Below are 230686 nucleotides of genomic sequence, written 5' to 3'. Positions count from 1 at the left end.
TTTGAATGAATTAAAAAAAGTATATATTTGCAGAAAATATCAATTTTATTAATCTAATATTCTTGTTTATATGTTTGAAGGACAACCGAAAGGGCTATACGCTTTAGCCTTGGCTAACACGGGCGAGCGTTTTGGCTACTACACGATGCTTGCTATTTTTACACTTTTCTTACAAGCGAAGTTTGGTTACACGGCAGCAGAAACTTCTACTATTTTTGGCTCATTTCTGGCAGCAGTTTATTTTATGCCTCTTATAGGTGGTATTTTGGCTGATAAATGTGGTTATGGTAAGATGGTAACAACGGGTATCGTTGTTATGTTTATTGGTTATTTGCTTTTGGCTATTCCTACAGCAGCGAATCTTACAGGCAAGATGATGATGTTTGGTTCACTGTTTCTGATCGCTTGCGGGACCGGCTTATTTAAAGGAAACCTGCAAGTAATGGTAGGTAATCTTTATGATTCTCCGGAATATAGCTCAAAGCGTGATACTGCTTTCAGTTTGTTTTATATGGCAATCAATGTGGGTGCTTTATTTGCTCCGACAGCTGCTACCAAAGTGACTAATTATATCTTAAGTGGCGCAGGATTTACCTATAATGCTCAAATACCTTCATTGGCGCATCAATTTCTTGGTGGGACTATTACTCCGGAAGGTAATGTTACCCTTAGTGGATTACAGGCAGCGCAAGGCTTTGCCGGTGATACAGCTGCATTCTGTAGTACTTATATCGAGAAACTGTCAGAGGCATATAACTATGGCTTTGCCGTAGCTTGTATTTCTTTGATTATTTCAATGGCAATTTATATTTGTTGCCGTTCCATGTTTAAGCATGCAGACTATAACTCAAAACAAGCTAAGGCTGTAAATAACTATAATGAGCCGGAATTGACTCCGGCACAAACAAAAGAACGTATTGTTGCTTTGTTGCTTGTGTTTGCTGTGGTTATCTTTTTCTGGATGGCGTTCCACCAGAACGGTTTGACTATGACATTCTTTGCACGTGACTACACTACTCAATCTGTGACAGGAATTGATCGTATTGGATTCGATGTTTGGAATCTGGTTCTTGTTATCATTGCTGTTTATGGCGCATTCTCTCTATTCCAGTCAAAAACTGGTCGTGGAAAAGCCATTGCCGGTGTTGTCGTATTGGCTTCTCTTGCTATATTAGTGTGGAGCTATTGTTCTATGGATTCAACCGTAGAAATTCTTCCTCAAATATTCCAGCAGTTTAATCCATTTTTTGTAGTGGCTCTGACTCCGGTGTCTTTGGCTGTCTTTGGTTATTTGGCTAAAAAGAAAAAAGAACCTTCCGCACCGCGCAAAATCGGTATTGGTATGGTGATTGCAGCGTGTGGCTTCTTGATTTTAGCCATTGGTTCCATGGGCCTTCCTACTCCGAAAGCAGTAGAAACGGCTGGTATTAATCCGGATGTTCTTGTTTCTCCCAACTGGTTGATTTCTACTTATCTGGTATTGACTTTTGCAGAGTTGTTACTTTCACCAATGGGTATTTCTTTTGTATCAAAAGTAGCGCCACCCAAGTATAAAGGTATGATGATGGGAGGCTGGTTTGTAGCTACAGCTATTGGAAATTATCTGGTTGCTATTATTGGTTATTTGTGGGGTGATATGCAACTGTGGATGGTATGGAGCGTATTGATTGCTTGTTGTCTGTTATCAGCTCTATTCATATTCTCTATCATGAAGAAGCTTGAAAAAGTTGCTTAAAATAAGGCAGGTATTTGCCTGAGATCTAATAATAAATTAGGGTAATAAACGGTTTGTATAAAACCCGTTTATTACCCTAATTTTTAAATATCCAATCCCATAATATAATCATTCATGTAATATCCGTTACCAATCGGGAAATCACCCTCCCGTAACTTTCTCATTCCCATGTGTTCGTAAAACTGCAAAGCCTTATTATTACGATTTACGTTGAGCTCCATCAAACAAGGTTCCGGGTGTATCTCTTTGATACACTTGATGGCTTCCCTAAATAAAAAACTGCCGCAATGCGTGCCTTGAAAACGGGGGAGAACATATATCTTCTGAAGATGGAATACATCTTTTTCCTGTGGTTGAATGGAAACATATCCGCATGGTTCATTCTCCTTATAAGCAATGGAGTACACATGTCCCTCTTCCTCCATTTGTTTGCGCACATTGGAAGGAGCATACATCCAGTCCATCATATAATCCAGTTGTTCGGGAGATAAAATTTCCTTGTAGGTGGCGGGGAATACCTCCTTTGCCATCTTATGAATAAGCTCGCAATCGGCTACTGTTGCTTTTCGAATTGTAAACATATCTATTATCTATTCTTGGTTTAATAGGCACAAATATAGCCATTATTTCTTTTTATAATAAGGAGTACACTCTCTAATGTTTTAATTATTATTAATTTATAGTACTTTGCAATGCAAGGTACTAAAGTAATGCATATATTTGTGCCATCTAAAAGAAGTGAATAATGAAAGTAGACAATGTAAAATCACAGATGAGGAAAGGCATGCTTGAATATTGCATCATGCTTTTGCTACACAAGGAACCCTCTTATGCTTCTGATATCATTCAAAAGTTGAAAGAAGCCCAACTGATTGTAGTGGAAGGCACCTTGTATCCATTGCTTACCCGTCTGAAAAATGACGATTTGTTAAGTTATGAATGGGTAGAATCCACCCAAGGACCTCCCCGCAAATACTATAAATTGACCGAACAGGGAGAAGTCTTTTTGGGAGAACTTGAAATTTCCTGGAAGGAACTTAATGAAACAGTGAATCATATTGCCAATAGATAATCCGAAAAAGAAGAAATAAAAATGAAAAAGACATTGACCATAAATTTAGGAGGAATTGTCTATCATATAGATGATGACGCCTACCGATTGTTAGACAATTATCTGTCTAACCTCAAACATTACTTTCGTAAACAGGAGGGTGCGGAAGAAATCGTAAACGATATTGAAATGCGTATTGCCGAACTGTTTGCCGAAAAAGTAAATGAAGGGAAACAGGTCATCACAGTTTCGGATGTGGAAGAAATCATCGCCCGCGTCGGCAAACCGGAAGACTTTGGAATTGCTGATGAGGATATGGACTCACAGAAAAGAACGGAACAAACATCGTCCGCTAATCAAGGCAGTACACAAAACTCTGCTCAACGCCGTTGGTTCCGTGATCCGGATAATAAATTGTTGGGAGGTGTAGCGGCAGGATTGGCAGCTTACTTCGGTTGGGACATTACATTGGTACGTATACTGATGATTATTTTGGTGTTTGTACCTTATTGCCCGATGATTATACTTTATATTATCGGATGGCTTGTTATTCCGGAAGCCCGCACTGCTGCAGAAAAATTGAGTATGCGTGGAGAAGCGGTGACCATTGAGAATATTGGCAAAACAGTGACAGACGGTTTCGAACGCGTAGCGGACGGAGTCAATAACTATATGAATTCCGGCAAACCTCGTACCTTTCTTCAAAAGATAGGTGATGTATTTGTTTCCATTGCTGCCGTTCTCTTTAAAATATTTCTGGTAGCTCTTGTCATTCTCTGCTGTCCTGTCTTGTTTGTATTGGCCGTTGTACTGGTAGCGCTGGTGTTTGCAGCAATTGCCGTGGCAGTTAGCGGAGGAGCATTACTTTACCAGATGCTGCCTGCCATTGACTGGATGCCGGTTACTTCTTTATCGCCAATGATGACACTACTGGGTACGATTGCCGGAGTTGCCCTCATCGGTATTCCATTAGGAGCTTTCTTGTATACTATCTTGCGGCAGTTATTCCATTGGTCGCCGATGGGAGCAGGCTTGAAATGGTCGCTATTGATTCTATGGATATTGGGTGCAGTCATAATGATTATTAATCTTTCAGCTCTTGGCTGGCAACTGCCTTTGTATGGCTTGCACTGCTCTTAACGAAGTCTCATTCTATATAAAAAAGGATAATATTTATTCTTTTATAAGTAAATGTACCCCGATAGTGTGTCCGGGGTACATTTTTTGTTTACTCTAATTCATCGTAAATCGAGAAATTATTAGTAAGTTTGTAAATACGTATTCAGGAAATAAAAATGGGTGAACATATATGTTTTAGGAGAAACGAACGTTTAGCGACAGTCAACCCTTATTGGAGAGGAAATCCGATGGTGCGCGGGCGTTTTTTTAATCGGCAGCATCGCTTCCGTCCGGGGATGGGGAGTGTACTGAAATGGCGTCTTTCGCCCAACCCCCAACGCAAGGAGAAGAAAACGGTGAAATGGGATCCGAAAGTTTGTTATCTCCGTTCATTGGATGCGGTGGTAGGAGATTCCCTGATATGGCTCGGACATAATTCTTTCTTTCTGCAATTAGCAGGTAAACGAATCATGTTCGATCCTGTGTTCGGAAGTATTCCTTTTGTGAAGAGGCAGAGCGAGTTTCCCGCTAATCCTGACATATTTACAGGGATTGATTATCTACTTGTCAGCCATGACCATTTCGATCATCTGGACAAGCAGAGTATAGCCCGCCTATTGAGGAATAACCCGCAAATGAAACTCTTTTGTGGATTGGGAACCGGTGAACTGATTCAGGGATGGTTTCCTGAAATGAGGGTGATTGAAGCCGGATGGTATCAACAAATGGAAGATGAGGGATTGAAGATTACTTTTCTACCGGCACAACACTGGAGCAAACGTTCCGTACGCGATGGCGGCCAGCGACTGTGGGGAGCCTTCATGCTGCAAGGAGATGGAATCTCCCTTTATTATAGTGGTGACACTGGTTATTCCAGCCACTTTCGTGAGATTCCCGATCTGTTCGGAGCACCGGATTACGCTTTGTTGGGTATCGGGGCATATAAACCTCGCTGGTTTATGCGTCCCAATCATATATCGCCTCATGAGTCTTTGACTGCTGCCGAAGAAATGCATGCAGGACTTACTATCCCCATGCATTATGGCACATTCGATTTGTCTGACGAGCCTTTGCATGATCCCCCGAAAGTCTTTGCAACAGAAGCAAAGAAACGGAAGATCTCTGTGGAAATTCCTTATTTGGGAGAGATCGTGAAATTGAGGAAACAGAAATAAGAATATTTAGATACGAATAAAGAGATGAAGAAATTAGAAGTAAAAGATCTGAAAGAAAACTTTTTCGAAGCAATCGGAAAAGAGTGGATGCTCGTAACGGCGGGAACAAAAGAGAAGTTTAACACCATGACAGCAAGTTGGGGTGGCATCGGCTGGTTGTGGAATAAACCGGTTGCTTTCGTTTTTATCCGTCCCGAACGGTATACATACGAGTTTGTAGAGGAGAACGATCACCTGACACTTTCTTTCTTAGGAGAAGAAAATAAGAAGATTCATGCGGTTTGTGGTTCCAAGTCGGGACGTAATATAGATAAAGTAAAAGAAACCGGATTGAAACCTGTATTTACAGAAAAAGGTAATGTCCTGTTCGAACAGGCACGTTTGAGCTTGGAATGTAAGAAACTTTATGCTGACGCTATCAAACCGGAATGTTTTCTGGATAAAGAATCAATAGAAAAGTGGTATGGTGGTGCTCATGGAGGTTTCCATAAGATGTATATTGTAGAAATTGAAAATATTTACTCAAGGTAAAATTTAGCGGATTTTGGTTGAATGTAATGGAGAAGGCTCTGAACTCAAGTAGATTGAGAACAGAGCCTTCTTTTTACTTTATAGGAATATGTACCGTTTTTATTTGGACGGCGCTTTCTTTACCCATTTATCCAACCACTCAAAGAATGTGCGTTGCCATAAAACTCCATTCTGTGGCTTCAATACCCAGTGGTTTTCATCCGGATAAATCAGCAACTCTGCGGGAACACCACGCATCACGGCAGCATCAAAAGCAGCCATTGCCTGATTAGCCAGAATACGGTAGTCTTTTTCTCCATGAATACAGAGAATAGGAGTATCCCATTTCTCTACGAATAGGTGAGGAGAGTTGGCGAATGTACGCTGTGCCACCGGATTCTGTTTTTCCCAGTATGCGCCTCCCATATCCCAGTTGGCGAACCATTTTTCTTCAGTTTCCAGATACTGCATTTCCATGTTGAAGATACCATCATGAGCAATGAACGCTTTGAACCGTTTGTCGTGATGTCCGGCCAACCAATATACGGAGAATCCTCCGAAACTGGCACCTACACATCCCAGACGATCTTTGTCCACATACGGCTCTTTTGTCATTTCATCAATAGCAGTGAAGTAATCCTTCATACACTGGCCACCGTAATCGCCGCTGATCTGTTCGTTCCATTCCACGCCAAATCCCGGCAAACCGCGACGGTTCGGAGCAACGATGATATAATCATTAGCTGCCATAATCTGGAAGTTCCAGCGATAAGACCAGAACTGGCTTACCGGACTCTGCGGACCTCCTTCACAGAACAGCAAAGTCGGATATTTCTTGTTCGGATCAAACTGTGGAGGATAAATCACCCATGTCAACATCTGTTTGCCATCTGTTGTTTTCATCCAGCGACCTTCCACTTTGCCCATTTCCAGCTGGTCATAGATTTGTTTATTTTCCTGTGTCAGTTGAGTGGTAGAACCATCCAGTGCCACAGAGTAAATCTCATCACCCATACTCATTGAATGACGTTTCGCAATCAGCTTATCTCCGAAAAGAGCTACCCCTTCGTAATCGTACATTCCTGAAGTAATAGCCTTTACCGAATCATTTGTCAGGTCAAGCGCATAAATCTGCGACTCTCCATGCCATACACCTGTGAAATAGATCACTTTTGCATCTGCTCCCCAGACAAAAGCATCTACATTCGATTCGAATGCCTTGCTCACAAAACGCTTCTCGCCGGTTTCCAGGTTCATGATGAACAGACGGTTCAGATCCGCTTCGTATCCGTCACGTTCCATGCTCTGCCAGGCAATATACTTGCCGTCCGGTGAGTATTGCGGATTGGTATCATATCCTTTATTCTCTTCAGTAATATTTTCCGTTTTCTTGGTGTTCAGGTCATATACATAAATATCCGAATTGGTAGAAATCGCATATTCCAGTCCCGTCTTTTTGCGGCAAGTATAAGCCACTTTGTCCGAGGTTGTATTCCAGGCAAGTTGTTCGATGCCACCCCAAGGCTTCATCGGACTTTCATACGGTTCGCCGTTCAGGATATCCACGATATTGGAAATACCGTTACCATCAAAGTCAGCAATGAAAGGATGCGGAGCGGTCGTCACCCATTCATCCCAATGCTTGTACATCAGGTCGGTAACGATGATACCGGTGGCTTTCGGCAGGTCCGGATACTTATCAGCGGTGCTTTCTTTCGTCTTTACTTGTGAAATAAATAGCAGTTTTTTGCCATCCGGTGAGATGGAATATCCTTCGATATCTCCGTCGTAGCTGGTCAGCTGCTTGCGTCCGCTACCATCCGGATTCATTTCATAAAGCTGGCTGCTTCCGTTGTCATTGCTTAAGAATGCAAGTTTGGTGCCTCCCTTAATCCAAGTCACCTCATTTTCCTGATACGGGGTACGAGTGATTTGCTGGTTTTCGCTTCCGTCTGCGTTCATCACGAAAACTTCGCGGTTACTCTTGTTTTCCGGTACGCTGTAATACGCTACCGTATACGCAATTTTCTTTCCGTCGGGCGATACGGCGAATCCGCCGATACGTCCCATAGCCCAAAGTGCTTCGGGAGTCATGCGCTTCCCTTCGATCTTTATGTCCGATTTCTCGATAAGCACCTGATCTGTCTTGCCTGCGTCTTTGGTTCCTCCGCAGGCAGCTAATAACATTGCTGCCGACATCATAAATAAATTAGCTTGTCTCATATATTTTATAAAATGTTTATTTTCTTGCGAAGATAGTGAAAAAAGGATTTAAATCTTCTTTTTCTGCCAGTTTCCTTTCTTCATGTACCAGTAGCAGAATATCAGTATAAAAGTACCGTACACACATTCCGTCGTCCATGCAAATGCGATATCCATTCGTAGGTGCAGGATAAAATATGCAGAATATGCCACATAAATAACCAATACACAAAGTTCCATAGCCAGTGCTGTTCGAGTATTTCCTGTACCTGATACCGACTGGAAATAAACATTGGCAGGCACCAACACCAGGTAAGCGGAACACAATACCCATAGTGAAGATACGGATGCAGCCCTTAAATCCGGCATATCCGTATAGATACGCAGAATCAGATCCGGGAACAGGCAGAAGAATACCAGAATCGGCAATACAAATAGATATCCGATCCGAATGTGCTGCCTGATAGTTCCCCGTACACAATCCTGTTCGCCTGCACCGATCAGGTTACTTACCAGTGAGCCACAAGTAGCTGCAAATGCCATCGCAATCATGAACGGGATACCCGACACGTTACGGATAATGTTGGCGATTGCCAGAGAACGTTCTCCCAAATGTTCCACGAACAGAAAGAACATAAACCAGGTAGATAAGGAAACAAAGTTCTGAATCATGGTCCATACGGAGACGTTCAGTATTCGTTTCAATGTTTTCCCTTGGAATTTGGGCAGTATATTCAATGCATACTTCTTGCAGTCAATCCGTTTCCACGTATAGATAATGAAGAAAATCACCGATACCATTTCGGCCAGTGAAGAACCGATGGCAGCACCGGCAATACCCAGTTGCGGGAAACCGAATTTACCGAAGATCAGGATATAGTTGAACACCACATTCGAAAGTACCATCACAATCGAGTTCAACGTCAATGTTTTGGTTTGTGTCGTGCCTACAAAGAAAGCGCGGAACATTACCATGACAAAGGAGAAGAAGAACCCATACACACGCCACTGAATATAACTTTCGGCTGCATCATAAATATGAGGAGACGAAATTATATTTTTGAGGATATGGGGTGAGAATACAATGGAGAGCGTAAATAAGATCACAGCCATTACAAGCAGGAAATAAACGCCCTGATAGAAAATCGGGCCGATTTCCTTGTAGTTTCCTTCTCCGTTGCGACGGGCTATTAATATCTGTGCACCGATGCTGAAACCGAATGCCATCATAAAGATGGCAAGATAATATACACCTGCAATAGCAGAAGCACCCAGCTCGATTTCACCTACACGTCCCAGAAAGGCCGTGTCCGTCATACCGATCATCTGCTCCATAATCAGGCTGATTAGGATAGGGTAGGCAATCGTCCAGATTTGTTTATACGAATATTTAGTTTTCATCCTATTTTATTTTTTAGAGAAAGAAAGCCGGGCAACCAAAATTGGGTGTCCGGCTTTCTTAGAATAGATTTCGGGAATTACTCCTTATTTTTTATTCTGTCTTTGCTGCTGCAATAGCTCTTGTTGCTTTTGCATCGCCTCCAGGCGAGCAGCAAATCCGGTCTTTTTCATTTGTTTCGGGTCTTTCTTTTTCGCTTCAAGAATAGACAATAATTTGACCTCGTCGGTCGTTCTACGAAGCAGAATCATAGTCCCCACACTAATCAGCGTTGACACGAAGTAGTAATAGTTCAAACCTGACGGATAGTCGTTCAAGACGAACAAGAACATAATCGGCATCAGATACATCATCCATTTCATAGCTGCCATTTGTGGCTGCGCTCCGGTATCCTGCATAGACATTGTGTACTTTGTGTTCAGGATATTGGTCACCGTCATCAGCAAGCAGAACAAGCTAAGATGGTTACCCAGGAACGGAATATGGAACGGGAACGTGATGAACGCATCATAAGTAGAAAGGTCGTCCGCCCACAAGAAGCTCTGTTGACGCAGCTCGATAGCACTCGGCACGAACATAAACAAAGCCATCAGGATAGGGAACTGCAATAACATCGGCAGACAGCCGCCCATCGGGCTTACCCCGTACTGGCTGTAAAGGCCCATCACCTCCTGCTGTTTCTTCATTGCATCTTCCTGCTTCGGGTATTTCTTGTTGATTTCGTCAATTTTCGGTTTCAATACACGCATCTTGGCAGAAGACATATATGTTTTCCAGGTAGCCGGATAAACCAGCACTTTTACCATAATAGTCAGAATCAACAGAACGATACCCATGCTCAATCCCCAACCGGACAACCAGTCGAATACGTTGATCGTGATAAACTGGTTAATCCAGCGAATCAACGGCCAACCCAAGTAAACGAGTCGGTGAAGCTCCCATTTCTCGTCACGGCCTTTATCCAACGCTTTCAACGTCTTGAAGTGGTTCGGACCGAAGTAGAAATACATCTCTGTCGGTTCCTTACCTGACGGATCAAAGAAAGTATTCATTTCAGCAGAATAATCTTTGATATATCCGCTTCCCTGTTGTTCCATTTTTGACTTAACGGAAACCTTGTCGAAATCCTGTTCAGCGATAAATACAGACGAGAAGAACTGATTCTTGAAAGCTACCCAATCAATGCGTCCCGGCAAATCCTGACTGTCATCTTTGGCAGCAGACAAGTTGTCTACATTGTCACCTGTTACTTTATAAGTCAGTTCCGACAGACGATTCTCATAAGTGAATCCTTTTTCCAGTTGGCGGGCACGTTGTGACCAGTCGATGTCCACATACTTAGTGCTTGCCAACTTGTTTTCCATGCCTGTCGCTTTGATTTCAAAGTTCATCAGGTAGCTATCCGGTTTCAGCGTATAGATGAAATCGATATAGCTTGCGCTATCCGCAGCCAGACGCATTGTAACACTACTGTCCGTCTTGTTCACCGCTTCAAAGAAATAATCTTTGGTCTGGATGGCTCCTGCTTTGTTGTAGAAGTTGAAGTTCATCGAAGCATCGTCACCGTCGAACAACATGACCGGCGTCTTTTTGTCCTGTGCCATATAATCTTTCAGCATGGCTGAATAGACGCGTCCGCCTTTGGTTGTGAAAGTGATTTCCGCTACATTATTCCGGATGCTGATTTTAGAGTCAGTTCCATGCAAGGCATTGAAAAACAAAGCAGAAGAATCGGTAGCCGTTGCCACCTCTTTTTGGCTGTTAGCCAGTGCAGCTTCCGTTTTAGCCTTCAACGCTTCCTCCTGCTGCTGTACCACGGCAATAGAATCGTAGTATTTCTTTTGTGCAGCTATCTGTTCCTCGCTTGGACGGCTCAAAAAACTGAATCCTACCAATAATATACCTATCAGAACGAGACCTGTGATGGTGTTTTTATCCATTCTTATTTTAATTACAAATTATATAAATTACAAACTACCGGTTGTTTACCACGTATCGTTAGCCGTTCACCGTTGCTTTTTCGTTTTCGATGGCAGCTTTCACAAAGGCGACGAACAACGGATGAGGGTTCAGTACCGTACTACCATATTCCGGATGGAACTGTGTGCCGACAAACCATTTCAAAGCCGGGATTTCAACAATTTCTACCAGATCCGATTCCGGGTTGATACCTACACATTTCATGCCGGCAGCTTCATATCGGTCTTTATAATCATTGTTGAACTCATAGCGATGACGGTGACGTTCTTGAATATGTTCCTGTCCGTAAGCCTGATATGCTTTAGAACCTTTCTGCAAAACACATTCGTAAGCACCCAGACGCATGGTACCACCCATGTTGGTGATTGCCTTCTGTTCTTCCATGATATCAATCACGTTATGCGGAGTTTTTTCATCCATTTCACGTGAGTTGGCATCAACGTATCCCAGTACGTTGCGGGCAAACTCGATAGCAATACATTGCATACCCAGACAAATACCGAAAGTCGGGATGTCATGTGTACGTGTATATTTGATAGCGACAAACTTGCCGTCGATACCCCGTTGACCGAATCCCGGACCAATCATTACACCCGCCATACCTTTCAGAGCTTCACATACATTTTCGTCTGTCAACTTCTCGCTGTTTACGAAATGAACTTCCACTTTGCGGTCATTGTACGTTCCTGCCTGTGATAAAGCCTCACGGATAGACTTATAAGCATCCTGCAAGTCATATTTTCCAACCAGTGCAATATTGATCGGATCTTTTGTCTCTGCGGCGTGACGGCGTTCCAGGAACTTACGCCATGGGCCGAGTCCCGGAGTTTCTCCTACCGGCAGTCCCATCTTTTCGAGGATAGTGCTGTCCAGTCCTTGTGCCTGCATCAGGATAGGTACTTCGTAGATTGTTTCCGCGTCGATAGACTGCACAACAGCCTTATCGTCTACATTACAGAATTGTGCCACTTTCTTACGCAATCCGTCACTTAGCGGATGCTCGGCACGCAGAACCAGTACATCCGGCTGAATACCCACACTTTGGAGTTCCTTTACAGAATGTTGCGTCGGTTTTGTTTTCAATTCTCCGGCAGCAGCAAGATAAGGAACATAAGTCAAGTGTACGCAAAGAGCGTTCTTACCGAGTTCCCATTTCAACTGACGGATACTTTCGAGGTAGGGGGAGTGATTCGATGTCACCTACCGTACCACCGATTTCAGTAATCACAAAATCAAACTTGTATTTATTACCAAGCAGTTTAACATTCCGTTTGATCTCGTCTGTGATGTGAGGAATCACTTGGATGGTTTTACCCAGATAGTCTCCACGGCGTTCCTTGTCAATGACGCTCTTGTAGATACGTCCCGTAGTAATGTTGTTCGCCTTTGTCGTTTGTATTCCCAGGAATCTCTCATAGTGTCCCAGATCGAGGTCGGCTTCGTGTCCGTCTACGGTTACATAGCACTCCCCGTGCTCATAAGGATTTAATGTTCCCGGGTCGATGTTAATATACGGGTCAAACTTCTGGATGGTTACATTATAACCTCTTGCTTGCAGCAACTTACCGATGGATGATGAGATGATCCCTTTTCCTAAAGAAGAGGCAACACCACCGGTGACGAAAATATACTTTGTTTCTCCCACAGCTATAACTGTTTTAATAATTGTTACTTAGTAGTATTCTTACGAACTTAAAAAGCGCAAAATTATAAAAAAAAGGGGAAGATTGCAGACTTTCGTCTCTACAATTTTATTAAAAAATGCAATTTTGAAAGAATCCTATGATTTCTAAACAAAATAATGTAGCTTTGCAGCCTAAACCATAGACAAATATGATGAGAATTACTACTTTATGTTCAGCGTTTATCCTGTCAATCTTATCGTTATCGCTTTTTGCACAGGAGCCTGTCGAATCCGCTTCACTTCCGACTGACTCTCTGCAGCCTGCTCCTGCAGCGATCAAACCTGCCAAAACGGTTAAATCCTCAACAGTTGTGGCAAAAGCCAGAGTCGTGAGGGCAGATACCCTTTCTGCAGAACTTCAGAAATATTTGATGCTAAAACTTAATCTGTCTGGTCCGACTCCGAAACTGGATACCGTTTCTTATTTATATAATAAGTATGTTGCACAATTAGATTATTTGAACGACTTGTCCGTTCCGCCACGTTATATTCCGTCTGATCCCGATTATTTCCGCTTGTTTACACCTGTGGCGTATTATTATGCCCCGATGGCACAATATTCGAAATTGGAATGGAAACCCATACAATTGGATGCTACTCCTCAACTGACAACAGAACTTCTGCCATACGATACCTTGGCATTTACCAAAACCCAGCGTGCCGGTAAAATAGTGAACAGTGCGTTGATGGATCTGTATCTGGCACATCCGGATTTGGTTGTAACTACAGAAGATCGCATCATGAGCCGTGATGTGTTCCGTCACGATGTGAAGCCGAAAATATCTCCGAAAGCAACTGTTGTTCATCTGTTTCAACCGGAAAATATGGATGATAATGTAGGAAAGGCCAATATGAAGATTAGTCGACCTAACTGGTGGGTTACGGGAGGTAACGGGTCGTTGCAGATCAGCCAGAACCACCTGTCGGACAACTGGTATAAGGGAGGGGAAAGCAACTTTTCCGGATTAGCGACTTTTCAGGTTTTTGCCAACTATAATGACAATGAAAAAGTACTGTTTGAAAACCAGTTGGAAGCTAAAGTCGGTATGACTTCTACTCCGTCAGATGAATACCATAAATATCTTTTTAATACCGACCAATTTCGCTTGTATAATAAATTAGGTCTGAGAGCTTTCAAGAACTGGTATTATACCATTTCTTCCGAGTTCAAGACGCAGTTCTTTAATGGTTATAAAGCTAATAGTGAAGAATTGGTTTCGGCTTTCATGTCTCCGGCAGATTTGGCGGTCAGTGTCGGTATGGACTACAAACTGACTAAGAAGAAATTTAATCTTTCCGTGTTTATGGCACCGTTAACTTATAATTTACGTTATATTGGTAGCTCGGAAGTGGATGAAACAAAATTCGGTTTGGACAAAGGCAAATGTTCTAAAAATGACTTCGGTTCCCAGCTGCAATCGACATTCAACTGGACCATCATCTCTGCAGTGACTTTAGAATCCCGTCTCAATTGTCTGACCAACTACCATTGGGCACGTATAGAGTGGGAGAATACATTCAATTTTGTGTTGAACCGTTATCTTTCTACTAAGCTCTATATACATACCCGTTTTGACGACAGTTCGAAACCGACTGAAGGAGACAGCTTCTTCCAGTTGAAAGAATTGCTTAGTTTCGGTATTAATTATAAGTGGTAAGAAATTTAAAGTTTCCCCAAAGAAATAAAAGAGGCTGTTTAACAATAAAATGTTATTCAGTCTCTTTTTTTGATCCATATATTTGTTATATCACTAATTTATAATTCAAAATATAACTTATATGGCAACAGTAAAAGTGAAATTTCGTCCTTCTTCAGTTTGTAAAAAAGAGGGGACTTTATTTTATCAAGTGACTCATAATAGAGTCGTGAAGCGGATAAGCACGTGTTACAAGATTTTCCCGTCGGAATGGGATAACCGGTTTTCTTCGGTTATTACCTTCACTGATAACGAAGTTCGTGCACGTCATCTTGTTACATTAAGAAAATGCATTTTAGAAGATCAATCCCGGCTTAAAGAAATTATTCGACGGTTTGAGCGGTCGGCGGATACTTTTACGTCAGACGATGTAGTGAAAGCCTATAAAGTACCTCTTGTTGACGGTTTCCTGTCATTTGGGCGGAATCTTATTGTGCAGTTGGAGCAAATAGGTAAAGAACGTACCGCTGAAACCTATAGGGCAACCTTAAATAGTTTCGAACGTTTCATGGGAAGCCGTGGTGATATTCTTATTGAAGGAGTGGATTCTGCTTTTATGGTTGAGTATGAAACATTTTTAAAATCAACTGGAGTATGCCCCAACAGTTCTTCGTATTATATGAGAAATTTGCGTGCGATATATAACCGTGCTGTTGACAAGGGGTTGACGGTACAGCGTAGTCCGTTCAAACATGTGTATACTGGGATTGACAAGACAATGAAGCGTGCTGTGTCAATGACAGTTATTCGCCAGATAAGAGATCTGGAACTGGGATTTTCATCTTCAATGGAGTATGCTCGGGATATCTTTATGTTTTCGTTTTATACTCGTGGAATGTCGTTTATAGATATAGCATTCCTTAAAAAGAAAGATATTCAGAATGGCATCTTGTCATATCGGCGTCACAAGACGAATCAGCAGCTTTTTATCAAATGGGAAAAGCCTATGCAAGAAATCGTTAACAAGTATAATACGGTAGATACGCCTTATCTGTTACCGATAATAAAAGATATAGGTAAAAATGAAAGGCGGCAATATATAAATGCGGCACATTTGATAAACAGGAAATTAAAAATGATTGGAGAACTGTTGAATTTGAATGTGACACTGACAACATACGTTGCCCGCCATGCTTGGGCCAGTATAGCCCGAAGCAAAAATATTTCTATTTCTGTTATTAGCGAGGCTATGGGACACGACTCGGAGAATACTACAAAAATTTATCTTGCATCATTGGATACTTCAGCTGTGGATAATGCTAATAATCTTATTATCAATTCCTTATAATGATAAAAAAGAAATGAGCGTATATTATTGAGCCGGTACTTTTCTTATCAAGAAAAGTATTAATTTGATGCAAAATTATAAAAAAACGGCCATACAGCATTATATCCAACAACTTTTTTTATTCTGTAACAAAAAATATTAGCATTTTTTGTAAAATGTTAATTGAAAAAGCACTTTAATATAATCCAAAAGTATCAGTATCAGACAGTATTGTTGTCGGTACTTTTCTTGATAAGAGAAGTATTGGATTAAGCCATAAAGCAAATAGAATTGGGGTATAAACATATTTGCAGGGGAAATAAAGATCAAGATATATTTTTAGAATATCAGTAAATGCTAATTTGTTTATTGCTGTTTGTTTGGGGTAATGCTTAAAGAGAAATAGTAACAATTATTTGGCATAGGAACACACATAAATGATGAAACTAAGGATTCTTTTTCTGATAGTAGCCATGAATGGCGTGGCTTATACAATTAATGCGCAGAAAGTGGCGCTAAAGACCAATATCCTGTCCGATGTTTTCATGAATGTAAATACCGGTTTAGAGGTAGGACTTGCACCTCGGTGGACATTGGATATTTCCGGAGATTTCAACGCATGGACCTTATCGCATAATCGCCGGTGGAAACACTGGGCGGTACAACCTGAAGCACGCTATTGGTTTTGCGATCGCTTTGCAGGTCATTTTGTCGGAGCTCATCTCCACGGTGGACAATATAATATAGGTGGTATTGACACTGATTTCAAATTACTGGGCACAGATTTTTCAACTCTTAAGGACACCCGCTATCAAGGATGGTTTGTTGGCGGCGGTGTTGCTTATGGTTATGCTTGGATCTTGGGGCGTCATTGGAATATCGAGGCTGAAATAGGTGTCGGTTATTCCTATACCCGATATGACCGTTTCAGGTGCGCCGGGTGTGGAAAGAAAGTGGAGGAGAGCAAGCCGCATAACTATTTTGGTCTCACTAAAGCGGCAGTGAATTTAGTTTATTTATTCTAAAAGCGTTTAGTTATGAAACGAACTATTTTTATTATAACAGCATTGCTGGGAGCTGGCTGTATGCTGAATGCCCAGCAAACAATTGGAGTGACAACAGATAACCTTAAAATTGAACGGAACGGTGAATATATAGTAGTCGATATGAATATGGGGCTGTCTCCTCTTGATGTGGAGAGCAATAGAGCAGTGCTGCTCACTCCTCGCTTTGTGTGCGCTACGGACACGTTGGAGCTTCCTTCGGTAGGAGTTTATGGGCGTCGTCGTTATTATTATTATGTGCGTAATGGTGAAAGTATGCTCTCCGGCAAAAAAGAGATGACATTCAAAGCACATTCCAGACCAGAAGATGTGGCGTATCATGCTATTATTCCTTATTACAAATGGATGAACGGTTCTGCACTGGAACTGTATCGTAGTGATTACGGATGTTGTAGCACACTATTAGCGGAATGTATCGAGCCGTTGGGCGGATATGCCGAAATAGAACCGCTTTCTCCACAGTTGCTCTATGTATACCCACAGGCAGAAACAGTCAAAAGTCGTTCGCTTTCCGGTTCGGCTTTTATCGATTTCCCGGTCGACAAGACGGTTATATATCCCGAATATCGTCGGAATACTTCCGAGTTGGGTAAAATTCAAGCTTCTATTGACTCTGTCCGTAATGATAAAGATATAATCATCACTTCGGTATGGCTTAAAGGTTACGCTTCACCTGAAAGTCCATACTCCCATAACCGTGATTTGGCGATAGGTCGTACAGCGGCATTGAAAAGTTACATCAATCAACTGTACCATTTCAGGGATAGTGTAATAACTACCGCCTATGAACCGGAAGATTGGGGAGGATTGCGCCGGTATGTTGAGAAAACGAACCTTACACATCGTACGGAAATATTGGCAATGATTGACAGTGACATGGAACCGGATGCTAAGGAAGCAAAAATCAAGCGGACTTATCCGGAAGAATACCGTTTCTTGTTACAAAACTGTTATCCGGCTTTACGCCACACTGACTATCGCATAGATTACATTATCCGCAGCTTCAGTGATGTAGAAGAAATCAAACGTATTATGCGGACACAACCGCAAAAACTTAGTCTTAATGAGTTCTATCTCGTGGCGCGGACATACGAACCGGGAAGCGCAGAGTTTAATGAGGTGTTCGAAACGGCCGTGAGAATGTATCCCGATGATGAGATTGCCAATTTGAATGCTGCAAACTCTGCTATGCAGCGTAAGGATTTTGAAAGCGCAGAGCGTTATCTTTCCAAAGCGGGAGATTCGTCACAGGCGGTATACGCTCGTGGGGTATATGCCTTTGGAGTAGGGAAGTATGATGATGCTCGAAGGTTCCTGAATGATGCGAAGGCGATGGGAGTAGAGGAAGCGGAGATAATTCTTATTGAGATAGATAAAATAGAGAAAGCAAAAAAATAAATTAATTCATTAACATTATTATAAAAAGGAAGCTGCCGAGATTAATAAGGTTAGCTGATTGGATTAAAATCAAGAGATTAGAAGATAGATTTATAATAACTATTAATTTTTTAATTATGAAAATGAAGAAGATTATTTGGGGAATTTTTGCATGTATGGCATTATGTGCATGTTCCGATGAAAGTAAAGATGTGACGGATGGCAAGGGTGACAATGCTGTTCTTTTTCCTAATGGAGAAGCATATATCAACGTGAAAATTTCGGAAGCGGGTGCTTTGACGAGAGCTACGACTAAAGATGATGCGCCAGGTTTTGAATTTGCTGATAAGAATACGAAAGAAGGCGAAGTGAAGAATGCCAAATTCTATTTTTATGATGCAACGGGTGCTTTTGTTTTGAAAAATGATGTATGGGATGGCGGAAATATTCATGATCCAAATCCGGATAACATTGAATTTGATGGTAAGACAGTTGTTGTTTTGCGTGGTCTTACAGAAACAAATTTTCCGAAATATATGCTTACTGTATTGAATGCACCTGATAATTTTGAGGCAGGAGCTACATTGGACGAAGCACAGAAGAATTTGATGGCTTTGAACAGTGATGTGGAAGGCGTTTATAAAAATGGTGAAAATTTTGTTATGAGTACGACAAGTTACGTCAGAGAAGATGGTACTCCATACTATTGTGTAACAGTTTTGTCTACAGAAAATTTTGCTAAGTCTACGGAGCAGTTGAAAGAGACTCAAATTGTGAAAGTTTACGTAGAACGTTTGGCTGCAAAAGTTGCTTTGAAAACAACGCTTGAAAAAGCTTCCTCATATACGAAAGGGGAAGAGGAAGTGCCTCTCTACAAATTGAATGTTTCTATCGCAGGTGAAGAAAATAATGAGGGAGAAGTTGTATTCCCAAGTACAGGTGAGGGTACAACTGGCGATAAAATTCAAGCTGGGGCAACTGATATTTATGTAGAATTTGTTGGTTGGGGCTTGAATGCTACAGCAAAAGATTCTTATTTGCTGAAAGGTATCAACACAGCATGGCAGAGTACAAATCTAGGAGATAAGACAACTTTTGTAGGGTTCGATTGGGATGCGAGCAAATATTTCCGTAGCTATTGGGGTACGTCGTTTGCCTATGGTCATGAGATTTCAGCACAGTCTGCCGAAGACGTTGCAGCAGGTGAAGTAATAGATAAAGATGGCAATAAGGTATTTCATAATTCAAATAACTCAAAGTATTTGAACTACATCTCTGCAAACAATTGTAATGGAGTAATTGGTGCCGATGTTGCTTATTGTGCTGAAAATACAAATACGGCTGCTTATGCTGTATCTCGTGCAGCTCGTACAAGTGTAATTTTGGTGGCTCGTATTTGTGATAAGGACGGTAATGATTTAAGTGATGATTTAGTTCGTTTTAACGGTCTGCTTTATTTGAGAAAATCATATCTCAATTATGTACTTAATACACAAAAAATTAATTTGTATTATAAAGTTGATGGTGTAGATGAGAGTGCTACTGACGATGAAAAATACAAGCAAATCAATGATACTTATGTAGAGTTGGTTAACATGGGTGATGGTAAGGTAAAAGTAGCGCTTACTAAGGAAACAGAAGGTGCTATTACAACTCTTTATAAGAAGGATACGAATAAAAAAATGGTATCTGCTGAAGCGAGTGATATTGACGTTATAAATACAGCTTTATCATTTAAGAACTTTGAAAACCAAGATCCTGCAATTGGTTATAAAGGTGGTTTGATGTACTATAATATTCCTATTGAACACTTGAATAACGAAACTGAAACAATCGGAGATAAAGAAGTAAAAACATTCGAAGCTAATTACGGCGTTGTTCGTAATCACTACTACACACTTACAGTAAACAAATTGGAAAACTTAGGTAAGGGTGTTTATGATCCGGATGAAGTAATTGTTCCTAGTGAAGATGATGAAAAAGAAAACTACTATGTAGGTGCTACAATTAATATCCTTTCTTGGAAAGTTGTTAATCAGAATGTAGGTTTGTAATTTTTATTGCTAACACATAAATAGAAATTTATCTCGGAGGAGAAAAGGCTTTAATTCCTGCTCCTCCGGGATTTAACAAGAAAAAGTACTTCCGTTCCGGTACAAAGAAAGGGCGGCTTTGGAAAATGTGACGACAAAAAGTTGTCTATTTTCCCACTAACAATGAAAATTCACTACGGATGTATGTTCGTAGACAATATATATAACGAGAGAAATAATCCATGTATATAAACGATGAATACATTAGTTTATATGAAAGAAATAAATAAAACAACAACACTGCCAGTGCTTATGCTGCTGTCTGTTCTTTTTGTAATGACAGCTTGCGATGGAATTTACGAGGATGAAGGAGATTGCTCTGTGCATTATCATGTCAAGTTCCGTTATGATATGAATATGAAGTTTGCAGATGCTTTTGCACACGAGGTAAATTCGGTTACACTTTATGTCCTTGATGAACAGAATAATGTAGTGTGGCAAGGTTCAGAGCAAGGGGAAGCTCTTGCACAAGAAGGATATGCAATGGAAGTAGACGTGGCTCCGGGTAGTTATAGCCTGTTGGCATGGTGTGGGTTGGCAGGAGGCAATTCATTTGTCGTTCCTGTCTCATCTTGTAAGGAAGACCTGATTTGTTCATTGAAGCGCGAGCACAAGCTTGATGGAACAGCTTATGTCAAAGAAGATCTTAATAGGCTGTATCACGGCTATTTGGAAAAACAGACTTTCAGCAGTGAGGAAGGTACACATACTTTTGTCGTTCCGTTAGTTAAAAACACTAATAATATACGTGTTGTATTGCAGCATCTTTCGGGCGAGCCTGTCGATAAAGATAAATTTACGTTCTCCATAACTGATGAAAATGGGGTGATGAACTGGGATAATAAGCTGCTATCTGATGAACCTGTGACATACTATGCATGGCATACTGACTCGGGAACGGCGGGCATTGATGATGTAGATAGCAGGACAGTATCTTCATTTAGCGCTGCTATCGCAGAACTTACTACTGCAAGGTTGGTTAAGGAAAAAGCTCCCCGCCTGAAAGTGACGAACGATAAGGGAGAAACAGTATTTTCTATTCCACTGATAGATTATGCTTTGCTGGTGAAAGGAGAGTACAATCGTCGAATGGACGATCAGGAATATCTCGACCGGCAAGATGAATATAATATGGTTTTCTTTTTAGATGAAGGAGACCGTTGGATGGATGCTTATATTTACATAAATTCTTGGAAAGTTGTTCTTCAAGAGACCGGTATTTAAAAACATGTATATGATGAGAAAAGGTAAAAGCATATTGTCATTTTCTTGCTTGTTCTTCTCTGTCTGCATTTTGTTCTTATCGTGCAGTTCAGAGAGAGAATACCTTTCAACAGACCGGTATGAAGAAGAGGAGACTGTTCAGGTAGGTTTTCATATTGCGTTTGATGAACTCTCTGATACCCGAACAGTGACAAGGGCCGGTCGGGACGGGTATGACAACGGGATGGAAACAGATTTTGAAAATTACATCAATTTTGAGAATCAAGACTTTCGTATCCTCTTTTTCGATAAAGATAATAAATATATTTCTACTCTTCAGCTGGAAGGTATTATGCTTGTGGGCAATGCCGGTTATCGTTCAAAGTATTATGATGTAGTGGGTAATATTAGAAAACCGCTTCCTTCTACATTCAAGGTCGTGATGCTTGCCAACTGGAGGGAATATCCCCAAGAAAGTGAAATGGTTGTTGGGCAAACTACCATCAAAGATATATGTATAAGCCCGGGCAGTCAATATTCGTATGTTACTCCTTCTTTGTTTCATCTTTCAGAAGATTGTCTCATTCCTATGTATGGCGTGAAACTTTTCGAGAACGTGAAATTCTACTCTAATATGTGCACTTATTTAGGCACGCTCCATATGCTTCGTGCGATGGCGAAAGTGGAAGTTAACTATACTGTTGCCGAAGCCTCTGGCAATACTTCCGACTACACCTTAAAGTCTGTTACGCTACATCGCTACAATAGCCGCGGATATTGTGCACCGGATAATGTATTCGTGGAAAGCGATTATGTGAAGGGGGGATTATGACAAGGATTATGTAGACGACTTGCATTTGCCGGATGGCAAGAACGACAGTGATGAGAAAGAATTGCCTTTCGAGGAACTGTCGACAGGAACTCGTTTTGTGCTCTATATTCCCGAATATCAAAACCTTCTCAACGGTAACAAAGCTGTGGATGCAGCCGAGATTCACTTGAAATTTGCCGAGAGCGATCAAATACATACTATTGATTTTAAATATTATGATAATGCACCGAAAGACGTAGCATTAGGTACACCTTTCGACATTCATCGCAATTATTATTATAAATTCAACGTGACGAAAACGTACATAGATAAAATAGATGTTCATGTACAGGTAGTACCCTATGCAGAGGTCGAACTTGAACCCGATTTTGGCCTGGATCCGAAATCTGATTCTAACAATTAAACCTGAAAATGATGTGTCGTATGAGAAAGATAACAACTTTATTTTGTTTTGTTTTGCTTATGCTGCAATTCGTACTGACGACAAGTTGTCGGGATGATTATTTCATGACAGAAGAAATTGGCAAAGGAGATGCTGTCATTTCTGTATCCTTATGTTTTGATCAGGAGAATGCATTACTAGGCAAGACTCGTGCCGGAGAAGCGCAAAAAGAAACGGGTGGTGATGATGGAGATGCCATTCAGAATATCAACTCGCTTTGTATGCTGTTCTATAATGAAGCAGGCGAATTAGTTCATAATTATATCGTTTACAATAATGATGTGACGCCCGATCCGGATGTTGCCGATTGGAACTATAAATTAGAAGACAATCGTATTGACGAAGATAAAAATGAAGACGGAAGTCAGTTTGAGGACGATAAGACAGGTTCAGCCACCTTTAAGCTTCGTTCGATAAAGCGAGGACGCTACTATGTCTATGCGGTAGCTAATATGGGTGATCTGGGAGATTATTCTGATGCGATAAAGACCCGTGCAGGACTGAAATCAATTTCTCTTACCTGGGAGGATGAAATAGCAAAGAATAGTGAAATGTTTGGTATATTTAGTCTTAAGTCGGATCGTAATGCGAGTGATGACCAACCTGTCACTATAAATTCTCCAAGTGTGCAACTCCATAGCTGGTTGCGTCGTGCAGCTTCTAAGGTAACGGTTGCATTCGACGGTACCGGCCTTTATGAAAATGTGCAGATATATATTGAAAATATTGTAATAAAAGATATACCTAAAACCTGCGCATTAGGCAACCCGAATACACCCGGACAGGCTGATGTAAGCAAAGTGTATCCGTTGAGTGACTATATGGCTGAAGAAACAAAATGGGATGATAGGATGCTTGAGCGTTCTGTACGTTATTCCGCTTCTAACGGTTTGCTTGAAGAAGGTAAATCCATTATTATTCAAGAACTCCCGGATAAAGATCTTCAAACGCTCACTCCGGAAAACTATAAACATGTGTGTAAAACACAGCATCCTTATTTGGGTATGGGAGAGGATGGTGACGATTCCAATATTATCACCAATCGTCATGCCCATACAGCAAAGTCTCTGTTTTTTTATGAGAATATGCAGGGGAAAGGAAAGTTGAAATATCAGTCGAACGATGGTGGCCATTCGATATGGAAGCCCAATCCGGATGAAAATGAGCCGGGTTCCGGTTGGAAAGATGAAAAACCTTACGGTACGTATGTGGAGGTGAGTGGTTATTATCGTTGTACGGCTTCGGACGAACATTTGGGCGCAGGTCCGATTAAATTTCGTTTTATGCTTGGAAAAGATGTAAAAACGGATTATAATGCCGAACGCAACACTCATTACAAGCTGACTCTTAAATTCAAGGGTTACGGCAACGATGCCGATTGGCACATCGAATATAAAGAGCCGCCCGGCATTCATGTGACTACTCCACAGTATATTTCTTATTTGTATAATAAGGAAATGACGGCAACGGTGAAGGTGACAGGAACGATGAAGTCCGGTTATAAGTTGGTGGCAAGAATTTTGGCGAAGAAAGAAAAGAGCTATGCAGGTAAGCATGAGTGTGAAAATGACGAAGTTGATTCTTCATTTACAGGATGGAAGCCTTGGGGAAATAATACAAAAGCATTTCCGCTTGTTACTGATGGATTCTTCTATAATCAGCAGTCTGTTTATGAAGATGGTCCGTGGAATAGTTTTTTGTCGTTGATAAAAACTTCTACAGTAAAGGTTGGAAAACCTGAATGGGAAAAACAAATGTCGAATAAAGTAAATGTGTCGGATGCTTCGTTTTATAATTTTCAGTATTATAAAGGCATAGTTGATGGAAAAGATCGAAGTAAAAGAGTTTATGAATGGACGGGAAACGAAATGAGTGGAGGTAGTGAAGCTGATGGGAAATATACTGTGGTTGATAATGGCAAGGAGCTTGTATTCTCAATACCGCTTTATACGCGTGCCAAAGAATTGGTGACAAGAACAGGCTTTACCGGCAATAATCCCTACGTAGCTTATCCTCGTAAAGAGGTTGTGAGATTCACGATTGAAGATGAAAACAATAATAAAGTTGCCGGACCGGTAGATCTTGATATGATACAAGTCCGACGTGTCGAGAACCCCAAAGGGGTATGGCGTAGCCATAGTTGTTCGGACGATTTTCATGTGACGTTGATGCGGCTACCCAATGAAGAAGGTGATTTTGTACCATTCAAGTCTGAAGGTGAATGGAGTGCGGAAATCATGGAAGGTGGCGATAATTTTATAACTCTGGAAGGTACTAGTGAAAGTGTAACTGTCAAACCTGATAGAGTGGAAGGGAAAGGAGAGCAATTTATTGATTTTAAAATAAAATTCAACGGAACGATTGGAGAAAATGACGTGCGCTGTGCAATAGTTCGTGTACGCTATCATAATTATACGTGCGAACATGACATTTTTGTGCGACAAGGTTACGCCCCTTTAACATTGGAAGGTAATGTAAGTGATAGCAATCCTGCATGGGTTTCATATAATGTGTATCGTTTTGATAAGGATAACAATCCTGTTTATACCCGTTCGCCTTTGGAGGAAGGGTCGCTGTTCCGTCGCGGTAATAATACGGCAATTTTAGCCTCAAACAATGATAGACCGGGGTTTGGTTATGCAGATAAATACACATCGGCTCCATCAGAAGATTTTCACGTATTGAAGCCCGGAGAAACGAGTGTTTCGAATGTATCATGGGACGGGCTTGCTCCTTCTACAGAGGAAGAAAAAAACGTTTTAATGGCTCGTGGACCCTTCCGGGAAAGTCAGATGAGCGTATTGCAACCATTGATGATTTTTATCATACATTGGTGTCTACAGATATAAACGGTAAAATAAATAAGGGATACGGTATACTTTATGGAGATGGTGCTAGAGAAACAGCAACAGAAAAATCCATAGCACAGGGATATGTGCGCATTGAAGAACCGAATTCTCCGAATTCGGAAAAAGGTATGCGTGGATGTTTTGTATATAACAAAGACAATGGGCATTGCATCTTTCTTCCTATTGGAAAACTTGGTTATGGACGCAGGCAAGGTGTCGCACCATGGAGTGACAGTAGTGAGAAACCTGGTAAATTACGATATGCCTCCCGTAATACATGGTATGATAGTGGGGATATAATATATCAACCTTTATTTTATGACTTGTACAAACGTCCGGGAGCAGTTTATCATTGTCGCAATAGAATAGGAAATTTGGAAGTAACAGACCCTACTACCAAAGAAAAGTATACTGATGTAACAAAATCAAGTGCCTTGGATATTAATTATTTTACCATGGGGTTTGAGGGCTTTGAAAATGGTGCAGCGACAATCAAAGATGATGTATTAAAGCCTGACGCTTGTTTCTTGCGTACAGTAAAATATAAATAGCACTATATCTCTAATTATTCGAGTTCTATGGTCTTGTTCGGAAAATAAAAGAATCCGGATTTTGCTTGGATTTTTTTGCGTGTGGGTAGTTTTTTAATGGCATATTTTACCTTACGACTAAAAAGAGTACATTTTTTCTTGTTTATTATTTATAATTTTATCTATCTTTGTCACCGAATTCAATCCATTACCAAAGAAGTAACGGAAAAATGAGGGGTAAAAATACATGATCATTAAGAAAAATGACGATCAAAGAACTCTGCCAACAGATGTGATTGGCAGCAGCGTAGCGCGCTCAAAACGTTGGTTAGTGGCCATTGTGCGCATCTGTCACGAGAAAAAAACGAGTGAGCGGCTTACGAAAATGGGGATCGAAAATTTCCTTCCAATTCAACAAGAAGTCCATCAATGGAGCGACCGTCGTAAGGTTGTCGACCGGGTACTACTTCCGATGATGATTTTTGTTCACGTTGATCTGCAAGAACAAAAAGAAGTCCTGACTTTATCTTCTATCAGCCGTTATATGGTATTACGTGGGGAGAGTACTCCGGCTGTTATTCCTGACCAACAAATGTTGCGATTTAAGTTTATGCTCGATTACTCGGATGAGACGATCAGCATGAGTACATCGCCATTAGCTCCGGGAGAAAAAATACGGGTAATCAAAGGACCATTGGCAGGACTGGAAGGGGAATTAGTAAATATGAATGGGAAATCGAAAGTTGCTGTTCGATTGACGATGTTGGGGTATGCATGTGTAGATATACCGGTGGGGTGTGTAGAGCCGGTGTTTGAAAATGGGGATTTAGATGATTGAATAATCAATCTATTTTATAGGGGGTATGGGGATTTTACTGCAAAAATGTAATGAAAGTCTGTAAAATAGCAGACAGTCTATCTGACATCGGTAACCAAACAGTGGATATATTTATCGATGACCTCTCTCAAAAAAATCCATAAAAGTATTATGAATTATATCTTGTAAAAGATATAGTGTAGAAATGTATGTACGTATCGAAAGATGAAAAGATTCTCTGTTGGGTTACACTGACATTGAAATCTTGCTCATTGCCTTTGTATTGATAGTAATCAATCAGATAAATCAAACTTCGAAATATTATTTTATTCATTTATACTATAATGGAAAAAACATTGAAGGGCATAGTACAATATGCCCGCAAAAACTATTTCAGTTATTGGGTTGTTTTAGGTATTGACACGGCACTTTCTGTATTGTGTTCATTGGTAGCTTATGCTGTAATTCATTATATGGCGCATGTTCCAATGACAGACTGGATGCTCTGTAAATTTGCTTGTGTTTCCTTGGTGTCAAGTGTTGCGGGCGCTTTGTTATTCCATACTTATCGTAATACGATTCGTTTTTCACAAGCTCGTGAACTTTGGCGTATCATGTGTGCCGTTTTATTCAAAATTGTCTGTTTGGCCATTATTTCTTTTGGGCTTATATATGAGATTCAATTGCCATACAATTATAAAATATCCTATCTTCTATTTGATGGCTTATTGACTCTGGTGATTCTGACATCTTTTCGCGTATCGTTAATAATCGTCTATGACCTCTTGTTGGATTGGGTGAATAAAAAGAATACCCGTATTCTTATTTATGGTACTGACGAAGAGAGTGTGGCCTTGAAATTACGTCTTAGGGATAGTGCACATTATAAGGTAGCTGGTTTTTATGTATATGGTAAAAATAACAGCCGACGCCGATTGGCAGATCTTCCCGTTTATTACTTTGAAAATGAGTCGGATGTTGATTATATCATGCGGAAGCGTGGAATTAAGGGGATCCTGTTTGCCCGTTATGAAGACACTCGCTTGGAAGAAAAACGCCTTTTGGAATATTGTAAAAGCAATGAACTTAAAACATTGATAGCTCCTACTATCAGTGAAGCGGATTCTGACGGCAATTTTCACCAATGGATACGTCCCATCAAGATTGAAGATTTGCTGGGACGTGCTGAAATCAACATCAATCTTCGTCAGGTTGCGGAAGAATTCAGGGGAAAAGTGGTGTTGGTGACCGGTGCGGCAGGCAGTATTGGCAGTGAACTTTGCCGTCAACTGGTGCAGATGGGAATTCAAAAACTTATCATGTTCGACTCTGCAGAGACTCCTTTACACAATGTCCGTCTTGAATTTGAGAAAAATTATCCAAATATAGATTTTATTCCTGTGATCGGTGACGTGCGTGTGAAAGAGCGTGTACGTATGGTGTTCGATCTCTATCATCCTCAAATCGTCTTTCATGCCGCCGCTTACAAACATGTACCGTTGATGGAAGAAAATCCTTGCGAGGCTGTCCTTGTCAATGTAACCGGTTCCCGACAGGTAGCTGACATGGCTGTGGAATATGGCGCAGAAAAAATGATTATGGTTTCTACAGATAAAGCCGTGAATCCTACCAATGTAATGGGTTGCTCCAAACGTTTGGCAGAAATCTATGTACAGAGTTTGGGATGTGCTATTCGTGAAGGGAAAGTGAAAGGTCATACCAAATTCATCACGACACGTTTCGGAAATGTATTGGGCAGTAATGGTTCTGTCATTCCTCGTTTTAGGGAACAAATTGAGAATGGCGGTCCTGTCACTGTTACTCATCCTGATATCATCCGTTTCTTCATGACTATTCCTGAAGCTTGCCGCTTGGTGATGGAGGCTGCTACTATGGGAGAGGGCAATGAGATCTTTGTTTTTGAAATGGGCAAAGCTGTGAAGATTGTTGATTTGGCTACCCGTATGATTGAATTGGCGGGTTATCGTCCGGGGGAAGACATCAAGATCGAATTTACAGGATTACGTCCGGGTGAAAAGCTTTATGAAGAGGTGTTGAGCGATAAAGAAAATACAATACCTACCGAAAACAAGAAAATTATGATAGCTAAAGTACGTCGGTATGAATATGCAGATATCCTTGATACTTATGCAGAGTTTGAGAAGTTGTCGCGTACGGTAAAGATTATGGATACCGTGCGGTTGATGAAGAAAGTCGTGCCGGAATTTAAGTCAAAGAATTCTCCGAAATTTGAGAGGTTGGATAAGGAATAATAAATTTAATAATTTTATGAATAAATCATTTTACATGTATATGAGTATGCAAGGTATGGGACGTAATGTGTTTGCCTGTCTGATTGCAATATTTCTGCTCGCGTCTTGTCAGTCATACAAAAAGGTTCCTTACTTGCAGGATGTGGAAGTTGTGGAACAGACCGTCCAACAGGAAAATTTGTATGATGCCAAGATAATGCCTAAAGACCTGCTTACTATTGTGGTTTCATGTACCAGTCCCGAGTTGGCTATTCCATTCAATCTGACGGTAGCTAGTCCTGCTAGTGTGGCTGCTGGAAATTCGCAGTTGAGTGTCCAGCCGGTTCTGCAACCTTATTTGGTGGATAATGAAGGAAAGATCAATTTTCCGGTTTTAGGCGAATTAAAGGTGGGCGGTTTGACAAAGAAAGAGGCAGAACAATTAATTATAGAAAAGTTGAAACCTTATATCAAGGAGACTCCGATAGTAACCGTCCGCATGGTAAACTATAAAATTTCTGTACTGGGTGAAGTTGCACGTCCCGGTACCTTTACCATCAATAATGAGAAGGTGAATCTGTTGGAAGCCTTGGCCATGGCGGGTGATATGACTGTCTGGGGGCTTCGTGATAATGTAAAACTGATTCGTGAAGGTGCTGACGGCAAACAGCAGATTATAACGCTGGATCTGAACAGTGCGGAAACCATTCTTTCCCCTTATTATTGGTTGCAGCAGAATGATATTGTTTATGTGACTCCGAACAAGGCGAAAGCGCGTAACTCTGATATCGGTAACAGTACAAGCCTTTGGTTCTCAGCCACCTCTATCTTGGTGTCATTGGCAAGTTTATTAGTAACAATCTTCAAATAGTATCACTGTATGGTTGAGGAAAAAAAGGAAAAGTGTATGGAACATTCTGAAGAGCAGGTTAATATTCAGGAAATTTTTTTCCGTTGTCTGGTTCACTGGCCTTGGTTTGTGTTTTCAGTAATTGTATGTATCGCCTGTGCGTGGGGATACCTGCGACTGACAACGCCCGTTTATAATATTTCCGCCACAGTCTTGATTAAGGATGATAAGAAAGGCGGTGGTACAAGTATGTCTTCCGAACTGGAAAGGATGGGTTTGGACGGTTTTGTCTCTTCGTCCGGTAATGTCGATAATGAAATCGAAGTGCTCCGTTCGAAGTCTTTGTCCGGAGAGGTGGTAAACAATTTAGGACTGTTTGTTACCTATGTGGATGAAGACGAGTTCCCGAAAAAGGAACTTTATCAGACCTCTCCCGTATTGGTGAGCCTTACTCCGCAGGAGGCAGACAAGCTTCCTGGCAGGATGGAAGTCGCCATGACTCTTCAACCGACAGGTGTGATGGATGTACAAATGAAAGTGGGTGATAAAGAATACCGGAGACAATTTGAAAAATTACCTGCTGTATTCCCGACAGATGAGGGTACGGTCGCATTTTTCGCAAATAATGATACCTTGTCTGCTGTTCGTCCGGAAAACGTGACGAAAGAACGTCATATTACGGCTTTCATTAACCGTCCTTTCTCTGTAGCAAAAGGATATGCCAGCTCCTTGTCGATAGCTCCCACTTCAAAAACGACTTCTGTTGTTGTCATTTCATTGAAGAATACCAATCCCCGTCGTGGTAAGGATTTTATCAATAAACTGCTTGAGATGTACAACATCAATGCGAATAATGACAAGAATGAAGTGGCCCAGAAAACGGCAGAGTTTATAGATGAACGTATCGGTATTATTTCCAAAGAGTTGGGCAGTACTGAGCAAGATCTGGAAAATTTCAAACGTACAGCAGGTATTACGGATTTGAGTAGCGAGGCGCAGATCGCCTTGACGGGTAATGCGGAATACGAAAAGAAACGTGTGGAGAATCAGACTCAGATCAACCTTATTGTTGATTTGCAAAAATACCTTCAGGGTGATGAATATGAAGTGTTGCCTGCCAATGTCGGTTTGCAGGATGGTGGCCTGGTTGGAGCAATCTCGCGTTATAATGAGATGCTGATTGAACGCAACCGTCTGTTACGTACCTCAACGGAAAGTAACCCGGCGATTGTCAACCTTAATACCAGTATTCGTGCTATGCGTAGCAATGTGCAGGCCACTTTGGATGCTACCTTGAAAGGATTACAGATTACTAAAGCTGATTTGGATCGTGAAGCGAGTCGTTATTCCCGTCGTATCAGTGACGCCCCAACTCAGGAACGCCAGTTTGTAAGCATTGCCCGCCAGCAGGAAATCAAATCGGGACTGTATCTAATGCTGCTTCAGAAACGTGAGGAGAATGCTATAACTTTGGCAGCTACGGCAAATAATGCCCAGATAATTGATGCAGCGATTGCTGATGACAATCCCGTTTCCCCTAAAAGGATGATGGTCTATCTGGTTGCTTTGTTTTTGGGAATGGGAATCCCGGTAGGTATCATCTATCTGATAGGCTTGACCAAATTCAAGATTGAAGGACGTGCCGATATAGAAAAATTGACTTCACTTCCGGTTGTCGGTGATATTCCATTGGCGGATGAGAAATCCGGTTCAATTGCGGTCTTTGAGAATCAGAACAACCTGATGAGCGAGACTTTCCGTAATGTTCGTACCAATCTTCAGTTTATGCTTGAAAGAGATAAGAACGTAATTTTAGTAACTTCTACTATCAGTGGTGAAGGTAAGTCTTTTATTTCCGCCAATTTAGCAGTTAGCCTTTCTTTGTTAGGTAAGAAAGTCGTAATCGTTGGCCTTGACATTCGCAAGCCCGGTCTGAACAAAGTGTTCAATATCCCCAAGAAAGAGCATGGTATTACTCAGTTCCTGACTAACCCGAGTATGAACTTGATGGATCTGGTTCAACCTTCGGATATCAATAGAAATCTTTTTATTCTTCCGGGTGGAGCAGTTCCGCCCAATCCAACGGAATTATTGGCCCGTGACGGATTGGAGAAAGCCATCGAAACATTGAAGACTAACTTTGATTATGTGATTCTGGATACCGCTCCTGTTGGTATGGTAACCGATACTTTGCTGATAGGTCGTACCGCTGATTTATCGGTATACGTATGCCGTGCTGATTATACCCGTAAGGCAGAGTTTACTTTGATTAATGAACTTTCTGAAAATAAAAAGTTACCTAATCTCTGTATTGCCATTAACGGTTTGGATCTTCAGAAAAAGAAGTACGGCTATTATTATGGTTATGGTAAATACGGCAAGTATTACGGCTATGGCAAGCGTTATGGTTATGGCTACGGTTATGGAGAAAAACATGCTGGTCAGAAGGGTAAATAAACTACTATTGATAAACCCAAATCAAACATAATATGCGTGATTTCAAAGACATTCGGGTCGCAGTAGCCGGAACCGGCTATGTGGGACTGAGCATAGCGACGCTGCTATCACAACATCATCATGTAACCGCTGTGGATGTAATCCCGGAAAAAGTGGAGAAACTGAACAATAAGGTTTCCCCTATCCAGGATGATTATATCGAGAAATATCTGGCAGAAAAGCCGCTTGACCTTGTAGCCACTTTGGACGGGAGAGCAGCCTACGCTGACGCTGACTTTGTGGTAATAGCCGCTCCTACAAACTATGACCCGGTAAAGAATTATTTCGATACGAGCCGTGTGGAGGAGGTTATCGACCTTGTGCTTGAGGTGAATCCCGATGCCGTAATGGTCATTAAGTCAACGATTCCTGTGGGTTATACCCGTAACCTTTATGTAAAGTACGCCCAAAAAGGAGTAAAGAAGTTCAACCTGCTGTTCTCACCGGAGTTCCTTCGTGAAAGCAAGGCTCTTTATGACAACCTTTATCCGAGCCGTATCATCGTAGGTTATCCGAAGATCATCGACCGTCTGGAGTTTGTCGAAGAAAATAAAGCAATAGATTCTGTAACAGATGTTGAGATGTTGGAGGAAGCAGCCAAAATATTTGCTGCCCTCTTGCAGGAAGGGGCTATCAAAGAAAACATTGACACGCTCTTCATGGGCATAAAAGAGGCGGAAGCAGTCAAGCTCTTCGCCAACACCTACCTGGCTCTCCGTGTCAGCTACTTTAACGAACTTGATACATACGCTGAAATTAAGGGATTGGACAGTAAAGCGATCATTGAGGGCGTAGGTCTTGACCCACGTATCGGGACACATTATAACAATCCTTCATTCGGTTATGGTGGCTACTGCCTACCTAAAGACACCAAACAACTTCTTGCCAACTATCAGGATGTCCCCCAAAATATGATGTCCGCTATTGTGGAATCAAACAAGACCCGTAAGGATTATATAGCCGATGCAGTACTCCGTATGGCGGGGTGGTATGGCTATTTAGAAAATAACGAATACAATTATTCTGATTCCTCCAATCAACCTCCAATTGTTGGTGTGTATCGTTTGACGATGAAGTCAAATTCAGATAATTTTCGTCAGTCTGCTATTCAGGGAATTATGAAGCGTATAAAGGCTAAGGGGGCAGAAGTCATTATCTATGAGCCTACGCTTGAAAATGGCACATTGTTCTTTGGTAGCAGGGTTGTGAATAACTTAGAGGAATTCAAGGAAAGTAGTCGTGTAATTATTGCTAATCGCTATGATACTTGTCTCGATAATGTGAAAAACAAGGTTTATACACGAGATATTTTTGGAGAAGATTAAATAAATGAAAAATAGATGGCTATGAGTATTTTTACAGATAAAACCCTTATGATTACTGGTGGAACTGGTTCGTTCGGTAACGCGGTATTGAATCGTTTTCTTCGTACTGATATCGGTGAGATTCGTATCTTTAGTCGCGACGAGAAGAAGCAGGACGATATGCGTCATGAATATCAGTCAAAATATCCTGATGTCGCCCACAAGATAAAGTTCTTTATTGGTGATGTGCGCAATCTTCAGTCTTGTCGCAATGCAATGCCTGGAGTAGATTATATTTTTCATGCAGCTGCCCTCAAGCAAGTTCCGTCTTGTGAATTCTTCCCAATGGAGGCAGTAAAAACCAATGTTATTGGTACTGACAATGTGTTGACTGCAGCTATTGAGGCAAAAGTTGGTGCAGTCATCTGTTTGTCAACAGATAAAGCGGCGTACCCAATCAATGCGATGGGTATTACTAAAGCAATCGAGGAAAAAATAGCAGTGGCAAAAAGCCGTTATTCCGGTAAGACAAAGATTTGTTGTACACGTTATGGCAATGTAATGTGTTCTCGTGGTTCTGTGATACCACTTTGGATAGAGCAAATTCGTAATGGTAATCCTATTACTTTGACTGAACCTAAGATGACACGTTTTATTATGTCATTGGAAGAAGCTGTTGATCTTGTACTTTTTGCTTTTGAACATGGCAAAAATGGTGATATTCTCGTACAGAAGGCTCCTGCTTGCACTATTCAGACTCAGGCTGAGGCTGTATGTGAACTTTTCGGTGGCAAGAAAGATGATATTAAAGTGATTGGTATTCGTCATGGTGAGAAGATGTATGAAACACTTTTGACAAATGAGGAATGTGCTAAGGCAGAGGATATGGGTAATTTCTACCGTGTACCGGCTGACAATCGTGGTTTGAATTATGATAAGTTTTTCAAAGAAGGAGAGATAGAACGCAACATCATCTCTGAGTTCAATTCAAACAATACACGTATACTTACAGTTGAGGAGACCAAGACGAAAATAGCTGCTCTTGAGTATATCCAGAAGGAACTCTCCGGTGAAGGTAACTTTGTTCAGTAAGAAAATACCAAAGATTTATGAAGATATTGGTAACAGGGGCTAAAGGTTTTGTGGGACGAAACCTTTGCTCCCAACTTAATAACATAAAAGAAGGTAAGGCTAGCTTGTATAAAGATGTACAGGTAGATAATGTTTTTGAGTATGATCTCGGAAACACTAAGGAAGAGCTCGACCACTACTGCGCAGAGGCTGATTTCGTTTTCAATCTCGCAGGTGTCAATCGTCCACAGAATCAGGAAGAGTTTATGAAAGGCAATTTTGGCTTTGCCACCACTCTTCTTGATACGTTGAAAGCACATAAGAATGCTTGTCCTGTAATGCTCTCATCCTCAGTTCAGGCTTCTCTTACTGGGCGTTTTGGCAACTCTGAGTATGGTCGTAGTAAGAAAGCTGGTGAAGAACTTTTCTTTCAGTATGGTCATGAAGTGGGAGCAAGAATGCTTATCTATCGTTTTCCGAACCTTTTTGGGAAATGGTGTCGCCCTAACTATAATAGTGCTATCGCCACTTTTTGCAACAATATTGCCAACGACCTCCCTATTCAGGTTAATGACCGTAATGTTGAAATGGAACTTCTTTATATTGATGATCTTGTTGATGAAATGATTTCCGCCCTCGTAGGTAAGGAACATCGTTGTGAGTTTGAGGGACTTAAGGTTATTCCAACTGTCGAAGGTCACTATTGTTACTGCCCTGTTACTCACAAGACGACTCTCGGAGAGATTATAGACATAATTAATGAGTGTGCGGCATCTGTCAGTCCGGCAGGAGGCAAGGCCCTGACTGCATTGGCTTTACCGCAAGGTAGCCTTGAATACAAACTTATGACTACCTATCTTAGTTACCTTCCAAAAGAGAAAGCTGTTATTGATTTTAAGATGAATGTAGATCAGCGGGGTTCCTTTACTGAACTTATCCATACCCTTAATAACGGTCAGGTCAGCATCAATATCAGCAAACCGGGAATCATCAAAGGTGAACATTGGCATCACAGCAAGTGGGAAACTTTTATTGTTGTAGCAGGGCATGGACTTATCCAACTCCGTAAGGAAGGAACAGACGAAGTATGGAACTGTGAAGTGAGTGGTAATAGGATTCAGGCAGTTCATATGCTTCCTGGATATACCCACAATATTATAAACTTAAGTGAAACCGAAGACTTGGTGACCGTAATGTACTGCAATGAAGTTTTCAATCCCGATCGCGCAGACACCTACTTTGATCCAGTTGAAAAGAAATAACATAATGGAGAACAAATTTCCTAAATTTGATTATAGCGATATAAAGTGGCAGGGGAATGGTAAATTGAAACTTATCATAGTTGTTGGTACTCGTCCTGAGATTATCCGTCTTGCCGCTGTTATCAACAAGTGCCGCAAGTACTTTGATGTAATTTTGGCTCACACCGGACAGAACTACGATTACAACCTCAATGGCATTTTTTTTAAGGATCTCAAACTGAAAGATCCCGAAGTCTACATGGATGCTGTTGGCGACGATCTTGGTGCCACCTGCGGTAATATTATCAATTGCAGTTACAAACTGTTTAATCAAACTAAGCCCGACGCTGTCTTGGTACTTGGTGACACTAACTCTTGTTTGAGTGTAATAGGTGCCAAGCGTTTACATATTCCAATTTTCCATATGGAAGCAGGTAACCGTTGCAAGGATGAATGTCTTCCCGAAGAGACAAACCGCCGTATCGTAGATATCATTTCTGATGTCAATATGGCTTATTCCGAGCACGCTCGTCGTTATCTTGCAGAGTGTGGGCTTCCTCGTGAGCGTACCTATGTTACCGGTTCACCGATGGCGGAAGTACTTCATAAGAATTTGGCTGAGATTGAGGCGTCAGATGTTCACCAACGTCTTGGACTTGAGAAAGGAAAATACATCCTGCTTTCAGCCCATCGCGAGGAGAATATTGATACGGAGAAGAACTTTACTTCTCTTTTTACTGCCATTAATAGAATGGCAGAGAAATATGATATGCCTATTCTCTATTCTTGTCACCCACGTTCTCGTAATAGACTGGTGGCATCAGGTTTCCAACTTGATAAGCGTGTTATTCAGCAAGAACCTCTTGGTTTTCATGATTATAATTGTCTCCAAATGAATGCCTTTGCTGTGGTATCGGATTCTGGTACTCTTCCTGAGGAAAGTAGCTTTTTCACTTCAGTTGGTTATCCTTTTCCTGCTATCTGTATTCGAACTTCAACAGAACGTCCTGAAGCCTTGGATAAGGCATGTTTTATACTTTCTGGTATTGATACTGAGGGGCTGCTTCAGAGTGTAGATTTGGCTGTTGAACTCACTAAGGACGGCCAACATGGTATTCCGGTACCGAATTACGTTGACGAAAATGTTTCAACGAAGGTGGTGAAGATCATTCAGAGTTATGTAGGAGTAGTGAATAAAATGGTTTGGCGAAAATCTTAATTGAATCACTATTCTTTTATACATTACGTTTTACGTTTTGACAAAGTTTGAATAAACAAATAATATGAAAAAAAAAATAATGTTAATCTTCGGAACACGACCAGAGGCAATTAAAATGTGTCCTCTTGTCAAAGAGTTTCAGAAGAGGAATAATGAATTTGAAACAATCGTATGTGTAACAGGCCAGCATCGTGAAATGCTTGACCAGGTTCTTAATCTTTTTGACGTGAAGCCTGATTATGACTTGAATATCATGAAGCAGGGCCAAGATCTGACTGATGTGACTGCACGTGTTCTTACAGGTCTTCGTGATGTGTTCAAAGAATGTCATCCTGATGTAGTACTTGTACATGGTGACACCACTACTTCTACGGCAGGTGCACTTGCTGCGTTTTATGCACAGATTCCTGTGGGGCATGTAGAGGCAGGTCTTCGTACTCATAATATTTACAGTCCATGGCCGGAAGAGATGAACCGCCAGATTACTGGGCGTATCGCTACCTACAATTTCTCTCCAACTCCTCTCTCTGAGAAAAATCTTCTTGAAGAAAAGGCCCAAGGTAACATTTATGTAACAGGTAATACTGTTATTGATGCTCTTCACATGGTAGTAAATAGGCTCAAGAAAGATGAGATTCTTGCAAAGAAGCAAGATGATATACTTATGTGTGCCGGTTATAATGTAACTCGTCTTACCGATTGCCGTAAACTTGTACTTATCACTGGGCACAGAAGAGAAAATTTTGGTGACGGATTTATTCGTATGGTTACTGCTATGAAAGATCTCTCTGAGAAGTATCCTGAGATTGATTTCGTATATCCTATGCATCTCAATCCTAACGTACGTAAGCCTATACACGAAGTATTTGGTGAAGAACTCACTCGGTCAAATTTTTTTTTTCATCGAACCGCTACAGTATCTCGAGTTTGTATATCTCATGAGCAAAGCTGCTATTGTTCTCACTGATTCAGGCGGAATTCAGGAAGAGGCTCCAGGACTTGGTAAACCGGTACTCGTAATGCGCGATACCACTGAACGTCCTGAAGCTCTAGCTTCTGGTACCGTTCATCTTGTTGGTACAGATTACGACAAGATCATGAACGAGGTTAGCACTCTTCTTGATGATACAGTAGCATATGAAGCAATGAGTAAAGCCGTTAATCCTTATGGTGACGGACAGGCTTGTCGCAGAATTGCAGACGTACTTGCAGACAAGGAGATTGAACGTTATGAAGTCTGCTAATCTTATTCTAATAATAGAGAAAACAAATAGAAAAAAAATATTAAAATCAAACTTATGATTAATGTAATAGGATTGGGGTATATCGGGCTTCCGACTGCCCTCATGATGGCTTCTCATGGAGTTGATGTCATTGGTACTGACTATAATAAGCAACTTGTTGAAACACTCAATGCTGGTCGTACTACTTTTAAAGAGAATGGTCTTGATGAACTTTTTCAAAATGCTCTCAAAGCTGGCATTAAGTTTACTACAGAGTACCAGAAAACAGACATGTACATTGTGTCGGTTCCTACTCCATATGACAAATTTTCAAAGAAAGTTGATGCTTGCTATGTAGTGGCTGCCGTTAAGGAAGTAATGAAAGTTTGTCCCAAGGGAGCAACTGTAGTTATTGAATCAACAGTTAGCCCTGGTACCATTGATCGCTATGTACGCCCAGTTATTGAAGAAAATGGGTTTAATATAGGTGAAGATATTAACCTTGTACATGCTCCTGAACGTATTATTCCTGGTAATATGGTTTACGAACTTCTTCATAATAATCGCACTGTTGGTGCAGATTCTCACGAAATTGGTGAAAAAGTAAAAAAGTATTATGCGAGCTTCTGTCAAGGTGATATTGTTGTTACTGATATTCGTACAGCGGAGATGACTAAGGTCGTTGAAAATACTTTTCGTGCTGTCAACATCGCTTTTGCTAATGAGCTTGCACGGATATGTCGTCATGATAATATGGACGTTTACGAGATCATTCGTATCTGTAATATGCACCCTCGCGTAAATATTCTTCAACCAGGTCCTGGTGTAGGTGGGCATTGTATCTCTGTTGATCCTTGGTTTCTTGTTGGAGACTATCCGCAACTAGCTAAAGTTATTGACGAATCTATGAAGACTAACGATTCACAGCCTACTTTCGTCTTAAATCGCATCTATGAGATTATGAAAGAGAATGGTATTACTGATAATCGTAAGGTAGGTCTTTATGGCCTCACTTATAAAGAGAATGTTGATGATTATCGTGAGTCACCTGCTCTTCAAATGTTAGAGGCTCAGGAACGTCATCTAGCACGTCCACTTCGTTGTTATGATCCGTTCCTTGAGAACCATAAGATTGCTGATAACCAATACAGTAATTTTGATGAGTTTTTGGATGATATAGAGATGGTAGTTATTCTTGTTAAGCATGACCACATCAAACTGAACTGGGATAAACTTAAAGGGAAAGTAATTCTTGATTGTTGTAATATTTGTCCGCTGGCGGGAAGATACCATATCTAATTAAAAAAGGATACTAATTGGATAATACTATTCATATTGTTCAATTAGTTTCTTTTAGATATGAATAGGTAGGTTAGAATAAAAAAGGGAAGATAATATTTTAACAAATGAAATAGTTAGAATATTTTTAATCAGTATTTTGTAATAGAAATGAATTTTGTAAAGAGAATTATTAAAGTATTAATTCCTTTCTACTCTTCATATGTTAAGGTTGCAAGTTCGGGAGTACATAATGTGTCTTATTGGAACTATGTAAGATTTAGACTAACAGGTAATTGTAGCAAAGCGGGATATTATCCGGTACATCCGACATGTACAATTGCAAATGCAAGAAAAGTCTATGTAGGTTGTAATGCAACAATAGCACGACCTGGGTGCTACATTCAGGGAGCAGGCACAGTTTATATTGGAGACTATGTTCAATTCGGGCCGAATGTGGGAATCCTTAGTGCAAACCATGACATTTATGATCAAAGGAAATATAATGCGGCACCGATAACAATAGGAGATTACTCTTGGATTGGTATGAATAGTGTTGTCACAGCGGGTGTCATCCTGGGACCGAGGACGATTGTGGCAGCTGGTGCAGTAGTAACCAAAAGTTTTCCTGAAGGTTTTTGCATATTGGCTGGAGTACCTGCTAAAATAGTGAAATATCTTGATAAGGACAGTTTTCGACCTTGGCATTTAGAAAATGAATATTATGGATATATACCGAAAGAAGAATTCGAATCTGTTAGAAAGAAATACTTAGATATATAAATGTCACAAGAGCAGACTTCAAATTCCAAACAAGCAGTTTGGATAGCCATAGGTGGTTTCTTTTCATTTATTGTAGGTATCGTTAGTCCGATGATTTTGAGCCGATTCTTCGACAAAGGAGATTACGGAACCTATAAGCAAGTGATGTATGTGTATAATACCCTTCTTGCTGTTTTTACACTTGGTCTGCCTAAGGCATATGCATATTTTTTGCCAAAATTCGCAATAGAGTATTCAAAAGATATTATTTCCAAGGTGACGAAAATTTTCTTTATTCTGGGAGCAGTATTTTCTTTTTTTCTTCTGTGTTTTGCAGGACCTATTGCATTAGTAATGAATAATCCGGATCTGAAGATGGCTTTGATAGTGTTTTCTCCAACACCATTCCTTTTGTTGCCTACTATGGGACTAGATGCAATTTATGCATCATTTCGCAAAACTAAATATTTAACATATTATACAATTGCCACAAGAATACTTATTATCATTTGTATCGTTTTGCCAGTGATAATATTCTCTGGAAACTATATACATGCGATTATTGGATTTGATGTTGCTTCTCTGATTACATTCTTTTTTGCACTTTATCTGAAGTCATGGCCTGTAAAAGAGGTAGAACATTTGAAGTCATCTTTGACCTATAAACAAGTCTTTAAGTTTGCACTTCCGCTTTTATATGCGTCATTATGGGGAGTAATACCTTCTTCTGCAAACCAATTCTTTATTAGTAGATATTTTGGAAACGAAACCTTTGCAGAATTTTCAAACGGATTTATGGAACTTCCATTTGTCGGAATGATTTTGGGGTCGATCTCCACCGTTCTTTTACCTGTATTTTCAGGCATGGACAAGGGAGAAGGTATGGAAAATGAGACTCTTAATATTTGGAATTCTGCTCTTTTGAAATCAGCAAAGCTTATTTTCCCGATATTGATATTTAGTGTATTCTTCGCAAGACCGATAATGACCTGTATGTATGGAGATATGTATGCTCAATCATCGATTTACTTTGTTATTAAGAATTTGAGCGGACTTTTTTATATTATTCCATTTTACCCGATTATTCTTGCTATCGGTAAGACTAGTGCATATGCGAATGTGCATATGGTTGCAGCATTTGTTATTGTGATTGCTGAATACATTGTTTGTACAATATGTGATTCTGCTGTATATGTTGCGATTACTTCAGAGTTGTGCCTATTATTTAAAATATGGCTTTTGATGAGAGTTATTGTAAGCTATGCACATAAGAAGATTACAGATTTGATTCCACCAAAACCAATGCTAATATTAACTATTATTTCAGTGTTGGCTTGTGTTCCTCCGTTCCTTTTTATTCGTTTTGTAGAAATGAACAAATTTGCAACACTTTTCCTAAGCTTTGGGTTATTTTTGATTGATTACTATATCCTGTGCTGGATTAGTAAAGTTACTTATAGGGATATTGTTAGCGGATTTTTGAGAAAAGGTTCAAGATTAGCGTCTGTAATAAAAATTCTCCCTTAGTTTCTTAGTAATTCATAAGTAGAGATGATAAGAAATGATAAAATAATAAGGAACAAACTCCTATTATTTATTCTCAATCCATTTATTTTGGCGATTACCTCGCTGAAAGATATAAGGGATGGAGTTTCACATAAGTTCCTATATGCTTGGTTTCTTATATTTGGGATTGGTTTTTGTGCCATAAGTGAAGCTGCCGATTCGTTTAGATATGTTGAAGAATTCATGATTGAGCATAATTATACATGGTCCCAATACATGATGGAAATCAACGAGTACTTCACTTTTGAGTCGAATATCAAGGATATATATACATTGACAGTGAATTTTTTTGTCGGACGATTTACAAATAACTACCATTGGACGTATTTTATATATGCTGCGGTATTTGGATTCTTTTATATTAAGTCGCTGAAGATTTTTTTGCGTTACAATAATGTTAGTAACAACATTGTTTTCTATGCGTTGCTATTCATGTTTTGCTATAGTAATCCAATTTATAATATTAATGGTGTTCGCTTTTGGACAGCTGCTTGGATAGGAGTTTATGTGGCACTCAGTGTATTTGTAGACAAGAACTATAAAAAATTACCTTTGTTAATATTGCTACCTTTGGTTCATGGAACTTCTGTTATTTGGGTGGCGATAATGGCGATTGCTTTGTTACTTAATCGGTTTCAGACTATTACGATTGGACTTTTCATTGTTTCTTCATTTGTCTCAGCTGTATCCTATCTTAATATTCTGAATGATTATTCCTATTTGCTGCCTCAATTTTTGCAGAATCAAATATGGTCATATACTGAGTCAGAGATGGCACAGGGAAGATTAAGTGGCATAAGTGAATATGGAAAGGCTTATGCAGACTTCTTAATAGCATTACCTGGGTATTTTCAGATACTGTTGTCTTATTTGCTCATCCTCAATCGTAAGGAAATTAATCGGGATAAGCGTGCAGGACATGTTTTGACTATTATGCTTGCATTGGCTGCTATAACCAACTTTCTTTCCGGTGTTCCTTCAATGGGTAGATTTAAAGCATTAGTAACTCCTATGTTGGTGATAGTGTGGGCTTACAACTATAGGAGTTTAAAAAAATACGATAAATACTTTAATGTAGTACCTTTCATTTATGCCTATTCTCTTCTTTATTGGTGTAGACGAATGAGTGCAATTTCTGAATTATATTTGTATATTTTCCCAGCTCCATTAACTGTAATCAAATATCTTTTCTTATGAAAATCTTAATAATATCAAATCATGCATATCCTGCGCAGGGACCTCGTGCATTTCGCACTACGGAATTGTCTGAGCAACTTGTAAAAATGGGACATGAGGTTGTTCTCTATACAGTTCAAGGAAAATATGACTATACACAGTATGAGAAAGAGACTGGTGTGAAGAGGAGGGACATTAACCCTAGGTTTGCAACTTCCGCAGATGATGAGACACATAGATACAACCTCTTTGACAAATTCATGTACCATTTTTTTCACCGTCTACTCATGTGGCCGCAGTGTGAATTTCATTATGCTGTAGGTAAAATTATTAAGGAGAATCCGAATATGGATATGTTGATTACTATTGCCTATCCTCATTCTATTCATAGTGGTGCGGCACGAGCTAAGAAACATTATTCAGAGGTTTTCCCGAAAATATGGATTTGTGACTGTGGTGATCCTTTTATGCTTAATCCATTTATTAAGGCCCCAAAGTTTATGAAATATTTTGAAGATATGTGGTGTTCGATGTGTGACTATATTGCTGTTCCTACAAAAGAGAGTTATAAGGGATATTATGAGCAGTATTGGGATAAAATTCGAGTGATACCTCAAGGCTTTGATTTTTCAAAGACTCCTATTAAAGAATATAAAAAAAAATGACGTACCAACTTTCCTTTTTATGGGTTCAATTTATCCGGGAGTTCGTGATCCTCATGCATTTATGAACTATCTACTGGAGTTTGATAAGCCATATAAGTTTATCATGATGATGCGTACACCCCTTGAAATGAAATATGTGAAAGAATCTAATGGTCAGATAGAGTATATTACAGGTAAGGGACGTAAGGATGTAGTATGGGAGTGTAGCAAAGCAGACTTCCTTATCAATATTACTAACCCATCTAACGTACAGACACCTAGTAAACTAATCGATTATGGAATCGCAGGCCGTCCTATCCTTGATGTGCCTAATGAATTCTCAGATCCTTCACTCTTCTTGAGTTTCTATGAAGGAGATTATTCAAGACAGCATAATATTGATTTTTTGGATGATTATCGAATCGAAAATGTCGCTCGTCAGTTTGTAGAATTAGCATAATAATTAGTTATGAAAATATACGGAAAAACTATTCGATTAAGCCAATTATTCTTTTTGGCTGTCTACTATGGTTTTGCTCAGTATTTACCAGATTCCTATTGTATTGTTAGACCATTGGGGAGAGGAAGTAATTGGGTACGAGTATTTTGTGTTAAACGTATTTTTAAGAAATGCGGGCATATTAGAACTATTAACCGAAAAGTTCACTTTGCATCGGGTCGTAATATTGAAATGGGTGATGAATCTGGGATAGGAGCAAATACTTCTATTCCAGGAGATACTGTTATTGGAAGCCATGTTATTCTGAGTCGAAATTGTTTTATCCTTGATAAGAATCATATTTTTGAAAGGACTGATGTTCCATTAAATGATCAAGGTTGTTATCCTCCGAAAAAGACTATTATCGAAGATGATTGCTGGATAGGAATGAATACGCTGATAACTCCTGGACGTCACATATCGAAAGGAACAATTGTTGGAATGGGATCGGTTGTTACAAAAGATTATCCGCCTTATTCCATAATTGGGGGAGCTCCTGCTAAGTTGATCCGAAATCGTTTGGCAAAATAATGAAAATTCAGTTATATCATGAGAAATGAATATCAAGAGAATGTTGTGCTTGATTTTTTATTATGATAGTATCAGGGGGATTTGATTATGGTTTAGTTTCCAACACTTTTCGTGGAAAACTATGAATAAAATTCTATGATAGATATTTGTATATAGAATAGAAGCAATATTTGAAGATTTATGAAAATACTATTAGCAACCTCATCTGTGACCCCGAATGCAGGAATACCATCTTTCAATAGAGAATTGTGTAGTCTTTTGAATGAAGAGAACGAGGTTCATCTATTGGTTGATGAGAATATTGAATCGTATCAGGGGTATGTGAGGACATATTCTACATATGGAATTAATATTTATAATTTCGGTGATGCTTCAAATATTTTAAGTAAATTATTGATTGAGAATTATGATGTGATAATTAATAGTAATTCTCATATTATGTCTTTATTGGCTGCATTCATAGATAATAAAACACGGTTGATTACAGTATCACATTCTTTAGGAACAATGGATTGTGATAATGCTGCATTTAACAATGATTATATTGACAATATTATCGCTTTATCTAGCAGTTGTAAGGATTATATAAGCCGTCGTTTCGGAATAAAGAATAATGATAAAATTAAGGTTGTATTTAACTCTGTGGCTGATAATCCAGATTCGGCAGCTAAAAGACAAGAGAAAATGGTTGCTGAAAAGATCAAGATTGTTTTTGCTGGTGGATCTGCTGCTAGTAAGTCTCCAGATGTAGTCATACCAATTGTTAATGAACTGTGTAAATCAAATTTACTTTTTGAGTTTTATTGGTTGGGCATTACGACTCCTCCGTTTAAGAAGTTCCAGCCTTTCAAAGATATTCGTTTGATATTACCGAATGATGAAAGAGTAATAGTCACTGGGCTTATACCTCAACAGCAAGCTGCTGAAATCATTGCTTCTTGTAATGTATTTCTTGCTCCTTCTCGTAGGGAGGGATTTCCAATGGCTTTATTAGAAGCAATGAGAATAGGATGTATTCCAATTGTGTCTGATTTCAAGATAGCTAATCAAGAGATTATTCGGAATGGAATTAATGGTTTCATTATTTCACACAAGGATGTTAAAGGCTTTGTTGATAGACTGTCAGATATCATTGAAAATCATGCAAACTATAAGAATGTTTATGAGGGCTCATATAAGACTTTTGTTGAAGAGTTAAGTTTCCCTATATGGAGAAAATGTATCTATTCTATCATTTCAGGAGGTGCTTTATATCATAAACAAAGACGAGTAATGAAAAAGTATGCTTATAAAGCTGTTGTGAGTCAGTTTAAATTACTAGACAAATACAATCTTATAGAAAACTATATGACAGAAGTGTTGCCATGTGCAATCAAATTTTACAAGTATTACAAAAATAAATAATTATGCCAGTAGTAGAAGATAAAGGCAATTGGAGAAGCCGGTTTAATTCTTGGTTAGGCGATTTTGTCGCTAATGTGTTAGGTCAGCGTGTGAACTATACAATGCGTTATTATAGCCATCGTCATCATTTACCAAATTTCAAACACCCGAAAGATCTGTCAGAAAGAATACTCTCTGCAATGCTTTCTAAGGATTTTTTGAAATATGCAGACTATGCTGACAAGGTAAAGGTGCGTGAGTATGTTAAGGCTAAGGGGCTTGAGGATATTCTTCTCAAACAATATGGTGCTTGGGAGAATGCCAATCAGATCCCGTTTGATCAGCTTCCTGACCACTTTATCTTGAAGGCTAATAACGGTAGTGGAGGACACTACATCTGTACCGACAAATTAAAGATGAACATTCCTGTTGTCATTAAGGAAATGAATGCAACTCTTGAAGGAGCATCACATCTTCGTAATACCGAACCTCATTATTGTGCTATTAAGCCAATGATTTTAGCAGAGGAACTGATGGGTGATGGCTCTGTTCTTCCTACTGACTATAAGTTTCATTGTATCAAGGGTAAGGTGGCAGATGTTTTTGTTGTTTGCGAACGCGAGTCTGGAGCAAAGTACTGTACACTAGATACCAGTTGGCAACAGCTTCCTTACACCAAACCAGAGTTTATGCCTGCAAGTATTCCTCCTAAACCTGAGCATTTGAAGGAAATGGTAATTCTAGCAGAGAAGCTTTCCAGTGATTTTGAATTTGTCAGAGTTGATCTCTATGATTTCAACGGTAAAATCTATTTTGGTGAGTTGACTTTCAGCCCTTGGGGTGGTATCATGAACTCATATTCTAATGAGGGTGTGGAAATTCTTGGTAGAAAATTTGACGAATAATACTTGATATGAAGTTTGTTATCTGTGGCGATTTCGTAAGCCAAGACCCAAAGAGAATACAAGTTGATCAACGTCTGCTGAATTTACTCAAGAGTGCAGATTATGTAGCTGTCAATTTTGAAGCTCCAGTTAGAGGTGTGGGAAAAACTATATATAAGAGTGGGCCTGCGTTGACTCAGTCTCTAGATTCTCCTGCGTTTATCGAGAACCTTGGAGCTAACATCATTATGCTGGCTAATAACCATATGATGGATCAAGATAAGGAAGGATGTGAGACTTCTATCAGAGCATTCAAGGAGGATACCCTTATTGTCGGTGCTGGAAGTTTCAAGGATGCCTATAACCTTCGTGTGATCGAGAAGGATGGAATCAAGGTTGGTCTTTTGTGTTTGGTACATAAGGAGTTTGGGGCTTTAGGACTTGACTCTAAGTCTTCGGATTATGGTACTGCTTGGATCAATCATCCTCTTGTCAATAAGACTATTCTGAATGCCAAGAAGGAATGTGATCTACTGATTGTCCTTCCGCATGCAGGAGTGGAGGATGTCGTTGTACCCCTTCCAGAATGGCGTGCTCGCTATAAAGAGTTTATTGATATGGGAGCTGATACCGTTATCGCTTCACATCCTCATACTCCACAGGGATGGGAAGAATACAATGGCAAAAAGATTTTTTACAGCCTTGGCAATTTCTTTTTTCAGTTATTCTCTAACCAACATGGTGAAAACTGGTACAAGGGACTTATTGTAGAAATGGACATTGATGAGGATATGCAGCTATCCTTTGAGGTACACAACACGAGGTTCTCAGAAACTAGTCTTAAACTAGATGAGAGTACAGAATGTAAGTTATACAACGATTACTTGTGTGAGCTCCTAAACGAAGAAGACAAGTATTGGGAGTATCTCAATACCACCCTCAAATCTCTATGGATTGAGTATAAACTCTACTTACTCAGAGGATTGGGTGCTGTAGCTCCCACAACTGACATGCATATTCTCTCTCATGCGGTTTATGGCCTTTTGAAAGGTCCGGACATTCCGATGATGCTCAATAATTTTCAATGTGAAAGCCATAGGTGGGCGATTGAGAGGATGCTGAGGATGTAGTAAAGGATAAAAAGAATATTATGGCAAAAAAAATCGCTGTGCTTTTTCCTTATGCACCATTATATAGGGAAGCGATATATAAACTGATGGACAAAGAACTTGATGTGGATTGGTTCTTTTGTGGCAATGCGAAGCGTAATCTGAAGATGTTTGACTACTCTTTGCTTAAGCATTGTGATTTGTCAATGGAAGAGAAGAAGGTCTTGGGTCCTATGGTGTATTACAAGGGTATCAAGAAACTGAATATTCAGCAGTATGATGCCATTATCTGTCCCGGTGTTATCCGTTCTTTCTCGGAATGGTGGCTTTTGCAAAAATTGGGCAAGGGGATGAAAGATTCCAAACTTTACCTTTGGACTCACGGGTGGTATGGTAAGGAGTCCTGTTGGCAGAAAAATATCAAAAAGTTTTTTTTTAGAAAGGTAGACGGATTTTTCTTGTATGGAGATTATGCCAGAAATGAAATGATAAAGGAGGGCTTTGATGCCAGCAAACTGCATGTCATCAAGAACTCTCTGGATTATGATAAACAGCTGGAACTTCGTAATAACATTGTTACTTCTAATGTTTATAAAGAGCATTTCAAAAATGACAATCCGACTATTATTTTTATCGGTCGCTTAACTCCTGTGAAGAAACTGAATCAGATTGTGGGGGCGGTTGGCATTCTCAAACAAAAAGGTGAGAATTACAACATTGCCTTTGTGGGTGATGGTGAGATTCGTCAGTCGCTGGAAGTGGAGGTAGTTAAGTATCAGCTTCAAGATAATGTGTGGTTTTATGGTCCCTGCTTTGATGAGAAGATCAATGCGGAACTTATTTATAATGCCGATCTCTGTGTGGCTCCCTGGAAATATCGGACTTACTGCTATGCATGTACTTATGTTCGGTTGTCCTGCTATTTCCCACAATAACTTCAAGTGGCAGATGCCTGAATTTGAATCTATTATCCCAGGTCATACAGGTGGTTTCTTCGAGTACGATAATGTGGAAGATCTTGCTCGTAGCATCTCTCAGTGGTTTACATCAAAGAGCGGTTGTCGAGAAGAAGTCCGTAAAGCTTGCTATAAAGAGATTGATGATTGTTGGAATCCTCATTATCAGTTGAATCTCATAAAAAAAGTACTTGAGCTTAAATGAAGCTGGTTAGACGTACTATAGGAAAGTGTTGCCATATATTTCACACAAATGTGGCTAAATTCTTTCCTGAAAGAGGAAGAGTCTTGATGTTGCATTGGGTGGGAGATGAGGTGCAGGATGAAGAGACAGAGCCTTTTCGTATCTCTACGGAGCAATGCAGGGAGTTCCTTCAGTGGTTAAAGAATAAGAAAACTATCCGTTTGGAGAATTGGGAGAAAGAACAGGATTTTTTTGCACTTACAATAGATGATGTTCCTGAGAACTTCTATCATAATGCTTATCCTTTGCTGAAAGAAGCAGGTATTCCGTTCACTCTCTTTGTGAATGTGTCACTTTTGGATAAAGAGGAATTTATCACTCGAAAACAACTTGTGGAGATGTCTCAAAACAGACTTTGTACTATCGCTTCTCATGGTGTAAGTCATGGGGAGTTCGTTTTACTCAACAAGGACCAAGCATTGCAAGACCTTCAGGATTCTAGACGCGAGTTAGAGCAGATCATTGGTAAATCTGTAGAGATGTTTGCTTATCCTTACGGCTCTTATTATGCCTGCGGTTATACCAATAAGCATTTGGCAGGAAAGGTGTATAAATACGCCTTTGGTACAGTGGCTTGCCCGATTACTAAGCCATCATTCCTGAAAAAGTACTATTTGCCAAGGATTAATGTTGATGTGAAATTTCTAAATATGTTAAAATGAAGAATGTAAGTGTAATCATATCATTCTATAGTCATATCGACTAACTCTATGAGGCTATTGAGAGTATACTGGCTCAACTCCATTCCAACCATGAAATCATTATAGTGAATGATGGTGCGAAGGAGAATATAATAGAATTCTAGCAGAAGTATGGCATCAAGAGAGCGGCTGAACCTGATGATTCGTGATTTACGGATTCTATATTCTCTATGTAAGGTTCTTCGGAAAGAAATCAATATTGTAAAGGGCCTTTTTATCAAATGCTGTTAGACTATACCATACGCGCTAGAAAGGATGCATGTAAGATGTCCTTTCAAGCATACTTCGAAAGATAAAAAATAATAAATAGGTGTAATATAATGAATAGCAATGTAATACTCCATCTTATATGGAATATCAGTAGTAGGAAAAAAGTAGTGTTGTGCATCTCGGATTGTGTAACTTTAAAATATATGAGATATGCAGCCTAAGTTTTCAATAGTAATGCCTGTCTATAATGTTGAGAAGTATTTACGAAATTCAGTTCAATCTGTTCTCAATCAGACAATATCGGATTATGAGTTGATATTGGTAGATGATGGCTCTCTAGATGGTTGTCCAAGAATATGCGATGAATTTGCAGCACAATATTCCCAAGTGAGAGTGGTTCATCAAGAGAATACAGGTCTTTCAGGTGCCCGAAATGCAGGTTTTGCTGTCGCTAAAGGAGAGTATGTTTATTTTCCGGATAGTGATGACATTATTCAGCCAGACACGTTAGAGTATTTCGAAAGGGTAATTGTAAAAGTTCCAAATGTAAAATTTGTAATCTCTGATTTTCAGGATGTAATAGAAAATGATGTATTTAAGTCTACCAGTTATGATAATGGTATTGAAGTTTATTCTCGTTCCCAAATACAAGAATTATTTTTAAAACGTCAAATTAGAATATTAGCCCCAGGTTCATTACTGAACATTAAGTGGTATAAAGACCACAAATTGACTTTCGAAAATAATCCATATGGTGAGGATCAGCTGTTTATCTGGAAAGCCCTTCTGAGTGTAGATGAAGTCGTGCATATCAAGAAGCCACTTTATAACTATCTTCATCGTCCAGGGTCAATAATGACTGCATCGAATGTGTCGAAGATAGTGAAGGCATATCCTTTTTTCCAAAATTTGCAAGAGATTTATCTAAGGTCGGACAATACTACTTCATTTGTTAAATTGTATTTATTACCATTTTGGGTAAGAGGTATTTTACACTCGTCAGCCAAGATTGTTACATACAAGGAATATGAGTCGATTCTTGCCACCTTTGAGGCTGACAAGCATTGTGAAACTCTTAAGTCATATCCGTCTTTCATAGTTAAACTATTATCATATTCGTATTTTATAAGTAAAAGACTTTTTTATTTAGTCAACAAATTGCTTTAATTTTGAAACCTTATTTATCCATTATAAAGCGGAAGCCATTCCTCAGAGGTAAGCACTCAAATTAGGACTCTCTTTTTAAATCAAGACTTTTGCTGCAAACTAAAATTTATGTATAGCAGTGACGATCTCGAAAGATTTTATTTCAAGTACCAAACTGAGACTCTACTTCATGGAGAATCTCTCTAATCATTTTGTATCTACAATCAAGTTTCTTGTAGAATATTTCACAACATTTTTGGTTTATTTAATAGGAAAAAACTGAAAGGTGCTTTCTCTCCTATACGGTACATCAAAATTGAACTATTATATAGCAGAGCAAACTGAATGATAATAAATATGAAATTCTAAAAAATATAAGTATGAGTGAAGATGAATTTGAAGATGGATATCAAGATGTTGATGATATTAATTCTGTTGAAGACAATACTGATCTAATAGTTTATTCACGAGATTGGACAGTAGCAACAATTTTAAATCAAATAGAACAGGGAAATATCGACCTTAATCCTGGCTTTCAGCGACGTAATGCTTGGAATGACACAAAGAGAAGCAGACTAATAGAATCTATATTAATAGGTTATCCCATTCCTGAAATTGTGCTTGCTGAAAGTAAAGGAAAGAGGAATTCGTTTATTGTTATAGATGGCAAACAACGATTGTTGACTATTGCAGGATATAAGGATAATGAGAAGTACAAATATTGGGATAGAAGAAATCCAAAGACGGCAGATCTAAAAAGTAAATATAACGCTCTTTCCTATGATGACTTGTCTTCTGATACCGAATTGTTAAGGATTTTTGAAAATTCAGCTCTCAGATGTACTGTTATATCAAATTATCATAGTGAAAATTCTCTATATGATATTTTTTACAGACTAAATGCTGGCTCAACTAAATTAAGTTCTCAAGAGCTGAGGCAAGCACTAAATAAAGGCAAATTCTCAGAATTCTTGCTTCAAGTAACTGATGAGGATAATATTCTGCGTAATGTAATGAATATAAAAGGTCCAGATAAGAGGTTGCGTGATGTTGAGGTTCTGCTTCGCTGTATGTCTTTCTTAGAATATGCCTCTGATTACAAAGGAAATTTGCTCCAATTTCTAGATAACAAAACTAAAGTATTCAATGAGCGTTGGGATAGTGACCAAGAATATATTGAAAAACTTAAAAATCGTGTATTTGAAGCAGTAAAGAAGTTGGTTGATGTTTTTGATAATAATAATAAAGTGGGACGTAAATACAAGAATGGGGAATTAAATACGAAATTTAATAGAGTGCTACTTGAAGTTTTAGTTTTCTTTTTTGATAAAATAGAATATGAAAAGCTGACGATTGATAATAATTCAAAATTCAAAGATCTATATATAAAACTCTTTGAAGAAGATTTTGATTTTCAAGCTACTATTGATGGTTCAACGAAGAATATGGAAAACTATAAAATTCGATATTCAAGAATTCAAGATATTGTGTCAGAAGCCTATGGAATTCAGGGTAAAATAACGCCATTTGAATATGTCACAAGAAGAATTAGAAAATAAATTTAAAGAATTGGAGGATCATATACTTGAACTTGCAATCAAATATATAGCACCACATACAGACCCTTTAGAGAAACCCGTGGATTATAATTTGGACGTACATTCTTTCTGTATTTTATGCCATGCAGCATTTGAAGAATTTTTAGAAGATGTTACATTGTATTCTGTTGATAAGATAGAAAGGGAATTTAATTCAAAACTTCGTAAATTTTCTTTTGCGACATTTTGCTTTTTGCATTTTGATGAGCATCCATTGTCCCTTAATGATGAGAAAAAATGGGATAATACGAAGCTGAATGATTATTTGTCTGCGAGACTGCGTGAGCGTAAAAGTGAGTTAAGTAAATATGCGACACAAGACAACCATGGTATTGATGTAAAATATATGCGCAAGCTTTTACCCCCAATAGGTATTGATGTCCCTCAAAATGCTCGGGAACTTGCTTCTTTGGTAATCTTGAAAAATATAAGAGGAACGTATGCCCATTCTTTCGCAAGAAATAAAAAACCATTGGCTCCTGAAAGTGCACTAAATGCGGTATTTGATGTTTTTAATATGGTTGAGAAGATAAAAAAAAAGGCATTAAGTATGTCTTATTATTTGATTTAAAGTTATAATGAAGAAAAAGAAGATACTTTTTGTGTGTCAGTATTTTTATCCTGAGACGTTTCGTGGTAATGATATCGCCTTTCATTTAGTAGAAGAAGGGCATGACGTGCATGTGGTGACTGGCATACCAAATTATCCCAAAGGTACTTTTTTTCCAAGTTATGGGATGTTAAATAAACGACATGAAGTAATCAACGGAGTACGGGTGACACACCTGCCAATTATACCTCGTGGTGAAGGTAATAAGATTATGCTTATATTCAATTACTTCAGTTATCTGATTGTGGGTTGGGTGTGGATGTTTTTCCATGCATTGTTTCATAAATATGATATAGTGTTTTGTCAACAGCTATCACCGGTAACAATGTCAAGTCCAGCGGTGTTGTACAAGAAAATGCGACATGTGCCACTTTATACTTGGGTTCTTGATTTATGGCCCGAAAGTTTGGCTGCTGCAGGTGGTATTAACAATCAAGTTATTCTTGGATTCTTTAATTGGTTTGCGAAGAGTGAATACAAGAACTCGGATAAAATACTTACCTCTTCACGAAGTTTCGATCAAAGTATCTTACAATATGGTGATTATCGGGACAAGATAATCTATTTTCCACAGTGGAGTGATGGAACAACCAATATATCAGATTCGGCTTTTTTCTCTTCCAAGAGAATTGCAGAAACTGTCAGACAAAAATGATTTTATCATCATGTTTGCAGGTGCTGTAGGTGAGGCCCATGGTATGGAGTGTAATATGAAAGCTGCATTGAAAACCAAAGAGTATGGAAATATCAAATGGGTGATTGTTGGCGATGGACGTAAATTAGAATGGGTTCGTTCATTTGTGAAAGAATACGAGCTTAACGATACAGTGCTTACCCTCGGGCGTTTTCCATCTGAAACTATGCCAATGTTTTTTGAAAAGGCGAATGTTATGCTTGTGTCTTTGACCGATTCACCATTATTTAATCTGTATTCTCCTGCTAAGATAGCTTCATATATGGCAGCTGAACGACCGATTGTTGCTGTGCTAAATGGAGAGGGTGGTGAAGTTATAAAGAACGCAGATTGTGGTTGGAATGTTTCTGCAGGTGATTCTGAAGAATTGGCGGAACTTGTAATTACATTGTCGAAGATGAGTAAGTCGGAACTTCAAGAAAAAGGACGAAAAGGACGGGAGTATTACGATAAATTTTTCACAAAAGAAGAATGTCTGAAAAAATTAGATAAGATAATGGGATTATAATAATTTGAAATGAATACATACATTATTATTTTTATTCTGCTTCTCATTGCAGAACTCCTCTATTTCCGTATTGCGGATAAATGCAACATCATCGACAAACCCAACGAACGCTCATCACATTCTACGATTGTATTGCGTGGTGGAGGTATAATTTTCTTAATTGGGATATGGATTTGGAGCGCCTTCTTCGGATTTCAATATCCTTGGTTTCTAGTGGGTCTGACACTTGTAGCAGGCATTAGCTTTGTAGATGACATCCATTCATTACCGGACTCTGTAAGATTGGTCGCTCAATTTGCAGCTGCCGCAATGGCATTCTATCAGCTTGGCATATTGCATTGGTCAATGTGGTGGATAATATTACTGGCACTAATAGTCTATGTCGGTGCCACGAATGTGATAAACTTCATGGATGGAATCAATGGTATCACAGCAGGATACTCTTTGGCTGTATTGGTTCCGTTGGCACTGGTGAATATGGATGGTGTTTTTGTAGAACAGAGTTTGATCATATCAACGATTCTTTCTTCATTGGTGTTTTGTTTTTTCAATTTCTGTCCGAAGGGTAAAGCGAAATGCTTTGCAGGGGATGTCGGCTCTATCGGCATTGCTTTTATCATACTGTTTCTGTTAGGTAATGTGATGATCAAGACAACGGATATTACTTGGCTGATATTCTTGTTAGTATATGGTGTGGATGGCTGTCTGACTATTGTACATCGTATTATGTTGCACGAGAACTTGGGTGAGGCACATCGTAAGCATGCTTATCAGATTATGGCTAATGAGTTGAAAGTGGGTCATGTAAAAGTTTCATTGCTGTATACGGTTATGCAGTTAGTGATTTCCCTTGGATTTATCTATCTTTGTCCCGATACAGTGTTTGCTCATTGGTTATATTTGGTGGGTGTATTAGCTGTATTGGCTATCGTATACATATTGTTTATGAAAAAATACTATCATTTGCATGAAGAATATCTCATATCATTGAAACAATAACGATTATGGAATTTGATAAAGAGTTTTTGGGCAAGCTATTTGAACAAGCTATGGAGAATCCACGTTTGCGTCAGAACTTCGACCTACGCACCTCATCTGCCGATACTAGTCAACGTATGCTAAACGCATTGTTGCCAGAAACTAAAGTGCCTATCCATCGGCATGAAGATACCACAGAAACTGTAATTTGTTTGTGTGGTAAGTTGGATGAAGTTATTTACGAAGAAGTTATTTTGTATGAGAATAGTATATCTGGACTTCCACATAGTATGGATGTGCAGGATGTATCTCGTAAGGTGGAATATCGAGAAAGACAACGCATTCACCTCTGTCCTGCTGAGGCAAAATATGGTTGCCAAATCCCTAAAGGCGCATGGCATACTGTAGAGGTGATTGAGCCTTCTGTGATATTTGAGGCTAAAGATGGAGCGTATAAATCAGAGTAAGAAGGAGAGATAACTAGATGAGTGAAAATAACAACTGGGTATTATTGGAAAATAGCTATAACAAAGCGTGAAACCGAGTGGAATCACGCTTTGTTTTTAATTTTATGGTGCTTTTTAAAACTGCTTTTTAGGCTACTTTTGACAAGAAATTACCTGTGAATACTCCTTCACACACTCAAAACACGGACACTCCTTCATCGGATTTAAGTCCCGATGTCCCACAATCAACGCTTTCGGGAACTGCCTTTTCAACTCCCTCAACAAAGTAAGCAAAGCTCCTTTTTGCTCCACAGTACGCGTATCTTTCGGCTTTCCGCCCGCATCCAATCCTCCTTCATAACAAACACCTATCGAATGAGCATTATGATTCCGGCAGTGTGCTCCAACCTTTTCTAAAGCACGTCCCCGATGGATCTCCCCGTCGCGAGTAATGTAAAAATGATAGCCAATATCACGAAAGCCACGGTGCAAGATATGATCCTGTCGGCAAGCCTCCGCCGAAAGGGATTTTCCTTCCGGCGTGGCACTGCAATGAATGATAATTAATGTAATAGTCCGCATGGGGTTACATGCAACTCTGTACTCCGATCAAGCCTCCGATAGCGGTGGCAACGGTGATGATTACTTTGATAATGAAGCTCCATACGGAGCGGGGAGATGATGAATTACTCGTAAGCATCCGATAAAGTACACTATAAAAAAATGGCTGTATCTCCTTTCCTGGTAAGCAGCCATCTATCGTTGTATCTCCATCATTCTTTATTCTTTTCCTTCCATTTGTGTGGCAACATTTGTAACAGTTCCTCATAATTTGCCTTCTGCATATATGGTATTCTTGCTATAACGTCATTCAGATAAGTGCGCGGATTTACTTTATGCGCTTTGCACGTAGCCAGTAACGAACAGACGACACTCATGCTGACGGCCGCCTGATGGTCTCCACAGAACAAGTAGTTCTTTCTACCCAATGTGATTGGTCGGATGGCATTTTCCGCCAGATTGTTATCAATATGGATACGTCCATCCTGCAGATACCTCATCATATTCTCCCAGCGGGTATAGGCATAGGTTATCGCCTTTCCGGTCAGGCTGTTTGGGCTGTATTTTATCCCTTCTGTTTCCATCCATAGCTTCAAGGCATCCATAATAGGTCCGGCAAGTTCCTGACGTTTTCCCATTCGTTCATTTTCTGTAAGCTGCTTCTGGTCACAGTCATGTTCTATGCGATATAGAAGCTGTATTTCTTTTAAGGCATGTTCCGCCATCTGCCTGTTTTCAGCAAGTGCCTGCTCAAAATACCTGCGTATATGAGCCATGCAGTTAACAAGGCGCACATTCGGGTTGACCTTGAAAGCCGATTCGTAACCCTCAAAGCCGTCACATTGGAAATAACCCTTGAAGTCTTTAGCCAGTTGCCCTATCACCGTACCTGACCGTGATCCTTTGTCATAATGGAAAAGCACCAGTCGTTCGACTACCGCCCTGACCATCCACAAGTATTCCTTGTTGGTCTGATGTCCTGCCTTGTCCAGTACAGGTACGGTCGTTTCATCCCCCTGTATGTAGTCGGATTTCATGATTTCCTGCCTGAGTACCTCGTAAAGTGGCTTGAGAAGTTCAACCGCAGGCTTGAACCATCCGTCTATGGTACTTTCACTAGCTTTGAAGCCCAGGTGATGCAACTGTTTCACCTGGCGGTAGAAGGGAAGATGATACTCATATTTCTGCAGGAGTATCTCCGCCAAAAGTGTAGGTCCCGCTATTCCTTTGTATATAGGCAACAGCGGCATGGCGGCTATCTCCACTCCTTTTCTGCCGACCGGTGGAAGTGAAGTGTTGTCTTTAAGGGCATATTTGGGCCGTACAATCTCCTTTATATAAAGTTGTCCGGGCTTATGTTCCACCACACGGGTCACTTCCTCACCAATCTTCCTGTACAGTTCCAGGTCAATGTCTTCCGGCTCGATGATTACCCTTTCAAGTACGGGAAGACCTTCCATTATCCTGCGGTTATTCCGTTCCCGTTTCTTGCTCTCCACCGTTTCTTTTGTGATTGTCTGCACCGCTACTTCACGCGCTTTTTCCAGTTCAGCCGCGTTATCAGGAAGAAAGTCACCGAACAGGTCAGGCTGGTTGGAATCAAGAGACGGGAGTTTCTCTGACTTGTGACCGAAAAGCTGGCGGTTCAGCCATGCGACTTGAGCCGTCAGCTCATTGAGACGGTTCTGTAAGGATTCATTCTGCCGGGTAAGCCTGATAATGGTCTCAGCCTGGGATGCGTTCACCTGCTGCAGGGACTGCAGCATTGAGTTCATCTGTGAAAGCATCTCTTCCTGAGTCATAATCCGTTTCTTTTAATTACACTATAAATGTACAAAATATATCCCGGACAGACAAGGAATACGACATCTATTTTTATACAGTATATACATTTCGTTCCGCCCTCAGACGTCTCAAACGCTGCCCGGGAGATTCACGGATTCCTTCCACCATAATGACAAGATCGCGCCATTCCATCGGATAGCTGCACGATTTCTCGTCATATTCGGGAATCTTGAAATGACCGGCTTCAAGGCGCTTGACATACATCACCAGACCGCCATCCTCGGCATGGAGAAGCTTCATCAATTTACGGCTGCTGCCAATGAAGATGAATACATCACCGTTCCTGACACTGCAGCCCATACGCTCGTGTACCACACCGCAGAGAGAACTGATACCCTTGCGCATATCAGTCCTGCCGGGGCAGAGAAAATACCGCATCGTATCATTCAGGCAGAACATGGCAACAGGCGTATTGGTTAATCAAACGGGAAGCGGCCTCTTCCATACCGGCACCCAAATGGGCACGGACGCCATTAGGAAACAACAGGGTCATTCCGGAAACAGAAGAGGAGGAAGCAATACAGGGGGACGTCAGGCTGATGGGGGCTAAGACTGATTGGGGAGCAGATGTCTCGTGATCAGGAACACTGGAAGATTTACGTTTCCAATAATTGTACGTGGAGTAACTGACATGTTCACGTTGCAGAAATTTCAGAAGACTCAGACCGCTTAAACGATGCAGTTCCTGTAAAGAGGTAAATTGTTCTTTTGTCATAATGAAAATATGTTAGAAGTTCATGCAATATTGCACAGGCAAAGGTGCTATGAAAATATGACAGAGAAAACGGGTACTTTATCGGATGCTTACAATTACTCATAATAAGAAGTTTTAAATAAATTGATAATAGTTTTTTTATTCACCACGGAGGACACAGAGGACGCAGAGGAAAGAAATAATCTGTGGTGAAAAAACTCAGTGTCCTCCGTGTCCTCTGTGGTGAACCTTTTAGGCAGCCGGGTCAGGCGCTTCGCCGCCACCATCCGGTTTCGGATCAGGGTTATCACCCGAATCAGAACCTCCTCCGGCAGTTGTCGGTTTCTGATATTCCGCCTGCTGCTTCAACTGACTGTCGAGTTTCAGATTATTGGTCGACAGATTACCGGTGGCACGAGCTTTCAGACGCATACCGGTAATATTCTTCTCCAGCGAAAACTCTTCCAGCGTATCAGCCGCCTTACTGCGAATACCCACCCCAAAAATGGCAAGATCATCAATTTTCACACATTTGCCATCCAGCAACAATTCCTTGATGCAATCTACCATATCCGAAAGCACACCTTTGATGACACCACCGGAATACGGTGAATTGTGCTTCGACATATGCTCGGCAAGTTTTGCCAAATCAAACGTCTCGTCGCTTACTGCACGGGCGAACCACTTACCCGCATTCAAGCCTTTCTTCTGCTGGTTCTGATAAATCTTGTAACGAATCATAAAACAATAAATTAAAGGGTTAAACATCGTGTCCGGGGAATTATTTCCCTTTCGACGATACAAAGATACCACCCTCAAACTCCGGAAAATCAATAGTACACAGTTGCGTACGATTGTTGTCGGTTGTGTGCAATTATGATCGATTATTCAATGAAAAAGCGTTGGCTATGTAGAAATATTTTGCTATTTTTGTAACTGTAAATCAGAAACTTATCCATTATGAACGAATTCAAAATACGTGCCTACGGGCGCATGGAACTGGCTCAACTCTATTCTCCGGAACTTACCGATATTGCCGCTTATCGAAAAATGAAGAAATGGATCTCTCTATGTCCCGGACTTCTGCAACGCCTGTACGACTTAGGCTATGAATCAAAGCGACGTTCATTCACACCGTTGGAAGTAAGAGTGATTGTAGATGCCCTGGGAGAGCCTTGAATAAAGCGGCGTTTTTACGGTGCATAAAGCGCCGCTTTACGATGTCTAAAGCTTAGCTTTACGCCTCCTAAAGCGATGCTTTATGCAGTAAAAACAGATGCGGTAATCAAAATGAATGTACCAGTCCAAACGATTACAGTAAGTAAGGCGGGTACAGTGGGGACACTTTTCCCCGTTTCACTCATACACACACGCACGCGCGTAAGACCCTTTGCCGTCTACACTGATTAGCTTGCCTTGCCGGGTGAGACGTTTCAGCCAGGTGATGGCGGTGCTTTTGTTGATACCCAGAGCCGTTGCTTTTTCCAACAACTCCGTGCGGGTAAATTCCTTACCCAGTTGCTGGAAGAGGAAATCCCGGTCGGCATTGGGGCGGTGGCTGACTTCCGTGTTGGGGAGGAACGACAGGATATGCATGGCGTGACAGTAGAGAGGTTCCGCCAAATTTAATACGGCGTGGAAGTCTTCCGCCGAGATGGATACGTTCCAGCGGGTGACGATGCCGTCCTTGCGGTTGTCCGAAGGAATAGACTTGTCGGGTGTGAAGGGGGAAGAGGAGGAAATTTGGAGGCTGTAGGGATTCGGGTGTTCGAGAGCGCGCAACACGGCTACTTCCGACATGATCCTGCACAAATTGATAGCCATACGCGCCACAAAGCTATACATTTCTCTGTCGTTGGCTATGCTCGAACGATCGAACAACTCCGAAAAGACGGTGTCAATTTCGTTTTTCTGCCCGCTCGTGAGCTGTAGCGTGTGAATGCCATGTTCCCTTATCACGTCCAGTTGATTTTTCCATTCCAGTCCCAGAGCGTTGAATACCTCTTCCCAGTCTGTTTCGTCGTCTACAAACTGGCTGACCCATTTGTCGATTCCGTACATGTAGTAGTACAACTGGCGGGAGGATCCTCCGTCTTCCGTTGTCGGGATGAAGGCTTTCACCTGGAGTGGGGTGCCCGACATCAGGAGCGAAAGGCAGACTTTTTTTGTTTCCCGATATTCTTGGTTACCGCGACGGTTGTAGGACAAGAAGTCGTGGTCGAACGCTTTGCGCAGCGTGTCGCTCCAATGGCCGTGTTCCGATCCGATGGCGGTGGACAGTGTGTCGGCTTCCGACTCGAAGATAAGTCCTGTACCTTCGGAGTCCATAATGTTTTGTAGGATGCCTGTACCGGTGTTGTTGCCCGAAATCAAGAACATCTTGTTAGGGGGCATTTGCGGGACTTCCATTTTCGACCGCTCTTTTCCCATCGCGTCATATTCGGCCTTTTCTTTTTTATAGATTTTCATTTGCGCCGCCACTTTCGCGCGAATCTCGTCATGGATGGGTTGCACGAGCAGGCGGAGGTAGGAGAGGATGCCTTTGCCGGAAGCAGAGGGCGCTACGATGAAACATTGGAGGCTGGGATAATAGTATTTGCCGCCATAGAGGCATCGCACGTGGCGCGACATGCAAGCTCCCAGCGCGGTGAATGCTCCCATCAGCATGATGTCGCGTTGAATCTCACTTTTCGCTACTTTGATGATACGCTGCAGGAGTTTCGGCCAGTTTGCTTCCGGCAGGGTGGGTAGCGGGTGTTGCGGATCGCTACCGGATAGCAGTTCTTCTTTTTCTTCCGTGATCGTTTCTTCGTCTGTTTCCTCATTTGCCACCTTATTATACGCGCGTGCCTGTGTGAGAATTTGAGGGGCTGTCCCCACTGTCCCCACTGTCTCCACATAGCTGATGGCGACTCCCGTCGCTTCGGCAAGGTGGAAAGCCGTGCCCAGGTGCACTTCTCCACGTTGGGTGTGGAGCGCGTTGGAGAATACCCGTTCGGCATGTTCGCGCTGATACTTGGGAGAGACCCGGCATAGGCGGTGAAAAAACTCACGTCCTGCTTCACCGCAATCCGTTGCGATGGCGAATGACAATTGTACGTATTCAAGATAAGTGGGAGCAATGTCCGCTCCTGCCGTTTCAACTGCTTCGGTGAGACGGCGTAAAGATTCAATATCAGTCATGTCTTTTAATTGATAATTTTTAATTTATAATTTATAATTTCTTCTGAACAATGCTTCCGGGTCATAACTAAGGAAACAGGATCTCACGAGGTCTTTGCCGGAGAAATCTACTTTGGGTTTCGTTTCGGAAGAAACCGCTGTTACCGTATTGTATGCCGTCTCTACGTACCGCATCGCCCAACTCATGTTGTCTGTGATATTTTTGGCATCATCTGTCGTGGAGGAATAATGGCAAGGAACAAATGCCTTTACACCCAGTCCGCTGGGGCTGATAAAGGTGAGTACAGGTTGCAGGAGAGGATCGTCATAGAGCATACGGCGCATTTCCACTGCTTCCTGATAGGAGCAGAGACCGTCCACATCTACTATCACCAAGTGAGACGGGGAGACGAAATCCTTACTGCTGCGGCGGGTGAATGTGCCGCAGGGAGTCACATACGGTAGTAATGACGCTTTGGCTGCTCGTATATCCGCGGCATTCCGTACTTGTTCGGTCAGGGTTTTGAGATTCTCGTTGCAGGTAATCATTTGGAAAACTTGTTCGAGGGAGACTTCGCAGAAAGGGATAAGTGTGGGAGGAGTCATCAGTCGGCCTTGTTTGTCTTTGATAGGAGCGATCGGTGGCATGAAATAGGACATTCTGTAGTTGTTTGATATCATTTTCTTTTTGTTATAAGTTAAAATGTTTATTTTTGCAAAAAAATATGAGTGTGTGCCAAAACACGGCATGAAAGTAGTAATAACAAAATAGACTCTACCCTGATATGTGAGGATAAAAGTTAAAATAATTAATTATTGAAGTGTGTATTTAACAACAAAAAACAAAGATGAAAAAGAAAACGGTTTGTTGCAGTGATTTGGGAGCTTATATTAATGAGTTGCTTAAACGTGCGAAATTGAGAAATGAGTATGTCTGCGAGACCCTAGGTATGGGACATGATGTTTTGAATGGCATAAAAAAGGGCTAAATCTCCCATTGAACGATTATATAAAAGTAATGAATCTCTGTTTGAATGCCTACAACGAAGAGGAGATTGAACAGATTTTGAATACGTTGGTGAGAATGTATCTGCGCTACTACAAGAAGAGGATAGTGGAGTAATCCGTGAAATAATTGATAGAAAATCCCGGCTGAATAAATAAAACGGCCGGGATTTTTTTGTTTAAGATGTCTATTTGTCATTTTTGAAATCTATCAAATAGTAGCCATACCTTTTTCGTGTGCGATAACGAAAACGCAAAAAATAACATTTTATTATGTAGAAAAAGTTTGAGGAATGCTTCGTAGTTCACAAATAATGATTAAATTTGCCGCGATTTGTAATGTGGAGTTTGCAGAATGACGAATAATACTATAAAGCATCTAGGTATTGTGGAAAACATACAGGGTTCTCATCTGTCGGTGAGGATTGTCCAGACATCGGCTTGTGCGGCTTGTGGCGCAAAGGGACATTGTTCTTCGGCGGATAGTAAGGACAAAATCATAGATATCATAGATACGGCGGCTTCTTCCTATCAGGTGGGAGAGAAGGTAATGGTGGTCGGCGAAACGTCGATGGGCATGATGGCGGTATTGTTGGCGTTTGTACTTCCTTTCGTACTTCTTATATTCTCATTGTTTCTTTTGATGGCTTTGATGGGGAATGAACTGTATGCGGCTCTTCTTTCTCTGGCTGTCCTTATACCTTATTATTCCGTTTTATGGCTCAACAAAACGCGACTCAAACAACAATTTTCATTTACTATAAAACCAATAAATAACTAAAAACATTATGAATTTGATTCTGATTGCAGTGATTTCATTGGGAGCTATAGCGCTCGTGCTAGCCGCTATTCTTTATGTGGCTTCCAAGAAATTTGCCGTGTATGAAGATCCGCGGATTGCCCAGGTGGGAGAAGTGCTTCCCCAGGCTAATTGCGGTGGATGTGGCTACCCCGGTTGTAGCGGATTTGCCGACGCTTGCGTCAAAGCCGGTTCGCTGGATGGCAAGTTCTGCCCCGTAGGCGGACAGCCCGTCATGGCACAGATTGCTGATATCCTTGGGCTTGCAGCCGGAGAAGCTGAACCGATGGTAGCAGTGGTGAGATGTAACGGAACGTGTGCGAATCGTCCGCGTATTAACCAATACGACGGTGCGAGGAGTTGTGCTATCGCTGCTTCGCTGTATGGCGGGGAAACGGGTTGCAGCTACGGCTGTCTGGGATGCGGCGACTGTGTGGCTGCCTGTCAGTTCGATGCCATCCACATGAATCCTGAAACAGGACTTCCGGAAGTGGATGAAGCGAAATGTACCGCTTGTGGTGCCTGTGTAAAGGCTTGTCCGAAAGCGATTATTGAAATCCGTCCGCAAGGAAAGAAATCGCGCCGTGTGTATATCTCTTGTGTGAATAAAGACAAGGGAGCTGTGACACGCAAGGCTTGTGCGGTGGGCTGTATCGGCTGCGGCAAGTGTGTGAAGACTTGTCCGTTCGAAGCTATCACGCTGGAAAACAACTTGGCTTACATTGATCCGAACAAGTGCAAATCTTGCCGGAAATGTGTGGAAGTTTGTCCGCAGAATACCATTGTCGAATTGAATTTCCCTCCGCGGAAACCGAAAGAAGAGGCTCCGGCTACTCCGAAACCTGCTGCTGCAAAGACAACAGAAGCTCCAAAAGTAACAGAATAATAACAGAATAAAATACAGAATTGTATGTTAAAGACATTTTCAATTGGTGGAGTTCATCCACACGAAAATAAATTGTCGGCACATCAACCCATTATCACAGCGGAAGTTCCTGCAAAGGCTGTTATTTTGCTGGGGCAGCACATCGGTGCACCTGCAAAACCGATCGTTGCGAAAGGGGATGTGGTAAAGGTGGGCACACGGATTGCCGAACCTGCCGGCTTTGTTTCGGCAGCAATTCACTCTTCAGTCAGCGGTAAAGTGGCGAAGATTGATACCATAGTCGATGCCAGCGGTTATGCGAAACCTGCTATCTTCATTGACGTGGAAGGCGACGAATGGGAAGAAACAATCGACCGTAGCACCACACTGGTGAAAGAGTGTGAACTTTCCGCAGAAGAGATCGTGAAGAAGATTGCCGATGCCGGAATCGTAGGGCTGGGCGGTGCTTGTTTCCCTACTCAAGTGAAACTTTGTCCTCCTCCTTCTTTCAAGGCGGAATGTGTGATAATCAATGCCGTAGAGTGTGAACCTTACCTGACTGCCGACCATCAGCTGATGCTGGAACACGCGGAAGAAATCATGGTAGGTGTTTCTATCCTGATGAAAGCGGTGAAAGTAAACAAGGCATTTATCGGAATCGAAAATAATAAGCCGGATGCTATCGAACTGATGACGAAAGTGGCTTCCAGCTACGCAGGCATCGAGGTCGTGCCCTTGAAGGTGAAATATCCGCAAGGAGGTGAAAAGCAACTGATCGATGCGATTACCAAACGTCAGGTGGCCAGCGGCGCGTTGCCTATCTCTACGGGAGCGGTCGTGCAGAACGTGGGAACAGCATTTGCCGTTTATGAAGCGGTACAGAAGAATAAGCCGTTGTTCGAACGGGTGATTACCGTGACAGGAAAGTCGGTTGCCAAACCGTCCAACTTCCTGGCTCGTATCGGTACGCCGATGAAGCAGTTGATCGACGCTTGCGGCGGCTTGCCCGAAGATACGGGTAAGGTGATCGGCGGCGGCCCGATGATGGGTAAGGCGTTGGTAAACATCGAGGTTCCTACTGCGAAGGGCAGTTCCGGTATCCTGATTATGAACCAAAAGGAAGCCAAACGTGGGGAGGCGCAGACCTGTATCCGTTGCGCGAAGTGTGTGAGTGCCTGTCCGATGGGACTGGAGCCGTACTTGCTCGGAGCTTTGTCCGAAAACGGAGATTTTGAAACAATGGAAAAAGAAAGAATCATGGATTGTATCGAGTGCGGCTCTTGCCAGTTCACTTGTCCCGCCAACCGTCCGCTGCTCGACTATTGTCGTCTGGGTAAAGGCAAAGTGGGAGCTATGATTCGTGCACGTCAAGCTAAAAAATAACGAATATGGAAAATAAATTAATCGTATCACTATCGCCCCACGTCCATGGCGGAGACAGCGTACAGAAAAATATGTATGGCGTGCTGATCGCACTGATTCCGGCTTTTCTGGTGTCTCTCTATTTCTTCGGACTGGGGGCTCTGATTGTCACGGCTACTTCCGTTGCGGCTTGTTTGTTCTTCGAATGGGCCATTGGAAAATATTTAATGAAGAAACCGACCACCACCATCTGCGACGGCTCTGCCATCATCACAGGTGTGTTGCTGGCATTTAACTTACCGTCTAACCTGCCTATCTGGATTATCATCCTGGGCGCACTGTTTGCTATCGGTGTAGGCAAGATGTCTTTCGGCGGACTGGGTTGCAATCCTTTTAACCCTGCATTGGCAGGCCGCGTGTTCCTGTTGCTTTCTTTCCCGGTGCAGATGACCAGCTGGCCGGTAGTCGGACAGTTGACGGCATATACGGACGCTACCACCGGTGCTACTCCGCTGGCATTGATGAAACAGGCGATTCATGCTGCAGATAAGAGCGCGGCTATGGATGCTTTAAACCAGATTCCGGACGCATTGAGCTTGCTGATCGGACAGAACGGCGGATGCTTGGGTGAAGTGAGTGCACTGGCTCTGCTGATCGGGCTGGTTTATATGCTTTGGAAGAAGATTATCACCTGGCATATTCCTGTGTCTATCCTGGCTACCGTGTTTATCTTTGCCGGTATCATGCACCTTGCAGATCCGGAAAAATATGTATCTCCGGTATTGCAGTTGCTCTCCGGTGGTCTGATGCTGGGTGCCGTCTTTATGGCAACCGACTATGTGACTTCTCCGATGAGCAAGAAAGGGATGCTGATTTATGGTGTATGTATCGGTCTGCTGACAGTGGTTATCCGCTTGTTCGGTGCCTATCCCGAAGGTATGTCGTTCGCCATCCTGATTATGAATGCGTTCACTCCGCTGATTAACACCTATTGTAAACCTAAACGCTTTGGGGAGGTAGCGAAGAAGAAATGAAAAAGTTAGAATCATCTTTAAAGAATATGTTGCTGGTGCTTACGGGAGTGACTGCTATTTCCGTTGCGTTGCTGGCTTATGTAAATGAACTGACGAAAGGCCCTATCGCCGAAGCGAATGCAAAGACGCTGAACGAGGCCTTGAAAAAGGTTCTTCCTGAATTTACCAACAATCCGGTAGCGGAAAGTGATACGATCTTCAGCGAGAAAGACGGAAAGAAGATCGTTGACTTTATCGTTTATCCGGCCAAGAACGGGGAAGAACTGGTGGGCACGGCCGTTGAAGCTAAATCAATGGGATTTGGCGGTGAACTGAAAGTGCTGGTAGGTTTTAATGCCGAAGGAAAAATCTATAACTACTCCCTGTTGGCACATGCGGAAACTCCGGGATTGGGCTCTAAGGCCGACAAATGGTTCGGGGCTTATGATCCTGCAAAGGGAGAACAAGCGGTATCTCACGAAGAGAGTAAAAAATCTATTCTGGGTATGAATCCGGGTGAAGCTCCGTTGACTGTCAGCAAAGATGGGGGAGCGGTGGATGCCATCACAGCTTCTACCATTACTTCACGTGCTTTCCTCAATGCAGTGAATGCCGCTTATCAAGCCTATAAGGCCGAAGGCGGGGAAGTGAACGGTGTAACCGGTGCCTCTCAAAAAGCGAAAGGCGCGGACGCAGATGCTGCTGACGCTGCTACGGGAGCTACGATTAAAGTTGAACTAACTGATTCGGTCAGTGCTAAATAAGAAAGGAGACAGATATGAATAACTTTAAAGTAATGATGAACGGGATTATTAAAGAGAATCCTACGTTTGTACTCCTGCTCGGTATGTGTCCTACATTGGGTACTACGTCATCGGCTATCAATGGTATGGGTATGGGACTGGCTACCATGTTCGTATTGATCTGCTCGAATGTGGTGATCTCTTTAATAAAGAACCTGATTCCGGACATGGTGCGTATCCCATCGTTTATTGTGGTGATCGCGTCTTTCGTGACCTTGCTTCAAATGGTGATGCAGGCTTACGTGCCGGGACTGTATGCTACACTCGGTCTTTTCATTCCGTTGATTGTAGTGAACTGTATTGTGCTGGGACGTGCCGAAGCCTTTGCTGCCAAGAATAACGCAGTTGCTTCCATGTTCGACGGTATCGGTATGGGACTTGGTTTCACCATCGCCCTGACCTTGCTGGGTGCTGTCCGCGAGTTTCTGGGGACCGGTAAAATCTTCGATCTGACCATCATGCCGGAAGAATATGGAATGTTGGTATTCGTATTGGCTCCGGGTGCTTTCATCGCTTTGGGATACCTCATTGCAATAATTAATAAATTGAGAACTGAAAATTGAGAATTGAGAAATAATAGATATGAACCATATTCTTAATTTCATTTTCACATTCTCTGATTTTTTAATTCTCAATTTTCAATTTTCAATTTAACAACTATGGAATATATATTGATATTTATTTCGGCAATCTTTGTAAACAACATCGTGTTGTCGCAGTTCTTGGGTATCTGTCCGTTTCTGGGCGTATCCAAGAAGGTGGAAACTGCGATGGGTATGAGCGCTGCGGTTGCTTTCGTGTTGACCATCGCTACCATCGTCACCTTCCTGATTCAGAAGTTTGTACTGGATGTTTTCGGACTGGGATATTTGCAGACGATTACGTTCATCCTGGTGATTGCCGGACTGGTGCAGATGGTGGAAATCATCCTGAAAAAGGTGTCTCCGGCTCTGTATCAGGCTTTGGGTGTATTCTTGCCGCTGATTACAACGAACTGTTGTATTCTGGGTGTCGCTATTCTGGTGATTCAGAAAGACTATGACCTGCTGACAGGGGTTGTATACGCATTCTCTACGGCTATCGGCTTCGGTCTGGCACTGGTGCTTTTTGCCGGATTGCGCGAACAGATGAGCCTTGTGAAAATTCCGAAAGGAATGCAAGGAACTCCGATTGCTTTGATTACCGCCGGTTTGCTTGCTATGGCATTCATGGGATTCTCCGGCGTGGTGTAAGGTAAGGATTTACAGTTGATAATTAAATAGGGGATTGGAAGCTCTGCTGTGTGGCGACATACAGATTAGAGTTTCCAATTCTTTTTTATACCTAAATGCTACCAAATTGTACCTTAATTACTTTTTAGCAAATAAATTCGTGGCAAATTATTGCTATTCCATTTTATTTCCATACATTTGTAACTCAAACAATAATAAGCCGAGAAACTAACCATTTTATAAAGTATATGAAAGAAAGAATTTTAGTAACAGGCGGGACAGGATACATTGGGTCTCATACTGTTGTAGAACTACAAAACAGCGGATATGAAGTAATCATCATCGATAATTTATCAAATTCAAGTGCTGACGTTGTTGACAATATAGAGAAAGTTTCCGGTATTCGTCCAGTTTTTGAAAAGCTGGATTGCCTGGACTTTGCCGGTCTGGATGCAGTATTTACAAAATATAAAGGAATTAAGGCTATCATTCACTTTGCAGCTAGCAAAGCAGTAGGAGAATCGGTACAGAAACCGTTGCTTTACTACCGTAATAACCTGGTTTCTTTGATTAACCTTCTCGAACTGATGCCAAAGCATGGAGTAGAAGGTATTGTGTTCTCTTCTTCTTGTACAGTATACGGTCAGCCGGACGAGTTGCCGGTAACGGAAAAGGCTCCGATCAAGAAAGCGGAATCACCTTATGGAAATACCAAACAGATCAATGAAGAGATTATTCGTGACACGGTAGCTTCAGGTGCTCCGATCAATGCGATCATGTTGCGCTATTTCAACCCGATTGGTGCGCATCCTACTGCATTGCTGGGTGAACTGCCTAACGGGGTTCCTCAAAACCTGATTCCATATCTGACCCAGACAGCCATCGGTATCCGTGAGAAACTTAGCGTGTTTGGTGACGATTATGATACACCGGACGGTTCTTGTATCCGTGACTTTATCAATGTCGTTGACTTGGCTAAAGCACACGTGATTGCTATCCGTCGTATCTTGGAAAAGACACAAAAAGAAAAAGTAGAAGTATTCAATATTGGTACAGGACGTGGTGTTTCTGTATTGGAATTAATAAATGGCTTTGAAAAAGCCACGGGCGTAAAATTGAATTATCAGATTGTCGGACGTCGTGCAGGCGACATTGAAAAAGTTTGGGCTAACCCGGATTTTGCTAATAAAGAGCTGGGCTGGAAAGCCGTAGAAACTTTAGAAGATACTTTACGCTCTGCATGGAACTGGCAGCTGAAACTCCGTGAAAGAGGGATTCAATAAAAGGGAAACTTGTTTTAAATAACATAAAAGTTTAAACAAATCGTGCATGCGATTTGTTTAATTGATGCTAATCGACCTGAAGCTGTTTATGAGTATGCGAATATACGTAAATAGTACTTATGCCTCCCCGGCATAGACAGGAAAGATTGCATAGTAGTTTTGTCGTGTTTTATTTTGTGTTTGTGTTGTGACGGTACTACGACGTGAGTCGTGGTACCGTTTTTTTTGTGTTTGCCCGGAACGGGCGAACGATTATATGGCTCTTTACTTTATAGCTTTCCTTTGAAGCAGAATACGTCAGTTCCCCAATTAATTTCCGGTAAGACGAATCCGGGAGCAAACAATCCGAATACCGAAGATCCGGAGCCGCTCATGGATGCGTAGATTGCTCCTTGATGATAGAGTTCTTCTTTGATTTCTCCAATGACGGGATGTTGCGGGAATACACTTGCTTCGAAATCATTGATTAACGTATCCTTCCATTCTTGTACAGGACGCTGGATTGCCTCCATAACCGGATATTTCGGACGATGGGGATGAATGTTTGAAAAGGCTTCCCGGGTGGAAACAAAAACATTCGGTTTTATAATCATGATTTGGTAGCCGTTTAATGAAAGTTCGACCGGGGAGAAGATGTTTCCAATTCCTTCGGCAAATATCGGTCTGTTTTTGATAAAGAAAGCGCAGTCTGCTCCCAAAGTGGCAGCGTATACTTCCAATTGTTCTTCGGATACTCCCAGCTGATAATGATCGTTGAGCAACTTCAGCATGAAAGCGGCATCCGATGATCCTCCTCCCAGTCCGGCTCCTGAAGGGATGTGCTTGTATAAGTGGATTTCGACAGGAGGGAGATGAAATTCCTTATCCATCAACAAATAGGCTTTTGCTACCAGATTGTCTTCCGGGTTACCGGCTATTTCCATTCCGTGTTGGTGGAGAGTGAATTTCCGGTCAGCGTTAGGGGAGGTACGGATTTCCAGTGCGTCTTCCAGAGCTACCGGATAGAAAACGGTTTCCAGATTGTGATATCCGTCCGGGCGTTTTTCCGTGATGGAAAGTCCCAGGTTTATTTTGATATTAGGAAAAGCGAGCATAAGGTTATTTACTATTTTACAATTTACGATTTACTATTTGCAGTGCTGCATATTACAATTAAGCATGTGTTGAATGTAATTCGGGAGCAAAGTTAGTAAAATCTTCATTTTTCCTTATCCATTCTTCATGATTATATTCTATCTTTGTCGTCCCGACTGGAAGAATTCCGTGATAAATGTGATAATAGAGTCTGTCCAGTCGTAAAATAGTAAATTGTAAATTGTAAAATAGTAAATACCTCGATGGCCGAACAGAAAAGAAATACCCGCAATTCAAAGTCTACTAAAATACAACCGGTAAATGATTATGGTCGTATTCAGCCGCAGGCGCCTGAACTGGAAGAAGCAGTTCTGGGAGCTTTAATGATTGAAAAGGATGCTTACTCGTTGGTGAGTGAGATTCTTCGTCCTGAATCTTTTTACGAACGACGGCATCAGTTGATTTATTCTGCTATCACCGATCTTGCGGTGAATCAGAAACCGGTGGATATTCTGACTGTAAAGGAACAACTTAGCAAACGCGGAGAATTGGAAGAGGTGGGAGGCCCGTTCTATATTACTCAATTGAGTAGTAAGGTGGCTTCATCAGCGCATATTGAGTATCACGCCCGTATTATTGCACAGAAATCTCTGGCGCGTGAGCTGATAACGTTTACGAGCAATATTCAGAGTAAGGCGTTTGACGAGACTCTGGATGTGGACGACTTGATGCAGGAAGCGGAAGGTAAACTTTTTGAGATTTCGCAGCAGAACATGAAAAAGGATTATACGCAGATCAATCCGGTGATTGACGAAGCCTATAAGCTGATTCAGAAAGCTGCGGCGCGAACCGACGGTTTGAGTGGTCTGGAGAGTGGTTTCACGAAACTTGATAAGATGACTTCGGGTTGGCAGAATTCCGACCTTATTATTATAGCTGCCCGTCCTGCTATGGGTAAGACTGCTTTTGTCCTTTCAATGGCTAAGAATATTGCGGTGGATTACCGGAACCCGGTGGCATTGTTCTCTCTTGAAATGAGTAACGTTCAGCTGGTGAATCGTTTGATTGCCAATGTCTGCGAAATTGAAAGTGGAAAGATCAAGAGCGGACAGCTGGCGGGTTATGAGTGGCAACAGTTGGACTATAAACTGAAGAATCTGATGGATGCACCGCTTTACGTGGATGATACGCCGTCTCTGTCTGTGTTTGAACTTCGAACGAAAGCACGCCGTCTGGTACGCGAACATGGGGTGCGAATCATCATCATTGACTACCTTCAGTTGATGAATGCGAGTGGTATGGCGTTTGGTAGCCGTCAGGAAGAGGTTAGTACCATTTCCCGTTCGTTGAAAGGATTGGCAAAAGAGTTGAGTATTCCGATCATCGCACTGTCACAGTTGAATCGTGGTGTGGAAAGCCGTGAAGGTATTGACGGTAAACGACCGCAGTTGAGTGACCTTCGTGAATCGGGAGCCATCGAGCAGGATGCCGATATGGTGTGCTTTATCCACCGTCCGGAATACTATAAGATTTATCAGGATGACCGTGGTAATGACCTGCGTGGTATGGCGGAGATTGTCATCGCCAAGCATCGTAATGGTGCGGTAGGCGAGGTGTTGCTCCGGTTTAAGGGAGAATTTACCCGTTTCTCCAATCCGGAGGACGATATGGTGATCCCGATGCCGGGCGAACCCGCAGGAGCGATGCTGGGATCGAAAATGAATGCGGGCAATGCGGGGTCTGTACCTCCGCCGCCGGCTCCTGATTTTTCGCCACAGACAGCGAATCCGTTCGGGGCGCCGGGGGATGGACCGTTACCGTTCTAGTTGTGCTTTGTTTCACCACAGAGGACACAGAGGACGCAGAGAATACAGAGTTCTTTCTTTTTATTAAGTACTCATGTTGAATTTGTTGGTAAATGAATTATATACATTTGCTTATTACGAATTTACACTTATTTTTCATTTTTCCGGTATCCTCTGCGTCCTCTGTGTCCTCTGTGGTGAAATAACGCGCAATTTTTTATCAAACCTTCTCGGTCAACCGAAAAATCTTATTAACTTTGCAAATCTTTTTGAGAAACAATAAAAAATTAATCATATGAATATCTCTTATAACTGGCTGAAAGAGTATGTCAACTTCGATCTGACGCCCGATGAAACGGCGGCTGCGTTGACTTCTATCGGCTTGGAAACAGGTGGTGTAGAAGAAGTGCAAACCATTAAAGGTGGTTTGGAAGGACTTGTGATTGGTGAAGTGCTGACCTGCACGGAACATCCTAATTCTGACCATTTGCATATTACTACTGTTAATCTGGGAGACGGTGAACCGGTACAGATTGTTTGTGGTGCTCCGAATGTGGCTGCCGGACAGAAAGTGGTGGTGGCTACTTTAGGTACAAAACTTTATGACGGTGACGAATGTTTTACCATCAAGAAATCAAAAATCCGTGGGGTGGAATCTATCGGTATGATTTGTGCTGAAGACGAAATAGGGATCGGTACGGATCATGCAGGTATTATCGTATTGCCGGAAAATGCTGTTCCGGGTACGCTTGCCAAGGATTATTATAATATCAAGAGCGACTATGTGCTTGAAGTGGATATCACGCCTAACCGTGCGGATGCCTGCTCTCACTATGGGGTGGCTCGTGACTTGTACGCTTATCTGATTCAGAACGGCAAACAGGCTACTTTGCAACGTCCGTCGGTGGACGGCTTTAAAGTGGAAAACCATGACTTGAATATTGAAGTGAAGGTGGAAAACAGCGAAGCTTGTCCGCATTATGCCGGTGTTACGGTGAAAGGTGTCACTGTGAAGGAAAGTCCGGAATGGCTGCAAAACAAATTGCGTCTGATCGGGGTGCGTCCTATTAATAATGTAGTGGATATTACCAATTATATCGTTCATGCTTTCGGTCAGCCGTTGCACTGCTTCGATGCCGGAAAGATCAAAGGTAATGAAGTAATTGTCAAGACAATGCCGGAAGGAACTCCGTTCGTTACGCTGGATGAAGTGGAGCGTAAATTGAGCGAACGCGACCTGATGATTTGTAACAAGGAAGAGGCCATGTGTATTGCCGGTGTATTCGGCGGACTGGACTCCGGTTCCACGGAAGCTACGACAGATGTATTCATCGAAAGTGCTTATTTCCATCCTACATGGGTGCGTAAGACAGCCCGCCGTCATGGCTTGAATACGGATGCTTCTTTCCGTTTCGAACGCGGTATCGATCCGAACGGGGTTATTTATTGCCTGAAGCTGGCTGCTTTGATGGTCAAAGAACTGGCGGGCGGTACGATTTCTTCTGAAATAAAAGACGTGTTCACTACTCCTGCACCCGATTTTATAGTCGATCTGGCTTATGAGAAAGTACATTCTTTGGTAGGAAAAGTAATCCCGGTAGAGACAATCAAGAGCATTGTGACCAGCCTGGAAATGAAGATCACTAATGAAACGGCAGAAGGGCTGACATTAGCTGTTCCTCCTTATCGTGTAGACGTGCAGCGTGATTGTGACGTGATTGAAGATATTCTTCGTATCTACGGATATAACAATGTTGAAATCCCGACTACGCTGAACTCCAGCCTGACTACCAAAGGTGAACATGATAAATCGAATAAATTGCAGAACCTGATTGCAGAGCAATTGGTGGGTTGCGGATTTAATGAGATCCTGAACAACTCATTGACGCGTGCTGCTTACTATGATGGTATGGAGACTTATCCGTCCAACCACCTGGTGATGTTGCTGAATCCGTTGAGTGCGGATTTGAACGCTATGCGCCAGACTTTGCTGTTCGGTGGACTGGAAAGTATTGCTCATAATGCAAATCGTAAGAATGCTGATTTGAAGTTCTTCGAATTCGGTAATTGCTATCATTTCGATGGTGACAAGAAGAACGAAGAGAAGGTATTGGCTCCTTACTCGGAAGATTATCACTTGGGTTTGTGGGTAACCGGTAAGAAGGTTTCCAATTCATGGGCACATGCGGATGAGAACAGTTCGGTATATGAGTTGAAGGCTTATGTAGAAAATATATTGAAGCGTCTGGGACTGGATTTGCACAATCTGGTTGTCGGTAATCTGACGGACGATATTTTTGCTGCCGCACTCTCTGTCAATACGAAGGGGGGTAAGCGTCTTGCTTCTTTCGGTATCGTGACTAAAAAACTGTTGAAATCATTTGATATCGACAATGAAGTGTATTTTGCCGACTTGAACTGGAAGGAACTGATGAAGGCTATCCGTTCTGTGAAGATCAGCTACAAGGAAATCTCCAAGTTCCCTGCTGTGAAACGTGACCTGGCATTGTTGCTTGACAAGAATGTGCAGTTTGCCGAAATCGAAAAGATTGCTTACGAAACAGAGAAGAAGCTGCTGAAAGAAGTGGAACTTTTCGATGTGTACGAAGGTAAGAATCTGGAAGCAGGCAAGAAGTCGTATGCGGTGAGCTTCCTGCTTCAGGATGAGAGCCAGACTTTGAATGATAAGATGATTGATAAGATCATGTCCAAACTGGTGAAGAACTTGGAAGATAAGCTGGGTGCCAAACTTAGATAAACTTAAAATTTCAATCTAAAAATATAAACCAATGGGAAGAGCATTTGAATATAGAAAGGCCGCTAAACTGAAAAGATGGGGCCACATGGCTAAAACATTTACAAGACTGGGCAAACAAATCGCTATAGCTGTAAAGGCTGGCGGTCCGGAACCTGAAAACAACCCGACTTTGCGTTCGGTAATCGCTACTTGTAAGCGTGAGAATATGCCGAAGGATAATATTGAACGTGCTATCAAAAACGCAATGGGTAAAGACCAGAGTGACTACAAGAGCATGACTTACGAAGGGTACGGCCCTCACGGTATTGCTGTATTTGTAGATACCCTGACAGACAACACAACCCGTACAGTGGCTGACGTCCGTTCGGTATTTAATAAGTTTGGCGGTAATCTCGGCACAATGGGATCTCTCGCGTTCCTGTTCGACCACAAATGTGTATTTACTTTCAAGAAGAAAGACGGATTGGATATGGAAGAACTGATTCTGGATCTGATCGATTATGATGTGGAGGATGAATATGAAGAAGATGACGAAGAGGGAACAATCACTATCTATGGTAATCCCAAGAGCTATGCCGCTATTCAGAAACACTTGGAGGAGTGTGGTTTTGAAGATGTCGGTGGAGACTTCACTTATATCCCGAACGACATGAAAGAGGTGACTCCGGAACAGCGCGAGACATTGGATAAGATGATCGAACGTTTGGAAGAATTTGATGACGTGCAGACTGTTTATACCAATATGCAGCCGGAAGGGGAAGAAGAGTAAGGCAGGTTATGGAATATGTGTATAAAACCCGGGGAACTTGCAGCACTAACATCGAGCTGAACGTGGAAGATGGAGTGGTGAAAGAGGTTGTTTTCTGGGGAGGATGCAATGGTAACCTTCAAGGTATTTCCCGTCTTGTGAGAGGAATGAAGGTAGCGGATGTTATCGCAAAACTTGAAGGAGTGCGGTGTGGTGGCAGGCCGACTTCATGTCCTGACCAGTTGTGTCGTGCATTGCACGAGATGGGATATTAATCGACGACATTTATTCGGGCACGGATTACACGGATTTCACGGTTTCAATAAAATAAGAACCGTGAAATCCGCGTAATCCGTGCCTAATTTTTGTATACTTACTTGTCGGTATTTTGAACTAAAATTGACCTTCACTCGTTATTTATAAGTATATTTGTAAGGTTAAAACTATTATGCAAAAATGAAGAATATTTTTCAAGACTTAAAACGCAAAGATCATAAACGCTATCTGGGTGGACTGGATGTTTTTAAATATATTGGTCCGGGGCTTCTGGTTACCGTAGGATTTATTGATCCGGGAAACTGGGCTTCTAACTTCGCCGCCGGTTCCGAATTCGGCTATTCCTTACTGTGGGTGGTTACATTGTCTACTATTATGCTGATCGTTCTTCAGCACAACGTTGCCCACCTGGGGATTGTTACCGGACTTTGCCTTTCGGAGGCGGCCACTAAGTACACTCCCAAATGGGTGTCGCGACCTATTCTTGGTACGGCGGTACTGGCGTCGATATCTACTTCTTTAGCGGAAATTCTGGGAGGTGCCATTGCCTTGGAAATGCTCTTTGATATTCCTATTATATGGGGGGCTATATTGACTACGCTTTTTGTCTCTATCATGCTTTTCACTAATTCGTATAAGAAGATAGAGCGTTCCATCATTGCATTTGTCTCCGTTATCGGACTTTCGTTTATCTACGAATTGTTTCTGGTGGAAATAGACTGGCCGGCTGCGACAGCAGGGTGGGTGACTCCTTCTTTTCCGAAAGGAAGTATGCTGATTATCATGAGTGTGTTGGGAGCGGTAGTGATGCCTCATAATCTGTTCCTTCATTCGGAGGTGATACAGAGTCACGAATATAATAAGAAAGATGATGCTTCTATTAAGAAGGTCTTGAAATATGAGTTGTTTGATACTCTTTTTTCCATGATTGTCGGCTGGGCGATTAACAGTGCCATGATTCTGCTGGCTGCCGCTACTTTCTTTAAAAGCGGTATTCAGGTAGAGGAACTGCAACAGGCCAAGTCATTGCTCGAACCTTTGTTGGGAAGTAATGCTGCCATTGTATTTGCACTGGCATTGCTGATGGCGGGTATTTCATCCACCATTACGAGCGGAATGGCGGCGGGTTCTATCTTTGCAGGTATTTTCGGCGAATCGTATCATATCAAAGACAGCCACTCGCAGGTGGGAGTCCTTTTGTCTCTGGGAATTGCCTTATTGCTGATTTTCTTTATTGGAGATCCTTTCAAAGGACTGATTATTTCGCAGATGATACTTAGTATTCAATTACCTTTCACAGTGTTTCTGCAGGTGGGGCTGACGTCTTCCCGCAAGGTGATGGGAGATTATGTCAATAGTCGTTGGAGCACGTTTGTGTTGTATTCGATTGCTATTATTGTTTCGGCACTGAACATCATGCTTTTGTTTTCATAAAATGAATATAAATCAATAAATATAGATCGATGAAGATTATTACTTATAATGTGAACGGACTGCGTGCTGCCGTATCTAAAGGCTTGCCGGAGTGGTTGGCGCAGGAGAATCCTGATATTCTTTGTCTGCAAGAGACGAAACTGCAACCGGACCAATATCCGGGAGAGGTGTTTGAAGCGTTGGGTTACAAGTCTTATTTGTATTCGGCACAGAAGAAAGGATACAGTGGAGTGGCCATACTTACCAAGCAGGAACCGGACCATGTGGAATATGGGATGGGAATGGAGGCTTATGATAATGAAGGACGTTTTATACGGGCGGACTTTGGAGATTTATCGGTAGTCAGTGTTTATCACCCTTCGGGAACGAGCGGGGACGAACGTCAGGCTTTCAAAATGGTGTGGCTGGAAGATTTTCAGAAGTATGTGACGGAGTTGCAGAAGTCCCGTCCCAATTTGATTCTTTGTGGTGATTATAATATTTGCCACGAACCGATTGATATTCATGATCCTGTCCGGAATGCGACAAACAGTGGCTTCCTTCCTGAAGAACGGGAGTGGATGACACGTTTCCTGTCTGCAGGGTATGTGGATTCTTTCCGTACGCTTTGTCCCGAAAAACAGGAATATACTTGGTGGAGCTATCGTTTTAATTCGCGTGCCAAGAATAAAGGTTGGAGAATTGACTATTGTATGGTCAGTGAGCCGGTACGCCCGCTGTTGAAACGGGCGTATATCCTGAATGAGGCCGTACATTCCGACCATTGTCCGATGGCATTGGAAATATTATAGGATAGTAATACTCAATTTACGGGTGTCTTATATTTTTGTGCGAAATAAAAATGCAAAATAGTTTATGGAAGATAGAATACAGAAAGCAGTGGAGCTTTTTAAGAGCGGATATAACTGTTCGCAGTCGGTGGTAGCGGCCTTTGCAGATATGTATGGATTTACACAGGAACAGGCGTTACGTATGGGTGCTTCCTTTGGCGGGGGAATAGGACGAATGCGCGAAACGTGTGGAGCTGCCTGCGGCATGTTTTTGGTGGCGGGCTTGGAAACCGGCGCTACGGAAGCGACAGACCGGGAAGGAAAAGCTGCCAATTATGCGGTAGTGCAAGAACTGGCGGCTGAATTTAAGAAGCGTAACGGTTCGCTGATTTGTGGCGAATTGTTGGGATTAAAGAAAAAAGATCCCGTTTCAACCATTCCGGAAGAGCGTACTGCTCAATATTATAGCAAGCGTCCCTGTGCTAAAATGGTGGAAGAAGCGGCAAGAATTTGGTCGGAATATCTCGAAAAGCATCCTAAATGAGGTTCTAAAATGCTTTTTTATTACAAAAACGGTAAAAAAGTGCTCAATAAAGTGTTATATAACATAAAAATAACTATCTTTGCCTCCGAAATAAAATCTGAAAGTCTTTTGGACCGGATGATTTTAAGCATGTCTAACTAAAATTGCAAAGCAAATGTTGAAAGAAAAAGCTGGTGTAATTGCAGGTACTATCTGGAATGCACTGAACGAAACAGAAGGAATGACTGCCAAGCAGCTTAAAAAAGCAACTAAATTGGTTGACAAAGATCTGTTCCTCGGCCTTGGCTGGTTATTGAGAGAAGACAAAGTCTCTGTGGAAGAAGTTGAAGGTGAACTCTTCATCAAATTGATCTAAGCGAGTAACTCACTTAAGCAATAAAAAAAATGCGTTGGTACATGGTCATAATGTTATCAACGCATTTTTTTTTATTCCGCCATTTACGTATCTTTGCACACCAAAAAGCTAAAAATAATAAGAATTCAGAATGAAGAATATACGCAACTTTTGCATTATTGCTCATATTGACCACGGGAAATCGACTTTGGCCGACCGTTTGTTGGAGTTTACACACACTATTCAGGTGACTTCGGGGCAGATGCTTGATAATATGGATCTGGAGAAAGAAAGGGGGATCACTATCAAGAGCCATGCAATCCAGATGGAATATACTTATCAGGGGGAGAAGTATATCCTTAACCTGATTGACACTCCGGGACATGTGGACTTTTCGTATGAGGTGTCGCGCTCTATTGCTGCGTGTGAAGGTGCGTTGCTGATTGTCGATGCTTCGCAGGGAGTGCAGGCACAGACTATCTCGAATCTGTACATGGCAATTGAGCACGACCTTGAGATTATTCCGGTGATTAATAAATGCGATATGGCGAGTGCCAATCCCGAAGAAGTGGAGGACGAGATCATTGAATTGCTGGGCTGCAAGCGGGAGGAAGTGATCCGTGCATCCGGCAAAACGGGTATGGGAGTGGAAGAAATACTGGCGGCCGTGATCGAGCGTATTCCTCATCCGGAAGGAGATGAAGAGGCTCCGTTGCAAGCTTTGATTTTCGACTCTGTATTCAACTCTTTCCGTGGAATTATTGCTTATTTCAAGATTGAAAACGGTATGATTCGCAAGGGGGATAAGGTGAAATTCTTCAATACGGGAAAAGAGTATGATGCCGATGAAGTGGGAGTGCTGAAAATGGATATGGTACCTCGCAACGAACTTCGTACGGGGGATGTGGGATATATTATTTCCGGTATCAAGACTTCTAAAGAGGTGAAGGTGGGAGATACCATTACGCATATTGCCCGTCCGTGTGACAAGGCTATTGCCGGTTTTGAGGAAGTGAAGCCGATGGTGTTTGCCGGGGTTTATCCGATTGAGGCGGAGGATTTCGAAGATCTTCGCGCGTCTTTGGAAAAGTTGCAGCTGAATGATGCGTCGTTGACTTTCCAGCCGGAGTCTTCGCTGGCTTTGGGTTTTGGTTTCCGTTGCGGTTTCCTCGGATTGCTCCATATGGAGATTGTGCAGGAGCGTCTGGATCGTGAGTTTGACATGAATGTGATTACTACGGTGCCGAACGTGTCCTACCATATCTATGACAAGCAAGGTAATATGAAGGAGGTGCACAACCCCGGTGGTATGCCCGACCCGACGATGATTGACCATATCGAGGAACCGTATATCAAAGCATCTATTATTACAACCACCGATTATATCGGTCCTATTATGACGCTTTGCCTGGGTAAACGTGGTGAATTGATTAAACAGGAATATATCTCCGGTAATCGTGTGGAAATCTATTACAATATGCCTTTGGGAGAGATTGTGATTGATTTCTACGATAAGTTGAAGAGTATTTCTAAAGGGTATGCGTCGTTTGATTATCATCCGAATGGTTTCCGTACTTCCAAACTGGTGAAGCTGGATATCTTGTTGAACGGTGAGCCTGTGGATGCACTTTCTACTTTGACACATATTGACAATGCTTACGATATGGGACGACGGATGTGTGAGAAGCTGAAAGAGCTCATTCCGCGCCAGCAGTTTGATATTGCCATTCAGGCGGCTATCGGAGCGAAGATTATTTCGCGTGAAACCATTAAGGCGGTCCGTAAGGATGTGACAGCGAAGTGTTACGGGGGTGACGTGAGCCGTAAACGTAAACTGCTTGAGAAGCAGAAAAAAGGTAAGAAACGAATGAAACAAATCGGTAACGTGGAGGTGCCGCAAAAAGCCTTCCTCGCCGTACTGAAACTAGATTAAAAATACTGCCGCAAGCAATTTTTCAGAGATATGTTCTGAACAAATTGACTTGCGGTTAGTTTTTAATACACAAACAACTATAAATATGAGAAAAGTTCTGTCTTTTTCGGGCTTCCTGATGTTGGGGCTCATCGTTTCGCAATTCCTGCCGTTGATGGCAGGGGATGGGTATGGAGCTGTTAAATCCATATCGAATGTACTGCTCTATGTATGCCTTAGTTTTATAATGATTAATGTAGGCCGTGAGTTTGTCCTTGATAAAACGAGGTGGAAAAGTTACGCTCAAGATTATTTTATTGCGATGGCGACGGCTGCTTTACCGTGGTTTATGATTGCTATTTATTATGTGTTTATTTTGCTTCCGCCCGATTTCTGGAATAGTTGGGAAGCATGGAAGGAGAATTTGCTGCTAAGCCGTTTTGCCGCACCTACATCGGCCGGTATTCTGTTTACAATGTTGGCGGCTATCGGACTGAAGTCCAGTTGGATTTATAAGAAAATACAGGTATTGGCAATTTTCGATGATTTGGATACGATTCTTTTGATGATTCCTCTTCAGATTATGATGATCGGACTGCGCTGGCAGTTGATTATTGTGGTGGTGATTGTATTCTTGTTATTGTCGATCGGCTGGCAAAGATTGAATAAGTATGATTGGCGTCAGGACTGGAAGGCTATCCTCTTTTATTCAGTGATTATATTTCTGGCTACTCAAATACTGTATCTGGGGAGTAAAGAATTGTATGGGGACGAGGGAAGTATTCATATTGAAGTACTGTTGCCGGCATTTGTTTTGGGTATGATCATGAAACATAAGGAACATGATACACCGGTGGAACGAAAGGTGTCTACCGGAATTTCATTTTTCTTCATGTTTCTGGTGGGAATGAGCATGCCGCATTTTATTGGAGTGAACTTTGCGGAGACTCATGCAGGTTCTTATTCCGTAACCGGTTCGCAGGAGATGATGTCGTGGGGAATGATTCTGTTTCATGTGGTGATTGTCTCTTTATTGTCGAATATAGGAAAGCTTTGTCCGATGTTCTTCTATCGTGACCGGAAATTAAGTGAGCGGCTGGCTCTTTCCATCGGTATGTTTACCCGTGGCGAGGTAGGGGCCGGAATCATTTTCATTGCATTGGGATATAACTTGGGTGGCCCTGCATTGGTTATTTCAGTGCTTACTCTGGTATTGAATCTGATTCTGACGGGTATCTTCGTTCTTTGGGTGAAGAATCTGGCTTTGCGGAGTTATGCGGATTGACGTGATATGGAAATGTTGTGGAGAATTTTTTTAGGCACGGATTACACGGATTACGCTGTTGCTTTATGCAATCGTATTTCTAAAAACCGTGTAATCCGTGTAATCCGTGCCTGAATAATATCAGTTAGTAATCTGTCGAATCGTCCTCTACGTCAATGGGGAGAATCTTTTGGCTTTCTTCATGCGGCAACTGTTCCACTTGCCGCAGTTTGCGTTCGATGGCACGTGTCCGTTTTCCCATGACTTCTTCGAGTTGGTCACCAGCGCTTTGTAGGTTCTTTTGTACTTTTTCAAGCAACCCTCCGAATTTACTGAATTCTGTTTTGACAGCTCCCAATACGGTCCAGACTTCTCCGGTACGTTTTTGGATAGCAAGCGTGCGGAAGCCCATCTGAAGACTGTTGAGAATGGCGCCTAATGTTGTCGGTCCCGTAACTACAATCTTATACTCCTTTTGGAGTGTTTCGATGAGACTGGTACGACGGATTACTTCAGCATATATGCTTTCAAATGGCAGGAACATAATGGCAAAGTCTGTGGTAAACGGCGGGTCTACATATTTATCATGGATGTCTTTTGCCATCTTTTTGATTGTATTTTCCAATTGCTTGCCGCACGATTCCATCAATGCTGTGTCTCCCGCTTCGAATGCGTCGTAGTATTGTTCGTATACATCTTTGGGGAATTTGGCGTCGATGGGGAGGTAGACGGTGCTGTTGGCGTCATCTTTTCCCGGAAGTTTGATGGCAAACTCCACAAATTCGGTTCCGCTCTTTTTCGTTTTGACATTGGCGTCGTACTGTTCGGGGCTCATCATTTGTTCTAAGAGTGCACCCAGTTGGACTTCGCCGAACGTGCCTCTCATCTTTACGTTGCTCAATACCTTTTTCAGCCCACCGACATCTTGGGCGAGAGATTTCATTTCTCCCAGTCCTTTTTGTACGTTTTCAAGTTGCGAACGGACGATTTCGAATGATTGGCCGATACGTTCGTTAAGTGTTTTTTGTAACTTTTCCTCTACCATCAAACGCATATCGTCGAGACGTTTTTCGGTGGATTTCAGCAATGCTTCCTGCTGGCGGGCCATCATGTCGAATTTCTGTCGTTGCAGTTCTCCGGTAGTCATCATATTCTTGTGCAGAACATCTTGGAGCTGTTGCATATTCTGGTTCAGCGTTTGCGTCATTTCCATGCGAAGTTCCCGGATGCTGCGGTTCAGTTCTTCCCGGTTTTCCTGCATTTGCTGGCGCAAGGCTATTTGTAATTGTTCTGCTTGAGTTTGATTGTTGCCTTTGGTTAGTGATAATACAAGTAGGACTATCACTAACACGGCAATAACAATAAGTAGAATCAGTTCCATCAATATGTCAGAATTTCGTTTCCGGTTTCCGTTATCAGAATCATATTTTCCCATTGGGCGGAAGGCAGTCCGTCGTCGGTGCAGACAGTCCATCCGTCGGCTTCGTCTATGAATACTTCATAGGTTCCCATATTAATCATAGGTTCGATGGTGAAGGTCATGCCCGGCACAATCATCATGCCCGTACCCCAGCGTCCGAAATGTTCTACGTCCGGTTCTTCGTGGAATTGCATTCCTACGCCATGTCCGCAGAGATCACGGACTACGCTGAATCCGTTCTTTTCGGCATGTTCCTGAATGGCAGCGCCTACATCACCCAGCTGTTTCCAAGGTTGGGCGGCGGCAATGCCTATTTCCATACATTCTTTGGTTACCTGTACCAACTTTTGCATTTCAGGGCTGACGTCACCGATCATAAACATACGGGATGCATCGGAGAAATACCCTTTGTAAATGGTGGAAACATCCACATTGATGATATCTCCGCTTTTCAGAATCTCATTTTTATTGGGTATTCCGTGGCACACTACATCGTTGATGCTGGTGCAGACGCTTTTGGGAAATCCTTCGTAGTTGAGTGGGGCAGGGATAGCACCATGACTGGTAGTAAAATCATATACGAGCACATCAATTTCTTCGGTGGACATGCCTTCCCGGATATTTTCCGAAATATAGTCCAGCAGTGCAGTATTGATTTTGGCACTTTCACGAATCCCTTCCAGTTGTTCGGGAGTACGGAGTACTTTGCGCGGTGGGAGTTTGTAACCTTGCTTTCTGTATTTCTGTATTTTTGCTTCTACTTCAGCCGGATAATTAGAGGGAGTAAACCGGAATCCCTTGATAAAGTTCTTCATTATGATAGCATATTTAATCGTATGACAAATTTAGATAAAATCTCTGATTTTTAGGCCAGTTGTGATAAAAAGTCAAGCTCTTCGGCACAATTCCCCGTCTAATATTCGCGCTCTAAGCACACTGATTCGTATATTGAGGTTGTAACTTAAAACTCTTCATTATGAATAGACCAGACAGAACTGCGGGGATTAACGTTCACAAAGATAGTGTATTTATTTGTGTCATCGATCATTTACACCGGTCAAAAGTACAAATCTATATTCTTAATTAAAAGTCCGACAATCGATTGTCCCTTAGATAATCTTAATTAGAATTAGCCTCTAACCACTTCTTTATAGTCTTCTTCGTAGTTTGTTGTAACCCTTCAAATTGATGAGGATCCTCATTCGCATATCGTATTTTCTGATTCTGGTCATCTTGAAGATCTTCATACAATCTTATCGCAAAAAAGTTATCTTCTTCTGTCGCCATCTTCTCGATCAATAATGGTATAATTTCCCTTCCCATAGCCTTTAATTCTGCATATTGGGGCAATTGTCTTGTAGTAGCTGTATTACTACTAAAAGACCATGTCCATGCTTCTTTCCATTCATTAAACAAAGATTCAAACATTGACCTCTTACTAATTGCACGTGCCTTTTGGGAGATTATGGCCAGTTCACTCCGTGAAATAGTTATATTTTCTTGAGTAGACTCATGCATTTTCCTGATTTCTTCAGCGTTAATATCTCCCTGACTACTATGCCATAACAACCACGTTTGCCCCATCTTAGAGCGCTGGGAGTTACTATGTTTAAAATCACATAAACTTGCATGTAAAGGAGTGGGCCCCTGACTCCAAATTACCGGATATTTTTTTTCTGTTCCAAAGTCACTATCGCTATAATCATAATAAGCATGATACTTTGCTCTCGCATTGCCATATCCGAGATATAAATCGTCCCAGTTATAGAACTCTATCCACGAATAAATCCCCATCGAATATGCATAACAATTGTACAGTCCAGACCAGTTGTTCCAAACAACCGTATTAGTATAATCAACACAAGTAAATGCTTTTTGTAACTGAACTTTTTCTTGGGTAAAAAGTGGACGCGGCAAGCTGTTTCTAATAAGCTCTATCTGCTCTTCTGTTAGTTGATAGTCCCATCCATCTTTTAAAAGATATCCTGTTACATGATCTCTAGTCTTTGGAAAAGAACTAATAATGCTATCAATATATTCCATAATTTCAAGGCTATCAAGTAAATTAACAGTTTGTGCAGTCAATTCATTAGCCGGCTTTGCAGATTCCTCAACGGTACTTACAATGTCTTCACTGCTACAAGCGAAAAGACACAACAGAAAACACATAAAGGTTAAATGTTTCATATCATAAGTGTTTATGTGAATACTATACGAATTTATATATATTTTTCGACATATCCCAATACCTCTCAACTTTTTTTATCACAATCTATGATATTTCATTTTTCCGATTTTGAGCAACATATTTAAAGGGCTCAAAACAACACTAAAGTTGCAGAATATGCGCTATTAGCATCAATCAACGTATTTTAAATGTACGCAACTGGTCAATAGTAGAATAGAAAGTGGGATTCTCCCAGTTACGGGAAATCATGGATGTTATAGATTTTTACCATTCGTATGAAACGCTAACTTGAGGTATCCATTCCCATCTTTTTCGTATAGCATTATATTGGTATTGCATCCCTGTTTTGATTTTCCAGTTTTTATTTATTTTGAAAATGACATTACTTCCAAATTTGGTTGGTTCCACTTCGGAGGGGAGCCCGCGATATCTTCGGGTATCGAGGTTTTGTGAACCATATATGTCGAGAGACCATTTGGAGGACAATTTATATTCCATTTGGCTTTGGATATGAAAATGATTGGGATTTTCCGCAAAGTCGCTTTTACTATGCAGAATAAGATTCTTGTTTATTCTTAGCCAGGAATAAGTGGGTAAAAAGGTGGAACCTGGCTTTCGGAACATCTTGTATGTGTGAATAGAAGGTTTCGAAAAGATTGTGGAAGATTTTAAAGTGGGTAGTGTGGGATCAAAATCTACAAATGGTTTTCGAGAGTACATGTTTTGCTCTACTTTTTCGATGAACTTTCTATTTATGTTGATCTCCTGATCGGATTCCAGCATTTGCTGAAGTTTCAATGAATCTTGTTGGTTCCATTCTTGTCCTGCTGCGGATAAGGGGAACAATAATAAACAAAGAATATTCAATTGATATTTTCGAATGTCCATACTGTGTTGTGCTAGTAGAGTTTATTGTATGGACGATGGAAAACAGGAAATGCTGCTCTAAACGATCAATGAATAGTAATTATTTCACATAATATGGGAATACTTCTCTTTTATTTATGATAGTTTTTTAGCTTTGAAAACCGGTTGTATCTTCTGAATCTCCGATTCAAAACCAAACCAGTAACCATGTCCTTCTTCATCGGTGGGAAGGAAACATAATCGTAGATTCTCGCGATATGCTCCATATTCTATTTCCCAGCTTTCAGGTGGTAGCTGTCTTTTGGTCCTTACTTTTTCTGCCGGAGCCTTTTTTAATGACATACCCGCTTCTATCCATGCAATGCTGACTTGTGCCAGGTAGTCGGGATAATGATTCTTGCAGAAATCATAGAGGATTAATCCTCTTTTTTCCAGACTAAGAGGGGTGTCAATGACATCTGTTTGAACTAAATGGTCGAGTAACTCATGTATAAAATGAGGGTTTTCCAGAATGAGTATCCGTGTGATGCTTCGCCAAGTGGGAGTATTATAGAAACCGTCTAACAGGCGGGACAGATAATGTGCTGTCTGTAGTTCATCTACGGTGATTTCACGAGTTTGAAGAACTTCGTATGGAGGGAGTGGGGAGTACTGTATGCCTAACTCGTCCGCTCTTCTTTTCATTTCGGTGCCCGGAAGTAATTTGAGGGATTCCAGTTGAATTTCTCCTGCGCCATACTCTGCTAAAGTACGGACATCATCGAAAATCTCTGATAGATGGTAGAGTGGGAGTCCTGCTATCAAGTCGGCATGAGTTTCCATGTTTTTAAGTGAACATAGATATTTAAGTCCGGCCAGAGCGTCGGAAAGTTTTCCTATTCTCCGGCTTTGTTCAAGCACGTTTTCCCGTAGGCTTTGGATTCCGGCTTCCAGATGCAGCAGTCCTTTAGGGAGGGTGGCTAATTCCTGTTGGAGTTCATCGGAAAGGAGTGCGGGATGAATTTCCAGATGGAAACAGATATCCGGGTATTCGCGGAATAGATTTAGTAATTCTTTTGCCCGTTTGTTGTTGTAATTGAACGTGCGGTCCAGTACCCTCACGTTCTTGATTCCGTGTTGGTGTATTACGTCGAGACGTTTCCGGGTTGCTTCAAGAGATAGGGTGCGAACTGGCTTTTCACCTCCACTGACACAAAAGGCACAGGTGTTAAAACATCCGCGGGTGGTTTCTAACTGTACAAAAGGTTTGCTCCAGTTGAAGAAACGGCTCTTTTCGGGGGGAACCAATTCGGAAAACTTCATAACGCGGGCGAGTCCGTTGTCATGATATCCTCCCGATTCGTCCAGATAACAGAGTCCTGTGATTGATTTCCATTCTTTTCTTGGCTGATTCCACACTTTTAACCATAAAGGAAATACTTCTTCGCCTTCTCCGCGAAACACTCCGCTTACAAATTTGTTCTTATATAAGAAAGCTTCATTATCTCCTAAAAATTCGGGGCCTCCGAGTATGACACAACAGTGAGGTAGTAATGCTTTTGCGCGTGAAACGATGTGTAGGAGTTGCTCGTGATTAAATAGCCAGTTGGTAGCTGCGATGATGTCCGGTTGATGACGGTAGATTTGATTGACGACACTGCCCGTATTTTCATTGATAGTGGCGGAGACTACGCACCATTCAATAGTGGTATCGTCTGCTATTTGAGCATGGAGTGCAGGGAGTGCCAATGAGGAGTGTGCGTACGAACTATTTAAATCAAGCCAAAGAAGTTTCATGTGGAAAATTTAATATTACTATTGCAAAGTTACTACAAAAAAGTGAAATGCGGAAAGATATAGTGATAGAATTGAGTTACAAGGGTTTTGGTTGAAGTGGCGATAATCCGTGAAGCCATTACAATCCCTGCCGAAGCCAAATCCTGACGCCGCTACGTTACTTGTTCGTAACCATGCCCGAAAATGCGACAAACGGGTACGAATAGCGAAACAAGGCTCTAAGGAATAGTGAGTTATCCATAACTCATGCGAAAAATCAGGTTACGGAAAAAGATTGCGCCGTTCCTCCCCGTTTTGCGTACCAACACCGGACTCTTCACCAACTAATTTTGAAACCCAAAAATTAAGGACAATGAAGAGTACATTTTCAGTAATCTACTACCTCAAGCGTCAGGTAGTGAAAAAGGACGGGACAGTTCCCGTCATGGGACGCATCACGGTGGACGGCAGCCAGACACAGTTCAGCTGCAAACTGACTGTCGATCCGAAACTGTGGGACACCAAAGGTGGACGTGTCACGGGCAGAAGCACGGCGGCACTCGAAACGAACCGTATGCTTGACAAGATGCGGGTACGCATCAACAGGCATTATCAGGAAATCATGGAGCGTGACAACTTCGTCACGGCGGAGAAGGTGAAGAACGCCTTTCTCGGACTGGAACACCGCTACCACACGCTGATGCAGGTGTTCCGCCAGCACAACGAGGACTACGAGAAGCAGGTGGAGGCAGGCATGAAAGCCAAAGGCACGCTGCTGAAGTACCGCACCGTTTACAAGCACATGCAAGAGTTCCTCGACATCCGCTACCATGTGAAGGACATCGCCCTAAAAGAGCTTACCCCGGCTTTCATCTCCGACTTCGAGATGTTCCTGCGCACGGACAAGCACTGCTGCACCAATACCGTGTGGCTGTACGTCTGCCCGTTACGGACGATGGTATTCATCGCCATCAACAACGAGTGGCTGACGCGCGACCCGTTCCGCGAGTATGAAATCAAGAAGGAGGAAACAACACGCAGTTTCCTGACCAAAGATGAGATCCGCCTGCTGATGGAGGGGAAACTGAAAAACGCCAAACAGGAATTGTACCGCGACCTCTACCTGTTCTGCGCCTTCACGGGGCTGTCGTTCGCGGATATGCGCAACCTTACGGAAGAGAATATCCGCACCTACTTCGACGAACACGAGTGGATAAACATCAACCGCCAGAAAACGGGCGTGGTGTCCAACATCCGCCTGCTCGACATCGCCAACCGCATAATCGGCAAATACCGGGGACTGTGCGGGGACGGCAGGATATTTCCCGTTCCGCATTATAACACGTGCCTTGCCGGTATCCGTGCCGTCGCCAAGCGTTGCGGCATCACCAAGCATATCACGTGGCATCAGAGCCGCCACACGGCAGCCACGACGATATTCCTCTCCAACGGTGTTCCCATCGAAACGGTCAGCTCCATGCTCGGACACAAGAGCATAAAGACGACGCAGATTTACGCAAAGATAACCAAAGAGAAGCTCAATCAGGACATGGAGAACCTTGCCGCAAGATTGAACGGCGTCGAGGAATTTGCAGGTTGCACCATCTAAAAAGAAAAGCCATGAAACGTGACACAATCATCATCGAGGACAAGGCAGTCAGCGTAACCGGTAACGACGTGTGGATGACCGCCACCGAAATAGCCGGATTGTTCCATACGACCGTCCCGGCAGTGAACGCCGCCATCAGAGCCGTCCGCAAGTCGGACGTGCTGAACGACTACGAGGTGTGCCGCTACATGCAGCTTGAAAACGGGCTGCACGCGGACGTGTACGCCCTTGAAATCATCATCCCGGTCGCTTTCAGGGTGAATACCTACAACACCCACCTGTTCCGCACATGGCTGGTGGGAAAGGCACTCTCACAAGAGAAACGGCAGACATACGTGATGTTCATACAGAACGGAAAAGCCGGGTATTGCTGATTGCACATACCCCATAAGACAAGTAAACGGGTAGCACCACAAAAGGTGTCACCCGTTTACTTTTTCATGAAACCGCCTCACTCCAGCGGCTTGCGGTAGTTCGCTTCCAGTACCCCGCGCAGCCCCGTTTCCGGGTAAAGCACCTTCCCTCCCAAAAGTATGAAGGGCAACACGCGGTTGTTGCGGTATTCCTGCAAGGTGCGCCGGCTCACACGGAGCAGTTCCGACACCTCGCCGTCCGTCAGGTAACGTTCCCCGTCCAGCGGAGGACGGTAGCTTTCCAGAAATGCGGACAGCCATTTCGAGCCTTTGCGCATATCCTGCACCACAGAGGCTATCGGCTCGTCTTCCATCGTAAAAACATCGTTGTTCTCGTTCATCATAACTTCGGATTCAGTGGGTGAATAAATCAAATCATCTGCCGTGCGGATAGAGCGTGCCGACAAGCGGTATCAGCCGCTTCACCTCCTCTGGCTTGTAATAGAACCTGCGGTTTATCTGCGAGTAGCCGATAAGCCGCCTGTCACGCAGCGTCTGCAACGTGCGCGGGCTTATTCTCAACTGCCCGCAGACCTCCTCGCCCGTGAGCCATCTTTCCATGCGCCCCGTGTCGCTTTTGCGCCTCAGGGCGGCGACCTTCTCCGAGAGTGCGCCGAATGCCGCCACCATCATCTCGAAAGTCTTTTTCTCGATAGATACTATTTCCATATTCATGTCATTTAGAGTTTGCCGCAAAGGTAACGAAACGGCATACAAGACGTATCGTTTTCCGCTGAAAGGCTGCCTGTTGCGCCGTTTGACCGGGTTACGGAGCCATCTTCCGCAAAAATCTTACGTGAGTCACGTAGTGAGTTGTTAAAGCCCCTTTTGTTTATTGCCGAATTTTGTCGCAGAAACAAAAAGAAAGGACTGAACATGAAAGTGATAACAATGGAAAGTTCCGCCTACAAGGAGATGATGGCGCAGATTGCGAACATCGCAGGGTACATCCGCGAGGCAAGGGACGAGAAGAAACGGAAGCGGGAAACCGAAGACAAGCTGCTTGACACGGCACAGGCGGCGAAGATGCTCAACGTGAGCAAGCGCACCATGCAGCGTATGCGCACCGACCACCGTATCGAGTATGTGGTGGTACGCGGAAGCTGCCGCTACCGCCTTTCCGAGATACTGCGGCTATTGGAGGACAACACAGTAAGGAACGAGGAAGGGACAATAGACACCCTGTTCCACAACCACACGCTGCGCACGGGCGGCAAACCAAAAGGAAGGAGGACATAGGTCATGGAACTGCTCACACGAAACAACTTCGAGGGCTGGATGCAGAAGCTGATGGAACGGCTCGACCGTCAGGACGAACTGCTGCTGGCGATGAAGGCTGAGGGGAAACAGCCCACTATCACGGAAAGCATCCGCCTTTTCGACAATCAGGATTTGTGCATGTTGCTCCAGATAAGCAAACGCACCCTCCAACGCTACCGCAGCGTAGGCGCATTGCCCTACAAGACGCTGGGCAAGAAGACCTATTACAGCGAGGAGGACGTGCTGACATTCCTTTCCAACCATATCAAGGACTTCAAAAAGGAAGATATAGCCTTCTACAAGGCTCGTATCCATAATTTCTTTCATAAATAACCCATTAAAACATTTTTCAGATGGCAAAGAAAAAAGACGAAAAGGACGTGCTGGTAGTCCGTGACGAGAAGACAGGCGAGATCAGCGTGGTAGCCGGGCTGAACGCGGACGGCACACCCAAGCGCACCCCCGCAAAAGCGGAGAACGCGCAGAGTTTCCTGCAATTCGACCGACATGGCGACGTGCTGGACAACTTCTTCAAGAACTTCTTCCGGCAGTGCAAGGAACCCAGCCGCTTCGGTTTCTACCGCATTGCGGCAGACCAAGCTGAAAATCTCTTAGAGGTGATGAAGCAACTGCTGAAAGACCCCGAAGCGAACAAGGAGCTGCTCGCCCCTCACAAGGTGGACACCTCCGACTATGAGAAGAAGGTGCAGGAAGAGATGGCAGCACAACAGACAGAGAAACAAGAACCTCAAAAACAGGAGAACATGGAACAACGGAAAGAACAGCAACAGGACAAATCCGAACAGATGCAGGGCAAACGTGGCTACCAGCCCATCGACGAGAGTAAAATCAACTGGCAGGAGCTGGAGGACAGATGGGGCGTAAAGCGGGACAACCTTGAAAAGTCCGGCGACCTTACGAAGATGCTCAACTATGGCAAGTCCGACTTGGTAAAGGTCAAACCGACCTTCGGCGGCGAATCATTCGAGCTGGACGCCCGCCTCTCCTTCAAGAAGGACGGTGAGGGAAACATCAGCCTCGTGCCGCACTTCATCCGCAAGGAGCAGAAGCTGGATGAGTACAAGGAACACAAATTCTCCGACAATGACCGGAAGAACCTCCGCGAAACGGGCAATCTCGGTAGGGTCGTGGACATTGTGGACAGGGAAACGGGCGAGATCATCCCCTCCTACATCAGCATCGACCGCAAGACGAATGAAATCACGGACATTCCGGCAAGCAGGGTGCGCATCCCGGAGCGCATCGGCAAGACGGAAATCACCACGCAGGAGCGGGACATGCTCCGCGCCGGACTGCCCGTACGCGACAAGCTCATCGAGCGCAACGACGGCAGAAAGTTCGTCACCACCCTGCAAGTGAACGTGGAGCAGCGCGGCGTGGAGTTCGTGCCGGGAACCGGCAAGTCGCCCCGTACCGCACAGACACAGGAAACCAAAGGCGACACATCGAAAAGTCAGGCGCAGGGCGGGGAAAATGCCGCACAGACCAAGAAGGAGCAACGCCGCAACACGTGGACGAACGAGGACGGCAGCATCCGCCCCATCAGCAAATGGAGCGGCGTGAGCTTCACCGACCAGCAGAAAGCCGACTATGTGGCGGGTAAAGCCGTGAAGCTGGAGAACGTGACCGACAAGCAGGGCTTCCATGCCACGATGTATATCAAGTTCAACCCGGAGAAGGGACGCCCGTACCGCTACGACACGAACCCTGACAATGCACAGCAGGTTGCTCCGTCCAACGAGAGCCGCACGCAGGTGGCGGTGAACAACGATGGCAAGACCAACGAGGCTACAAAGAATCTGAGAGAGCCGTTGCAGAAAGGTCAGACCAACCCGAAGGACGCCCGCCAGCAACAGCAGCAGGAGAAGCCGCAGAAGAAAACGGGCAAGGGCATGAAAATGTAATCCCGTGTCCGCCACTGAATCCAAAATAAAATCCAAAGTATCAACAAAAAAGAAGAAGACATGAAGACAATCATTGCAGAAAAGCCCTCCGTGGCACGTGAAATCGCCCGCATCGTGGGCGCGACAAAGAGAGAGGAAGGATATTTCGAGGGAGGCGGTTATGCCGTGACATGGGCATTCGGACACCTCGTTCAGCTTGCCATGCCCGACGGCTACGGCGTGCGCGGATTTGTCCGTGACAACCTCCCGATTATTCCCGACACATTCACGCTCGTCCCCCGTCAGGTCAGGACGGAGAAAGGTTACAAGCCCGACAGCGGCGTGGTGTCGCAGATAAAAGTCATCAAAAGACTGTTCGACACAAGCGAACATATCATCGTGGCGACCGATGCCGGACGCGAGGGAGAGCTTATCTTCCGCTACCTCTACCACTATACGGGTTGCACCACTCCTTTCGTGCGCCTGTGGATCAGCTCTCTCACCGACAAAGCTATCCGCGAGGGACTGCGGAAACTCGAAGACGGCAGCAAATACGACAACCTCTACCTCGCCGCCAAAGCGCGGAGCGAATCCGACTGGCTCGTGGGCATCAACGGCACACAGGCGTTATCCATCGCCGCCGGACACGGCACGTATTCCGTGGGGCGGGTGCAGACACCAACGTTGGCTATGGTATGTGAACGCTACTGGGAGAACCGCCGCTTTACGTCCGAAGCATTCTGGCAGCTCCATATCGCAACGGACGGTTGCGACGGCGAAGTCGTGAAATTCTCATCCTCCGAGAAATGGAAAGAGAAAGAACCGGCGATGGAACTATATAATAAGGTAAAGGCGGCAGGTTGCGCCACTGTCACGAAAGCCGAGCGCAAGGAGAAGACGGAGGAAACTCCCTTGCTCTACGACCTGACCACGCTCCAGAAAGAAGCCAACGCCAAGCACGGCTTCACGGCGGAACAGACGCTTGAAATCGCGCAGAAACTCTACGAAAAGAAGTTGATAACCTATCCGAGAACGGGAAGCCGCTACATCCCCGAAGACGTGTTTGCCGAAATTCCCAAACTGCTCGCTTTCATCGGCACACAGCCCGAATGGAAAGACAAGGTGCGGGCAAAAGCCGCCCCGACACGCCGCAGCGTGGACGACGGCAAGGTGACAGACCACCATGCCCTGCTCGTCACGGGTGAGAAACCGCTCTTCCTCTCCAAAGAGGACAATACCATCTATCAGATGATTGCCGGGCGCATGGTCGAGGCATTCTCTGAGAAATGCGTCAAGGATGTGACCACTGTCACGGCGGAATGTGCCGGAGTGGAGTTTACCGTAAAAGGCAGCGTCGTGAAGCAAACCGGATGGCGTGCCGTCTATGGCGAGGAAAAAGAGGAAATTACCATCCCCGGCTGGCAGGAAGGCGACACGCTGACACCGAAAGGCTCGTCCATTACCGAAGGAAAGACCAAACCCAAGCCGCTGCATACCGAAGCCACCCTGCTCTCGGCAATGGAAACGGCGGGCAAGGAAATTGAGGACGACGCACTGCGGCAGGCGATGAAGGACTGTGGCATCGGTACTCCCGCCACACGCGCCTCCATCATCGAAACGCTTTTCAAGCGCGGTTACATGGAACGCTGCAAGAAGTCGCTTGTTCCCACCGAAAAAGGACTTGCCCTCAATTCCGTCGTCAAGACGATGCGCATCGCCGATGTTGCCATGACGGGCGAATGGGAAAAGGAGCTGGCGCGTATCGAGCGCGGGGAACTGTCCGACGACACCTTCCGCAAGGAGATAGAGGCGTACACACGTGAGATAACCTCCGAACTGATCTCGTGCGACAAGCTCTTCGGCAGCCGTGACTCCGGCTGCGCGTGTCCCAAGTGTGGCACGGGCAGGATGCGGTTCTACGGCAAGGTGGTACGCTGCGACAACACGGAGTGCGGACTGCCCGTGTTCCGGCTGAAAGCGGGACGCACCCTGTCCGACGATGAAATCAAAGACCTGCTCACCGAAGGGCATACCAAGCTGCTCAAAGGGTTCAAGAGCAAACAGGGCAAGAGTTTCGATGCTGTTGTCGCCTTTGACGGGGAATATAACACGACTTTTGTGTTCCCGGAGGCTAAAAAGGACAAGAAATTTTCAGGACGGAAGAAATAGTATTAACTTTGCCACTTGTTCAGAGTAATGAATTGTTCTTCGATACCGGATTACACTCATACTTTGGATTTAGTGGTGGCACTCGGAGGGATACCGAGTGCCTTTTTCTTCCTTTTTCCAACCGATTATCCCGTTAATTATCAATCCGCTAAATCCAAAGTAATGAACAACAAGAAGAAAAACGAGGGTCAGACCGACTTTTCCTATTACGGTCTGTACCTGCTGGACTATCTCCGCACGAACAAGTTTGAACAGGCTGACGACACCGCTTTCATACGGGAACGGGCCGACCGTGCCGCCGAAACGTATGAGAGGGCACGGCTTGAAGGCTATCCCGCCGATGGTGCGCAGGAACTGGCGATGGACACGCTGCTGCGCGGGCTGCATTATTCCCGTTACGCCATCCTCCGCGAAGTCGTGGAAAACGAGTTTGCCGATGAAGTGCCGGAAGAGAAGCGTGAAGCCTTTGTCCTGAAACTGCTGCCGCTTGTCGGCAACGTGTTCTCCGTCTATGACCTCTCGGATGACAATTTCGCCCTGTCTTCCGATTACGACCTGCTCTACACGGAGCTGACGGGAGCAACCGTCCTTTACTTAGACGAATATGGCGTTTAACCGCAAACAGAAACTGCGGGACAACATCGAGGCGATACGGACGGCATTCATCCTTGACAGGGAAAATAGGACAGCGACAACCGAAGAGCGTGCCATACTTCAAAGGTACTGCGGTTTCGGCGGTCTGAAATGTATCCTCAACCCTGCAAAGGAACTGACGGATGCCGTCCGGTGGGCGAAATCCGACCTCGAACTGTTCGCCCCGACGGTGGAGCTGCACAGGCTTATCCGTGAGAACAGCAAGGACGAAACAGAGTACAAGCGGTTTGTGGATTCGCTGAAAGCGTCCGTGCTGACCGCTTTCTACACCCCCAAAGAGATAACCGACACCATCGCGGACGTGCTGGCAGATTACAGCGTCCGCCCCGCCCGTATGCTCGAACCGTCGGCAGGTGTCGGCGTGTTCGTGGATTCCATGCTGCGGCACAGCCCCAATGCGGATGTGATGGCTTTCGAGAAGGATCTGCTCACGGGTACAATCTTGAGGCATCTCTATCCCGACCAGAAAATGCGCACCTGCGGTTTTGAGAAAATCGAAAGACCGTTCAACAATTATTTCGACTTGGCGGTGTCCAACATTCCGTTCGGTGACATTGCCGTGTTCGACGCGGAGTTTCAGCGGAGCGACTCTTTCGGCAGACGCTCCGCCCAGAAAACCATCCACAACTATTTCTTTCTCAAAGGACTGGATGCCGTGCGTGACGGCGGTATCGTGGCGTTCATCACCTCGCAAGGGGTATTGAATAGCACCAAGACCTCCGTGCGTAACGAGCTGTTCAGTCAGGCCAATCTGGTATCCGCGATACGCCTGCCCAACAACCTGTTCACGGACAACGCGGGCACGGAGGTGGGCAGTGACCTGATTGTCCTGCAAAAGAACCTCAGCAAGAAGGAAATGTCGCAGGACGAGCGGCTGATGACCGTGATACAGACGGACACGAAAACCGCCCTGACCGACAACGCCTATTTCATCCACCACCCGGAACGCATCGTGCATACGATGGCGAAACTTGACACAGACCCCTACGGGAAGCCCGCTATGGTTTATCTGCACGAGGGCAAGGCAGCAGGCATCGCCGGGGATTTGCGCCGTATGCTCGACGAGGATTTCCATTACAGGCTTGCCATGCGCTTGTATTCGGGTTCAATCCGGCAGGCAGGAACGGAAGAAAAAGTTGCCGTTCAAAATAAAGTAGAGCGTCCTGCCATAAAATTGGAAACAGTATCCTCGGCGCAGACGGTGGAAACTCCGACAGAAAAGCCGCAACCCGCAGATGAAAAGCCGGAGATAGAACCGCGCCCGCAATATTCCGCAGGCGTGCAGCTCACCCTGCTTGACCTCTGGGGGATGACGGAAGAGGTCAGCCAACCGAAAACCTCCAAAAAGAAAAAGACGGTGAAAAAGGCAGTTACGGCAAAGTCCACTCCGCCCAAACCGAAAGTCACGGTTACACCGACAGCTCCAACTGCAAAACCCGCAATGGAGAATAAGGAGGTGAAAGCGGAGAACACCGCCAAGCCTGCCGACCCGGACGACATCTATGCCACACTGGACTGGGATACCAATCCTCCCATCAACGGTTTCTATGAAATGATGATGGGTTTGACGCCGGAGCGTAGGAAAGAACTTCGGGAACTGGCAAGGCAGCATAACGAGAAACAAGTGGCGGAAAAGACGGAAGTGAAAGCCGTGCCGGAAACTTCCCGTGAGCAGCCACGACAGGAGGAAACACAGCCGGAGGCAGTCGCCGCACCTGCCGTTACAGATACCCCATCGGAAGCGGTGGGGACTTTCCTTTTCCCCGACATCGAAGCGGAAAAGCCGAAGGAGGAAGTCGTGGACCTTTCTCCGCGTGCCTACCACCGCACGCCGGAGATGCACCTGCGCGAAGGGTCGCTGGTGGCTGACCGGGGGCGTCATAACATCGGCTACCTGAAAGACATCACGCCATACGGGGCGACATTCCAGCCGCTCGACCTGAAAGGATACCAGAAGGAAAAGGCGTTGTTGTATGTGTCGCTGCGTGACGCCTACGAGCGTCTGTACCGTTATGAATCGCTCCGGCGCGAGGCAAATGTTCCGTGGCGAGAGCATCTGAATACCTGTTACGATGAGTTTGTCATGCGCTACGGCAACCTCAACGCCAAGCAGAACGTGAAGTTAGTGATGATGGATGCGGGCGGGCGCGACATCCTTTCGCTGGAACGGATGGAAAACGGAAAGTTCGTCAAGGCGGACATCTTCGAGCATCCTGTTTCCTTCGCGGTGGAGAGCCATGCCAACGTAGGCTCTCCCGAAGAAGCCCTGTCTGCGTCGCTCAACAAATATGGTACGGTCAATCTCGACTATATGCGGGAGATAACCGACAGCACGGCGGAGGATTTGCTCACTGCCCTGCAAGGGCGCATCTACTACAATCCGCTCGTGACCGGTTACGAAATCAAAGACCGTTTCATCGCCGGAAATGTCATAGAGAAAGCGGAACGCATAGAGGCATGGATGGGTGACAATCCCGAAAATGAGCGTATGCCGGAGGTGAAGCAGGCGTTGGAGGCTCTGAAAGATGCCGAGCCGCAGCGCATCGCCTTCGAGGATCTGGACTTCAATTTCGGGGAACGCTGGATTCCGACGGGTGTCTATGCCGCCTACATGAGCCGGCTGTTCGACACGGAGGTGAAAATCGCCTATTCCGCAAGCATGGACGAGTTTTCGGTGGTGTGCGGCTACCGCACCATGAAAATCACGGACGAGTTTCTGGTGAAGGGGTATTACCGGAACTATGACGGTATGCACCTCCTAAAACACGCCCTGCACAACACCTGCCCTGACATGATGAAGTCCATCGGCAAGGACGAGCATGGCAACGACATCAAGATGCGCGACAGCGAGGGAATACAACTCGCCAACGCCAAGATTGACGAGATACGAAACGGCTTCTCCGAATGGCTCGAAGAGCAGTCGCCGCAGTTCAAGGAGCGGCTTGTGACGATGTATAACCGCAAGTTCAACTGTTTCGTGCGCCCGCGCTACGACGGCTCCCATCAGACCTTTCCCGACCTCAACCTGAAAGGGCTGGCAAGCCGGGGTATCAAGAGCGTCTATCCCTCACAGATGGATTGCGTCTGGATGTTGAAACAGAACGGCGGCGGAATTTGCGACCACGAGGTGGGAACCGGTAAGACGCTGATAATGTGCATCGCCGCGCATGAGATGAAGCGTCTGAATTTGGCACACAAGCCGATGATTATCGGGCTGAAAGCCAACGTTGCGGAGATTGCAGCCACCTATCAGGCGGCATATCCCAACGCACGTATTCTGTACGCTTCGGAGAAGGACTTTTCGACCGCCAACCGTGTGCGCTTCTTCAATAATATAAAGAACAACGACTACGATTGCGTCATCATGTCGCACGACCAGTTCGGCAAGATACCGCAGTCGCCGGAATTGCAGCAGCGCATCCTGCAAGCAGAGCTTGACACGGTGGAGGAAAACCTCGAAGTGCTACGGCAGCAGGGAAAGAACGTGTCGCGGGCGATGCTGAAAGGATTGGAGAAGCGCAAGCACAACCTTGAAGCGAAGCTGGAGAAGGTGGAACACGCCATAAAGTCACGCACGGACGACGTGGTGGATTTCAAGCAGATGGGCATCGACCACATCTTCATAGATGAGAGCCACCAGTTCAAGAATCTGACTTTCAACACGCGCCACGACCGTGTGGCGGGATTGGGAAACAGCGAGGGAAGCCAGAAGGCACTTAACATGCTCTTTGCCATACGCACCATACAGGAGCGCACAGGAAAAGACTTGGGTGCGACCTTCCTCTCCGGCACGACTATCAGCAACTCACTGACTGAATTGTACCTGCTGTTCAAGTACCTGCGCCCGAAGGAGCTGGAACGGCAGGACATAAGGTGTTTCGACGCTTGGGCGGCGATATTTGCCAAGAAGACGACGGATTTTGAATTTAACGTGACGAACAATGTGGTCCAGAAGGAGCGTTTCCGCTACTTCATCAAAGTGCCGGAGCTTGCCGCCTTCTATAATGAAATCACGGACTACCGCACGGCGGAGGATGTGGGCGTTGACCGTCCTGCCAAGAACGAGATACTGCACCATATACCGCCCACGCCGGAACAGGAGGACTTCATACAGAAACTGATGCAGTTCGCCAAGACGGGCGATGCCACCTTGTTGGGCAGGCTGCCGCTTTCGGAAACGGAAGAAAAGGCGAAGATGCTCATCGCCACGGACTATGCCCGGAAAATGGCACTCGACATGCGCATGATAGACCCGAATTACGAAGATCATCCCGACAACAAAGCGAGTCACTGTGCCAAGATGATCGCGGAGTATTATCAAAAATACGACGCCCAGAAAGGCACGCAGTTCGTTTTCTCTGATTTGGGGACATACCAGCCGGGCGACGGGTGGAACGTCTATTCGGAAATCAAGCGCAAACTGACGGAGGACTACGGTATACCGCCAAGCGAGGTGCGCTTCATTCAGGAGTGCAAGACCGACAAGGCGCGGAAGGCGGTGATAGACGCCATGAACGCCGGGACGGTGCGTGTGCTGTTCGGCTCTACCTCTATGCTCGGAACGGGTGTGAACGCCCAGAAACGGTGTGTGGCTATCCATCATCTCGATACGCCGTGGCGACCGTCCGACTTGCAACAGCGTGACGGACGCGGAGTTAGGGCAGGTAATGAGATTGCCAAACATTTCGCCGGGAACAACGTGGATGTAATCATCTACGCGGTGGAGAAGTCACTGGACAGCTACAAGTTCAACCTCCTGCACTGCAAGCAGACTTTCATAAGCCAGCTCAAAAGCGGTGCGATGGGTGCGCGTACCATCGACGAGGGGGCAATGGACGAAAAATCGGGCATGAATTTCTCGGAATACATGGCGTTGCTCTCCGGCAATACCGACCTGTTGGACAAGGCGAAACTGGAAAAGCGGATCGCATCGCTCGAAGGGGAACGCAAGTCGTTCAACAAGGGCAAGCGTGATTCGGAGTTCAAGCTGGAGTCAAAGACCGGCGAGTTGCGCAACAACACGGCTTTCATAGATGCCATGACGGAGGACTGGAACCGCTTCCTGTCGGTGGTGCAGACCGACAAGGAGGGCAACCGCCTTAATATAATAAAGGTGGACGGAGTGGATTCCGCCGATGAGAAGGTCATCGGAAAGCGTTTGCAGGAGATAGCCAAGAATGCCACGACCGGAGGGTTGTACACGCAGGTCGGTGAACTTTACGGTTTTCCGATAAAGGTGGTGAGCGAAAGGATACTCAAAGAGGGATTGGAGTTCACCGACAACCGCTTCGTGGTCGAGGGGAACTACAAGTACACCTACAACAACGGGCATCTGGCGATGGCTGACCCGTTGGCCGCCGCCCGCAACTTCCTCAACGCGATGGAGAGGATACCCTCCATCATCGACCAGTACAAGGCGAAGAACGAGGTGCTGGAGATGGAGATACCGCAGTTACAGGAGATAGCGGGTAAGGTGTGGAAGAAGGAGGACGAGCTGAAGCAGTTGAAGTCCGAACTTGCCGCCCTTGACCGAAAAAATCAGCTGGAGCTTGCGCCACCCACGCCCGAAGTCGCAGAAAAGGAGAATGAAGGGCAACAGCTCAAGCCGGAAGCGGAAGATGTGAGGAACAGGCAGGCGCAATATCCCGAAAATGCACCGCCGCAGATACGCAGTCCGGCGGATAGTATCGTTGCCAACCATGTCATAATCGGGCGTCCGGGACTGTATGCCAAGGAGGAAACCCGGTCCAAAGGATTGAAAATATAACCTAAGGAATTTTATCTGAAGTATTAATAAGGGCTATCCCAAAAGGTCTAAAAGTAAATTTTATCCTTTCTGCAAGTATCTATAGGATGGCAACTGCATTTTTTTCTTTTTGGGCAGCCCTTATTAAAATTTATTCTTATTTTAGGTTATATACATTCATGTCCATTTATGTAAAAAATTCCTGCTGACCTTGTTTATGTCTTGTCAGTCACCATTTGCAAAACCATATTTGACCCTCAAAGAGGCTGAATTTGATAAGTAACTTGCTACATACTCATAATAAGGAGCTAAATAGAACACGAATGGGAAATACACAAATGCTAAACTAAAGAAGATATTGGCCAAAATAAACGCTATACCGAGAGAGAAACTTGATTTTTCAACTTCCTAAAACGGTGTTGTTCAAACATTTCTACTTATTTGTACTTGCCAGTTGAACCTACGCTTCCCTAATAAAATGTCTATGGTAAAAAGTTAAAAAATCCTCCCACTTTTGTTAGTATATTTTTTTGTGTAATTTTGTAATCGTTATGCGGCAGTAATAATATACATATTAATACGAGTTAGTAATCCTGTAGTTCTCATATGCTACGAGGAGGTATTAAAAGGTGCGTTTCGACAATGCATCTACTGTAGTATATTATTGCTTAATCCAAATGAATATTATAAATTTAGGAATTCTTGCTCACATTGATGCAGGAAAAACTTCCGTAACCGAGAATCTGCTGTTTGCCAGTGGAGCAACGGAAAAGTGCGGCCGTGTGGATAATGGTGACACCATAACGGACTCTATGGATATAGAGAAACGTAGAGGAATTACTGTCCGGGCTTCTACGACATCTATTATCTGGAATGGAGTGAAATGCAATATCATTGACACTCCGGGACACATGGATTTTATTGCGGAAGTGGAGCGGACATTCAAAATGCTTGATGGAGCAGTCCTCATCTTATCCGCAAAGGAAGGCATACAAGCGCAGACAAAGTTGCTGTTCAGTACTTTACAAAAGCTGCAAATCCCGACAATTATATTTATCAATAAGATTGACCGTGCCGGTGTGAATTTGGAGCGTTTGTATATGGATATAAAAACAAATCTGTCGCAAGATGTCCTGTTTATGCAAACTGTTGTCGATGGATCGGTTTATCCGGTTTGCTCCCAAACATATATAAAGGAAGAATACAAAGAATTTGTATGCAACCATGACGACGATATATTAGAACGATATTTGGCGGATAGCGAAATTTCACCGGCTGATTATTGGAATACGATAATCGCTCTTGTGGCAAAAGCCAAAGTCTATCCGGTGCTACATGGATCAGCAATGTTCAATATCGGTATCAATGAGTTGTTGGACGCCATTTCTTCTTTTATACTTCCTCCGGCATCAGTCTCAAACAGACTTTCAGCTTATCTCTATAAGATAGAGCATGACCCCAAAGGGCATAAAAGAAGTTTTCTTAAAATAATTGACGGAAGTCTGAGACTTCGAGACGTTGTAAGAATCAACGATTCGGAAAAATTCATCAAGATTAAAAATCTAAAGACTATTTATCAGGGCAGAGAGATAAATGTTGATGAAGTGGGTGCCAATGATATCGCGATTGTAGAAGATATAGAAGATTTTCGAATCGGAGATTATTTAGGTGCTAAACCTTGTTTGATTCAAGGATTATCTCATCAGCATCCCGCTCTCAAATCCTCCGTCCGGCCAAATAAGCCCGAAGAGAGAAGCAAGGTGATATCCGCTCTGAATACATTGTGGATTGAAGACCCGTCTTTGTCCTTTTCCATAAACTCATATAGTGATGAATTGGAAATCTCGTTATATGGTTTGACCCAAAAGGAAATCATACAGACATTGCTGGAAGAACGATTTTCCGTAAAGGTCCATTTTGATGAGATCAAGACTATCTACAAAGAACGACCTATAAAAAAGGTCAATAAGATTATTCAGATCGAAGTACCACCCAACCCTTACTGGGCCACAATAGGGCTGACTCTTGAACCCTTACCGTTAGGGGCAGGGTTGCAAATCGAAAGTGACATCTCCTATGGTTATCTGAACCATTCTTTTCAAAATGCCGTTTTTGAAGGGATTCGTATGTCTTGCCAATCTGGTTTACATGGATGGGAAGTGACAGATCTGAAAGTAACTTTTACTCAAGCCGAGTATTATAGCCCGGTAAGTACACCTGCTGATTTCAGACAGCTGACCCCTTATGTCTTCAGGCTGGCTTTGCAACAGTCAGGTGTGGACATTCTCGAACCGATGCTCTGTTTTGAGTTGCAGATACCCCAAGTAGCGAGTTCCAAAGCTATTACAGATTTGCAAAAACTGATGTCTGAGATTGAAGACATCAGTTGTAATAATGAGTGGTGTCATATTAAAGGGAAAGTTCCATTAAATACAAGTAAAGACTATGCCTCAGAAGTAAGTTCGTACACTAAGGGCTTAGGCATTTTTATGGTTAAGCCATGTGGGTATCAAATAACAAAAGACGGTTATTCTGATAATATCCGCATGAACGAAAAAGATAAACTTTTATTCATGTTCCAAAAATCAATGTCATTAAAATAATGGAGCGGTCAGGAAATTTCTATAAGGCAATACGGTTGGGATATATACTTATCTCCATTCTTATCGGATGTATGGCATATAATAGCCTCTATGAATGGCAGGAGATAGAAGCATTAGAACTTGGCAATAAAAAAATAGACGAGCTCCGAAAAGAAATAAACAATATCAATATTCAAATGATAAAATTTTCTCTATTGGGTGAAACAATACTGGAATGGAACGATAAAGATATCGAGCATTACCATGCACGGCGTATGGCAATGGACAGTATGCTCTGCCGTTTCAAGGCCACCTATCCAGCAGAGCGCATCGATAGTGTGCGCAGTCTTTTAGAGGATAAGGAACGACAGATGTTCCAGATAGTCCGGTTAATGGATGAACAACAATCTATTAACAAGAAGATAGCCAATCAAATTCCGGTTATTGTACAGAAAAGTGTGCAGGAACAGTCCAAAAAGCCAAAACGAAAAGGTTTCTTAGGCATATTCGGCAAAAAAAAGGAAGTAACTCCAGCAGTATCAACCACTATCCTTCATTCGGTCAATAGAAACGTAATCAGCGAACAGAAAGTGCAGGATCGCCAATTGTCGGAACAAGCCGACAGCCTTGCAGCTCGTAATGCAGAACTTAACAGACAACTGCAAGAATTGATTTGCCAAATAGAAGAAAAGGTACAAACCGAACTGCAAAGCCGGGAAAACGAAATAGTTGCCATGCGTGAAAAGTCATTTATGCAAGTAGGCGGTTTAATGGGATTCGTTCTTCTATTGTTGTTAATTTCCTACATCATCATACATCGTGATGCAAAAAGCATTAAACAATACAAGCACAAGACAACTGATTTGATAAGGCAACTGGAACAATCCGTACAACGGAACGAGGCACTGATAACGTCAAGGAAGAAGGCGGTACATACTATCACCCATGAACTGCGCACACCGCTGACAGCAATAACAGGCTATGCCGGACTGATACGGAAAGAACAGTGTGAGGATAAGTCCGGGCAGTATATCCAAAACATACTGCAATCCTCCGACCGTATGCGGGATATGCTTAACACTTTGCTTGACTTCTTCCGCCTGGACAACGGCAAGGAACAGCCCCGTCTGTCACCCTGCCGGATTTCAGCAATCACGCACACACTTGAAACGGAGTTCATGCCTGTTGCCGTGAACAAAGGGCTGTCCTTGTCCGTGAAGACTGGACACGATGCCATTGTATTGACCGACAAAGAGCGAATAATACAAATCGGGAATAACCTGCTGTCAAACGCTGTCAAGTTCACAGAAGAAGGCGGTGTTTCTTTGATTACTGAATATGATAATGGAGTTCTGACACTGGTCGTTGAAGATACAGGTACAGGCATGACAGAAGAGGAACAGAAACAAGCGTTCGGTGCGTTTGAACGTCTATCAAATGCCGCCGCAAAGGAGGGTTTCGGGCTTGGGCTTGCCATAATGCGTAATATTGTGTCGATGCTTGGCGGAACAATCCGTTTAGACAGCAAGAAAGGGAAAGGCAGTCGTTTCACAGTTGAAATTTCTATGCAGGAAGCTGAAGAACAGCTTGGATATACAAGCAATACACCTGTTTATCATAACAATAAATTCCATGATGTTGTCGCCATTGACAATGATGAGGTATTACTTCTGATGCTGAAAGAGATGTATTCCCAAGAAGGAATACACTGCGACACTTGCACCGATGCTGCGGCACTGATGGAAATGATACGCCAGAAAGAATACAGCCTGTTGCTGACAGACTTGAATATGCCCGATATAAACGGTTTCGAATTGCTGGAACTGTTGCGTTCGTCCAACGTGGGCAATTCACCAACAATCCCGGTGGTTGTGGCAACCGCTTCGGGCAGTTGTAACAAAGGGGAACTATTGGCAAAAGGCTTTGCCGGATGCCTGTTCAAACCGTTCTCCATATCGGAACTGATGGAGGTTTCCGACAGGTGTGCCATAAAAGCGACACCGGACGGGAAACCGGACTTTTCCGCCTTATTGTCCTATGGCAATGAAGCCGTCATGCTGGAAAAGTTGATAACTGAAACAGAAAAGGAAATGCAGGCGGTACGGGATGCAGCAAAAGAAAAAGACCTGCAAAAGCTGGATTCCCTGATCCACCACCTGCGCAGTTCGTGGGAGGTGCTCCGTGCCGACCAACCGCTGAATGTACTTTACGGATTGCTTCGTGGCGATGCTCTCCCGGATGGTGAAGCGTTAAGCCATGCCGTGACTGCCGTGCTGGATAAGGGAGTGGAAATAATACGGTTGGCAGAAGAGGAAAGGAGAAAATACGAAGATGAATAAGACAAAAATAATTGTGGTGGAAGACAACATCGTGTATTGCGAATATGTCTGCAATATGCTGTCACGGGAGGGCTACCGCAATATGAAGGCTTACCACCTCTCAACCGCGAAGAAACATCTGCAACAGGCAACAGATAATGATATCGTGGTTGCCGACCTGCGTCTGCCTGACGGCAGTGGCATAGACCTTTTGTGCTGGATGCGAAAGGAGGGAAAGATGCAGCCCTTCATCATTATGACCGACTACGCCGAAGTTAATACCGCCGTGGAAAGCATGAAACTCGGCTCGATAGACTATATTCCCAAACAGCTTGTGGAGGATAAACTTGTCCCCCTGATCCGTTCCATACTGAAAGAACGTCAGGCAGGACAACGCCGTATGCCTATATTCGCCCGTGAAGGTTCCGCCTTTCAGAAAATCATGCACCGCATAAGGCTGGTAGCCGCCACCGATATGAGCGTGATGATATTTGGTGAGAACGGCACGGGCAAGGAGCATATTGCCCACCTGTTGCATGACAAGAGCAAACGTGCAGGCAAGCCATTTGTGGCGGTGGACTGCGGTTCACTCTCCAAAGAGCTTGCACCGTCGGCTTTCTTCGGACACGTCAAAGGTGCATTTACAGGTGCGGACAATGCCAAGAAAGGATATTTCCATGAGGCGGAAGGCGGCACGTTGTTTCTGGACGAGGTAGGAAACCTCGCGTTGGAAACCCAACAGATGTTGCTCCGTGCCATACAGGAGAGGCGGTATCGCCCGGTCGGAGACAAGGCAGACCGGAATTTCAATGTCCGCATCATCGCTGCTACCAATGAAGATTTGGAGGTATCGGTGAATGAAAAGCGTTTTCGGCAGGATCTTCTGTACCGCCTGCACGACTTCGGGATAACCGTTCCTCCGTTGCGTGACTGTCAAGAAGACATTATGCCGCTGGCAGAGTTCTTCCGTGATATGGCAAACAGAGAGCTGGAGTGTAGCGTGAGCGGGTTCAGTTCCGAAGCACGTAAAGCGTTGCTGACACACGCATGGCCGGGCAACGTGCGGGAACTTCGGCAGAAAGTTATGGGTGCTGTATTGCAGGCGCAGGAAGGTGTTGTCATGAAAGAGCATCTGGAACTTGCCGTGACGAAACCGACCTCTACTGTCAGCTTCGCCTTGCGCAATGACGCGGAGGATAAGGAGCGGATATTGCGTGCGTTGAAACAGGCAAACGGCAACCGGAGTGTCGCCGCAGAACTGCTCGGCATAGGCAGGACAACACTATACAGCAAACTTGAAGAGTATGGACTTAAATATAAATTCAAGCAATCATAGCCCGTAATTCACTGAATTTGGCTATCTTTGCATAACATTTGAGAAAAACGGCGATTGGCAGGAGCTTTTCGCCGCCAACATATAGGATAAGACCGCAAGGCGTTTCAAGCGAAAATCTGGTAAATTGGAACTACGGAGACGATTGCGTGATGCTTATGCTATGCTTACGCATAGCGTGCATTCACGTACTCTCCGTAAAGGCTTTACCAGAGCCATCGCTTGAAGGTAGTGTGAATTGCACGCTACTTTTTTACCCTTGCCTAACGAAAGGAAACGATTATGGGTAAAGTTCAGATTCTCGCCGTACTGACGATGGACGGATGTCTTTCTTCAGAGTTATATGATAAAGCACATCAGGATTTGTGCCTTGACCGTTGCGGTCTTGATGAAATCAGGAAGAAAGCCTTTTACCGTGTGACACCGGACTATTCCATTTCAATGCTGCACGAATGGAGAAAAGACTGCACAAACATCCGTTACCTCGCGGAAGCCACACCGGACACGGCAGACTATATAAACGGACTGCTGCGGATGCACGCTGTGGATGAAATCATACTATACACCGTTCCTTTCATATCCGGAAGCGGACGACATTTTTTTAAGTCGGCTCTGCCAGAGCAACACTGGACGCTTTCCTCTTTGAAAAGCTATCCCAACGGTGTATGTCGCATTATCTATATCCTTGATAAAAAAGCAAGATAGCCAAAATGTGCGGCAAGCATACATTTCTATTTTCAGGAATAGAATAAATGTTCCGATTACAAACAATTTAAGTCGGAGATAATTTGTCCTTGTGAAAAAATACTGAATTTTATACCTCTGAAATCCAGCACTTTGTAAAATTGAGTGTTGGATTTTTTATTTTCTGCCGCGTTTTTTGCCAATTATATTCATGTGCGCACGCAGAAAACAAAGTGTAATTTTCAAAATTGACAGAACCATGAATTATTTCTTGCTGGCGGAAACCGACTTTTTCCGCCTGATAAACGAAGCCGGCGACTGCAATATGGAAACGGCATACACGGCTTTCGCCACCCAAGTGATCGAACTGTGCAACGGCGGCATGGACATGAACCTTACCGTCATCGCGCTTGCCTACATCGAAATCGAGTTGCAGCACCATCCCGTACGTAATCTGTCAGAAGAAAAAAGAGAGATTGCCGCCTACGTCAGCAAGGCTCTGTCTTTCGTAAGAAAGATGCAGAAATTCCTTGCCACGCCCCAAGTGCCACCACTAATATCCGCCAACAACGCAACAGAAACCACCGCCAGCCTTCTTCAATGGACGGGCAATGCCATCGACCTCGTGGAACTTATCTACGGCATAGACGTGATGGGCTGCATCAACAACGGCAATATGCCGCTCAAACAGCTCGCCCCACTTCTCTATAAGATATTCGGGGTTGATTCTAAAGACTGCTACCGCTTCTACACTGATATCAAACGCCGGAAGAACGAAAGCCGCACCTATTTCATTGACAGGATGCAGGAAAAACTGAACGAGAGAATGTTGCGTGATGAGGAGTTGGAGCGGATGAGAAAATAAAAAAATATCCATTACATATGAGAAGACAGGAATACTCGTATCCTGTCTTTTTATTTTCATTTAATTATATATTAATTAGCACAATATATGTGAGTTTTTCATTCCTATAAGGACAAATTTCAGAAACGTATGTCTGGTAAATTATTGAGTCATCATAGTATGAACATATATCATTACTAAAAACAATGAAACAACTTCCATAAGATTGTGGTTGTAAAAATCGCCATTTAATAGCCCGTTTTTTTTGTAAAATTCGCCAATTAAAAAAATATGATTATCTTTGCATTATATTTTATAAGGTATGGAAACAGTAAATAGAATACTTCAAGAGAAGATTACAGCACGAATCGCGCCCAATAAAGCAGTACTGATTTTTGGTGCTCGCCGTGTTGGTAAAACGGTAATGATGCGTAAAATTGTGGACAACTATTCAGGTAGGACGATGATGCTCAACGGCGAAGACTACGACACATTAGCACTATTGGAGAATCGCTCAATAGCCAATTATCGGCATTTATTGGATGGTATTGATTTGCTGGCTATTGATGAGGCACAGAACATACCACAAATCGGTAGTATTCTGAAGTTGATAGTTGATGAAATACCGGGAATAAGTGTCTTGGCAAGTGGTTCTTCGTCATTCGATTTGCTGAATAAGACTGGTGAACCGTTGGTCGGCCGCAGTACGCAATTTCTCCTTACACCATTCTCGCAACGGGAAATCGCACAGACGGAAACGGCACTTGAAACCCGCCAGAACCTCGAAGCGCGCTTGATTTACGGTTCCTATCCCGAAGTAGTAATGATGGAGAACTATGAACGTAAAACAGACTACCTACGTGATATTGTCGGTGCATACCTGCTTAAAGATATCTTAGCAATTGACGGCTTAAAAAATTCGAGCAAGATGCGCGATCTACTGCGATTGATAGCTTTTCAGTTGGGCAGCGAAGTTTCTTACGAAGAGTTAGGTAAACAACTCGGCATGAGCAAGACGACCGTTGAAAAATACCTCGACCTATTGGAAAAGGTCTTCGTTATCTATCGTCTGGGGGCTTATTCGCGTAACCTACGCAAGGAGGTTACAAAAGCTGGCAAGTGGTACTTCTACGACAACGGCATTCGCAATGCCATTATCGGGGCTTTCTCACCGCTGGCCATTCGGCAGGATGTCGGTGCGCTGTGGGAGAACTACATCATCGGAGAGCGGCGCAAAGCGAACTTCAATGAGGGACTGCACAGGGAGTTCTATTTCTGGCGCACCTACGACAAACAGGAAATCGACCTGATTGAGGAGAGTGCCGACAGTCTTACCGCCTTGGAGTTCAAGTGGGGAAATAAAATGCCGGCCGCACCGAAAGCCTTCCAAGAAGCCTATCCCTATGCCGAGTTTCATGTGGTAAATCGGGAGAATTATTTGGAGTTCGTATAATCAATAAATTACGTATATGGAAACAAAACTACAATCCAAACAGCAATATCCGCGGTTTATCCAAAATAAACCGTGTGGTATTGACAAATTCGATGGAGGTTCGCAAGAAAGGTTGGCAAAAACTATTGCTCGCCATTTTTGTCAGAATGATTCATTGGATGAGGAATGTACTTTACCTCGAATTATCGGCATCGAAGGTATTTGGGGATCTGGAAAATCCAACGTGGTTAAAATGTTGGAACGTGAATTATCAGACGACTATTACTTTTTTGAGTATGACGCATGGGGACATCAAGAGGACTTGCAACGCCGCTCTATATTGGAATTGCTTACAAGCAAACTTATTGATGATGGTATCCTATCTGGAAATGCAACAATAAAAGTCAAAGGTGGAGGTACGAAAACCGTATCATGGTCTGAAAAGCTGAAATATTTATTAGCCCGTAAAACGGAGACCGTAACCGAAAAATATCCCCTTATCAGTAATGGTATGGTTGCGGCATTTTTGGTTGCAGTTTTAACTCCGATATTTACATTTATTGCGTATGCAGTAAAACCTACACCCACAACATGGTGGTTTTCTTTATTGTCTATTATCATAGCTGCACTGCCAGTTCTTATTGCATTGTGCGTTTGGAAATGGGCATATAGCAAAGATCATAAATATGGATGGAGTTATATGTTAGCTATTTATCAAGATAAAGTCGAAAAGGACGTTTGCTATGAGACTTTGAGCGAAGACGAACCAACGGTTTACGAGTTCAAAACATGGATGCAAGACATTTCTGATTTTATCAAGGAAAAAGGACAACGTAAATTAGTCCTTGTTTTTGACAACATGGATCGTCTCCCCGCTGAAAAAGTAAAAGAATTATGGTCTTCTATCCATACGTTCTTCGCCGATAGCGGTTTTGAAAATGTTTGGGCTGTTATTCCTTTCGATGAAACACATTTAGCTTGTGCATTCGGAGATGAGACCGACGAACAAACGAAACAACTGACCAAGTATTTTATCAATAAAACTTTCCCTATTGTTTATCGTGTTGCTCCTCCTGTTATTACCGACTATCGAAGTATATTCAACAAACTGTTTGTTGAAGCATTTGGAGAAACAGAAAATGAAGCGAAAGAAACTATAAATCGGATATTCAGATTGGTAAATCCTAATGCCAATGTTAGGGAAATTATATCATATATCAATGAGATGGTCGCTCTTAAACAAGAGTGGTGTAACGAAATTTTGATGATAAACATAGCATTGTTCTGTTTGAAGAAGACGGATATTCTGGCAAATCCAGTAGAACAAATATTGTCCGGCGACTATCTGAATGGCATTCAAACAATAATTAACAATGATCTGCAAACACAACGCGAAATTGCAGCTTTGGTATATGGTGTCGATGTTGAAGATGCTCGACAAATTCCATTGAAAAAATATATTGAAGGCTGCATCAACGGAGAAGAAGACCACGACATAAATCAATATGCAGAGACTAATAAACAATTTGACACTGTATTAGAAGAAGTTATACAATGTATGGACAATGCGCTTATCGATAAGATTATACATTGTTTGCATAAATTAACTCGAAAGAGCGATGTTATTCTGCGTGTATGGCAAAGAATAGCACAATTGAAATTAAAAGAATCCATAGAGAAGCAGGTGTTCCCTGTCGAATACCAAGAACTGCTGTTGCATTTAGACACGGAAAGCCAAAACCATGTGATTGCTCAATTATATAAGAAGATAGTTCGGTTCAATGACTTCAATGGCGGCGACTATTTCAAAACGTTAGATGCAATAGACAGGTTTATTGCGCAAAATAAGTTGGCGTGCGATTTTACGTCATTGATTGAAGCAAAAACAGTCAAGCCAAATACATTTATCGATTATATTCAAGCTGCAAATGCAACAGATGCTGCCTATCGGGATAACGCGACAACTAAAGCATATAAATATTATCAAGTAGCAACAAATTCGGAGGCGCTCGATAATTATTTGGCAAACTTACTACCCGATAATTTCGACCATGCAGATATTGTAAAAACGTTAAAAGATAATTCTACCTATACGTTTCCAACGCTTTTGCAAGCGATCACGAATTGCATTGATGAACAGAATGTAAATAAAGATAATATAGGGGCTATATTTACAACCTATCGTTTATTGGCATCTGACGAAGAAAGACCTTTACCTGTAACGTTAGATTCAACCTACATAAATCAGTTGCATTCTGAATTAGAAACTGATGGCCGAAACATTAAAGAGTCTGGATATTACGATTTAGTCGCCATGCAATTGGCACATGGTCATTCCGTTTCCTTAATAGAGGGTGGAGATATAAAATATGTTGCAGAACTCATGGACTATTATGTGGATCATGGAGACTTATTAGTAAATAGTGTGGGATGGAATATACCGCTATTAAATGAAACACTACAATACATGGTAAATCATAAACTTGGCTATAAATTATTGCTCTCAGACATATTGCCCCAATTTGAAGATATTAAGAACAGAATAGGTGTAACGGATGAGGTATTTATCGAGCATTTAGCAGAGTGGAATACCGATTTGGATAAGTATATCACTAAGAACAATATTAAAGATGTAATTCCTGACGCATCTTTTTACGATTTGACCACTAAAATAAGCAATGTCCTGACCGATCATATCAATAAAATAGCGTTCGAAGCGTTGTCTGAAATAAGTGTTGATACATTATACGCCCAAAGAACAGCACATACATCATATTATTGGTTTGTCGCAATAAAACATTTACTGGCTAAAATCAAATCCTTGCCAGATAACTTGACTGAATTTGGCAAAAAGATTCTGATGGATATTGCTTCTGGAACTCAAAGTTTGAATCCTTTCCCTAATTGTTTCAAGAATATAGTTGAAAGATTGGATAAACGAAAAATTAAATCGACAGTTACCGATATAAGAAATGATTTCTGCATCGGTAAAAAGACTATCAATGCAATAAAGTTTCAATTTTTCGAAACATGGCTTAGATCGCATGGTAATTTGAAAAGTCAAGCTGGAGACGTTATTGATAAAATAGTGAAACCTGTAATTTCCGATGGGGCATGCCGTTCATTGATTCTGCAAAACAAAGATTTTTATATGGATTTAATAAATACAGCAGGGGATGATGCTTATGAATTGAAAAAGAGTCTCCGAAACCTCATACAAAAAGATTCAGATCCGCAATTGGTTAAATTTGTCAATTCGATAGATTCAGTACCTGAGGTTGAAACCGCGTAAGTATTTGTCTAACAAGTCCGAATTTTACGATTTTACCCGTCAGAACTGAAGTGCCCCCCAAAAAAATTGTATCCAACTTTTGGGGGTCACTTCAAACTTCGATAGGGATAATTTTCAATTTTGGGGACTTGTTAGACAGTCTCATTATCTGGTAGCAGTTTACACAGCACCGGATCGTTTTTGATACGCTCCAGTTCCTCCTGCACAATCTGCTTCACCTCTTCCTTGATGCGCCGGTAGTTCGCCTGCACCGTTTCCTTCATGCGGTCGTTGCCGTCCTCGTCCGTGAAGTTTGTAATGACGGGAATTTTCTTGTAGGCACTTTCTTCCCGTTTCACCTTTTCGGCATCCACCACAATCTCGCAATGAAAAATCTTCTGCTCGATACGCTCGTTGAAGTTGTCGGATACAGAACCGACAAACATTCCCTGCGTAAGCCCGGAAATCTTACTCGGTGGAATGAGCGCGTCCATCTGCGTGTTGATGGAGGTGGAAACATCCTGCCGGTTGATGGAGATGGACTGCCGTTTCTGCAACACCTTACCGAACCGCTCGGAGAGCGTCTTGGCTGTTTCCCCCACCACCTGACCGGAGAAAATATTGCCGACAGTGTTCATCACCACTTTCGCCTCTTTGTCCCCGTAGTCACGCACTAACTGGCTGAAATCCTGAAAGCCCAGACACACGGCAACCTTGTTGCTTCGGGCGGTAGCTATAAGATTGTCCAACCCTTTGAAGTATATTGTGGGCAACTCGTCGATGATGACCGATGACTTCAGCATCCCCTTCTTGTTGATGAGCTTCACGATACGGGAATTATACAGACCGAGTGCCGCACCGTAGATATTCTGACGGTCGGGATTGTTACCCACGCAGAGGATTTTCGGCTCTTCGGGATTGTTGATGTCCAGCGTAAACTCGCTGTCTGACATCACCCAGTAGAGCTGCGGTGAAATCATCCTCGAAAGCGGGATTTTTGCCGACGCTATCTGACCCATGAGCTGCTCCGCAGCCCCTCCAAGCCACGCATCCATGAACGGCGAAAGGTAGTTCTCCAGCTCCGGATAAGAGGTCAGTATCGGAAATATATCCTCGTAACGGCGGTTCAGAAACTCGATAGCATGGGGAAACGTGCAAAACTTCCCGTTCTGATAGATTTTGAGATACCAGATAATACTGGCAAACAGAATGATAGGTGACTCCACGAAGAAGTCGCCCTGCTTTTGCACCCACGTTTTATTGAGGTTGAGCATTATTGTGTAGGCACTCTCATAGGCATCCGTAATATCTTCCATAAAATCCGGGTGAATGGGATTGCACCGATGAGAGCGTCGCGGGTCGTCGAAGTTGATCACATAGAACTTCGGCTTTACCTTGTAGCCGTCCGGGTGGTTCAGCAAATGGTTGTAGGCAATAGTAGATAGGTCGGGATACTTGAAATCGTAGATGTATTGACTAAAGCCCTTTTCAATCTGTTGCTTGATAAAATTGTTTACCACGGCATAGGACTTGCCGCTGCCCGGCGTACCCAACACGATGGACGCACGGAAGGGATTAACTACATTGATCCAACCGTTGTTCCAGCGTTTCCTGTAATAGAAACGTGTCGGCAGATTGACCGAATACTCGCTTTCGATAAGCCTCGTTTCCTGCATGAAACTCTCGTTCTCGTTGTTGAAAACATCCTCCATCAAATTGTGTTTCAACAGGCGGCTCATCCACAGACCACCCATCAACAGGCAGACATAGCCCGTTCCAATGGTAAGGACATACAGTCCCGTCACCGCTTCAAGCGGCAGCGGCAGGGGCAGCAACCACCAGTTCAGGAAAAACAGCACGAACCCGACGGCAAATGCTGTCCAGATTCTCCCCCAAGTGATTTTCTCACCCTTGACACCCTTCGTACCCAGACAGGACAAGGCAAGCAAAAGGACGGAAAACAGCTTCGTGTAGAGAATGGAATGGAACAGCCCCGCCGTGCGGTCGAAGTTCAGAAGGATTTTGTCCACCACGCCGATGTTCACGCCCCACAGCCGGATGGCTTCGTAGCAGAACCAGTACACGTTCATGACCACTAAAATGATACTCACGGCACGCAGAAAATCCATGATTTTCGCCAATGCCCTCAAATCGTCTTCTTGTTGTGACATACATTGATTTTTTAATTGTTGATACTCTGATTACATACCCAAGCCCTTGCGTTTTTCTTCTTTTTTGCGCTTCATCGCCCGGATGAAAGCCTCTTCCTCGGCATCTACCGCCGGACCTTCGGGAGTGAGCAAGCCCATACCGCCCGATATATCTTCACTGTCGTAGGCGGTCTGCCCGTGTGCCTTGTCCGCAGCATCCACAGGGATGGATAGCGGTATCGGCGGTTGTCCGGCGTATGGCAGGGTGAAGTGTTCCTGCAAGGCATTCGCCGAAAGCTCCTTACCCATGCGCGAACCGTTCAGCACGCATCCCGTGCGGTGGTCGATGAAGGTAGCCCCATAGATGCGCCCTTCCTCTGTGTAGCGCAGTACGGTGTCGATGCCCTTCTCTTTGAGTTGGGATACAAATTTGTCCTTGTCATAAGTGCCTTGCAGCACGGAAAGGACGGTGCGTTTCGTCATGTCTGCCAGTTTCCTATCCTTGATTTCCGATTTGGAACGGACAAACTTCTTCTGTACGGCTTCATAGCCTGCGGACTTCCCGAAAAGCGAGGATTTGAACGGGTTGCCCACCTTGTTACCCTTGTCGTCCGTGACGGAATAGACCAGCCCGTGATACTCCCGTCCGCGCACGTTGCCCCTCGCTTCCTCCACCGTCATATTATATAAGGAAAGGAGCGCACGGTATTCGCCCATCGTCTGGAAACGGTACTGCCCATTCAGAGCCTTCACGGTGTTGCCTACCTGCTTCTTCACATCACCTGCCGATGCGGCCACCTTGCGCAACGGATTATCCAATCTCTGATTTTTACGTTCTGCCGGATGCAATCCGTACTTCTGTTCCAGTTCCCTGCGGATACGGTCGCTGCGGCGGTAGAGAAAATCCCGGTTGAGCCTTTTCCCGTTCTCGTCCACGTTGACCGTCACGATGTGCAGGTGGTGGCGGTCGATGTCCTCGTGCTTGAATACAAGATAAGGCTGGTTTCCGAAACCGAGTTTTTCCAGATACTCGCGGGCGATATTCTGCAACTCAATATCGGTCAGCACATCCTCCGGGTGCGGGTTGAGAGAGATATGCACCACCGGCTTCTCGATCTTCATCTGCGGTGGCAGGAAGGTGAGAAAACCCTCCATCGCCTTGCCTATGTCCACCGTTCCCGAACCGTCATTGTAGATGCGGTTGGTGGTGAGAAGCCGCCCCTGCGCCTCGTTAATCTTCTCCCCGTTGTAGGCAATCGCGCCGTACAACGAACTTCCTACACTGATTTTTGCGACCATTTTGCCTCCATTTCCCTTGAAAGTTCCACAATCCGGCGGCTCAGTTTCACGAGTTCGACGGTGTGTTGCTCTAATTTGTAGAGCAACGCCATCGCCTTTTTCTCTGAAAAATGCAGCCTCAGTTCCTTCACGACTTGGTTGTAATTCGTACCCACGGCACGGAATTGTGCATGAAAATCCGACAGTTTGGTGTAATAGTCCACCAACGTCTTGTCCACCTTCAGCACCTTGAACGGTTGCCCGAAGAAGTGCGCTTTGAGGAAAACAGACCGTGCATAGACACCCGATTTTCCGAACATGGCGAGGAAACGGTTGTGTTCCTCCTCGTTGAAACGGACGGTGTACCGGTACACCGCCGGATCAAGTTTGGGATTTCTCCCTGATTTGCTTTTCCTTTTCTCTTTCATATTACTTTGGATTTAGCGGATTGACGGCATAAGCCGCCGCTTCGGATTACAGCACCGCAGTTCTGAAAGGCTTCCCGACTTCGGAGGGAAAGCCCGCCCCCTGCAAGGGCAAGTGCTTTTCGTGGCTGCTCAAAATATTTTGAGCGGCTGAAAAGACATCTTGCTATGTTCAGGTGAACATAAAAATCCGTCAGGGGACGGATTGGGAAAATACCTTTCAGGACTCCGGGCCGCGCGTCATCGGCGAACCCTGCTGTCCGGGTGCAAAGTTACGCCCTTAAAGCGGTATCGGACAGATGCTTGACCCGGTCAATGACTGCCAACCGGCGCAACGTGCCGCCACTTGCCGGAGAAGTGATACAGGTTCCAAAATATACTTGTTTATTTGCAGCATGATTCAAGAAACGAACGATTTGAAGATATGATAAACGGAACATTCAAATACCCGGAAATCCGCTTCTTCGGATACTTGCCGAAACGGATACCCGAACCGTCGGAAACCCGGTTCTCCGACAATTCGGTGACGTATGGATTCAATGACTTCATGACGCAATGTCGTCAATCACCATTTGTCCGACGCACCGCTTCACCACAGAACCGGATACGCGACGACCCGCCTGCGTGTGTAGTCACGGAAGCGGATGGTGCGACAGCCAAATCCGTATGGAAACAGAAAAACAAATCATCAACAATTAAAATAAATGGAACTATGAGTAAGGAAATCTTCGTTGCATTCGCAACACAGAAAGGTGGCATCGGCAAATCCACTGTCACGGCACTTGCCGCCAGCTACCTGCACAACGTGAAAGGCTACAATGTCGCCGTCGTGGACTGCGACGACCCGCAGCACAGCATCCACGGGCTGCGCGAACACGAAATGGGGCTTATCGACAGCAGCACCTACTTCAAGGCTCTCGCTTGCGACCATTTCCGCCGGATCAAAAAGAACGCCTACACCATCGTCAAAAGCAATGCGGTGAACGCCCTCGACGATGCCGAGAGGATGATTGCCACTGAGGACGTGAAACCCGACGTGGTGTTCTTCGACATGCCCGGCACACTCCGAAGCAACGGCGTGATAAAGACGCTCTCGCAGATGGACTACATTTTCACTCCGCTGAGTGCCGACCGCTTTGTCGTGGAGAGTACCCTGAAATTCGTCACGATGTTCCGCGACAGGCTGATGACTACCGGACAGGCGAAAACAAAGGGGCTGCATCTGTTCTGGACGATGGTGGACGGCAGGGAGAGGAACGACTTGTACGGCATCTACGAGGAAGTGATAGCCGAAATGGGCTTTCCGGTACTTTCCACCCGCTTGCCCGACAGCAAGAAGTTCCGCCGTGACCTTTCGGAAGAGCGCAAGAGCGTTTTCCGCTCCACCATCTTCCCGATGGACACGGCACTGCTGAAAGGGAGTGGCATCCGGGAGTTTTCCGAAGAGATAAGCGACATCATCAGACCGCAGTGAGCATGGGCAGCAGGAAAGTGAACACGGAAGGCATCGACGAGGAACTGCTGTTAGCCTCCATCGGGCGGCGCACACAGGACGGGACACTGCGCCCCGCACAGGAAGTACCCGCAGCTGCACCGACCGAAGAGGACACCGCCGCACCGGAACCATCTCCTGTGCAACCCGTAACACGGGAAAAAGCGCAGAGGGAAAGTGGACGCCGGAAAAGGCAGGACGAGGACTACAACGAGCTATTCCTGCGCCGCAACGAGATAAAGACCCGCCAATGTGTCTATATCAGCCGTGACGTCCACGGCAAGATCCTCAGAATCGTGAACGACATCGCCGGAGGGGAAATCTCAGTAGGCGGATATGTGGATACCGTGCTGCGCCAGCATCTGGAACAGCACAAGGAGAGAATCAACGAACTGTACAAGAAACAACGTGAAGATCTGATTTGAAAATGGAAAAAGAAATGACACCGAATGAAAAAAGACCACAGCAAGACTGCGGAGGTATGTTTACCCAAGTGCAGGCGAGTGTGGAAATACTGTCGCCTGTCCCGGTAAGCGGCAAATGCAGTGAGAAGGACTATGAACGCCTGTTCATCCGCGACCCGGAAGTAAAGGCACGTGAGGGGAAGATGGCGTATGTGCGCCCGGAGTACCACGAGCGTATCATGCGTATCACCCGTGTAATCGGGCATGACCGGCTTACGCTGTCCGCTTACATCGACCATGTGCTGACGCACCACTTCAACCAGTGCGAAGATGCGATAAAGAGCCTTTATGCCCGAAATTACAATTCAGTATTCTAACCAAAAACGGAAGGATATGAATTACACAATCAGCATGACAGACATTCTGCTGGCGGTATCGGTCGGCTGCAACCTCTGGTTCCTGTTCCTGCTCCTTTACGAGCGCATCATGGACACGCGGATTGTCCGCTTCTTCAAGGGCATTGTCGGATTATGGCGGTCACTGGACGGGAATGAGGCTAAACGCATAGCGGCACACGAGGAAGTCCCTGCGGAAAAGGCGGACATCATCGGCAAGAGCCGTTTCAGGATGGCATCCACCCGGACAACCGCTGCCATACCGACGCAAGAAGCCGCCACTATTGAAAAAGGCATTGAGCTGTCGGAGGAAGAGGCTACTTTTGACGACGGAAAAACGGGAAACGCATCCCGCCCGGCACAAGTCCCGGAGGAAAAACTCGATGAGACCTTCACGAGCATACCGCCGGAGGAACTGGGATACGGGGACGACGAACCGGAAGAGGACGCCTCGGACACGCCACGGGCTTCGGGCAGCAGCTTTGACGAGATTGACGACGCCTGCAAGACCGCCAAAAACCCGGACGCGACACAGGCGGAACGTGAAAAGGCGGCTAAGGTGTTCACCGACATGGAGGGCACGGAGTTGTACGAGAAAATGATGGAAGGCTCTTCGGAGATAGGCATCCGCATCAAGGGGCTTATCGAGATTCGGCTGAAGAAATCTGAAAAGGAGTTCGTCGTGCCGGACAACATCGAGGAGTTCGACATTCGCAACTATGTATGACAACAATAAAAGAAATGAACATGAAAGAATGACATCAACCCACGCGGCGAGGAAACGCAAGGCGCATCCCCATCCGCAACGGACACGCCCACGTCCGTGGAAACAAACGGGCATCCACTAAAACCAAAGTAAAGAAACAAAGTATCAACCGCCCGACAAAGGACCATCCACCCTTTTGACGGCAAAAAACAAGAACAGTTTATGAACAAGAACATCTTGAAAAACAGAAAAGCAATCCTCTCCGCGGCACTTGTCATCGCCGCAACCGCCTCCGCTTTCGCGCAGGGAAACGGCATCGCGGGCATCAACGAAGCCACCTCTATGGTGAGTTCTTATTTCGACCCCGGAACTAAACTGATATACGCCATCGGTGCAGTCGTCGGGCTTATCGGGGGCGTAAAAGTGTACGGCAAGTTTTCATCGGGCGACCCCGACACCAGCAAGACAGCCGCCTCGTGGTTCGGCGCGTGCATCTTCCTGATTGTTGCCGCCACCATCCTGCGCTCATTCTTCCTTTAATAAATAATGTATGGCTGAATACCCAATCAACAAGGGTATCGGCCGTCCGGTAGAGTTCAAGGGCTTGAAGGCACAGTACCTCTTCATCTTCTGCGGAGGTCTGCTGGCTCTCTTCGTCCTGTTCGTCATCCTCTACATGGTCGGTATCGACCAGTGGATATGTATCGGCTTCGGCGCGGCATCGTCCTCCCTCCTTGTATGGCAGACCTTCGCGCTGAACGCCCGGTACGGTGAACACGGGCTGATGAAATTAGGAGCGGCACGGAGCCATCCCCGATACCTTATCAACCGGCGGCGGATAACCCGTCTGTTCAAACGACAACGAAAGGAAGAAAGACAATGAGGAATACATCGAAAATGACAACACTGGAAAACAGGTTCCCACTTTTAGCGGTGGAGCATGGCTGCATCATCTCAAAGGACGCCGACATCACGGTGGCTTTCGAGGTGGAACTACCGGAACTTTACACCGTGACGGGTGCGGAGTACGAGGCGATACACAGTTGCTGGTGCAAGGCTATCAAGGTGCTGCCGGACTACTCCGTCGTCCACAAACAGGACTGGTTCATCAAGGAACGCTACAAACCGGAGCTTCAGAAGGACGACATGAGCTTTTTAAGCCGCTCTTTCGAGCGTCACTTCAACGAGCGTCCGTACCTGAAACACACCTGCTACCTCTACCTGACCAAGACAACAAAGGAGCGTAACCGGATGCAGAGCAATTTCAGCACGCTGTGCCGGGGACATATCATCCCGAAGGAGCTGGACAGGGAAACCACGACCAAGTTCTTGGAAGCCTGCGAACAGTTCGAGCGCATCATGAACGACAGCGGGCTTGTCAGGCTGCGCCGCCTCTCCACCGATGAGATTGTGGGTACTGAGGGAAAGACGGGACTTATTGAACGCTACTTCTCGCTCATGCCGGAAGGTGACACCACCTTGCAGGACATCGAGCTTTCGGCAAGGGAGATGCGCATCGGCGACAACCGCCTGTGTCTGCACACCCTCTCCGACGCGGAAGACCTGCCGGGCAAGGTGGCTACCGACACCCGTTACGAGAAGCTCTCCACCGACCGGAGTGACTGCCGACTGTCATTCGCCTCCCCGGTGGGGCTTCTGCTCTCCTGCAACCATATCTACAACCAGTATGTGCTGATAGACAACAGTGAGGAAACCTTGCAGAAGTTCGAGAAGTCCGCCCGTAACATGCAGTCGCTATCTCGCTATTCAAGGAGCAACAGCATCAACCGCGAGTGGATAGACCAATACCTGAACGAAGCCCATTCCTACGGACTGACCTCGGTACGGGCACACTTCAACGTCATGGCGTGGAGCGACGATGCGGAGGAACTGAAGCATATCAAGAACGACGTGGGCAGCCAGTTGGCAAGCATGGAATGCGTGCCGCGCCACAACACCATCGACTGCCCGACACTCTACTGGGCGGCGATACCCGGCAATGCGGCGGACTTCCCGGCGGAAGAGAGTTTCCACACCTTCATCGAACAGGCGGTGTGCCTGTTCACAGAGGAAACCAACTACCGCAGCTCGCTCTCGCCCTTCGGCATCAAGATGGTGGACAGGCTCACGGGAAAACCGCTGCACCTTGACATCTCCGACCTGCCCATGAAGCGAGGTATCACGACCAACCGCAACAAGTTCGTGCTGGGTCCTTCGGGCAGCGGCAAGTCTTTCTTCATGAACCACCTCGTGCGCCAATATTATGAGCAAGGCGCACATGTGGTATTGGTGGACACGGGAAACTCCTATCAGGGCTTGTGCGGCATGATCCGACGCAAGACAGGCGGAGCGGACGGTGTGTATTTCACCTACACGGAAGATAAGCCCATCAGCTTCAACCCGTTCTACACCGACGATTACATCTTCGACGTGGAGAAGAAGGACAGCATCAAGACCCTGTTGCTGACGCTCTGGAAGTCGGAGGACGACAAGGTGACAAAGACGGAGAGCGGCGAGCTGGGCAGTGCCGTGAGTGCCTATATTGAGCGCATCCAATCCGACCGTAGCATCGTGCCGTCGTTCAACACCTTCTACGAGTATATGCGTGACGACTACCGCAAGGAACTGGCACAGCGTGACATCAAGGTGGAGAAGTCCGACTTCAACATCGACAACATGCTCACCACCATGCGGCAGTATTACCGGGGCGGGCGTTACGATTTCCTGCTCAACTCCACGGAGAACATCGACCTGCTCGGCAAGCGGTTCATCGTCTTCGAGATAGATTCGATTAAAGAAAACCGCGAACTGTTCCCCGTCGTGACCATCATCATCATGGAAGCCTTCATCAACAAGATGCGGCGGCTGAAAGGCGTGCGGAAACAGCTTATCGTGGAAGAGGCTTGGAAGGCCCTCTCATCGGCGAACATGGCTGAATATCTGCGCTATATGTATAAGACGGTCAGAAAATATTACGGCGAGGCAATCGTGGTGACGCAGGAGGTGGACGACATTATCAGTTCTCCGGTGGTCAAAGAGAGCATTATCAACAACTCGGATTGTAAAATCCTGCTTGACCAAAGGAAATATATGAACAAGTTCGACCAGATACAGGCGTTGCTCGGACTGACGGAAAAGGAGAAGTCGCAGATACTCTCCATCAACATGGCGAACAACCCTTCACGGCTCTACAAGGAGGTGTGGATAGGCTTGGGCGGCACGCAGTCGGCGGTCTATGCCACGGAGGTCAGCGCGGAAGAGTATCTGGCGTACACCACCGAGGAAACGGAAAAAGTGGAGGTTTACCGTCTGGCGGAGAAGCTGGGCGACGACATCGAAGCCGCCATCCGGCAGCTTGCCGAAAGGCGGAGAAACAAGGAATAACTAAAAAACAGAATGTATCAACCAAAAAAGAAAAACGCGTATGAATTTACCAAAAGTGAAAATGCTGCAAGTCAGCAAGTGCCTTATCGGATTGGCGGTCATGATGCTGCAATCCTGCGACGTGGCCGACAACCGCCGCGACATGCTGTGCGGGAACTGGGAGAGCGTGGAGGGAAAACCTGACGTGCTTATCTACAAGGAGGGCGAAGCCTACAAAGTGACGGTGTTCCGTCGTAGCGGTCTGCGCCGCAAGCTCAAGCCGGAAACCTATCTCTTGCAGGAGGAGAACGGCAACCTGTTCATGAACACCGGCTTCCGCATCGACGTGTCCTACAACGAGGCCACGGATGTGCTGACTTTCTCGCCAAACGGGGACTATGTGCGGGTGAAGCCGCAGCCGGGACATCCGACCGAAGAATAACAACCACTAAAATCCAAAGTAACATGAGAACAAGAATAACAATGATTATCTGCCTGTGCCTGCTTTTCGCGGGCAGGGCAAGCGCACAGTGGGTCGTAAGCGATCCGGGCAATCTAGCGCAGGGCATCATCAATGCCTCCAAAAACATCATCCATACCTCCAAGACCGCCACGAACATGGTGAGCAACTTTCAGGAGACGGTGAAAATCTATCAGCAGGGCAAGAAGTATTACGATGCCCTCAAATCGGTGAACAATCTGGTCAAGGACGCCCGCAAGGTGCAGCAGACCATCCTGATGGTGGGCGACATCACAGACATCTATGTGAACAGTTTCCAACGGATGCTCCGTGACGGGAATTTCAGACCCGAAGAGCTTTCCGCAATCGCTTTCGGCTACACGAAACTGCTGGAGGAAAGCAACGAAGTGTTGACGGAACTCAGGAACGTGGTGAACATCACCACGCTCTCCATGACCGACAAGGAGCGCATGGACGTGGTGGAACGCTGCCACTCGAAGATGAAGCGTTACCGCAACCTCGTGAGCTACTACACGAACAAGAACATCTCCGTGAGTTACCTGCGTGCGAAAAAGAAGAACGACCTCGACCGCATCATGGGGCTGTACGGGAACATGAACGAAAGATACTGGTAGCCTATGAAGTTCGACAACCTTCATCAGATTTTACGTTCACTTTATGAGCAGATGATGCCGCTGTGTGGGGACATGGCTGGTGTGGCGAAAGGCATCGCCGGGCTGGGTGCGCTGTTCTACGTCGCCTACCGGGTATGGCAGTCGCTGGCGAGAGCTGAACCGATAGACGTATTCCCGATGCTCCGTCCTTTTGCCATCGGTCTGTGCATCATGTTCTTCCCGACTGTGGTGCTGGGCACGATAAACAGCATCCTCTCACCCGTCGTACAGGGCACGGCAAAGATGCTGGAGGCGGAAACGCTGGACATGAACCGATACCGGGAGCAGAAGGACAAACTGGAATACGAGGCGATGGTACGCAACCCCGAAACCGCCTACCTCGTGTCCAACGAGGAATTTGACAAGCAACTGGAGGAACTCGGCTGGTCGCCCTCCGACATGGTGACGATGGCGGGAATGTATATCGACCGGGGAATGTACAACATGAAGAAGAGCATCCGCGACTTCTTCCGCGAGATACTCGAACTGCTGTTCCAAGCCGCCGCCCTCGTGATAGACACCGTCCGCACCTTCTTTCTCGTGGTGCTGGCGATTCTCGGTCCGATAGCCTTCGCCCTGTCGGTATGGGACGGTTTCCAAAACACGCTCACGCAGTGGATATGCCGCTATATACAGGTCTATCTGTGGCTACCGGTATCGGACATGTTCAGCACCATACTGGCGAAGATACAGGTTCTGATGCTGCAAAACGACATCGAGCGGATGCAGGCAGACCCGAACTTCTCGCTGGATTCGAGCGACGGGGTGTATATCGTATTCCTCTGCATCGGCATCATCGGCTACTTTACCATTCCCACCGTTGCGGGCTGGATTATCCAAGCCGGAGGCATGGGCGGTTACGGTCGCAACGTGAACCAGATGGCGGGACGAGCCGGAAGCATGGCGGGCAGCGTGGCGGGTGCAGCCGCAGGAAACGCAGTCGGACGTGTCGGCAAATTGCTGAAATAATCAATGTGCAATCATAAATTGGAAAATATAAATGGAATTCAAATCACTTAGAAACATCGAATCGTCGTTCAGGCAGATACGCCTGTTCGGTATCGTCTTCCTCTCGCTGTGCGCCGTGGTGACGGTGTGGAGCGTGTGGAACTCCTACCGTTTCGCAGAGAAGCAACGGGAGAAAATCTATGTGCTGGACAACGGCAAGAGCCTGATGCTCGCCTTGTCTCAGGATTTGTCGCAGAACCGCCCGGCGGAGGCACGGGAACATGTGCGCCGTTTCCACGAGATGTTCTTCACGCTATCACCTGAAAAAAGCGCGATTGAACACAACGTGAAACGTGCCTTGCTGCTGGCGGACAAGAGCGTGTACCACTATTATTCGGACTTCGCGGAGAAGGGGTACTACAACCGCATCATCGCCGGGAACATCAACCAAGTGCTGAAGGTGGACAGCGTGGTGTGCGACTTCAACGCCTATCCCTACCGTGCCGTGACCTACGCCACACAGAAAATCATCCGGCAGAGCAACGTCACCGAGCGCAGCCTCGTGACCACCTGCCGCCTGCTGAACGCATCGCGGTCGGATGACAACCCGAACGGTTTTACCATCGAGGGTTTCACCATCATTGAGAACAAGGATTTACAGACTATCAAACGGTAACAGGACATGAAAAGTATCAGAAAATCAATGTGGGGCATGTATTGGAAACTCCACGACAAACGGAAACGCTTGGCGGCAAGTCTCAAAGGGTATCTGGACGGCTTGCCGCCGGAAACACGCCGCCGCATCGTGCTGGGGATGTTCGCCGCCTTCGCGGTGCTTGCCCTTTACACCTTCGGCAGAGCCGTCTATGACATCGGCAGGAACGACGGCTCACATATGGAAACGGGACACGCCGGACGGGTGGAACTGCCGACCCCGGCGGAAACAGGCAATCACTTAACACCTTATTTATATGGAACAGACAAAGAATGAACCGACGAAAGAGAACAAAGCTGCTCCCGAAACGGGGAAACCGAAAAAGGAGCGCGAACCGCTGACAGAGGCGCAACGGCTGAAACGGCAGAAGATGATCGTGCTGCCCGCTATGGTGTTGGTGTTCATCGGGGCGATGTGGCTGATATTCGCCCCGTCCTCCGGCAAGGAGCAACCGCCGGGAACGGACGGATACAACACCGAGATGCCCGACGCTGACAAGGCGAACCGGCAGATTATCGGCGACAAGCTGAAAGCCTACGAGCATGGGGAGATGGAAGAGCGTCAGGAGAGCCGCAACCGTGCCATCGGGCAGCTGGGCGACATGTTCGACCGCGAGATAGCGGGAACGGAGAACGGAGTGGACTTCGACCTCGCCAATCCGGGCGGCAAGGAAGAAAGGGCAAAGCCAGCCACGCCGCAGACCATCCAGTCCTCCGCAGCCGCCTACCGTGACCTGAACGCCACGCTCGGAAACTTCTACGACCAGCCGAAAAACGACAATGCGGAGATGGACGAATTGTTGGAGCGCATCGCATCGCTGGAGTCGGAACTGGAAAGCGAGAGGGGCAAGGCTTCCTCTATGGACGAGCAGGTGGCTCTTATGGAGAAGTCCTACGAGCTGGCGGCAAAGTACATGGGCGGTCAGAACGGAGGACAGCCATCGGCGGAACAGAGGGCAGAGCCAACTACCGTGCAGAAAGGGAAGAAGAACAAGGCAATGCCTATCAGACAGGTGGAGCATCAAGTAGTTTCTTCACTCTCACAGCCTATGAGTAACGCGGAGTTTGTCGCCGCCTTATCGCAGGAACGCAACCGGGGTTTCAACACGGCTGTCGGCACGGCGGAGGTATTGGACAGGAACACCATACCGGCGTGCGTGCATGGGGCGCAGAGCGTGACGGACGGGCAGACGGTAAGGCTGCGCCTGCTGGAGCCTATGGCGGTGGCAGGCAGGACAATACCCCGGGGTGCGGTGGTGGTCGGCACGGGCAAGATACAGGGTGAGCGGCTCGACATCGAGATTACCTCGCTGGAATACGACGGCACGATTATCCCCGTGGAGCTTGCGGTCTATGACACGGACGGACAGCCCGGCATCTTCATCCCGAACTCGATGGAGATGAACGCCGTCCGGGAGGTCGCCGCCAACATGGGCGGCTCGCTGGGAAGCAGCATCAACATCTCCACCAATGCCGGGGCGCAGCTCGCCTCCGACTTGGGCAAGGGGCTGATACAAGGCACGAGCCAGTACATCGCCAAAAAGATGCGAACCGTCAAGGTGCATCTGAAAGCCGGGTACAGGGTCATGCTTTACCAAGAAAAATATTGAAAACAATAAAAATTACCACTAAAATCCAAAAGTAATGAGAAAAGTAATCATCATGTTTGCCCTCGCTATGGGCATCATAACTGCCAACGCGCAGGAGAATGTAACCGTTGAAACGACCAACGGAAGTGAACAACCGACCTTGACGAAGGAGGTCTATCCGCAGAAGGAGGCGGACGGCGACCTATATCACGGGCTGTCACGCAAGCTGACCTTCGACCGCATGATACCGCCGCACGGTCTGGAAGTGACCTACGACAAGACCGTCCACGTCATTTTTCCGGCGGAGGTGCGCTATGTCGATTTAGGCTCGCCCGACCTGATTGCCGGGAAAGCCGACGGAGCGGAGAACATCATCCGTGTGAAGGCTACCGTAAGGAATTTTCCCAACGAAACGAATATGTCCGTCATCACGGAGGACGGCAGTTTCTACACCTTCAACGTGAAGTACGCCGCCGAACCGCTGTTGCTCAACGTGGAGATGTGCGACTTCATCCATGACGGCAGCACGGTGAACCGCCCGAACAACGCGCAGGAAATCTATCTGAAAGAGCTGGGCAGCGAAAGCCCGATGCTGGTGCGCCTTATCATGAAGTCCATCCACAAACAGAACAAGCGCGAGGTGAAGCATATCGGCTGCAAGCGTTTCGGCATCCAATACCTGTTGAAAGGCATCTACACGCACAACGGCTTGCTTTATTTCCACACGGAGATAAAGAACCAGAGCAACGTGCCTTTCGATGTGGACTACATCACTTGGAAAATCGTGGACAAGAAGGTTGCGAAGCGTACTGCCGTGCAGGAGCAGATTATTCTGCCGCTCCGCGCGCAGAACTACGCCACCCTCGTGCCGGGCAAAAAGAGCGAGCGCACGGTCTTCACGATGGCGAAGTTCACCATCCCCGATGACAAGTGCCTCGTGGTGGAATTGAACGAGAAGAACGGCGGCCGTCACCAGTCCTTCGTGATTGAGAACGAGGATTTGGTACGCGCGGGTACCATCAACGAACTTCAAGTACGCTGACCATGAGAAAGTACATCGCAATAATCATCGCGTCGCTTGCCCTTTTTACAGGGCAGGCGCACGCCCAGCGGTGTCTGCCGAAGATGCAGGGCATCGAGGTGAGGGCGGACATGGCGGACGGCTTCAATCTCGGCGGCAAGGACGGCGGGTACAGCTTCGGGGCGGCTCTCTCCACCTACACGAAGAAGGGGAACAAGTGGGTGTTCGGTGGCGAATACCTGTTGAAGAACAATCCCTACAAGGACACCAAGATACCCGTGGCGCAGTTCACGGCGGAGGGCGGCTATTACTTCAAGATACTGTCGGACGCCCGAAAGATTGTTTTCGTCTATGCCGGGGCTTCGGCTCTCGCCGGATATGAGGCGGTAAATTGGGGGAAGAAGGTGCTGCATGACGGCTCCACGCTGCACGACCGGGACGCCTTCATCTACGGCGGTGCGCTGACGCTCGATGTGGAGTGTTACGTGGCAGACCGTATCGCCCTGCTTGCCAACCTGCGGGAGCGTTGCCTTTGGGGTGGCGACACACGGAAGTTCCACACGCAGTTCGGGGTCGGTATCAAGTTCATCATCAACTGACACGGGCATGGAAAGGACGGAAATAGATGCTGTCAGAAGGATGCCGCTTGCGGATTTTCTCGCACGGCTGGGGCATGAGCCTGTCAGAAGGAGCGGTAACGAGCTGTGGTATCTTGCCCCGTACAGGGGCGAGCGCACATCCTCTTTCCGTGTGAACGTGGCGAAACAGCTCTGGTACGACTTCGGTTTGGGCAAGGGCGGCGACATCTTCACGCTTGCCGGGGAGTTTCTGCAAAGCGATGACTTCATGAAGCAAGCGAAGTTCATAGCGGAAGCCGCCAATATGACGGTTGCCGGATGGGAAAAGCCCGTCTATCTCTCGAAGCCGACCGAATCCGTTTTTGAGGATGTGGAGGTCGCTCCGCTGCTCCGCTCACTGCTGACGGAGTATTTAGAGGAACGGGGCATCCCTTACGCCATCGCATCCCGTCACTGCTGCCGCTTGAACTACGGTGTGCGTGGGAAACGGTATTTTGCCGTTGGCTTTCCGAACATGGCAGGTGGCTATGAAGTCAGAAGCCGATATTTCAAGGGTTGCATACCTCCGAAGTCTGTATCACTGGTAAAGGCGAATGACATCCCGGCTGACGAGTGCCTCGTGTTCGAGGGCTTCATGGACTTTCTCTCTGCCGTGACGCTTGGTGTAACCGGTAACGCTGACTGTCTTGTGCTGAACTCAGTCGCCAACGTGGAGAAGGCGGCGGGATTGCTGGACGGATACGGGCGCATCGGCTGCTTCCTCGACCGTGACGAAGCCGGACGGCGGACGCTTGCCGCACTTACCATGCGATACGGGGAACGTGTCACCGACCGTTCCTCCCTCTATGACGGTTGCAAGGACTTGAACGAGTACCTGCAACTGACAACGAAAAAAACAGAAAAACAACCATCTAAAAATCGAAGAACAATGAACATACTGAACAACAGAAACAAGAGAACATCAATATTCAAGGCAGTGGCGTTATGCCTGATAGCCGCCATGTCATTCACCCTCGTGTCATGTGACGATGACATGGACATCCAGCAGTCCTATCCCTTCACGGTGGAGGTCATGCCCGTGCCGAACAAGGTAGTAAAGGGGCAGACAGTGGAAATCCGCTGTGAACTGAAAAAGGAGGGCGACTTTTCGGGTACGCTCTATACCATCCGCTATTTCCAGTTCGAGGGGGAAGGCTCGCTCAAAATGGATAACGGCATCACCTTCCTGCCTAACGACCGCTACCTGCTGGAGAACGAAAAAATTCCGCCTGTACTACACGGCGGCGGGTGATGAGGCGCATAATTTCATCGTGGTGGTGGAGGATAACTTTAGCAACTCCTACGAACTGGAATTTGACTTCAACAACAGGAATGTAAAGGACGACGATCTTACCATCGTTCCCATCGGCAACTTCAGCCCCTTGTTGAAATGATGCGTGTATTCATGACAATGCTCTGTTCACTTCTGACGGTCTGTTCTGTGTCCGCGCAGATCAGCCGCCAAGAGGGAACGGACGGGCAGGCGGCAATCTACCGACTGCCGCTTATGGAACGTGCTTTTTTATGCTGCCGCTACTTTGAAGGCTGGCACTCAGAAAAACACTACCCATACGTCGGTTGGGGTCACAAACTTTTGCCAAACGAGAAGTATTCGGCACGAACCATGACAAAACGGGATGCGGATGAACTTTTGCGGAAAGACCTGCGCAAATTTGTCGCCATGTTCCGTAAATTCGGGGTTGATTCGATTTTGCTTGGCACGTTAGCTTACAATGTGGGACCGGCGAAGCTGTTAGGCAGCAAAACAATCCCCAAAAGCACCTTAATCAAGAAGCTGGAAGCTGGTGACAGGAACATCTACCGTGAGTATATAGCCTTCTGCAACTACAAAGGAAAACGCCACGCCATGCTGCTCAAACGGAGAAAGGCGGAGTTTGCGCTGTTGTATATCCCATAAAAGGACTGACAAAACTGGCAAAAGACGTGCCATATTTAACTTGGCACGTCTTTTGCTCTATCACTTGATAGATTATCGTAGGATTTTCTCGTTAATTGACATCGTTGAGCCATTTTTGCCTATCGGTTTCCAAATAACACTTCAAGTTGTAAGTGTTGTGAGAGCAATACAAAACATAGTTATTAACCATAAAAAGTATAGCGAAATTATGAAGAAAGTATTTAGGAAAATTCAGAAAGGAACAACAAAAATGATTGAACGTATCAAATCGTTGGGGGAAATGGAGACGAAGCAGAAATGTGTAGTTCAACGGTTCGAGATTATCATTCCCCTCCACCAAAAAATAACGACCCAATATATAGCCTCCGCAAGTTTTACTTGCGGATTTTTTAGTTATCGCAGATTGGACAAAGGTTTCTTTGCTACTTTCTTTGTCCGCCATCATGCTCACTGAAAGAAAGTAGGGCGGCTCTCGCCGCCCCGCCACTCAAAAGCGTGTGTAAAGTCCCGTCACCATCGTGAACATTTCCTCCAGCATATCAAAATAGATACCCTCGTGTACGGCAATGTCCTTTGTCTTGCACTCAAAGGTCTTTTTGCTGAACGTCCTGCGGTAGAAGCGCATATTGTAGAGGTCTGCCCCTTCGTCATAGATGATGTCAAGGCGGTTGGCACTTGTTTTGTTCCTTGCAAGGCTCATCCGTAAGCCGTTGCCCATATCTATGAAATCACGGCTACCTGTCATGGCGGTGAAGCGTTTTCCGCCTATCTGCTGTAATATCGTCTTGGCTATCATATCTTTTGTTTTTAGGGTTTTAAGTATTGGCGGTGCGGACACCGCCATCCCGTTCAAAATTCTCGCATTTCGGAAATGGGGGTCTGCCGTTGTAGCCACTCTTTCACACATTCCATATTGTACTCGCTCGTGATGACTGCCGTATGGCTGTCGGTGGCGGTGAAACGTGTGCTTTCGTAATCATCTATCCACCCCTTGAGGGTGTCCGTTCCCCACGCTCCGGTATCGTCAAAGATACCGTCCAATGCCGTGATAGGTTCGCTGAACTTGACTATCAGCGTTTGATAGGTCGTGTTCATAGTCTGTCCTCCTTTCCCTTCTTTGCGTTCAGCCACTTGTCCCGTGCGGCTCGGCACTCGTCCAACGTGGGTTTGACACAAGAGAACAATTCTCTGTCTATGGGGTGGCGGTAGTCGTACTGCACAAGTGTCCGCCTGCGTCTTCCGATACCCGATTGGAAACGCTCGTATTTCTCCGTACCTGCTTCCGCGCAGGTGCTTACTCCGTTGATGGTCATTCGTGTTGTCATAATGTTGCTTTTTAGATGGTTAAAAATGTACTGACAGAACTCTGTTCTTCATCACCATTTCGGGGTTGCTTGTGTAGCGTTGGTGCAGGTAGAAATGGTGTGAGCCGAAGCCGTAAAGGAAAAACTTGTCAAGTTCGTGCTTCTCGGCAAACTCCTTTACGCTCTTTCTCAATTCCCCCTCACTCGTTGTGAGAGTGAGGAGGTTCACAAATTCAAGGAACATCGTGGGGATTGCATCATCCCACACACAAATCATACTTTCAATTCTTACTTCCATATCAATGTTGTTTTAGGGGTTATGCTATGCCGCTTTCATCCGCTCACGGATAAGGTTGGCGTTCTTGTTCACAAGGTCTATGATGCGCTCGTGATATTCGGTGTCCTGGTTGTGCTTGCCGTGGCACTGCACCACTTCGAGGGTTCGCAAGTCCACCTCTACGGTTTCAATAATCTCATCGCCAATCCTTGCCGATAGTATGAGGGTGTCGGCTTTCTTGTAGTATCCACTGCCAAACACGCAGATGCCCTGCGTCTTGCCCTCGTTGTAATACTCGTCTATGCTTTCAAGCACCTTGACGATTATTTCCTCGTCCGTGATTACCAAGCCGAAGAATTTGGATTTGTTGGCGATGAAATCCTCCGCATCTTTCTTTCGTTGGAGTTGTCGCTGTTGCTCACGCTCACGCCTTTCAATCTCCCAACGGCGTTGCTCTGCGGCTCTTTCCTTCTCGTGTATGGCTTCAATTTTTCGGGTTGCGTTGTCGTGTGCCGCCATGAAATCTTCGGGACAGATGTTCTTCGGGTTACGGAGGTCTTGACCGAGTTTTTTGAGCATACGCAGATAGTCGCACCACATTGAGAGGTTGTCTATCTGATACTTGTGACGCTTGGCAATCAGATATGATGCCCAACATTCATCGGCAGTACGGGTATTGAAAAGAAAGTGTTTCATGACCTCAATCTCACCGCCTTTCATAAGGGTTTCAATTCTTGGGTCTGAAAGCAAGGCTTTGAAAAGACGCACGGGGGAGATGCCGTGGAAATCGCCCTTGAAGCCGTTACGTCTGAGTTGGGGCAATATCCTCATCTTTGGATATGCACAGCTTCTTGCCACCACATCATCGTATAGGCTGTTGTGCGGTCTTACCTCCATATCGCTGCCTAATGCCCACACATCGCAATAGCAGAAAAGGAAGCCACGGAGCAACGCCATGTCCGTAACCTTGCCGTCGGGTGAAATCCAACGCTGCACGACCTCGTGGCAGTAGAAACGCATCGGTTCGCCTTTCCTGCTCTCGCATCTGACCTGCGCCACGCGGATTACCTGATACCCTTTGCAGGTGGTTATCACGCTGAAATTCTGCGTTTCCTTGTAGATGCGTCTGCGTGTGTCCTGCACTTTGAGTTCGGCATGGCATTTGGGGCAGGTGCAGCCTTCAAGGGTGTCGCATAGTCCGCTGTCGCTGTGCCACTCGTGACCGCAGTCGGAACAGGTGATGTTCCCTTTCTTGGTGCGGTAGCCGATATGCTCAACGCAGTGGCGGTATGCCCAATCTATTTGTGTCGCTGATATGGGGCGAAGGTTGGCGGAAAGTCTTGCCACCTCTTTCTGTATCTTGGTCTTCGGTTTCATAAGCCTAAATCAAATAATGAGGGTTGGGGTTGGTTTTCTTTTCTCGCTGACGGTCTGTGGCGGTTCTGCAACTTGCGGAGTTCCTCCTCTTGGTATTTGCGGACAGCGTTCTGACGTGCCTCCGCCTTTTCCTCTGCCGTGAGTTTCACAACGTGGTTCACAACCACTTGGCAGTCCATCGGTTTGCCCACCTCTATCTCGTTTTCCTCATAGTAGTGGATGGCTTGCCCGAATATCTCTCCGTCCGTGAAACCGTTGCAACCGCTTTTCTGCACATAGTTCAGAATGTGGGTCACGCACTCGTCCATGTTCTTGGCAGGGTTGCGGTACTTCTTTGCAAATAGCGCATCTTCCTCCGCACGCTGTTCCAAGTACATATATATCGTTCTCTTGAAATGGTCTGTTCCTTTCATATCGCTGTCATTTTTAGATTATCTGTTTCAGTATCTCTCTCCAATAGGTCGGCTCTACCTCGCTGAGAAGGAAGTCCATGAAATCCCTCCGTGCGTCCTTGTTCAGTTCGTGGTACAATCTTCGGAAAGTTTCAAAATTGCCGTTGATGTACGTTTCCACCATATACACGAAGATGTTGTCCACCTCGTAATATCTGCACTGCTGCGCTGCCGTCTTGCTGTTTCTTTTTGCCATGTCGGTAAGGGTTAAAGGGTGAATAACCAAAGGATGAAGCCAAAGAAGGCAATGGTGGAAAGGATAGCCACGATTACACCTATCGCCACTCGGAACACTCCGTTTACAATCTCTCTGATGATGCCCCAAAGGATGCCGAACACCCCGAAGGCGGTGCGCATCATCAAGCCGCATATCGCCAACCCGATGTGTTGCGCCATTTGTCTGAAATTTGCCGTTGCCGTCATATCTTCGCTGTTTTTGATTTTTTTGTTTTTAATGCGGATTCAAGAGCTGAGGGAGTTGAGTTTCAAACTATCTTATCTGCCTCTCGTTTATCCGACATTTTTTTTATGCGTCTTTCTGTCGCATCGGTCGTTTTCGTTTCGGGTGCTTGAAAAGGTAGGGATTAGGGAATGCAAGGTTTTTCGGTCAAAATACTACCCGCAGGGCTGGAGATTTTTACCGAAAACAGGAGGCTTGACCTTGCTTTCCCGTCCAATCCCGGAATTACCTTTGCGCCCAGAACGAAAATGACTGACTGATGCGGCTTACTGAAAGGCGCAAAATGGAGGTAAACGAAAACAGAGGCAGATTGTGTAGAAAAAAACTTCAGGGGAAAATCCGTAAAAAAAAGAATCACCAAAAGGAAAAAGACATCACCGGAAGCGTGAAAAGGGCAAACCACAACAAAGGAAGTATGATTGTTTCCGATCCGACGGAACTTGTTCAGCCGGGTGGCAACAATCATTCTTCCCGGTTTGTCCGGCTGTGTGTGGGCGCCTGTTTCATTCATGGGGCAGGCTGACACACTCTGCATTCACTTTCCGCTTCCGGCAAAAGAGACAGCGAAAAAAGAAAAATCATTTGAAAACCCGTAAAAGCACCTCTTGGCATAGGCGCAAAAGAAAGGGGCATTGCTTCATCTGTCTAAACATCGTTTAGGCGTGAGGCAATGCCCTTTTCTCCAGCTATGCGGTAGTCGGCACACGTTTGTTCCAAACTCGTTTTGGGCAATGGTGTGCCGACGGACAATACCGCTTTTACGGAAAATTCTTATGAATGAGGGGATAAAAAACGGGAGTTTATATCAAAATCTCGAATTAAATAGCTACTTTTGCATACGAAGAGTTCTTTGAAGGTTACGCAACGCGCAGAAGGATAATGCAGTAGATAACTAACTAAATCGTAACCTATTACTATCAAGAGCAATTAACCTACGCTCATTTCCAATAAATTACACTCTTTTCGTAACTTCTCTTTGCAAAGGTACAAAAAACTTGTGGCTTGTGATGTATAGTAAATATAAAATGCTAATTTTGTATTAATAAACGCAATAAACTAGAGAATTATGAAAATGATAAAAAGATATGCAGGTATCTTGATGATGCTGACTTTATTGGTTGGCTTTACTTCGTGTGAAGACGATGAAGATATTTATGACGATTTGATGGGACGCACCTGGGTGGGTGATTTGTGGTTCGGTTCTGATTATAATCCGATAGAAAGTGGTATTCGCTTGGATAATAATGGGCTGGGAATAGACTATCAGGTTTATGATTATAATGGTAAATCTGCAGGTGATTTGCCTTTCCGGTGGTGGGTTGATTATGGCACATTGTACCTTGATTATGGACGTGATTTTGCTTTACGTGAGATAAGGGGCGTTCGTGTCAGAGGGCGTTATTTGCAAGGTGACCTGTATCTTGATGGAGGATATATTGATTATATTGAGTTGCAAATGCAATAGAATAAGATCTGATTTTAATAGAAAAAGGAGTTAAATCAAAATCAATTGATCTAACTCCTTTCCTTTTTTTGAGTGTAGTTTTATTTTTTCAAAAATAGCTTCTTGAACTCTGCCGGATAAGGCGTCTCGAACTCCATCAAATCTCCCGTTACCGGATGATAGAAACAAAGTTTGAAAGCATGGAGTGCCAGACGTCCGATAGGATTGGGGGAATCTTCTCTTCCATATCTTCCGTCACCGATAATGGGATGACCTAAATCCTGCATATGCACACGAATCTGGTTCTTCCGGCCGGTTTCCAGATCGAGCTCCAACAGGGAATATCCGTTGGCACGTTTGATTGTCCTGTAGTGGGTTATAGATTTTGAGCCGCCGTCATCATACTCGCTGGAACTTACATAAAGCGTTTTATCAGTCAGCCAGGAAACGACTGTATCATAATCTTTCTCCATATTACCTTCCACTACAGCTACATATCGGCGGTCGGTCACTATATCATGCCAGTTGTCGCGCAGGGTCCGCTGTGTTTTTTCGTCTTTGGCAAACATCATCAGACCGGAAGTGTCCCTGTCCAGGCGATGAACGATAAACACACGGAATTGACGTCCGGAGCGTTGCACATATTCATTGAGTATCGTGTAGGCCGTGCGCTCTTTCTGGCGTTCCGTATTGACTGATAAAAGTCCCTGCATCTTTTCGACAACAATGATATAGGCATCTTCATACACGATTTTCAGCAGTCTGTTATTAAATTCTTTCTTTCCTTTCTCTTTGCTGATTTGTACCTTCATGCCCGGTTCCAACGGGAAGTTGAATTGCGTGGTTATCACATTATCAACAAACACCACCCGCTTGCTTAGCAACGATTTCAATTTGGTGCGACTTGCGTCCGGCATCTTGGCAGCGAGGAACTCCATTAGTTCCATAGGTTCTTTCACTGCATAATTTGTATATTGAGCGCGTGCTTTTTCAGCAGGAGTTCTTCTGGGTCTTTTTTTCATTTCTTTTTCTTCTTTTGAGATTTTATTTTTCACCACAGATTACACACATTATAATAATCAATAATAAAAATCTGTGTTAACCTGTGTAATCTGCGGTGAACTTTTTATCGAAGTTCCAGTAACACAACATTTTCTACATGGTGAGTGTGAGGGAACATATCTACCGGTTGGACGGCTTTCACTTTATACTTCTCATCAAGCAACTGCAGATCCCGTGCTTGAGTGGCAGGGTTGCAGCTTACATAAACAATCCGTTTCGGTTCAGCAAACAAAATGACGTCAACCACATCCTGATGCATACCGGCACGGGGAGGGTCTGTGATAATTACATCCGGACGTCCATGCTGATTGATGAAATCCTGTGTCAGCATATCTTTCATGTCGCCGGCATAAAACAGTGCATTCTTGATATCATTGATTTCTGCATTTACCTTTGCGTCTTCAATAGCTTCCGGCACGTATTCGATACCGATCACCTGACGGGCTTGGCGTGAGACGAAGTTGGCGATTGTTCCTGTTCCTGTATAGAGGTCGTATACCAATTCGTTTCCTGTTAGTCCGGCAAAGTCACGGGCTACTTTATATAAATTATAAGCCTGTTCCGAGTTGGTCTGATAGAATGATTTCGGACCGACCTTGAAACGCAGTCCTTCCATCTCTTCAAAGATATGATCTTTCCCTTTAAATACGTGCACATCCAAATCATTGATGGTATCGTTGCACTTATTATTAATAATGTATAGAAGGGACGTGATTTCAGGGAAAGAGTCCGCTACGAATTGGAGTAACTGCTTGAACAGTTCCATTTCGTGCTCTTCCGTAATCTTACAAATAACGATCACCATCAGTTCCCCGGTTGAGGATGTGCGTACGATCATATTCCGCAGCATACCTTCCTGCGTGCGCAGATTGATGAAAGAGTAATCATGCTCGTAAGCATAGTCACGTATTGCATTCCGGATGCGGTTGGATATATCATCCTGCAACCAGCATTTCTCGATGGCCAGCACTTTGTCAAAGGCTCCCGGAATGTGGAAACCCACCGCATTCATCTGGTCATATTTCACATCCTGACGGACTTCCTCATTAGTCAGCCAGCGTTTGTTTGAAAAGGTGAACTCCAGTTTGTTTCTGTAGAATTCCGTTTTGGCAGAACCGAGAATCGGGGAAATTTCGGGAAGTTCGATCTTTCCGATACGTCTCAAATTATCTTCCACTTGCTTTTGCTTATACCTGATTTGCTCCGAATAGGGGAGCACTTGCCACTTGCAGCCACCGCATACGCCATAGTGTTGGCAGAAAGGAACAGCGCGATTGGGTGACAGCTCGTGAAACTTCACCGCTTCAGCTTCGGCATATTTATTCTTTTTACGCTTGATTTGCAGGTCTACCACATCACCCGGCACTACATAGGGAACAAAAATCACCAGGTCGTTTACTTTTGCGATGGCTTTTCCTTCGGCAGCCACATCCATGATTGTTACCTTCTCCAATAAGGGAAGCTCTTTTTTCTTTCTTGCCACTTTTACACCAGTCTAATAATTACTTTGCAAAAGTAGGTATTTTTTTTGGAAAAAAATCGGGTATATAGAAATATTCCGGATTGTAATGTCGAAATTGCATTTTGATAGAAAGTTTTTTCGCAAAAAGTTTTCAAGTTTGCGAAATATCCTTAGATTTGCGAAAAGATAATAGTCATAATGTAACTTTAAACACAATATTATGGATAAAAAAGAGTTTATACCTTTGGTAATGGTCAGGCAGAAGGAAAAGCTGACATGAAGAATTTGCTCGGTGGTAAGGGAGCCAACCTTGCTGAAATGAATTTAATCGGAATTCCTGTCCCTCCCGGATTCACAATAACTACAGATGTTTGTACGGAATATAATACGCTAGGGCGTGATAAAGTGGTTGAGCTGCTGAAAGATGAAGTAGTAAAAGCGATCGCCCATGTGGAAGCGTTGATGAAATCTAAATTCGGTGACATTGAAAATCCTTTGTTGGTGTCTGTACGTTCCGGTGCACGCGCATCTATGCCGGGTATGATGGATACGATTTTGAATTTGGGATTGAATGATGAAGTGGTAGAAGGAATTATCCGTAAGACTGGTAATGCACGCTTTGCATGGGACTCTTATCGTCGTTTTGTACAGATGTACGGTGATGTGGTTCTGGGCATGAAGCCTACCAATAAAGATGATATCGACCCGTTTGAAGCCATTATCGAAGAGGTGAAGAAAGCGAAAGGGGTGGAACTGGATAACGAGCTGAAAGTGGAAGACTTGCAGGAACTCGTAAAGAAATTTAAAGCTGCCGTGAAGGAACAGACGGGAAAAGATTTCCCGACTTGTGCATACGAACAACTGTGGGGAGCTATCTGTGCCGTATTTGATTCATGGATGAATGAACGCGCTATTCTTTACCGTAAGATGGAAAGTATACCTGATGAATGGGGGACGGCTGTCAATGTACAGGCTATGGTATTCGGTAATATGGGTGATACTTCGGCTACAGGTGTGTGTTTCTCACGTGATGCCGGTACAGGTGAAGACCTTTTCAACGGTGAATACCTGATCAACGCGCAAGGTGAAGACGTTGTGGCCGGTATTCGTACTCCGCAACAGATCACCAAGATCGGTTCTCAACGTTGGGCTGTGTTGGCTGGCGTTACCGAAGATGTTCGCGCGGCGAAGTTCCCTTCCATGGAAGAGGCAATGCCGGAAATTTATAAAGAACTGGATGCTCTTCAGACCAAACTGGAAAATCACTATAAAGATATGCAGGACATGGAGTTCACCGTACAGGAAGGTAAACTTTGGTTCCTTCAGACGCGTAACGGTAAACGTACGGGTGCTGCCATGGTGAAGATTGCTATGGATTTGCTCCGTCAGGGCATGATTGACGAAAAGACTGCTTTGATGCGTGTGGAGCCGAATAAACTGGACGAACTGCTTCATCCTGTATTTGATAAAGATGCTTTGAAGAAAGCCAAAGTGCTGACTCGTGGTCTTCCGGCTTCTCCGGGTGCCGCAACCGGCCAGATTGTATTCTTCGCTGATGACGCTGCTGAATGGCATGCTGCCGGTAAACGCGTGGTGATGGTTCGCATCGAGACTTCTCCGGAAGACTTGGCGGGTATGGCAGTTGCCGAAGGTATTCTGACGGCTCGTGGCGGTATGACTTCTCATGCTGCTGTGGTGGCTCGTGGCATGGGTAAGTGCTGTGTATCGGGTGCGGGTGCATTGAATATTGATTATAAGAACCGTACTGTAGAAATCGACGGCGTTGTTTTGAAAGAAGGAGATTATATTTCTTTGAACGGAAGTACAGGTGTGGTATATAATGGCAAGGTGGAAACGAAAGCTGCAGAACTTTCCGGTGACTTTGCAGAATTGATGACATTGGCTGATAAATATACCCGTTTGCAGGTACGTACGAATGCGGATACTCCTCATGATGCGGAAGTCGCCCGTAACTTCGGTGCGGTAGGTATCGGTCTTTGCCGTACGGAGCATATGTTCTTCGAGGGTGAAAAGATCAAGGCAATGCGTGAAATGATTCTGGCAGAAAATGCGGAAGGACGTCGGAAAGCATTGGCTAAGATTCTTCCATACCAACAGGAAGATTTTAAGGGTATCTTTAAAGCAATGGCAGGTTGTCCGGTAACTGTCCGTTTGCTCGATCCTCCTTTGCACGAGTTCGTTCCTCACGATTTGAAAGGACAGCAGGAAATGGCAGATACTATGGGGGTGAGCTTGCAATATATCCAGCAGCGTGTAGAATCACTGTGTGAGCATAACCCGATGTTGGGTCACCGTGGTTGCCGTCTGGGAAATACTTATCCTGAAATTACACAGATGCAGACACGTGCCATCTTAGGTGCTGCATTGGAACTGAAGAAAGAAGGAGTGGAAACTCATCCGGAAATCATGGTTCCGTTGACTGGTATCCTGTATGAATTCAAGGAGCAGGAAAATGTAATCCGCTCGGAAGCAAAGAAGTTGTTTGAGGAAGTGGGAGATAGTATCGACTTCAAAGTTGGTACAATGATCGAAATCCCGCGTGCAGCTTTGACTGCCGACCGTATCGCTTCTTCTGCCGAGTTCTTCTCATTCGGTACAAATGACTTGACGCAGATGACTTTCGGTTATTCTCGTGATGATATAGCTTCTTTCCTTCCTGTTTATCTGGAAAAGAAGATTTTAAAAGTGGATCCGTTCCAGGTTCTCGACCAGAATGGTGTGGGACAATTGGTACGTATGGCTACAGAAAAGGGCCGTGCTATCCGTCCGGATCTGAAATGTGGTATTTGTGGTGAACATGGTGGTGAGCCTTCTTCTGTGAAGTTCTGCCACCGGGTAGGTTTGAACTACGTTAGTTGTTCTCCGTTCAGAGTGCCGATTGCCAGACTGGCGGCGGCGCAAGCTGCAATCGAGGAATAGCACGATATAGCTGATACTCAATAAAATAGGCGGTATGCTTTTCATTTACAAAGGCTTACCGCCTATTGTATTTTTAAAAGGTACGTTCATTCCGCACGGAAAATGAGCGTAATAAACGCAAATGTTTAGAGAATGTTGTTGTGCTTTTCGTTGGGTGTTTAGAGCGTGTTTAGAGCCGTAATTGATGATATGACAGAAAGTTAAGACATTGGAAGCTGTTTGGAATAAATTTAAATAATAATATAATAAAGACATAGAACGATATGGCAACATTTAAAGCGTGTGTTCAAAAAGAACGCAAGGACGGATTTTATCCGGTTTATATCAGAGTTACCCACCATAGGGGGACACAATTCATGAAGACCGACAAGATGGTCACGAAGAAAGAACTTTCCAGAGCGAAAGAAATCGAAGACCCCTACGTGCTTCAGTATTGTGCCGGGCGGATAGTGGAATATAACGAGCGGCTCAACAAAAAAGACATTGAACATTGGACGGTCAAGGAAGTGGTGGATTTTCTTACGAACGGCAATGACGATATTTGTTTTTCGGATTATGCGAGAGTGCATATCGACAGAATGATTGACCGTGGGCAGGAAAGGAATGCCAAGAACTACAAGCTTGCCCTACAACATCTGGAACGGTTCATCGGAACCAACCAAGTGATGTTCGCTCAGTTGACCTCTACGCAGGTGAACAAATGGATAAAGTCGCTTGAACAGACACATAGGGCAAAGGAAATGTATCCAATCTGTATGCGTCAGGTATTTAAAGCCGCCATGTTGGAGTACAACGATTACGATAACGGTATAATCCGTATCAAAGTCAACCCATGGGTGAAAGTGGAAATACCAACGGCTGATCGTGCGGAGAAGCTTGCCATTACCCCCGAAGCATGTCGGGAGTTCTTTTCATTCCCTCTGCCGGAAAGTAAGATGAAATATCCACAGACGGAGTTCGGGCGTGATGTTGCTATGATGGTGCTTTGCCTTGCAGGAATCAACACGATTGACCTGTACAATCTAAGAAAGCAGGATTACCGGAACGGAATTATCCATTACCAACGGGCCAAAACGAAGAAGTTCCGTGCGGATGGTGCGTATATGGAAATGCGGGTGCCAGCAATCATCCAGCCGCTATTTGAAAAGTACATGAACACGGCAAAAGATGATGAGCGTTTGTTCAATTTCTATCAGCGCATGACTACATCGGACAGTTTTTGCGCCAATGTCAACAGTGGGATAAGGCAATTATGCAAGGCTATGGGAATGCCAAAGGAAGAGTGGTATTCGGCTTACACGTTCCGGCATACATGGGGAACAGTAGCTCAGAATGATGTACGTGCCTCTATCTCGGAAGTGGCGTTTGGCATGAACCATAGCAATGGACACAACGTAACACGAGGGTATATCAAGATTGACTTCTCCCCTGCTTGGGAACTGAACGAGAAAGTAATTGATTTCATTTTCTTCTCCGGTAAGGCTTCTGTACGTGAGCAGAAACAGGAGGATGTGCATTTCCGCTTGTCATACCGCTATATGGTGAATGCGGCTGCATACCACAACGGGCAAAAGGTGGCGGGACTGACCGATGTAGGCTTCAACAATGTGGACGAGGTGATTGCCCGGCTCGTAACTATGCTGCCGGATGATATTCCGAACCGTTCAATGGTGATGTTCAAAATCGTCAACCTCGACAAAGACCAGACGGTGGTGTACCAACGGCAGAAAGGGAAAGGATTCTGATTTTTTTTGTGACTTCACGAAATGATATAAGCCTGCAAGGTATTTTTCTTTGTAGGCTTTCTTTTTTATTCAATTTTTATTCTTGCCCTAAAATCGAAAATTTCTTCACGTGCGCACGCACGCGCGGTAGATGTAGTAGTAGATATATATATTTATTTTATGGTATATCTTCCGAAGAAATGGGATATAATTGTACATTTATTGCTATTTCTTCCGAAGAAATACCCTTTTCTTCCGAAGAAATGTACATTTATGGCTGTTTCCTCCGAAGAAATACCCCTTTTCTGTACATTTATGGTTATTTCTTCTGAAGAAATAAATGTAATATCTTCTGAAATTATGTCAAAAAATAGCTCATTTCAGCCATTTCAGAAGATTTTTGAGGTACTTTTGAGCTGATTTTCGCATAAAAAATTCAATCTGTACAAGAATGTACATTTATGCGTGTTTTTTCCGAAGAAATACCCCTTTCCTGTACAATTAAGGCAATATCTTCCGAAGAAATCCGAAGAAATGGGATATAATTGTACATTTATTGCTATTTCTTCCGAAGAAATACCCTTTTCTTCAGAAGAAATTTTACGGTCTGGACATGAAAAAAGCGACATTCTCTCGAACATCGCTTCAAAGCAAATCAGTAAAATCGCCCCCTTTTCGGGTTGGGGTTCCCTTGACACATGAAGACAATCTAAAGTAGAGGGTAATAGATTATTCTTCCTCGTCTTCTTCTCCGGCAAGTTTGGCAAGCTTGTCCTCAATGGTGAGTTTGACCTCGCCATCGTCTATGCTGATATTCTTAGGCATGATGATTTTAATGAACTCTGTCGACACTTTCACCCTGTCTTTGGGGTCAAGTTCCATGAAGTCCTGCATTATTAGTGGCATCACATCTCCTTCGGGTATAGTGTTGTGCGTTTCAAGCCATTTCTCAATCATCCCTTTTGCCAGTGCCGTTATTTTGTTGGGCGTACCTTTTTGCCGCCCTCCGGTCTTTTTTCCTATTGCCATAATGATCTGTATGTAAAAAGATAAAATGATGATGCGAAGATAACGGCTTACTTTCGCACGCAAGGTATAACTTTTAATAATCAAAAACTAAAGTCTTATGGGTTTAATAGGAAGTGCCATAGGTGCAGTAGGCAGCATTTTCGGTGGAATCAAGGCATCCAAGGCCATGAAGAAAGCAAAACGTAATGTTGAGGCTCAACGGCAAAAGAATCAGGACTGGTACGACAGGCGGTACAACGAGGATGCCACTCAGCGGGCTGACGCACAACGCATCCTTACGCAAACTGAAGAGAGTATAAAACAACGTAACAAAGCCGCTGCCGGTAGTGCAGCCGTCATGGGCGGTACTGATGAAAGTGTGGCAGCGGCCAAAGAAGCGAACAACAAGGCTCTTGCCGATGCAACATCACAGATTGCCGCTGATGCAGAAGCACGTAAGGACAATATCGAAGCCACTTATATGCAAAACGACAATGCTTTCGTGGAACAGCTTAACGCCATTGAGCAAGGCAAGGCCAATGCCATATCGGGAGCTGTACAAGGAGTAACTAATGCGGTAAGTCAAATGCCTTTCTAAACTATTTCAATATGGCAACAATGGATGATATTTTAGGAAACGGAGGTGGTACGCCTCCGCTCAAAGGCTCTAAGGAATGGCACGAACAGCAGCAAGACGCTCCTTCCGTATCATCCCCGGTAAAGGGTACACAGAAATGGACGGAACAACAAGCAGCTGCGGCTCCTGCCGTTACCGGCTCCCAATCTGAAACGGTCGCTGCACCTCCGGCCAAACAAGCCGATGTGAACGGTGGCAGTCTCTCATACGCTGAATTGTACAAAAAACTCAATCCCTATAAACCGCCAACGGACGAGGAACTTGCTAAAGAAAAGAAGAAGCAGAAACGTGAACAGATATTCGCAGCCATTGGTGATGGTATATCGGCACTCTCTAACTTGTTCTTCACCACGCAGTACGCTCCAAATATGTATACCGGTAAGAATACCATGTCAGAACGTACCAAAGTGAGATATGACAAGCTGATGAAAGAACGTGAAGGCAAGGAGAAAGAATATTATGAGGGGCTGATGAGGGCAAGAATCGCTGATGAAGAAAGGGATGACCGTGAACGTAAGTGGCAAAGGCAGCTTGGTCTTGACAAAAAGAATGATGACAGATACAATGAGGGCATTCAACATCGCAACGAGCGAGAGAAGATTACAGATGACCGATATGATGCGGAACAGGAATACAAGAAAGGTCGGGACAAAGAAGCTGATAGGCGTTGGCAAGCAAACTATGATGAAAACAAACGTCAGGCAGACCGTTCCTACAATTTCCAAGTAAAGAGACATAATGACAATGTGGCTGTAGAGCGTGATAAAGCGAGAGCGACAGCCGCACGTGGTGTACGTGGCAAGCAGCTCGGTTTTTCTGACGGCGGCGGAAACCAAGTAGCCATTTACGAGAATGTTTGGAAAGGTTCGATGCAGCAGGTGTATGATGCTATGCTTGCCGACCTCTCTCCACAGGATGAGAAAGAGAAAAGGGCTTTTGACCGTCAAATGAAGAAACTTGATACACCACAGAAGAAAGAGGACTATGTAAAACAGAATTGGCACAAATCGCCTAAAGCCTCTGCAATCATGCTTTCCCTCTCCAAACTTGACCCTGCCACCATGACCTCGGAACTGAATGATGAGGTCGTGGACTATGTTCCCGGTGGCGGCGATGATGATGTGATTGATTATACACCCGGTAAAAACAAATAACTATGCCAATATTTGAATACAACGGAAAGAAATACAATGTGCGTGATGAACACATTGACAGTTTTATGAAAGACTTTCCCGATGCTTCTACAATCATGGAGCGTGAGGGGAAGAAATATCGTGTAAAGTCGGCAGACTACAGGACTTTCATGTCGGAGCAACAACAGCCCGAACAATCTGCCCTGGACTCTACACCTGAAACTCCTGTAACTCCTTCAGCAGAAGAAATGCCGTTGACGGAACAGGATAAAATACGCTTCAGTGCAAATATAGGACAGATGAAACGCCGCACGGAGCAAATGATAGACGGCTTCAACGAGCGTATGGAAACCATGCGTGAGTATCACGAAAACGCACCGTTGGGCGGCGGACAGACCGCAGAGGGGAAAATGCAGTTCAACCCGGAGAGCGGAAAACTGGAGAAAACCTACATTACCCCTCTCGGCAACCGATACACCAGCAAGGGACTTGCCGACATGGAGAGTTTCAGATACCGACAGGCGGCTGATATGTCTGTAAACGGACAGTTGCGCCGTGCAATGCTGAAACTTGCAGAGCTGCAAGAGAAAAGAGAGGCAAGTGCCAAGAGAGTGCATGAGCAATGGGAAGAAGATACAAAAAAGAATACAGCTCCTCTTGGATTCTTACTTGCAGCAGATACCTATGTTCCTCGTCAGATGAGCGACAAGGAAAACAGTACCTTGGATGTCGCCATTCGTCAAACGGAGGAACTTATCAAAGACCTTGAAGAGCAGAAAGACCGTGAGCAAGGCATCGATGTTGGCTTTTGGCGTGGTTTCGGTCGTGTGGCAGGAGATTTCCGCACTTGGGATTTCGGCATGAGCGATATGCGTGACGCATTGACCATGATGAACGCCGATGACCTGAAAGGTGAGAATGCCACAGAGGGAGAACGTGAAGCCTACAATGAAATGATGGGCGCACTCTACAACAAAGGACAGGCGGAGCAGATGTATGGCGGGAACGCCGGCTTTTGGAACAGAGCCGGTATGATGACCGGCCACATGCCTGCATTCATGCTTGACTTTGGCATTACAGGCGGTGGATTCAAAGGTATCAATGTTCTTTCCAAAGCCGGAACGAAAGCCGCCACAAAGGTGGTTGGCAAAGAAACGGTAGAGCAAATGGCCAAACAGGGCTTCAAGACATACGTGAAGGACAACGGCGTGAAAGGCTTGGGGCAGTATGCCACCAACTGGACTATCAAGGCTCTCGGAACAACCGCTGATGACCTGCTTCTCCGTGCTCCGCTGATGACCAACACTGTACAGGCTGGGAAAACCACGGCCGACATCATTGACAGGAAACTCGGTGATGTGGTTGTCGATGAGAACGGAAACTATGATTTTTCCAACGACAAGACTTGGGGAAATGCCATTTGGCAAGGAGAAGCCAATGCCATCGTTGAAAACTATTCGGAAATGTTCGGTTCGCACCTTGACCCTGTAGTTACTCTTGGAAATATGAGCAAACTCGCCAATGTGGTGGGTGCAAAGCGTATCGGTGCAGTACTTTCAAAGACTGATGCAGGTGCGTTGGACGGTATCATGGGACAGACACATCAGTTATTCAACAAAATGGGTGTGAGCGACTATTTCGGAGAGGTAACGGAAGAATACTATGGGCAATTGTGGCGCACCATGCTCAATCTCGACGATGCTTATCAGCAGAACCCGGACGGCACACGTACCAATTTGCTTGCGACAGGACAATTCCATGGCGACATTTGGGGCGGCATGGCTCTTTCTATGGGATTGATGGGTGCAGGTAAGGCTACTTTGTCGGGAGTACAGTATGCTTCAATGAAGCACGGAGTAAACAAGGCAGATGCCCGTGCAACAGAATTGCTTGGCAAAGAAATATGGGAGCCGTTAAGGGCGACAATAGACCTTACGACCAACGATGACATTGGAAGTGTGGCAGAGGGTATCGTGAACGACAAGGATTTCTCGGACGATGAGAGAGCCGCAATACTTACCTATATGGAGCGTTCGTTGATGATGAGGGGCTTTAACCTCGGTACTCTCGCACAGAAGCGGGGCGGCGAACAGGACGAGGATGTGCAGTCAATGAATGAAAGCTACATTGACGGTTACAACCTCGCAGACCCACAGGAAATGACCGATGCCAAGAATATGCGTGACTACCAGCGGCAGAGGGTTTCTGCCATAGTGGATGAAAACACGCTTGGCTTTTTGGATATACATCCTATGAATGCATTGGAGGAAATGCGGAACAATGGCCTTTGGGGAGAAAGCGAGTTGGAAACGGTTATTGACTACCTCAATGCCAAACAGGTATATGACGGCATGATTCAGCGTGTGCGTGATGATATAGACGCACGTGTGGAGCAAAGCAACGCAATGGTTGACGCACGCACCAACCGCACCTCCGGCATGATACAGGGGGCTACGATGAAGCAGGACGACCGCCGTGTGTATGTGGTGGGTGGAAACCTTGTGCAGTATGCAGACGGCAGCGGCATTGACAACCGGGCTTCGGACGGCAGTATCATTGTGCGTGATGCGGAAACAGGCGCACTTGAACAGGTGTCGCCCGATGCCGTATTGAACATTGATGAGCCGTTGAACCCGTCCGATGAGAAAATGACAGCGGAGGAGGCTATCATTCAACAGTTCGCACAGGAAGCATCCGACAAGATTGACGGTGTGGTTACATTCAACCCCGGCGATACATACACCATTACAGGAGATGACGCACAGATACAGGTTCAGATTGTAGCCAACGAAGACGGTATTGTGGATAATGGGGACGGCACAGTTAACGTATCGGACGGCGTGAATATCTTCCCGTTGGCAAAAGAAACCATACAGCAACAGGCTGATGCGGCAAACTTGGCACGTGTGGCGCAGTTCGAGCAGCAGAGAACCATTGAGAATGCCGAACGGAAACAGGAAATGCAAGAGGCTGAAAGACCACAATACGCCCTCAATGACATTGTTTCGCTTACCGATGAGAACGGCGTTACCGTCCGTGGCAATATCACAGCAGATGCCGATGCGGACGGCAAGTATGAGGTATTTACCGAAGCTCCTATCAACGGAAAACGTGTGAACCTGTTCACTCGTGATGAACTTGACAATATGCTGTTGGAGCATAACGGAGTGGCATTTGAACATCCTGCCGAAAATGAGAGCAACAATGGTGCGGAAAATATTCCCGAAAATGATAACAATGCCCCTCAAAATATTCCTGCCATGCAGAGAATACCAAAGGATGAGCAGGGAAATCCACTATATGAGCAGGCCGACAGCGACACAGCTTGGGATGCCATTGTGGAGCAGACTGAGGGTGATGAGGATATGGCACAGACCGTAGCCGATGGAATGGTTGCCGACAAGGAAGAAGCCTTGAAGAAGTTGGAGAAAGCCAAATCGAAAGGTGGCAACTCCATTGCCGAAAAGATTGCTTCCGAGAAAGAACGCAAAGCGGCGATTGATGCAGCCAAACAGGATTTGCTCGCTTGGCAGAAGATAGCCGGTACTGCCAACCGTAGAAGAATGGCAGCGGATGCGGAACGCAAACGAATGGCTGATGAAGCTGCCGCCCTACGCAAAGCGGAAGAAGAAAAGCTGCGTGCAGAGCGTGAGGAAGCCGAACGCGTCGAGCGTGAAGCCCTTAACGGAGTTCCCGACATGGTGGATGATACACCGCAGGATGCCCGCGCAAGGGGGTACAGACGTGTGAACGGCCATAAGATTGACAGGCAAGAACCATTGCAGACCGTACAAGGTAAAGAGGTGAACGTGAAGTTCAGCAATGATGTGCTGGCTCCCGGTCATGTGGCCGTGATTGACGCATCGTTGTTGCAACCGAGCCATATCCAAGGTGTGCGTAATCCTCTGCATTTTATTGATGAAGCGCAACCCAAGGAACGAAATGACGAAGCGAGCGTATTGTCTGCACGGAAAATCGCCGGGAACATTCGTCCGGAAGAAATCACATCGAGTATTACCGCTTACACCGGTGCGCCGACCGTAAACGAACGTGGTGAAGTTATACAGGGAAACAACCGCAGTGATGCCTTGCGTCTGATGTGGGAAAGCCATCCGGAACAGGCCGAAGCATATAGGCAATACCTGAAAGACCATGCGGAAGAGTTTGGTTTGCGTGCTGAAGATATTGCTGCCCTACAAAGTCCGGTGCTGGTAAATATGCTTCATGTGGACGATGCTACGGCTATTCCTCTGGGACAATACGTAGCACAGGACACCGAAAGCGGAGGTGTGGAACGAATCAAACCGAAAAATGCCTTACAGCGTATGGGAATCGAAGTACGTTCGTTTGCCAACCTGTTACTCAGAGCCTCGGACGATGAAGTGTCGTTTGCCGGGCTTGTGGATGCCAACGGTGCAAGTGTCCTAAAATGGATGAGCCAAAGAGGTTTCATCAGTCCCACACAATACAAGAGTGCGTTTGATAGCAAGGGTAACTTGACTCCCGAATCCAAGAATGATTTGCGTGGTATCATGTATCAAAGCATTTTCAAGGACGGTAGTACACGGTTGGAGGAAATGTTCAACGTATTGCCGGTAAAAGCACAAAAGGCTATTCTTGCCACTGCTTTTCGTGATTATGATAGTCCGAACAGTGAACGAATGGTAGATGAGATACAGAATTCCGTTCGTGCTTACTATGCTTTGTCCCAAGATAAAATGTTTGTAGAGGCAAAGAACTTCAAGGAAGCACGTACTGCCGTAGAAAGTTGGAAACGCCAGTATCAAATGGATGATGTCACTGGGGAAAGTTATCTCCCTGCTGATAATTTCAGTAACTTTGTCCTGCATTTGGCCGCAATGTATAAAGGTGAAAGCCAAAGCTTCATTCAAAATACATTCGGCAAGATTTATGACCTTATACAAGGCACACAGGAAGAAACTCTGTTCGAACAACCGGACAATACCCCTCGGACGCTCGTACAGGCTATTAAAGAAGCATTAAATTTAGATTACAATGGACAACAACGAAGCAATGTATTGGTTGGCGATACTGCAACAAGCCAACGAGGGCAGCAAGGAAGCAATGGAACTCTTGCGCCAAGAGAACGAGTTGAGAACGGAAATGGGACAACTGATGATACAGGAAGAACTGAAAGCATTGGTGGACAAAGCGAAATAGAATCTTCTTTATCACAAGAAGAAATGCTGTCTTCTGATGATACTGACAATCAACTTAGTGCAAAAATAGCAAGACGTATTGAAGTTCAAGAAGATGATTGGATTGAAAGCGGAAAGTATGGCGATACTTATAAACAGACAATTATTGTTGATGGTACTCATAAAGTTATAAAAGTTGATGCACCTGATACGAAAGGTAATTATATAGGTAGCGCTTATGAGTATGACGGTCAAACATTCGGAGACTTATTGGATGTTCTTAATTATATTGATGCATCTTTGTCTTTAGCCAATGCTGTTGCAGTGGCAGAGAAAGAAACCGATACTACTCCTACGGAGAAACAGAAAGAAGCTGGCAATTATAAGAAAGGTCATGTGCAGGTTGGTACATTCAATATCACCATTGAGAACCCGAAAGGATCCGTTCGTAGTGGAATAGACACAGAGGGCAACAAGTGGGAAACGATCATGCAGAACACCTACGGCTACATTCGTGGCACGGAGGGCGTGGATGGAGACCACATAGACGTGTTCCTCTCTGATGATATTGACGGGTGGAACGGACGCAGGGTGTTCGTGGTGGACCAGTATAATGAGGACGGCAGCTTTGATGAGCATAAGGTAATGCTTGGTTTCAATGAGACTGACGATGCCGAGGCAGCTTACTTCGCGAATTATGACAGCGACTGGGCAAATAATCACAAGACAGTGGTAACTGCCGTAAACTTGGAGGATTTCGAGAAATGGATAGATAGTAGCCACCGGAAGACAAAAGCGTTTGCAGAATACAAGTCAGTCAAAAGTGTTGAAGAACAGAGTTCAGGTACACAAGTCGACAGACTTTCTGAAATCAAGTCACGCATTGAAGAACTGCACAAGGAACAAGAAGCCGCACATGTTCAGAGTGATATATTTGAGGAAGCCCGCATTATTTCCGAAATAAACGACCTCTTTGCTGAACAGCGGAAGTTAGAACAAAGCAATTCCAATGAAGAAACGACAACACCGACTGATGCTGCATACACCATTACTCCGGCACAGTACACCACCAAAAGAGGTAAGGTGTTGGATATGCACCTTGTGGAGTTCAATAATGAATTAAGAGATACTGTTCGGAAGCACACCACAATGTTTGCCAAACAACTGAAAGGCTGGTGGGACAAGGAAAAGCAAGGCTTCATGATGCGGAGCAAGGAAGATGCTGAACGCTTGGCAGAATATGCAACCGATGCACAATCACAACCACCTTTGTCTTTGTCTGATTTGTCAGAAGTAAATGACGGCAATGTGCAGTTTTCAGAACCTCAACAACAGAAAGCCACGAAGCAGGAGGAAAGGCAGGAATATACTCCTATATGGCAATACTCTGTTTTTGTTGATAAAGAAACAGGGGAAACTACATTAAGTCGTGATGATGTGAGCGGTTCCATACCTATTGGTGATGCACGTTTTCGTCAGACAACCAACAGTCCAGAGGAAATGTTAGACATTCTTCGCAATCCTCAGAACGGTATGCAAGAAGTTTTGGATGCAGTTGGCATTTCGCTCGAAAATAAAATTAAGACCCGAGAACTTGATCGCAAGGCAAAGGATGAAATTCGTGACAAAAGGACAGATTTCGTTGTTGACAAGGAAATGGATAACAGATATTCTGTTCGTACTTTGATGAAGATGATTGATGCGGAAAAACAGGCTGTGATGGATTTAGGAGAGAAGCGTGGTGGAGACGTTTATCATGAAGGAAATATTATTTTCCTGACTAAAGATAGTGCAGATAAGTTTGCTAATGAAGTCCGAACTCTTATCAACGATATGCGGAGTGAGCAACAACAAGACAATTCGCAGAAAAAGACTGAAGCGAGTGGTAACCGTCTTGTTACTGATGAGCGTTATGCAGAACTTCGTGAGCGTATGCGTAAGAAGTTGCTCGGTCAAATGAATATAGGTATAGACCCTGAGATTCTTGCCATTGGAACAGAGATGGCTGTTTACCATTTGGAGAAAGGTTCACGTAAGTTTGCCGAGTATGCAACGGCCATGATTGCAGACTTGGGCGATGCCATACGCCCTTACCTTAAAGCATTTTACAATGGTGCGAGAGATTTGCCGGAGGTGGCAGAGAACGGACTGGATGCAGACATGACTCCATACGATGAGGTACAACAATTCGATGTGGCGAATTTCGATAAGAAAAGTATTGATGCGCTTGCTACCGCCGAAACCGTAACAAGAGAGACCGAGGTGGAGCAAGAGGCAGAGATTGCACAGGAACGTATCAAAAAAAGTCGCCCTGCACGTAAGAAGAATGAGAAAAAAGCAGTAAATTCACGGAATCAAACAGGTGGGTTATTTGGTGATTTACTTACTGAAAATGACAAGGCTGATGCAGAACTGCATCGCCAATTTGCAATGACAGTAAAGGCTGATATGCTTGCGGCTCTTGACAATGGGACAAAGCCATACAGAAGCATTTTAGACCTACGCAAGCGTGCAAGTGAGTTGGGAATGGAGGTAGATAATGATGGAAGAACTGATATTTTGTTGCAGGAACTTGTTGAGGACGGATTGGTCAGAGCTGCACGTGAGGTTATTGAACGTAAAGGAAGTGCTAGCAGAGAATCATACGATTTAATCTGCAAACTTTATGAAATGCAACCAACCATTTCGGCACGAAGCAGCAACCGTATAAAGATGCAGCAGTACTCCACGCCTCTTCCTATGGCTTGGATTGCCGGCCGATTTGCAATGGCTGACAAAGCAGACGGAAGCGTGTTAGAACCAACTGCGGGTAATGGGATGTTAGTTTTCACTATTCCAGTCGGACAGGTTCATGTAAATGAACTTGACAAAACACGACTGGACAACCTACGTGAACAGGGATTTGCACAAGTAACACAGCAGGATGCGACAGAGCCATTCGATGGCGATGTGCGTTATGATGTTGTTATCGCCAATTCCCCATTCGGAAAGCGTGAGGCAGTTGAGTATGATGGAAAGAAGATACCGGGACTTGACCCGCAAATAACATTGAACGCTCTTTCAAGCATGAAAGATGACGGCAGAGCCGCTATCATCATCGGTGGAAATATGGAGTATGCGAACAATGGTGCTATAAAGAGCATGAAACCATTTTTCACCTACTTATATGACCACTATAACGTGAAAGGCGTTATTGACATGGGCGGTGGACTGTATGCGAAGCAAGGTACAACATTCCCCACTCGTATGATACTGATAGATGGCCGCAGAACCAATGAGGAACGGGCGCAGACTGCCGTATACCCTCCTGTGGAGAACAAAGCAATCCGCAAGGCTGAAAGTTTTGACGACCTGTACGAGATTATTAACGAAGTATTGAATTTTAATGAAAAGACAAATGGAACAGAAGTATTACGTAGCCAAGGAGGGCGACATCTGTCTGTCGCTGACAACGCATCCGGGGAAACTGACGGAGCAGGACATAATAGACAATCTGAGGCGGATGATGAGAGTGGAAGCCAAACAGAACGGAGAGGAAGAACCGGATTGGAGGGAAACTCTGAGAGCGGCCAACGACCTGTATTGGGAAAACGTGGACAGAATGATACAGTTGGCGAGACCGGGAGAGGAACTGATACCATTGGAAAGCCTTCAACTGACGGAAGAGGACTTGAACAACGAACTGTGGGAAATGAGCCTCAGCCAGTGGATGGAGTGGACGTTCAACGAATCGGACTGGGATTAAAAGGAAAACCCAAGAAAAGAGATTTGACTGAAGAAAAACTTCCTTATCGTCCTCATAATACAGCATTCAGACTTGAAAGCGTTGCCCCCGCAGCTATGGTCGAGGCAATGGATAAAGTGCTTTCTCAAATTGAAGCACAGCACGGCAGCATAGATGAATTTGTCAAGACAGAACTCGGATATGATACCATTGCTGAAACGTATCAAGCACTTGCCGCCGAGCAGATGGACAGTGTCGCTATGGCAATCTATCAGATGAAACAGGAACAAGCCCTTATTATAGGCGACCAAACTGGTGTTGGTAAGGGGCGCCAAATGGCAGCACTTATTCGTTGGGCAGTGCAACGAGGTGAGAAACCTGTATTCATCACACAGAAAGCAGACTTGTTCTCCGATATTTACCGAGACTTGGTAGATGTTGGAAGTGGAGACCTCGTGCCGTTTATATTCAACTCTGACGGTGCTATGGTTGATAGCAAAGGTAATACAGTACACAAACCTCTATCTTCCGCAGAAATGGCAAAAGTCTTTGCATCGGGAGCATTGCCCGAAGAATATGACTTCGCTGTACTCACCTATTCGCAGGTAAACACTGGCGATGTTGTCAGTCAGCAAGAAATGGAGGAAGCTGCCAAAAAGAGTGGCGCACGCACCAAGAAAAGCAAGAACGTGAAGAATGGCAAGGCTACCCCGAAAGCCACATTCTTACGTGCCATTGCAAAGGATAACTATCTGTTCCTTGATGAAAGTCATACGGCGGCAGGTTCGAGCAATACAGGTGCCTATCTGCAAAGTATTCTTCGTGGAGCGAAAGCCGCCACATTTGCAAGTGCTACGTTCGCAAAGCGTCCCGACACAATGCCTTTGTATGCAATTCGTACAGCGATGAGCCAAGCAAAGGTTGATCCGGATAAGATGATTAGTATCATTGAGAAAGGCGGTGTAACTCTGCAAGAGATTATGAGTCGTGAATTGACTAATGCAGGGCAAATGGTACGCAGAGAGCGAGATATGAGCGATGTTGTTACCGATTGGAAAACAATCACTGACCCCGAAACTGTTAGACGTGCAAGAGAGAATTACGACCGTACCATAGCAGCATTCAATGCCATTATCAAATTCCAAGAGGACTACGTAAAGCCGATGATTGAAGCATTGGATATGGAACTTGCTGTTATGGCAGAGAGCGCAGGTGTGAAGCGAGGCACAGATAAAATGGGCGTTGAGAACGTGCCATTTGCAAGCAAGACCTACAACTACACCAAGCAGCTTATGCTTGCCCTCAAAGTCAATGCTATTGCAGATGAAGTGGAAGGCGAAATCAATGCAGGTCGCCACCCTGTTATTGCGTTGGAAAGCACAATGGAGAGCAGTATTAAGGACTATGCCGCAGGAGAAATCATTGATGAGCCAACATTCAGTGCAAGCCTACTGAAAGGACTTGACACCGTTATGCAGTACACCGTCAAAGATGAGGACGGTAACGAACGCCACGAGCGATATTCTCCACAGGCATTAGGTCCGGCAGGAGAAAAAGCATATTATGAGTTGCAGGATTTCATTCGTGAAAGCACAAGCGATATCTTTATCAGTCCACTTGATGCCATTATCGAGCGTCTGAACAAGAAAGGATACAAAGTAGGTGAATTGACAGGACGTAATATGTATGTTGAGCGCAACGATGACGGACGTGTCGTTGTCAAGCGTAGAACTGACAAAGACAAAAAGAAAATGCAGAGAGAGTTCAACAGTGGTGTTCTTGATGTCCTCATCCTCAACAAGTCTGCATCAACAGGTATCAGTTTGCACGCTTCAGAGAAATTCAGCGACCAACGTCAGCGTTCTATGATTATAGCACAGCCGCTGAGCGATATTAACGACTATATGCAGATGATAGGACGTATAGACCGTACAGGACAGGTGCATAGAGGTTATTACATCAACCTCGGTTTGCCTGTACCCGCCGAGAACCGTTTCCTGATGATGCTTTCCACCAAACTGAAATCGTTGAACGCTAATACCACGACCTCACAGGATAGTGAAAGTAATGATGTGGAAGCACCGGATTTACTCAACAAGTATGGTAGTCAAGTTGTTGTTGAGTATCTTCGTGATAATGTAGATATATACGAGAAAATGGGTACTCCTTTGAAAAAGGGAGGACTCGGAGGTGGTCGTGTGCAGGCAAGCGAACTTGAAGATTACAAACCGCAAGAAGATGATGCACGCAAGATTACAGGTTATGTCGCTCTATTGGCAACAAAAGAGCAGGAGGAGTTTTACGATGATGTCGTAAGGCGTTATAACGAATTGATTAAATATCTCAATGATACCGGCAGTAACGACTTAAAGATTACTGTAATGCCACTCCGCGCAACGACTATCGAGAAACGCATATCTTCTGAGGGCATAGACCCTGATGGAAACAATCCATTTGCTCGCAATTCATTTGTTGAAAAGGTGGAAATGGATGTGTTGAGAAAGCCGATGAAAGCGGATGAGATACGCAAGGTAATAGAACAGATAAACAAGGGTGTTGAGCCGAATACCTATCTTGACAATGTTATTGAAACTATCCGCAAGGAGGACGAAGTTAGAATTGCTGCAGAAGATGAACGCTACGAGAAATCAAAGGCAAAAGCCATTGACGACATAGCCAAGCAGACAGAAAAAATCAATGGTCAGAAGAAACGCAGCGATGAAGAAAAGCGTGTTGCCATAGATAACTTTATCGCAGAGACCAATGAAAAGGTAGAGGCAAAGCATAAGGACAACATCTTGCGACTCAACACGAACAGCGACCAGATGATGCGCCGCTTGAGAATGTTTGAAGTTGGCAAGTCTTATCTTGTGCCCGATAACCTTGAGTCAATGATTTTCGACTTTGCTACTTCTGCTATCTTCTGTGGCTACAAAACAAAGGATAGCAAGATTACAGCCTCAACAACACTTGCGGTATTTGCTACCCTTGACGGTCGCAGACGTATTGAAATTAAACTTTCACAGATTGATGCGTTGCGAAGCATTGACAAGGTAACCAATGATAATTGGGATGCTGCACGTGCCACCACACTTGATAATTGGGATAGTCAGATACCAAGTGAGACACGAAAGACAGGTTTCATTATGACAGGTAATATCTTGCAGGCTATAGCCGATACACAAGATGAATACGGAGGCTATCCTGGACAACTCATTAGTTATACAGACATTGACGGTAATGTTCACGATGGTATCTTAATGCCCGACAAATGGAATGCTTCTATGCTGAAAACGAGCGGTGCTCCATTGAGCAGTCGTTTACAACAGATAAAAGACTATACTCCTATAACAAGCCACGATGGAAAGGTCGAGATTATGGGTAACAGTTGGGCAAAGATGTTCTACCTCACTGTTCCAAAGACAAAGAAAGACGGTGCGGTTTACTACGAGAACAAAACCTTGCTTCGTGCCGCAGGTGGAAACTTCTACCCTTACCGAGGAAAGTTGCGTGCGGATATTCCCGAGGAGCGCATAATAGAAGTTGTCAAGGAACTTGCCAAATTAGGCGTAAAAGTAAAGGATGACACAACTGATATTCTCCAACGTAACGGCATTGGTGCATATAACGATGATGAAGTCAGTTATGAGAATGACCCAGTGGCAAAGCTGCTCGGTCAGTCAAGGAGAACGGCAAAGCAGCGGAGGGAATTTGCACGGCGTGAACGCCAAAGAATGGCAGAACGTGTGGAAAGCCTTGCAGAGAAACTGCATCTTGACAATGTGGAGGTTGTTACTGATGCTTCCGTCTTGGATGGAAAGAAGCAGCGTGCAAAAGGCTTCTACTCGAAGAGTACAGGGAAGATAACCATTGTTATTCCCAACCATACAAGTACGTTTGATGTTGAACAGACACTGCTGCATGAGGCTGTGGCGCACTATGGTTTGCGCCAGTTGTTCGGAGAACATTTTGATACATTCCTTGATAATGTATTCAACAATGCCGATGAGAACATACGCAGACGCATTGTAGATATGGCTGCAAAAAACGGTTGGGATTTCCATAAGGCTACCGAAGAATATCTTGCTTCGCTTGCAGAAGATACTGAATTTGAGAACATCAACGCAAGTTGGTGGCAACAGATAAAGGATTTCTTCTTGAATATGCTTCATAAGATAGGCTTTGAGGATTTCAGAGGGGTTACTCTATCGGACAACGAACTTCGCTACATCTTGTGGCGCAGTTACGAGAACCTTGCGGAACCGGGCAGATACAGAAACATATTGGGAGAAGCCGCTGATGTGGCAAAGCAGTATGAACTGAAAGTCGGAAATTATGCGGTTTCCGACCCACATCATCAGACTGTTGCAGAAAGTGATGATGCACTATACCGTACCGGTGACCCGGAAATACATGAAAGGGAGTTGGCTCGTGACCGTTATGAAAGGCGTGTAAAAAGCGGTATGTTCCAATCACAGGAAGCATTACAGGACAGTATGCTCGGCTTGAAAGAAGCCATGACTGCAATCCTTGGCAAGGAAACAAACATTGAGGATGTGGACGGATTTGAAAACGCATACTTGGGAGAAAACCGTCTGTCAAGTGTGAACAAAGCCGAAGCCGATGCGTTTGCCCACACCCTGTTCAAGCCCATGCTTGATGAGGTTGCCAAACTTGCCAGGACTGAGGCAGAGCGTGAGGAATTGACTGATTACATGATGGCGAAACACGGCCTTGAACGCAATACATATATGCGTAATGAAGCAATCAATAACGGAGCAACCGATGCAGACCAAACCGACTATGCCGGACTTACAGCCCTTACAGGTATGGATAATGTTGCTGATGCCGAAACGGAAGCACAGATAATGGTTAACGATTACGAACAGGCACACGACACTACCGACCTTTGGAAAAAAGTCAATGCCGCGAGCAAAGCAATACTTTCAAAGTCATACGAATGTGGCATGATGAGTAAAGCGACCTTTGATAAAATTTCAGATATGTATGATTTTTACATTCCGCTACGTGGTTTTGACGAAAAGACCAGTTCTGAAGCATACGCATATCTGACGCACAAGCAAAGTGCATTCAATGCTCCTATCAAGAAAGCGGAAGGACGCAGGTCGAAAGCGGATGACCCGTTTGCCAACCTGCAATCAATGGCAGAAGGTGCTATCATGCAGGGCAACCGGAACAAATTGGTAAAACAGCGTTTCCTTAATTTCGCCCTCAACCATCCGAGCGACCTTGTCAGTGTGAGCGACATTTGGGTAGAATACGATACGGTGGCCGACGAATGGAAGCCAGTGTTTCCTGACAACATAGACAGTACAGATACTCCCGAAGTGGTGGAACGGAAGATGCTGGACTTTGAAACTAAAATGGAGTCATTGGCACAGCAATATCCTGACCGGTACAAGCATGGCAAAGATACCGTGAATATTCCTTACCGTATTGTGGAAAGCCGGGATATGAGGCAGCACCAAATTGTAGTGAAGCGTGGCGGCAGGGACTATGTGATTACCATAAACGGCAATCCACGTGCGGCACAAGCATTGAACGGACAGACAAATCCCGACAACGATATGTCGGGGGCAATCGGGGCCATTCTCCGTGCCGGTGAAAACATCAACCGACAGTTGAGTGCGTTCTATACCACACGCAACCCGGACTTCATCGTATCGAACTTCATGCGAGATATGCTATACACCAACACCATGACTTGGATAAGGGAAAGCCCGAACTACGCACTTCGTTTTCATCGCAATTATATGTATGCCAATCCTGTAAGGATAAAGCAACTCTTGGCAAAGCACCGCAAAGGGACACTTGACATGAGTAACAAGACGGAAGCGATGTTTCATCAGTTCATGATGAACGGAGGAGAAACAGGCTATGCCAATATCCGGGACATTGAACAACATAAGAACGACATACGCAGGGAACTGAAAAAATCAAACGGCAAGATTCCTGTAAAAAAAGCATGGGACTTGTTGGGCGGACGTTTCGATGAGTACAACCGAGCCGTTGAGAACTGCGCCCGTTTTGCCGCTTTCATGACATCACGCGAAATGGGCCGGAGCATTGACAGAGCCATCTATGATGCAAAGGAGATAAGCGTAAACTTCAACAAGAAAGGCAGCGGAGCAAAATTCTATGACAGTACAGGGCAGACAAAGGCTGGTAATGCCAGTGCATTGGTATCGGGACTTGGTCGTAGCGGCTATGTGTTTTGGAATGCAGCCATTCAAGGTACGGCAAACTTTGGACGACAGATGAAACGCCATCCTGCCAAAGCTTTTACAGGTATTGCGGCGATGTTCCTTCTTGGTGCCATTGTTGCCTACTTGGGTGGCGATGATGATGACGATGATGACAAGAACGCATACTATAATCTTCCCGAATATGTAAGGCGCAGCAATATTCTTTTCAGGGCAGGAAACAGTTGGGTATCAATTCCTCTTCCGGTAGAATACAGGGCTGTTTACGGTATGGGCGAACTGATGATTTCCGTCCTTAACGGAAAGGAACATCTTACAGACGGAGAAATTGCCGAAGCCATAACAGGACAGGCTACACAGATATTACCTATTGATTTCTTGGAGGGCGGCGGAGGATTGAATGCCTTTGTACCGAGTGCCTACAAACCCTTGTGGGAAGCCTACGTTGCAGAAAAGAGTTGGACGGGTATGCCACTTTATAAAGACACACCTTACAACAAAGATATGCCCGAATGGACAAAGGCGTATAAGAGTGCCAATAAATACATTGTCGGATTGGCCAATGCCATGAATGAAGCTACGGGTGGAGACCCATATACAAAAGGAACGATTGACTTTAATCCGGCAAAGATTGAATATATGCTGAACGGTTATTTCGGTGGCGTGTTCGGAACAATCGACAAGTTGAGCAAGATGGTAGAAACCGTTACAGGCAACCGTGAGTACGACCCTCGCAGCTTCTTGTTGGCAAACAGGCTGGTCAAAGCCGGGGACGAACGCACCGAGTACAGGGCTGTGAACAATGAGTATTTCCGATTGAAAGAGGAGCATGACCGGTTGAAATCCCGATTGAAGCACTATGAAGAAGATACCGACAACGACATATTTGACTATGCGGAAAAGATTGATTTCCTTTACAATTCACCCGAATACGAGCGTTACGAAATCTTCGAGGATTACCGTGAAGACATTGACGACCTCTACAATGAATTAAAAGAAGCAATCAGTGACGAGGAACGCAAGGATATTGAAGCCGAGTTGAACGAACTCAAAAAGGAAATGATAGAAGAAATGAACAAAACCCGTAAATAGTTAAACATAGGATGATTGCCCGGAGCAGTATATTTGTTCCGAGCAATCATTAAAATGATAAAAATATGCATGTAAATAAAAGCGAAAGAAAATTGCTGCCAATGAGCCGTATAGCTCCGGGAAGAAATGATGCCGCCGAGATAGATACTGTTGTTTCTGCAAAACGTTATGGTGACCGCAGGGCATTTGACATTCTTATGGAAGCACAATACTATTGGAGCCAGATGGACGACTTTCGGAAAGACCGGGAGCGAAACAAACGCTATACCTATGGTTTCCAATGGGACGATATGATTTGTGTGGACGGAAAATCCATGAGCGAGGAAGAATACATTAAAAGTCAAGGCAACGTGCCTTTGAAAAACAACCTTATCCGTAGGCTTGTGCGAAGCGTGCTTGGCGTGTATCGAAGCCAAAGTAAAGAACCGACTTGTACCGCACGTGATCGGGATGAACAGAAACTTGGTGAAACGATGAGTACGATACTTCAATGCAACATGCAGCTTAACCGAATGAACGATGTATATGCCCGAACTATGGAAGAGTTCCTGATAAGCGGTTTTATCGTTCACCGTAAATCGTACGGTTGGCGTAATGGAAAAGAGGATTGTTGGACGGACTATGTACAACCCAATAATTTCTTTATCGACAACAACATGAGAGATTTCAGAGGTTGGGATGTTTCCGTGCTTGGAGAAGTTCACGACATTTCTTTCGGACAGTTGTGTGAACAGTTCGCATCAAGTCCGCAGGAATACAGACAATTGCGTGACATTTACAAGTGGGCGGCAAGGAAAGATTACATAACCACATACGCGGAGCGTTTCGGGTATAGCCGCTTGGAAAACTACGATTTTCTATTCACAAGCGAGCCGGGACGATGTCGTGTGATAGAGATATGGCGCAAGGAGCAAAAACCGAGATACCGTTGCCATGACTACCAAAACGGCGATATTTTCAAAATAGACGAAGAAGATTACGCACAAGTGGTGCTTACTGAAAATGAAGAACGTATGCGTATGGCCAAGGAAGCCGGTATGCCGGAAGATGAGGTTCCGTTGATAAAAGCTACTTGGTTTGTGGACGATTATTGGTATTTCTATTACCTTTCTCCTTTTGGCGACATATTGAGGGAGGGGGAAACGCCTTACGAGCATGGAAGCCATCCATATGTTTTCAAGGCATATCCGTTCATTGATGGTGAAATCCATTCATTCGTTGCTGATGTAATCGACCAACAGCGATATACCAACCGATTGATAACTCTCTATGACTGGATAATGCGTGCGAGTGCCAAAGGCGTGCTGATGATGCCCGAAGACTGCTTGCCTGATGGTGTGAGCATTGACGATATTGCAGAGAGCTGGACGGAATTTAACGGTGTCATCGTATACAAGCCGAGCAAAAGCGGAAAAGTGCCGGAACAGGTGGCCAATAATTCCACAAATATAGGCATTGCGGAACTGCTTAACATGCAACTCAAATTTTTTGAAGATATATCGGGAGTTACGGGCGCATTACAAGGAAAGCCCGGGTATTCCGGTGAAAGTGCATCGCACTATAACCAACAGACAGAAAACGCCACGAAGTCATTGCTCGACCTGCTTGAATGCTTCAGTTGTTTTGTAGTGGACGGAGCATATAAGGATGTGAAGAATATGCAGCAGTTTTATGATAGCAAACGTGTATTCAATATTGCAGGTAAGAGTGGTGCACAAATCGAATATGACCCGAAGAAAATACGTGATGTAGAATTTGATTTAAGCATTACCGAAAGCACTTCAACACCGGCATACAGGCATCTTGCTAACGATATGCTTATGCAGTTGTACCAGTCTCAGGCAATCAGTGTAGAGCAGCTGCTTGAGCATGGAGATTTCCCGTTTGCAGATGAATTGTTGCAAAGTATCAAATCACAGAAGGAACAGTTGGAGCAGGGCAAAGTGCCCGACGGTCTTTCTCCTCAATTGCTTCAACAGGTCGAACAAGGTGCAAATATAGATGCAGTAAATCAGTTACATAATGCAATGAGAACTTAAACCAAAGGGGCACATCATCACAGATATGCCCCTTTCTTTATTCTTTGGATAATTGGTCGCATTCAATCCATGTTCCTTCAGTATCATCAAAACGAACGGTACAACCGTATTTATCAGTATCTATATCTAATACAGTACCGCTTTTCCCATTATCATTGCACATCACCCGGTCTCCGATGTTAAACTTGTTGATATTGTCAAGTGCGAGCGGGTCACTGGTAAGTGTGGCAATGCCATCAATATTTCCGTACTTTCCCATTCTCTTTGGGATTTGAAAATGAATCAAGCCATGAGAAATACTGTTTTCGTTTCAATGCAATAACAGCAGAAGGAAGCATAGCTGAACCGTTTCCATAAGTCGTGCAGTAGAAGCATTCGCGTTCAAGGTCGCCCACAAACGTATTATGATTGATGTAGCCTTTCTGTTTCAACTTACGGAAATTCTTTCTATCCATAATGATAAGTTGACCTTTTTTCCCACCGGCAGGCATAACGTAGTAACGTTCTCCAGTTTCTTTGTGTTTTTCGTCTGCCTGTCTGACTGCTTCACGTAAACGAAGCGAAGCTCTGATTTTTCTGAAAATGTTCATTGTTCCTTGTTTTTATAGTTAAACTTATATTGTAGCTGCTGAAACAGCTTTTTTCTTTTTGACAACAAATCGTCCGATACGAAGCACAATCTTTGGAATTTCCATTTCAAAGAAACATATATGCAAGCCTATGGCTCTTGTCATTAGCAAGTCATCATGTTTACCGGTAATCGCTCCGAAAGCTCCGTTCGGTTTTTTCTCGTAACACAAATATTCGTCCAGACAACGTTCGTCACGTTCCGTGTATAAATTCTCACGAATAACCTTGACTAAGGTTGATATAATCATCGGTTTGGTTGAGACATTGGTATGGAAGCCGTATTTGGTAGGCAATCCCTCGCGTACGGCTTCTTCGGACTGACCACGTGCATAGAGATTAGGGTAAATCTCTTTGATTTGATTAAGGATGAACTGTGACTGGTCGCCATCTACCTGCCGCTCCTTGTCATGCGTTTCCAAGGTGTTGCTTTCTATCACCAAGAGTGAATTGTCATAAAAAGCCGCTATTTGTGCCGCTTTCCATGCAAGCTGGTCGATGTCGCAATGTCCGTACCATTGTGCCACTACGACAGGCTTGCCACCATCAATCATAAACAGACGGTCAAGCACAAGAACAACAGAGAAGTCTGCTTTATTGGAACGTCCACCCACATCGACAATCGTGAGGTAACGATTTGTAACAACTTCCTTTTCATCTGTTTCCGGCAACTCCCAAATATGCAACAATCCCTGTTTGTCTTTCACAAAACGCAAGTTCTGCAAAGCGTTCTTGCCCTCATCCGCATCGGCACAGACTTCACCGACATATTTAGGCTTCTTGCAGGTCTTGCGCATTGCATCGACCTTGTATTTGTCGAACACACGTGCTCCCGAATGTACGAAGGCTTCCACATCATCAGACGGAAATTCGGCAGCCATCTGCCCATGGTCATTGTACTTCCTGCGTTCGGCTATGTACCAATGGATAGCTTCGAGCGTAGCACCTTTTTCCCACAGCGACCAAAGATACTTACCGCATTCCTCACGTTCGGAATCTGTATTTTCATTGTCCCGATTCTGATAAAGCCATTCTGCAAAATCCCATTTTTCATTGTCCGAATCAAAAGCGAGTGTATATTGCTCGATGTCGAACCATGAAACGAACATTGCCTCGAACTGGGATTTCCCTTCTTTTGCGGCAGTATATTCGCGATGAAAGAAGTTCCCGGTGCCATTTGCTGTGCTTTCATAAACAATCATGGTGTAGGGCTTGAGGAGAATACCCGAACAGGCGGAGCGCACAATGTCTTCCGGTTTCTTTCCCTCCGTAGCCTTCCATATTCCCACTTCGGAGAGATGTACAAGATTGTAATCACCGCCACGACACGAATCCGGGCGTTCAGCCGTACCAATCTTGATTTTGCAGTTACGCTGCGGAATGCGCGATATACTTCCCGATTTTCCCACTCCTACAATCTTCGGCTCGTTCTCATTGTAGGCTTCATCAATTTTATAGAGCATTTCGACAGGATAACTTTTAATCATCCGGTCGAACATATCCTTGATTTCATCGGAGCCTGCGCCCTGATGTGCAATGATAAGTGAGTTTAAGCCGGTTTTGTGAAGCAACTGCAACCATGCCATATAAAGCTGTGAAGTGGTGGAACCACCCCATTGCCGTGCTTTAAGCAGGATGATGCGTATCGGTTTCCCTGCAATACGCAATTTCTCAAGCCGATCCACAAAACGCCGTTGAGGTCTTGTCAGACGAAACAGGACATCCTCACCACCGCCTTTGGCCTTGATATAGACAAATGTTGCCGCCCAAAACGGAAAATCCTCGCGGCTGCGTATTCGTACAAACTGCTCTATGACCTTCAAGCGATCATCCTGATTGTCTTCCACACCCATGTAGTCCGTGAGGAATTTGGAAATAGAACCGGCTTCGATGAGTTGGCGTACAAGCGGTACTTTCATGATACGTTCCGGTAACCACTGGGTATGTATAGGAAAGTCACTGATGGTACACTTTACACGTTTACCGACAGAACCTTCTCCGGTAATTGGATTGAACTTTGCATATACAATCGCATTGCGGCGTTCATTCTCTGTCAATATGTCCTTGATGGCCTTATCTTTCATGGTGCATGATTTTAACAGGCTTGTTTAGCAGAGCCATGATGAGTCCCAATACATAACACCAAAGATGCAATACGGCATTTATGCCCGGAAACAGGAAGCCTGCCACAAGGTAAAACAGCATCCATAACTGATAATACCGTTTACGTAATACCTCAAACGATATTGAACCAAACAGGGCGAAAACCAATCCGGACAATCCTACCGTTGGCGAATCCATTGTCGTGAAATATCCAAGGGTATCAACTGGAACTGTAACGGCAATCATATAGGCTGACAGCAATCTTCCTATCCCAATATCGTAAATGAAAATAATCGATAATAAACACCATGAATTGAGCAAGGCATGAAACATATTCGTATGGAAAAACGGATACAGCAAGCGTCCTGGCATATTACTTCCAGCGTAAATGCCGACAGTTTGCCAATCCCATTCTCCTGAAAATGACAAACACACAATCATGGCAGAAATCAGGAGAGCCGTAATCTTCTCAACTTTTCTTGCATCCATCGTTTTTTAGCCTTGCATATCATCATCTTGGCACTACCCGGCGTGAGGTAGAATTTCGGTGCGGGTTGAGCAATCACTTTAGCACACAGTTCAGAAATGGTAAGTTCCGGGTATTCTGATTTGAGAGCGACAACCCTTGTATGAATCTCCTCATACATTTCTTTCTTCAACGGCCACATACCGCTTAAATCGTTCTCACCCCTCATCATGGCGGAAACGACCAATGCTGCACGAATATCGCTGACCCAAAACCTCCGGGACGGCATGTTTACAATTACTTTATACACTTCAGGCATACGGATATAATCACACGATGAAATGTATTCATCGTATGCTCTCATCAAGTCGTTCATACGCTCCATAGAGTATTCCATAACTGCTCCTTTATGCTTCATTTTTCTTCCCGTTATAGTACCAAAGTTACCAATAGGAGCGTAAAAAGATAAACATGACATCCTGCTTTCCCTGCCTATTTTTGTCTTGTAGAATCTGACTATAAATTAAATTTTTGAATTATGCCTAATAATACGGAAGTTAAGAGCAATCGCGAGCGATACACAGAGCGATTGAAAGCAAAGTATCCGGACAGAGAATTTGCCGATGATGAAGCGTTATTCGGTCAAATCAATGACGATTACGATGGTTACGACAAGGAATTGTCCGGTTACAAGGAACGTGAAAAAGCACTGTCCGACCTGTTTGCAAGCAACCCGCAAAGTGCCGCTTTCCTTACTGACTGGAGAAAAGGCGAAGACCCTATCATCGGTATGGTGCGCAAATTCGGGGATGATTTCAAGGCCGCACTTGAAGACCCCGAAAAGCAGGAGGCACTTGCAGCCGCCAACAAGGAATTTGCGGAACGAATCGCCCAAGAGAAAGAGTACGAGGGAGAGTATCAGAAGAACCTCGACGAAACCCTGACCACCCTTGAAACCATGCAACAGGAAGAAGGACTGCCGGATGAGGACATCGACAGCGCAATGGATTTCCTTGTAGGCATTGTACGTGACGGAATCATGGGTAAGTTTACACGTGAAAGTATAGAAATGGCCATAAAAGCAATCAGGCACGACAGCGATGTGGAAGCTGCCGGACACGAGGGTGAAGTAAAGGGGCGCAACAGCAAGATTGAAGAAAAACTACGCAAAGCAGGCAAAAATGACGGTACAGCCGACCTTGCCGGTAAAAACGGTGGCGGCAGTGGCGGTTCACGGCAGATGCCTGACCTCGGTGCAATCGGGCGTTATGATGGTACACAGAACATTTGGGAGCGTGGCGGTGAAAAACGCAAGGCGATAAACAGATAAATATAAACCAATTACATTTTTAACTTTTAAAATTTCGAGCAATGAAGAAAACAATGAGTTTCTTTTGTCGCATTACGCTGATGATATTGGCGTTTGTGACGGGTGCATCAAGCGGTGTCATGATGGCAGAAGCATCGAACCTGCCTGATGCGGGTAAAACAACAGCCGGTGCGGACGGTACGGGTGGAACAGACGGTATTTCCACTGAAACAGGAGGGCGTGAAACCGGCGACCCAAATTTCTATTTGAGTGATGTGGACAAACGCATCGTGAAAATCCGTCCGATGGCTACTCCAATTGACCAAATCAGCCGTTATGCAAAATCAAGCTCCACCAATTCATTTGAAGTGAAGTATTACAGCGTGGGTACACGTGAAATCAAATGCAGTACCAACAAAAAGCTGGAAGCTATGCTCAGCGGTGCGAGCGTGTCGTTGCCGGTAGATGATTTGAATATGTTCACGTTGGATGATACCATTAGGGTAGTCGGTGTCAGCGCCATCACCAAACCGGACGGAACGAAATATACGGAAGATGACAGCAACGTTCCGGACCTCGTGCTTTGTGTGTGCGGAAAGGACAGCTCAACAAATCTTCCTACAGTGTATGCCGTAAATGGCAAAATGGATGATTCAAGCAAACAGCCGATTCTTGTTCCGGAAATTCCACAAGGAACAACGCTTGTACGCATGGGAAAAGCATGTGGGGAATTGGATGTTCAGACAGGACGATTCAATAATATCCCTATGCCTGAAACCCAGTATTGTCAGAACTTCATGATTCAGGTAGAGCAATCAACTTTTGACAAGATTGCCGCCAAAGAAGTGAACTGGAATTTCTCAGACATTGAAGAAGACGGTGTATATGATATGCGCCTCGCAATGGAAAATACTTATCTGTTCGGTGTGAAGCAGGTTATCAAGCACATTGCAAAGGACGGCATGAACACTTGGTTTACAGGTGGTATCTGGTGGATGGCCGGAAAGGACATCGAGGTGGGCGAATGGGATACTGACAAGAAATGCGCCATAATTACCGATGAAAACCTTGTGGATATTACCAAAGACCTTTTTGTTGGTACCGGCATCGGTAACAAGCGTAAGATTTTATTCTGTGGAAGTGATATGCTCTCTGCATTCTCCAAGATAAAGAGCGAAAAATTCCGCTTGAAAGATACCGTGGAGGTATGGAACTTGAAATTCAAATCTTGGGATACTGATTTCGGAGAAGTATTAACCATACATCATGAACTGTTCGATGTAAACGGAATGAGTGATTGCGGCTTTGCAATGGATCCGGAATATCTTTCCAAAAAAACACATGTGTCTTGGGCACGTAACGTACTCGACTTGCAAAAGGCCGGTATCCGCCGTACCGATGCGGTAGTTATCCAAGAGGTGAGCTGCCTGTATCTGCGCTATGCAAAGGCACATGCACGTATGAGACTGGCTAAAGCACCCGCCCAAGATTTAAATGCGGCATAATAAAGAGTTCATAAAGAATTATTAATTACCGGGGATGGGATAAGGTGTCCCGTCCCCTTTTTACTTTTAAGAATATGATTACGAAAACCTACAAGGCGAATACCAATATCAGTATTAATGTGGTACTTCCGAGCAAGAAGAACCTGCATATCGCATTCGTTCCATTGTCAAACGGAAGCAGTGTATTCACTACCGACAACGAGGACATACAGAAGTCTGTAGAGAACCATTACAAGTTTGGCAAACTGTTCAAACTTCATTCTGTGCACGGGCAATCCGAGACAGTAGAAACAGCCGGAAAAGCGTCTAAAAACGGTTCATCTGAAAAACTTCATGCCGAAAGTACGCACAATGGTGAAGACACGCCTGCCAACGAAACCGGCAGACAGGACGAAATGCCGCAAGAAGACGCAGGGGATAACAATACGACATCTCGCAAAGTCAAAGTAAGCGACATTGCAAGTGCAAAAGATTACCTTGCAGACACTTTCGGTATCAGCCGCACTTCCATGCGCTCGACCAAGGCAATCATGGAGCAGGCAGCAGCAAACGGAATTGAGTTTGAAGGTCTGGAATAAAGATAAGGGCTTATGGCTGTATATCAGAAGAACAAAATACAGGAGGATGTACGCACCGCCCTGGACCAAAACATGAACAGCGATACGTTGAAGATTATAGGCGATGTGGACACTCTTGCACTTGACGACATCATTGCATCAAAGATTTTGGAAGCAGTAAAGCGTGTGCACAGCTCTGCACCGTCCTATTTGCTTGACGGCGGACACAACTTCGGTGATGCCATATATTGGAAAGAGCATGAAAGCGGATGGATATTACTGCCGGAAGATTTCATGCGTTTTGTCGTTTTCCAAATGAACGATTGGGAGCGTGCGGTATTTAATCCCATAAACACCGATGACCCTGAATATGAAAAACAGTCTTCCCGATTTAAAGGCATAAGGGGAACATGTCAACGGCCTGTATGCGCCATATCCATACGGCCAGAAGGAAGAGTGATGGAATTTTATTCTTGCAAAACGACAGAAGCGAAAGTGAGCCGTGCTGTATATCTGCCTTACCCGAAAATAGACAAATATGGCGCGGTAGAAATCTGTGAGAAATGTTATGATGCTGTGATATATACCATAGCTGCATTAGTATTAACGACATTCGGCGATACGGAAAAAAGTGCCGCATTGAACGAATTGGCTAAATCTGTATTAATATGAGTTACGAATCAAAACATATAGACGGTGATGTCTCCGTTGGTCGCAATACAGCGATAGGTGGTGACGCGACCGTTCAGGGAAAGACCCACTTGAAAGGAAACGTAATGGTGGACGGCTGGCTTGAGGCAAAAAATATCAAGGGAGTGAGCAAAGGACTGTTCACGACCATCGAAAAACTGAAAGCGGCTTATCCTTTACCACATGACGGATGGTGGGCACTTGTGGGTGTTTCCTTACCAGCTCCCATATATGTGGGCGATGGCGGAGAATGGGTCCCGACCGGACAGAGTGGAGGCAACCCGACCATAGACAGCGGTCAGTATAACGAAGCCGTAGAAAAACTGCAAGAGGATATTACCAAACTGCAGGACGACATTACGGATATAGAAGCCCGCAACAAAGCGCAAGACACCAACCTCACCACGCTTGGTGATAGTGTCAACTCGTTGCAAGACCAAGTAAACACGACCAAGGATACCGCAAACAAGGCAAACAACAAGGCGAATGAAGTTGGAAGCCAACTGAACTCTTTCAAAGAATCAAAAGGTGAAAACGGAGGAATCGCCCCTCTTGACGAACAAGGGAAAGTACCGAGCCGACATTTGCCCGGATACATTGATGACGTGGTAGATTTTTATGGCATTTCCGTAGGCATTACTGTAAAAAATGAATCCATAGACAAAAATTCCAACGATGAGGGTTGTAAAGTTGTATATGATAAGGAACATGGTTGCTTTGTGCTTGCATACGTTCCGACAATCGGAGAATCCGAGACTGCTACTTATTATAACAACTGGTTGGATGCAGATGTTTTCGGTACGGCAAGTACAAACGGGCGAATACCCTCTTCCGGCAAAGTCTTTCTATGTGAAGAAGATGGAAAAAGTTATCGTTGGAGCGGTAAACAACTGACTTCAATTGGCTCCGACCTTGCTCTCGGACATACAAGCTCTACTGCATTCCCCGGTGATGAAGGTGCGAAGTTACAGGAAGATATGAAGCAGGTCGAAGAAAACAAGAAGGCAATACTTTCACTCAATAAACAAGTCGTATCGCGTAGCGTTGTGAATGTCAACCATCTGTTTGACCTTTCAGATAGGGAGATAACATTTTCCGTAGCACTTGACAGGTGTGCGACTTCTGAATATGCTTCTGCTTTGCAGATTCCGGGTGTTGTCTTGATATTCCTTACAGAAGCCGGATGGGTTTCAAAACAATGGACAAATACCTCTGATTGGAGTAAAGAAAGCAACTGGACGGATTTCGGGACTTCCGGTGGTGGAAACGTAGGCAACACCATCAACGTGAACGACCTTTGCGGAGATGGAGAATATACTTTGGGAACAGCCATAAAAGCTGTTGTTGACCTTGAGAAAGAAAGCGGGTTCTCTTATTTGAAAAGCGGTATCGTCCTTACATTCAAGACTGCGGAAAGTGATAAAAATGGCGCACCTGTATGGCTTGCCTATCAGTTCACACGCGATAAGAGTGACATCAGCCCTGATGATCTGAAACCGTGGGTAGCATTCGGCAGTGGCGGAAGCAAGGTGGAAACATCCGACAAACCGGCAGAGGGAGGAAAAGATGCCCTTTCCACAGGCGGGGCATACATAATGCAGGAGAAAGCTATCGGCGGATTTGATGAAGAAAGTGATGAAGACTACATTTACTACAAAGCCACCAATCTGAATGGCGGACAGATAGAGGATATTGTGCTTAAAATACCCAAAAATGGAGGTGGTGGCGGCTCCAGTGAGGATAGTACATTGTCTATCTACTTCGAGGAAGCCGCTCCTATTATGGCATTCGGCTCAGAGATAAAAATCAATGTAGCTTTGCGTAGTGTCAGCTATCCTGATGGTAACGAGGTGCTTGGTGTCATTCGTAACATCACTATTATTGATGCAAGCACCGGACTGACATTATCCAGTGAGGATATGAACACTGTAGGCTCTGCAAGTGCGACCGATTACAAGTTTGAACTTGACTTCACAAGTTATTTCAGCAGTGCCGCCAGCAAAAGCTTCTTTGTGCAAGCTACAGATTCGGATGGAAATACCAAGAAAAAAGCCATTACCATTATGGCTGTGGATATTACCGTAGAACAACCCATGGCTTTGAATTACACAAGTGATACTATCCTTGTTGCAGGTGGTCCGGCAAAAAATATCGGACAATTCTATAAATTCCCTAATAACACTTCATCCATTCTTGCAGTAGTGGAGATGTTCTATAATGGAGAATGGAAGAAACTTGGTGAAGCAACGGTAAGCGACAGTTATACCAAAGGCATCTCTGTCAATCCAACAAATGTATTCGGTGGCGGAGAAAGACTTTCGCATGGCGCATATCCTGTACGAATATACGGTACGGAGAAGAAATCCGGAGTAAAGGGAAACACCATCTATTCCGCTATCATGTGTGTGGACGAAAACAGTAATACTCCCATCGTCGCCATCAGGTTCAATGACAAGAACAACGGCACGTTACGTTTATATGACAACCTTACCGTAGAGGTGGCTGCGTATACTCCCGGCAAGACTGAAACGCATGTAGATGTTTTCTACAGCGAGGAGAAAGTTACAGCTGTGGAAGCTATGATTGCCGAAACGGTTACAGTGAACAAGCAGATAAGCGGATATAGTACGGACGGAAGCCAAAGTATTACCGTACATGCCGAAAGTGGCGGTGTATCCACCAATGAAATCAAGGTTACGATAAAAGGGAGTGCCATTGATATAGCGATCAAGGACGGTGCTTTGTTCGGATATGATTTTTCTACACGTAGCAACAGTGAGAGCGATCATACTATCACACATAACGGAGTGACAATGGATGTACGAGGTGCAAACTGGTCAAGCAACGGATTTGTAGACTTTCTTAAGGAGCGTTCTTTGCGTATTGCAGAAAATGTAACAGCTGAAATATTGGATTACCATCCTTTTGGAAACGCATCAGTGGAAACTACGAGCGGATGTGCCATCCAATTTGCCTTTGCCACCAAAAATATCAAGGAAGCTGATTCAAAGCTGATAGAATGCTATGACCCTGATAGCGGAGCCGGTTTCTATGTCTGTGGAAATAAAGCTGCGATATACTGCAAGACCGGACAACCGGCTTTGGTGGAACGCTCATTCCGACAAGGTGAAAAAATTACCATGGCCGTAGTTGTAGAACCATCTACCATTTATGTATCACGTGGGGGAAGCAATTATTCCTGTATCAAACTGTATTTGAATGGTGAAGAGGTCGGCTGTATAGGATATATCAGTAATAGCGGTGCTATCCTTAATTCAAAAACCATAACATTTGACGGAACGGAAGGAGACTTGTATTTGTATTATGTACTTGCCTACAACAGTCATTATGAATGGGCGCAAGCTTTTAGAAACTATTTGTGCAAGTTGACTGATACTTCAGCAATGATACAGGAGTATGAAGCGGAGAATGTGCTTGATACACAGAATCGTCCGACAATAGAAGCCCTTTCCGCAAAAGGCATACCTTATTATGTGGTCGTGTCAGACCAGCAAACTTTTGACACGTTTGACGGTGATATTGATACAAGCAAGAAGTTCAAATGTACGTTGTTCTATTATCATCCGACTATGCCGTGGAGAAGTTTTAAGGCTATCAATGTGCAATGGCGCAGGCAGGGAACCACTTCGGCAAAACGGCCTATCAAGAACGACCGTTTCTATCTTCAAAAGAATGATGGCTGGGAGGTAACTCCTATTTATCCGGATTATGACAGTGAAGATGCTCAAATATCATATAAACTGATGAGAATAGGTTATGTCCGTGTAGGCGAAGATTCTATTCCGGTAAAAATAATAACGGTGAAAGTGGATTATTCCGACAGCTCCAATGCCAACGACTGCGGTGTGTGCGGTTTGATGAACGCCACATTTCGTGCACTCGGAAGTAATTACCTGACTCCCGCACAGCGTTCATTTGATGGAACTTGGGCAAAGAGTGACATATCATTAAAGGGATTGGAAATGAATCACTCGACAGCCAATCATCCCATTGCCGCATTCCGTGCTACACAGGAAAGCTTGACAGACGCATGGTTTCATGCAAAAGGGAACTGGAAGGAGGATAAGGGAGAACAGGTTGCGCTTGGGTTTAAAGATACTCCCGGTTACAATAAAGGCTGCGTGAACTATGGAGATTTTGTGGAATATTTCGGACAAAAGGGCGAAAGCATCGACCAGATAGAAACACGTTTCAAGAATGATATTACCACCGATAAAGAAAAGCTTTATCTTCTTTCCCTATATTGCGGGCAGGACTACCGGTTTATGTCATACGAACGGGGAGAGTGGACGCGACAAGCCGGAGAGATGAAGCAGGAAAACGGCAAGTGGAAGATTACAGGCAAGGTCCTTAATCCGGTAAGCGGTTACGAATTGCTCACATATGATGGAATGAACTGGTGGCAAGGGGTTGGCAGCGTTGAAGACATGATGGAACCTACTACCGCAGAGTCCTCGTGGGTAACGAAACTCAAACTCGGACAGGAAACCTACCCGATGTGGACACGTTACTTCGAGTGCATGATTGACGATGACCAGTTACAGATAGACCTGGCCATGGGACGGAAAGTACCGTTCGACCTGTACCAAGTACTGAAATTCTGCGACAGTTGCGATTATGCCAAGGAAGAGCTCGCAGGGAAATGGCAGGAAATTTGGAAGACACAGATGTGGAAATACATCAATCCATACTCGTTGGTTTCCTATTATCTTTTCACCGATTATCTTGCCGCTGTCGACCAACAGGCGAAAAACATGCAACCGATGTTCTTCCTTGAAGACGGCTGTAGCGTCAAGGACGGTGTTTATAGCGGAGCAAACGGTATGGAAGCGCGAAGAATGTACCTTAATAAAGTTTATGACTGTGATACCTGCAACGGTAAGGATAATGACGGCGGGCAAACCATTGACCCGGAAGTTGACCCCGGTGATCTGACAAACAGTGCATACGCCGGAAGAGGAAGCGTGCTTTGGAATGATATACGTGGTCAGCAGACTATGGATGTAGACCAAAATGCCAATACAATTACATTGCCTGCAATAGCAGATACGATGCGTTCGCTTCCCGATACACTTGGAATCGGTGCCGGACCGTTTTCTCCCAAGGGAGCTGACTATTATTTTGTAAAACAGATAATGAAAAAATGGCCTAAGGTTGTTTCAAGTTATGACGGAGAACGGAAGTATATCAAATATACAGGATACAACGACCTCTATTTCTATGCATTGCAAGGACTGGGGCTGACATCTCTTCCCGCTTTTATAGAACAACGCTGGCGCATCCGTGACGGATACTACCGCTGTGGGGATTTCAAGGCGGAAAGCGGTTATATTGGTGGACGTATCGGTGCAAAAGAAGGTGCAGTCATCAGATTTAAAGCGGCCAAGAGTGGGTATTTCGGTATCGGTAACGATAGTGGAAACATTACACAGGGAATCTTTCTGAAGGCAGGGGAAAGCGGTACATTCACAGATTTCCAGCATGGGGAAAACATCATGCTGTACATATATCAGGCAGACCGCATGAGCATGATAGATTTAAGTGAAGTAAGTATTGACCCTCAATTCGGGAATACCCTTTCAAAAATGTCGTTGCTACAGGAACTGTATCTCGGTAGTGAAAATCATAAGGAATGGAAAATGTCGCCCGGAAACACCGGATTTCTTACCAATTTGGATTTAGGAGACATGCCGTTTCTCACTACATTGGATATTCGAAACACGGAAATTATAACCGTCAATTGCTCAAAGTGTCCACGAATGGAGAGTGTGCATGCCGATAATACTTCTTTGTCTGCAATAACGTTTGCTGAAACTTCTCCGATAAGTACGCTTGCCCTTCCCGGTACTATCACTGAACTTGTATTGAACAATCTGCCTAATCTGACTTATCCCGGCGGGCTTTCTCTTGGTGGTGTCAGTAAGGTTACAAAAATATTCGTGAATGAATGTCCGTATATTGATACGATGACTCTGTTGGAACAGGTGGTCAATGCAAGTGAATTGAAAACCGTCCGTATTCCCAACGTAAATGCTACGGCGAGTGTTGAAATGCTTCGTTCCATAAAAAACGGTGGGGCTATAGGATTGGATGCGAATGGTAATGCGTACGATGAAAAAGGACAGTGTAGCGGAATAACCGGACGATGGATATTGGTCGAACTGATAGAGCAGAACGAAATCGAAGAGCTTGTCCGGTATTTTCCCCAACTTGAACTTCATAATTCGCAGTTCTCTATTGTGAAAATCAGCGATACGGTAGACAATGATTCGTGTGAGAAGTATAGCAATCCCGAAAATAAGACGGGGGCGGATTATGGCAACACATATATTCCAAGCGGGCATACCCTTGCCATCAAGAAAGGATGCCATGCCTATAAATGCTCATTCAACACGAAGAAAAACCAGATGGAAGGCGTGCAGTTAAGCGATACGGATTTCAACTACCTGAAAAACGGCAGCAGCTTTGACATAACGGACACCGCCGGAGAGGGCTTTGATATATTCTGGCATGCTCCGCACCATTGGTACAAGGGAGTGAACGACTACAAGAACCAAGTAAAGTATTTTTTCCCTTCTATAACAGAGACCGAACCGCTCTCAACTGCATTGCATAGCAGAAAATCCCTGTTGTCGGAATTGCTATATATGGAAAATACCGGAGTGTATGCGATTGATGCCGTTGTCGGTGAAGTCATAGGCGAGGATGTCATAACCACCGCATCCAATACGAACAGCTACAAGATGGATGTGAGAGGAATGAAGCAGGTAAGATGGCCCGGTCTGAACCATGCCCGGCTTGGAGGCGTGTTCACTGACGAAAACAACCGTGTGCTCAGTACGTTCATCATGTCTGTAAGCCATACCTATTTTGACTTCAACATCGGTGATTATGTGTTCTGTGACATACCTAACGGTGCAAAATGGTTTTATTTCACTTCTTTCCGTGACATTGGCGACATAGAGTGCCTTGTTGTAGACAGCAGCAGTATTGAAGCCATAGAACCTGAATGGACCGAACACACGGTTGGCGACAACGACAGTCTGGTCGGTGTATATCCTATTACCGTTGACGGTTTGAAGATGCCACGCAGCCTTTCCGGTGATATACGTTCGAAGAAAGGCAACGGGACGTCCGTTACATCTAACGAATGGAAATACGACAGTGAGGGTAATCCTATTGAGATGCCTATCGGCGGTTTGAATTACACGGCAAAGGATTTCCAAAACATCTGCCGCTTACGTGGAGTTGGCTATCAGTTGCAGGATTACGAACAGCATAAAGAGATTAGCAATCTATGGTGGGCTTTGAGCGGAACAACCAACGAACAGTCGGTTGTGGGCAATGGCGGACATGACAGCATTCTGAATAAACTGGATTCCATCGGCATGGCTGACAGCAATAATACCGGCAATACGCTCAACTCCATACTTGGATTGAAGCATTATGTGGGTTGTGATTCAGAATGGATGGACTATATCGCTTTTAATGTGCCGAGCTATGAAGCGTTCTACAAGGCAAAATGCACGGAGAACGACAGTTCATATCCAATAGATTATACAGCGCATATTTATGACCCCGTAAACAAAACCGAACGGACTGTTAAAACAGTTGACGCTTCCAATGGAAATTGTGTCGTGCGCATAGTACATGGTGCCAAGTGCGATGTATTGCCCAGCAGAGTACACAAGGGAGATACAAGTATGTATGTAACACATTATGCAGCAGGATTTTGGATAAGTGGAAGCCGAGGCCGTTGTGTTTTGCGGTCCGGCAACTACTCGGATGCGTACAGCGGTCTCGCTTATGCGTTCGCGAACCACGCTTCATCGAGCTCGAGCACGAACTACGGGGCGCGTCTGGCCTTCCGCGGAAAATTCGTTATAATTGAATAGAGCGGACCTCGCGATTTCGAAAAAAGCGTTGGAGGGAGAGCCGTAGGCTGCTCCCTCTTTCTTTTTCTCGCGTAAGCGAGTCGATTTTTGAAACTAATTTTTATGTGGTTGTATTTTTGTCTGTAAAACGTTCCATATATAGAACATTTTCACTATATTTGCATTGTGAATGATATAAGATATGGAATTGAAAACGAGATTCAAAGTAATAATGTCGAGTGAAGCCGATGCATTTCTTGACACTCTGCGCCAAGACGTTAAGGATAAAATTATCTATAATGTAGATAAGGTAGCCAATGGTTATATGGACAAAGATTTATTCAAGAAATTAGATGATACTGACATTTGGGAGTTTCGCACCCTGTATAAAGGTATTCAATATCGTCTGTTGGCTTTTTGGGACACCGACGCGGAAACGTTGGTCATTGCCACGCATGGATTTGTGAAGAAAACACAAAAGACCCCACGCAAAGAGATAAACAAGGCGGAAGCCGTCAGAATATTATATTTCAACTCAAAAAAATAAGTATATGGAAGCAATTAAATTTTATACCCTTGATGAAGTTAAGGATAAACATATAGGTGAGGTCGGTACACCGCACAGGGATAAGTATGAAGCTGAATTGCAATCATTTTTGATTGGGGAAGCCATAAAAAAAGCCCGTAAATCCCAAAACATGACCCAAGAGGAATTGGCACAAAAAATCGGTGTACAGCGTTCACAAGTATCCAAGATAGAAAGCGGACGTAATCTGACCCTTTCCACCATTGCGCGAGTGTTTAAGGCCATGGGTATGAAGGCGTCTTTGAGTATTTCCGGTTTAGGAAGCATAACTCTTTAAAAAAATAAAAGGCGGACAATCCCTCGCGCCGTTGTGTTTTGCGGTCCGGCAACAACTCGAATGCGAACAGCGGTCTCGCTTATGCGAACGCGAACAACGCTTCATCGAACTCGAACACGAACTACGGGGCGCGTCTGAAATTCTGTTGGTTAAATTAATCGGAGACCCTGCACAGGTACGAGATTACCACCGCCATTCTCCGAGGGATTCGAGCCTCGGCAACAGCATGATAATATATATTTATTAATGGAAAGCCGGAACATATCTTTAACCACATGTGGGGAGAGGTTGGACCACTCCCCACGAGACCGGAAGGCGGTCAGCGATATATACGATTTATTCCAACCGGCCGTAGCTGCAACTGCGGTCTGTTATCCGTTATATAATCTCATACCGGAGATTATATCCGATGAGAATTTGGAAAGGTCATTCAAGCGTGTCATGGCAAATCTGAGAAGTGCAGATACCCGAAGCGGAAATCGGCAAAGAGAGATAGCTGTAATAGATGGCATTGAATGTTCACCAAGAATGGCCCGTTATGTAAAAAACAAGCATAAGATACTTGATGCGCTGAAAGAACAGATAGGTAACGGCACATTCCGTATAAAGAACCTCAAGTCGTTTACTGTGGATGACGGACCGAAAGTAAGAATTGTGCAAGCCCCGTCAGTCATAGAGCGTATTGGAAGCAATGCGATTATGGAGCCGTTGGAAAAGCATCTTTCACCCCTATTGATAGAAACAACGGCTGCATCCATACAAGGACGCGGACCGCATGGTCTGTTCCATCAGGTGCAGGATACATTGGCAGAGAACCCCAATATACACTATTATTATCAAAGCGATTATAAAGGATATTATGACAGTATTGACCATGATATATTAATCTCCACAATCAGGCGATATGTCGGAGACCCTGTCTTATTGCCTATTCTTGAAAATTTTGTCAAAGCACTATATCCCAACGGGAAGCATGGCATAAGCAAAGGACTGCGTTCCTCACAATTCTTTGGAAACCTTTACCATAATGATATTGATCACCGGATGATTGATGAATATGGTGCAAAACATTACTTCCGTTTTTGTGATGACATCTTTATTCTCGGTGAGAGTAAACGTGATTTGTGGAAATTGCGGGACAAACTACACTATGAAGCAGCTCAAATAGGGCTGACAATAAAACCAAGCGAAAAAGTGGCTCCCATATCCTCCGGTATGGATGCCCTTGGCTTTGTCAACTACGGCGACTATACATTGCTACGAAAACGGACAAAAGTAAATGCAGCCCGAAAACTTTCCAAGATTAAATCACGGAAACGGAGACAGCAAATAATCGGTTCATTCAAGGGTATGGCCTGCCATGCAGATTGCAAACATTTATTTTATATACTTACCAAGAACAACATGAAGAAATTTTCCGAAATGGGTGTTACGTACACTCCAGCAGATGGAAAAAAACGCTTTCCCGGCAAGGTTATGCGTTTGAGCGACATCGTAAATATTCCAATTGAGATACATGATTTTGAAACAGGAATAGACACCAAAGAGGGGGAAGACCGTTATCTGGTATCGTTCCGCAATCCCAGGACTCAAGAATGGGGAAAGTTCTTTACTGCATCGGTTGAGATGAAAGGTATTCTTGACCAAATCAGCGATATTGAGGACGGCTTTCCATTTGAAACAGTTCTCAAATGTGAAATGTTTGACGGAGGCAAACGAAAATACAATTTTACCTGACGGGAAAAAGATAACATACTAATCCGCTCGGTATCCGCTACTTTTGTCGTAAATCAAAATTCATGCAATGGAAAAGATTTACGGCACAAAGAAGCGGCAGGATTGTCTTGTACGTACAGGACGCTCCAAGTGGATACTGTTTTATGGCTTCGGGAAAGATGATGAGAATAGTGAGAATGGCTGGGAGTACCGGCATACATTCGACCATAAACCCACACTTTCCGAAGTCAAGGAACTTGTTGTGTCCGCTATAAACACGGCTACGGAGGAAAAGATTATAAACGGCTTTGTCTGGAACGGGAAAGCAGTATATCTTTCACCCGAAAACCAATTAAACTTTTCCGCTATAGAACGTAGTGAAAAGATTCCTTATCCGCTTATTCTAAAAATCAATGAACAGGAAGATGGTACGCCCATCTATCATACTTTCGAGAATGCAGATGATTTTATTGCGTTCTCCCAAGCAGCGTGCGCCTATGTGATAAAGACTGTTCAGGAAGGGTGGAAAGAAAAGGATGAAGTGGATTGGACGGTATTTAATTTAAAAAGTAATAACGATGAAAAAGTTGATTGAATGGCTCGGAATGAGTAACAGGTGGAAACACCTCATAGGAGGACTGATTATCGGCATTTTTGCATTTGGTTGGTTTACCGCAATGTATGCCGGAGTTTTGACAGCAGGTGCTTTGGAATATAAAGACAAGGTGCATGGCGGTAGATGGGATTGGATTGACTTTGGTCTTACAGTAGCCGGAGCAATGATAGGACAACTAATAGAAGGAACTTTAATATGGAACAACTAAGCACGATTATCCAAGTTGTCGGTTCGCTCATCACATTAGTTATATTGCCCTTGTTATTGCTTAGAAGCAAAAAGAAAAAGGCAGATGCCGAGGCTGAAAAAACCGAAGCAGATAACATCACAGCTTATGCTGCTGAATGGAAAGAATTGTACGAGAAGAAGGAAAAGCGAGTTGTCGAACTGGACGCCAAAATTGACCACCTTTACGCCGAGATAACCAAGTATCGTGACGCTATCCGCGAGCTAAGCGAAAAGAACAGCGAGCTTGCCGTTCAGAATCAAGCACTGGAATTCCGGAAATGCAATAAACATGGTTGTGCAGACCGCGTCCCACCAAGTGAATATTAACCAAATAAATAAGTATGAAGATATTGATTGATAACGGGCATGGTGAAAACACTCCCGGAAAACGTAGTCCTGACGGTTCGTTGCGTGAATATGCTTATGCACGTGAAATTGCAAATAGAATAGCACATGAACTTTCCGCAAGAGGTTATGATGCCGAACGCATTGTTCGGGAAACAGTAGATGTTCCACTATCAGAACGTGCAAGGCGTGTAAACGAAGTTTGCGGACGATATGGAACGGCCAATGTAGTTCTTGTTTCTATCCACTGCAATGCTGCCGGAAACGGTGCAGAATGGATGAACGCAAGAGGATGGAGCGCTTATACATCGAAAGGCAAGACAAAGGCTGATAAACTGGCAACTTTCTTGTATGAAGAAGCTGAAAAAAACTTTATCAGTCAAAGAATACGCAAAGATAATTCTGACGACGATCCTGACTGGGAAGAAAACTTCTATATTTTGAGTAAGACAAAATGCCCGGCTGTACTTACGGAAAACTTTTTTCAGGATAACAAGGATGATGTCCTGTACCTTTGTTCCGAAGAAGGCAAACAAGCTATTGTTAAAACCCATGTAGAGGCAATAACCAGATATATTCAGAAGTATGGTAAAATGGTTTAAAGATATTGTAGCAATATTGTTTGTGGTATTATTTTTCACATCACTGTTTTTTAATGTGCGTTTTTGCATATCGAATAAAAAGTTACCTATAAATGATACCACAAGAATAACTGTTTTCGATACCATACCCTATTACAAGCCTGTACCCAAGGATAGTACCGTTATTAAATACATCACGCAGATTCTTCCTACTGCAAAACCGGATAGTACGAAACAGACTCCGGACGTAGCAGATACGACTAAACCTCCAAATAAAGACAAAGACAGTGTTGAGGTTGAAATCCCCATTACGCAGAAGATGTATGAAACAGACACATATCGGGCTTATGTAAGTGGCTTTCATCCACAACTTGACAGCCTGATACTTTTTGCCGGGCGTGATATAATGACCGTAACAGGTAATTATCCCAAACCCAAGAAGAAAAAGTTCAGTATCAGTCTACAGGTAGGATATGGAATAACACTGAGAGAAACGCCGCAATTTTCTCCATGTCTTAGTGTAGGTTTATCGTATAATTTGTTTGATTTCTGATTATGATAGATATTATATTAACGGTCAATAAGGAAAAAGTATATGAAGAGGTAGCAAAGACCACATCGTACACCGGTGCGAAAATGGATGATGAGCTTGCCTACGATCGTATATTTACGACGGATGAGGATAAAAGCATGCTTGAACGTTTTTGGTGCGAGAGTAAGAATACCATATGCAACAGTTTAAAGAAAATGCTTCTTGACGAAACGGAAGCTGACAGTGAATACAGGCTTTCGTTGGGGCTGTCGAATTCATTCGATGAAGCTCTAAAAGAAAGTATGCAGCGTAGCTTGTTTTCATTCTTCGTGATGAATGTCACTGCAAAGTGGTACACGTTTACCAATAAGGAAGAAGCTGCCGGATATGCAACGGAAGCTGCTACCTATATGGAGGATATAATGCGTAAGGCATTTTTCAAAAGAAAGCCCATGCGCCCGACATACGAATAATCATTAATTCAAAATATTATGGCAGAAAATAAGAAAACATTAACCGTGACACAACAGGTCAAAGAACTTGTCTATGATATTCAGAACAAAGCGTATTTGACGGGACAGGCACGAGAAGCGGCCGGCAAGAGCTATCAAGTCGCATCCAATATGCAAGCAAGTGATGACGATGAAAACAGCTATCAGATACGTCGTTCGTTGGCCAATGCCTTTTCCTCTTTAAAAAGTCTGCTTGGAGAGTATCTCAATGAGGATAATACAACAAGCGATAACCTGATGGATGAAGAGATAGATAATAACGGTAAACTTTCATTGGAGTTTTTGCTTCCGTCTAACTATAACAACGCTTCGGCGGACGCACTGGGAAATGGCATACATTCATATCTTGTAGATATGGCACTTGGAGAGTGGTTTGCCATAACCAGTCCGGAAGATGCCAATGCGTATATACAACACTCCGGGGTGAGTCTTGAAAACGTGAAGCGTGCACTCTACAAACGCAGCCGTCCGGAAAGACCGACTTATGATTAATTGATGTTCAAGCCTATGGTATATTGTCAAAACAGCCAGTCTAAAACAAAAGCGGTAACACTTGTGTTTAAAAGGGAAGAACTGCTTTACGATGCGGAGAATTATTCTTTTGTAGAGGGCGACATTATGCAAGCGGAAGATGAACACGCCAGACATCAAGTATTCGACATCGGTCAGGACGGTAATGTGGACAGAGTTACGAGAATACTTAACCTCGTACATTCTGAATGCGTGGAAATGTTGTTTCCTTATACGAAAGAAGAAATTTCCGATAAGCAGGAACCCCTTGATAATGTTATGACCGTGCCGGAAGAATACCTCATAACCCTTGTTTTGCCTGTGGAATTTTCATTGTCTACCGTGAAGTTGCTGAAACATCTGATACACGAATATATGGTCTGCAAGGTCCTTGCCGACTGGATGAGCATAACAAATCCAGGCAGCCAAGCCAACTGGGAAGATAAAGCCCGAAATATCCGAATCAAGATACAGACTTCCCTTGTTTCACGAAAAGGCAAGATAAGACGAAAACTAAAACCGTTTTAAGAATAGACAAGAGCCGGGGTGCATCACGCATACCGGCTCTTTCTCCTTATAAACAATCTGATAACCTTAAAAATAACTGACCTATATGTTTCATTTATCGTAGTCTGTTGAGCATACGGGGATTGAACTGGACACTAAATCCTAACAGGCTTTCGGATTTGTCAAGTGTACAAATGAGTGCAATTCTAAATGCTTTGTACGGTGTTCCTCTGAAACCACGCATATATTTGTCTGTACTGCTCCATACAGTATGCCAATTAAACAAATCATTCGAACCGTACAGTACTTGTACTACATGTCCCGACTTAAAATATCCACGTTGAATGATGGTATCTATCGTCTTGAACACATCTGGCTCATCCATTTTGAAAGGGCGGGTAACCACTAATGCCGTTATGTTTTCAGCAGATGATGTAGAAAAATCCACAAGTCTGTTTCCGTCAGCCATTGCTAATGCTTCCGGATACGAATTGACATTGTTCACTATGTCTGACAGCATCATTCCCCAAAGCTTTGACTTCAACGAAAACACATAAGCATAGCGTACAGCCGGGTTATACACAATGATATGCTGATTGGTATAATCATATATCATCCGGCAAGCGGCAAGAAAATCAAAAAACGGAATCATAGCAATATCGTCAAGAGCCGTTCGTTCATTTTCGCTTGCTTTTCCATTATAAACTGATAGAAGTTTATCCGATCTTGGCAAATCAGAAATAGAAAACAAATCTTCCGCATTTAAACTTTCTGATATGCACTGCACAGTAGAACCACTTATCAGCATAATACCTCTATTGGTGGCAAACAGCACTGCATTATCAATTTGTGTGATACTGTTCGTATTTATACAAACCTCCCGTGTTACAGGTTGCCGTGCTGAGTATGATCCCGTATTTGATACTTCTAAGGCCCATACACCTTCTGATGTAAAAGCATAAAGTGGAAACTGACCGAACTGTCCCTCTGATAAAGCTTTTACAGCTGAAGATATACCAAGAATAGTGCCAGTACCTATTGTATTGATACCGAGAACCGGAAAGTGAAATGGATTATTGATTTCCGATGTGTATATTTTGTTCGGTAAATCAATTATTCGCTGTTCACGGGGACTTGCTGTAGGATAATCACTAAGTCCTGTCGGAGGATTTTCCCAACCGGCAAAATAAAAAGCTCCGTTAAGGAATTTGTGCTGTTCAAGTGGCACTTCATAATATTGTGGTAATCCATAATGCGTCACAATAACTGCTTTGTATGCGTTTATATTAGGGTAGAACAAAAACAGCAATGGCGGATCCAATATTGACGCTTGATAAGATTCTCCATTGACCACTATGTCCCGACCATCCTGCTTGATATAGAAGTATACAGAAACAGGCATTGTTCCATCAAAATAAGTAGGGGACATTCCATCAAAATTAGCAACATATCCGTTGGTATATGTAATCATCGCTCCTGTGTTATACAAGTTATATAATTCTTTTTGAATGTTTGCGATGTTAAGTCTTGAATTATAAACAAACGAATAATGTGGAAGCAATTTATCATGACTGTCATAATCATCTGTCATAACTTCTCGTGTTACCAATGACTGTAGATAATCTTCTTCGATTACCAGTTTTGTACGTGTAGTGGAAAGTTGTTCAATACGGAGACTTTCAAGCAGGTAGAATTGCGATGTTGAACGAATATCCTCTTTTACATCATCAATACTTCTACGAGGAATCATCAAACGTCCACTTGGATAAGTCAGTCCGTTGGGGTCAAATGTAAAGGCATATAGTTTATTGAATGTATGATGTTGATAACGAATTGGAAATTTGGAGGTAGAAGCTGCTTGATTTATATGTTTGCATACACAATAAGAATTATAGTTTTCCGATTGTGCAAATCTTGTACATTTTCCGTTTTGGTCATAAGTATAAATAGGTTTTGAAACAAACACATCAACAGATCGAACTATATCTTTCCAATTTTTAAGCATATCAAGGCGAGACTGAAGAACAACGGCACAATCAAGGTCGTGTATCATTCCACATATTCGAAGTTGCGCATCTGTATACTTTCCCTTTCCCGTCAGGTGTGTCCAAAAAACTTGCGGTGCAAGGTCTGATGAAGCAATCATCAGAATCGGAGCCGAGTGCATTGTCAATGTTCCATCGTATAGCCGATAGGCGTATCTTACAAAGAAAGGAAAAATGAATTTGCCCTTATTTGTAGACCTTTCAGCAATAAATTTATTGATATGGGCAAGTACTTGGTCTGTAATTCGCGTTTTATTGTTATCAGAGAATTCATTCCAAATGCTGCCTTCACTAATAGCATCAAATGATATTGAAAATTCATCTGTCCGAACCATTTCACCCTGCAACCCAAATGAAAGTGGGCATTCAGGTATTTTTGTACCAAGATATAAATATCCGTCATTATTTCCTTTCCATAGAAAATAATGCATACCGTCAGTTGACAAGATGAGAAGCGTATTGCCAATAGCTGTTACCTGATATACCTCGTTAAATGAACGAAGAAAAACAGGCTGATGTGCGTCAGAACCATTCCACCAACTGATAGAATTGTTGTTAAAGATGATATAGTGCTTGAAGTTAGCCGATTTATGAATATACATAACCGAATCACCACCTTTGAATTGTAATACTTCGGATGGCGGCAATATGGGTTTAAGTGCACCGTTTTCGGGAATAACACCTATCGATGTTGCCAAGTCCCCATCGGCGCACTCATAGTCCGATGGGTTGGCAGAATACCCGTTGTATTTTATTTCTTTAATCATATCTTTCTTACAAAAGGAGTTTGGTAATGATTGGTAGCAATGTGCCATGATATTGGCTTTCCTTAGGCTCTCCAACGCATAATCTCGCCTTGTCTGTTACACCCGACACATCAAGTATGGCGGAGCACAGCCTTTTAGATGAGGCTCTGAAATGTTTCCCTTGCCTATTGGATGGAAACACACATGCTTCATGCCGACCGCCGGTTGGTGAGCGGTATCTGACATAAAGATATAATTCTCCGTTCTCACTCATAATATCCAGGACATCACCTCGCGAGAGATGAAGTTGCTTGGCTATATGAGATGTAATGTCTATTCTTCCCGAAGAATAGAATACTATATCAGCCTTTCTTGTATTTCCTAATATACTTTCCATTGGGCTTTTCAATTTGATAATAGATGAGACCTTTGCTTGTATGATGTATAGACACAGACAGTTTGACTATACTATCACCGGGTAACCCATGCTCATAAAGCATAAGACCGACCGACGGGCACAGACTTTCAAAGCCTATGCACTTATACTTGTCATTATATTGAATATCGCATAGTTGAGTCGGTTGTCCGATATTTGGATTGACGGTGAAGCCGAAAGAATCTTGTCCGGCAATTCTGAAAACAAACACTTGGGCTGCATCGCCCTTTTTCGCCTTACCTTTGATATGGAGAAACAAGCGTTTGGATAGCGTGATTGAATTGTCGTTACCATCGGCAATCACATAGTAGTTACGTGACTGCCACCATGTTTTTAGTTTTTTGATAATCATAATACGAAAATAGAATGATTCACAGATTATTATGGTTTAACTTTTTACAGACGAATCGAAATATATCCGGCGTGAACGGAAAGAAACTGTTTCGACAAACCGGAATGACAGAGTTGTTTCGATTTCCAGTCGATGCCGGTTGGCGGCTTCTTTTGTTGCAAAAATGTAAGAACAGATTTCTTGCTTTGTTGTTCCTTTTGTTGCTACAATGTTGGCATAATATTTGCGCCCGAAAAGGAATGCCATGATTTCTTTTAATACAGTTGAGTTCATATTGTATGATTTAATCAGTGAATAAATTTGTCTGTCGGGGTTCTTTGGAAACGGAAGAAACTCCGGTAATACTATTTACACGTTCAATTTCTCCGTCAATTTCCGTTTCAAGTGCCTTGCATTTCCGCAAGTTTTGTTGGGTGCGACACTTGAAATAGTCTTTCTGTGCTTTGCGCATCAGAACTACCTTGGTAAAGAATGTTTTTGCATCCATATGATAAATACATTAAAATTCTTTATGGGTTGCTAATTGATAATCTTTCTTTTCTTCTTCTGATAGTTCGTTGTAGCAGCTTTCGCAAACAACAGGGTAACCGTGTTCTTCTTCAAAGTACACACCACAAAGTTGGCAACACCAACCGTCTATAATATCTTCTGCAATGCTCATGATTATTTCATTAATTCAAATTCATACGCCCAAACATAGGGATTGCTTTCCCAAGTGCCTTTACCGGAGACTTTATCTATGAGGGCGGCAAAGGCTTCACGTGGAGTATCAAATCCATTGTCTTTGTTTCCCTCAAATTCATAAAATATAGATGGCGGAAACTCATCATCACCCGAATCTTCATATATCCCTTCTTTCAAGCAATCTTCATCGCTAATGTCCTGTAAGCGTTCAACCTTACGATCTGTAAATTCAATATGGCGGGGCATTAGGTCGGCTTTCACAAACATTTTATTAGTCCAACCGGGATGTAATTTCAGTTCAGGCAATATAGAATCCAAGTATTCTAAGTAAGCTGCATTTTTCCCTTTTCTATGAAATCGGTCAACATCCATATAACTTTGCGCAATGGCAACAACTTCTCCAAGTTCATATTTCGGCAATATCTCGCCCATATCAAACTCTCTTTCATCAGCATCGTACATACAAGGCCAATCAACAATCTTTTTGTCAGAATGGCGTCTGTGTATATTGAATCCTGCGACCCATTCTCCCCTAAAAGTTCTTGGACATTTGATTATTCTTCTCGTCATAGTCTTCCGCCCTTCCAATACAGCTTGAGTTAAGCCAAATTTATCATTGAACATTATTTTCTTCATTGTAGTATTCTTTATTAAAGTGTCCGTTGGCAATCAGCCAATCAATAGCCAATACACAAGATTCGACAGGTGATGCGGTTTCAAAGGATTTCACATAGGGATAAGAGAGTAACCAAGCATCGCTTGTTTCGTGATGCAAGCCAAAAACATTCTCACTGGTTCCTATTCTGATTTCGGTCGGAAGTAACTCCAACAGCCTACACAAACTCCATGCAGGGACATCCTCACCCCACAATCTATCAAATACTTCTTCTCCGGCCATTGGCGATCCGTCAGGATGCTTGTGAAAAGGAAATGCAAGTTTGGCTATTCTTTGAGGAGTCCAAAACTTACCTCTCAATGTAGGCGGCTTGGTTTGTAACTCCCACTCTAAAGCTGGTACCTTACTCTTTGTATGATGATATACCATATCAGCCGTTTCCGGCTTTAGTCCCAAAGCGAGCAATCTTTTTGACTGCTCATGGGTAGTACATATTTGCGATTTAAATTCCATTGCTCTTATTTTTGTTATTAGTTAAAACTGATTGCCACATACCTATAGAACCGTATGTATCCGAAACAATAAGAGGGATTCTCTGTATTATCACCTATCTCAATTCGCACGTTATAGCCTTTCATCCGTAAAAAGCGTGCAGCTATTTCATAGGCGGTGTATCTTTTTCCATGAATATCCCAATAGCTGGATTTCCATACTGTTTGAGGAATACCTTTTTTCAGAATCTTCTTAAAGGCTTTGGCGGTTCGTATAACTTCTTTTTTATTCATATTTGTTCCGATTTTAATTTCTTGTTTATTTCTTTTTCAGCAGCTCTGGTCCCTTTCTTGAAACCCTCTACAAAGCTGTCAAAACAAGCTCTATGGATTTCTAAAGTGCATCTTTGCATAAGTGGACAAATCGAACATTTTTGGCTAAGCCCTGCGGACTTTTTAGCGAGTTTCGTTACATTTTTCATTGGTTTATCCTTTCATTCTGCCTAAAAAGGCAAGTTTAATCACATCATATTGAGTTCCTATCCATGCAAATTCCAACATGGCATTATCGTCTGCAATGTCATTAATTTGCATGATTGGGTAGTTACCTTGATTTGTGCTATAACAAACACACGAACTGTAAATAAAATCCTCAACCTCTTCTTGACTTCTTGGAACATTGAAATAACTGTCAAGGCTTCCGATTATATGCTCTTTCAAGTATTCGGAACTATATGCAGCAGCAATCTTATCTTGATTTCTAAGTGCATATCTCATAACTCATCTTTATCTCCTAATTCAGACAACGCTTGTTCAAACTCTTTGAGTTTCTTAATGGCGTAATCTCTACGATAAGTGATTATATCACGACTTGTATAATTTGTATAGAACCGGTCTATAAGGTTTTGAATAAAAAACCTTTCAGGCTCTTCGCAATGATTCAATAGAATTACATAATTCGTGTTTCGTGGGTGGAAACATAGGAATCTATAATAATTCACTTTGCCGCAAGAACATTCAATTAAGCGTTCATCAGTCTTTAATTTCCTAATGTCTTCAGTGTTCAATATAGGTTTCATGATTTAATCCTCCATATTAGGTAGTAAATCTTCGATGTATGCCCAACGGATAATTTCTGCTTTTTTGTAAAAGTTATCCCAATTCATCGAATCAGGGATTACGTTAAATCTACCATTTTTGCATTGAGCAAGATAATTTCTTTTCCTTTCCGGACATTCTTTTGCATCATGCCACACGCTATTGATGCGCCAGTTTGCACCCCATTCCGCAGCTTTAGTGTGTTCAATAAATCTATCCACAAACCCCGGATTGTTCGGGTCTGCTGCAAACTCATTTGCATAAAGATGTTCCTTTATTGCCTCCTTGATGTTTTTTTTCATTCTTCAACTCCTTTCGGTTTGTTTATCGGTTTCCAATGGGTTATCTTGTAGTCCTTGTAGTTGCAGGTTATTTGGTCTAAATAATCTTCCGTCCACCCGTATTTATTGTAATAAGCTGTCAAGTAATCTACTTTCCATTTGTTACTACAGCATAGATATTCTACCCTTAAAATGCAATATGTTCCAATTGGTGGCACGTCTTCCGTGTCCTCTTTGCATTCGTGCCATTCTTCATGCTCATTCCAACGCCTTGCGATCTCTTCACAAAGAATATTTGAGCTTTCCACATCACCCAAGTGGATTTCTGCTATTTGGTAATTCATACCGTCCTTTATACAAAGTTCCGCATCCAATTCATCCGCACCAAATAAGCGTTTGCCTCGTGCTGGTAGGCAAATAAGTTTCAATGTATCAGTATCTAATTCGCCTTTGGCGTATGCCCAATTCAGTTTTATTTTTGTCATAATCCAAAAATATTTTTGTAAAATTCAAAATTTCTGTTTTCTACCTTTGCATCTTCCGGATAATAAGTAGCGCGATGATACCATGCTTGATAGCATTTCGGGCAAAACCATTGATTTAGCACAGCTATGTAATAGCCTGTAGATGCAGTTTCGTTGCAGTAGTCACAAATTCCTATTGCACCATATTGTCCTAATTCCTCTACAAGTTCTTTCCTACTTATTTGGATTACCTTGAATCCTTTTTTATTGTCTTTTATATTTGCCATACCATTCCTTTTTTATTCACAAAGCCCATAGTAGCTCATACAACTTGTTGCCACATCATCGTCGAACAGAGAACCACCTGCACGTTTACTTTGTACATAACGAACAACATCGCTGATTAGAGGATATTCACCCTTATAATACTTAGATGAAATTTTATCAGGACCGAAAAAACTGCTGTTGAACTGTTGTTCGAGACCTGCAATGTAGCTTATCCTTTCTGGCTCTTGTACGCTGATATTGTAAATGTCTTGTTGTGAAGCCATCACGCAAGGAAAGCAACCAACACGTTTGTAGCCCATTCGGTAGAGAGGATTAGGCTGTATTCCATTTTCAAGTATATAGTCAATCACTTGTTGTGCCGACCAATCGAATACCGGACGCAATAGGTCATCAGCATATTTCTTTCGAAATGCCAATACATCTTTACGACGATAGGTGTGGTACTTGTCCTTACCATTCTTATCCTTACCGTATGGCTGCACATAATACTTGAAGTACGTACATTGCTTGGACATTTCGGCACGCTTGGCACTCTCGGCAGCACGTATTCCTTGTATAATCAGAACATCATCGTTTACTTCATCGAGTATGTAGTCAATCATCGGAATGGTTTTCAATTCAGATGTGCAGAATCTCCGTTGCGAGGATGGCCAGCGTGATTTCTTTTTTGTCAAATCTACCATACCGTTAAACTTCTTTGACTTGACGGTAATGAGATTTAAGCCAAGTTGTTCCTGTACTTCTTCGATATATTTATAGGTCAATGGGTGTTCCCAACCTGTATCACAAAATACTGTAATAAAATCTTTTGTTAGGTTATTACGCACCCAAAGAAGTGATGCAAGACTATCTTTGCCACCACTGAATGAAACTATTACTTTCATCCTTTACCTCCTTTCTTCAATTCTGCAATAAGAGCATCAGCACCGCTAATGCTCCACTGGGCTAACGTTTCGCTACTTGCATCCACACACTGATTATGTGAATTGGCTGAAAATCCTTTCATTATCTCTTTCGCAATCTCGTATCTGCGTTGTTCCCAGTCTATGGCTTTTTCAAATTCAAGTGCTGTTCCGGGCATTCTTCGACCGTCTTTCGTTATGAATGAACCGCATAAAACCTGCATAGTACCTGACGGTTCAACATCTATGACCTCGCCGGTAGCCTTTACTTTAGCTTTAAGTTTTTCAGCAGCTCTCATTTGTCTCGTGTGTTCTGCTACACAAGTTTTACACCTGTTAGGATATGATTTGCTGAACTCTGAAATATGCTTTGTTTGCCCGCACTCTGTGCATTTTTTATAAATTGAATTGTCCATGGTTATTATTGATTATAAGTTTCTTGAATAGCTTGGAATATCTCATACATTACTTGTGGGACAATCGCATTGCCATATGCCTTTATCGATTCCTGCCGCCACTTTGAAAAGGCAATACCGTCCAATCTGGTGGAAATCCCATCATCTCGGCTACAAACAGGGGATTGAGTTGGGAAGTTTTTCCACCGTTCTGCGAATGATGCTCTCCTAACATTACCGGCAGGTTGCACAGAGCATCCGTCCTCATTTTCCCATTTTTTCTTTTCAATGCTTGTGGGGAAACGGAGGGTTGATAGTCCCTCGCTGCTGGAGTAGGGAGCATCCCATTCACCGCCATTGCTGTCAAAGCTGTGCCCATTTGACTGTTCGGATTGTATTTCTTGCTGTACTTGTCCGCTTCCCGGGCATTGGGAGTAGGAAGCAACCGAACCATTCTCGCAAGTCCTACGCATCCGTTCTGTCCGTTCTGATTGATTCTCCTCGGAGTCCCGTTTCTGGTCGTAACAAATTGGTCGTTCTTTCCAATTATCGCTCCGGTTGTTGCATCGCTCGCCATCGGAGTGGGAAGAAGCCCGAACGCAGCCCCTGACGAAAGGTTGTTGAGTTTCGTACCCGTTCTGTCTTTCGTTCTCGCAGCAGCTTTCATGGGGTGTTCCACCACTTCCACGGCACGTGGTGTCGGAAGCAGTCCTACCGGATAGAATGTTGTCTTCCCATTTTCGTTGCATACCTTTAACCCCTGCGTCTGCACGGTGGGCAATAAAGAAGACACGGTCTCTTCTGTGCGGCGCTCCGACGGCACAAGCCGGAATAACAACCGGTTGGACGAAATATCCTTCACGTTCAAGGTCGTTACACACTGTTTCGACAACGTATTCCTGCCGATGCAATATTCTTTTTCGGTCAACCTCTCCGAACAGAGATTCTTCACGTCCCAACGCAGTTTCACTGCCGGGTTGTACCATTGAGAGGATTCCAGCAACGTTTTCACCAACAACCCAATCGGGCTGAATCTCCCGTATCGCTCGTAGCATTTCCGGCCAGAGGTAGCGGTCATCTTCCGCTCCCTTTCGCTGTCCGGCGCAAGAAAAAGGCTGGCAGGGAAAACCTCCGGTGAGGACATTGATTTTTCCACGCCACTCTGTAAAATTTGTTTTCGTGATGTCTTCATAACTTTTGCTGTTTGGGAACCAATAATCAAGTATTTTTCTCCCGAACGGGTTTATTTCACAATGGAACATATTTTTCCAGCCCATTTCCTCGGCAGCTATTTCCGGACCACCGATGCCGCTGAACAAACTACCATGGGTAAACTTATTCTTTTCCATGATTACGGATTTTTTGTTTTTGCTACTTTAGTTGGTTCATAGTACTTGCATTTGTCTGTTCCCGGATTGTATGCTGGCCATACCCATTGCAAACGTGTATCGGGTGGATCGGGCAAATAGCGTTTACAACTCTTGCGGATTGAGCAGGTAACGCCCGAACAATAACTATAATCTGTATTCATCGTCATAATGTTTTTAATTAGTTTACTGTTTTCTGAATGACTGCTCATTGCCGAAATTGATGATTAGCATCATTTCACGGAAACGGTCTGCAATTCGTTCGTCGTAATATTCTGCAATTTCTTTTGCCGTAAGATTGGATGAGACCAGCGTACAGAACTGCTCTTCATAGCGAAAAGACAGCATATCCATGGCGGCGGTTACGTAATCGCCATAATGAATGCTTTCTTTCGGTTCGGAGCCGAGTTCGTCGATTGCGAGTATTTCGATTTGGCGCAGCCTTTTGTAGCGTGCCACATCGGAGGTGTTGTCGCGTGTGGGATTGTTATACGCTTTAGCCAGCAAGACGAGTTCTTTAGCCGATACCATCATGTAGCCGCGTATCGGATATGCATCCGCATTGCTGTTATACCCCTCATCAGAGCGCAAGTAGTTTATAAGGTTTTGCAATGCACGCAGAATGGTGGTTTTCCCATTTCCGGCATCGCCGCAAAGGAACAATCCGAAAGTGGAGGCTTCCGATGTAATCCAATTGGAAATGTCCCAAAGGTGCTTTTTGTATTGTTCGGTGGCATTAAATTCCCTATGCCTATGAGCAACTTCCACCCGGCACGCTTCATATAGCATAGCGTAAACTTGCTTGGCGGTATATGGCAATCTAAAACGAGTTACCATATGTTTTCTCTTCATCAGATTTGAGAAGATTACCTCTGCGTTGATTTCTGCTTTCGGGTCTAACTTTATCATCTTTTCTTTTATTTTTATCATTTACAATTCTCAACCATGCGTTGAAGTGCTGTTTGGCATCCTGTAAGGAAGAATGCCGGTCTTTCCCGTCTGCCAGGCATTGCACCCGGAAGTCGTCAAGACTGCTGCGCAAAGAGGAAATATTCGTTGCATGAAGCACTTGTAATTGGTCAAGCCAACACTCGTCTTTTTTCAGTTCGGCAATTTCTTCATCGATAGTCATGGAGTAAGGCTCGTATTGCAGTTCGTTTTGCACTGTTGTACTACCTTGTATCGTTTGTGGATTGTCATTCTTTCGTGGCAGTTTTTCAGTTTGTTTGGGCTTTCTTTTCTCGATTAGGTTATAATCCCCAATATAGCAAACACGACGGCACTGTACGCATATACGACTATACCTTTCCTGAATACCTTTAGAAGTCAATACTTTTTCAGCGTCAAACAATTCTTTTGAAAACAACCCCAGTGTCAGGCAGGTTTTGATTACTTCTGATATATATGCCTCCTCAAATCCCGTAAGCTCCGAGCAAATGAAAGGCAACTCTTTATCCCACTTCATATAATACCCACTCTTGTAGATATTGCAGAGCAGCAGAGCATATACCGTTATAGCTTTTCCACCTTGATACTTGATTAGTTTTCTTATTTTAAGGTCGTTAAATATATCTATATCCAGAGGGAAATAGTCAAGACCTTTTTTAAAAGTTCGTGCCATATCTGACTTTTTTAAAATTCATTTCTCAAATAATCATCCACTTCACGAATGAAATCATCTAGCGAAAAGCACAGAACATATTTGTATTCTCCGTTTTCACATATTATCTTTTGCCATTCTTTTTGTGATGGAGATTGATAGCCGCCTTTCTTTTTCATTTCAATGAGCAGCGCACCATAATCACGATTGCTTTTCAACAGAATCAAATCGGATACACCGGCTGTTACGCCCTCAGCTTTCAATTTGCCACCTGTAACAGTATCACGTCTTCCTCCGTTCGGCACAGCAAACAACCGGCCTTTTAACTTCGGATACTTCAAATTGAACCACTTTACGCAAGAGCATTGTATGCGATGTTCCTCATCGTCATATTTTTGCTTCTTTTTTCGTTTCCTTTCCATTTGAAGCATTTCCTCAAGTGTCATTGTCGCTTTGCTTTTCGGGTGTAACAATGGTGTCTTTTCCGGTCTTGTCTACTACAACTTTTTTCCCACCAACGGTTATCGTTGTCCTGCAACCTTCGGGGAGAGATTGTATGAAATTTCGTACAACAGGCGAATTGGCATTTTCACTGATGGTATCCGTAATGGACTCATCTGCGGCATATGGATAGACGTCCATAATGGCAGTTTCCGCTACCGATGCAATTTGGTAGTCGGCCATTGTGCCTTTCATACCCTCATCCAGTTTATTTACTGCATCACGCAAGTCGGCTGCTTGTACCAGTACGTTGGTAGCCGTCTTTTTTTCTGCTCCACTTTTTTCATCTGAGGTAATGAAATACAGCTTGCACTTGAACCAGCGGTCGGCACTGTCTTCCTCACAGGGAAAGAGCTCGCTATAGTTGGCACGTTTAATGTCGGAAACTGTAAACTCACCGGAAATAAAGGGTGTCATTTCTTCAATGATGCGTGCTTCCGCTTCCGTGAAGCTGAGCGCGTCAACCAGATAGGGTTCTGTTACTTTCTTGTTCATTCCGTTATCCATTGTCTTTTCATAACGGATTTTACATTCAAACCACGTGTGCATCATGAGTTCATTTTTTCTTTGAGTTGTTTACTGACTACAAGTTTTACTGTTCGTCTTGCCGGAATGATTACCGTTGTTCTCTTGTAGATATTACGGGCTTTCCTTTCTTTTGTGATATAAGTCTTGATAGTGCCAAAACCACGTATATAGACACTTTCACCTTTACAAAGTGCTTTCTCAATAGCATCAAAAGCACAATCTACGGCTTGAATAGCCTGTGAGCGACTAATAGTCGTATTGTTGATAACATGTTCAACGATCTCAATTTTTCTCATTGTTTTTATTTTTATTAAAATGATAGATCACTATTGTTTGGTCTACAATTCTCAGTTTTGTATTGAGTATTTTCAACTGATTTTTTCATTATGATTCTTGATTTAAATCCGCAGATAGAAGTAGGACGATGGCTGCAATGGCAAAACTCATTCCTAAAATGGCATACGTATATGCTTTAGAGGATTTGGATTCTAAAGCAAAATGAAAGTTAACAGCAAAAATGATGATATTCAAAACAATAAATATTATATCAAAATAGATTCTCATATTACTTCTTTATTTACTGGTTACTATTATTTTTCCTCATAATCACAAATGCTAATAGGGATTCTTGTTAAATGTTAACGAAAGCCCATTTGTAGCGGCTGTTATTTCTATCTCTGGATATAATCTTTCTATTCCATGGATAAACTCCGTAGCATTGCTGTTATTGTCGGACAGATGCAGGAGTAGAATGTTGCATACTTGAGACAGGTCATTGGCTTGCAATGTGAGGAGACAGTTATCATAGGACATGTGCGACTTAATGGTGCGTTCGTAGCGTTTCTTGTCAATGCGCCCGGCAGTGAAATTTGCATCAAGAATTTCCTTGCTATAATTGCACTCCAACATTACATTGTTAAGACCGGGAAATTTGTATTTTAGGAAATAGGTGTCTGTGGCAAACAGCACTGTTCCGCACTCTTCATGACGGATGAGGTATCCGTAAGGTTCCGCAGCATCATGTTGTACAGGGAACGGTATCACTCTAAATCCATTTATCACAACTTGTTCGAATGGCAACAGCCCTTTTGCCCAATAGCTGGAAGAGAAACCAAGCGCATGTTTTGTGCCTTGACTCATATAGCAAGGTATGCAGGCGTTTATAAAATCGCCCACACATTTGGCATGGTCGCCATGCTCATGGCTGACGATACAACCAACAATGCTGTTTAGATTGAAGTCAAGAACTTTTTTTACTTTGTTGAACTTAACTCCGGCTTCCACTGCAAGTACCTCACCAGTCTTTTCAGACTGGAAGAGGTAACAGTTGCCTGATGATGAAGAACCTAACACATGAAGTTTCATTTCAAATAGGATTAATAGCCCGGTCCATCATCCTCGGTTGAGGCTTGGTTTTCGGTACTTGTTTCACCTTGGGGCTCTTTAATTTCTCCTGTTTCAGGGTCAACACCTGCCGGAACTTCGTTGGAAACCGGAGCTACTGCATCATCAAAACTGATAGTGCCTTTGTTGGCTTGCGTGGAAATTTCTTTCGCAACCTGTTCTGTAACATCGACATAATCGGCGTCCTCTACATTTTCTTCAACGGTACGCATACCCATTGACAGTTCCGGTGAGTATGTAGAGCACCAGAACGAGGCGGCACGGTAACGTAACATCTGTTCGGACATAGTACGCCACTTACTGCCGTTTTTGCTATACCAACCCTCATCAATCGCCATTTGTATGGTAACGGCTGTACCACGTAAGGCAAGTGGTGATTTTGATGTAACCGGTTTTCCGTTCTCATCATGCGTAACACCTTTAGGAGTAGTCCATGCCACACACTTGACATTTGCCACACCGTTATTGCAAACTCCATTTGATGTCAATTCAAACTTCAGTGGTTCAAAGCGTCCACAAGTATTGATAGTGGCAATTAGGAACTTGGACGACCAAGATGGGCGACCATATACAATGTACAAGTTCTGCATTACCATAAGAGGGGATGCGCCAATGCGTGTGGCCACATCGAATGCGATTACGCAGTTGGCTACTGCTTCGGCTTCAGAGACCGTTTTTTTAGGTCCTTCTCCGGTCTTACCGCCAACAACACCGCCAATGCGGTAACTTTCGGGTACAAGACTGGAATTGGCAAACATGGTGGAGAAACGGTTGAGCGTTTCAATGGTTGTCGGGTCAAAGAAGTTGATGCCAACAGGAACGTTACTTTGATGTGTAACCGGTGTGATTTGTCTTTCGTTCATAATTCTAATAATTAAAGATTTAACTATTTATTTTACTGTTAGTTGACTGTCTGTTGTAACCTGCAAGAATATCATTTGTGCGTTGGAAGCAATGAATGTATTCACGCTTTCGGCACGGTCAATGAACATTGGAGCATAGACTTCGTAATGCCTTGCCAATGTGTTGGTGATGTCAATACCTGCGTTCACTTGCTTTGCTGTATTGCACGTACCATAGGACACACCATCAATTATAGGGATACATACTTCGTATTCGTTTCCGTCAAGAGTGGTATCGAAAAGTTTCCAGTGTACCATGCCAAACAGCGAGTTCAAACGGCTCTCACAATCATCAATGCGAGCTTTGGCAAACTTAGCAGCTATATATTCACGTTTCTCTATGTCGGCTATCTTCTGTGCGAGTTCACGACCTTCCTTTTCAAGACGCTCTATTTCTTTATCATAGTTGGCGATAATGGTACGGTTGTTTAGTTGGATTTCCAAGTTCTTAATAGCAGATTTCACCAACTCGGCACGTTCGGACAGTTCGGTATCTGTCTGAGTATATGTGATATTTGCTATTTCTTTTTCTATCTCATCCAAACGTTTTAGGTTTGCTGCATACGCAGGCAGCTCGTTTTCGTTGATGGCGGACGGTGCTGCTTTCGGGGTGGATTTCAGACGATCATACAGCCCTGCAATACATTCGTCAATGGCAGTAATCTTTTTGGAATGCTCTACAAGTTCTTCATTACGCCTGTTTAATTCCTCTCGGTATGATTCGACTTGTGTCGACAGGGATTTTCCACGTGATTGATTCTCTTTGAGCCTGTTTTGTTTATATTCTTCAAACTTTTGGAGAACGTCTTGTATCATATTGTCGGGTAAAGGCTGGCCGCAATGAGGACAGATATTATCACCGGTGTACTGTGTGGCACGAATGGATGCCCATTCGGAACGTAATTCTTCAAGTCTGCTTGTTGTTCTAGTTATTTCTTCGTTCAAATACTTGATGCGTTCTTTTGCACGGGTAATGTCTATATTGCAATCCGATCGTTCGGAATGAATATTCTTCAACTCTTTCTCGATTTCATTACGTGTTTCGTTCTGCTTATCGGCTTCCTCCTGACGACTTCTCCTTTCTGCGGCAAGAATATCCTTCTGTTGCTGTTCGATTTGCCGTTTTTCACGGTTCAGCGCAGCTTTTTTATCGATGGCAGATTGCTTGCGAGCATCTTCAGAATGCAGAAGTTCGTTTATTTCTTCCAGCTCTTTCTTTTTGTCGGTGAGCATTTCTTCCAATGAGTTCCAATCCTCGGCTTCTGGTTTCATCTTGTCCGTTTGGTCGATACGTGGCTTGATTTCATCCGCTTGCATTTTTAGACGTTTTTTCTCTGCGGCAATCTGCCGACGATAATCCGCCAATGATTTGCCACTCAACATGTCTACGAGAGCGGTAAATTCTGCATTTCCCTGCGCCAATTCGTTGTCTGTTTTGGCTCCGGCAATGGACATTAACACTTCACGTTGAACATCTTGTTTTAACGATAGGAAATACTCGGTATTGGTTAGCATCTTGAAAAGGTTCTCATCAATGATTTCGGCATTTATACGTTCCTTATACTCATTGACACGAACAGGTACGCCGTCCCATGTGCATTCGGTGACATTCCCCTTGAACACTTCCTCTACTTGTCCACGAGGTTTGACCCATTGCTCCTTATACTCTCGTTTGATGGTAATTTCCGTTCCATCAACGACTAATGTTCCCTCTACGGAGCATTCACAATGCTGTAGGGGATTGCCCTTTTCGTCTGTGGTGCGCAAGTTGAAGTCTTTACGGTCTTTGCTGTCCTTGCCGAAAAGCAGCCAACAGAACGCATCCATGTGCCTGGACTTGCCGAGACCGTTACGACCACAGATACGTGTAACAGTGCCATCTGTATGGAACTGTGTTGTCCTTTCTTTTTCTCCACGCCAGTTGCGAAGCGTGATTGATTTTAGCTGAATTGCTTTCATCTACTTTGATTTTTAATAGTGAAAAAATAGTGGGAGGAACAGGATTTGAACCTGTGTCCTGCTGCATCTTGGCCATTTGGGTACGTACCGCCGCTCTATCCGCTGAGCTATCCTCCCTTATCATTTGAAATAGTCTTGTTGTAACCTTTGTAGTGTACGCAGTTCGATTGTGCGGTATTCAACTTTGCCCGGACGCTTGCAGGGGGTTATTTTACCCTGCTTGCGCCATCTATCCACATTGCCACGCCCAAACATAGCGTATGCTTTTCGCTGGCTGACCATTTCGGGATCATTGTGTGTATCGGCAAGCATACGGACTACAGAGGACGCTACATCGCGGACGAAAGTGTCATAAGTAACGGATTTATCGGGAAAATCAATAGTGAGCATAGGATTACGGATTAAAGTGAATACTCTGCACGATAATTTTCATCGGTTTTAATGAAATATGTAAGCACTTTTATTAGGGAACGTTTAGAACCGGGCTTGGCAATAGAGTCAACCAGACTTTCTCTCTTTTGCTTGTCTGTAGCAATAAAGATGTAGCCCACGTGTCTTGCTTCCGGTTTAAGAGGCTTGATTTGAGAATTTAATTTTTTGAAATTGATAGACATGATATTGTAAGTTAAGAGGTTATTTGTTTTCATTTTGAAACTCCATCCATGATATACGTACCAGTTTCCATGTGAGAAAGATGAATACAGCTGATACAAGATAGCCAATGAACGATGCGATGTTTCCAAGTATGATATGTGCCACAATGCTGACAACCACCGCAAAAAGCATGATGCAGGATAGTATCAGTTGTGAAATATTTACAAATTTGTTCATGATGATTACAAATTACGATATTCTGATTACTGTTATGATACGCTTTTCTCGGTCCGTTTCTGTCTGGTACTTACGATTCAGGATAAGTCCGAGATCGGAAGCCTGAGCACGGACGCTCTTAGTCTTTTCAATGGGGAAAGTAACCGTTTTACCTACTTCCAAATCCGTTAAAGTTGGACGTACTTTTACTTGATTTTCTGCCATTTTATTTGTTTTTTATGGGTTATTGTTTAACTTTATAGTGCAAAACTAATATATTTATTCGTGGCGAACAAATATTTTCGTCATAAAATTTAGTGTATGCGAAATTAAATATTAGTTGACTAATTCAAGTTCCTGTAAATCATGAATTTAGAAATTGTTAGAAAATTGAGCGAAAACAGAGGTGGTGGATTAAAGAAACTTGCTGCTGATGTTGGAATGAGCGAACAAAATCTACATAGATGCATTAGAAACAATAAGATTCAAGCGGCAGACTTAGAGAAGATTGCTTTTCTATTAAAAGCTGACATACGAATTTTTTTTGATGATGAAGTATCAAGACTATCAAATAATACAGTTGAAACAAACGGCGATTTTAGTCCTGCTTCGATGATGGGCAACGTGTCTGTAGGCACAGATGCTATTCTTGTAGAACGAGTGAAGCATTTGGAAGAATTGTTGGCTGAAAAGGAGAGGTTGATTAAGGTTTATGAAAAGTTAGTAGAGGGAAAAAAATGAGATATATAGTTGGAATAATATGTCTTATTACTTCTTTACTGTTATGTGCTTGCAGTGAAGATGACGAGAAAGGCGCTGAACGCTATTCGGGTGTATTTTTGAGTATGGAGGCTATAGATGCTATTACTCCGGAAGATTCTTTTTCTGATGTCATATTGCATAATGTTGAGTTTGAAAAAGTGGAAGTAGGAAAAGGAGAGCCTATAGAAGCTGGTGATTACACTGTGAAGACAGAAACTACTTACGACTTAATCATGCAAGAATCCGAAGCTGATCTGTATATAAAAACAGAAAAAAGAACAGATAAAATGTTTGAGGCAACTTATGTATATAAATATGTTTTTAAGCAGGGAACTTACGGAGTGATTGAAGTATCAGAAAATGCTATTACGGTCAACGGATATCCATATTGTAAACTTCAAAAATTTACACTAATACGTACTGAACCAATTGGAGAAAAATATTCCAAACAAGATACAGAGACAGAAAATTACAAGGGAGTATTCTCCTGCAAAAGCAATGGTAGAAGCATAACTTTGTCAAATAGTGATTATATGTTTGAAGCCGCGCTTGATGGTAACGAATGTAGGTTAACAGAATTATCTCCTGAACATAAAAATATCGGCACATTAGAAAAGCAATGAACGGAGAGTACCCATATTGTAAAACAGAGCCTTTTATGGATGAATTGAAAAAAGCCGCATTCAATGCTATCTACAAAGATGGTTGTGATAATTGTGGAGATTGGATAGATACATTGGTAAACTGTTATTCCGAAGAAGTGGTGGACACTCTTGGGAATAATCCCAATGAGGTTTATGCAGAATTGGAAGATATATGGGAAACCATGGATTATGAAGACCCTCGAACCGGTATTTGCCTAACTTATCAGAATTGGGCAGAATATTTCACAGGGGAGTTTGCCCATACAATCTACAATGAATTGATTAAATCAAAACAGGTGAACGAACGTAAATAATCCGTTTTAAAGCGTTCAAACCTTTAAGATGATAAAAGTATCGTTTTTCGTATTTGTGTTGATTGTGGCTTATCTATTTGCCTTAAATGGGTAATATATCAAGACTGGTAGCGGCGAGTTCTTCGATAAATGGACGAAAACATTAATCATAATAGACAGATACGAAGAAATTGAATAAACGAATATTGTTGAGAAGTATTATATAACTCATTGAAAAGTATCTTATTTTGGCAGCGGCGCAAGCTGCAATAGAAGGATAGTCAAATACGCTGGTTAGGTACTTAACTATCTGATAAATAGACTGTAAATACTTGTGAAAGTATTTGCAGTCTATTTTTTATTGTCCGCTTTGTCTTGGGCATTCGTTCTCTTGGTTAAATAAATATTTGGTATTTATTATAAAAAACTAACCAAATGTTTGTTTAATCGTAAAAACAGCTTTACATTTGCACCCCAGAAATCGACCGAATTGGGGTCTAACGTTTAATTTAAAAAAACAAAGAAGATGAAAAAGGGTTTATTATTGGTAGTTGTAATGTTGGCAACTATCGCTGTAAAAGCACAAGACATTTACGTAGGCGGATCTTTGAATCTGTGGCGTAACAGTACAGGCAACACTACCTCTTTTAAAATTGCTCCGGAAATCGGATACAACTTTAATGAGACATGGGCATTGGGTGCTGAATTGGACTATTCACACAATTATGTTACAGGACAAACTGCAAACTCTGTATTTGTAGCTCCGTACATTCGTTGGTCTTATTGTGAAACCGGTGCTGTCCGTCTGTTTCTGGACGGAACTGCTGCTATCGGCTTCGTGAAAATTAAAGATGGAGACACCACCAAGGCTGGACAAGTGGGACTTAGACCGGGTATTGCCGTTAAATTGAACGATCACTTTTCTTTTATTGCCAAGTATGGTTTCTTGGGATATCGTAGAAATGTAAATACGCTTGGAGATTCTTTTGGTCTTGAACTTACCAGTGAAGATCTTTCAATTGGTTTCCATTACGCTTTCTGATAAGAGGAAAACAGTTTAATCAAATAGGAAAGGGAGTTCTCAAAAATAGGGAATTCCCTTTTTCTATGTATAAACTCTATAAATTACGCACTTGTTAACGAAAAAGTTGTTTAATACGAATTACAATTATACATTTGTATTGTTAAATAGGGAGGGGTAATAAAATCCCTTAGTATTAATTTAAAACTTTAAAATTATGAAGAAGAGTGTTTTGTTTGTTTTATTTGCACTGATTTCAGTGGCAGGTTTCTCTCAAATTACAGGTTGGAATGCCAAAGTAGGTATGAACTTTAGTAATTACACCGGTGATCTTGACCTGAATGCAAAGGTTGGATTCAAACTTGGTGGAGGTTTTGAATATGCTTTTGATGATACATGGTCACTGCAACCTTCATTATTCCTGACTAGCAAGGGGGCAAAGAAAGATGGAAGTAGCATTAATGCAATGTATTTGGAATTGCCGGTAATGGCTGCTGCGCGTTTCAATGTAGCAGATAATACTAATCTGGTGGTTAATGCAGGTCCTTATTTTGCTTGTGGTATTGCCGGTAAGACAAAGTTTGACTTAGGAAATAATACGGAGCATAAAGAGAATACTTTCGGTGATGATGGTTTGAAACGTTTTGATGCTGGTCTTGGTGTGGGAGTCGCATTGGAGTTTGGTAAGATCATTGCAGGTTTGGATGGTCAATTCGGTTTAGTTGACGTACAAAAAGTTGGCAATCCTAAAAATATGAACTTCTCTATTATCGTGGGATATAAGTTCTGATAAGAAAACACTGAAAATACAGAAAGCCGTTGCAGAAGACAATTTGCAGCGGCTTTTTTAGTTCATGATTGAGAAAGTCATTTCTTTTATTGTGGGTATAATGGGAATGCACAGTCAGTTTACCATCGGCTTTTCATTAATCTGATAACTTCTTCAACTTTTTAAAGTGCTCGATTACGGCTAAATAGTTCTGATCCTGACAGGCATCGAATTTGTTCCAAAGATCTCCTAATACGACAGCCCCTCCAAAACCGAAATCTTTAATCTCCAGTAAATTATCTTCATTGATGCCTCCCAATGCCATTACTTTAGAGTCGATGATTTTCGCTCTTTGTGCTTCGCGCAATTCTTCGGCAGTATAGGTTGAATAGTAATTCACTTTAGAGATACTGTCATAGATAGGACTCATAAAAACATAATCATAAAAATGCTTTCTGTTTTTCACCTCTTCCACTGAATGGCACGAACAACTGATATGGCCATAATAGTCATGCGGCTCTTTGGGATTACGGGCATTCAGGTGGATTCCCATCAGATTGAATTCCTCTTTTAGATAAAAATGCTCATGCGTGACAATGCGGCGGTGGTATTTCTCCGGAATAAGAGTCAGCAGCCGTTCTGAATACATAGCCGGAGTCTCCGGTTTCCTAAGATGTAGGACATCCAGCCCCTCTTCGAAAAGAGCGGTAATTATCTTATCTTCTTCGACAAAGAAGGTAGGGGTGGTAACTACAATTAGTTTCATTTCTTTCGTTAAAATTGGATTGTCTAGCAAAGTTACTAATTAACTATGTCAGAAACCAACCTTTATAGTGAAAATTTGTTAGATTGCAATGTCCGCAGGTCGATTGTCCATAGTTTACCGGCTAAAACATCACCAAAATCACAGATAATTTTCAACACTTCCGTAGCTTCCACACTCCCGACAATAGCAGGAGTAACTCCCATTACACCTTTAGGCGGAGGAGGCATCCGCTGCATTTCTTCTTCGTCAGGATAAAGATCCCGGTAGTTTTTCTTCTGATTTCCGTAATTGAACACAGAAACCTGTCCTTCAAAACCACAGATGGCTCCATATACGTAGGGTTTTTCCTGTTTAATGCAGATGTCGTTAATCAGGTAGCGGGTGGCAAAATTGTCGCAGCCGTCGACCACTATGTCGTATTTCTGAATAATATCATATGCATTATCTTTCGTCAGCCGGGTAGAGTAGGGATAGATCCTGATCCCACTGTTGAGAGCGGAGAGTCGTCCGGCTGCACACAAGGCTTTCGGTTTACCCAATTCCTTTTCGGAATAGAGAACTTGCCGTTGCAGGTTAGTGATGCTTACCAGATCATCATCTACCAGTCCGAGACAGCCCACACCCGCACCTGTCAGGTAAAGGGCGATGGGAGAGCCTAACCCTCCCACGCCTACAATAAGCACTTTGGCTTCCTGTAGTTTCTTCTGACCTTCTTCTCCGATTTCGGGAAGTATGATTTGTCTGTCGTACCGCATCTGCTTATCTTTTAAAGTCAAAAGACTGGTCCCAATCCTTCCAGACCGGTTCACGGCCTAATCTCTTTAAATCACGTTCCACTTCAACCGCTTTCCGTTCGTCACTTACATGAAATTGTTCCAGCGTTTGAGGATAACTGTAATATCCTCCCGGTTCTGTTTTACTCTCTGCACTCATGGTTGTGACGCCGAGTGTTGCCATGTGATTTCGAATTTCTGCACTCTCACGGGTGGAATAGGAGATATCTACGTCATGGTCGAAGATTCGCATAGCGAATGTAAGTTGAGCCAGTTCCCGGTCGTTCATGACTACATTCGGCTGGAATCCGCCATTTTCAGACGGGCGCATACGCGGGAAATTTACACTGTACTTTGTTTTCCAGTAATGCTTCTGCAGATAACGCAGATGATAAGCCATCATCGTAACGTCTGTCCGCCATTCTTCCAGACCGATCAGGACACCCATGCCAATTTTGTGTACACCTGCCTGTCCCATACGGTCGAAGCCGTTTACACGCCATTCGAATTTGGATTTCATGCCTCTCGGATGGTACGTTTTGTAATTTGCTCTGTTGTAAGTCTCTTGAAAACAGATCACTCCGTTCAGGCCATGATTTGTCAGTTCCTTGTATTCCTCCGCTTTAAGAGGCATTACTTCAATTTGCAGATTGCTGAAGTAAGGCTTCGCTAAATCCAGTGCCTTGGCAATGTACGGAACGCCTGCTGCGGCAGGATTCTCACCAGTTACAAGCAGCAGGTTTTCAAAGGGAGCCAACCGTTTGATGGCTTTGTATTCGTTGACAATCTCTTCCTCTGTCAGTATTGTTCTCTTCATCGGATTGCTGATGTGGAAACCGCAATAGACACAGGAGTTGGTACATGAATTAGTCAGGTAGAGCGGTACGAACATGGAGATAGTCTTACCGAACCGTTCCATCGTATATTTCTGACTAAGGCGTGCCATCACTTCCAGATAAGGAGTGGCGGCAGGTGAAATCAGCGCCATAAAGTCGTTGACATCCAGATGCTCTTTTTTACCCAATGCACGGCGTACGTCGGCATCTGTTTTGGAATAGATGGCTTTTGTCGTCTCTTCCCAGGATATTTTTTCTAATTCGTCGGAGAACATTCTTATTAAATTGAGAATTGAAAATTAAAAATTAAAATGAGGGGAGGGCAGGTTCGGTCAGTGGGCTGACTTTTTGTTTCTCCCCACTCATTATTTGTTGGTTTTAGCGCTTTTCTTTAAATCGCGTGACAGTCTCATTGCACAGAAATTGGGTCCGCACATTGTACAATATTCTCCGTCGATATGATGTCCTGCACGGAAATAGGTCTGTGCCCGTTCCGGGTCGAGAGACAGGTCGAACTGATCTTTCCAGCGGAACTCATAGCGGGCTTTACTCAATGCGTTGTCCCGTACCTGTGCACCCGGATGACCTTTTGCCAGGTCAGCGGCATGAGCGGCTATCTTGTAGGTAATGACTCCTACACGTACGTCCTCCTTGTCGGGTAAGGCAAGGTGTTCTTTCGGAGTGACATAACAAAGCATGGCCGTACCCAGCCATCCGATTTGTGCGGCACCGATAGCAGAAGTGATATGGTCGTATCCGGGAGCAATGTCCGTCACCAACGGGCCGAGCGTATAGAATGGGGCGTCATGGCATTTCTCAATCTGACGTTCCATGTTCTCTTTAATTTTATGCATCGGAACATGGCCGGGTCCCTCGATAAATGCCTGAACATTCTTGTTCCAGGCACGAAGCACTAATTCTCCCATGGTATCCAGTTCGGCAAACTGCGCTTCGTCGTTCGCATCATAGATGGAGCCGGGGCGAAGTCCGTCTCCTAAGGAAACGGCTACGTCATATTGTGCCAGAATATCACAAATATCATCAAAGTGATCGTATAAGAAGCTTTCCTGATCGTGTACGAGACACCATTTGCTCATAATACTTCCTCCACGGCTGACGATACCGCACAACCGCTTGTCGGCAAGATGAACATTATGGCGGCGGATACCTGCATGGATGGTGAAGTAATCTACGCCTTGTTCACATTGTTCGATCAATGTATCCCGGTAGATTTCCCAGGTGAGGTCTTCTACTATGCCGTTCACTTTTTCAAGTGCCTGATAGATGGGAACAGTACCGACCGGTACGGGACAATTGCGGATGATCCATTCACGTGTTTCATGAATATTTTCTCCGGTGGAAAGATCCATCAAAGTATCTCCCCCCCATTTACAGCTCCACAATGCTTTCTCCACTTCTTCATCTATGCTTGAAGTAGTAGCTGAATTTCCGATATTTGTATTGATTTTCACAAGGAAGTTGCGTCCGATAATCATCGGTTCGGCCTCCGGGTGGTTGATATTGGCTGGTAATACGGCACGTCCCTCTGCAATCTCCTGACGGACAAATTCAGGAGTAATATGAGTGTTAATTCCCAGTTCCTCGCAATTCATGTTTTCGCGGATCGCTACATATTCCATTTCAGGAGTGATCATCCCTCTTTTGGCATACGCCATTTGAGTGATTGCCTCTCCTTTTTTAGCGCGATAGGGCAGGGCGATGTGCTCGAAGCGTAAGTGATCGAGACTTTTATCATCCCTTCTCATACGTCCGTATTCCGAAGTGATTTCAGGGAGTTGTTCCACATCGCCACGACTCACAATCCATTCTTCGCGCATACGGGGCAGCCCTTTTTTAAGATCGATGCTCATATTTGCATCGCTGAACGGTCCGCTGGTATCATATACATATATATCCGGATTGGGTGTTGCTATCTTTTCTTCGCCTTCAAAGCTGACACTGGGCACTTGTTCCACTTTCCGCATGGCTACACGGATATTCGGATAAAGTTTACCGGGTAAATAGACTTTCTGTGAGCGGGGAAATTTTATTTTTTGTTCCATAGTTTATTCGTTTTTAATCAAGAAAAGCCGTTAGAGGTGAACTTGCTTCTGCCACGAAGTCTACGGCTTGTAATCCTAATCCTGCTTCGTAAGCCTGTCTTCCGGCTTCTGTAGCCGCTTTGAATGCTTTTGCCATTTCTACCGGATTTCCGGCAACGGCTATTGCAGTATTTACTAATACAGCGGAAGCTCCCAGTTCCATTGCTTCGGCAGCATGACTGGGTGCACCGATACCCGCATCTACGACCACCGGGATACCTGCCTGTTCGATTATGATTTGCAGGAATTCTTTGGTCTGCAATCCTTTATTAGTACCGATTGGTGCACCGAGTGGCATAACGGTAGCTGCGCCCGCCTCTTCCAGACGTTTGCAGAGTACGGGGTCAGCCTGACAATAAGGCAACACGATAAAACCTAGTTTTACCAGTTCTTCCGTAGCTTTCAGTGTCTCGATAGAGTCAGGGAGCAGATAACGCGGGTCCGGGTGAATTTCCAGTTTCAGCCAGTTTGTTCCAAAGGCTTCGCGAGCCAACTGTGCGGCAAAAACAGCCTCTTCTGCATTACGTACACCGGAAGTATTGGGCAATAGCTGAATATTCGGATGGATAATATGTTTCAGCATGTCATCCTCTTTGTTGTCCATGTCGATTCGTTTCATGGCAACAGTAACCATTTCCGTGCCTGAAGCCAGAATAGCTTGTTCCATTACTTCATTGGAATTGAATTTTCCTGTTCCCAGGAAAAGACGGGAGTTAAATTCGCGTCCCGCAATTACTAACTTTTCCATTTTATGTATTTTAGTTGATTATTTAAATGCTAATTTATGAGTTCACCACAGAGGACGCAGAGGACACGGAGGTCTGATGATTTCTTATTCATTATGGAGTTACACAGAGTATATGTGTTTATCATTCTGTTTTAGGAAAGAACGAAAAACTCTGTGTACTCTGTGGTGAATCAATGATTCTACGTGTCTCTTCTACCGGATTGTCCGCTCCGAGAATGGTTCCCGACAGGGCTATCCCGTTGACTCCTGTATGAAGTATGGCAGGGATATCCTCATAAGTGATTCCTCCAATCGCTACTACGGGGATTTCGATATTCGCCTTTTTCATCTGTGAAAGGATGGAGGAATAACCTTCCAATCCCAGTACAGGGCTTAAATTCTTTTTAGTGGTGGTAAACCGGAAAGGACCGATGCCGAGATAATCGGCTCCGGCACGGTAGTGCTGTACGACATCTTCGAATGTATTTGCGGTGCCGCCGATAATGAAGGCTTCTCCAAGTATCTGGCGAGCTTGGTCGATAGGCATATCTTTTTTACCCAGATGCACACCGTCCACTTCCAGCTTTTGCGCCAGTTCGACGTGGTCGTCCAGAATCAAGATCGCTTCGTGTTCTTTGCAGAGCGGTTTCAGTTGCAAGGCTACTGCCTCCACTTCTTCGGGAGAAGCGTCTTTCATGCGTAGCTGGATCCATTTGCACCCTCCTTCGAGTGCCATACGTGCCGATTCGAGGTACGAATACCGTTCGGTCTGATGCGTGATAAATTGTAGACTGACCATTCCCTTATCCTCCGCAAGCAGCTTTGATAATCACCAGGTTGTCGTTCTCATGCAATATGAAACCTTCCCATTCGGTACGGGGAATCATTTTGTTGTTTACGGCGATAGCAATGCCTTGAACAGGAAGTTCGAGCTGTGCTGTCAGTTGTGTAAGGGTAGAATCAGGAATAATTTCCACCTCTTTGTTGTTCACTTGTACTTTCATTGTCCTATCAGAATAAATAAATTGAAAGTAAATACAAAGAGCGTGCTTGAATGGAAAGGCGATAACGAAGAAACACAATCCCTACGTCAGTACTAACTGCATCAGGTTCCTAGGGTATAATCTCAGCCCCTCGAGGGGCACCCCTTTGTCTTTACAGGGGCAAAGTAAGCGAAAAAGAAACAGAAAAACACTAAATCATCCGATTTTTTTTCATTTTTCTGTTGATTTTTGTTTTTTGATGGGATGGGAAAAGATAAACCGGGCACCATTCTTATAGCTTTTGTCAATCCAGATATCACCTCCCATATATTGGATGGTCAGTTTGCAGATGGCCAGTCCCAATCCCGTACCCTGCATGAATTCATTCAGTTTTTCGAAACGTTGGAATACGAGTTCCTGCTTGTCTTCGGGGATTCCTGTGCCGGTATCAGTCACGGAGAACAGCATACATTGCTTTTCCTCATCCACTTTATAATCCAGTGTGATACTTCCTCCGGCGGGAGTGAATTTCAGAGCATTATTCAGTAGATTGATAATAATCTGTTGCAGGCGTAACGGGTCTGTGTAGAGCTTATAGGGTTCTTTAGGCATTTGAAGTTTGATGTCTACATCCATTGTCTTGTTCCGGTTGGTCAGGGTAATCATATTCTGGCAATGGTTCACCAGCTCACACCATTCATAATTGAATTGCAGTTTCCCTGATTCCAGACGTGATATATCCAGTACGTCACTAATCAATTGTAGCAGTAAATTAGAATTGGTCTGGACAATATCTGCGTATTCTTTCAGTTCTTTATTTTGCTCAACAGAGCCGATAATCAGGCTGGAGAAACCGACAATGGCATTTAAAGGTGTCCGTATCTCGTGGCTCATATTCGAAACAAAGGCACTTTTCAACTGATTGGCTTCTTCGGCACGTTCCTTGGCGTCACGTAATTCAACTTCAGACTCTTCCAGCTTCTTTTTATCTTCCCGTAATTGTTTCGTCGTTTTTTCAAGGTGGTTCTTCAGGATTCTAGTCCGGTAATAGTAATACAAGGAAATCATCAGGCTTCCTACTAATACGAGAAATATGATCAGGATGAACTGCACTTCTGTCTTGTAAGCTACAAAGAACGGGATGGGCTGATTGATGACCATTGAGTTGACAGGTAACTTCTTGTCTTCAAATCCCCATTCTTTTAGTTTCTTCGCATCAAATTTATATCTGTTGGGCAAGATATTGATACTGCTGATATCAGTTTCCTTCTGGTCTAAAAAACGGTAAGCATATTCTCCCATGCTTTTTCCCACTCCTTCATATTGCGGGACATATCCTCCGATAGCCCAGTAACCAATGGCAGTGGAAGTCATACTGAACACAGGCAGGAGAGGATTGGCTTTGGAGAAAGCATAAACAGAGTTGCTCATGTAGGTGATACCCCGGCTGTCGATTCTCCAGATGCCAAGTAACATTGCCGTGTTTCTGGGAAGATTGCGCAATTGATTGACAGCCATATCAAGTGTATGGATGCGACCGTCGATGTAAGTGATAGATAACTGCGGGAAATGCTGCAGGTTTTTCTTGAACCATGCCAGTTCGGCAAGTCCGTTGTATGTATTATCCGATACAAATACCAGATGCTCGGTATCCGGATAGAAATCCTGTATCATTTCTATGTCTTTGCTGATATTGTATTCGTATGAATTACAGTATTTTACATTATATTCTTTCATTCGTTCCGTTAAGTCGATACTTACTGGATTATAGTCTCGGATATCGATCGAATCCTCCGGAATACGGATTCCGTTGCGTGATGCCATTGCGCAAAAAACAGGAAGCTGCTTGTATTTTTCATCTTCAAGATGGAGGAAACTGCTCCATGCTTCCCCACCCAGAAGAATCACTAATTTAGCTTTCGGATGCTTATCCAGAATATCGGTTAATGTTTTTTTCCATTGGTGTGCCTGCGTTAAGTCTGTTGCATTCATGTTTTCTACGATGGTCGAGTATTTTCCTCCCAATCGGGTGTAAGTTTCTATAAATGTACTGATGTTGTCGTAGGTATATTTAGTATCCGAATTATAAGAGGTGATGAACAGAATTTCTCCCGCAGATTCTTCTGTGGTGGAAGCATTGCAAAAAAGGGGGAAGAAAAGGATTGCAATGGAGACGATAAATCGTATTTTTTTTTCTTTTATATAGTATCATAATTGTTTGTTATGTTGGATTATTAGTTGCAAAAATACAACTAATGCGTCTGATATACAATAAAAGTCAGTTTTTTTAATCTGTAAAAAAGGTCGCTGTGAAATACACAACGACCTTTTCATAAGTATAGTTTAGTCTATGAAATCCGATTACATTCTTTTTTCAACCACATCCCAGTCGATGATATCCCACAGGGCGTTAACATGGTCGGCACGGCGGTTTTGGTAATCCAGATAATAAGAGTGTTCCCAAACGTCAAATCCGAGAAGCGGTTTCAAACCGGCGCGTACTGGGTTGCTTCCGTTCACTTCTTTAGTGATTTTCAGTTTACCGTCTTTATCTACGGATAGCCAGGCCCATCCTGAACCGAACAATCCGACTGCTGCTGCATTGAATTCTTTCTTGAAGTTTTCAAAGCTGCCAAAGTCACGTTTGATGGCTTCTCCCAGTTTGCCGGTTGGCTCCTTTTTCGAAGGTTTCGGGGCAAATTGCAGGAAGTACAGATTGTGATTCAATACTTGTCCGGCGTTATTGAAAATAGCTCCATCCGGTGCGGCTGCAACGATTTCTTCTACCATTTTACCTTCATATTCTGTACCGGGCACGAGGCTATTCAGATTATTTACATACGTTTGTAGATGTTTTCCGTAATGGAAATCTATTGTTTGCTGACTGATTACAGGTTCCAATGCATTGTTTGCATAAGGAAGTTTAGGCATTTCGTAAGTCATGGTCATCATAATTAAAGACATTAATATAGTATTCATAATGTTACAAGTTTTAATCGGCTTGTTATACTATAATAACAGAAGCCCTCTGCAAAATGTTCACACTATCTTGCTTTATTTATAAATGTACTGTATACGTTCCACATCTTTCGGATGATCACGGTTGGTACGGCAGGTCCATTGGCCCGTATTGTCATATTCATAATAAGAATTACTATCGATCCGGTTTCCGTATTTATCGTACAGGCAGATCAGGCATCCGGATGTTTTCTGGTTATTGCCCAAAATCCGTTGGTAGACGATCTGTGTCAGATAGCCGTATTTATCGTATTCATAAGCATCTTTTTGTGATATAATCTGATCCGGAGAGTTGGCAAAAAGCAAATTTTGATGTTGCGATGAAATCAATCTGCCCTTATCATCATATTTGTTTGCGGTGTACGCCTGAAGTTCTCCATTCTTATTATACTCTTTGGTTTCGGTCAATAACCCCTGTTTATCATAGGAACTTATGATAACTCTTCCGTCTGTATACTTGAGTGAATCACTCTCGATACTTCCATCCGTACCGATACGGCGTGTCCGCCGGTAGAGGTCCGTTTTGGTTTTCGGATTCGTTTGCACTTCAAAGATGCAGTGGCCTTGCGGATCGTATAATCTGTTCGTTTGTATTTCATTGCTTGGCTGACCGTTTTTTATGGTAAGCGACAGGGTGGAAATGAGCTGTCCCTTATCGTCATACGAATAAGTGGTCGATATATTTCCTGTACTGTCATTTTCCGCAGACTTTATCAATCGTCCTCCATTATAGTATTTCACAGAGGTAGGGGTGGATACGATTGTTTGTAGGATAAACGGTGTCCGTAGTGCATTAGCCTGGTCACGAAATTCCTTGTACCTGTGTGTGCAAAGAAAATCCTGCAGCATGCTCAATGATTCGGAACTGACAATGGCAGCTTTTAAAAGCTCGAAATCAGCCTTTTCACTAAGATATTCAAGATCATCCAGATGAGTACGCGCAGTGGAAGTCAGGTAAGGTGATTGCTTATACTCGTCAATGATCTGCCGGATGGCTGTCGCATTTCCTTTTTCCCGGAGGCTGTCGATCCCTTGAAACAGAAAATCGTCGTATAGCGTGCGAACTTCCGGAAGGAATGGACGCGTATCTTTATCAGTGAAAAATTTCTGCATATCGGCATTATCAAAGAATGCCTTGAAATTCTCCGATGTCGGATTACTCTTTACAATCTGGTAAAGCCGTTTGTTTTCCGCAGCGTTGATTTGAGAGATAAATTTGCCGTTCGGATATTCCGTGATGTACGTTTGATAAATATTCAGCGTGGGTGTTTTCAGCATACCTTCCAGTAAGGCCATTTCACGGATGTCCCGTACCTTTTGTAAAATGGCGGAGTCTGCCGGATAACCGCTTGACTGGATGCTGTCCATCAATGTCTTGCTAAAAGGAATCTGGTCTTTCGAAGCCTCCAGAACAGAGATGACAGCTTGTTCCGCTTTGTCTTGCACGTTGGAAAGTTGTATCTTCTCTTCTTCGCAGATATTCGGGAAATAGGCTTTCGCAGCCTTTTCATAGCATCCGAAATAATTGGCGGCGGCTTGTTCGCTTTGCTCGTTCCATAATTCGTTGAGCACATCCAATAATGCCAGTTCTTCGGCGTAATAGCTTTGAGTCTCGGTGTCTATCTTATCACGGTTCTTCTGCCATTTGTCGGCGTCATTATCGTTCAGATACCTTAGCAGCTTTTCCAGGCGGCTCTGCTTTTGTGCCATTGCCTGTGGGATGCAGGCAACCAGAAACAAACTCAAAATAATCGATAAAAATATACTTCTTTTCATTGCTTTTTGGTGTTAGGTTAAAATAGTTAGTGATGAAAATTCATAAAAATACCTTCATTCTCGAATGAATATTATACTTTTGTATTGAGAACAAATTTGAGTGCCAAGGGTTTGTTAAAAATCCACATAGTTTTTATAATGCTGTTATGAATACCAATTATATAGAGGAATTAAACGAGAGTCAGTGTGCAGCAGTGACTTATAATGACGGTCCTTCACTGGTGATAGCCGGTGCCGGTTCGGGAAAAACGCGTGTATTGACTTATAAAATCGCTTACTTGCTGGAGCAGGAGAACGGGTATAATCCATGGAATATCCTTGCATTAACCTTTACCAATAAGGCTGCACGTGAGATGAAAGAGCGTATTGCCCGTCAGGTCGGTATGGAACGGGCACGTTATTTGTGGATGGGAACTTTCCATTCCATCTTCTCACGGATTCTTCGTGCCGAAGCACAATATATCGGTTTTACTTCCCAGTTCACCATCTATGATACGGCTGATAGTAAGAGTCTGCTTCGCTCCATCATCAAGGAGATGGGATTGGACGAGAAAACGTATAAGCCGGGAGTAGTGCAAGCACGCATCTCCAATGCCAAGAACCATCTGGTTACTCCCACGGGGTATGCTGCCAATAAAGAGGCCTACGAAGGAGATATGGCCGCCAAGATGCCTGCTATCCGTGATATCTATACCCGTTATTGGGACAGATGTCGTCAGGCAGGTGCAATGGATTTCGATGATTTACTGGTGTACACCTATATTTTATTCCGTGACTTTCCGGAAGTGTTGGCACGCTACCGGGATCAGTTCCGTTATGTGCTGGTAGATGAGTATCAGGATACGAATTATGCGCAGCATAGCATTGTCCTGCAACTGACTAAAGAAAATCAACGGGTCTGTGTAGTGGGAGACGATGCGCAAAGTATCTATTCTTTCCGTGGGGCGGATATTGACAATATTCTCTATTTTACAAAAATCTACCCCAATACGAAAGTCTTTAAACTGGAGCAGAATTACCGTTCCACGCAAACCATTGTTTGTGCTGCCAACAGCCTGATTGAGAAGAATGAACGTCAGATACGGAAAGCCGTGTTTTCAGAGAAAGAAAAGGGGGAACCTATCGGTGTGTTTCAGGCATATAGCGATGTGGAAGAGGGTGATATTGTAGCTAATAAGATTGCAGAACTGCGTCGGGAGTATCGCTACGGATATGCTGATTTTGCTATCCTGTATCGTACGAATGCACAAAGCCGTATTTTTGAAGAGGCTCTTCGGAAACGAAGTATACCTTATAAAATTTACGGAGGACTTTCGTTCTACCAGCGAAAAGAGATAAAAGATGTGATTGCTTATTTCCGTTTGGTAGTGAATCCGAATGATGAAGAAGCATTCAAGCGAATCATTAATTATCCGGCGCGTGGCATTGGAGATACGACGGTCGGGAAGATTATATCGGCGGCTACCGATCATGGTGTAAGTCTTTGGGCGGCACTCTGCGAACCATTAACTTATGGGTTGGATATAAATAAAGGAACGCATGCGAAACTGCAAGGCTTTCGTGAATTGATAGAAAGTTTCATTGTCGATCAGGCGGATAAGAACGCTTATGAAATGGGAACGAATATCATCCGTCAGTCCGGCATTATCAATGATGTCTGTCAGGACACATCCCCCGAGAATCTAAGCCGTAAGGAAAATATAGAAGAGTTGGTGAATGGTATCAACGACTTCTGCGCTTTGCGGCAGGAGGAGGGTAACCCGAATGTGTCTCTTACCGATTTCCTTTCGGAGATTGCATTGCTTACCGATCAGGATTCCGATAAGGCGGATGATGGAGAAAAGATAACGTTGATGACAGTCCATTCGGCTAAAGGATTGGAGTTTAAGAATGTATTTGTGGTCGGTCTGGAAGAAAACCTGTTTCCCAGTGGGATGGTAGGAGATTCTCCCCGGGCACTGGAAGAAGAACGTCGTTTGTTCTATGTAGCAATTACTCGTGCGGAGGAACATTGTTATCTGTCTTTTGCCAAAACCCGTTTCCGTTATGGAAAGATGGAATTTGGAAGCCCCAGTCGTTTCTTGCGTGATATCGATGTTCATTACTTGCAACTGCCGCATGAGGCAGGAGTGAGCCGTGCTGTCGATGAAGGTGCGGGACGTTTCCGCGCTTCCTTACAGCAACGTCCGAAAGCACAGATCATTGCTCCCAGCGTACCGAGGAATTTGAAGAAAGTTAGTACTGTTAGCCCAAGTAACGGTGCACAGGCAACCTCTTCCACTTCGGCATCGGTAGCAGGAGTACAGGCCGGACAGATGATAGAGCACGAACGTTTCGGATTGGGTGAAGTGATTAAAGTAGAAGGAACGGGAGACAATGCGAAAGCAACTATTCATTTTAAAAATGCGGGAGACAAACAACTATTATTACGTTTCGCTCGTTTTAAAGTGGTAGAATAAATAATAACACTAAATAGAGAGACTCATGAAGAAACAACTAACAGTAATTTTGCTTTCCGCTTTGATTTTGAGTGGATGTGCGTCGGGGCGTATGGGAAATCCGGGAGCTATCATGGCAGGTGCTTCTATCGGAGGTAGTCTGGGAGGTTCGATAGGTGGACTTATCGGAGATAATAATCGTGGTTGGAGAGGCGGTTACCGTGGTTCTGCTATTGGGAATATTGTGGGAACCATTGCCGGTGCGGCTATTGGAAACGCGTTGACGGCGCCAAGACAAGAGCAAATAGAGGAAGATGCGTATATTCCTGAAGTGAGGGAAGTCCGTGTGCAAAAATATAAGAAGCAGCCACAGGTGCAACAGCCTATTTCTCAACTGAAGTTGCGCAAGATCCGTTTTATAGATGATAATCGCAGTCATGTGATTGATGCGGGAGAAAATAGCAAGATAATCTTTGAGATTATGAATGAAGGGAGAAATCCAGTTTATAATGTAGTTCCTGTGGTAGAAACGGTGGGGAAGGTGAAGCATCTCGGCATTTCTCCTTCCGTGATGGTGGAGGAAATTCTTCCGGGTGAAGGCATCCGTTATACCGCTTCCATTCATGCAGGTGAAAAATTGAAAGACGGTGAAGTGACATTCCGTGTCGCAGTGGCGGACGAGAATGGAGTGATTTGTGATTCGCAAGAATTTACTCTGCCTACACAGCGCGGAAACTAGAAATAACAGCCCGGAATATCCGGTTCAAACATAGTGACGGTATATGCCTGGAATAGTGACGCTATCCTAAGCATATACCGTCACTATGTTGGTGGGATAGCGTCACTATTTTAATAGCCATCTCCATATAGGAATTATATGTATTGTTTTGTTGCCGATAGTTATTTCCTCGGTTTCGTCATCAGTCAAAATTATTCCTTCGGTGAGATTATAGGTATTGAGTGCGGAAATTAATCCATTTATTTTACGCTGCCTTGTTTTTTCATCTTTCATCGAACGGGTGACTTGGCAGGCAGATACAATATGTCCGTTTTCACGCATAATGAAGTCGCACTCTATTCCGTCATTATGATAATAGATATCTTTTCCCTGGCGCTTTATTTCTATAAATACCAAATTCTCAAGTAATTGCCCGATGTTGTCGGTCGCATTGAATCCCACTTTGCCAATAATGGCATTATCTATGAAATACACTTTCTTTTGGTTGTTCATCTGTTTTTTTACAGACCAGTCGAACTTCATTACCTGAAATAGCAGATAAGTATTTTCAAGATATTCCAGATAGTTTTTGACTGTTTCCGTATGTTTGATACCTATCGTTTTTGCTAACGAACTGTACGAGAAACGTTTCGTAGCATTGCTGGCTAAGTAATAAACCATTTCCAGCAATTCTCTTTCACCATTTAGTTTGTTTCGAGTGACAATGTCTTTATAAATAATATTCTCATAAAGAGTGGATAGGTAATTGTTGTTCCGGTCTTTTATATAACGGGGAAAACCGCCAGTTTTCAAGTATTCGTCGAAGTGTTTTTTTAGCATACTTTTTCCGGTAGTAGTATAAAAGTCCTTTTGTTGCGGATATGCTTCCTTCATTTTTAGAAATTCGGGAAATGAGAAAGGGTATAGTTCAATTTGGCAATAACGTCCGGTGAGGTGTGTGCCTAATTCTCTACTTAGCATATTGGCATTAGAGCCTGTAACAAATACCTTACATCCACTGTCATGCAACCTTCTTACAAATCTTTCCCAACCGGGAATATTCTGTATTTCATCAAAATAAAATGTTTTTTGTTCTCCAAACAATTCGATGAAAGCTTCATATAAGGTTTGAAAATCATCGACTTTGAAGTTGATAAGCCGCTCATCATCAAAATTCATGTAAAAGTCTTGTTCTGACTGTTGCGAACGTATTTGCTGTAAAAGAACAGATTTTCCGCATCTTCTTATACCAGATATGACTAGCACTTCGGGATTGTTTACACAACTCATGTCAATATCCCTTTCTATCATTTGGGATATGTCTTTTTCACGCTGGTCGAATATGATATGCTTTAATAATTCTTTCATGATAACTGGGCTTTTGATTGCAAAGATATAAAACTTCTCATTATAAACGAATATAAAATGCTAAAATTGCTCATTGTGAATGAGTGAAAAGTGATAATACTTCTCGTTGATAATGAATGATAGATAGCAACTTTCATTTTCAATACAACAATGATACGGTTAGAAATAACAAATTCAGTCTCTATCTGTGTAAGATACGCGTAAAAACATTATCTTTGTTCATGTTTCAACTAATGCATTAGGTTTATATGAAAGAGATATTCAGAAGATATCCTATCGGGATACAGAATTTTGAGCAGTTACGTAATATGAATTGTGTATATATTGATAAAACCGCATTGGTTTATCAATTAGTCCATACTGATACTGTGTATTTTCTTAGCCGTCCCCGCCGCTTTGGAAAAAGTCTTCTAGTCTCTACTCTAGAAGCTTATTTCTCCGGAAAAAAAGATTTATTTAAAGGACTGGCAATAGAACAGTTGGAACAGGAATGGACTGTCTATCCTGTGTTGCATATTGATTTCAGCAGAACAAAATATACCACTATCGAAGATTTGCAAGAGCAATTGAATCTTTATCTAAGCGAATGGGAGAGGACTTATGGGAAAAATGAAGAAGAAACGAGCTATGCAGCCCGTTTAACCGGTTTGCTTCAACGAATTTATCAACAGACAGGAAAGCAGGTTGTCGTATTGATTGACGAATATGATGCACCTTTATTGGATAGTAATAGTGACTCTGCTTTACAAGGACAATTGCGAACTGAAATGCGGAAGTTCTTCAGTCCTCTTAAAGCACAAGGGCAATATCTTCGTTTCTTGTTTTTGACAGGAATCAGCAAGTTCAGTCAGATGAGTATATTTAGTGAGCTGAATAACTTGCAGAATATCAGCATGAGCGATGATTATAGTGCTATTTGTGGTATTACAGAGCAAGAGTTGCTAAGTCAGATGCAACCGGATATTGAGAGGATAGCTCAAGCGAATAATGAAACCTATGAAGAAGCTTGTCGGCATTTGAAACGGCAGTATGACGGTTATCATTTTAGCAAGAATTGTGAAGATATTTACAATCCGTTCAGCCTTTTCAATGCATTTTCGCAAAAAGATTATAAGAGCTTTTGGTTCTCTACCGGCACGCCTACTTTCTTGATTGAAATGTTACAGCGAATGGACTTCAGTCTTAATCTATTGGAAAAGATGGAAGTGAAAGACGAAGATTTTGATAAAGCGACAGAGGTTATTACCGATCCGATTCCTGTGCTTTATCAGAGTGGCTATTTGACTATTAAAGGATATGAACCTCTCTTTCGTACATATACATTAGGTTATCCCAACGAAGAAGTTAAAATAGGCTTTATTGAGACGTTGATCCCTTCCTATCTCAATCAACCGACACGAGAAAGTAACTTTTATGTAGTCTCTTTTGTAAGAGACCTGATGAAAGGTGATATTGAGCAGTGTCTTCTTCGTACTCGTTCTTTCTTTTCATCTATACCTTATGATTTGGAGAACAATCAGGAGAAGCATTATCAGACTATCTTTTATTTATTATTCCGTTTAATGGGTCAATATGTAGATGTAGAAGTAAAGAATGCTATTGGCAGGGCTGACGTGGTAATAAAGATGTCCGATGCAATTTATGTATTTGAATTTAAGGTAGATGGAACTCCCGAAGAAGCATTGGCTCAAATTAATAGTAAACAATATGCTATTCCTTACGAGATAGATCATCACAAGGTTGTCAAGGTCGGAGTGAATTTTGATAGTACAACACGGACTTTGGGAAAGTGGGTGATAGAGCATGAAATAAGGTAACAAGAAAGGAGACGAACCTATGCCGAGTAATTATATTCGTTTCGATTGGGCTATGAAGCGTTTATTACGCAATAAAGCCTATTTTGTAGTTCTTGAAGGCTTTCGTGGTATTTGTAAGTTACTGTTTTGTCCATAGAGGAAATAAAGAGGCTGCAATCAATTGCTTCTATCATATAATTGTTAATATCCTATATCATGTCTAAGATGTGATATAGGATTTTTTATATACGGAAATATTAGAATAAGAACATTCATAAAAATGGGATACTTTATGCGTTTCTTCTGTTTGAATTTGGAGCCAAGATATGATGTGCAAGTAAATATGCGAATGATGAAGGATTACAAAGATTCATAATGCTTCTGTTTGTATGTTGTCATGGTAACCATTGTTTGAAATAAATGACTAATCGTGGATATTTGTTTGTAAATTCGTCTTTTTATGGTATTTTACTATATATGTTTTTGTTGGAACAAAGCTTGAAATAGCAGGAAATATGCCAATTATATTGAGTCATCCCGATGAACATCTCGTTGGTCGGTGAGAAAAGAGTCGTTCCTCACTGACCAACGATACGTTCCTTTTAAAGGAATGGAGCTTGTTTAAAGGAGAATAATTCGTTTTTTATCGCTTAATTATGCATTTATTGGTCTGAAAATGTATATTCTTGCGTTAATTTATACATTTATTTCTCTTTTTACTTCGGTTTTGATTTGAAATAAAAGTGGAGAATCTTAAAAATAGAACAGACTCTCCTTGTTGGAAATATTATTTTGATGCAATATAAAAACTCAAAATTGTTTTTATATTGTCTGTCAATTATTGTAAATAATGCTACCTTTGTGCTATTCAAACAGATAAATAAGTCACACCATGAAATTAACAACGAGACTAAGCGATGCAATTACATTTAGAAATAAACAAAAGGTGTTCCTTTTGTTAATAATACTTCTTCTGGAGATAATATTATTTTTCATTCTAGGACAATTATATTGTGAGGCTAGAAAAAAAATGTTTAGTGAAAGAGTGGAAAGTGCTTTCAAAGAAGTTCTCTTGCAACAATTACAAGAAGATTATTTTGAAGGTTATTTTTACACTAGTGAGCGGAAACAGCGATTGAAGGAATACCCTGATACGGTTTATATAACAGATGGAAATGGAAAACATGGATATTACTTGGATAAAGAAAAAAGTCGTAAAAATATAACATTTGATCCGCGATTACGTTTCTTACATTCCACTTATTTATCAAAACATCCTTTGGTAGTGGGCGCTTTATATGAAAAGTGGCAACAGCATTTGAAACGGCAAAGCTTGTCTGGCACTTTTGCCTTGCAGCTTTTGGTATCCGATAAAGATGAAAACATTACAGATAGTGTCTACCCTGACACTTTTCTACTCGAAAATTGTATACCAGAGTTTGATATTACAGCAGGTTATCGTTGCGAAGTTGAAGCAAAGGGTTTTTTCTATTTTTCATTTTTTACTCTTATGGGTGTAAGAGGTTTTATTTATGGCTTTATTTATTGGTTGTGTGTCGTTGCTATTAATATAGTGCTACTTTTTGGAAATAGAGGGCAAAAGAATGTAGTTGCTCCTACTTCTGTTCATGTCTATCATATAGACCAAGATATTATGTTTGATGCAAACTTGAGAAAGCTTGTATTTGGTAAAGAGGAGATTCAGATGCCACCACAAACTGCTATTTTATTAAAACATTTTTTAGATACTCCAGATTACATATTGAAAGATGAAGAAATCAAAAGAATATTTTGGTCGGATAAATCAAATAATGATCCGAGACTTCATAATGCAATAAGTCGTTTGCGAAGAGTTTTCGAGAATGTTCCATCTATTGAGGTTCAAAGATATGAAAATACTGGATATCAGTTACAAATTAGAAGACATAAATAAGAAGCTATAATTTTCGATGAAATGGGATTTTTTTGAATAAAAGCCTTATCTCTAAAATGGTATATATAGTGGATAGATTCGGTTAGATAGAAATGGATAGATTAATTTATTGGCAGTTGTAAGCCAATTGCCTACTTTCGTTCCCATTAATTAATCGATAAAACTATAGTATATGAAAAAACTATTATTCTTTTCTATTCTGATAATGGCAGTTCTTTCTGTAAATTACTCATTAAAAGAACCTCGAGTAAATACATTATTATTAGATAATATTGAAGCTTTGG

Annotated in this window: 211 protein-coding genes, 1 tRNA gene, 6 pseudogenes and 1 riboswitch (1 of these 219 cut by a window edge); of the genes and pseudogenes, 133 read left to right on the top strand and 85 right to left on the bottom strand. The window is 43.9% G+C overall.

Going from position 1 to position 230686, the window contains the following annotated elements; all coding sequences use genetic code 11:
- Positions 1-70: 70 nt before the first annotated feature.
- Positions 71-1735 carry a peptide MFS transporter gene (locus tag NXV01_RS19760; protein WP_074638610.1) on the top strand — a complete coding sequence of 555 codons (1665 nt, stop codon included), beginning with the start codon at positions 71-73 and terminating at the stop codon, positions 1733-1735.
- A gap of 83 nt (positions 1736-1818) precedes the next feature.
- On the opposite strand, the gene NXV01_RS19755 is transcribed toward NXV01_RS19760, so the two are convergent.
- Positions 1819-2316 (bottom strand): GNAT family N-acetyltransferase, encoded by a 498-nt coding sequence (locus tag NXV01_RS19755; protein ID WP_148367472.1) that lies wholly within the window; start codon positions 2314-2316, stop codon positions 1819-1821.
- 164 nt (positions 2317-2480) lie between these two features.
- On the opposite strand from NXV01_RS19755, the gene NXV01_RS19750 reads away from it, so the two are divergent.
- From NXV01_RS19750 to NXV01_RS19735, 4 genes are all read left to right on the top strand, one after another.
- Positions 2481-2807, top strand: a complete 327-nt coding sequence (locus NXV01_RS19750; RefSeq protein ID WP_007752390.1) for a PadR family transcriptional regulator — start codon at positions 2481-2483, stop codon at positions 2805-2807.
- A gap of 21 nt (positions 2808-2828) precedes the next feature.
- Positions 2829-3926 carry a PspC domain-containing protein gene (locus NXV01_RS19745; protein WP_259023114.1) on the top strand — a complete coding sequence of 366 codons (1098 nt, stop codon included), beginning with the start codon at positions 2829-2831 and terminating at the stop codon, positions 3924-3926.
- Positions 3927-4081: 155 nt separating this feature from the next.
- Positions 4082-5080, top strand: a complete 999-nt coding sequence (locus tag NXV01_RS19740) for an MBL fold metallo-hydrolase (protein WP_217722149.1) — start codon at positions 4082-4084, stop codon at positions 5078-5080.
- Positions 5081-5104: 24 nt separating this feature from the next.
- Complete coding sequence (locus tag NXV01_RS19735) at positions 5105-5611, top strand: flavin reductase family protein (protein WP_029425934.1); 507 nt, start codon at positions 5105-5107, stop codon at positions 5609-5611.
- A gap of 99 nt (positions 5612-5710) precedes the next feature.
- Here NXV01_RS19735 and NXV01_RS19730 read toward each other — a convergent pair whose 3' ends face one another.
- The 4 genes and pseudogenes from NXV01_RS19730 to NXV01_RS19715 all read right to left on the bottom strand — a co-directional run bounded on the left by NXV01_RS19730 (position 5711) and on the right by NXV01_RS19715 (position 12816).
- On the bottom strand, positions 5711-7813 hold the full coding sequence (locus NXV01_RS19730) for a S9 family peptidase (protein WP_259023113.1): 2103 nt from the start codon (positions 7811-7813) through the stop codon (positions 5711-5713).
- A 48-nt stretch (positions 7814-7861) separates the two neighbouring features.
- Positions 7862-9193, bottom strand: coding sequence for a multidrug efflux MATE transporter BexA (bexA, locus tag NXV01_RS19725; RefSeq protein WP_234133521.1), 1332 nt, complete (start codon positions 9191-9193; stop codon positions 7862-7864).
- An 84-nt stretch (positions 9194-9277) separates the two neighbouring features.
- Positions 9278-11131, bottom strand: a complete 1854-nt coding sequence (gene yidC, locus NXV01_RS19720; protein WP_259023112.1) for a membrane protein insertase YidC — start codon at positions 11129-11131, stop codon at positions 9278-9280.
- Between the two features lie 58 nt (positions 11132-11189).
- A pseudogene (locus NXV01_RS19715) lies at positions 11190-12816 on the bottom strand (CTP synthase).
- A 188-nt stretch (positions 12817-13004) separates the two neighbouring features.
- On the opposite strand from NXV01_RS19715, the gene NXV01_RS19710 reads away from it, so the two are divergent.
- From NXV01_RS19710 to NXV01_RS19525, 39 genes and pseudogenes are all read left to right on the top strand, one after another.
- Positions 13005-14513, top strand: coding sequence for a DUF3078 domain-containing protein (locus NXV01_RS19710; RefSeq protein ID WP_148367457.1), 1509 nt, complete (start codon positions 13005-13007; stop codon positions 14511-14513).
- A gap of 121 nt (positions 14514-14634) precedes the next feature.
- On the top strand, positions 14635-15840 hold the full coding sequence (locus tag NXV01_RS19705; RefSeq protein ID WP_217722126.1) for a site-specific integrase: 1206 nt from the start codon (positions 14635-14637) through the stop codon (positions 15838-15840).
- Between the two features lie 419 nt (positions 15841-16259).
- The gene (locus NXV01_RS19700; protein ID WP_217722194.1) at positions 16260-16844 is read left to right on the top strand and encodes a DUF3575 domain-containing protein; all 585 of its coding nucleotides are present in this window, start codon (positions 16260-16262) and stop codon (positions 16842-16844) included.
- 12 nt (positions 16845-16856) lie between these two features.
- Complete coding sequence (locus NXV01_RS19695) at positions 16857-18281, top strand: M48 family metallopeptidase (RefSeq protein WP_259023111.1); 1425 nt, start codon at positions 16857-16859, stop codon at positions 18279-18281.
- A 122-nt stretch (positions 18282-18403) separates the two neighbouring features.
- The gene (locus tag NXV01_RS19690; RefSeq protein WP_259023110.1) at positions 18404-20314 is read left to right on the top strand and encodes an Mfa1 family fimbria major subunit; all 1911 of its coding nucleotides are present in this window, start codon (positions 18404-18406) and stop codon (positions 20312-20314) included.
- A 234-nt stretch (positions 20315-20548) separates the two neighbouring features.
- Positions 20549-21577 carry a FimB/Mfa2 family fimbrial subunit gene (locus NXV01_RS19685; RefSeq protein ID WP_259023109.1) on the top strand — a complete coding sequence of 343 codons (1029 nt, stop codon included), beginning with the start codon at positions 20549-20551 and terminating at the stop codon, positions 21575-21577.
- Between the two features lie 10 nt (positions 21578-21587).
- Positions 21588-22388 carry a FimB/Mfa2 family fimbrial subunit gene (locus NXV01_RS19680; RefSeq protein ID WP_259023108.1) on the top strand — a complete coding sequence of 267 codons (801 nt, stop codon included), beginning with the start codon at positions 21588-21590 and terminating at the stop codon, positions 22386-22388.
- Between the two features lie 19 nt (positions 22389-22407).
- Positions 22408-22791: a hypothetical protein gene (locus NXV01_RS19675; RefSeq protein WP_259023107.1), complete on the top strand. Its 384-nt coding sequence runs from the start codon at positions 22408-22410 to the stop codon at positions 22789-22791.
- Positions 22792-22811: 20 nt separating this feature from the next.
- Positions 22812-25679, top strand: a complete 2868-nt coding sequence (locus tag NXV01_RS19670; protein ID WP_259023106.1) for a DUF4906 domain-containing protein — start codon at positions 22812-22814, stop codon at positions 25677-25679.
- A complete protein-coding gene (locus NXV01_RS19665) occupies positions 25664-26230 on the top strand; it encodes a hypothetical protein (RefSeq protein WP_259023105.1) in 567 nt (188 codons plus the stop codon). Before NXV01_RS19670 ends, NXV01_RS19665 begins: the two co-directional genes overlap by 16 nt.
- Before the next feature lie 226 nt (positions 26231-26456).
- Positions 26457-27047 carry a UpxY family transcription antiterminator gene (locus NXV01_RS19660; protein WP_148367442.1) on the top strand — a complete coding sequence of 197 codons (591 nt, stop codon included), beginning with the start codon at positions 26457-26459 and terminating at the stop codon, positions 27045-27047.
- 323 nt (positions 27048-27370) lie between these two features.
- Positions 27371-29299: a nucleoside-diphosphate sugar epimerase/dehydratase gene (locus NXV01_RS19655; RefSeq protein WP_217722113.1), complete on the top strand. Its 1929-nt coding sequence runs from the start codon at positions 27371-27373 to the stop codon at positions 29297-29299.
- Between the two features lie 16 nt (positions 29300-29315).
- Positions 29316-30149 carry a polysaccharide biosynthesis/export family protein gene (locus tag NXV01_RS19650; RefSeq protein WP_148367026.1) on the top strand — a complete coding sequence of 278 codons (834 nt, stop codon included), beginning with the start codon at positions 29316-29318 and terminating at the stop codon, positions 30147-30149.
- 9 nt (positions 30150-30158) lie between these two features.
- Positions 30159-32585 carry a polysaccharide biosynthesis tyrosine autokinase gene (locus NXV01_RS19645; protein WP_259023104.1) on the top strand — a complete coding sequence of 809 codons (2427 nt, stop codon included), beginning with the start codon at positions 30159-30161 and terminating at the stop codon, positions 32583-32585.
- A gap of 32 nt (positions 32586-32617) precedes the next feature.
- The gene (locus NXV01_RS19640) at positions 32618-33949 is read left to right on the top strand and encodes a nucleotide sugar dehydrogenase (protein ID WP_259023103.1); all 1332 of its coding nucleotides are present in this window, start codon (positions 32618-32620) and stop codon (positions 33947-33949) included.
- A 21-nt stretch (positions 33950-33970) separates the two neighbouring features.
- A complete protein-coding gene (locus tag NXV01_RS19635; RefSeq protein ID WP_259023102.1) occupies positions 33971-35020 on the top strand; it encodes a polysaccharide biosynthesis protein in 1050 nt (349 codons plus the stop codon).
- A 17-nt stretch (positions 35021-35037) separates the two neighbouring features.
- Positions 35038-36261, top strand: coding sequence for an NAD-dependent epimerase/dehydratase family protein (locus tag NXV01_RS19630; RefSeq protein WP_259023101.1), 1224 nt, complete (start codon positions 35038-35040; stop codon positions 36259-36261).
- Positions 36262-36265: 4 nt separating this feature from the next.
- Positions 36266-37459 (top strand): non-hydrolyzing UDP-N-acetylglucosamine 2-epimerase, encoded by a 1194-nt coding sequence (gene wecB, locus NXV01_RS19625; RefSeq protein ID WP_259023100.1) that lies wholly within the window; start codon positions 36266-36268, stop codon positions 37457-37459.
- A 64-nt stretch (positions 37460-37523) separates the two neighbouring features.
- Positions 37524-38703 (top strand): annotated as a pseudogene (gene wecB / locus NXV01_RS19620) (non-hydrolyzing UDP-N-acetylglucosamine 2-epimerase).
- A 54-nt stretch (positions 38704-38757) separates the two neighbouring features.
- Positions 38758-39981: a nucleotide sugar dehydrogenase gene (locus NXV01_RS19615; protein WP_259023099.1), complete on the top strand. Its 1224-nt coding sequence runs from the start codon at positions 38758-38760 to the stop codon at positions 39979-39981.
- A 150-nt stretch (positions 39982-40131) separates the two neighbouring features.
- Positions 40132-40743, top strand: a complete 612-nt coding sequence (locus NXV01_RS19610; RefSeq protein WP_259023098.1) for a DapH/DapD/GlmU-related protein — start codon at positions 40132-40134, stop codon at positions 40741-40743.
- Positions 40744-42249: an oligosaccharide flippase family protein gene (locus tag NXV01_RS19605; RefSeq protein WP_259023097.1), complete on the top strand. Its 1506-nt coding sequence runs from the start codon at positions 40744-40746 to the stop codon at positions 42247-42249.
- 24 nt (positions 42250-42273) lie between these two features.
- Positions 42274-43485, top strand: a complete 1212-nt coding sequence (locus NXV01_RS19600; RefSeq protein WP_259023096.1) for an EpsG family protein — start codon at positions 42274-42276, stop codon at positions 43483-43485.
- Positions 43482-44129 (top strand): glycosyltransferase, encoded by a 648-nt coding sequence (locus NXV01_RS19595; RefSeq protein ID WP_259023095.1) that lies wholly within the window; start codon positions 43482-43484, stop codon positions 44127-44129. The genes NXV01_RS19600 and NXV01_RS19595 overlap by 4 nt, the downstream gene beginning before the upstream one ends.
- Positions 44130-44148: 19 nt before the next feature.
- The gene (locus tag NXV01_RS19590; RefSeq protein ID WP_259023094.1) at positions 44149-44568 is read left to right on the top strand and encodes a hypothetical protein; all 420 of its coding nucleotides are present in this window, start codon (positions 44149-44151) and stop codon (positions 44566-44568) included.
- A gap of 9 nt (positions 44569-44577) precedes the next feature.
- Complete coding sequence (locus tag NXV01_RS19585) at positions 44578-45138, top strand: DapH/DapD/GlmU-related protein (RefSeq protein ID WP_259023093.1); 561 nt, start codon at positions 44578-44580, stop codon at positions 45136-45138.
- Positions 45139-45318: 180 nt separating this feature from the next.
- A complete protein-coding gene (locus NXV01_RS19580) occupies positions 45319-46542 on the top strand; it encodes a glycosyltransferase family 4 protein (protein ID WP_259023092.1) in 1224 nt (407 codons plus the stop codon).
- 2 nt (positions 46543-46544) lie between these two features.
- Positions 46545-47426 (top strand): ATP-grasp fold amidoligase family protein, encoded by an 882-nt coding sequence (locus NXV01_RS19575; RefSeq protein WP_259023091.1) that lies wholly within the window; start codon positions 46545-46547, stop codon positions 47424-47426.
- A gap of 8 nt (positions 47427-47434) precedes the next feature.
- Positions 47435-48535, top strand: a complete 1101-nt coding sequence (locus tag NXV01_RS19570; RefSeq protein ID WP_259023090.1) for a CapA family protein — start codon at positions 47435-47437, stop codon at positions 48533-48535.
- A 20-nt stretch (positions 48536-48555) separates the two neighbouring features.
- Entirely contained in the window at positions 48556-49449 is an 894-nt protein-coding gene (locus NXV01_RS19565) for a glycosyltransferase (protein ID WP_259023089.1), read from the top strand.
- 222 nt (positions 49450-49671) lie between these two features.
- Entirely contained in the window at positions 49672-50376 is a 705-nt protein-coding gene (locus NXV01_RS19560; protein WP_259023088.1) for a polysaccharide deacetylase family protein, read from the top strand.
- 56 nt (positions 50377-50432) lie between these two features.
- Positions 50433-50519: a hypothetical protein gene (locus NXV01_RS26065; RefSeq protein WP_366045244.1), complete on the top strand. Its 87-nt coding sequence runs from the start codon at positions 50433-50435 to the stop codon at positions 50517-50519.
- Positions 50520-50835: 316 nt separating this feature from the next.
- Positions 50836-51792, top strand: coding sequence for a glycosyltransferase (locus NXV01_RS19555; protein ID WP_259023087.1), 957 nt, complete (start codon positions 50836-50838; stop codon positions 51790-51792).
- Positions 51793-52151: 359 nt separating this feature from the next.
- Positions 52152-53330, top strand: a complete 1179-nt coding sequence (locus NXV01_RS19550) for a DUF262 domain-containing protein (protein WP_259023086.1) — start codon at positions 52152-52154, stop codon at positions 53328-53330.
- On the top strand, positions 53305-53940 hold the full coding sequence (locus tag NXV01_RS19545; protein WP_259023085.1) for a HEPN domain-containing protein: 636 nt from the start codon (positions 53305-53307) through the stop codon (positions 53938-53940). Before NXV01_RS19550 ends, NXV01_RS19545 begins: the two co-directional genes overlap by 26 nt.
- 7 nt (positions 53941-53947) lie before the next feature.
- A complete protein-coding gene (locus NXV01_RS19540; protein WP_259023084.1) occupies positions 53948-54634 on the top strand; it encodes a glycosyltransferase in 687 nt (228 codons plus the stop codon).
- A complete protein-coding gene (locus NXV01_RS19535) occupies positions 54609-55181 on the top strand; it encodes a glycosyltransferase (RefSeq protein WP_259023083.1) in 573 nt (190 codons plus the stop codon). Before NXV01_RS19540 ends, NXV01_RS19535 begins: the two co-directional genes overlap by 26 nt.
- Positions 55182-55190: 9 nt before the next feature.
- Complete coding sequence (locus tag NXV01_RS19530; protein WP_259023082.1) at positions 55191-56180, top strand: glycosyltransferase family 4 protein; 990 nt, start codon at positions 55191-55193, stop codon at positions 56178-56180.
- Positions 56181-56185: 5 nt separating this feature from the next.
- Positions 56186-56626, top strand: a complete 441-nt coding sequence (locus tag NXV01_RS19525; protein WP_148367000.1) for a WbuC family cupin fold metalloprotein — start codon at positions 56186-56188, stop codon at positions 56624-56626.
- Between the two features lie 132 nt (positions 56627-56758).
- Here the strand turns inward: NXV01_RS19525 and NXV01_RS19520 are convergent, their stop codons facing one another.
- The 6 genes from NXV01_RS19520 to NXV01_RS19495 all read right to left on the bottom strand — a co-directional run bounded on the left by NXV01_RS19520 (position 56759) and on the right by NXV01_RS19495 (position 60446).
- A complete protein-coding gene (locus NXV01_RS19520; protein ID WP_259023081.1) occupies positions 56759-57187 on the bottom strand; it encodes an N-acetylmuramoyl-L-alanine amidase in 429 nt (142 codons plus the stop codon).
- A gap of 4 nt (positions 57188-57191) precedes the next feature.
- Complete coding sequence (locus NXV01_RS19515; protein WP_259023080.1) at positions 57192-57305, bottom strand: smalltalk protein; 114 nt, start codon at positions 57303-57305, stop codon at positions 57192-57194.
- A gap of 73 nt (positions 57306-57378) precedes the next feature.
- Entirely contained in the window at positions 57379-58968 is a 1590-nt protein-coding gene (tnpC, locus tag NXV01_RS19510; RefSeq protein ID WP_259022514.1) for an IS66 family transposase, read from the bottom strand.
- A 73-nt stretch (positions 58969-59041) separates the two neighbouring features.
- Positions 59042-59410, bottom strand: a complete 369-nt coding sequence (gene tnpB / locus NXV01_RS19505) for an IS66 family insertion sequence element accessory protein TnpB (protein ID WP_195650752.1) — start codon at positions 59408-59410, stop codon at positions 59042-59044.
- Positions 59394-59726, bottom strand: a complete 333-nt coding sequence (gene tnpA / locus NXV01_RS19500) for an IS66 family insertion sequence element accessory protein TnpA (RefSeq protein WP_217723764.1) — start codon at positions 59724-59726, stop codon at positions 59394-59396. The genes tnpB and tnpA overlap by 17 nt, the downstream gene beginning before the upstream one ends.
- Positions 59727-59957: 231 nt before the next feature.
- Positions 59958-60446 (bottom strand): DNA-binding protein, encoded by a 489-nt coding sequence (locus NXV01_RS19495; RefSeq protein ID WP_099145941.1) that lies wholly within the window; start codon positions 60444-60446, stop codon positions 59958-59960.
- Positions 60447-60665: 219 nt separating this feature from the next.
- On the opposite strand from NXV01_RS19495, the gene NXV01_RS19490 reads away from it, so the two are divergent.
- Positions 60666-60884, top strand: coding sequence for a DUF4248 domain-containing protein (locus tag NXV01_RS19490; protein ID WP_004297475.1), 219 nt, complete (start codon positions 60666-60668; stop codon positions 60882-60884).
- Between the two features lie 177 nt (positions 60885-61061).
- On the opposite strand, the gene NXV01_RS19485 is transcribed toward NXV01_RS19490, so the two are convergent.
- Positions 61062-62888, bottom strand: a complete 1827-nt coding sequence (locus tag NXV01_RS19485) for a DUF3987 domain-containing protein (protein WP_259023079.1) — start codon at positions 62886-62888, stop codon at positions 61062-61064.
- 24 nt (positions 62889-62912) lie between these two features.
- Positions 62913-63545, bottom strand: a complete 633-nt coding sequence (locus tag NXV01_RS19480; protein ID WP_297284816.1) for a BT4734/BF3469 family protein — start codon at positions 63543-63545, stop codon at positions 62913-62915.
- Positions 63546-63715: 170 nt separating this feature from the next.
- Here NXV01_RS19480 and NXV01_RS19475 point away from each other — a divergent pair, with 170 nt between their 5' ends.
- The 10 genes from NXV01_RS19475 (at position 63716) to galE (ending at position 71208) form a co-directional block, all read left to right on the top strand.
- Positions 63716-63856 carry a hypothetical protein gene (locus NXV01_RS19475; protein ID WP_217722105.1) on the top strand — a complete coding sequence of 47 codons (141 nt, stop codon included), beginning with the start codon at positions 63716-63718 and terminating at the stop codon, positions 63854-63856.
- Between the two features lie 8 nt (positions 63857-63864).
- Positions 63865-63990 carry a hypothetical protein gene (locus NXV01_RS19470; RefSeq protein WP_258980917.1) on the top strand — a complete coding sequence of 42 codons (126 nt, stop codon included), beginning with the start codon at positions 63865-63867 and terminating at the stop codon, positions 63988-63990.
- A gap of 237 nt (positions 63991-64227) precedes the next feature.
- The gene (locus NXV01_RS19465) at positions 64228-64653 is read left to right on the top strand and encodes a SoxR reducing system RseC family protein (RefSeq protein ID WP_234133546.1); all 426 of its coding nucleotides are present in this window, start codon (positions 64228-64230) and stop codon (positions 64651-64653) included.
- 7 nt (positions 64654-64660) lie between these two features.
- The gene (locus NXV01_RS19460; protein ID WP_259023078.1) at positions 64661-65557 is read left to right on the top strand and encodes a Fe-S cluster domain-containing protein; all 897 of its coding nucleotides are present in this window, start codon (positions 64661-64663) and stop codon (positions 65555-65557) included.
- Positions 65558-65581: 24 nt separating this feature from the next.
- Positions 65582-66919 carry an electron transport complex subunit RsxC gene (gene rsxC / locus NXV01_RS19455; RefSeq protein ID WP_074909204.1) on the top strand — a complete coding sequence of 446 codons (1338 nt, stop codon included), beginning with the start codon at positions 65582-65584 and terminating at the stop codon, positions 66917-66919.
- Positions 66920-66924: 5 nt separating this feature from the next.
- Positions 66925-67932: an RnfABCDGE type electron transport complex subunit D gene (locus tag NXV01_RS19450; RefSeq protein WP_004309219.1), complete on the top strand. Its 1008-nt coding sequence runs from the start codon at positions 66925-66927 to the stop codon at positions 67930-67932.
- A complete protein-coding gene (locus tag NXV01_RS19445; protein WP_148366995.1) occupies positions 67929-68675 on the top strand; it encodes an RnfABCDGE type electron transport complex subunit G in 747 nt (248 codons plus the stop codon). Before NXV01_RS19450 ends, NXV01_RS19445 begins: the two co-directional genes overlap by 4 nt.
- Before the next feature lie 14 nt (positions 68676-68689).
- Positions 68690-69277, top strand: a complete 588-nt coding sequence (locus tag NXV01_RS19440) for an RnfABCDGE type electron transport complex subunit E (RefSeq protein ID WP_008998541.1) — start codon at positions 68690-68692, stop codon at positions 69275-69277.
- Positions 69278-69373: 96 nt separating this feature from the next.
- The gene (rsxA, locus tag NXV01_RS19435; RefSeq protein ID WP_004295587.1) at positions 69374-69946 is read left to right on the top strand and encodes an electron transport complex subunit RsxA; all 573 of its coding nucleotides are present in this window, start codon (positions 69374-69376) and stop codon (positions 69944-69946) included.
- Between the two features lie 227 nt (positions 69947-70173).
- Positions 70174-71208 (top strand): UDP-glucose 4-epimerase GalE, encoded by a 1035-nt coding sequence (gene galE, locus NXV01_RS19430; RefSeq protein WP_074705183.1) that lies wholly within the window; start codon positions 70174-70176, stop codon positions 71206-71208.
- 269 nt (positions 71209-71477) lie between these two features.
- Here the strand turns inward: galE and ispE are convergent, their stop codons facing one another.
- On the bottom strand, positions 71478-72302 hold the full coding sequence (gene ispE, locus NXV01_RS19425; RefSeq protein ID WP_259023077.1) for a 4-(cytidine 5'-diphospho)-2-C-methyl-D-erythritol kinase: 825 nt from the start codon (positions 72300-72302) through the stop codon (positions 71478-71480).
- A gap of 243 nt (positions 72303-72545) precedes the next feature.
- Between ispE and dnaB the strand changes: the two genes are divergently transcribed.
- The 10 genes from dnaB to NXV01_RS19375 all read left to right on the top strand — a co-directional run bounded on the left by dnaB (position 72546) and on the right by NXV01_RS19375 (position 84148).
- A complete protein-coding gene (gene dnaB, locus NXV01_RS19420) occupies positions 72546-74108 on the top strand; it encodes a replicative DNA helicase (protein ID WP_148366993.1) in 1563 nt (520 codons plus the stop codon).
- 274 nt (positions 74109-74382) lie between these two features.
- Entirely contained in the window at positions 74383-76845 is a 2463-nt protein-coding gene (pheT, locus tag NXV01_RS19415) for a phenylalanine--tRNA ligase subunit beta (protein WP_259023076.1), read from the top strand.
- 31 nt (positions 76846-76876) lie between these two features.
- Positions 76877-77614 (top strand): YebC/PmpR family DNA-binding transcriptional regulator, encoded by a 738-nt coding sequence (locus NXV01_RS19410; RefSeq protein ID WP_074636120.1) that lies wholly within the window; start codon positions 76877-76879, stop codon positions 77612-77614.
- An 8-nt stretch (positions 77615-77622) separates the two neighbouring features.
- On the top strand, positions 77623-77868 hold the full coding sequence (locus tag NXV01_RS19405) for a TIGR03905 family TSCPD domain-containing protein (RefSeq protein WP_148366991.1): 246 nt from the start codon (positions 77623-77625) through the stop codon (positions 77866-77868).
- A 181-nt stretch (positions 77869-78049) separates the two neighbouring features.
- Positions 78050-79303 (top strand): Nramp family divalent metal transporter, encoded by a 1254-nt coding sequence (locus tag NXV01_RS19400; RefSeq protein WP_148366990.1) that lies wholly within the window; start codon positions 78050-78052, stop codon positions 79301-79303.
- 29 nt (positions 79304-79332) lie between these two features.
- Positions 79333-80094 carry an exodeoxyribonuclease III gene (locus NXV01_RS19395; protein WP_148366989.1) on the top strand — a complete coding sequence of 254 codons (762 nt, stop codon included), beginning with the start codon at positions 79333-79335 and terminating at the stop codon, positions 80092-80094.
- A gap of 64 nt (positions 80095-80158) precedes the next feature.
- Positions 80159-80617 carry a C-GCAxxG-C-C family protein gene (locus NXV01_RS19390; RefSeq protein WP_004295601.1) on the top strand — a complete coding sequence of 153 codons (459 nt, stop codon included), beginning with the start codon at positions 80159-80161 and terminating at the stop codon, positions 80615-80617.
- Positions 80618-80771: 154 nt separating this feature from the next.
- Positions 80772-80972, top strand: coding sequence for a winged helix-turn-helix domain-containing protein (locus NXV01_RS19385; protein ID WP_004295603.1), 201 nt, complete (start codon positions 80772-80774; stop codon positions 80970-80972).
- A gap of 130 nt (positions 80973-81102) precedes the next feature.
- On the top strand, positions 81103-82884 hold the full coding sequence (gene lepA / locus NXV01_RS19380; RefSeq protein WP_148366988.1) for a translation elongation factor 4: 1782 nt from the start codon (positions 81103-81105) through the stop codon (positions 82882-82884).
- Between the two features lie 85 nt (positions 82885-82969).
- Positions 82970-84148, top strand: a complete 1179-nt coding sequence (locus NXV01_RS19375) for a sodium:proton antiporter (RefSeq protein ID WP_250701114.1) — start codon at positions 82970-82972, stop codon at positions 84146-84148.
- Positions 84149-84272: 124 nt separating this feature from the next.
- Here the strand turns inward: NXV01_RS19375 and NXV01_RS19370 are convergent, their stop codons facing one another.
- The 5 genes from NXV01_RS19370 to NXV01_RS19350 form a co-directional block, all read right to left on the bottom strand.
- Positions 84273-85508, bottom strand: a complete 1236-nt coding sequence (locus NXV01_RS19370; RefSeq protein ID WP_195649605.1) for a DNA recombination protein RmuC — start codon at positions 85506-85508, stop codon at positions 84273-84275.
- Positions 85508-86362: a type I methionyl aminopeptidase gene (map, locus tag NXV01_RS19365; RefSeq protein WP_259023075.1), complete on the bottom strand. Its 855-nt coding sequence runs from the start codon at positions 86360-86362 to the stop codon at positions 85508-85510. The genes NXV01_RS19370 and map overlap by 1 nt, the downstream gene beginning before the upstream one ends.
- Before the next feature lie 304 nt (positions 86363-86666).
- On the bottom strand, positions 86667-87734 hold the full coding sequence (locus NXV01_RS19360; RefSeq protein ID WP_259023074.1) for a hypothetical protein: 1068 nt from the start codon (positions 87732-87734) through the stop codon (positions 86667-86669).
- 265 nt (positions 87735-87999) lie between these two features.
- On the bottom strand, positions 88000-88623 hold the full coding sequence (locus tag NXV01_RS19355) for a DUF4858 domain-containing protein (protein ID WP_217722094.1): 624 nt from the start codon (positions 88621-88623) through the stop codon (positions 88000-88002).
- 114 nt (positions 88624-88737) lie between these two features.
- Positions 88738-90378 carry a B12-binding domain-containing radical SAM protein gene (locus NXV01_RS19350; protein WP_259023073.1) on the bottom strand — a complete coding sequence of 547 codons (1641 nt, stop codon included), beginning with the start codon at positions 90376-90378 and terminating at the stop codon, positions 88738-88740.
- 352 nt (positions 90379-90730) lie between these two features.
- Here NXV01_RS19350 and NXV01_RS19345 point away from each other — a divergent pair, with 352 nt between their 5' ends.
- Both NXV01_RS19345 and NXV01_RS19340 read left to right on the top strand, forming a co-directional pair.
- Positions 90731-91966 (top strand): site-specific integrase, encoded by a 1236-nt coding sequence (locus NXV01_RS19345; protein ID WP_004291422.1) that lies wholly within the window; start codon positions 90731-90733, stop codon positions 91964-91966.
- 11 nt (positions 91967-91977) lie between these two features.
- Complete coding sequence (locus NXV01_RS19340) at positions 91978-92340, top strand: hypothetical protein (protein ID WP_004291423.1); 363 nt, start codon at positions 91978-91980, stop codon at positions 92338-92340.
- Between the two features lie 77 nt (positions 92341-92417).
- Here the strand turns inward: NXV01_RS19340 and NXV01_RS19335 are convergent, their stop codons facing one another.
- Together NXV01_RS19335 and NXV01_RS19330 are read right to left on the bottom strand one after the other, a co-directional pair.
- Positions 92418-92723 carry a helix-turn-helix domain-containing protein gene (locus NXV01_RS19335; protein ID WP_004291424.1) on the bottom strand — a complete coding sequence of 102 codons (306 nt, stop codon included), beginning with the start codon at positions 92721-92723 and terminating at the stop codon, positions 92418-92420.
- A 31-nt stretch (positions 92724-92754) separates the two neighbouring features.
- Complete coding sequence (locus tag NXV01_RS19330; protein WP_004291426.1) at positions 92755-93054, bottom strand: helix-turn-helix domain-containing protein; 300 nt, start codon at positions 93052-93054, stop codon at positions 92755-92757.
- Between the two features lie 201 nt (positions 93055-93255).
- On the opposite strand from NXV01_RS19330, the gene NXV01_RS19325 reads away from it, so the two are divergent.
- The 13 genes from NXV01_RS19325 (at position 93256) to NXV01_RS19265 (ending at position 116597) form a co-directional block, all read left to right on the top strand.
- On the top strand, positions 93256-93618 hold the full coding sequence (locus NXV01_RS19325; RefSeq protein ID WP_004304264.1) for a helix-turn-helix domain-containing protein: 363 nt from the start codon (positions 93256-93258) through the stop codon (positions 93616-93618).
- Positions 93619-93621: 3 nt separating this feature from the next.
- Positions 93622-93972, top strand: a complete 351-nt coding sequence (locus NXV01_RS19320; protein WP_004291454.1) for a helix-turn-helix domain-containing protein — start codon at positions 93622-93624, stop codon at positions 93970-93972.
- Positions 93973-93992: 20 nt separating this feature from the next.
- Positions 93993-95564, top strand: a complete 1572-nt coding sequence (locus NXV01_RS19315) for a DUF3945 domain-containing protein (RefSeq protein WP_004291455.1) — start codon at positions 93993-93995, stop codon at positions 95562-95564.
- Between the two features lie 60 nt (positions 95565-95624).
- Positions 95625-97712, top strand: a complete 2088-nt coding sequence (gene topB / locus NXV01_RS19310; protein WP_004291456.1) for a type IA DNA topoisomerase — start codon at positions 95625-95627, stop codon at positions 97710-97712.
- Positions 97713-97874: 162 nt separating this feature from the next.
- A complete protein-coding gene (locus NXV01_RS19305) occupies positions 97875-98327 on the top strand; it encodes a DUF1896 domain-containing protein (RefSeq protein WP_004304266.1) in 453 nt (150 codons plus the stop codon).
- The gene (locus NXV01_RS19300; RefSeq protein ID WP_259023072.1) at positions 98317-104133 is read left to right on the top strand and encodes an N-6 DNA methylase; all 5817 of its coding nucleotides are present in this window, start codon (positions 98317-98319) and stop codon (positions 104131-104133) included. The genes NXV01_RS19305 and NXV01_RS19300 overlap by 11 nt, the downstream gene beginning before the upstream one ends.
- Before the next feature lie 656 nt (positions 104134-104789).
- On the top strand, positions 104790-106715 hold the full coding sequence (tet(Q), locus tag NXV01_RS19295; RefSeq protein WP_004291466.1) for a tetracycline resistance ribosomal protection protein Tet(Q): 1926 nt from the start codon (positions 104790-104792) through the stop codon (positions 106713-106715).
- The gene (locus tag NXV01_RS19290; protein ID WP_004291467.1) at positions 106715-109033 is read left to right on the top strand and encodes an ATP-binding protein; all 2319 of its coding nucleotides are present in this window, start codon (positions 106715-106717) and stop codon (positions 109031-109033) included. Before tet(Q) ends, NXV01_RS19290 begins: the two co-directional genes overlap by 1 nt.
- Positions 109026-110348, top strand: a complete 1323-nt coding sequence (locus tag NXV01_RS19285; protein ID WP_004291471.1) for a sigma-54 dependent transcriptional regulator — start codon at positions 109026-109028, stop codon at positions 110346-110348. Before NXV01_RS19290 ends, NXV01_RS19285 begins: the two co-directional genes overlap by 8 nt.
- Positions 110349-110627: 279 nt before the next feature.
- A complete protein-coding gene (locus NXV01_RS19280) occupies positions 110628-111050 on the top strand; it encodes a dihydrofolate reductase family protein (protein WP_004291474.1) in 423 nt (140 codons plus the stop codon).
- A gap of 238 nt (positions 111051-111288) precedes the next feature.
- Positions 111289-111894 (top strand): RteC domain-containing protein, encoded by a 606-nt coding sequence (locus NXV01_RS19275; RefSeq protein WP_004304269.1) that lies wholly within the window; start codon positions 111289-111291, stop codon positions 111892-111894.
- Between the two features lie 301 nt (positions 111895-112195).
- Positions 112196-113326 (top strand): ATP-binding protein, encoded by a 1131-nt coding sequence (locus tag NXV01_RS19270; protein ID WP_004291480.1) that lies wholly within the window; start codon positions 112196-112198, stop codon positions 113324-113326.
- 16 nt (positions 113327-113342) lie between these two features.
- Positions 113343-116597 (top strand): P-loop NTPase fold protein, encoded by a 3255-nt coding sequence (locus NXV01_RS19265; protein ID WP_004291481.1) that lies wholly within the window; start codon positions 113343-113345, stop codon positions 116595-116597.
- Between the two features lie 131 nt (positions 116598-116728).
- Here NXV01_RS19265 and mobC read toward each other — a convergent pair whose 3' ends face one another.
- From mobC to NXV01_RS19240, 4 genes are all read right to left on the bottom strand, one after another.
- On the bottom strand, positions 116729-118747 hold the full coding sequence (gene mobC, locus NXV01_RS19260; protein WP_004291482.1) for a conjugal transfer protein MobC: 2019 nt from the start codon (positions 118745-118747) through the stop codon (positions 116729-116731).
- A gap of 30 nt (positions 118748-118777) precedes the next feature.
- Positions 118778-120025 (bottom strand): relaxase/mobilization nuclease domain-containing protein, encoded by a 1248-nt coding sequence (locus tag NXV01_RS19255; RefSeq protein ID WP_259023071.1) that lies wholly within the window; start codon positions 120023-120025, stop codon positions 118778-118780.
- Positions 120004-120432 carry a conjugal transfer protein MobA gene (mobA, locus tag NXV01_RS19250; protein WP_004291488.1) on the bottom strand — a complete coding sequence of 143 codons (429 nt, stop codon included), beginning with the start codon at positions 120430-120432 and terminating at the stop codon, positions 120004-120006. Before mobA ends, NXV01_RS19255 begins: the two co-directional genes overlap by 22 nt.
- Before the next feature lie 381 nt (positions 120433-120813).
- A complete protein-coding gene (locus tag NXV01_RS19240) occupies positions 120814-120978 on the bottom strand; it encodes a hypothetical protein (RefSeq protein WP_196029218.1) in 165 nt (54 codons plus the stop codon).
- Between NXV01_RS19240 and NXV01_RS19235 the strand changes: the two genes are divergently transcribed.
- The 19 genes and pseudogenes from NXV01_RS19235 (at position 120977) to NXV01_RS25925 (ending at position 135184) form a co-directional block, all read left to right on the top strand.
- Positions 120977-121903 carry a ParA family protein gene (locus tag NXV01_RS19235; protein ID WP_005783105.1) on the top strand — a complete coding sequence of 309 codons (927 nt, stop codon included), beginning with the start codon at positions 120977-120979 and terminating at the stop codon, positions 121901-121903. The genes NXV01_RS19240 and NXV01_RS19235 overlap by 2 nt on opposite strands.
- A gap of 2 nt (positions 121904-121905) precedes the next feature.
- On the top strand, positions 121906-122346 hold the full coding sequence (locus tag NXV01_RS19230; protein WP_004291503.1) for a DUF3408 domain-containing protein: 441 nt from the start codon (positions 121906-121908) through the stop codon (positions 122344-122346).
- A 2-nt stretch (positions 122347-122348) separates the two neighbouring features.
- Entirely contained in the window at positions 122349-122702 is a 354-nt protein-coding gene (locus NXV01_RS19225; protein WP_004291505.1) for a DUF3408 domain-containing protein, read from the top strand.
- Between the two features lie 16 nt (positions 122703-122718).
- Positions 122719-123447, top strand: coding sequence for a hypothetical protein (locus NXV01_RS19220; RefSeq protein WP_004304280.1), 729 nt, complete (start codon positions 122719-122721; stop codon positions 123445-123447).
- Positions 123448-123648: 201 nt separating this feature from the next.
- On the top strand, positions 123649-123966 hold the full coding sequence (locus NXV01_RS19215) for a DUF4134 domain-containing protein (protein WP_002560983.1): 318 nt from the start codon (positions 123649-123651) through the stop codon (positions 123964-123966).
- A 10-nt stretch (positions 123967-123976) separates the two neighbouring features.
- Complete coding sequence (locus tag NXV01_RS19210; RefSeq protein ID WP_004291514.1) at positions 123977-124309, top strand: DUF4133 domain-containing protein; 333 nt, start codon at positions 123977-123979, stop codon at positions 124307-124309.
- On the top strand, positions 124306-126810 hold the full coding sequence (locus NXV01_RS19205; RefSeq protein WP_004291515.1) for a TraG family conjugative transposon ATPase: 2505 nt from the start codon (positions 124306-124308) through the stop codon (positions 126808-126810). The genes NXV01_RS19210 and NXV01_RS19205 overlap by 4 nt, the downstream gene beginning before the upstream one ends.
- Positions 126811-126850: 40 nt before the next feature.
- The gene (locus NXV01_RS19200; RefSeq protein WP_004291516.1) at positions 126851-127231 is read left to right on the top strand and encodes a DUF3876 domain-containing protein; all 381 of its coding nucleotides are present in this window, start codon (positions 126851-126853) and stop codon (positions 127229-127231) included.
- Positions 127232-127254: 23 nt separating this feature from the next.
- Entirely contained in the window at positions 127255-127884 is a 630-nt protein-coding gene (locus tag NXV01_RS19195; RefSeq protein ID WP_004304283.1) for a DUF4141 domain-containing protein, read from the top strand.
- Positions 127885-127887: 3 nt separating this feature from the next.
- On the top strand, positions 127888-128892 hold the full coding sequence (gene traJ, locus NXV01_RS19190; protein ID WP_004291518.1) for a conjugative transposon protein TraJ: 1005 nt from the start codon (positions 127888-127890) through the stop codon (positions 128890-128892).
- Between the two features lie 31 nt (positions 128893-128923).
- Positions 128924-129547 carry a conjugative transposon protein TraK gene (gene traK, locus NXV01_RS19185; protein WP_004291519.1) on the top strand — a complete coding sequence of 208 codons (624 nt, stop codon included), beginning with the start codon at positions 128924-128926 and terminating at the stop codon, positions 129545-129547.
- Between the two features lie 6 nt (positions 129548-129553).
- On the top strand, positions 129554-129862 hold the full coding sequence (locus NXV01_RS19180; protein ID WP_004291520.1) for a TraL conjugative transposon family protein: 309 nt from the start codon (positions 129554-129556) through the stop codon (positions 129860-129862).
- Complete coding sequence (traM, locus tag NXV01_RS19175; protein WP_004291521.1) at positions 129843-131195, top strand: conjugative transposon protein TraM; 1353 nt, start codon at positions 129843-129845, stop codon at positions 131193-131195. The genes NXV01_RS19180 and traM overlap by 20 nt, the downstream gene beginning before the upstream one ends.
- Before the next feature lie 34 nt (positions 131196-131229).
- Complete coding sequence (gene traN, locus NXV01_RS19170; protein ID WP_004291522.1) at positions 131230-132216, top strand: conjugative transposon protein TraN; 987 nt, start codon at positions 131230-131232, stop codon at positions 132214-132216.
- 2 nt (positions 132217-132218) lie between these two features.
- On the top strand, positions 132219-132794 hold the full coding sequence (locus NXV01_RS19165) for a conjugal transfer protein TraO (protein ID WP_004291523.1): 576 nt from the start codon (positions 132219-132221) through the stop codon (positions 132792-132794).
- A 7-nt stretch (positions 132795-132801) separates the two neighbouring features.
- Positions 132802-133705: pseudogene (locus tag NXV01_RS19160) on the top strand (toprim domain-containing protein).
- Positions 133702-134206 (top strand): annotated as a pseudogene (locus NXV01_RS19155) (DUF3872 domain-containing protein). Before NXV01_RS19160 ends, NXV01_RS19155 begins: the two co-directional pseudogenes overlap by 4 nt.
- A complete protein-coding gene (locus tag NXV01_RS19150) occupies positions 134203-134730 on the top strand; it encodes a glycoside hydrolase family protein (protein WP_004291526.1) in 528 nt (175 codons plus the stop codon). Before NXV01_RS19155 ends, NXV01_RS19150 begins: the two are co-directional and overlap by 4 nt.
- A gap of 64 nt (positions 134731-134794) precedes the next feature.
- Positions 134795-135184, top strand: a complete 390-nt coding sequence (locus NXV01_RS25925) for a hypothetical protein (RefSeq protein WP_004291527.1) — start codon at positions 134795-134797, stop codon at positions 135182-135184.
- Between the two features lie 33 nt (positions 135185-135217).
- On the opposite strand, the gene NXV01_RS19140 is transcribed toward NXV01_RS25925, so the two are convergent.
- The 9 genes from NXV01_RS19140 to NXV01_RS26060 all read right to left on the bottom strand — a co-directional run bounded on the left by NXV01_RS19140 (position 135218) and on the right by NXV01_RS26060 (position 139135).
- Positions 135218-135526 carry a hypothetical protein gene (locus NXV01_RS19140; protein WP_004304290.1) on the bottom strand — a complete coding sequence of 103 codons (309 nt, stop codon included), beginning with the start codon at positions 135524-135526 and terminating at the stop codon, positions 135218-135220.
- A gap of 53 nt (positions 135527-135579) precedes the next feature.
- On the bottom strand, positions 135580-135825 hold the full coding sequence (locus NXV01_RS19135; RefSeq protein WP_004291529.1) for a DUF6956 domain-containing protein: 246 nt from the start codon (positions 135823-135825) through the stop codon (positions 135580-135582).
- Positions 135822-136055 carry a DUF3873 domain-containing protein gene (locus NXV01_RS19130; RefSeq protein WP_004304291.1) on the bottom strand — a complete coding sequence of 78 codons (234 nt, stop codon included), beginning with the start codon at positions 136053-136055 and terminating at the stop codon, positions 135822-135824. The genes NXV01_RS19135 and NXV01_RS19130 overlap by 4 nt, the downstream gene beginning before the upstream one ends.
- Positions 136056-136074: 19 nt before the next feature.
- Positions 136075-136332 (bottom strand): hypothetical protein, encoded by a 258-nt coding sequence (locus NXV01_RS19125; RefSeq protein WP_004291531.1) that lies wholly within the window; start codon positions 136330-136332, stop codon positions 136075-136077.
- 24 nt (positions 136333-136356) lie between these two features.
- The gene (locus tag NXV01_RS19120) at positions 136357-137688 is read right to left on the bottom strand and encodes a PcfJ domain-containing protein (protein ID WP_004291532.1); all 1332 of its coding nucleotides are present in this window, start codon (positions 137686-137688) and stop codon (positions 136357-136359) included.
- Positions 137685-138101, bottom strand: a complete 417-nt coding sequence (locus NXV01_RS19115; RefSeq protein ID WP_004291533.1) for a PcfK-like family protein — start codon at positions 138099-138101, stop codon at positions 137685-137687. Before NXV01_RS19115 ends, NXV01_RS19120 begins: the two co-directional genes overlap by 4 nt.
- A 13-nt stretch (positions 138102-138114) precedes the next feature.
- Entirely contained in the window at positions 138115-138336 is a 222-nt protein-coding gene (locus NXV01_RS19110) for a hypothetical protein (protein ID WP_004291534.1), read from the bottom strand.
- Between the two features lie 11 nt (positions 138337-138347).
- The gene (locus NXV01_RS19105) at positions 138348-138563 is read right to left on the bottom strand and encodes a hypothetical protein (protein WP_004291535.1); all 216 of its coding nucleotides are present in this window, start codon (positions 138561-138563) and stop codon (positions 138348-138350) included.
- A gap of 161 nt (positions 138564-138724) precedes the next feature.
- Positions 138725-139135 carry a hypothetical protein gene (locus NXV01_RS26060; RefSeq protein WP_004291538.1) on the bottom strand — a complete coding sequence of 137 codons (411 nt, stop codon included), beginning with the start codon at positions 139133-139135 and terminating at the stop codon, positions 138725-138727.
- A gap of 106 nt (positions 139136-139241) precedes the next feature.
- Here NXV01_RS26060 and NXV01_RS25920 point away from each other — a divergent pair, with 106 nt between their 5' ends.
- Both NXV01_RS25920 and NXV01_RS19095 read left to right on the top strand, forming a co-directional pair.
- Positions 139242-139454, top strand: a complete 213-nt coding sequence (locus NXV01_RS25920; RefSeq protein ID WP_007567577.1) for a hypothetical protein — start codon at positions 139242-139244, stop codon at positions 139452-139454.
- A gap of 212 nt (positions 139455-139666) precedes the next feature.
- Complete coding sequence (locus NXV01_RS19095; RefSeq protein ID WP_148366982.1) at positions 139667-140065, top strand: hypothetical protein; 399 nt, start codon at positions 139667-139669, stop codon at positions 140063-140065.
- Between the two features lie 80 nt (positions 140066-140145).
- Here NXV01_RS19095 and NXV01_RS19090 read toward each other — a convergent pair whose 3' ends face one another.
- On the bottom strand, positions 140146-141066 hold the full coding sequence (locus NXV01_RS19090; RefSeq protein WP_099145921.1) for an RluA family pseudouridine synthase: 921 nt from the start codon (positions 141064-141066) through the stop codon (positions 140146-140148).
- 104 nt (positions 141067-141170) lie between these two features.
- Positions 141171-142541, bottom strand: coding sequence for a 23S rRNA (uracil(1939)-C(5))-methyltransferase RlmD (rlmD, locus tag NXV01_RS19085; RefSeq protein ID WP_259023465.1), 1371 nt, complete (start codon positions 142539-142541; stop codon positions 141171-141173).
- A gap of 255 nt (positions 142542-142796) precedes the next feature.
- On the opposite strand from rlmD, the pseudogene ppdK reads away from it, so the two are divergent.
- Positions 142797-145508: pseudogene (gene ppdK / locus NXV01_RS19080) on the top strand (pyruvate, phosphate dikinase); the annotation flags it as partial.
- A gap of 263 nt (positions 145509-145771) precedes the next feature.
- Entirely contained in the window at positions 145772-147253 is a 1482-nt protein-coding gene (locus NXV01_RS19075; RefSeq protein WP_032945443.1) for a phage integrase SAM-like domain-containing protein, read from the top strand.
- A gap of 708 nt (positions 147254-147961) precedes the next feature.
- Here the strand turns inward: NXV01_RS19075 and NXV01_RS19070 are convergent.
- Positions 147962-148345 carry a hypothetical protein gene (locus NXV01_RS19070; protein ID WP_227236762.1) on the bottom strand — a complete coding sequence of 128 codons (384 nt, stop codon included), beginning with the start codon at positions 148343-148345 and terminating at the stop codon, positions 147962-147964.
- A 13-nt stretch (positions 148346-148358) separates the two neighbouring features.
- On the opposite strand from NXV01_RS19070, the gene NXV01_RS19065 reads away from it, so the two are divergent.
- From NXV01_RS19065 to NXV01_RS19050, 4 genes are all read left to right on the top strand, one after another.
- Positions 148359-148838, top strand: coding sequence for a hypothetical protein (locus NXV01_RS19065; protein ID WP_032945450.1), 480 nt, complete (start codon positions 148359-148361; stop codon positions 148836-148838).
- A gap of 11 nt (positions 148839-148849) precedes the next feature.
- Positions 148850-150031, top strand: a complete 1182-nt coding sequence (locus NXV01_RS19060; protein ID WP_225982359.1) for a hypothetical protein — start codon at positions 148850-148852, stop codon at positions 150029-150031.
- A gap of 2 nt (positions 150032-150033) precedes the next feature.
- Positions 150034-166209: an LPD38 domain-containing protein gene (locus NXV01_RS19055; protein WP_259023070.1), complete on the top strand. Its 16176-nt coding sequence runs from the start codon at positions 150034-150036 to the stop codon at positions 166207-166209.
- A 65-nt stretch (positions 166210-166274) separates the two neighbouring features.
- Positions 166275-168248: a hypothetical protein gene (locus tag NXV01_RS19050; protein WP_032945451.1), complete on the top strand. Its 1974-nt coding sequence runs from the start codon at positions 166275-166277 to the stop codon at positions 168246-168248.
- 37 nt (positions 168249-168285) lie between these two features.
- Here the strand turns inward: NXV01_RS19050 and NXV01_RS19045 are convergent, their stop codons facing one another.
- The 5 genes from NXV01_RS19045 to NXV01_RS19025 are packed head-to-tail and all read right to left on the bottom strand — an operon-like array spanning position 168286 to position 171862.
- Positions 168286-168507, bottom strand: a complete 222-nt coding sequence (locus tag NXV01_RS19045) for a hypothetical protein (RefSeq protein ID WP_032945452.1) — start codon at positions 168505-168507, stop codon at positions 168286-168288.
- Positions 168485-168838: a hypothetical protein gene (locus tag NXV01_RS19040; RefSeq protein ID WP_032945454.1), complete on the bottom strand. Its 354-nt coding sequence runs from the start codon at positions 168836-168838 to the stop codon at positions 168485-168487. Before NXV01_RS19040 ends, NXV01_RS19045 begins: the two co-directional genes overlap by 23 nt.
- A gap of 24 nt (positions 168839-168862) precedes the next feature.
- Positions 168863-170959 (bottom strand): hypothetical protein, encoded by a 2097-nt coding sequence (locus tag NXV01_RS19035; RefSeq protein WP_032945458.1) that lies wholly within the window; start codon positions 170957-170959, stop codon positions 168863-168865.
- Entirely contained in the window at positions 170949-171467 is a 519-nt protein-coding gene (locus NXV01_RS19030) for a rhomboid family intramembrane serine protease (protein ID WP_005938235.1), read from the bottom strand. The genes NXV01_RS19035 and NXV01_RS19030 overlap by 11 nt, the downstream gene beginning before the upstream one ends.
- On the bottom strand, positions 171428-171862 hold the full coding sequence (locus NXV01_RS19025) for a hypothetical protein (protein ID WP_032945461.1): 435 nt from the start codon (positions 171860-171862) through the stop codon (positions 171428-171430). Before NXV01_RS19025 ends, NXV01_RS19030 begins: the two co-directional genes overlap by 40 nt.
- A gap of 120 nt (positions 171863-171982) precedes the next feature.
- On the opposite strand from NXV01_RS19025, the gene NXV01_RS19020 reads away from it, so the two are divergent.
- From NXV01_RS19020 to NXV01_RS18945, 16 genes are all read left to right on the top strand, one after another.
- On the top strand, positions 171983-172774 hold the full coding sequence (locus tag NXV01_RS19020; protein WP_032945463.1) for a hypothetical protein: 792 nt from the start codon (positions 171983-171985) through the stop codon (positions 172772-172774).
- 41 nt (positions 172775-172815) lie between these two features.
- On the top strand, positions 172816-174258 hold the full coding sequence (locus NXV01_RS19015; protein ID WP_005938229.1) for a hypothetical protein: 1443 nt from the start codon (positions 172816-172818) through the stop codon (positions 174256-174258).
- A gap of 74 nt (positions 174259-174332) precedes the next feature.
- Positions 174333-174836 carry a hypothetical protein gene (locus NXV01_RS19010; RefSeq protein ID WP_032945466.1) on the top strand — a complete coding sequence of 168 codons (504 nt, stop codon included), beginning with the start codon at positions 174333-174335 and terminating at the stop codon, positions 174834-174836.
- Positions 174837-174848: 12 nt separating this feature from the next.
- Entirely contained in the window at positions 174849-175487 is a 639-nt protein-coding gene (locus NXV01_RS19005) for a hypothetical protein (protein ID WP_005938225.1), read from the top strand.
- Positions 175484-183421: a hypothetical protein gene (locus NXV01_RS19000; protein WP_259023069.1), complete on the top strand. Its 7938-nt coding sequence runs from the start codon at positions 175484-175486 to the stop codon at positions 183419-183421. Before NXV01_RS19005 ends, NXV01_RS19000 begins: the two co-directional genes overlap by 4 nt.
- A 181-nt stretch (positions 183422-183602) precedes the next feature.
- Positions 183603-183947, top strand: a complete 345-nt coding sequence (locus tag NXV01_RS18995) for a type II toxin-antitoxin system RelE/ParE family toxin (protein WP_005938219.1) — start codon at positions 183603-183605, stop codon at positions 183945-183947.
- Positions 183948-183951: 4 nt separating this feature from the next.
- A complete protein-coding gene (locus NXV01_RS18990) occupies positions 183952-184263 on the top strand; it encodes a helix-turn-helix transcriptional regulator (protein ID WP_005938215.1) in 312 nt (103 codons plus the stop codon).
- 441 nt (positions 184264-184704) lie between these two features.
- Positions 184705-186000, top strand: a complete 1296-nt coding sequence (locus NXV01_RS18985) for an RNA-directed DNA polymerase (RefSeq protein ID WP_254455631.1) — start codon at positions 184705-184707, stop codon at positions 185998-186000.
- 67 nt (positions 186001-186067) lie between these two features.
- A complete protein-coding gene (locus tag NXV01_RS18980) occupies positions 186068-186574 on the top strand; it encodes a hypothetical protein (RefSeq protein WP_032945472.1) in 507 nt (168 codons plus the stop codon).
- Positions 186558-186803, top strand: coding sequence for a hypothetical protein (locus tag NXV01_RS18975; RefSeq protein WP_032945474.1), 246 nt, complete (start codon positions 186558-186560; stop codon positions 186801-186803). Before NXV01_RS18980 ends, NXV01_RS18975 begins: the two co-directional genes overlap by 17 nt.
- Complete coding sequence (locus NXV01_RS18970) at positions 186791-187150, top strand: hypothetical protein (protein ID WP_032945476.1); 360 nt, start codon at positions 186791-186793, stop codon at positions 187148-187150. Before NXV01_RS18975 ends, NXV01_RS18970 begins: the two co-directional genes overlap by 13 nt.
- A 14-nt stretch (positions 187151-187164) precedes the next feature.
- A complete protein-coding gene (locus NXV01_RS18965) occupies positions 187165-187770 on the top strand; it encodes an N-acetylmuramoyl-L-alanine amidase (RefSeq protein ID WP_032945478.1) in 606 nt (201 codons plus the stop codon).
- On the top strand, positions 187754-188302 hold the full coding sequence (locus NXV01_RS18960; RefSeq protein WP_032945481.1) for a DUF6808 domain-containing protein: 549 nt from the start codon (positions 187754-187756) through the stop codon (positions 188300-188302). The genes NXV01_RS18965 and NXV01_RS18960 overlap by 17 nt, the downstream gene beginning before the upstream one ends.
- 2 nt (positions 188303-188304) lie before the next feature.
- A complete protein-coding gene (locus NXV01_RS18955) occupies positions 188305-188754 on the top strand; it encodes a hypothetical protein (RefSeq protein ID WP_005938192.1) in 450 nt (149 codons plus the stop codon).
- Between the two features lie 18 nt (positions 188755-188772).
- On the top strand, positions 188773-189285 hold the full coding sequence (locus NXV01_RS18950; protein ID WP_005938189.1) for a hypothetical protein: 513 nt from the start codon (positions 188773-188775) through the stop codon (positions 189283-189285).
- A 15-nt stretch (positions 189286-189300) separates the two neighbouring features.
- On the top strand, positions 189301-189831 hold the full coding sequence (locus NXV01_RS18945) for a hypothetical protein (protein WP_005938186.1): 531 nt from the start codon (positions 189301-189303) through the stop codon (positions 189829-189831).
- 94 nt (positions 189832-189925) lie between these two features.
- On the opposite strand, the gene NXV01_RS18940 is transcribed toward NXV01_RS18945, so the two are convergent.
- From NXV01_RS18940 to NXV01_RS18785, 32 genes are all read right to left on the bottom strand, one after another.
- Entirely contained in the window at positions 189926-192622 is a 2697-nt protein-coding gene (locus NXV01_RS18940) for a hypothetical protein (RefSeq protein WP_005938183.1), read from the bottom strand.
- 7 nt (positions 192623-192629) lie between these two features.
- Complete coding sequence (locus NXV01_RS18935) at positions 192630-192998, bottom strand: hypothetical protein (RefSeq protein ID WP_005938181.1); 369 nt, start codon at positions 192996-192998, stop codon at positions 192630-192632.
- Positions 192964-193389, bottom strand: coding sequence for a hypothetical protein (locus NXV01_RS18930; RefSeq protein ID WP_005938179.1), 426 nt, complete (start codon positions 193387-193389; stop codon positions 192964-192966). The genes NXV01_RS18935 and NXV01_RS18930 overlap by 35 nt, the downstream gene beginning before the upstream one ends.
- Before the next feature lie 36 nt (positions 193390-193425).
- A complete protein-coding gene (locus NXV01_RS18925) occupies positions 193426-193662 on the bottom strand; it encodes a hypothetical protein (RefSeq protein WP_005938177.1) in 237 nt (78 codons plus the stop codon).
- A 10-nt stretch (positions 193663-193672) separates the two neighbouring features.
- Positions 193673-193876 carry a hypothetical protein gene (locus NXV01_RS18920; RefSeq protein ID WP_032945486.1) on the bottom strand — a complete coding sequence of 68 codons (204 nt, stop codon included), beginning with the start codon at positions 193874-193876 and terminating at the stop codon, positions 193673-193675.
- Positions 193877-193888: 12 nt separating this feature from the next.
- Entirely contained in the window at positions 193889-194050 is a 162-nt protein-coding gene (locus NXV01_RS18915; RefSeq protein WP_005938173.1) for a hypothetical protein, read from the bottom strand.
- 2 nt (positions 194051-194052) lie between these two features.
- A complete protein-coding gene (locus tag NXV01_RS18910; protein WP_032945489.1) occupies positions 194053-194709 on the bottom strand; it encodes a hypothetical protein in 657 nt (218 codons plus the stop codon).
- Positions 194687-195202 (bottom strand): hypothetical protein, encoded by a 516-nt coding sequence (locus NXV01_RS18905; RefSeq protein WP_032945491.1) that lies wholly within the window; start codon positions 195200-195202, stop codon positions 194687-194689. Before NXV01_RS18905 ends, NXV01_RS18910 begins: the two co-directional genes overlap by 23 nt.
- A gap of 17 nt (positions 195203-195219) precedes the next feature.
- Positions 195220-195474 carry a hypothetical protein gene (locus tag NXV01_RS18900; RefSeq protein ID WP_032945494.1) on the bottom strand — a complete coding sequence of 85 codons (255 nt, stop codon included), beginning with the start codon at positions 195472-195474 and terminating at the stop codon, positions 195220-195222.
- A complete protein-coding gene (locus NXV01_RS18895; protein ID WP_032945497.1) occupies positions 195471-195662 on the bottom strand; it encodes a hypothetical protein in 192 nt (63 codons plus the stop codon). The genes NXV01_RS18900 and NXV01_RS18895 overlap by 4 nt, the downstream gene beginning before the upstream one ends.
- Before the next feature lie 4 nt (positions 195663-195666).
- Entirely contained in the window at positions 195667-195957 is a 291-nt protein-coding gene (locus tag NXV01_RS18890) for a hypothetical protein (RefSeq protein ID WP_005938146.1), read from the bottom strand.
- 305 nt (positions 195958-196262) lie between these two features.
- The gene (locus NXV01_RS18885; RefSeq protein WP_032945502.1) at positions 196263-196580 is read right to left on the bottom strand and encodes a hypothetical protein; all 318 of its coding nucleotides are present in this window, start codon (positions 196578-196580) and stop codon (positions 196263-196265) included.
- The gene (locus NXV01_RS18880; RefSeq protein WP_032945504.1) at positions 196577-197044 is read right to left on the bottom strand and encodes a hypothetical protein; all 468 of its coding nucleotides are present in this window, start codon (positions 197042-197044) and stop codon (positions 196577-196579) included. Before NXV01_RS18880 ends, NXV01_RS18885 begins: the two co-directional genes overlap by 4 nt.
- Positions 197041-197310, bottom strand: coding sequence for a hypothetical protein (locus tag NXV01_RS18875; protein ID WP_032945507.1), 270 nt, complete (start codon positions 197308-197310; stop codon positions 197041-197043). The genes NXV01_RS18880 and NXV01_RS18875 overlap by 4 nt, the downstream gene beginning before the upstream one ends.
- A 12-nt stretch (positions 197311-197322) precedes the next feature.
- Positions 197323-198195, bottom strand: a complete 873-nt coding sequence (locus tag NXV01_RS18870; protein ID WP_005938131.1) for a phosphoadenosine phosphosulfate reductase family protein — start codon at positions 198193-198195, stop codon at positions 197323-197325.
- On the bottom strand, positions 198192-198512 hold the full coding sequence (locus NXV01_RS18865; protein ID WP_175324222.1) for a hypothetical protein: 321 nt from the start codon (positions 198510-198512) through the stop codon (positions 198192-198194). Before NXV01_RS18865 ends, NXV01_RS18870 begins: the two co-directional genes overlap by 4 nt.
- Before the next feature lie 122 nt (positions 198513-198634).
- Positions 198635-199957, bottom strand: a complete 1323-nt coding sequence (locus tag NXV01_RS18860; RefSeq protein ID WP_032945511.1) for a DNA cytosine methyltransferase — start codon at positions 199955-199957, stop codon at positions 198635-198637.
- Positions 199958-199959: 2 nt separating this feature from the next.
- Positions 199960-200139, bottom strand: coding sequence for a hypothetical protein (locus tag NXV01_RS18855; protein ID WP_117694728.1), 180 nt, complete (start codon positions 200137-200139; stop codon positions 199960-199962).
- Positions 200140-200161: 22 nt separating this feature from the next.
- Positions 200162-200827: a hypothetical protein gene (locus NXV01_RS18850; RefSeq protein ID WP_005938123.1), complete on the bottom strand. Its 666-nt coding sequence runs from the start codon at positions 200825-200827 to the stop codon at positions 200162-200164.
- Positions 200796-201596, bottom strand: a complete 801-nt coding sequence (locus NXV01_RS18845) for a DUF4373 domain-containing protein (protein ID WP_005938120.1) — start codon at positions 201594-201596, stop codon at positions 200796-200798. Before NXV01_RS18845 ends, NXV01_RS18850 begins: the two co-directional genes overlap by 32 nt.
- Positions 201597-201607: 11 nt before the next feature.
- Positions 201608-202021: a VRR-NUC domain-containing protein gene (locus NXV01_RS18840; RefSeq protein WP_005938117.1), complete on the bottom strand. Its 414-nt coding sequence runs from the start codon at positions 202019-202021 to the stop codon at positions 201608-201610.
- Entirely contained in the window at positions 202011-202628 is a 618-nt protein-coding gene (locus NXV01_RS18835; RefSeq protein WP_032945517.1) for a DUF4494 domain-containing protein, read from the bottom strand. Before NXV01_RS18835 ends, NXV01_RS18840 begins: the two co-directional genes overlap by 11 nt.
- Positions 202625-202900, bottom strand: a complete 276-nt coding sequence (locus tag NXV01_RS18830) for an HU family DNA-binding protein (protein WP_005938110.1) — start codon at positions 202898-202900, stop codon at positions 202625-202627. The genes NXV01_RS18835 and NXV01_RS18830 overlap by 4 nt, the downstream gene beginning before the upstream one ends.
- An 88-nt stretch (positions 202901-202988) precedes the next feature.
- On the bottom strand, positions 202989-203168 hold the full coding sequence (locus NXV01_RS18825) for a hypothetical protein (RefSeq protein ID WP_005938107.1): 180 nt from the start codon (positions 203166-203168) through the stop codon (positions 202989-202991).
- 51 nt (positions 203169-203219) lie between these two features.
- Positions 203220-203969, bottom strand: coding sequence for an MBL fold metallo-hydrolase (locus tag NXV01_RS18820; protein WP_005938104.1), 750 nt, complete (start codon positions 203967-203969; stop codon positions 203220-203222).
- 11 nt (positions 203970-203980) lie between these two features.
- Positions 203981-204871, bottom strand: a complete 891-nt coding sequence (locus NXV01_RS18815; protein WP_259023066.1) for a hypothetical protein — start codon at positions 204869-204871, stop codon at positions 203981-203983.
- A 27-nt stretch (positions 204872-204898) separates the two neighbouring features.
- On the bottom strand, positions 204899-206869 hold the full coding sequence (locus tag NXV01_RS18810) for an ATP-binding protein (protein WP_032945523.1): 1971 nt from the start codon (positions 206867-206869) through the stop codon (positions 204899-204901).
- Positions 206870-206899: 30 nt separating this feature from the next.
- A tRNA-OTHER gene (locus tag NXV01_RS18805) sits at positions 206900-206986 on the bottom strand.
- Positions 206987-206989: 3 nt separating this feature from the next.
- Entirely contained in the window at positions 206990-207259 is a 270-nt protein-coding gene (locus NXV01_RS18800; protein WP_005938093.1) for a hypothetical protein, read from the bottom strand.
- Between the two features lie 11 nt (positions 207260-207270).
- Positions 207271-207516, bottom strand: a complete 246-nt coding sequence (locus tag NXV01_RS18795) for a hypothetical protein (RefSeq protein WP_018452100.1) — start codon at positions 207514-207516, stop codon at positions 207271-207273.
- Complete coding sequence (locus NXV01_RS18790; RefSeq protein WP_005938087.1) at positions 207503-207700, bottom strand: hypothetical protein; 198 nt, start codon at positions 207698-207700, stop codon at positions 207503-207505. The genes NXV01_RS18795 and NXV01_RS18790 overlap by 14 nt, the downstream gene beginning before the upstream one ends.
- Before the next feature lie 12 nt (positions 207701-207712).
- The gene (locus tag NXV01_RS18785; protein WP_005938084.1) at positions 207713-207904 is read right to left on the bottom strand and encodes a hypothetical protein; all 192 of its coding nucleotides are present in this window, start codon (positions 207902-207904) and stop codon (positions 207713-207715) included.
- A gap of 141 nt (positions 207905-208045) precedes the next feature.
- On the opposite strand from NXV01_RS18785, the gene NXV01_RS18780 reads away from it, so the two are divergent.
- From NXV01_RS18780 to NXV01_RS18760, 5 genes are all read left to right on the top strand, one after another.
- Positions 208046-208420, top strand: coding sequence for a hypothetical protein (locus NXV01_RS18780; protein WP_005938081.1), 375 nt, complete (start codon positions 208046-208048; stop codon positions 208418-208420).
- Positions 208417-209064, top strand: coding sequence for a hypothetical protein (locus NXV01_RS18775; protein ID WP_032945524.1), 648 nt, complete (start codon positions 208417-208419; stop codon positions 209062-209064). Before NXV01_RS18780 ends, NXV01_RS18775 begins: the two co-directional genes overlap by 4 nt.
- Positions 209065-209099: 35 nt before the next feature.
- The gene (locus NXV01_RS18770; RefSeq protein WP_032945526.1) at positions 209100-209399 is read left to right on the top strand and encodes a hypothetical protein; all 300 of its coding nucleotides are present in this window, start codon (positions 209100-209102) and stop codon (positions 209397-209399) included.
- 505 nt (positions 209400-209904) lie between these two features.
- Positions 209905-210420, top strand: a complete 516-nt coding sequence (locus tag NXV01_RS18765) for an outer membrane beta-barrel protein (RefSeq protein WP_148366979.1) — start codon at positions 209905-209907, stop codon at positions 210418-210420.
- A 196-nt stretch (positions 210421-210616) separates the two neighbouring features.
- Positions 210617-211189 carry a porin family protein gene (locus tag NXV01_RS18760; protein WP_148366978.1) on the top strand — a complete coding sequence of 191 codons (573 nt, stop codon included), beginning with the start codon at positions 210617-210619 and terminating at the stop codon, positions 211187-211189.
- 136 nt (positions 211190-211325) lie between these two features.
- On the opposite strand, the gene NXV01_RS18755 is transcribed toward NXV01_RS18760, so the two are convergent.
- From NXV01_RS18755 to NXV01_RS18710, 10 genes and pseudogenes are all read right to left on the bottom strand, one after another.
- Positions 211326-211934, bottom strand: coding sequence for a thiamine phosphate synthase (locus NXV01_RS18755; protein ID WP_148366977.1), 609 nt, complete (start codon positions 211932-211934; stop codon positions 211326-211328).
- Between the two features lie 62 nt (positions 211935-211996).
- Positions 211997-212689 carry a HesA/MoeB/ThiF family protein gene (locus NXV01_RS18750; protein WP_148366976.1) on the bottom strand — a complete coding sequence of 231 codons (693 nt, stop codon included), beginning with the start codon at positions 212687-212689 and terminating at the stop codon, positions 211997-211999.
- Between the two features lie 4 nt (positions 212690-212693).
- On the bottom strand, positions 212694-213818 hold the full coding sequence (gene thiH / locus NXV01_RS18745) for a 2-iminoacetate synthase ThiH (RefSeq protein WP_148366975.1): 1125 nt from the start codon (positions 213816-213818) through the stop codon (positions 212694-212696).
- A 90-nt stretch (positions 213819-213908) separates the two neighbouring features.
- Positions 213909-215606: a phosphomethylpyrimidine synthase ThiC gene (thiC, locus tag NXV01_RS18740; protein ID WP_234133552.1), complete on the bottom strand. Its 1698-nt coding sequence runs from the start codon at positions 215604-215606 to the stop codon at positions 213909-213911.
- 13 nt (positions 215607-215619) lie between these two features.
- The gene (locus tag NXV01_RS18735; protein ID WP_004295706.1) at positions 215620-216393 is read right to left on the bottom strand and encodes a thiazole synthase; all 774 of its coding nucleotides are present in this window, start codon (positions 216391-216393) and stop codon (positions 215620-215622) included.
- A 121-nt stretch (positions 216394-216514) separates the two neighbouring features.
- Complete coding sequence (locus NXV01_RS18730) at positions 216515-217171, bottom strand: thiamine phosphate synthase (protein WP_195649600.1); 657 nt, start codon at positions 217169-217171, stop codon at positions 216515-216517.
- 4 nt (positions 217172-217175) lie between these two features.
- Positions 217176-217376, bottom strand: a complete 201-nt coding sequence (thiS, locus tag NXV01_RS18725) for a sulfur carrier protein ThiS (RefSeq protein ID WP_148366972.1) — start codon at positions 217374-217376, stop codon at positions 217176-217178.
- Positions 217377-217437: 61 nt separating this feature from the next.
- A riboswitch (TPP riboswitch) is annotated at positions 217438-217531 on the bottom strand.
- Between the two features lie 55 nt (positions 217532-217586).
- Positions 217587-219567, bottom strand: a pseudogene (locus NXV01_RS18720) (ATP-binding protein).
- Between the two features lie 149 nt (positions 219568-219716).
- Entirely contained in the window at positions 219717-220334 is a 618-nt protein-coding gene (locus tag NXV01_RS18715; RefSeq protein ID WP_309569307.1) for a superoxide dismutase, read from the bottom strand.
- Positions 220335-220409: 75 nt separating this feature from the next.
- Entirely contained in the window at positions 220410-222149 is a 1740-nt protein-coding gene (locus tag NXV01_RS18710; RefSeq protein ID WP_259023064.1) for an RHS repeat domain-containing protein, read from the bottom strand.
- 146 nt (positions 222150-222295) lie between these two features.
- Between NXV01_RS18710 and NXV01_RS18705 the strand changes: the two genes are divergently transcribed.
- Positions 222296-224608 (top strand): ATP-dependent helicase, encoded by a 2313-nt coding sequence (locus NXV01_RS18705; protein WP_195649598.1) that lies wholly within the window; start codon positions 222296-222298, stop codon positions 224606-224608.
- Between the two features lie 25 nt (positions 224609-224633).
- A complete protein-coding gene (locus NXV01_RS18700) occupies positions 224634-225326 on the top strand; it encodes a glycine zipper family protein (RefSeq protein ID WP_148366967.1) in 693 nt (230 codons plus the stop codon).
- A 105-nt stretch (positions 225327-225431) separates the two neighbouring features.
- On the opposite strand, the gene NXV01_RS18695 is transcribed toward NXV01_RS18700, so the two are convergent.
- Positions 225432-226673 (bottom strand): ATP-binding protein, encoded by a 1242-nt coding sequence (locus tag NXV01_RS18695; RefSeq protein ID WP_195649597.1) that lies wholly within the window; start codon positions 226671-226673, stop codon positions 225432-225434.
- A gap of 248 nt (positions 226674-226921) precedes the next feature.
- Between NXV01_RS18695 and NXV01_RS18690 the strand changes: the two genes are divergently transcribed.
- The 3 genes from NXV01_RS18690 to NXV01_RS18680 form a co-directional block, all read left to right on the top strand.
- Positions 226922-228490, top strand: a complete 1569-nt coding sequence (locus tag NXV01_RS18690; RefSeq protein WP_259023063.1) for an ATP-binding protein — start codon at positions 226922-226924, stop codon at positions 228488-228490.
- A gap of 871 nt (positions 228491-229361) precedes the next feature.
- Positions 229362-230402, top strand: a complete 1041-nt coding sequence (locus NXV01_RS18685) for a hypothetical protein (protein WP_217722085.1) — start codon at positions 229362-229364, stop codon at positions 230400-230402.
- 172 nt (positions 230403-230574) lie between these two features.
- On the top strand, positions 230575-230686 hold the 5' end (the start) of the coding sequence (locus tag NXV01_RS18680; protein ID WP_148366963.1) for an NVEALA domain-containing protein. The gene runs 113 nt beyond the window's last position; the window shows 112 of its 225 coding nt (coding positions 1-112); the start codon lies at positions 230575-230577; its stop codon lies off the right edge, out of view.

Origin of the sequence: Bacteroides sp. BFG-606 (assembly GCF_024788145.1) — a bacterium.
Lineage (GTDB): Bacteria > Bacteroidota > Bacteroidia > Bacteroidales > Bacteroidaceae > Bacteroides > Bacteroides vicugnae.
Note: the sequence above shows the minus strand (reverse complement) of the source record. Positions and strands in the feature narration are given on the sequence as shown.

Coding starts and splice junctions, on each gene's coding strand:
- NXV01_RS19730 (WP_259023113.1), bottom strand. CDS start 7,813: ATGAGACAAGCTAATTTATTTATGATGTCGGCAGCAATGTTATTAGCT.
- map (WP_259023075.1), bottom strand. CDS start 86,362: ATGAAGAACTTTATCAAGGGATTCCGGTTTACTCCCTCTAATTATCCG.
- NXV01_RS19545 (WP_259023085.1), top strand. CDS start 53,305: ATGTCACAAGAAGAATTAGAAAATAAATTTAAAGAATTGGAGGATCAT.
- NXV01_RS19615 (WP_259023099.1), top strand. CDS start 38,758: ATGATTAATGTAATAGGATTGGGGTATATCGGGCTTCCGACTGCCCTC.
- NXV01_RS19340 (WP_004291423.1), top strand. CDS start 91,978: ATGAAACGTGACACAATCATCATCGAGGACAAGGCAGTCAGCGTAACC.
- thiC (WP_234133552.1), bottom strand. CDS start 215,606: ATGGAACAAAAAATAAAATTTCCCCGCTCACAGAAAGTCTATTTACCC.
- NXV01_RS18755 (WP_148366977.1), bottom strand. CDS start 211,934: ATGAAACTAATTGTAGTTACCACCCCTACCTTCTTTGTCGAAGAAGAT.
- NXV01_RS19590 (WP_259023094.1), top strand. CDS start 44,149: ATGGGTTCAATTTATCCGGGAGTTCGTGATCCTCATGCATTTATGAAC.
- traN (WP_004291522.1), top strand. CDS start 131,230: ATGAGAAAAGTAATCATCATGTTTGCCCTCGCTATGGGCATCATAACT.
- NXV01_RS18695 (WP_195649597.1), bottom strand. CDS start 226,673: ATGAAAGAATTATTAAAGCATATCATATTCGACCAGCGTGAAAAAGAC.
- wecB (WP_259023100.1), top strand. CDS start 36,266: ATGGAGAACAAATTTCCTAAATTTGATTATAGCGATATAAAGTGGCAG.
- NXV01_RS18685 (WP_217722085.1), top strand. CDS start 229,362: ATGAAATTAACAACGAGACTAAGCGATGCAATTACATTTAGAAATAAA.
- NXV01_RS19655 (WP_217722113.1), top strand. CDS start 27,371: ATGGAAAAAACATTGAAGGGCATAGTACAATATGCCCGCAAAAACTAT.
- NXV01_RS18835 (WP_032945517.1), bottom strand. CDS start 202,628: ATGATGCACACGTGGTTTGAATGTAAAATCCGTTATGAAAAGACAATG.
- tnpC (WP_259022514.1), bottom strand. CDS start 58,968: ATGACTCAGGAAGAGATGCTTTCACAGATGAACTCAATGCTGCAGTCC.
- NXV01_RS19660 (WP_148367442.1), top strand. CDS start 26,457: ATGATCATTAAGAAAAATGACGATCAAAGAACTCTGCCAACAGATGTG.
- NXV01_RS18705 (WP_195649598.1), top strand. CDS start 222,296: ATGAATACCAATTATATAGAGGAATTAAACGAGAGTCAGTGTGCAGCA.
- NXV01_RS18955 (WP_005938192.1), top strand. CDS start 188,305: ATGATAGATATTATATTAACGGTCAATAAGGAAAAAGTATATGAAGAG.
- NXV01_RS19745 (WP_259023114.1), top strand. CDS start 2,829: ATGAAAAAGACATTGACCATAAATTTAGGAGGAATTGTCTATCATATA.
- NXV01_RS18810 (WP_032945523.1), bottom strand. CDS start 206,869: ATGAAAGCAATTCAGCTAAAATCAATCACGCTTCGCAACTGGCGTGGA.
- NXV01_RS18825 (WP_005938107.1), bottom strand. CDS start 203,168: ATGAGAATCTATTTTGATATAATATTTATTGTTTTGAATATCATCATT.
- NXV01_RS18760 (WP_148366978.1), top strand. CDS start 210,617: ATGAAGAAGAGTGTTTTGTTTGTTTTATTTGCACTGATTTCAGTGGCA.
- tnpA (WP_217723764.1), bottom strand. CDS start 59,726: ATGACAAAAGAACAATTTACCTCTTTACAGGAACTGCATCGTTTAAGC.
- NXV01_RS19530 (WP_259023082.1), top strand. CDS start 55,191: ATGAATACATACATTATTATTTTTATTCTGCTTCTCATTGCAGAACTC.
- traJ (WP_004291518.1), top strand. CDS start 127,888: ATGAAGTTCGACAACCTTCATCAGATTTTACGTTCACTTTATGAGCAG.
- NXV01_RS18960 (WP_032945481.1), top strand. CDS start 187,754: ATGGTAAAATGGTTTAAAGATATTGTAGCAATATTGTTTGTGGTATTA.
- NXV01_RS18930 (WP_005938179.1), bottom strand. CDS start 193,389: ATGATTATCAAAAAACTAAAAACATGGTGGCAGTCACGTAACTACTAT.
- NXV01_RS18830 (WP_005938110.1), bottom strand. CDS start 202,900: ATGAGAAAAATTGAGATCGTTGAACATGTTATCAACAATACGACTATT.
- NXV01_RS18970 (WP_032945476.1), top strand. CDS start 186,791: ATGGAACAACTAAGCACGATTATCCAAGTTGTCGGTTCGCTCATCACA.
- NXV01_RS18990 (WP_005938215.1), top strand. CDS start 183,952: ATGGAAGCAATTAAATTTTATACCCTTGATGAAGTTAAGGATAAACAT.
- NXV01_RS19275 (WP_004304269.1), top strand. CDS start 111,289: ATGAATTATTTCTTGCTGGCGGAAACCGACTTTTTCCGCCTGATAAAC.
- NXV01_RS18950 (WP_005938189.1), top strand. CDS start 188,773: ATGGCAGAAAATAAGAAAACATTAACCGTGACACAACAGGTCAAAGAA.
- NXV01_RS19350 (WP_259023073.1), bottom strand. CDS start 90,378: ATGAAACTTCTTTGGCTTGATTTAAATAGTTCGTACGCACACTCCTCA.
- NXV01_RS18945 (WP_005938186.1), top strand. CDS start 189,301: ATGGTATATTGTCAAAACAGCCAGTCTAAAACAAAAGCGGTAACACTT.
- NXV01_RS19595 (WP_259023095.1), top strand. CDS start 43,482: ATGAAAATCTTAATAATATCAAATCATGCATATCCTGCGCAGGGACCT.
- NXV01_RS19300 (WP_259023072.1), top strand. CDS start 98,317: ATGGCGTTTAACCGCAAACAGAAACTGCGGGACAACATCGAGGCGATA.
- topB (WP_004291456.1), top strand. CDS start 95,625: ATGAAGACAATCATTGCAGAAAAGCCCTCCGTGGCACGTGAAATCGCC.
- NXV01_RS19385 (WP_004295603.1), top strand. CDS start 80,772: ATGTTGAAAGAAAAAGCTGGTGTAATTGCAGGTACTATCTGGAATGCA.
- NXV01_RS19370 (WP_195649605.1), bottom strand. CDS start 85,508: ATGGAACTGATTCTACTTATTGTTATTGCCGTGTTAGTGATAGTCCTA.
- NXV01_RS19390 (WP_004295601.1), top strand. CDS start 80,159: ATGGAAGATAGAATACAGAAAGCAGTGGAGCTTTTTAAGAGCGGATAT.
- NXV01_RS19740 (WP_217722149.1), top strand. CDS start 4,082: ATGGGTGAACATATATGTTTTAGGAGAAACGAACGTTTAGCGACAGTC.
- NXV01_RS19705 (WP_217722126.1), top strand. CDS start 14,635: ATGGCAACAGTAAAAGTGAAATTTCGTCCTTCTTCAGTTTGTAAAAAA.
- traM (WP_004291521.1), top strand. CDS start 129,843: ATGGAACAGACAAAGAATGAACCGACGAAAGAGAACAAAGCTGCTCCC.
- NXV01_RS19360 (WP_259023074.1), bottom strand. CDS start 87,734: ATGAAACATTTAACCTTTATGTGTTTTCTGTTGTGTCTTTTCGCTTGT.
- NXV01_RS19605 (WP_259023097.1), top strand. CDS start 40,744: ATGTCACAAGAGCAGACTTCAAATTCCAAACAAGCAGTTTGGATAGCC.
- NXV01_RS18885 (WP_032945502.1), bottom strand. CDS start 196,580: ATGAAAAAAAACATCAAGGAGGCAATAAAGGAACATCTTTATGCAAAT.
- NXV01_RS19555 (WP_259023087.1), top strand. CDS start 50,836: ATGCAGCCTAAGTTTTCAATAGTAATGCCTGTCTATAATGTTGAGAAG.
- NXV01_RS19135 (WP_004291529.1), bottom strand. CDS start 135,825: ATGAACACGACCTATCAAACGCTGATAGTCAAGTTCAGCGAACCTATC.
- NXV01_RS18965 (WP_032945478.1), top strand. CDS start 187,165: ATGAAGATATTGATTGATAACGGGCATGGTGAAAACACTCCCGGAAAA.
- tnpB (WP_195650752.1), bottom strand. CDS start 59,410: ATGTTCTGCCTGAATGATACGATGCGGTATTTTCTCTGCCCCGGCAGG.
- NXV01_RS18910 (WP_032945489.1), bottom strand. CDS start 194,709: ATGAAGAAAATAATGTTCAATGATAAATTTGGCTTAACTCAAGCTGTA.
- NXV01_RS18800 (WP_005938093.1), bottom strand. CDS start 207,259: ATGCTCACTATTGATTTTCCCGATAAATCCGTTACTTATGACACTTTC.
- NXV01_RS18975 (WP_032945474.1), top strand. CDS start 186,558: ATGAAAAAGTTGATTGAATGGCTCGGAATGAGTAACAGGTGGAAACAC.
- NXV01_RS19255 (WP_259023071.1), bottom strand. CDS start 120,025: ATGGTCGCAAAAATCAGTGTAGGAAGTTCGTTGTACGGCGCGATTGCC.
- NXV01_RS19065 (WP_032945450.1), top strand. CDS start 148,359: ATGGGTTTAATAGGAAGTGCCATAGGTGCAGTAGGCAGCATTTTCGGT.
- NXV01_RS19400 (WP_148366990.1), top strand. CDS start 78,050: ATGAAGAATATTTTTCAAGACTTAAAACGCAAAGATCATAAACGCTAT.
- NXV01_RS19320 (WP_004291454.1), top strand. CDS start 93,622: ATGGAACTGCTCACACGAAACAACTTCGAGGGCTGGATGCAGAAGCTG.
- NXV01_RS19335 (WP_004291424.1), bottom strand. CDS start 92,723: ATGATGAACGAGAACAACGATGTTTTTACGATGGAAGACGAGCCGATA.
- NXV01_RS19750 (WP_007752390.1), top strand. CDS start 2,481: ATGAAAGTAGACAATGTAAAATCACAGATGAGGAAAGGCATGCTTGAA.
- NXV01_RS18715 (WP_309569307.1), bottom strand. CDS start 220,334: ATGAATACTATATTAATGTCTTTAATTATGATGACCATGACTTACGAA.
- NXV01_RS19030 (WP_005938235.1), bottom strand. CDS start 171,467: ATGGATGCAAGAAAAGTTGAGAAGATTACGGCTCTCCTGATTTCTGCC.
- NXV01_RS18850 (WP_005938123.1), bottom strand. CDS start 200,827: ATGAAGAGAAAACATATGGTAACTCGTTTTAGATTGCCATATACCGCC.
- NXV01_RS19600 (WP_259023096.1), top strand. CDS start 42,274: ATGATAAGAAATGATAAAATAATAAGGAACAAACTCCTATTATTTATT.
- NXV01_RS19165 (WP_004291523.1), top strand. CDS start 132,219: ATGAGAAAGTACATCGCAATAATCATCGCGTCGCTTGCCCTTTTTACA.
- NXV01_RS19410 (WP_074636120.1), top strand. CDS start 76,877: ATGGGAAGAGCATTTGAATATAGAAAGGCCGCTAAACTGAAAAGATGG.
- NXV01_RS19690 (WP_259023110.1), top strand. CDS start 18,404: ATGAAGAAGATTATTTGGGGAATTTTTGCATGTATGGCATTATGTGCA.
- mobC (WP_004291482.1), bottom strand. CDS start 118,747: ATGTCACAACAAGAAGACGATTTGAGGGCATTGGCGAAAATCATGGAT.
- bexA (WP_234133521.1), bottom strand. CDS start 9,193: ATGAAAACTAAATATTCGTATAAACAAATCTGGACGATTGCCTACCCT.
- NXV01_RS19180 (WP_004291520.1), top strand. CDS start 129,554: ATGAAAAGTATCAGAAAATCAATGTGGGGCATGTATTGGAAACTCCAC.
- NXV01_RS19650 (WP_148367026.1), top strand. CDS start 29,316: ATGAATAAATCATTTTACATGTATATGAGTATGCAAGGTATGGGACGT.
- NXV01_RS19125 (WP_004291531.1), bottom strand. CDS start 136,332: ATGGAAGTAAGAATTGAAAGTATGATTTGTGTGTGGGATGATGCAATC.
- NXV01_RS19585 (WP_259023093.1), top strand. CDS start 44,578: ATGAAAATATACGGAAAAACTATTCGATTAAGCCAATTATTCTTTTTG.
- NXV01_RS19405 (WP_148366991.1), top strand. CDS start 77,623: ATGGAATATGTGTATAAAACCCGGGGAACTTGCAGCACTAACATCGAG.
- NXV01_RS19445 (WP_148366995.1), top strand. CDS start 67,929: ATGAAAAAGTTAGAATCATCTTTAAAGAATATGTTGCTGGTGCTTACG.
- NXV01_RS19150 (WP_004291526.1), top strand. CDS start 134,203: ATGATGCGTGTATTCATGACAATGCTCTGTTCACTTCTGACGGTCTGT.
- NXV01_RS19200 (WP_004291516.1), top strand. CDS start 126,851: ATGAATTTACCAAAAGTGAAAATGCTGCAAGTCAGCAAGTGCCTTATC.
- NXV01_RS19050 (WP_032945451.1), top strand. CDS start 166,275: ATGCATGTAAATAAAAGCGAAAGAAAATTGCTGCCAATGAGCCGTATA.
- NXV01_RS19265 (WP_004291481.1), top strand. CDS start 113,343: ATGGAAACAAAACTACAATCCAAACAGCAATATCCGCGGTTTATCCAA.
- pheT (WP_259023076.1), top strand. CDS start 74,383: ATGAATATCTCTTATAACTGGCTGAAAGAGTATGTCAACTTCGATCTG.
- NXV01_RS19240 (WP_196029218.1), bottom strand. CDS start 120,978: ATGAAGTCATTGAATCCATACGTCACCGAATTGTCGGAGAACCGGGTT.
- NXV01_RS19575 (WP_259023091.1), top strand. CDS start 46,545: ATGCCAGTAGTAGAAGATAAAGGCAATTGGAGAAGCCGGTTTAATTCT.
- NXV01_RS19325 (WP_004304264.1), top strand. CDS start 93,256: ATGAAAGTGATAACAATGGAAAGTTCCGCCTACAAGGAGATGATGGCG.
- mobA (WP_004291488.1), bottom strand. CDS start 120,432: ATGAAAGAGAAAAGGAAAAGCAAATCAGGGAGAAATCCCAAACTTGAT.
- NXV01_RS19475 (WP_217722105.1), top strand. CDS start 63,716: ATGAAAAAGAAAACGGTTTGTTGCAGTGATTTGGGAGCTTATATTAAT.
- NXV01_RS18855 (WP_117694728.1), bottom strand. CDS start 200,139: ATGAATACAGATTATAGTTATTGTTCGGGCGTTACCTGCTCAATCCGC.
- NXV01_RS18765 (WP_148366979.1), top strand. CDS start 209,905: ATGAAAAAGGGTTTATTATTGGTAGTTGTAATGTTGGCAACTATCGCT.
- NXV01_RS19105 (WP_004291535.1), bottom strand. CDS start 138,563: ATGACGGCAACGGCAAATTTCAGACAAATGGCGCAACACATCGGGTTG.
- NXV01_RS18875 (WP_032945507.1), bottom strand. CDS start 197,310: ATGGCAAATATAAAAGACAATAAAAAAGGATTCAAGGTAATCCAAATA.
- thiH (WP_148366975.1), bottom strand. CDS start 213,818: ATGTTCTCCGACGAATTAGAAAAAATATCCTGGGAAGAGACGACAAAA.
- NXV01_RS19045 (WP_032945452.1), bottom strand. CDS start 168,507: ATGGGAAAGTACGGAAATATTGATGGCATTGCCACACTTACCAGTGAC.
- NXV01_RS19225 (WP_004291505.1), top strand. CDS start 122,349: ATGGAAAAAGAAATGACACCGAATGAAAAAAGACCACAGCAAGACTGC.
- NXV01_RS19440 (WP_008998541.1), top strand. CDS start 68,690: ATGAATAACTTTAAAGTAATGATGAACGGGATTATTAAAGAGAATCCT.
- thiS (WP_148366972.1), bottom strand. CDS start 217,376: ATGAAAGTACAAGTGAACAACAAAGAGGTGGAAATTATTCCTGATTCT.
- NXV01_RS19000 (WP_259023069.1), top strand. CDS start 175,484: ATGAGTTACGAATCAAAACATATAGACGGTGATGTCTCCGTTGGTCGC.
- traK (WP_004291519.1), top strand. CDS start 128,924: ATGGAATTCAAATCACTTAGAAACATCGAATCGTCGTTCAGGCAGATA.
- dnaB (WP_148366993.1), top strand. CDS start 72,546: ATGGCCGAACAGAAAAGAAATACCCGCAATTCAAAGTCTACTAAAATA.
- NXV01_RS19375 (WP_250701114.1), top strand. CDS start 82,970: ATGAGAAAAGTTCTGTCTTTTTCGGGCTTCCTGATGTTGGGGCTCATC.
- NXV01_RS19215 (WP_002560983.1), top strand. CDS start 123,649: ATGAACAAGAACATCTTGAAAAACAGAAAAGCAATCCTCTCCGCGGCA.
- NXV01_RS18890 (WP_005938146.1), bottom strand. CDS start 195,957: ATGAGATATGCACTTAGAAATCAAGATAAGATTGCTGCTGCATATAGT.
- NXV01_RS18935 (WP_005938181.1), bottom strand. CDS start 192,998: ATGGAAAGTATATTAGGAAATACAAGAAAGGCTGATATAGTATTCTAT.
- NXV01_RS18880 (WP_032945504.1), bottom strand. CDS start 197,044: ATGACAAAAATAAAACTGAATTGGGCATACGCCAAAGGCGAATTAGAT.
- NXV01_RS19025 (WP_032945461.1), bottom strand. CDS start 171,862: ATGAAGCATAAAGGAGCAGTTATGGAATACTCTATGGAGCGTATGAAC.
- NXV01_RS19565 (WP_259023089.1), top strand. CDS start 48,556: ATGGCAAAAAAAATCGCTGTGCTTTTTCCTTATGCACCATTATATAGG.
- NXV01_RS19465 (WP_234133546.1), top strand. CDS start 64,228: ATGACGAATAATACTATAAAGCATCTAGGTATTGTGGAAAACATACAG.
- galE (WP_074705183.1), top strand. CDS start 70,174: ATGAAAGAAAGAATTTTAGTAACAGGCGGGACAGGATACATTGGGTCT.
- NXV01_RS18815 (WP_259023066.1), bottom strand. CDS start 204,871: ATGAACGAAAGACAAATCACACCGGTTACACATCAAAGTAACGTTCCT.
- NXV01_RS18865 (WP_175324222.1), bottom strand. CDS start 198,512: ATGAGAGCTGCTGAAAAACTTAAAGCTAAAGTAAAGGCTACCGGCGAG.
- NXV01_RS19345 (WP_004291422.1), top strand. CDS start 90,731: ATGAAGAGTACATTTTCAGTAATCTACTACCTCAAGCGTCAGGTAGTG.
- NXV01_RS19140 (WP_004304290.1), bottom strand. CDS start 135,526: ATGATAGCCAAGACGATATTACAGCAGATAGGCGGAAAACGCTTCACC.
- yidC (WP_259023112.1), bottom strand. CDS start 11,131: ATGGATAAAAACACCATCACAGGTCTCGTTCTGATAGGTATATTATTG.
- NXV01_RS19735 (WP_029425934.1), top strand. CDS start 5,105: ATGAAGAAATTAGAAGTAAAAGATCTGAAAGAAAACTTTTTCGAAGCA.
- NXV01_RS19210 (WP_004291514.1), top strand. CDS start 123,977: ATGGCTGAATACCCAATCAACAAGGGTATCGGCCGTCCGGTAGAGTTC.
- NXV01_RS18860 (WP_032945511.1), bottom strand. CDS start 199,957: ATGGAAAAGAATAAGTTTACCCATGGTAGTTTGTTCAGCGGCATCGGT.
- NXV01_RS19570 (WP_259023090.1), top strand. CDS start 47,435: ATGAAGTTTGTTATCTGTGGCGATTTCGTAAGCCAAGACCCAAAGAGA.
- NXV01_RS19010 (WP_032945466.1), top strand. CDS start 174,333: ATGATTACGAAAACCTACAAGGCGAATACCAATATCAGTATTAATGTG.
- NXV01_RS19550 (WP_259023086.1), top strand. CDS start 52,152: ATGAGTGAAGATGAATTTGAAGATGGATATCAAGATGTTGATGATATT.
- NXV01_RS19485 (WP_259023079.1), bottom strand. CDS start 62,888: ATGACTGATATTGAATCTTTACGCCGTCTCACCGAAGCAGTTGAAACG.
- NXV01_RS19005 (WP_005938225.1), top strand. CDS start 174,849: ATGGCTGTATATCAGAAGAACAAAATACAGGAGGATGTACGCACCGCC.
- NXV01_RS18870 (WP_005938131.1), bottom strand. CDS start 198,195: ATGAAAGTAATAGTTTCATTCAGTGGTGGCAAAGATAGTCTTGCATCA.
- NXV01_RS19120 (WP_004291532.1), bottom strand. CDS start 137,688: ATGAAACCGAAGACCAAGATACAGAAAGAGGTGGCAAGACTTTCCGCC.
- NXV01_RS19115 (WP_004291533.1), bottom strand. CDS start 138,101: ATGAAAGGAACAGACCATTTCAAGAGAACGATATATATGTACTTGGAA.
- NXV01_RS18900 (WP_032945494.1), bottom strand. CDS start 195,474: ATGAATAAAAAAGAAGTTATACGAACCGCCAAAGCCTTTAAGAAGATT.
- NXV01_RS26060 (WP_004291538.1), bottom strand. CDS start 139,135: ATGCAGAGTGTGTCAGCCTGCCCCATGAATGAAACAGGCGCCCACACA.
- NXV01_RS19055 (WP_259023070.1), top strand. CDS start 150,034: ATGCCAATATTTGAATACAACGGAAAGAAATACAATGTGCGTGATGAA.
- NXV01_RS18940 (WP_005938183.1), bottom strand. CDS start 192,622: ATGATTAAAGAAATAAAATACAACGGGTATTCTGCCAACCCATCGGAC.
- NXV01_RS19640 (WP_259023103.1), top strand. CDS start 32,618: ATGCGTGATTTCAAAGACATTCGGGTCGCAGTAGCCGGAACCGGCTAT.
- rsxC (WP_074909204.1), top strand. CDS start 65,582: ATGTTAAAGACATTTTCAATTGGTGGAGTTCATCCACACGAAAATAAA.
- NXV01_RS18845 (WP_005938120.1), bottom strand. CDS start 201,596: ATGGCACGAACTTTTAAAAAAGGTCTTGACTATTTCCCTCTGGATATA.
- NXV01_RS19515 (WP_259023080.1), bottom strand. CDS start 57,305: ATGCTTACGAGTAATTCATCATCTCCCCGCTCCGTATGGAGCTTCATT.
- NXV01_RS19580 (WP_259023092.1), top strand. CDS start 45,319: ATGAAAATACTATTAGCAACCTCATCTGTGACCCCGAATGCAGGAATA.
- NXV01_RS19090 (WP_099145921.1), bottom strand. CDS start 141,066: ATGAAAAAAAGACCCAGAAGAACTCCTGCTGAAAAAGCACGCGCTCAA.
- NXV01_RS19355 (WP_217722094.1), bottom strand. CDS start 88,623: ATGGACATTCGAAAATATCAATTGAATATTCTTTGTTTATTATTGTTC.
- NXV01_RS18730 (WP_195649600.1), bottom strand. CDS start 217,171: ATGGTCAGTCTACAATTTATCACGCATCAGACCGAACGGTATTCGTAC.
- NXV01_RS19040 (WP_032945454.1), bottom strand. CDS start 168,838: ATGAACATTTTCAGAAAAATCAGAGCTTCGCTTCGTTTACGTGAAGCA.
- NXV01_RS19315 (WP_004291455.1), top strand. CDS start 93,993: ATGGCAAAGAAAAAAGACGAAAAGGACGTGCTGGTAGTCCGTGACGAG.
- NXV01_RS19035 (WP_032945458.1), bottom strand. CDS start 170,959: ATGAAAGATAAGGCCATCAAGGACATATTGACAGAGAATGAACGCCGC.
- NXV01_RS18700 (WP_148366967.1), top strand. CDS start 224,634: ATGAAGAAACAACTAACAGTAATTTTGCTTTCCGCTTTGATTTTGAGT.
- NXV01_RS19460 (WP_259023078.1), top strand. CDS start 64,661: ATGAATTTGATTCTGATTGCAGTGATTTCATTGGGAGCTATAGCGCTC.
- NXV01_RS19095 (WP_148366982.1), top strand. CDS start 139,667: ATGAAAATGATAAAAAGATATGCAGGTATCTTGATGATGCTGACTTTA.
- NXV01_RS19220 (WP_004304280.1), top strand. CDS start 122,719: ATGAATTACACAATCAGCATGACAGACATTCTGCTGGCGGTATCGGTC.
- NXV01_RS19395 (WP_148366989.1), top strand. CDS start 79,333: ATGAAGATTATTACTTATAATGTGAACGGACTGCGTGCTGCCGTATCT.
- NXV01_RS18840 (WP_005938117.1), bottom strand. CDS start 202,021: ATGACACTTGAGGAAATGCTTCAAATGGAAAGGAAACGAAAAAAGAAG.
- NXV01_RS19075 (WP_032945443.1), top strand. CDS start 145,772: ATGGCAACATTTAAAGCGTGTGTTCAAAAAGAACGCAAGGACGGATTT.
- NXV01_RS18735 (WP_004295706.1), bottom strand. CDS start 216,393: ATGGAAAAGTTAGTAATTGCGGGACGCGAATTTAACTCCCGTCTTTTC.
- NXV01_RS19680 (WP_259023108.1), top strand. CDS start 21,588: ATGATGAGAAAAGGTAAAAGCATATTGTCATTTTCTTGCTTGTTCTTC.
- NXV01_RS19270 (WP_004291480.1), top strand. CDS start 112,196: ATGGAAACAGTAAATAGAATACTTCAAGAGAAGATTACAGCACGAATC.
- NXV01_RS19235 (WP_005783105.1), top strand. CDS start 120,977: ATGACGCAATGTCGTCAATCACCATTTGTCCGACGCACCGCTTCACCA.
- NXV01_RS19290 (WP_004291467.1), top strand. CDS start 106,715: ATGGAGCGGTCAGGAAATTTCTATAAGGCAATACGGTTGGGATATATA.
- NXV01_RS19560 (WP_259023088.1), top strand. CDS start 49,672: ATGAAGCTGGTTAGACGTACTATAGGAAAGTGTTGCCATATATTTCAC.
- NXV01_RS19670 (WP_259023106.1), top strand. CDS start 22,812: ATGAGAAAGATAACAACTTTATTTTGTTTTGTTTTGCTTATGCTGCAA.
- NXV01_RS19755 (WP_148367472.1), bottom strand. CDS start 2,316: ATGTTTACAATTCGAAAAGCAACAGTAGCCGATTGCGAGCTTATTCAT.
- NXV01_RS18925 (WP_005938177.1), bottom strand. CDS start 193,662: ATGAACTCAACTGTATTAAAAGAAATCATGGCATTCCTTTTCGGGCGC.
- NXV01_RS18920 (WP_032945486.1), bottom strand. CDS start 193,876: ATGGATGCAAAAACATTCTTTACCAAGGTAGTTCTGATGCGCAAAGCA.
- NXV01_RS19760 (WP_074638610.1), top strand. CDS start 71: ATGTTTGAAGGACAACCGAAAGGGCTATACGCTTTAGCCTTGGCTAAC.
- NXV01_RS18795 (WP_018452100.1), bottom strand. CDS start 207,516: ATGAAAACAAATAACCTCTTAACTTACAATATCATGTCTATCAATTTC.
- rlmD (WP_259023465.1), bottom strand. CDS start 142,541: ATGGATGTGGCTGCCGAAGGAAAAGCCATCGCAAAAGTAAACGACCTG.
- NXV01_RS19450 (WP_004309219.1), top strand. CDS start 66,925: ATGGAAAATAAATTAATCGTATCACTATCGCCCCACGTCCATGGCGGA.
- NXV01_RS19060 (WP_225982359.1), top strand. CDS start 148,850: ATGGCAACAATGGATGATATTTTAGGAAACGGAGGTGGTACGCCTCCG.
- NXV01_RS19685 (WP_259023109.1), top strand. CDS start 20,549: ATGAATACATTAGTTTATATGAAAGAAATAAATAAAACAACAACACTG.
- NXV01_RS19490 (WP_004297475.1), top strand. CDS start 60,666: ATGAACGAATTCAAAATACGTGCCTACGGGCGCATGGAACTGGCTCAA.
- NXV01_RS18750 (WP_148366976.1), bottom strand. CDS start 212,689: ATGCGGTACGACAGACAAATCATACTTCCCGAAATCGGAGAAGAAGGT.
- NXV01_RS18780 (WP_005938081.1), top strand. CDS start 208,046: ATGAATTTAGAAATTGTTAGAAAATTGAGCGAAAACAGAGGTGGTGGA.
- NXV01_RS18915 (WP_005938173.1), bottom strand. CDS start 194,050: ATGAGCATTGCAGAAGATATTATAGACGGTTGGTGTTGCCAACTTTGT.
- NXV01_RS19695 (WP_259023111.1), top strand. CDS start 16,857: ATGAAACGAACTATTTTTATTATAACAGCATTGCTGGGAGCTGGCTGT.
- NXV01_RS19305 (WP_004304266.1), top strand. CDS start 97,875: ATGAACAACAAGAAGAAAAACGAGGGTCAGACCGACTTTTCCTATTAC.
- NXV01_RS19015 (WP_005938229.1), top strand. CDS start 172,816: ATGAAGAAAACAATGAGTTTCTTTTGTCGCATTACGCTGATGATATTG.
- NXV01_RS18905 (WP_032945491.1), bottom strand. CDS start 195,202: ATGGAATTTAAATCGCAAATATGTACTACCCATGAGCAGTCAAAAAGA.
- NXV01_RS19230 (WP_004291503.1), top strand. CDS start 121,906: ATGGGCAGCAGGAAAGTGAACACGGAAGGCATCGACGAGGAACTGCTG.
- NXV01_RS19710 (WP_148367457.1), top strand. CDS start 13,005: ATGATGAGAATTACTACTTTATGTTCAGCGTTTATCCTGTCAATCTTA.
- NXV01_RS18690 (WP_259023063.1), top strand. CDS start 226,922: ATGAAAGAGATATTCAGAAGATATCCTATCGGGATACAGAATTTTGAG.
- NXV01_RS19020 (WP_032945463.1), top strand. CDS start 171,983: ATGCCTAATAATACGGAAGTTAAGAGCAATCGCGAGCGATACACAGAG.
- NXV01_RS19205 (WP_004291515.1), top strand. CDS start 124,306: ATGAGGAATACATCGAAAATGACAACACTGGAAAACAGGTTCCCACTT.
- NXV01_RS19635 (WP_259023102.1), top strand. CDS start 33,971: ATGAGTATTTTTACAGATAAAACCCTTATGATTACTGGTGGAACTGGT.
- NXV01_RS18785 (WP_005938084.1), bottom strand. CDS start 207,904: ATGGCAGAAAATCAAGTAAAAGTACGTCCAACTTTAACGGATTTGGAA.
- NXV01_RS18995 (WP_005938219.1), top strand. CDS start 183,603: ATGGAATTGAAAACGAGATTCAAAGTAATAATGTCGAGTGAAGCCGAT.
- NXV01_RS18985 (WP_254455631.1), top strand. CDS start 184,705: ATGGCAAATCTGAGAAGTGCAGATACCCGAAGCGGAAATCGGCAAAGA.
- NXV01_RS19110 (WP_004291534.1), bottom strand. CDS start 138,336: ATGGCAAAAAGAAACAGCAAGACGGCAGCGCAGCAGTGCAGATATTAC.
- NXV01_RS18980 (WP_032945472.1), top strand. CDS start 186,068: ATGGAAAAGATTTACGGCACAAAGAAGCGGCAGGATTGTCTTGTACGT.
- NXV01_RS19645 (WP_259023104.1), top strand. CDS start 30,159: ATGGTTGAGGAAAAAAAGGAAAAGTGTATGGAACATTCTGAAGAGCAG.
- NXV01_RS18895 (WP_032945497.1), bottom strand. CDS start 195,662: ATGAAAAATGTAACGAAACTCGCTAAAAAGTCCGCAGGGCTTAGCCAA.
- rsxA (WP_004295587.1), top strand. CDS start 69,374: ATGGAATATATATTGATATTTATTTCGGCAATCTTTGTAAACAACATC.
- NXV01_RS19700 (WP_217722194.1), top strand. CDS start 16,260: ATGAAACTAAGGATTCTTTTTCTGATAGTAGCCATGAATGGCGTGGCT.
- NXV01_RS18790 (WP_005938087.1), bottom strand. CDS start 207,700: ATGAACAAATTTGTAAATATTTCACAACTGATACTATCCTGCATCATG.
- NXV01_RS19610 (WP_259023098.1), top strand. CDS start 40,132: ATGAATTTTGTAAAGAGAATTATTAAAGTATTAATTCCTTTCTACTCT.
- NXV01_RS19285 (WP_004291471.1), top strand. CDS start 109,026: ATGAATAAGACAAAAATAATTGTGGTGGAAGACAACATCGTGTATTGC.
- NXV01_RS19630 (WP_259023101.1), top strand. CDS start 35,038: ATGAAGATATTGGTAACAGGGGCTAAAGGTTTTGTGGGACGAAACCTT.
- lepA (WP_148366988.1), top strand. CDS start 81,103: ATGAAGAATATACGCAACTTTTGCATTATTGCTCATATTGACCACGGG.
- NXV01_RS19280 (WP_004291474.1), top strand. CDS start 110,628: ATGGGTAAAGTTCAGATTCTCGCCGTACTGACGATGGACGGATGTCTT.
- NXV01_RS18710 (WP_259023064.1), bottom strand. CDS start 222,149: ATGAAAAGAAGTATATTTTTATCGATTATTTTGAGTTTGTTTCTGGTT.
- NXV01_RS18775 (WP_032945524.1), top strand. CDS start 208,417: ATGAGATATATAGTTGGAATAATATGTCTTATTACTTCTTTACTGTTA.
- ispE (WP_259023077.1), bottom strand. CDS start 72,302: ATGCTCGCTTTTCCTAATATCAAAATAAACCTGGGACTTTCCATCACG.
- NXV01_RS19540 (WP_259023084.1), top strand. CDS start 53,948: ATGAAGAAAAAGAAGATACTTTTTGTGTGTCAGTATTTTTATCCTGAG.
- NXV01_RS19130 (WP_004304291.1), bottom strand. CDS start 136,055: ATGACAACACGAATGACCATCAACGGAGTAAGCACCTGCGCGGAAGCA.
- NXV01_RS18770 (WP_032945526.1), top strand. CDS start 209,100: ATGGATGAATTGAAAAAAGCCGCATTCAATGCTATCTACAAAGATGGT.
- NXV01_RS19330 (WP_004291426.1), bottom strand. CDS start 93,054: ATGAATATGGAAATAGTATCTATCGAGAAAAAGACTTTCGAGATGATG.
- NXV01_RS18820 (WP_005938104.1), bottom strand. CDS start 203,969: ATGAAACTTCATGTGTTAGGTTCTTCATCATCAGGCAACTGTTACCTC.
- NXV01_RS19525 (WP_148367000.1), top strand. CDS start 56,186: ATGGAATTTGATAAAGAGTTTTTGGGCAAGCTATTTGAACAAGCTATG.
- NXV01_RS19495 (WP_099145941.1), bottom strand. CDS start 60,446: ATGATTCGTTACAAGATTTATCAGAACCAGCAGAAGAAAGGCTTGAAT.
- NXV01_RS19195 (WP_004304283.1), top strand. CDS start 127,255: ATGAGAACAAGAATAACAATGATTATCTGCCTGTGCCTGCTTTTCGCG.
- NXV01_RS19520 (WP_259023081.1), bottom strand. CDS start 57,187: ATGCGGACTATTACATTAATTATCATTCATTGCAGTGCCACGCCGGAA.